This is a genomic window from Sphingobium amiense (assembly GCF_003967075.1).
GTDB lineage: Bacteria > Pseudomonadota > Alphaproteobacteria > Sphingomonadales > Sphingomonadaceae > Sphingobium > Sphingobium amiense.
In genome coordinates this window covers 902,281-1,129,736 of sequence record NZ_AP018664.1, presented here as the reverse complement: position 1 = coordinate 1,129,736, position 227,456 = coordinate 902,281, and the positions used below count along the sequence as shown (strand labels likewise).

Sequence of the window (227,456 nt, the reverse complement as noted above, 5' to 3'; positions counted from 1 at the left end):
GTCGCGAGCATCCCCATATAGTCGGCGCTCGCCCGGTCGAAGCCCTTGGCCGCGCCCGCAAGCCCGCGGAAGATATTGCCGCCGCCGACGACGACGCACAGTTCGAAGCCCGCATCCTTTGCCGCGGCGATTTCGCCCGCGACGCGGTTCACCGTCTCCGGTTCGATCCCGAACTGGCCCTGCCCCATCAGCACTTCGCCGGATAATTTAAGGAGAATGCGCTTGAAGGCGGGCCGGGTCATGGGCGGGCGTGATCCATCTGTTCGGGCAAGGAAATGGCGCGCACCTTAGCAGCGCGCGCCATTCTGTGAAGCGGCTTTTCCCTCGTCGCGGAAACGGGAGGGAAAAGAAAAGATCAGACGCCGGCGGCCGCCGCGACTTCCGCCGCGAAGTCGCTGACTTCCTTCTCGATGCCTTCGCCGAGCTGGAAGCGGACATAGGATTTGAGCGTGATCGACTTGCCCGCATCCTTCGCCGCCTTGGCGACGACATCCGCGACCGGGGTCTTGTTGTCCATCACGAAGAGCTGCGAGAGGAGCGCCTGCTCCTTGGCGAACTTGGCGACCGCGCCGTCGACCATCTTGGCGACGATTTCGGCGGGCTTGCCCGATTCGGCGGCCTTTTCCGCAGCGATGGCGCGCTCACGCTCCAGCAGGGCGGGATCAATGTCGGCAGCCGAGAGCGCCAGCGGGAAGGCAGCGGCGATGTGCATCGCGATCTGCTTGCCCAGCGGCTCCAGCACGTCGGCGGGCGCATCGCCCTCCAGCGCGACGAGCACGCCGATCTTGCCGAGGCCCGGCGCAGCGGCGTTGTGAACGTAGGGGACGACGACGCCCTGGCTGACTTCCACATGGCCGACGCGGCGCAGCGTCTGGTTTTCGCCGATGGTGGCGATGTTGGCGACCAGCTTTTCCGCGACGGTGCCGCCGGCGGGGTACGCGGCGTTCGCCAGCGCGTCGGCATCGGCCGCGCCGGTGTCGAGCGCGATCTGTGCGACGGTGCGGACGAAATCCTGGAACTGGTCGTTCTTGGCGACGAAGTCGGTTTCGCTGTTCACTTCGACGGCCACGCCCTTCGTGCCCGCGACGGCGACGCCGACCAGACCTTCAGCGGCGGTGCGGCTCGACTTCTTCTGCGCGGCGGCCAGACCCTTGGCGCGCAGCCAGTCGGTTGCCGCTTCGATGTCGCCATTGGCTTCGGTGAGCGCCTTCTTGCAGTCCATCATGCCCGCGCCCGAACGGTCGCGCAGTTCCTTGACGGCGGCAGCGGTAATCTCGGCCATGTTTCGGCTCCTAATGTTTCGGATGGTTCAAATATGCGGGAGGGCGCGTCTCCGAAGAGCGCGCCCTACCCTGCCAATCTTGCAGTCTCGCGACGCCCTTTAGGCTTCGGCGGCAACCTCTTCGGCTTCCGGCTCGTCCAGCGCGCCGAGGTCGACGCCGGACGCCTGCTGCGCACCACGGTTGCCCTTGGTGGCGGCGGCGGCGATGGCGTCGCAGTAGAGGCGGATCGCGCGGCTGGCGTCATCGTTCGCCGGAACCGGGAAAGCGATGCCATCGGGCGACACGTTCGAATCGAGGATCGCGACGACCGGGATGCCCAGCGTGTTGGCTTCCTTGATCGCCAGCTCTTCCTTGTTCGCGTCGATCACGAACATGACATCGGGGATGCCGTTCATGTCGCGGATGCCGCCCAGCGACAGTTCCAGCTTCTCGCGCTCGCGCGTCATCTGGAGAACTTCCTTCTTGGTGAAGCCGTGCGTGTCGCCCGACAGCTTTTCCTCAAGGGTCTTCAGGCGCTTGATCGAACCCGAAATGGTCTTCCAGTTGGTGAGCATGCCGCCCAGCCAGCGGTGGTTGACGAAATGCTGGCCCGACTTGCGGGCGGCTTCGGCGATGGGGTCCTGCGCCTGGCGCTTGGTGCCGACGAACAGCACCTTGCCACCGGCGGCGACGGTCGCCGACACGAAGTCCAGCGCGCGGCCGAACAGGGGCACGGTCTGCGACAGGTCAAGGATGTGGATGCCGTTGCGCTCACCGAAGATATACGGCTTCATGCGCGGGTTCCAGCGGTGGGTCTGGTGGCCGAAATGGGCGCCAGCCTCGATCAATTGGTGCATGGTGACGACAGGTGCCGCCATGGTCTTTCTCCTTCCGGTTGCTACCTCTGGGAATCGGGAACCGGAAAACGCGCCTCAAAGGCGGCACCGGCACCGGATATGGTGATTCCCATGTGGAATGGTCGCGCCCTTAGCCGCGAAAAAAGAGGATGGCAAGGGTTGACCCCGCCCTCAAACTGGAACATATAGGGAACAGACGGAACAAAAGCCGCGTCTTCCGGTTAGGATCGTCATAGTGAGACATGCCGTGCAAACGGCAAGACAGAAAGTGATCGCGATGTTCACTGTTGTTGCTGCCACCCTGTTTTCCGCCGCATTCCTGCTGGCGATCGGCACTATGGCGTGGATGTTCCTCGCCTATCGCGACAAGATGGTCGCGGCCCTGCTGTTCGAACCCATCCCGCAGCGTGAGGTGGTCTATCATGTCCGCGTTCGGCGCCCGCGCGTGGGGCTGACGCCGCGCAAGGCGGATGCGTCCTTCGGCGGCGTGCTCGCGGCCTGAGCCTTCAGGGCGTAATCGTCGCCGCCTCGCGCTGACGGCGAACCTTGGCGTAGGACAGGACGCCGAAGGGTATGAGCGCGACATAGCCCGCACACAGGATCAGCAGCGTCAGCCACGGATCGGTAACGAGCAGCGCCGCCAGCAGCCCCGCCACCGCTATTGCCTCCAGCCTGATCCGCTTGCGCAGCCGGAGCGCCGACCAGCTATAGGTGGCAAGGCTGGAGATCATGAGAAAAGCCGTGAAAGCGGTCCATGGCGCAACCACATACCATGCGCGGAAAATCTCCTCCCCCGTCACCAGCCAGAGATAGAGCGGCACGAAGGCAAGGCCCGCTCCCGCCGGAGCCGGAACGCCGGTCAGGAAACCGGCGGATTTATGGGGCTGTTCATCGGCGTCGATATTGGCGTTGAACCGCGCGAGCCGCAGCGCGCACGACAGCGCATGGGCCAGCGCGAAGATCCAGCCGAATTTCGGCATGGCGTGGAGCGACCAGAGATAGAGGATCAGCGCGGGAGCGACGCCAAAAGCGATGGAATCGGAGAGCGAATCCAGTTCCGCCCCGAACCGGCTCTCACCCCGCAACAGCCGCGCGATCCGCCCGTCAAGGCCATCGAGCACGCCCGCGAACAGGATCGACAGCACAGCCCGTTCCCAATCTCCCGAAATGCCGTAGCGCACGCCGGTCAGGCCGAAGCACAGCGCCATCGCCGTCACCGCATTGGGCGCCAGCATCCGCAGCGTGATGCCGCGCCGCAGCCCCTGGGGCACTCCGCGCCGCCGCCGGCTCACTGCTGGATGCCCGGCACCACGCGGGGGTCGCCGATCTGGCCGAGGATGGTTTCGCCCGCCACCGTGCGCTGGCCCAGAATCACGCGCGGCGCGGTCCCGGCGGGAAGGTAGACGTCGACCCGGCTGCCGAAGCGGATAAGGCCGATCCGCTGTCCCGCCGCGACCATGTCACCGGGCTTCACGAACGGCACGATCCGCCGCGCCACCAGCCCCGCGATCTGGGTGAAGCCGATGCGCAGTCCGTCGTGGCGCTCCACCAATATATGCTGCCGCTCATTATCCTCGCTCGCCTTGTCGAGATCGGCGTTGAGGAACTTGCCGGAAATATAGACGACCGACTTCACCGTCCCCCCGATGGGCGTGCGGTTGATGTGCACGTCGAACACGCTCATGAAAATCGACACCCGGATCAGCGGCTGGTCGCCAAGCCCGTTCGCGCCCGCCATCTCGCGCGGCGGCGGCACACGCTGGATCAGGGTGACGAGGCCATCGGCCGGAGCGACGATCGCATTTTCATCCTGCGGAACCGCGCGCACCGGATCGCGGAAGAAGGCGAAGACCCAGATCGTCACGATCAGCATCAGCCAGCCCAGAATATCCCATCCCACCAGGAACAGGATGGCGGTGATGCCCACCGCGATCAGGCCGAACTTCATGCCTTCGGGGTGCACGGAGGGCCAGCGCCATTTGACATTGCCCCCGGCGGCGATCGTGATCTCGTTATTGTCCATGGTCATCGTCTTTAGGCAGAGCTTTCCCTGCTGACAACGACCGATCCCGCCCATGGCTCCCGCAGCGCGAATATGGCGTGTCTCGACAGTTGAACATTCGCGTCGCTTTCCTTAGGGCGTGGCCAACCCCACCCGAGACAGGAAAGCGAAACAGGCGCATGGCGAAGATCAAGGTGAAAAACCCGGTCGTGGAAATCGACGGCGATGAAATGACCCGCATCATCTGGGAATGGATTCGTGAACGCCTGATCCTCCCCTATCTCGACATCGACCTCAAATATTACGACCTCAGCGTCGAAAAGCGCGACGAAACCAACGACCAGATCACCATCGATTCCGCCAACGCGATCAAGCAATATGGCGTCGGCGTGAAATGCGCGACCATCACCCCCGACGAAGCCCGCGTCGAGGAATTCAACCTCAAGGAAATGTGGAAATCGCCCAACGGCACGATCCGCAACATTCTGGGCGGCGTCGTCTTCCGCGAACCCATCGTCATTTCCAACGTGCCGCGCCTGATCCCCGGCTGGACCAAGCCCATTGTCGTCGGCCGCCACGCCTTTGGCGACCAGTATCGCGCGACGGACTTCCGCGTGCCGGGCGCGGGCAAGCTGCGCCTCGTCTTCGAAGGCGAGAATGGCGAGACGATCGACCGCGAAGTGTTCAACTTCCCCGGATCGGGCGTCGCGATGGCGATGTACAACCTCGACGATTCGATCCGCGATTTCGCCCGCGCCTCGTTCAACTACGGCCTCAACCTCAAATGGCCGGTCTATCTGTCGACCAAGAACACCATCCTCAAGGCCTATGACGGCCGGTTCAAGGATCTGTTCCAGGAAGTGTTCGACAGCGAAGGCTTCGCGCAGAAGTTCAAGGACGCCGGCATCGTCTACGAACACCGCCTGATCGACGATATGGTCGCCTCCGCGCTCAAGTGGAGCGGCGAGTTCGTCTGGGCGTGCAAAAACTATGATGGCGACGTCCAGTCGGATCAGGTGGCGCAGGGCTTCGGCAGCCTCGGCCTCATGACTTCGGTCCTCCTCTCGCCTGACGGCAAGACCGTCGAGGCCGAAGCGGCGCACGGCACCGTCACCCGCCACTATCGCCAGCACCAGCAGGGCAAGGCGACATCGACCAACCCAATCGCGTCGATCTTCGCCTGGACCGGCGGCCTCAAGTTCCGCGGCAAGTTCGACGAGACGCCCGATGTCGTGCGCTTTGCCGAAACGCTGGAAAAGGTCTGCATCCAGACCGTCGAGAGCGGCGCGATGACCAAGGATCTGGCGCTGCTGATCGGCCCGGAACAGGCATGGATGACCACCGAACAGTTCTTCGAGGCGATCCGCGTCAATCTCGAAGCCGAAATGGGCAAATGGAACTGATCGCGGTCCGCGCGGTTTCAATACGCTAACGGAACGAGGCGGCGCCGGACCATCCGGCGCCGCCTTTTTCTTGTCCCCGACCATGACAGCAACAGCGGAACGCCTGATGACGACCACCGGTAAGAAGCGCCTCGAAACCCGCGCCGCGACGCCCGCCGATGCGCGCGGCATCCAGCGGCTGATCGCCCGCGCCTATCCCGGCATGCCCAACTATTCGCTGGCGACAATCCGGGGCCAGATCAACAATTTCCCCGGCGGCTGTTTCGTGGCGCTCTATGACGGGCGGGTCGTGGGCTATTGCGCGACGATGCGGGTCAGCAAGGGCATGGCCTTTTCCCATCATGACTGGGAGGAGATCACCGCCAACGGCTTCGGCACGCGGCACAGCGCGGCGGGCGAGTGGCTTTACGGCTATGAGATGGCGGTCGATCCCAAGCTGCGCGGTCTCCGCATCGGCCAGCGGCTCTATGATGAGCGAAAGGAACTGGCCGAGGAACTGGACCTGCACGGCATCGTCATTGCAGGCCGGATGCCGGGTTACGCACGGGCCAAGCGGCGCGCGGGCAGTCCTCAGGATTATCTGGACAAGGTGATCCAGGGCAAGCTGCGCGATCAGGTCATCAGCTTCCAGCTCAAGAACCAGTTCGAGCCGCTGGGCGTCCTCGAAAACTATCTACCCGAAGACAGGCAGTCGGACGGACACGCCGCTCACCTCGTCTGGCGCAACCCCTATGTCGACCCGGACGAAGCCCCCGAAATGCGGGTGCCGCGCGGCGTGGAAAGCGTCCGCCTCGCCACCTGCCAGCTTCAGGCGCGCGCGGTGCAGGACTTCGACGAATTCATCCGCAACATCGAATATTTCGTCGATGTCGCGGCCGATTATCGCTCCGACTTCATCGTTTTCCCGGAGCTTTTCACCCTCCCCCTCCTCTCCTTCGAGCAGAAGAAGCTGTCGCCGGTCGAGGCCATCGACAAGCTGACCGGCTACACCCCGCGCCTGACGAAGGAACTGACGCGGATGGCGCTGGAATATAATATCAACATCATCGGCGGCTCCCACCCTACCCGCGCCGACGATGGCGACATCCAGAACATCGCCTATGTCGCCCTGCGCGACGGATCGGTGCATACGCAGGAGAAGATCCACCCGACGCCCAACGAAGCCTTCTGGTGGAACATCAAGGGCGGCGACGCGCTCGACGTCATCCAGACCGACTGCGGCCCCATCGGCGTCCTCATCTGCTACGACAGCGAATTTCCCGAACTGGCGCGGCGGCTGGTCGATCAGGGCGCGCGCATCATCTTCGTGCCCTTCTGCACCGACTCTCGCCTCGGCTACATGCGCGTGCGCTACTGCGCGCAGGCCCGCGCCATCGAGAACCAGTGCTATGTCGTCATGTCCGGCAATGTCGGCAATCTGCCCAACGTCGACAATATGGACATCCAATACGCCCAAAGCGCGATCCTGACCCCGTGCGACCTGCCCTTCGCGCGGGACGGGATCGCGGCGGAATCGACCGAGAATGTCGAGACGCTGACGATGGCGGACGTGAACCTCGCGGACCTGAGCTGGGCGCGCGCCGAAGGCACCGTCCGCAACCTTCGCGACCGCCGCTTCGACCTCTACCATATCGACTGGGACAGCAACCCCGACCACGGCCACGCGCCGAGCGGAGGCCCGGTGCCGGCGGGCGGGCATAATTCGCCGGGGGGCGGGTGAACGGATGCGTGGATTGCGAACGAGCCGCATTTAGACGAAACATAAGCCAAGGCGGACCATCGGACTGCGAGCCTGAGGTTTATGATGCGTGCTCTTTTTGCTCTTGTTTCGTTACCGGCACTTGCCATCGCAACATCGGGCGATGCTTGTCGCGTTGTCCGATCTCCGGAAGAAAAATTGAAAGATGGCTACAGGTCAGGCGCGATCTCGAGCGCTGCCTTGGTCACAATCAAAACGACAAAATTTATCCGCCAACCTTTCGCAGATGCCCATCCATGGATCGCCACCGCAACAATAGATCGCGTAGTGCGTGGGTCTTATGGAGCGGATACAGTCAGTTTTGATCGCGGCTGGGGATCTTCTGCTTGCGATGAAGGATATGTTCCGCCTCGGCCGGGCGATCGGTGGGTCGTATATTTTTCTAAGCGGGCACAAGAGGGGCAGGTAGTTTGGGCCAGCTATCCGCTACCGGTTGCATCCGTTTCGGACCCTATGCTGTCCTTGCAAGTCGGAGACGATCGCTAATTCGCTGCTTCAAAAGGCGAAATTTGTTGACCTCGGCTACCGGTCGCAACGAAACCGTTCTCGCGCCTCACTCCACCGTCACAGACTTCGCCAGATTCCTCGGCTGGTCCACGTCCGTGCCCTTCAGCACCGCGACATGGTACGCCAGCAACTGCACCGGCACGGCATAGACCATCGGCGCGATCAGCGGGTGGACCTTGGGCATGGTGATGGTGGCGAGGCACCCCTCGCCCGCCGCCTGCACCCCGTCATAGTCGGAGATCAGCACCACCTTGCCGCCGCGCGCCTGCACTTCCTGCATGTTGCTGACGGTCTTTTCGAACAGCGGGCCTGACGGCGCGATCACGATCACCGGCACCAGTTCGTCGATCAGGGCGATGGGGCCATGCTTCATCTCGCCCGCGGCATAGCCTTCGGCGTGGATGTAACTGATTTCCTTGAGCTTGAGCGCCCCTTCCAACGCCAGCGGATAGTCGGTGCCGCGCCCCAGATAGAGCACGTCGCGCGCAGGCACGATGTGATGCGCCATCGCCTCAATCGCCTCGTCGTAGGCGAGCGCGCCGTTGATCGCGGCCGGGGCTTCGGCGAGGTGGCGGACCAGTTCCTTCTCCGCCTTCGCGTCGAGCCGCCCCTTGGCGCGGGCAAGGTTGGCGGCGAAGGCGGCCAGCACCGCGAGCTGGCAGGTGAAGGCCTTGGTCGATGCGACGCCGATCTCCGGCCCGGCGTTGGTGGGAAGCAGCAGGTCCGCTTCCCGCGCCATGGTGCTGGTCGGCACGTTGACGACGGCGGCGATCTTCTGCCCCTCCTCGCGCGCATGGCGCAGCGCGGCGAGCGTGTCGGCGGTCTCGCCCGACTGGCTGATGACGATCATCAGCCCGCCATCCTCCATCACCGGCGCGCGGTAACGGAATTCGCTGGCCACGTCGATGTCGACGGGCACGCGCGCGAACTGTTCGAACCAGTATTTTGCGACCATCCCGGCATAATAGCTGGTGCCGCACGCGACGATGGTGACGCGGCGGATCGCCGACAGGTCGAAGTCCGGGATCGGCAGCGACACGCGGTCGTCCATCCGCTGCAGATAGGCCTTGAGCGTCTGGGCGACGACCACCGGCTGCTCGTAGATTTCCTTCTGCATGAAGTGGCGATGATTGCCCTTGTCGATCATCGCGCCGGACACGCCGCTGATGGTCACGGGGCGCTCGACAGGGTTGTTGTCCCTGTCGAAAATCTCCGCGCCGTCCTTGGTGATGACGACCCAGTCACCTTCTTCCAGATAGGCGATCCTCTGCGTCAGAGGGGCGAGCGCCAGCGCGTCCGACCCGAGAAAGGTCTCGCCCTCCCCATAGCCCACCACCAGCGGCGACCCGAGCCGGGCGCCGATCAACAGATCGGGATGGCTGCGGAAGGCGATGGCGAGCGCGAAGGCGCCATGCAGGCGCGGCAGCACGTCGCGCACGGCCTCGACCGGGGACGCGCCCTGCTCCACCTTCTCGCTGACGAGGTGGGCGACGACCTCCGTGTCGGTCTGGCTGTCGAAGATGCGGCCCCGCGCGATCAGTTCCTCACGCAGCGGCTTGAAATTCTCGATGATGCCATTGTGGACCAGCGCGACCTCGCGCGTCGCATGGGGATGCGCATTGGTGGTCGTGGGCGCACCGTGCGTCGCCCAGCGGGTATGCGCGATGCCGGTGGTGCCGGGCAGCGGCTCGGCAGCGAGTTCCTTCACAAGATTGCTGAGCTTCCCCTCGGCCCGGCGGCGTTCGATCGCGCCGTCATGGATCGTCGCCACGCCCGCGCTGTCGTATCCGCGATATTCGAGGCGCTTGAGACCGTCGACCAGCCGGTCCGCCACGTCATCCTTGCCGATAATCCCGATAATGCCGCACATGAAGGAAAGTCCCGTCCGTATGGAAGCGTGTCTCTATAGCCGCGCTTTATCATGCCATTAATGATGCTTCCGCCGCCGCGCCATGGGCTGTGCATGAAAAAACCGTCATAGAGGGCGGATTGTTACCAGCCAGATGTCGGGCGGCGCGAGCATCCGGAACGGCACGCCGCTGGTGCCGACGCCGCCGGAGACGATCAGCGTCTTGCCGCCTTCGCGATAGATGCCGCAGGCGTAGCGCGTCCCATATTTCGACGGCACGTAGGTGACGCCCCAGAAGGGGAAGGCGATCTGTCCGCAATGGGTGTGCCCCACCAGCGTCAGCAGCGGCCGGTCGGGCAGCGGCGGAAAAATATCCGGCCCATGCGCCAGCACGACCGGCGCGCCGCCGACCTTCTCCATCGCCGCCATCGTCGCGTCGATGTCGGGCCACCTTGTATAGGGGTCTTTGAGGCCGCCAATCGCCAGAGGCCCGCGTCGCACCGCGCCGTTCTGAAGCAGGGTGATGCCGAGCGACGCGAATTTCTCCGTCCATTCGCTGTCGCTGAAGGGCCAGCGATTCTTGCGGCTTTTGGCGTCATGATTGCCGAGCACGGCCACCACGCCCAGCGGCGCGCGCAGCTTTGCGAACGGTTCGATGCTGGCGAACGCGCCATAAGTGGCTGCGCCCTTCCCATCGCCCATATAATCGCCGCCCAGCAGGATGAGGTCGGGTTTGAGCGCGTTGATCTGCGCCACAATGCGCGCCATCCGCTCCGGGCTGTTGTCCGGGCCGGACATGTGCGTGTCGGTCATCAGCGCAACGGTCACGGGCCTGCGCGGCGCGCCCTCCGGGAAGGGCAGCGCGACTTCGGCGCGGCGCACCATCGGCATCGCCCTCGCATTGAAGATCAGCCAGCCGAGGAATGCCGGGATCGCGAGCAGCAGACATAGCAGCCCCGTCAGCCAGGGATGACGGCGAAGGAAGCTCATGCTTTCGCGGCGGCCTTTTTCGCTTTCATCGTCTCGCGGAACCGCGCGGCCCAGCCGGGCTTTTCCACCTGCTCCGGCCGCACGAGGCAGAGCGCGTCCGCCTCGACCGGCTTGGTCACCACGCTGCCCGCCGCCACAATCGCGCCTGCGCCGATACTCGCCGGAGCGACCAGCGCGCTGTTCGAGCCGATGAAGGCGCCCGCGCCGATTTCCGTGCGATATTTGAGGAAGCCGTCATAATTGCAGGTGATCGTGCCCGCACCGATATTCGCGCCAGCGCCCACATGCGCGTCGCCGATGTAGGAAAGGTGATTGGCCTTCGCCCCTTCCTCCAGTCGGGATTTCTTCACTTCGACGAAATTGCCGACCTTGGCCTTGCGGCCGATCTCCGCGCCGGGACGCAGCCGGGCGTATGGACCGATCTCCGCGCCGCTCTCGATCCTTGCGCCTTCCAGATGGGAGAAGGCGTGGATCGTCACATCGTCGGAAACAGTGACGCCGGGACCGAACACCACGTTCGGCTCCACTACGACGTCGCGGCCCAGCACGGTATCGTGGCTGAAAAACACGGTGTCCGGCGCGATCAGCGTCACGCCCTCGCGCATCGCGTCGAGCCTGCGACGCGCCTGCCACATCGCCTCCACCCCGGCCAGTTCGATGCGGCTGTTGACGCCCGCGACTTCCCACGCCTCGGTCTCGATCACCGCGCTCTGGCCGCCGGGCAGCATCACGATATCGGGGAGATAATATTCACCCGCCGCATTGTCGTTGCCGATGCGGTCGAGCAGCACGAACAGGTCGGTCGAGCGCACCGCCATCAGGCCGCTGTTGCACAGGGTGACGGCGCGCTCGGCCTCGCTCGCGTCCTTATATTCCACCATCTTTTCGATGATGCCCTGCCCGTCCGCGACGACGCGGCCATAGGCGGCGGCATCGTCGGGGCGGAAGCCCAGCACCACTGCGCGCGGCTCGTCGCCCCGGCTCAGCCGATCCAGCATCGCGCGCATGGTTTCGGGACGCACCAGCGGCACGTCGCCGTAGAGGATCAGCACATCGCCCGCAAAGCCCGCCAGCGCATCATGCGCCTGCGCGACGGCATGCCCCGTGCCCAGTTGCCGGTCCTGCACCGCGATCACCGCGCCGGTGCCCGCGACCGCCCGCTCCACCTGATCGCGGCCTGCGCCGACGACCACCACCTGCCGCTCCGGCTCCAGCGTGCCGACGCTCGCCAGCAGGTGCAGCAGCATCGGGCGGCCCGCCACGGGATGCAGCACCTTGTGAAGGCCCGACTTCATCCGCGTGCCCTGCCCCGCGGCAAGGATGATGACGGCAAGCGGGCGGTGGGCGGTCACGACGATACCTCGGGATGGTCAGAACTGCGCGCTCTGTGCCATGTTTGCCTTGCCATTGCCACCGGGATCGCGGCATGGGCAGCCCATGGCCAGCATCCCTTTCGACATCGTGGGCTTCGACCTTGACGGCACGCTCATCGACACCAGCGGCGACCTCGCCGCCGCCGTAAACCACGCCATCGGCACGGTGGGACGCGCGCCCTTTCCTGTCGCCGACATCCGCCCTTTCGTCGGCAAAGGCGCGAAAGTGATGCTAGAGCGTGCGCTCGACGCTTCGGGCGGTTATGACGCAGCGCTGCTGGAGATGCTGCTGCCGATCCTGCTCGATTATTATCAGCAGAATCTGGCGCTCCATTCGGTCCCCTATCCGGGTCTTGTCGAGGCGCTCGACGCGCTCGACGCGCGGGGCGTGCGGCTGGCGATCTGCACCAACAAGGCGGAGCGCTTTACCATACCGCTGATGCACCAGCTCGGGCTGTCGGATCGCTTCGCCAGCATCGTAGGCGGTGACACGGTGGGTGTCGCCAAGCCCGACCCCGCGCCGATCCACGCCATGATCGAACGCGCCGGCGGGGGGCGCACGGTGTTTCTGGGCGACACGATCAACGACATCGCCGGAGCGAAAAATGCGGGCATCGCGAATATCGCCGTCAGCTTCGGCTTCCTCGACGGGCCGGTCGAAAATCTGGAGGCCGACGCGGTGATCCACCATTTCGATGAGCTGATGCCGATGCTGGAGCGCTGGCCGTCATGACGGTGCGGCTTGAGCGGGACGGCGCGGTCGCCCGCCTGCTGATCGACCGGCCGCAGCGGCGCAACGCCATGAATCAGGCGATGTGGCAGCAACTGCCGCTGCTGGTCGAGGAGGCCATGGCGGACGATGGCGTGCGCGTCCTCATCCTCGCTTCCGCGACGCCCGGCCTGTTCTGTGCGGGGGCGGACATAGACGAGTTCGCCGCCTGCTCCGGCGACGAAGAATGGCGCATCGCCAATCAGGCCGCGATCCGCGCCAGCCAATATGCGCTCGCCCACGCAGAAAAGCCCGTGATCGCCGCCATCGACGGCGACTGCGTGGGAGGCGGGTGCGGGCTTGCCATCGCCTGTGACCTGCGGATCGCTGCGCCCGCCGCGCGGCTGGGCATTACCCCGGCAAAGCTCGGCATCGTCTATTCGCTGTTCGACACAAAGCTGCTGGTCGATCTGGTCGGCCCGGCGCGCGCCAAGCGCATCCTGTTTACCGGCACGCTCCATGACGCCGATCAGGCGCTCGCCATCGGCCTTGTCGACGAGATCGCGCCCGATCCGCTCGCCGCCGCCGACACGCTCGCCCGCACCATCGCCGCCAATGCGCAGCACAGCGTCCGTGCGTCCAAGGCCATCGTCCGGCGCATCCTCGACGGGCAGGCGGATGACGACGCGACGACGCTGGCCCTGTTTCGCGACGCCTTCACCCTGCCCGACTTTGCCGAGGGCGTGGCGGCCTTCCGCGAAAAGCGGCGGCCGGACTTCTAGCCGCCCTTCCGCGCCTTCGCCTTGCGGGCGAAGATGTTGAGCACCTCGACCAGCGTAGAAAAGGCCATCGCCGCGTAGATATATCCCTTGGGCACATGCACGCCGAAGCCGTCGGCGATCAGCACCGCGCCGATCATCAGCAGGAAGCCGAGGGCCAGCATCACCACGGTCGGATTGCGCGCGATGAAGTTCGCCAGTGGATCGGCGGCGATCATCATGACCGTCACCGCTACGATGACGGCGATCACCATCACCGCCAGATTGTCCGTCATGCCGACCGCCGTCAGGATCGAATCGAGCGAGAAGATCATGTCGAGCAGGATGATCTGCACGATTGCGCTGCCGAAGCTCATGGTTACGACGCTCTTGCTGTCCAGCACATCGTCGCCGCCCGCGGGATCGACATTATGATGGATTTCCTTCGTCGCCTTCCAGATGAGGAACAGCCCGCCCGCGATCAGAATGAGGTCGCGCCACGACAGCGCAGTCTCGAAGGTCGGTGCGCCATGCTGGTCCAGCGGTCCGCTGATACCGAGGTCGATCACCGTCTGTGTCAGACCCACGAGCCATGCGATCATCGACAGCAGCACCAGCCGCATGCCGAGCGCGAGGCCAATACCGATCCGCCGCGCCCTGGGCCGCTGCGCTTCGGGCAGCTTGTTCGTCAGGATCGAGATGAAAACGAGATTGTCGATGCCCAGCACCACTTCCATCACCACCAGCGCAATGAGCGCGGCGATGGCCGTGGGATCGGTGAAGGCGGCGATAAGGCTGTCCATGAAAGTCCCCGCATGAGGCCGAAATATCGGCACGCTATCGAAACGGAATCTTTGCCCACCGGTTCCCGCAGACATAATTTGTCACAGGACATCGCCATCATGGCACGAAATGGCGCGGCTTGCGCTGGACTAGCCGCGGCGGCTCCCCTAGCGAAGTCGCCAAAGCCTCATCCCGAACCCGCTTGCGAAAGGCCCGTCATGTCCCGCACCACCCTGACCCGTTTCCTGATCGAACAGCAGCGGCAGGCCAATGCGCTGCCCGGCGAACTGCGCCTGCTGATCGAAACGGTCGCGCGCGCCTGCAAGACGATCAGCCATGCGGTGAGCAAGGGCGCGCTCGGCGAAGTGCTCGGCAGCCTCGACAGCGAGAATGTGCAGGGCGAGGTGCAGAAGAAGCTGGACGTGATCGCCAACGAACTGCTGCTCGATGCGAACGAATGGGGCGGGCATCTCGCCGCGATGGCGTCGGAGGAGATGGAGACCATCTATCCCATCCCCAACCGCTACCCCAAGGGCGAATATCTGATGCTGTTCGATCCCATCGACGGATCGAGCAATATCGACGTGGACCTTTCCGTCGGCACCATCTTCTCGGTGCTGAAAGCGCCGGAAGCCTGCGCGGGCCGCGACGTGACGGAAGAGGATTTCCTTCAGGACGGGCGGCAGCAGGTCGCGGCGGGCTATGCCATTTACGGGCCGCAGACGCTGCTGGTGCTGAGCGTCGGCACGGGGGTCTATGAATTCACGCTGGACCGGGAAGTCGGAAGCTGGGTCATGACCGATCCGGACATGAAGATGCCGCAGGGCAAATGCGAATTCGCGATCAACATGTCGAACCGCCGCCAGTGGTCGCCCGCCGTCACCCGCTATATCGACGAGCGCGTGCTCGGGGCGCAGGGACCGTGCGGCAAGGATTATAACATGCGCTGGACCGCCTCCATGGTCGCGGACGTGCACCGTATCCTGAAGCGCGGCGGCGTCTTCATGTATCCCTACGACCACCGCAATCCGGGCAAGGCCAAGCTGCGCCTGATGTATGAGGCCAACCCCATGGCCTATCTGATCGAGCAGGCAGGCGGCGCCGCAACCGACGGCTTCATTTCGATCATGGACGTAGAGCCGAAGGGGCTGCACCAGCGGGTCGGCGTGGTGCTGGGCGACAAGGCGGAGGTCGAGGCGATCGTCGGCTATGCCCGCGAAACGGAACCTCTGGCCGGTTGAAACAAAAATGGGGGAGAGCGCCTTTGCGGCGCTCCATCCCCCAGCCATGTCGCGCCTGCCGGTTCGACCGGCGGCTCCTCTCCAGAAACTGTTTTAATGGCGCGCCATCGGCCCGACTTTCCTAGACCAGAGCGATGACAAAAAAAAGGCTGATCCGAAGACCAGCCTGAAAGTTTTTAGGAGAGGATGCCTGAAAGGCACACCTCTTTTGCGGGGATCGGCGATCTTTCGCAAATGCGAAGGGCGAAAGGACGATTGCGTTACGTGCAATCGTCATAAGCGGACCGGTCGCGCGATCAATCAAATGTCAGGGCTTTGGCGCTAGGGCGGGCCGATGCACGGCCCTGCCCGCCCCGATCCCCTGTCCGCGATTCGCTATCGCCGCGATGTCGACGGCCTGCGTTCGGTCGCGATTCTGCCGGTGCTCCTGTTTCACGCCCATGTTCCGGGCTTTTCGGGCGGCTATGTCGGCGTCGACATATTTTTCGTGATTTCAGGCTTTCTGATTACCGGCATCATCGCACGGGAAATCGACGCAGGCCGCTTTTCGATCCTGCGATTCTACGAGCGGCGCTTCCGGCGCATCGTCCCGGCGCTGAGCACGATGATCCTCGCCGTGCTCGCCGCAAGCGCGTGGCTCTACTTCCCCGGCGATCTGGAGGGTGTGCCCCGCTCCGCGCTGGCGGCCAGCGCCTTTGCGTCGAACCTCTGGTTCTTCACCGACACCGGCTATTTCGCCGGGGGCGCGGACGTGAAGCCGCTGCTTCACACCTGGTCGCTGGCGGTCGAAGAGCAATATTATATCGGCTTCCCCATCCTGCTGATGCTGCTGGCACGCTTCGCTCCGCGCGGTCGGGTAGCGGTCGTCGGCGGAATAGCCCTGATTTCACTGACGCTGGCGATCCTGATGCAGCGGGACACGAGCGGCTTCACCTTCTATCTGCTCCCCACCCGCGCGTGGGAGCTGTTCGCGGGCGCGCTGCTCGCGCTGGGAGCCATTCCGGCGGTGCGCGTGCGGTGGCTGCGGGAAGCGATCGCATGGGGCGGACTGGCCGCCGTCGCCTTCGCGGTCTTTTGCTATGATCGCACCACGATCTTTCCCGGCATCACCGCGCTGCCCCCGGTGCTCGGGGCCGCCGCCATGCTCTACGCGGCGCCCGGAACCAGCGTCGGCCGGTTGCTGTCGATGCGGCTGCTGGTCGGGATCGGCCTGATCTCCTATTCCCTCTATCTGTGGCACTGGCCGCTGATCGTCTTCACCGAATACGTCACCGACCTGCCCCTGTCAGGCGGGACGCGCACGAGCGTGACCGCCGCGTCCTTCGTCGCGGCCATCCTGTCGTGGCGCTTCGTCGAGCGCCCGTTCCGTGACCCTGCGCGCTTTTCGGCCAAAGCCATCTTCTCCTTCACGGCAGCGGCCACCCTGCTGATCGCCGCCGCCTCGCTGGCGCTGATGGCGCAGGGCGGGTGGCCATCGCGTTTCAGGCCCGAGGCGCTCCGGCTTCTCGCCGCCCGGCACGATGTCAGCCCGGCGAGGGGCCAGTGCCACGACAACAGCCTGCGCGGCGAGCGGCCCTGCATTCTGGGCGCGCGGGCACGCCCAGACACGATGCTCTGGGGCGACAGCCATGGCGTCGAGCTTTCCTACGCCCTGTCGGAAAAACTGCGCCGCGAGGGGCGCGCGCTGGTCGAGCGCACGACCTCCAGTTGTCCGCCTGTGATCGGCTATGACGCCACCGATCCGCGCTGCGCCGCCGCCAACCGCGCCGCCCTCGATGCGATCCGCGCCGACCGGGGCATCCGCCACGTGTATCTCGCCGCTTTCTGGGCCAACGGCCGCTTCGACGACCCCGCCTTCGTCGCAAAGCTGGACCGCACCATCGTAGCGATCAGGAGCGAGGGGCGCAGCGTGACGCTGATCGGAGCCGTTCCGCCCCAGCCCTTCGACGTGCCGCGTCGTCTGGCGCATCTGGCGGCTCAGGGCCGTTTGTCGGAAGCGCTTGGCGTCGAGCGGTCGGACGTTATCGCCCGGACGATCCACCTGCGTGGCGCCGTCTCCCGCTGGCGCGCGCGCGGCGTCCATTTGATCGACGCGACGGCGATCCTCTGCCCGCGCGAACGCTGCGACCTGCTCGAAGCGGGCCGCCCGCTCTATTTCGATTCCCATCATCTCAGCATGACCGGCGCGCGCCGGGTGATCGCCGCCGACCGCTAGGCTCTTAGGCTCTACTCCGCCGCCAGCGCATAACCCGCGCGCGGCAGTTCGACCGACAGCGCTTCGGCGATTTCCGCCACCAGCGCCTGCGTGCGCGCGAGGCCGACATCGGGCCGGTCGAGCGCCGGATCGAGATAGAGCGCGCGGTCGATCTCCAACTGGATCGCGTGCAGCCCGTGATCGGGCCTGCCGTGCCGCTCGATGATGTGATCGCCCGCATAGGGGTGGTTCTGCCCGACCGACAGACCCCGGCTTCCGGCGACCTCCGCCGCTAGCGCCAGCAGGCGGTTGGATGCGCTCCGCCCGAACCGGTCGCCCAGCACCACGCTGACTACGTCCTTGGCCGCCGCGCGCGGCAGCGGCGGCATGGAATGAAGGTCGATCAGGATCGCGTGGCCATGCGCTCGCCGGGCATTCGCCATCAGGCGGGCCAGCATCGCGTGATAGGGCCGGTGGAACAGGTCGATCCGCCGCTGCGCCTCGCTCCAGTCCATCGGCCGCTGCCACAGTTCGGACGCACCCGGCATGCGGCGGGGGAAGAGGCCCAGCCCGCCGCGCAGCTTGGCGCTGCTTTGCAGGGCCGCGCCATGCGGCAGGTCGGCGATCATCCCCGAATCGATTTCCCGCTCATGCCGGTTGAGGTCGATCATCGCGCGGGGCGCTTTCGCCACGATGGCGGTAAAGCCCCGGTCCAGCAGCGGATGGATCAGCAGGTCGGCCCAGCGGTCTTCGAGCCGGCGCAGGATGGACGGCTTCACCCGCGCCCTGGCGATCAGATCGTCGGGATAATCGCGTCCCGCATGGGGCACGGACAGGATCAGGGGCCGGTCGGGATCGACCGATCCATGAAGATCGAAACAGGGGTCGCTCAGCGTCGGTGCCGGCGGCGCGCGAAGATCCAACGTCGCTCCTTTCCCGCAGGCCATCAAAAGCGCCCTGGTGGGTGGATAAAATTTACCCCTTGTCGCATAATATGGTGCGTCGCGCCATCCAAGGGGGGATGGAATCGCGCCGGACATGATGACGGGAATGTGGGGGCGATGGTTCGCATCTTATTGGCGGAAGACGATGACAGCATGCGGACCTACCTTGCCCGCGCGCTCGAACGGTCGGGATATGACGTGGTTGCGGTCGCCAGCGGCGTCGAGGCGATGCCCTATCTCGCTCCGCACCAGTTCGACCTGCTGCTGACCGACATCGTCATGCCGGAAATGGACGGGATCGAACTGGCCCAGCATGCGGCCCAGATCGCGCCCGACATGCGAATCATGTTCATCACCGGATTTGCCGCCGTGACGCTGAAGGCCGGTAAGGCGGTGCCGCAGGCCAAGGTGCTGTCCAAGCCGTTTCACCTGCGCGATCTGGTGCTGGAAGTGGAACGCATGTTCGGCAGCGAGACCGTGTCAGGCCTGAGCTAACCGGTCAGTCAGGCACGACTTCCTGCATGTCGGGCGTCGGGTCGAGCGGCAGGCCCGCCATGGCGGCGTTGAAGCGATCCCGGTCCAGCCCCTTCTCCCACGCCGACACCACCACAGTCGCGACCGCATTGCCGATGAAGTTGGTAAGGCTGCGGCATTCGCTCATGAAGCGGTCGACGCCAAGAATCAGAGTCATGCCCGCCACCGGCACCGACGGCACGATCGACAGCGTGGCCGCCAGCGTGATGAAGCCCGCGCCCGTCACGCCCGCCGCGCCCTTGGAAGAAACCATCGCGACCAGCAGCAGCAGGATCTGCTCCTCCAGGCTGATATGCACATTGCACGCCTGCGCGATGAACAGCGCCGCCAGCGTCATATAGATATTGGTGCCGTCAAGGTTGAAGCTGTATCCCGTCGGCACCACCAGCCCGACGACCGACTTGCGGCATCCGGCGCGCTCCATCTTCTCGATCAGGCTGGGCAGCGCCGCTTCAGACGAGGAGGTGCCCAGCACCAGCAGCAGTTCAGCCTTGAGGTATCGGATGAGGTGCAGGATGTTGAACCCCACCGCCCATCCGACCGCGCCCAGCACGACCAGCACGAACAGAAGGGAGGTAAGGTAGAAGGTCGCGACCAGACCCGCGAGGTTGGCGAGCGTGCCCACCCCATATTCGCCGATGGTGAAGGCCATCGCGCCGAACGCCCCCAGCGGCGCGGCTTTCATCAGCAGCGACACCAGCTTGAACACGGCATGGCTGGCCGATTCCAGCACGGTCATCAGCGGGGCGGCTTTCTCCCCGATCATCGTCAGCGCAACACCGAAGAGGATGGCGACGAACAGCACCTGAAGGATGTTGCCATCCGCCACAGCCGACACCATCGTCGCTGGAATGATGCTCATCAGGAAGCCGGTGAGCGTGCGCTCATGCGCCTGATGGGCATAATCGGCGACCTTGCCCGCGTCGAGACTGGCGGGGTCGATGTTCAGCCCGGCGCCCGGCTGGACCACATTGGCGACGATCAGGCCGACGATCAGCGCCAGCGTCGAGAAGGTCAGGAAATAGCCGAATGCCTTGGCGGCCACACGCCCGATTGCGCCTAGTTCCTTCATTCCCGCGATGCCGGTGACGATGGTAAGGAAGATGACCGGCGCGATGATCATCTTCACCAGCTTGATGAAGGCTTCGCCCAGAGGCTTGAGCTGCACGCCCGCGTCGGGGAAGAAATGGCCGATCGCCACGCCCAGCGCGATCGCCGCGAGCACCTGAAAATAGAGCTGCCTGTAAAAGGGCAGACGCGGCCCAGGCTCCACGGTCGAAGATGGCGATGGCAGCATGATGTCCCGGCGTCCCCTGTTTGCGCCGCAGCATATGACCGCCCCCCGCTCTGTCCAGAAGAATATCGGCGGCGCGCAATTTCCCGCTTGCACCCCCTCCCTCCCCCGGCTATTGGCCCCCTCCACAGTGGGCGTGTAGCTCAGTGGTAGAGCACTGTGTTGACATCGCAGGGGTCGCAAGTTCAATCCTTGCCACGCCCACCATCAAAAACCCCGTAAAACCAATGGTTTTGCGGGGTTTTTGTTTGCCTGGAACTGGCCGTGAAGCAGGCCCGTGCCCACCAGTTTTTGGGCAAATTCTGGGCAAATCCGGGTCTCTTTTGGCAAATTCTGGGCATGCAAATGCCGGGCGATGGGAGCGAATTCTCGAGTCGCACACGCTGCCGAAACAACTTCAGGCAAACGGGAATTATAGCCCTTCGCCGATGCCAAACAGGGCAGCTTTGCAGCAGCAGCCGACGCAGAGCCTGCCGAGCATTCTTACTCGCAACCCATACGCTGGCGCGAAGCGAAACGCCTTCGGCTTAAGTCAGGCTCGGGCACCGCCGCGCCTTCACGGAGCGAAACTCTGGGTAGCACAACGCACCAGCCCTTCCTGAAACAGCACGCGCCCTCATCATGCAGGCAAAGAAATCCGCTGGGTTCAGGCGTGCGATCAAAGGCAAAGGAAAATAAAATGCTCACCATCCGCACCCGTGGGAAGAACGGCGTCTATTACATCCGAGGCACCGTCACGCTTGGCGACAAGCATATCGAGGTCAAGGAGTTCAGTTCAGGAACGAGCGACCGCGACGCCGCGGCGCACCTAATGGCAGAACATGAGACGAAGCTGCGACACCGGCTGATGTTCGGGCCTGCCGCCATCGTAGCGCAAGGCAGAATAGCCGACGCGTTTGAAAGTTATCTGACAAAAGCGAGACCACCCTGCGCATCGGACGTCCTGCGCATCGGCAAGCTCAACGGCCTGATCGGAGACTTCAGCCTGCGCGAGCCCAAACAAGCCTGGGAGCATTTTCGCCGCGCCTACCTGACCGGCCATGATCCGGCGGGTCAGGACCGCTACCGCGCCGTGTTTCAGGCGGCGATCAACGTCCATCACGACCTGCATGACCTTCCGCCCCTGCGGATCAAGGCCATTCCGTTCAACAATGAACGTGTGCGCTTTCTCAGCAAGGAAGATCGCGACCGGTTGATGGCGGCCTATGCGCCGCACATACAGCCGATCATCACCATGCTTGCCTTCCACGGCCCGCGCATCCAGACGGCGCTGCAAATCCCTTGGGGCGTCGACGGCGTGGATATGCACGAAGGGTCGATCCGGCTCAACCACAGCAAGAATGCCATCATCCGGTCCGTGCCGATGCATCCTCGCGTCATGGACGTGCTACGTCCGATCTGGGAGAAGCGGGGACAGCCAACGAAGGGGCATGTCTTCCTCAACCGGTTCGGCCAACCCTATCAGGATACGCGTCAGGCCAAGATCCCTGGCGGCAATCCGATAAAGAATCAGCACGCCACCGCCTGCCAGCGCGCGGGAGTAGAGGATTTCACCGTTCATGACTGGCGTCACCACTGGGCCTCGCATTGCGTGATGGCGGGGATAGATCTCATCACCATCATGAACATGGGCGGCTGGAAATCGCTGCGCATGGTCCAGCGCTATTCAAGCGTCAGTGTGGATCATATGCGCGAGTCCATTAACAAGCTAAGCTGAAGCGGATCACGTAAGTTTCGTCCAAGGCAAATTGACGGAATTCGTGGTTCCGGATTCTCAACTCAGGGAAAGCAGGCCAATCGACAAGGGCAGAGCGCTAACCAGTGCGCTGCATGTGCGGCACGCTCGTATCTCGCACTCGCGGCACTGGCCGCCCCTCCAAGGAACCCGCGTCCCCTGTTGCCGCCGAGCAGGGCGTCGATTGCGCGTTGGCTGGGCGGCAAGAGGCCTTGGTGATTGCAAGCGCATGGTCCGCCGCCGTCTCCGAGAGCAGGCGCTCGTTGACGAAGCGATCGAGCCATTCGTCGGCACCCGCCACCACTGCGGCGAGCGTCAGACGCTCGACTGTCCGGAGTGCGGCGGCATAGCTTTCCTCTTGATGATGGAGGCGCTGGCCGTCGGCGTTGGCGACGGCCATAGAATAGCTCTGGAAGGTCATCGACCGGCCAGCGTTCCGAACCCGGCGTCCAACGTTTCTGTAATCGAATTTCTATCATGGCCCCGATATTTAATTATTTTCCCATATCGGTAATCAATTTCGCATGTCTGGCGCTTCAGTCATCGCTCGCTGAACCGTTTGCTCCATCGCGGCAATCTCGGCCTCGGTCAATTCGTCGAACTGGCTGCGCTTGCTGTTGGACAGCTTTCCGCCGTTCTGAAGCAGCAGGCGGATCAGCAATGCGGCGCGACGGTCCTGCATATCGACGATTACGCGAACCCCTGCCATTGCGCGGTCGAAGACCGCCAGGAACCCCAGTTCTTCGCGCAGATCCGTGCGAACGGTATCAACTAAGGTTTCCCCATGCGCCCGCACGACCCTTATATGTATGATAATGTCCTTTATCACACATTCTCGGAGATTCATTGGAGGCGTTTAAGCGGCTCCGAGATCCACCGCGAAAGAGGGAGCCCCATGACCGACGACGAGCTACCCTATTACAACCCCGCCGAGCGTGCCCAAGCCGAGGCTCTGCGCGACCAAGCCCGCACGGGCGGTCTGCGCTTCGAGGCGTATCTACCCCCGGCGCTGGCCGACTGGATGCTTGAGCGCATAAAGCGCGGCATATTTGCCGATCCTTCCGAAGCGGTATTCGCGATCGTGCGAACCTTTCGTGAACTGGAGCCGCACCGCGACCTTCGCGACGAGCTGCTAGGCCGGATGCTGGACGCATCGGCGGCCGAACTGGAATCGGCCCGCCCAGCCGACGAGGCGTTCGCCGAGCTGCGCCGCGAGCTTGGCAGTCCGCGCCCTGCCACGGCGCGGTGGGAGAAGGCGGCGGGATGAACCAGCTCGCGCCTATACGCGCGCCGACGACGACTTCCTGGCCTGGTGTGCGGCAGCGACCGGCATCACGACCTATCTGAAGAATGGCGGCACCCTGGAGACGGCCGCGACCATGGCGAACCATAGCTCGACCCGCACCACCCAGCTCTACGATCGCCAACTCAACGATGTGACGCTGGACGAGGTGAAGTGGGTGCTGATTTAGCCGACGCCGTCAGACGGCGGCCGACTTGAAATTGTCGATTTCGACCGAGCGGCCGGCGAAGGTTGCAGTAATGTGCAACTCGCCGCCCATCGCCGCGATCAGCTCGCGCAGTGTGCTGACCTTCATGTCGGGCCGGCGCACGAGCTTGGAGATGGCGGGCTGCTGCACGTCCATGACGTTCGCAAGCTCCTCCTGGCTAATGCCCAGCCCTTCGCGCAACTGCTCGAGGCTGACCAGCTCAGCCATCATTTCGGCCTTACGCGCTGCGTTCTCCGCGAGACGTTCGGCGCTCCAGCCCTTCTTGAGATCGGAAAACGGGCGATGTCCGCTCATTTTATCAATCCTTCCTCTTTCAATTCCTGCACATATACGTCGTAAAGGTCGTCCGCGACCGGGATCATCCGTTCATAGAAACGGTCGTCCCCTGTCTTGTCGCCTCCGATCAACAGGATCGCCGACCGCCGCGGATCGAAGGCGTAGAAAACCCGCAGCGGTTTGCCTCCGCTCTGGATTCGCAGTTCGCGCATGTGCGAGTGCCGCGAATTGTTGATCCCCGACGAATGGGGAAAGCGCAGCTTCGGCCCTTGCGCGATCAGCAGATCGACCGTGAAGTCGATCGCGTCCTGATCGGCAGGGGGCAGATCGCCGAACCATTCCCCGAACTCATCGGTGTTCTCAACGTCCCAGCTCATCGGCAGTTGTATTCCACGTAAGGAATATAGGCGCAAACCGTTTCCAGATCAATAAGGCTTGGGCGCGGCCTTTCAGGCACGGCTCTATTTTCGCCTGACGGCTTCGACCGAGCCACCGTGCCGGCCGCGTGACGATCCTTGCGCATGGGCCAGGACGATGCCCTGCCCCGATCGTGCCGACGGCACCGGCGAGATCCTTTGCTCTGTCGAGGAAAGGATGGCGCTGCCCCCTCTCCCCCACTGCTCCGCACGAACTCGGGAACGATGGCGAGAAGCCATCGCCGTCCACACATGGACCGCCAATGTTGTTGTGCGCAAAAGATTGCAGGCAGACTCCAGTTGATTGCAAATGCGTTCATCTCGACAGGGCTGTCACCACGCCAGACATGCTTAGCGGACTGATCGTTTCAGCCGGACTTAGGCCCATTCCTGCGCTTGGCGAATACTCGATCACCTTCAAGAAAGGCCTCCAGCATCGCCGGTATCAACTCCGTGATGGGCTCCTCCCTTCCGTAAGTCTGGCTGTACAACGCCGCATATTCGACAATTGCCTGATGGAGGTGCGGGAGAATCGAAATTGTGCACTTCACCGGCGTTCGATCAGGAATGCGCGGCAGTTTCAGATCAGCCATATTCGACTCCTATTCTTTCCAGGGAGGAAGGACGAGATCGCGATGAACAAGCAATCGCACCGGCGTTCCCGGACGGATGATGATCGTCGGCTGCACCTGAAGATTGCGCGAGGTGAGCTGATCGCCCGCCCGGGACACATTCTGCTGGGCCGCCTCGCGGACAGCCCGCACCAGATCGCTCTCACCGGAAATGGAGAGATTGGCGCCAACACCCAGCAAGGTCGATATCGCCACCCCCTGCAGCAATCGCAAACCATGATAGTCGACCTTGTCCACTAGCCCCGCATAGCCGGATGCGTCGGTCGCCGGTGCATTGTCCAGCCGGATCGAACTGCCGTCGGGCATGATAATGCGCTGCCAGATGACCAAGGCGCGGTTCTGCCCATAGCTGATGGCACTATCATAGCGGCCGATCAGCCGCGCTCCCTGCGGAATGAGCAAGGTATGGCCGCTCGGACTGTCGTAAACATGTTCCGAGACCTGAGCGGTCACAAGGCCGGGGAGGTCCGATCGCAGACCAGTGATCAAACTTGCCGCAATCACGCTCCCAGCTGACAATATGTTCGATGACATGGGCGGCTCCAGCCTATGCGAATTGATGTCGCTTTCCCCCTGGGACGACATCATGAAACGCTGCTTCCTCTCCTGCCCGTTTGGATCGAGATCCTTATCGGGGGCCGCCCCCTCCGGCACGTTTGCCGTCGGCGCAACCTGCGTCGCCGACGCCATTTCGGCGCTGGCTGCTGTTTCACGCTTTTGCGCGGCAATCGCGACCAGTGAAGACTCTCGGGCCGCTTGCAGATCGGCCGCGGCTTTCTCGCGGGCGGCCGCCGCTGCTCGGGCATCAGCGTCATCCGGTCGAGCGCCAATCAGGTCATGCCCTTCCTGTTGCCGCTTCAGGATCGGGCGTCCCAGGTCGCCGGGCAGCGGCGGTCCCAACTGGGGCACCGCATCATAGCTTTTGGGCAATCCCGCCAACTGATCCGCTGGCAGGCGGGAAGCATCGGCCTCATTCGCCGGCATGCTGATAGTCACGGGCCGATGCGGCGCCAGCGCCCACCACAACGTGGCCGCGATGGAAACGGAGAAGAGGGCAACACCGCCCACCAGAATATTGCGCCTGAATCTCAACGCTCTCACGGGCTGAGCCCGCATTTGCAGCGTTGCCGGATTTTCCTTTGACCGGACTGCTTTCGATAAAGGGGGAACGGTGGTGTTTCCCGGCAGTTCGCCACTCTGTGGGCTTTCGGCCTGCGTCTCCGATCCGTTCATGATGCCCTCCGCCGACGAGTCGTGGCCGTCCGTGTGATCCTCACGACCTGCTGCTTCCCGGCGCCAAAACGCAGCTCAGCCTGGTCAAAGATCCGGTCGACGATATAGAAGCGATCCCTGAGCCGATAATTGACGAGCTGTGCCTCCCCCTTGCCAGCGACCAGAAATAGCGGCGGCGCATCGCCAACGGCAATCGTCACCGGAAACTCGATGTAAGTCTGCCGACCATCATCAAAAGCACGGAGCGGGCGCCACGCCGGGGCATCGCCCGAAATTGCATAATTGAAATGCAGCTGCTCGACCTGAATTCCGGCCGCGATAGGTTCGGCGGCACGGGCCGCGTCATTTGCGCGCCGCAGAGCCAGCAAGGCATCTTCGGGATAGCTCCACGAAATACCCGTGAGCGCAGTCCGTCCGGTGCTGATCAACGCGAGATGGTAGGCACGGCGATTGGTGGTGATGAGCAAATTGGTGGACAGGCCCGTCAGACTGGGCTTGACCAATATATGAGTCCGTTTGGTCGCTCCATTGCCGCTAGAGGTATCGCCTATGACCCAGCGAACGGTATCGCCGCTCGCGACGGAGACGAGCGTTTCCCCCTGCTCAAGCGCGATGTCCGTTATGCGTTCGGGCGCGGTGATCAGCTTGTAGATCGTCCCAGCCGAATAAGGATAGACCTGCACTGCATTCAGGAACGCATCGGCTTTGGGCGCCAGCGTGGCATTACGATTGGCGAGCTCGACATTTGCCGGGCCACGATCATGCGCGCGCGCAGGCATATTGCTCCCATCGGCGATGGCGGGCGATGCAATCATGGTCAGCATGACAATCGACGTGGATGATATACGGGTCATGGCTGCGTCTCCATCATGTTCGCCGATTGAGTGGAAATGGCTGTTGCCACCGCTGTCCGGGATCGGGCCGGTCGCGCCTGAGAGGCGTCATCCTCGATCTCCCGGCTCCAGTCGATCGCATCGACATAGACGCCGAGCGGATTGCGGCGGAGGTCATCGGCGGTTCGTGGAACCTTGGTGACGGTGGTCAATATTGCCGTCCAACGCGACGAGCCCGCCTGGCTTCCCCGCTCATATTCTGTTTCGGTCCATTTCACCTGAAAGGATCTGTGCGACGCGCGCAGGACGCTCGTCACCTGCACCGACGCCGTCTGTTCACCGATCCGGGCGAAGGGTTGCCGCGCCCGCGCATATTCCCCCAGGAAAATGGCGCCCCGTTCGCTGGCAAAATCATAAGCCTGCAACCAGTTCCGGCGCATCAGCACAGGATCGAGCGACACGCCGCGTACATTCTCTATGAAGCGCGCCAGCTGATAGGCGATTTGCGGATCGGTCGGCTGATAATCCGCCTCGGCCTGCGACACCGCCCTCGCCTCACCCAGTCGATCCACCTCTACAACATAGGGCACAACGCGGCTTTGCAGCGATTGCCAGACCAGGCCCGATGCCATTGCGCTCGACAAGGCCAACGTACCGAAAGCCATCAATCGCCAGTTCCGCGCCTGCACGCGCGCGCTTCCGATCCGCTCGTCCCAGAGCTGGCCCGCTCGCTGGTACGGCGTTTCGGGCGCGGGAGTCTGGCCATAACGCTGGACTGCTCGTCGAAAGATCATCTCAGTCGTCCTTTTCATGAATATCGGGGGTGACCGATGCGCCGCCGCGATCACCTTCCTTCAATGTCTGCGCGGCAAGGTGACGGTGATCGCGCCCGTCCTGCCGACGTTGCATCGCTTGCGCCCAGTCCGGTACATCGCCCTGCTTTGCTCCGGCTGATTTTGCACTGCCCGTGCCCAGCGCCGACCAGGCCGCCTCCCGTCCACGCTCGGCGGCGTCGGCGATACCCAGGCTGCTTACAGCCTTGTTGCGGACAGCATGTCCGGCTGCCGTGGCGACACCACTCAGGCCGGCAGCCATGCCCGACGAGCCGGAAGTCTCCTGGCCTAGCTTGTAGGCTGCCTGCGCCGCCGTCCCCATCATGGTGCCGGCCCGGATCGCGGATAGTGCGCCACCGGCAAGCGCTCGGCCGCCACCGATCGCGGCGGCACCGCCCAGAACCGTGACCCCGGCGGCACCAGCCACGCTGCCAACGGCGGCGCCCGCTCCCAATTGCGGCGCTCCGGCGGCAAGGCCCGACGCCATGGCAGGCGCAAAGATGCCAAGGCCGAAAAGGGCCAGCGCCGCCAGCACCAGGCTCATGGCGGCGCCGATGTCGGGTTCCTGCCCCTTGAGGGCATCTACCATCTGCGAAAAGAAGCTGGAGCCGATCCCGACAATCACGCCCAGCACCATGACCTTGATGCCGGAACTCACGACATGACCCAGCACGCGTTCAGCGAGGAAGCTCGTGCGGTTCCAGAGCGCGAAGGGAACGAGAATGAAACCCGCCAGCGACACGAGCTTGAACTCGATCACGGTGACGAACATCTGCACGGCAAGGATGAAGAAGGCCAGAATGACGATCACCCAGGCGAACAGCAAAATGGCGATCGTCAGAAAATTGTCGAAAAAGCTGGTGAACCCCATCAGATCGGACGCCTGATCGAGCAGCGGCCACGCCGCCTCGAAACCGGCTCCGGCCAACCTTCCGGGCTTCAGCAGATCCTCCGCCGAGATGCTGCCCCCACCCGCCGTCAGCCCGGCCGCGGCAAAGGAACGGAAGATGATTTCGGAAAGAGAGGAGAAGCTGTTGATGATGAAGGCAAAGGCGCCAACGAAGAGGATTTTCTTCAGGAACCGCCCGATCACATCATGCTCGCCGCCCATCGCCCAGAAAAGCCCTGCGAGGGTCATGTCGATGCCGATCAGCGTGGCCGTCAAGAACCGCACATCACCGCCGAGCAGGCCGAAGCCGCTGTCGATATAAGCGATGAAGGCCGCGAGAAATTGGTCGATGACATTGAGATCATTCATGAGACAGGGTCCTCATGGACTTTGGTGTCGCGGAGCCCCGCTGCGAGAGGGGCCATTGATGAGCGAGGCTCCGCGACGAGGCAGCGTCCGGCCGTGGGGGAGCGGCGGGACCGGCGCTGCCTCATCTCAATTCCGGTTATAGGCGGTGCCGGACCCAAGAAAGTGCCTGGTCGCCGCCCGCGCATCGGCTTCCGCCTGGATCCGGCGCGCCTCTTCGACCGCCTGCGCGCGGAAATGCGCGGCCATCATATTCTGGATCTGAAGCTGCTGCTTGGTGGCCAATGCCAGCAACTGGTTGGTCGCCTGGGCCGCCTGCAATGCGCCCTCGGCGCCCTGGCTTTTCCCTACAAGCGTTTCGATGGCGTCAGCGTCCTGGGCGACGTTGCCCACCACCTGCGACTGGATGCGCATGGACTGTTGATACGCATCCTTGGCAGCGTTGAAACGTTCCCGCGCCGCTGCCAGGCGTTCGTCGCTGCGCATCGCAGCGTCGTAATTGTCGGGAAACAACCGCTTGAACTGGCTGTCGAGCGTGTCGATCCGAAAGTCGATGCCCTGGGCGGCCGCCATCAACTGATCGACGGCGCGCAATTTATTCGTCAGCTCGGTGAGTTCGGGAAAGCTGATGCGGCTCAGATTCTTCGCCATGTTGGTCAGCATCGACGCTTCATTCTGGAGCGACTGGATCTGCTGGTTGATCTGCTGGAGCGTTCGGGCAGCGGTCAGCAGGTTCTGCGCATAATTGGCGCTGTCGAATACGGGCATGGCATAAGCGGGCCGGCTCTGGAGGAGCAGACCACCGCCGATCGCACCGGCGCCGCCCAATGCGAGGACAGAAGCCACCAGATATTTGCGGAGCGGAATGCGCGCTTTCATCTCATTTCTCCTTGGACTGGAAGGAAGCAGGGGATGGGAAAAGCTCAAGATCGTCCGCTGCTGCCGGGAGGCCGCAGCCGCGCAGGAAATGGCCCGCGAAGTCGTCCAGCCCATGCTCCGTGATGATCGCATCGATCCGGCTCTGGCTGTCGGGGTCAGACGCACCGCATAGAGCGAGGGCCACCCGTCCCAGATCCAGTTCGAACAGACGGTTGCCGCGTTGGGACTGGAGATAATAATGCCGCTTCGGCGTTGCGCGGCTGATGAGCTCGATCTGGCGCGTATTGAGGCCGAAACGCTCATAGGCTGCCCGCGATTGCGGTTCGACCGCCCGATCATTGGGAAGCAGGATGCGCTGCGGACAGCTTTCGATGATGGCGGGCGCGATGCTGCTCTCGCTGATATCGGCCAGGCTCTGTGTCGCGAACAGCACCGCCACATTCTTTTTCCGGAGGGTCTTCAGCCATTCCCGGATGCGCGCGGCGAAGAGCGGATCGTCAAACAGGCTCCAGGCCTCGTCCAGAATCATCAGTGTCGGCCGGCCATCAAAGCGTTGCTCGATCCGATGGAACAGATAGGTCAGGACCGGAGCGGCCAGACCCTTGCGCCCCATCAGCGCCTCGGTTTCGAAACATTGGACATCGCGCTGCGCGAGGCGCTCCTCCGCGGCGTCCAGATATCCGCCATGGCTGCCATCCAGCATATAGGGCGCGAGCGCCAGCCGAAGGGCATTGGACTGGAGAAGAAGCGACAGGCCGGTCAGCGTCCGTTGTTCGACAGGGGCCGTTGCCAGGCTGGAGAGCGCCGACCAGAGCGCGTCCTTGATCTCGGGGGTCAGCAGCACCCGTTCCTGCGCGAAAATGCCGCCCAGCCATTCGGCCGCCCAGCCGCGCTCGCTTTCCCTGTCGATGTCGCACAACGGCTGGAAGGAAAGCAGATCGCCTTCCCCATCACCGGCACCCAGCGCATGATGGCTTCCACCCATGGCAAGCACCGCCGCGCGCGCCGAGCGGCCCATGTCGAACATGATGACGCGGGCACCGGCATAGCGGCGGAACTGCAAAGCGATGAAGGAAAGGAGAACCGATTTTCCCGCGCCGGTTGGCCCCACCACCATCATATGCCCAACGTCGCCGACATGGGTCGACAGGCGAAATGGTGTCGATCCGCTGGTCTTTGCCTGGAAAAGCGGCGACCCGGCGAGGTGGCGATTGCCATGAGGTCCGGCCCAGACGGCGGAAAGCGGCATCAGATGGGCAAGATTGAGGCTGTGCACCAGCGGCTGTCTCACATTGGCATAGACCTGCCCGGGCAGGCCCGACAACCAGGCCTCGACCGCATTGACGGTTTCGCGGATACAGGTGAAGCCAAGACCGTTCACAACCCGCTCGACGGCACGGACCTTCGCGTCGACAGCGGCGGTATCGCGATCCATCACCGTGATCGTGGTGGTCAGATATCCGAAGGCGACATGATCGCCGCCGAGCGCCTGCAGAGCGAGGTCCGCGTCGATCACCTTGTTGTCTGCGTCGCTGTCAAGCAGCTGGGCTGGCTGATTGTACATTATCTCGCGCAGCAGCGCCGCGACCGATTTGCGCTTGTTGAACCATTGCCGCCGGAGCTTTGTCAGCGCGCGGGTGGCGTCGCTCTTATCGAGCACGATGTAGCGCGTAGCCCAGCGATAGCCGAAATCCTGGTGATTGAGAGCGTCGAGCAGGCCTGGCCTGCTCATATTGGGGAAGCCGAGCAGCGTCAGCGTACGGATGTGCTGCCCACCGAGGCGGGGTTCGAGACCGCCGACAAGCGGCGTGTCCGCCAGCAGGCCGTCGAGATAGAAGGGTGTCTCGGGAACATGCACGCCATTATCCCGGTCCGACACGGCCGCATGGAGAAAGGTCAGGGTTGCGACATCATCCAGCGGCTGAATTTCAGGCATGAAAGAACTGAACAGATCGATGATCCGCGCTGTCTCGGCAATGAAGCCGCCGAGCGCCTGACGCCAATCACGCTGCCTGACCTTCCCTTCGCGCTCGACAAGATGCCGTCCAGCCGCATCGCTGCTGTCAGCAGGCGGCAGCCACAGGAGGGTTGCATGATATACGCTTTCGAAATGCTGCTCGTGAGACGCGAATTGCGCACGCCGTTCCTGATCCACGAGCCAGGAAGCAGGATCGACGAAAACGCCATCGGGATAACCCTGCGCTTCCCGTCGGTGGGCCTCGAAGAAAATCGCCCAGCCCGAACCGAGCCTTTTCAAAACATTATTCGCGCGCGCGCAGGTGGCGACCAGTTCCGCTTCCGTTGCGCTCTCAAGGTCTGGCCCACGGAAGCGGAATGTGCGCTGGAAACTGCCATCCTTGTTAAGGACCACGCCGGGCGCGACGAGCGCGGCCCAAGGCAGATGGTCGGCAATGCGGTCGGCGCGGGAGCGATATTCAGACAGGTTCAGCATGCCCAATATCCCTTCTGGCGGAGATGGCGAAGCAGGACGGGCGCAAAATCAGGATCGCGGCGGGTCGCTATGACCGCGATGCTGTGCCCGATCGCCCATGCCGCAATCCCGACCAGCCATATCTGAAGGCCAAGGCCGATCGCAGCGGCCAGGGTGCCATTAAGGATCGACAGGCCCCGGGGCGCCCCGCCCAGCAAGATGGGCGAGGCAAGGCTCGCATGGATGGGGACCTCGAAGCCCTTGATCGCGCTCATGCCACGAGCGCCCCGCCGCCGAAGCTGAAGAAGGAAAGGAAGAAGGACGATGCGGCAAAAGCGATGGAAAGGCCGAATACGATCTGGATCAGGCGGCGAAATCCACCCGAGGTCTCGCCAAAGGCAAGCGTGAGGCCGGTCGTAATGATGATGATCACGGCGACGATCTTCGCCACCGGTCCCTGCACCGATTCCAGCACCTGTTCGAGCGGCTGTTCCCAGGGCATGCCGGATCCGGCGGCATGCGCGGCGGCCGAAGCCATGGCAAGACCAGCGGCGAGCATGAGGGCGACGGACCCGGCGCCGCGAAGGATGGATGGTCGAGAGAATGATATTCTGGTCATAAAGCTAATCCTGTGGGGGTTGGAGGGACGAGGAGTTCGATGAGCCGGTAGCCACCCTGCGGGTCGAGACCATCGACGCGCGCGAGGCTGGTGACGCGCCGCGATGCGCCACGACCGGACAGAAAAACGATGAGGTCGATGGCTTCTGCGATGAGGGCGCGCGGAACCGTCGCCACGGCCTCCTGCACCAGGCTTTCGATACGGTTGAGCGCAGCGGCGGAACCATTGGCGTGAACCGTCGCAATCCCCCCGGGATGACCCGTATTCCAGGCCTTGAGCATGTCGAGGGCTTCGGGTCCCCTCACCTCACCCACGATGATCCGATCGGGCCGCAATCGGAGCGTGGAACGCACCAGGTCAGTCATGGTGACGATGCCCGCCCGCGTGCGCAGCGCCACGGTATCGACCGAGGGGCTTTGCAATTCGCGCGTGTCTTCGATCAGGATCAGCCGTTCCTCACTCGCCCCAATCTCACCCAGCAGGGCATTGGCGAGGGTCGTCTTTCCTGAACTAGTGCCGCCGGCGACAAGGATGTTCCACCGCTCATGCACCGCGCGACGCAAAAGCGCCGCAGCGGTATGGTTGATGATGCCATCTCTGACATAATCGTCCATGCTGTAGGGCCGGGATGCCGGCTTGCGGATCGCGAAGCAGGGGCCGACCGCGACCGGCGGCAGGATCGCCTCAAAGCGCTCGCCGACCCTTCCTTCGGCCTGCGGCGGCAGTTCCGCTGATAATATGGGTGCGTCGGCATGAACCTCCGTGCGCACATGCGAGGCGACCAGGCGGATGATCCGTTCGACTTCGCTGGGCCCAAGGACAATATCGGTATCGACACGTCCTTCACCCAGCAGGTCGAGCCGCAGGGCGCCATCGGGATTGACCATGATCTCGATGACGCGGGGATCGTCAAGCGCCGCAGCGATCGCCGGTCCCATCGCGCTGTGCAGCATGGCCTTGCGCCGTCCGGCTGCCGTTTCATCGTGCGTCGTCGCGGTGAATGTTTCGTGCCGGGTCACTCCTCGCCTCCTTCGGCCGATGGGGCCGCGATCGTCCGCTTGCCGGTTGCAAGCTGGCGGCCAACCTGGCTGATGAACGCCTCGAAGCGCTGGCGGCCCTGAGCCCGTCCAACCTCGTCATTCTCCCCGAGCGGGGGCGTCACCATAAGCTGGTAGCGGATGAACAAAGCGAGGCTTTCGACCATAATGTCGATGTCGCGGCGGGCAGCTGCCAGTTCCTTCGACAGTTCATTGAGGCGCATGCGCAGCGCCGCTTCCGCCTCACTCGCGCCGCGATGGCGCAGCCATGTCCGCAACGCATCGTTGACCAATCGGCTTTTATTCCCTGCATGGCCGGTAGCCATGGCATCGAGCGCATCGCCGATCTCGCGGTCGATATAGAGATTCTGGCGGATCTTGGGCGCGCGCTTCATAGCCCCAGCGCCTTTTCATGGGTTGACGCGACATCGATGGCGTGGCCGCGAATGACCGGCGCCATGCGCTGCGCCTGCTCCATGGCGCGCTTGTCGGAAACGACATCCTCATCCTCGACGATGGAGCGATCCACCTCCGGTTCGGAATCCTGCCTGTCCGGCCGGACCTCATTTTCAAGCGCCGGGTGCCGATGCTGCTCGCGCCCGCCTTCGTCGGCCGCCTGCCCGGTGTCAGCGGCGGCAGCCAATTTGCCTCCCGGCTCGGCAGGCGCGCTCCAATCATCCTTCCGGGACGGGGGAATGTCGGAATAGGCCCTGTCGTTGAGCAGCGGCGGCGCTCCGACACGAGCGGCGAAATTAGGGTCGCCATAATAGCGCAGCTTCTTCGCGCGGATGGGCGCCATGCCGGCGACGAGGACCAGTTCCTCGTCGGCCGAAAGCTGCATGACTTCGCCGGGTGTCAGAAGCTGGCGCGCGGTTTCCTGGCGGCTGACCATGACATGGGCCAGCCAGGGCGCCAGCCGGTGCCCCGCATAGTTACGCATGGCGCGTTGTTCGGTCGCCGTCCCCAGCGCATCGGATATACGCTTCGCCGTCCGATCGTCATTGGTCGCAAAAGCAATGCGAACGTGGCAATTGTCGAGAATGGCGTTGTGTTCGCCATAGGCCTTCTCGATCTGGTTGAGGCTTTGCGCGATCAGGAAGGCCCGGATGCCGTAGCCGGCCATGAAGGCAAGGCTCGTTTCGAAGAAATCCAGTCGGCCAAGCGCGGGGAACTCATCCAGCATCATGAGGAGCTGGTGCCGGCGTGTCGTCCCGGCCTGCTGGTCGAGCCGTTCGGTAAGGCGCCGCCCGATCTGGTTCAGGATCAGCCGGATCAGCGGCTTGGTACGGCTGATGTCGGACGGCGGCACCACCAGATAAAGCGAACAGGGCTGCGTGCCCTCCATGAGATCGGCGATCCGCCAGTCGCAGCGCGACGTCACTTGCGCGACAGTGGGATCGCGATAGAGGCCAAGGAAGGACATGGCGGTCGAAAGCACGCCCGATCGTTCATTCTCGCTCTTGTTCAGCAATTCCCGGGCGGCGGAGGCGACGACGGGATGGACCTGCCGATGCTCCTTCGTCCCGAGATGGTTGGCGGTCATCATGAGATGGAGCGTTGCTGCAAAGCTCCGGCGGGGATCGGAAAGAAAGGTCGCCACATGGGCGAGCGTCTTTTCCTCCTCGGCATAGAGAATATGGAGAATGGCGCCGACCAGCAGGGAATGGCTGGTTTTTTCCCAGTGGTTCCGGGTTGTCAGCGCGCCCTCGGGATCGACAAGGATATCGGCGATATTCTGGACGTCCCGGACCTCGTCCGCGCCGCGGCGAACCTCAAGCAGGGGATTGTAGCGGGCAGAGCGTGCATCCGTCGGATTGAACAGCAGGCAATGCGAGAAACGGGCGCGCCAGCCTGCCGTCAGGGTCCAGTTCTCCCCCTTGATGTCGTGAATGACCGCGGACCCGGTCCAGGACAACAGGGTCGGCACGACCAGGCCAACGCCCTTGCCCGAACGCGTGGGCGCAAAGGCCATGACATGCTCAGGCCCCTCATGACGCAGATAATGGTCGCCATGGCGGCCGAGCATGACACCGGCCGGCCGATACAGTCCCGCCCGCCGCACATCCCTGTGGCTCGCCCAACGCGCAGAGCCATAGGTCGTCACCTGCCGGGATTGGCGCGCGCGCCATAGCGAGCCGCAGATCGCGGCGGCGCAACCAACAAACCCGCTGGCCGCAGCCAGCGCGCCCGCCTTGTCGAAGACGATCGGCGCATAAGCGTCGAAATGATACCACCAGGCGAAAAGCGACCAGGGGCGATAGACCGGAATATCGCCGAGCATGAACCAGGAGGGCCCCAGCTGGGGCTGATAGGCGAGCATGATCGCCGCCCACTGGGTAGCGGCCCACACGCCTGCAAGGACGATGGCCAGGACAATGAGTATCTGGCCGATCAACAATTTGGTCGGGGTCACGGTTTTGCTCCCGCCCGCCGGACTGGACCGGTTCGAGCGGGTTCAAGAATCCGCGAAAGCTTTTCAGAAGGACATGGTGCAAATCGGCCCAGATCGGCTCAATTGGGTCGCCATTTACGGGTCCACACGATCATCGCCCGATCGATCATGCCCCGGCATCCACCCGAAGCTGTTCGATTCTCTCGCATGCGGATATTTCGACGGCATCCCGCAACATTCGGACGGACCGGGCAATCGCCTCCAGATCCTCGGCGTTAATGTCGTACGCAGCCGAGTATCGCGCCTCGACATAGGCGCGCTTCAACAGTTCGAACAGGCGACGCTCTGCCCTTGTGCCCCGTGGCCAAGCAGAGATCAGACGCGTCTCAATATCTTCGGCAAGGGATCGGAGAAACTTGATACTGTGGGACCGAGGGAAATACAGTGTTCGGACGAGTAGGAAGCAAGCGTATGCTGTTTCAGCCGCTTGATGAAAGTTAAAGGCCGCTTTGCGCTTCCAATCAATGTCACCTTGCGATTTCGATACAGCATATTCAGCCAGATCGATCCAGTTATCGAGTGATTTGATCTGTTCCCAATAATATTTACCCGCCATCTCGAAAGCATCGCGAGACGTAAGCGGCTGCGGCGCTACCAAACTCGACCCCGGCAATTCGTAGAGCACGATTCCTTCACGAGCGATATCGACCCAGAAATATTCACCCTTCCGCAGTCCCTGATTCACTTCATCGAGCGTATGGACGATGATGTTGACGGGGCGGCGCACAGCGTCATCGTGCAGGATCTTGTCCTCGGCGATATACCAATAATCAGCGATGTCAGTGAGATCGGCATGGCTGACGATGATCAGCAGATCGAAATCGGACTGATAGCCATTTTCAGGTTCATCGACCCAATCCGTGCGCGAATAACTCCCGAAGAGAACGATCTTCAGGATCCGCCCATTGCGCTTCCAGGACTGGCTTGCGCGAGAGGTCGCCTCGGCAAATTCGCCAAGGAGAATTTTCTGGACCCGCGCCAACTCGCCGCGCTGAACATCCGGCAGGTGATCAAGATCCGTTTTCATGTCCGGATTCTCGCGGGATTTCCTTTCCTTGGCAAGCACCTATGAACTTGTCCTGGAGAAGCGAAGCGTACACAATCATGGCACAGGGACAAGAGCAGCGCTTCCCGGCCACGGCTGTTGCGTTTGCTTGCCAAGCCAAGAGCCTTTTGAACAACTTTCATGACGATTGGGAGTGATGAAGATGGCAACAGGAACCGGGGTCTTGACAGCCGATGTGCCGGTGGGACGGCCGTAAGATCGACGCCCCGGTTGTTCGCATTGAACGTTCGCGACGATGGATCATGAAGCAGGCTCTGGCGGCATGGATCGACCAGGAGGAAGATCGGCACAAGATGACGCTTGAAGCCTTGGCAGATGTAGACGCGGGCCGGGTGATCGATCATCAGAATATTCAGGCCTGAGCTGACAGCCTTGCGACCGACAGCCCGCGGCCCTCGCCCACCGCGTAAAGATTCAGTGGATCAGCAAGGCGTCGTCGGTTCCTTTGCGCCCGCATGAGCGCCTAGGGCCGGTCGCACCTGATGCATCCTCGCGTGTCGTATCGCGAGCGGCAGTCTCCACGTAACTGACGACGGTCTTCCTAAGGTCAACTGATCGTCGGCCCGCCTCGACCCCGCCCGAAGGACCAGCTCACGCCATCTTCGCGCATCAGGCCCGACACGCTTTGCCCGACGCGCCGCTCCAGCACTGGCCGCCAGGGCACGAGCACAAAATCCCGCGACCGTTCGAGTACCGCAAAGCGCCCGGAAATGAGGTCGACGCGGCGCCTGTATATGCCCTCGAGCTTCTCGCCCTCGACAGTCTCGGCAAAGGGCAAGGCCAGTTCGTGCGACAACTGGCCCGCCACGCGCAAAAGCTCACGTCGCCGCAGGACTGCAAGCAGATCCTTGCGATAGCGGATTTCGCCTTCGCCCCGCTCGACCAGTCCCTCCTCCACCAGCCATTGCCGCCGACGCGCCAGGGCATCCGTCATGTCACGACCAAAGCCTGCATTGCGCAACTGGGGAGGATCACCATCGACCAGCGTGCGATCGAGCCAGGTCGCCGCATGGGCGGTCGCCAGGTCCGCGACACCCACGGGCGAGAGCATCTCGATCAAGAGGGGCTGGGCTGTGAGTTGCCGACGCTCGAACGCCGCCACGCGACCGAGATGGTCGGGGGCGATGACCCAACTCCCGTCGCCCGAACGCCCGGCAATATCCCCGGCACGCGCAAGCGCCTCGAGCCTGCGGACATGCGCCTCGACATAGTCCGAACGCGCGCCCGGGTCATGGCGTCGATGCGCTTCGCCATCATAGCGTCCGCCATTGCCAGCCGCGACGGCGGCGATCGTCCGATCGACCTCGCGGACGGCTGCTTCCCTCGGCCTGATGGCGACAACGGCGGGGCCTTGCTGAGGACCCTCCCCCTCGACGTGCGATGGTGGAAGCAAATCGCCGGTTTCGCCCTTGCCGATCGGCACATAATAGGTGCGTCCGTCGATGCCGTCGATCAGCAGAAAATGACGGTCCTCCAGTTCGTCGGCAAGCCCGCGCATGAGTATGCGCCCGATGAGCGGCGAGGCGCCTGCCTCGCCCGGATCATAGATAAGCTGGTCGGCGCTTGACCGCTCCAGCCGTAGCCGCGAAAATTCGCGCTGCATCGTGCGGATGATGTCTCCCCGTTCACCCATGGTGCGGAGGACGGATTCGAGATCTGGGTCAAGCCGATAGCGGCCGGTGGGCAGAGGCTCGGCCAGCCCCATACGCGCGAGATGCCCAAGCCTGCACGCCTGCAAGTCATGTTCGAGGGGATCGCGGGCAACGGGTTTGACGATATGGTCATCGGCGATGCGGAGCAGCGAACGGTCGATCGGCGTGAACCTGTCCTGCGTGATTTCCGCGCGGCGCGAGACGAGAATCTCGCGATCGCTTCTGGGGCCAAGGTCGAGTTCGACGAACTCCGCCGCACGCTCGCGCAATCCCCTGCTGATATAGTCGCGCGCAATGACAAGATTGTCGCCATTCTGATCGACGCCCCGGAGCAGGATATGGCTGTGCGGATGGCCCGTATTATAATGATCGACCGCGACCCATTCGAGCCGCGTGCCGAGATCCTCTTCCATCTGCATCATGAGACGGCGGACAAGGGGTTTGAGATCCTCATATCGATCGCCATCCTCTGGCGCGACGATGAACCGGAACTGATGCCTGTCTCCATTGCCCTTCTCCAGAAAGGCCTTGCCGTCGGCATGATCCTTCCCGGGACCGTACAGCACGCTGCGTTCGCCTGCCCGGTTGGTCCCGTCCCGCTGCAGATAGCGCAGATGGGCAACCGCCTGGTTCCCGCCCTTGCCACCCAGCTTCACGAGCCGCGCCTTGACGATGACACGCCGGCGCCGGACAAGCGCGTTGCTTGTCCCAACGCTAAGCAGCCGGCCGATGCCGGCGCCGCGCCCATAGCGATGGCCGGAAAAACCGGCTCGCCCCTTTCGTCCAGGCCCGGCGCCGCGCGCCAGATTGGCGGCTGCAACCACCCTGCCGGCATAACGCCGCGCCTTCGGCCCGCCCGACGCGCGCTGCCGTCCAAGCCGGGGCGTCAAATCCTCATCATCGGCCATTGCATGGTTCCTGCTCTGGCCCCTCTCGCCCTCAGAGTGCGGCATCTTCCGCGCCATGGGAAGCGGTGCCGCCAGAAGGCCCGGAAATCCGCGCTTTTCAGCAGGAGATGGCACTGGACAAGTGCTCATGCCGGAATATGGCACCATAAAAAATGATGTGCAGACAAGAGGTTAGCCGACCCCTGGTGCCGGCACCTTTATCTTGCCTTACGCGACTCCCTCCGCATTGGGCCCTCTTCGACCGCCTGCCCTTCATCCCATCGATCCTGTACATCGCCGCCATCACGCACCGGAAAAGACATCCATCCGGTCCTGCCGCGAACGAAAGGAAAGCCCGGGACAGCGCCCAATGGCACTGTTGCGGGCATGGCTGGCGTCATCAAGGAGCTGCCTCGTACACCTCTGCCAGACGGTCCCGTTCGTCCAGCGCAACCTGCAATTCAGCCGCGATCTGCCGCGCTTCCCGACGGTCGCGACAGCAGCTGAGTTCAGCGCGCAGTTCCTCGATTTGCTGTTCAATCGACATTCCAGCCTCCATCATCTTGCGAAAGATGAAGACGTCGCCCGCGGTGGAACGGGCCGGGTCAAGGACCGCGAAGCGGCCGCGCCAGCGGCGATGGGGGTCACGATTTTTCGTGGGGAAAGCGCAGCGTCCCCCACGAAAATGGTGGGGCCCCGTCGTCCTTGAGGCGGCCCGTTCCGCCCCGGCATCATGGGAAAGCCTGAGCGGATTTTCCTCTTTCCTCGCCTGGCCACGCGTCTGTCCCGGGGCGACAAGCCCGCGAATTTTGCCTGGCGCTAGCGCACCTTCAGTCCGAGTTCGCCCAGCAATTCTCCGGCCTGCGCACGCGATATGGTTGCGCCGCGGAAGAGGCTTGCATCGACGAGCCGCAGGCCGCCAATATCCGCGCCGCGCAGGTCCGCGCCGTCGAAGCGCGATCCCGCCATGCTGGCATCGCGCAGGCTGCACTCCTCGAACACCACCTGCCGGAAATCGCACTTTCGAAGATCGGCCTGGGAAAAATCGACCTTCCGCAGCCTGTCATTGCGAAAGGAAAATCCAGGCAATCGCGCATTGATGAGGAGCGTTTCCTCGATCCCGATCTCCATGGCGGAAGCATCGGTAAAGTCCGCGCCAGTCAGTTTGCAGCCGCTGAACCGAGCGGCATAAAGCTTGGTTCGGCGAAAGTTGGCATTGTTGAAGTCGCTGGCGCGGAAGCTGGATTCTGCAAGGGTGGCGCCGGTAAAATTGGCAAATGCGCCCCGACAGCCATGCCAGACCACGCCATCCAGGTTCGCACCGCTCAGATTGGCATCCCGCAGGTTGCAGCGCTCGAAGTGCCAGCCGCTGAGGTCGAGCCGGGACAGGTCGGCCTCTTCCAGGTCGCAATCGACAAGATGGCGGCAAGTCGAGGGGCTGAGCTGCTGAACATCGTCACGCGACAGCGATCGGCCGCACAGCATATGCTCGGAGGAAAGGTCGTCAACCGCTCCCTCCTAAATCGGAAATGGTCGCTATTCCACAACCGCCTTGTGGTGCGGCCTGCCCCGGAATGCTGAACAACAGCACAAGGCCGATCCTCAATAGGCCCGGCGTACGGCGAAAAGCGGATCGGATTTCGCTATGCCCTCAGTTGGCGTGTCGGCAGGCTCGGCTGCGGATGGCCCGGCACGATAGATGAACAGAAACGGAGGCTTTGTCGCCGGCGGGTTTGGCTGGGGTGGGCGTAGCGGCGACAGCGTCCGAGCGGCCCCGAGCGATGCAGTGATATTGGCCATATAAGCGCGCGTTTCCGGCGGCAACGGCCGGCCTTCGATGAGAAATTGCCGATAGCGCTCAGGACCGGCATGATAGGCACCGAACAGTCCGGGATAGCCGAAGCGCTGGTTCATGGCGGCAAGATAGGCGGTGCCCGCAACGACATTGTCATGGGGATCATGCGGGTTCTGTCCGAGCCCATGAAGCCTTCGCATGTCCGCCCAGGTGCCGGGCATCAGCTGCATCAGGCCCATGGCCCCGGCGGAGCTGGTGATGGGCCTGCCCTGCCAGACCGTGCGGCCGCCGCTCTCCGCGCGCATGACCGCCTCGACCCATAGCCGGTCGATCCCGAAACGGACCGACGCCTCGGCTATCTCCCCGGCCCAGTCGGCAACTGGGTCAGCGCGCAGCGGCATTGCCCAAAGGATCAGCCCCGTTGCGATCGACCGCAGGCATCGCGTCAGCCCAGCCATAGCGGGCTCGCCTTGCCGATGATGTCGGCCTCTCCCACCGGCCCGAAATAGCGGCCGTCGAAAGATGCCGGAACCCTGTCCATGAGGAGGAAAAAGCGGCCGGGAAGCAGGCCCTCGCAACCCTCCCACCAGGGCAGGGCGCGACCCAAATTGTCGTGCGGCAGACGCCGCGCGATCAGCTTTCCGTCCAGCGTCACCCTCTCGCCGCGCGCGCAGATGATGTCGCCCGGAACGCCGATAACGCGCTTTACCAGTGGCACGTTCATGGGGAGATAATGCCGCCGCGCGGCAAGCAGGCGGGCCGGATAGGGCGCGCGCGCCACCACCATGTCGCTGCGCGCAAGCCTTGCCCCGGGGGACACCAGATAGAAGCCGACCGGGGCGCTCGCTGTCGCATTCCAGAGCAGGCGCGGGGGCGGCGGGAAGGCGATGGTCGCCCCCAGCGCAAGCGCCCCCAACCCGATCCAGATAGCATGGCGCCGTAGGCGGCGGCGCCTGGCGCGTGCCGCGCGCAACGCCTCGCCCCAGGCGAAAAGCGGAAGGTCGCGAGGCCGACTCACGCGCCTTCTCCCGACCTGCGGGCCGCCGACCACGCATCAAGATCATCGACATGATAGCGCCAGCTTCCGCCATGCATGCGGCAAAGCGGCCCCCGCCCCTGATGGCGCAAGCGCTTCAGGGTGTTGGCGGCGATCCCCAGATGAAAGGCCGCCTGCTTGGCGGTCAGATAAGGGCAGGTATTCCGCGCGATCCGGGCGCGCTCGGCCAGGTCCCGCGGTTGGGCGCCGGGGCGTTCCTTCGCATGATCTTCCATGGCTGTTTTCCTTGGCGACCCGGCCCCGGAAGGGAGCATGTGGGTCAGATCGGCCCATGCTGGGGTGATCCGGCCCATCGCGGCACGGTCGGAAAATGGGGGGCGCCCTTTTCGACCCCCGTCGCGATCATCCGGTCCCGGCCGCATGGGAAGCGGCCAGGGCCGGCGGCGGACCATCAGTCAGCCGGATTCCAGATGATGGCAAAGGCATCCTCATCATCCTGCCCGGCCGCCCGGCCCAGATTGGCGTAGAGTCGGCGTGGTCCGAATTCCGGGGCGGCAAGGCTGAGCGATACATAGTCCTTGCCGGAGGTTTCACTGATCCGGATCCAGCCCGCCCCGATCTCCACGCCCGACGCCAGGACGCGATAGTCGGGCTGGGTGCTGCCATTCTTGCGGCTGTTGGGGATGATCTCGACATCGGTGCGGATCGAGAGGGTGCGAAGCTGGCCCTTGAAGCCATTTCCGTTGCGGGTGACATAACCGATTGCAGCCATTTTCTGTCTCCTGTCGTGTGCCCGCGAACCATTTCCGGGCGACAGCAGGCCAAGAGGGCCGGGCCGCAAAGGCCTCACGCACCGCAGGCCGAAGCGTCAGCGAAGGACCGGCCGGCCTGCCTTATTTGGTCCGCGAGGAGCCCTGTCACGGGCGGGGAAATAAGGCGCAGCCGAGCCGGTTGCGGGAGGGTGGGCCCGGCCCAGAAGCCTGCTTTTCAAGGCGCCGGGATGGATCGCGCGGCAGCACAATCGGGAAACGATGGCATGCATGGCCCGTCAGTCCGACAACCAGGAAAGAAGGCCGCGTTGCATCATGCCCCAGTCCGTTTCGAATGGCCCCGGATGCGTGAATGGCATGTGCTCATATCTTTCGTGGAGAGGGCAGCCGGGTGCGACAGAGGCGGCTGGCCAGTCAGGAATTCCGGTCACAATGGCCATCGCGGCCCGCGCTCCGCTATCGAGGACTCTCGCTCGACCCTATGCCAATCTCGGCCGGGCGCCCGTCAACCAGTAGCGCCCGCGCTTCACCCGCGCGACGACTGACCGTCAAAAAGCGACGGGTGCATCATCCCGTCACACAAGGTTTGCGCTGTGGCTATCAGAAAATCCAAGGGTTCCGACTCCAGCCGGTCCACAACTTTTGGGAGAGGAAATATGCCGACAAGGCTGACATCAATGCGGCTAGTCCTGTTGGCCGCGAAAGGGCATGCGACATTGTGCGGCCCTTCGGCAAATGGGAGTGACAAGTTGCCATCGCCCTCGGCCTTGAAAGCCGCTCCATTTCCCTGATTGACCGCGATTACTCAACCGTCAGATGATGCCATCTGACTGGAAATCGCTCAAAGACCCAGAAGTGCGCTTATCTTGGCGCGCACCTCATCGATCACGGCCGTTGATACGGAGCCCTTTTTCTTCGCTCCCCGCGCCTTCCAATCGAGGCTCTTGATCTGATCGGACAGCACGATGCTGGGCGGTGCCTGGGACACGGTCACTTCGAAAGGATAGCCCTTGATCTGGCTCGTCATCGGGCAGCAAATCATCATGCCCCGCAGCTTGTTGTAGGCCGCAGGTGAGAGGACGAGCGCAGGACGATGCCCCGCTTGCTCATGTCCGGCCTGGGGATCGAATTGCAGCCACACAATATCGCCAGTGTCCGGAATATAGCGACTGGCCATCAAAGCACTTCATTGCCGACCGGGGGACCAAAATCGACAATCTCGTGGAACGTCTCCGGCTTCATGTCCGCAAGCAACGCGTCGAGCGTGTAGACAGGCTTCAGGACGGGCTCGATGATGAGCCGGCTACCTTCCTGGCGAACTTCGACCTCCTGACCGACATTCAGCGCGGCAGCCGCCATGATGGCGGAGGGAATCCGGATTGCAGCGCTATTGCCCCACTTCTTTACCTGAATACCCATCGGACACTCCCTTGTATCGACATTGATGATACACTAGCAGAATGACGCAATGTGTCAACAAATGTATCTACATTTCGAGTGGAAGAAGCCGGGTATCCAGATGGCGCGCGCGGCCTGATGCCGGTCAGTGACGCCGGATCACCATGCCGCTCTGATCACGCAGCCTGCAAACGCCCTTGGAGCGCTGAAAACCATGGCTTCCGGCCAGTTCATGGCTGGCAAGCGCCACATCATCCAGCGAGAGTTTCTGCGCGATGCAAGGGTCGCATACCGGTTCGGGCGCAAGGCGTGCGACGAAACGCGCTACCTCGTCCAATATCTTCATGATCTGCCCCACGACACGCCGTTCCCATGCGGGACGGCGCGGGGAGAGGCAAGGAGAAATGGGCCGCGCGCCCAGGCCGGAACGGCGTGGGCGCGCGGCCCATTTTTTTTCATGCTGTATCTCGCTCAGGCCCAATGGACGGGATCGCCGCGCGATCCCGTCCACCCCATATGAGCCTCCGTCAGGCCGCGAACCGGTCCTGCTCGGCGCGATGCCCCAGCGCATCCCTTTCCTCTCCATCGGGGTCGGGCAGGGCCGCGCCGCCCTGCGGCGGCACCGGATCATCCTCGCGGTCCTCCGCCGCACTCGCCGCCGCGCAGGCCGCTTCATGGACGCTGACCGATCCGACGCCGCCGCGCGCGGTATAGGCGGACGGCGGAAAGGCCATCCAGCGCGGCACCCATCCGGCGCGCGCCCGCCGCCCATTTTCCCCGCGCAGATGGTCGCCCAATATCCGACGCTGGGTCCGGGCCTTTTCCTTCACATTGGCCGCCGCGACAGCTTCCCCCGCCACCTCGGCCAGCAAGGCACCCAGCAATTCGCGATCCCGCAGCAGTGCAAGAAAGGCGTCGTCGCTCTCCCACCATTGCCCCATGTCGAGCCCCAGAACGAGGCCGAGCGCCTCGACGGCAGCGCTGCCGCTGGCGAGGCTTTCGCCCATGACAACCGCCACAATGTCCATGAGCGCGGCATCGGGAAGGTCGAGCATGCGGTGAAACAGCGTGACAAGATCGGGTGCACCATGGCCGCCAAGAAGATGCGCATCATCGGGATCAGCGCACAGGAGCGCCAGCACCGCACGCCGCCGCTCGTTGAACAGGGCCTCGCCCCGGCTCGCGGCGAGGCTCTGTGCAACATCCTCATGGCGCGCCGCCTGGGGTTCAGGCCGTATCGACCAGAGCGATGAGCCTGCGACCGCATGGGCCAGCATCAACCGCAGCGCGATGCCGGGCCGGTCAAGCAATGCTGCGCGTACGGCGACATGGCGATGGAGATCGACATAGATATTGAGGGTGGAGGTGAGTTCGGGACGAACCACCCTTGGCCGGCCTGCCTCGCCCTGCCTTGCCGCCTTCTGCCGGGCTTCCTTGCGGCTGAGATAGCCCTCATGGATGACGGCCTCGCCATTGGAGCGCAGATCGACATAGACGCGCCCGCCCTTGCGCTTGGGCGCCTTCTCATACTCCCAGACCGAAAAATGCTCGTTGACGGGTATGATCACCACATCGCTCCAGCCCGCCTCGAGCCACGCCTCCCGGCGCGCGGCGATGGCGGCATGTTGCGCATCCCAGAAGAGAGCGGCATCGGCAAAATAGGCGTCATCGCCAAAAAGGTCGGCGACGATGGCAAGGCCGCTTGCCTGCGCGTCGAACAGGGCATGGCGGACCGGAATGGACTGTCCGCCAAAAAGCCATGCCTTCAACTGATGCCCGGTGGGCGCAGAGCCATCCTCGTCATCGAGCAGGGCAAGCCATGCGCGCTGCTGGCCTTTCGATGCCATGGTGAGGTGCCGCACCGTCGGGCGGTCAACGGCCTCCCGGTCGTAGAGCTGGCGGATGCGGGGCAGGAGATTGCCCAGAGCAAGGATGCGCCGCACGGCGATGTCGGGAAGACCGAAGGTCGCGGCGATATAATCCACGCCGCGCCCTTCCTTCACCAGCCGGGTGAAGGCCTCCCATTGCGCTACTTCGGAAGGATCGCGGCGCGCGGCATTCTCGATCAACGAAGCCTCGATTGCATCGGCATCATCACCCGCCTCGAGAATGGCGCAGGGGAGCGCGGCGCATTCGGAATCGGCCTCGCCCGCCGCGCGTTTTTCCTGCCAGGCGGCGCACGCGGCATGAAAGCGGCGGCTTCCGGCAATAATCTCATAAATGGGGGCGTCGTTGGCTGGCTCGTCGGCTTCACATCGGCACGGGCGCACGATGATGGGCTGGATCACGCCGCGCCTGCGCACCGTCGGCATTATGTCGCTTATGTCGGGGGCCTTCCTGCTCCACCGCATATTGGCCTTGCTGATGCAGAGCCGGTCGAGGGGAATAAAGTCTAGTTTCATGGGATACTCCATTGTCGCAAATGGCAGGCCCTGCCGCGAACGGACCGTCGCGGTCGGCAGATGACAGGACCTGTCCTTGAATGGGCGGCAAGCGGCCGCCCGCGCCTTGCCGCCGCTCAAGGCGGCGGAAGCTCGTCGGTCGGCCGGGCCATGAGGCTGCGGGCGAGAAAGGACTGGGCTGCAAGGATCGATCCGGCACGGCGCGCCGTGCCGGCCCAGACCGAAAGCGGATGCAGCGAGGTAAAGGCAAGGTCGCGCTCGATCCGCAGGCCAAAGGGCAGGCGGATGGTCCCGATCTCTCGCAGCGAAAAATATCCCAGTTCCGGGCAGCCAAAGCCGAGATCGGCAAGGCCGAACAATGTGTCGCCGTCCCGCGCCAATTCGGTGACCAGCCAAGTCGCGGCTCCCAAGGGATTGAAGACTTTGGCGAGTGGGCAAGGGTCAAAGCCCAAGATTTCGGCGCTCGCCCGCGCCTGTGCGCGCAAGCGGGCGCGCAGTTCATAGGAAAGGAGGATCATGCCGCCCTCCCATCCATGGTCGTGGCGGCGATGGCTGGATCGGGTGCGCCCTCTCCACCCACGCCCTGCCGGGCAGCGCGATGCTTCTCCAGCAGCCAGTCGGCGGCAAGGCTGGCCGCGCGCGCCGCGCGGAAAATGGCCCTGCTGTCCTCGCGAAGCACAGCCAACCACGCGCCGATATAGTCGGAATGCCGCACGGTCGGGACGATCCCCAGCGAGGCGCAGAGGAAGGCCGATCCCATTTCCGCGACATATCCTGACAGTCCAGCCCTAATGTGACTTCCACCGCAAATTTTCGGGGCGCGGATCATGCGGCCATCTCCTCAGGCTGGGGCTGCTGGGCGTGCATCCAGTCGGCGGCCGCCTGCGCCTTGCTGGCGGCGGTGAAGATGGCACGAGGGTCGTCTTTGAGTGCGCGCAACCACGATGCTACGTAGGCGGCATGATCGGCCCGCGGATGGTGAGCGATCCCGAGGTCGGCGAGCACGAACGATGCGGTCAGTTCAGCGCAAATTTCCTCGATCGCCAAGCTGTCGCGCTTGAAACGTTCGGCAAAGTTGCGGTCGAGCCGGTGCTTTGCCCCTGTGGCGTGGGCCGCCTCATGCAAAAGCGTGCCCATCTGTGCTGATGCATCCCGAAACGAGGCAAAGGTCGGCATGAAGATGTGATCGAGGTCGATCCGGTAGTGCGCATCGTAGGCGCCCTCGGTGACCGGGATCTTGAGGGCCGCGACGAAAGCTTCGGCGTGCCCGAACCGCTCGCCCTCGGGTAGAACTGCGACAGGTGAGGGTTCATAGCCCTCGACCTGGGCGAGGTTGAACACGGTGAAGGCCCGCGCGAACATGCGGCCGGGTCCGGCTTCGCCATCGTCATGATCATCATCGGTGCGCGATGCGGCCTGTTTCCAGAACACAACCGTCGTTCCGCGTTCACCTTTGCGGACCTGTGCGCCAAGCGATGCCCACTGGCGATAGGTCCCCCAAAGACCGCTGGAATAGGCAGCCGCTTCGGCTGCGATCCAGAGCGCGAGCACGTTGACGCCGCGATAGCGGCGGCGGGAGGTGACGTTCTGCGGCCTGGTGGTGGCAGCGCCATCATGGTGCCAGGGCATACGCCAATCGCCGGCACCGGCTTCGATGGCACATACAATCTCGGTAGTAATGCGCGAATAGACGTCGGCTCGCGGCGTAGCAGGGTAGGATCGGGACATGGCAGGTCTCCACGACGGGCGGAGGGAAACTGTCTTCCGCTCCTTCAATCCGTCACCCGCAAACCCGCCTCCTCTTCCTCTCCCGCCATACCGTTATGCGGTGTGGCGGTACCCGGTGCGATCTGTTCAAGAACACGCTGGATTCTGGCCACCTCGGCCTGAAGCGTCACCCGCTGCGGCTCTGGAAGCCGCTTCTCGCGCAACAACAACCGTGCCTCATCAGCACCGCGCTGCCATGCCGGGCGATGCCGTTCGGCGATGCAGGCATTGGGGCAGCGGACCGGTTCGCACATGGAGATCATTGGCCCGCTTGCGCCTGGCTCCGAACTCCGGTTCAGGCACAGGGCAGTTGCCGGATCAAAGAAGCAATCGGCCAGCGGGCCGACATGCAATGTCCGCGCGAGACTGCCCAGCATGGTGCGCAGACGTGGACGGTCGGCAATCATGGCAGGTAGCGGCGCCAACTCGTGGGCGGCAGTATCAAGCACAACTCCGACCCTGTTCGCGGCAGGTCCGCCAAGGCGTGCGCCACTTTGCCGCTCGTCGAAGTAGACAAGGATATCGTCGATCTGCCCGAGCGCACGCTGGGCTTCGATCTCTCCCCGAAATCCGGACCGGCTGCTGCCAGCATAGCCTTCGAAAGCCGCAACGCTGGCATGCTTGTACTGGATCATGCCGGCAATTGTTCCGAAGGGCCGGTTGGCGATGTGCCAGGCGATTGTGCGGCGAAACTGACGCGTTGTCAGACGCCATGGTCGGCCGTCGGGTCCGGCAGGAATGACGGGTGCCTGCGCGGATCCGAATTGGTCATTGAGGTGATCGCGGAACCGGTTGAGTTGCCGGACTATCTCTGCAGAGACGTGCGTCTTGGTATTGGCCCGGAGCGTGAGGACTGGCCACAGGGTCGTTGTTCCGCGCGCTTGCCCTGCACGCGCGGAAAGGCGTTCGAGGACATCGATGGCTTCAGCGACTGGCGCGATGGTAACCCACTCGGTCTCCTCGCCGCCGCCGCGCTTGCCCTTGTAAGCAGTGGACTTGATACGATGCCGCAAGATCGTACCGTCTTCGGCTTTGGTAATAGACAGGCATCCCTGCCTCATGGCTTGGATCTCGCTGTCCCGCATGCCTGAGAGAAAGGCACATACGATATAGGCTGCGGACTGCAGCATGACTTCCTCGAGGGGCAAAACCTTGGCATCGAAGCGGGTGCGCCAAGGCAGGCCAGTATCGGGATCGGCAGAAATGGGCGTATCCATGCCGCCGATCTCGGTGCCGAGTTCTGCGATGGCAGCGGCGATGAGGTCTGGTGCACCGGTGGCGAGGCCAAGGTGCATGGCAGGTTCGGCCTGCGCGTTGATACCGGCATGGAGGTGGATCAGGTGGTAGTTGATCGGCGGCGTGACGGCGCCGGTTTGCGGGTCTGTTCGCGTTGCGCCGTTATGTGCCGTGGTCCAGATCGGAATGCCGCGCCCATGCTGCCGCAAGGATGCAACATAGTCGAGAAGGCGTTCGCGTTGCCGTAACCGACGAACAGCGGGATCCAGACCTTCCCCAGCGGCAATCAGACGGTTGCGCGTTGCTTCAAGGCGATCGAGTTCCGCCCGTGCGGCAAGGATATCGCCTGCGTGGCAGGTCACGTAGCGCAACGACCAGGAGAGCAGCGGCGTCATGATCGATTCGGGAATGCGCGGCGTCCGGTTCTCCCCTGCAATATGCTTTGCGCCCGCCACGGAAAACGGACTTCGTCCCGGCCACGGTTCGAAGGACAGGTGCGCAGTCGGCAGATGATGCTGCAACTCGTGCAGGTCAAAGACGATCCGCAGCAGCGCTGCCGCTACAACTGGGCGCAGCCCGGCAAGGCGCAAAGATCCGGCGTAGCGATCGACCAGAGCCTGATCGACCCGGCCGAGATCGAAACGCCCCAGCTGAGCCTTCACGAAGTCGAAAAAGCGCAAGGTCCGGTTGGCCTCGCCGCGCACCCCGGCCGGCTCAAGCCGCGAACGGTGACCGGGGAGATCGACATTGAGCCGCGCATGGAGAATCTGGCGCAGGGCATCAGCAATAGATGGGTCTTCAATACCGCCGAAATGTACCGTGACATGGCAGCGCCGCGCGTTGTCGCGAAATACGCCGGGAGCCAGATCCCACACCGGATCGCCGTATCGTGAAATATGCGCGCGATCGCAGCCGGGGCGCAAAGGCGCGGACATAAGCACAGGGAGGGCATCGCGCTCATCGTCGCTCTCCGCCAGAAGCTGGACAACGGTCATACCCGTGCCTCTGGCGGCAGATAGACCGTGGGAGGGTCGTTCGCGACTTGCGCACGGGCCCTTGCCACGACGCCTTCGGCGAAGGCAGGCAGGATCTGCTGAACGATGCGATCATGGGCATGACCAAACTTGGCGGTCCAATCAGCGGCACTCAGGCCGATCCGCTGAGCGTCGACGAAGGAGAGAAAGGCGAGAATGGCAGGCAGCTTGCGCGCGGTAATGACCGCGTTGCGGCAATCGAGGCAGGCCCAGAACGGTGTTGGGCATGGCGTGCCGACGGATGCGAAGGGACTGGAATAGAAGTTGCCACAGCTTGCAAGCCAGACGTCTTGTTCGCCATCGAGCAGTGCGGTTGAAATGCCCCCATCATCGGGATCAGGGCTTGCCAACTTGCCGCGCAGCCGGTCCTCGTCTTGAGGAGGCAGGATCATTGGACCAGCGAGCGCCTCTTCGAGGGCATCTGCCACGGTTTGCTCGTGCAGCGGTCTGAGGGAGGGAATATCGGCGTAGTGCCGTGCCGCGATATCGACGGTATGACCTACGGCGAAGCGGGCCATGTGGCCTTCGGTCTTCAGATACCACAAGGCCTTGTGCGTCTTGCGCAGATACGAAAGACACAGATGGAGCGGTTTACCCTGATCATCGGTAATACAATGGCGCTGCGTCCAGGCACTGACCTTCAAGCGCAGTTGACGAATACCTGCGGTGATCTCGCCCGGCTGAAAATAGACCCAAAGGTTATCGCTAAAGTTATGGACCCTGGCCTTGGACGATAGGGCGATGATGCGTCGGATCAGACCGCCAGGGGTGGATGAGCCGCGATCACGCACCCGGATTGTCTTGTGCTCGGCACCGTGTGCCCGCAGCTTGGTGTAGGCGATATCGACGGTACCACCTGCGGCATTGCGCAGACAATCGAGGGTGAGCGACTTGCAGCACTCCAGCTCAAGCCCTGTCTCGAGTAAGAGCAGAACAAGAAGCGGGACGATATCGTCGGCAGTAAGATAGTGGGCTGCGTGGAGGCTCAGGTTAAGCCTGTCACTGGTGAGATCGCGCTTTTTGCGCAGCTTGTACAGGCTCTGAAACGTGGGATCACGGTAGCCCAGAACACCGTATGTCTCGATGGCAGCATGGGCTTTGCAATATGCGCCATCGATCTGCGCCACCTCATCGATCTGTGGCCCCGATCGCAAGCGGGCCTCGATCGCAGCAATATCCGCGCGTGCCGCATCGCGCAGCTGGCGGGCTACATACGGACTGTAGGCATCGCGTGGACGGGAACGAACGTGTGCGTGTGAGCTGACGTAGCGCAGTCGTTCCCGCAAGCCGCAATCGACAAGCTCAGGGCTGTCGTCCGCGATGCGACGTAGGACGGAAACGACCTTGGCGACATAGGTTTGTCCATGCACGCGAGACTTGCCCTGCGCGCTGAGCCATGTCTCAAATCCATCGATGTGATGGGCGCGAAGGTCAGCAGGGCCGTTGATCCGGTCGCCTGTCCCGGCCAGGTAGGCAAAGAAGCTTGGCAGCTGGTTGGCGTATGTCTTGAGGGAGGAACGTACCATGATGGGGCCGCGCGGTGCGGCCAGCTTGAACAGGCTCCGGGCAAAAGCGAGCGCCAGGCCGCGCGGCCGCAAGCCCGTGAAATCGACGAGCAGCTCGCCGCCATATAAGGGATGAATCATGAAGCGCAGCGTGCTGATCTGCGACCATGGATCGGCTTGGGGCGCAGCCGCCTCGGTCTCGAAGCTGACCTTGCGTCCTTTGCGTGGAGCAGCGCTCATGATCGAAGATAGCCTGGTACGAGTGCCAACAGCTCTTCGACTGCCGCATCGACGGTATCGGCACGCGTGGCGAGGTGATCCAGATAAATAGAGGTCGTCGCGAGGCTCGAATGGCCAAGCAATCGCTGGACCTGTTGAAGCGGATCGCCGACCAGCTGGCGATAACCTTCCATGGCGCCCACTGGTGCCGCTGCGTCGGCGAGGCGGCGCTGGATCAGCATGGCCAGCATGTGGACTGCAAAGGAATGCCGGAGTTGATGGGGGCTAAGCCGGACCGGGATGCCTGCGTCCGTGCAACGGCGGCTTGCCCGTGCGAAGATCGCTTCCCACGAGTTGGGCAACACAGGATGGCCCACCTCGGTCAGCCAGAGGACCGCGGCTTCGCGCGGCGTTCCATCGTCAGCGCAAATAACAAGCCTTGCGCGTTCATCCGGTGTGACGACCTCCATGTCCATCGTGCCACCGCCAACGAGAGGCAATGCGCGCTGCCCGAATGAGGGGCTGTGGATGAAGATCGGGCGGTCGATGGCTTCCCAGCCACGGCGCTGTGCGAACTTGGCGACGGCCGCCGCTCGCTCAACGGCGATGTAGGCGTCAAACACCGGCAACAAACGGCGCGGTAGCAGCATGCTTCGCCCCCTGTCACCCTTGGTAAGTGCCGCCGGAAGCTCGACCCGCCGCTGACGTTCCGAGCGGGCGTCGCAAACCGGAATCTCAGCTGCGAGCAAGTGGGATGCCTCTTCCAGGCGCAGGCCGGTGGTGACCAGCAGATCGGCGAACAGCGCGTTGCGCGCGCCATTGCGGTCACGCGCTCCAGGACGCTCGGTCCCTTCAACGGTCAGGCCGCGCAAACCAACTTCCCGGAAGGCGCGGTAATCGGTGAGATCGATGAAACGGACGTCGGAACGACGGGCTGCGCGCTCATAGGCGTCATTGCGGCCCGTGACTGCCGCCCGGCGCCCATCGTGCGATCGTCGCCAGACCTGACGATGCGTAAAAGGTGTACGCTCGATCAGACCCTCCCGTTCGGCCCATCGATAAAGCTTGTCGAGCGAGGCAATCGCCCGGTTCCACGTCGATGCCGAAATCCGGAACTCAGCATCGCTGCGCCGCCGGGCACGATGATAGGCACCGACATCATTGGCATCGGCTTGCCAAACAGACTTGCCACGGGCCGAAGCGAGAAAGCGAACCCAGACCAGAACATCATAGCCATGGGCGCGCAACGAGTGTCGCGAACGCGAACCGTTCAGCGGCAAATCGAGGAAGTAGCGCTCAAGGTGGAGATCATAGATCGCACCATCACGCAGGATTACCGGGATGTAGGAGTCCAGGCCATCCGCCGTCCGGCGCTCCTGAATGACGATCGACGCACCTGAAGTATCCACAGCTTGTCAGTCCCTCCCCCAGACCCCCTCCCAACTCCAGATCGCACACGTTGCGCGCCTGCGGGACGGTGGTCATCAGGCCGGATTACGCCAGCTTATGGATAGCGCTTCATCCGGCCTGATGCCCCCCTGCGTTGCGCCAAAACATACCGTTCAAGTGTGCGTGAGGCACGGTGCAGACTGTCCAGATAACGCGATCAGTTCCTCGCGGGCATAGCCCGCTGTCCCAAAGCCATGGGAAAGATCGCGGGCCAAGCGCGAGACATGTCCCGTTGCGTGGGTCAGCTCATGCAGGCAGGTCCGGTAAAAATTAATCTGCTCGAAAAAGGCCAGTTGCGGCGGCACCTGCACGATATCGAGCGAAGGCATATAATAGGCCTTGTCCCCGCCCATGCGAAAATCGACGCCGCTCGCCGCGATGACCTCCTCGGCTATGGGAATGGTTTCACGCTCAGGCAGCGGTGCGGGATCAGGCAGGACTTTATTCTCCAGCCCTTCACATTGCGCGACATTGAAGACCGTGAAGCGTTTGAGAAAGGGAATGGCCCGCGCCGCCTCCCCGCTGTCCTGCGCCCGCGCCTTTTCGGTTTCGGGAATGAAGCGGTCGGCATAGACGACCATGCAGCCATGCTCGCCCTTGCGGACGGCGCCGCCTGCCTGCCTCGCCTGCCGGAAGGTCAGCCAGCTCTGGCTGGGATGGCCCTTGGCGATCACCTCGCCCCAAAGCAGCAGGATATTGATGCCGGAATAATTTCGGCCGGTCAGCGCATTGCGGGGCAGGGCAGGGCCGGACCGCAGCCAGCGCCCTCGCCCGCCTTGCCCCAGGGCTGCACCCAAGGCAGCCGCCCGGCCTCCAGTTCGGCTATGATCCGGGCCGTCACCTGCTCATGGATAGTGGGCGGCGCATTGTCGCGCGCGCCTTGCGCCCAATCGCCTGCGTGGCTGCCTTTTGAACGTGCATGGTTCTGACGCCGGTCAAGGGCGCGGGATGAAGAATGGGACGTCATGCCTAGCCTCCAAGCACCACCCCAAAACCAAAATGGTCCCCCGCAGGGCGGGGGTGGGCGGCAAGGAGCACGGCAAGGCCCGCGGCCAAGCGCCGAGCGCACCCGACAGGGCCGAAGCGAAGCGGAGGAATGGCGGCCTGCCGCCATTTGCGGGAGGTGCGCGCGGGCCTAGCAGGGCGAGCGAGCCCATCCCCGCCTCAAGGGATGGACCACCATCGCTCACGCCGCGGCGCTCGGCGCCGCGTCCATCAGGGGGCCGACATGACGGACCCAGGCGCCAGGTGAACCGTGAGACGTGCCCCGCTTCAACCACACCGCGGGGCCGAGACCCGAGGCAGGCAAGCAGCGCGATGCGCACTCCTGTCGGCCAGACACCGGCAATGGTCTCAAACAGCCCACCCAATCTTTCGCCCTGTCGCCATGGTCGACATCGACCATGCGCATGCCCTGCCGATCCTCTGCTCTCCTATTTCGATCGCATCAGCAGCCGATAGCCGCCCTGCGCCATGGCGCGGGCGGATTTCACCATGCGCCGCACGCGCTGGCGCACATGGTCGGTCCGGCCTTCCCAGCCCGTTTCCACTGCCAGTGCCCCGAACAAGGCTTTGCCGATTTCGCGGTGGCTGGCCCCCGACGCGCGCGCATCATGGACGCGCAGCAGCGCCAATCCCCGCCCGATCACGGGATCAGCGGGATAGAGCGGCGCGCGAAACCGGCCAGTCCTGACCAGATCAAGAAAGCGCTCGAGCGTTCTCAGGCGCCGGGCCGCCATTTGCGAGCCCCATATCTCATAATGCAGCAACACAGCGCCCCGGGCGTGGGTCAGGCTGCCTGCCATGATGTCGATTCTCAGATGCCGAAGCCCATCGCTCAGCACGGCATGTTCCCGGCCCATGGTATCGGTCGCGATCCACAGCCACGGCAGCAGCTGCCCAAGCTCGATACTTTCCTCCACCGGCGCAGAATGGTTGGCGATGACGACAGGCAGGGTCGCAGGATCAATATCCGCACGCCAGATGATCCGAGCCTCCGGTGCCGGGAGGTCGGGATGTTCAGCGAAAGTGAAGCCCCCATGGCGACGGGTCCAAGGTACCTCTGGTGATGCGGCTCGCCTGTGCATGCCAGGCGACATAGTCTGGATCGCGGCGCAGCCATTCCCACATCAGTCCCGCGCGATCGATTTCGCGCAGCCCGGCATAGCATGCCGGATCCTGCCAATTTTCGGCGGCAGGACCCGCGGCGCTCCGTCTCACCGCTCGCTTTCCGGGCGAATCGGCGGCGCTTTGGCCGCTTTGAATGATTGAAGTCGGCGATCTTTGCTGCACGGCAGCAAATATGTCCCCGGACAGGAAAAACCATGATATGTCAGTTTCATGACAAAACCTGCCGGTCGGCGGCATGAGGCCCCGCCTGTCGGCCACAACAATGAGGAAAGGCCGGCTGCAGGACGCGCGGCAGCTTGAGATGCCGCCTGCGGCCGGGACGCGTGCGCATGAGCATGCATCAGGAAGCGATGCATTACCTCCAATGCATCAACCAGGTTCGGACGCGCGACGACATGGGGTTCGTCATGCGCGTGATTGCAGCGCAGCTGGGCTTTCAATATTTTGCCCTGACCCAGCATGTCGATGTGGTCGCGGCAGGCAGCGGCGTGATCCACATCCACAATTATCCCGACCGTTGGGCGGATTTCTATGCCGCGAACGCGCTGGGCATCACCGATCCCGTCCACAGGGCCTGCCATATGACCAGCTGGGGGTTTCGCTGGACACAGATGCCGACGCTCATACCACTGACGAGCGGCGACCACAGGCATCTCGCACGCGGAAGGCAGGCGGGGATCGGCGACGGTTTTACCATTCCCTCCAATATCGGCGGGCAGCCCCCAGGGTCCTGCACCTTCGCCAATGCGGGCGATCGCCCCCTGCGCGAGGACAGGCTCCTCCTGGCGCAACTGCTTGGCAATTATGCGTTCGATGCCGCCCGGCGACTCTGGTCGATGCCCCGGCAGGCCATGACCGCGCCGCTCATCACCGACCGGCAGCGCGACTGCGTGCAGTGGGCGGCGCGAGGCAAGAGCGACTGGGAGACCAGCCAGATATTGGACATCAGCAGGGAAACCGTGACGAGCCATATCAAGGAAGCCTGTGCACGCTACCAGGTCAACAAGCGGATATTGCTCGTCGGCCGGACGCTGGGTGACGGAACCCTGACGATCAGCGACATTGGCGGCTGGAGCCATCCCCATTTCTGGGAATAGCGGCGACTCAGCCTCCGAACCGACCCTTGATCGCCCAAGACCAAGGGAGCTTATCCATGTTGCATATTGTAAAAGAACCGTTCCGGCCGCTGCCGGACACCGTGTTGCGCGCCATGTTCGCGGCCCGCAAATCCGTCTTCGTCGATCTCCTCAAATGGCAGATTCCGGTTCTCGACGGCCGGTTCGAGGTCGACCAGTTTGACGATGAACATGCGCGCTACATCATCCTGTCCGAACCCGACGGCACCCATCTCGCCTCGGCGAGGCTGCTGCCGACCCAGCGCCCCCATATTCTCGACAGCTTCTACGCCAGATTATGTGACGCGCCACCGCCGCGCGGCGGGGACATTTTCGAGATCACCCGCTTCTGCCTCGACCGGAACCTGCGGGCGGCCGAACGGCGGGTGGTCCGCAACCGCCTGGTGACCGCGATCGCGGAGCATGCGCTGGAGAACCGCATCAGCCGCTATGTCGCCATCGCCGAGATGAACTGGTTCCAGCAGATCCTGGCCTTTGGCTGGCAATGCCGGCCATTGGGCGCGCCGCAATGGCATGAGGGCTCGCTGCTCGTCGCGTTGGAGATAGAGATGAGCGCGGACACGCTCGACCGGCTCGCTGAGGCCGGGATCTATGATCAGGCACCGATGGCAGCGTGAGACGGGAGACGCGATCATGACCGAACCCCTTCCCACCAGTGCGTCGCGCCTGATCGAGCAATTGTTCGACCAGGGCTGGTCCGTCCTACCGCACGCCTTGCCCGAAAGCGTCATCGCCGCGCTGGACGCAGACCTGTCGTCCTCTTTTGCGGAGACTCCCTTCTGCCAGGGACCATTTTATGGCGAGACGACCAAGCGCTTCGGACGGCTGCTGACGCGGTCGCCCCATGCAGAAGCACTGGTGCGACATCCGCTCATCACCCGGATCGCCCGGCAGATTCTTAGCCCCTGGTGCGACTGCATCCAGCTCAATGTCGGGCAGGCCATCGCCATCCACCCCGGCGCGCCGGCGCAGGTGCCCCATCGCGACCAGGATATGTGGCAAGCGCCCAAGGGAGAGATCGAATATCTCGTCAATATCATCTGGCCATTGACGCCCTTCACCGTCGATAATGGCGCGACGCTGGTCTGGCCGCGCAGCCACGGCGCCCAGGCGCTCCTGCCCGATCCGATCGACGATCCGATCGCGGTCGGGATGGAGCCCGGCTCCGCCCTCATCCTGCTGGGTTCCACCCTGCACGGTGCCGGCGCAAACCGGACCGCTGCGGTGCGGCGCGCGATCGTCACGGGCTATAGTCTGGGATGGCTCAAACCCTATGAAAATCCCTGGCTTGCCTATCCGCCCGCAGTCGCACGCCGATTTTCTCCTGAACTGGCCGCGCTCGCCGGCTATCGCCAGCACCGCCCCAATCTCGGCAATTTCGAGGGACAGTGTCCCTCGGTCCTGCTGACTGGCGCGCCTGATCGCCCGCTGGCCGCCATCGATGCGCTGCGGCCGGACCAGCAGGACATGGTGGCGGCCTTTGCGGCGCGGCAAAGCTGAATCAGGATGAACGCCGGTCCAACCTCCGAGCGGGTTCAGCAAAGCCTGAGACGCCTCATCATGGAACGGGGCTATCGTCCCGGATCTCGTCTCGATCCTGCGGAGCTTTCCGCAATCCTGGCATCGAGCACGACACCGATCCGGGAGGCGCTCAGCCATCTGGCGGGCGAGGGTCTCGTCGAAGCGCGAAGCGGCGGGGGCTTCCTTGTGCCGCTGATCAACGAGCCGGGCCTCAAGGATCTCTACGCCTGGTCGGGCGACATCATCCAGCTCGCCCTGCGCAACGTCCGCTCCTCCCTGCTGCGATCGATCGAACTCGATCCGGATTCCTCATCGGGCGCGGACCGGGCCGCGCACCTCCTTCACCGCATCGCGAGCGCCTCCAGCAATCGCGAACATGGCGAAGCGATGGAACGCACCAACGCCCGCCTTCATGTCGCGCGTATCGGCGAAGAAGACATTCTGGGCGACACTGGGGAAGAATTGCAGGCGCTGGCGCACAGCGCGCGCGCCGGTGACATCGGGCTGCTGCGCAGGACCTCATCAACCTATCATCTGCGCCGCCAGCGCGCCGCGGCAAAACTGCTTCGCGGCATCTATCGAGACGAATAACAGGCGGGACATTCCGCCTGGAACTTGTCGAAGAGCAATATCCATTCCTCCCGATCATTCCATATATTCGCGATATCGGATCCGTATAAATTTCGGATAGGGCCGTCCGCTTCCTACGCTCCATGGTGCTGCAAATAGTCGCAGCAAAGCCAAGGAGTGAATATCATGGAACGTGACAATGACGTGATCGAACTCGGCGCGGTCAGCGTGGAAACCAAGGGGCCCGGCGGCATCACCGGCGATGTCGGGCTTGGTGAAAATAATTTCGGCCTTTCCGACGACTGAAGCGATGGCGCGCAGCTTCGCGGCTGCGCGCCTCGTCCGTTCGAGACACAGAATGAGCGGCTATACACTGCGCGATGGTCTGAGCTTCTGCCGGACCGAGGGACAGGTCATTTTCCTCGATCTCCATGCCGATCGCTATTTCGGCCTGCGGCCAGCGCTGGACCAAGCGTTCAGATCCCTCATCGACGCTAACCACATCGATGCCCGGCAGTGCGACGCCTTGCTGGAAGCGGGCATCATCATCCGGTCGCCGGTCGGTATCAGGCCCGCCCCCTGCCCGCGCTCGCATGCATCCGAGGCCAGGCTGCCCATTGCGAAGCCGCGCCTGTCACCAGCCTATCTCGCAAGCGCCCTGACCCGCCGGTTCTGGTGGCGCGCGAGACTGAGACAATTGCCCTTCTCGCGGAACATCCGCTCGATCGAACGGCGAAAGCTTGGCGTGACCCCACGGACGGCCCCGACCGACCGGCTTGCCCATATTGATCAGGCCTATCGCCGGGCCGCGATGATTGTCTCTGCCCGTGACCAGTGCCTCCCCACCGCGCTGTCGCTCGCGTCATGGCTGATCGCGCTCGGCATCCGACCGGATCTCGTCCTGGGCGTCAAGCTCAACCCCTTCCAGGCCCATAGCTGGGTCGAGGTCGACGGCATGGTCGTCGCCGATGATCCCGATCAGGTCCGTCCCTTCTGCCCGATCAGGATCATCTGATGGAGAGATTTGTCGCCATATTCGCGCCGAAACCGGAACGCAGTCCTATCGCGCCGCCGATCCGGAGCGCGATTTCTCGCGCCGAGGCGCTGTCGGTCATGATCGACCGGGACGATATGCTGGTCGCAAGCAGCGGCGGACAAGTCCGGCATCTGGGCGATGATATCGGCATGGTCATCGGGTCGATCTTCGCGACCGGCAAGAGCGATCCGGCCCCCCTGTCATTGGATGTCACCGCCGACGGCGAACCGTGGGGATTCCAGCGATTGAGCCAGGACCATTGGGGCAATTTCGTCGCGATCCTGCGTGATCATGCGGGAGGCTTTCATGTCCTGCGCTCTGCCTTCGGGCGCCTGCCCTGCTTCCATGCGATGCAGGGCGATCAGCTGATCCTTGCGTCCGACATGGCCCTGCTGTCACTTGGCGGATGGAGATCCCGAGGGGTTGACTGGTCCGCCATATTGCGCCGTCTGGCGCTCAAGGATATCCCCTCGCCCTCCACCTGTCTCACAGGCGTGCAGGAATTGCGGGGCGGCTCCCGTCTCCATCTCACCTCCAAAGGCCTGGGCGTCACGCGGACATGGAGCCCATGGGATCGGGCCGGCCGGCGCCACTGGATCGACGACCGGGACGAGGCCGCGCGCATGATCCGGCGCGCGGTCTCGACGGCGACCCGCGCCAGCATCATGGGGACCAAGCGGGCCCTGCTCATGCTGTCGGGCGGGATAGACTCCTCCGTGCTGGCCGCCGCGCTCGGCACTCATGGCTGCCCCTTTACCTGTTTCAATCTCGCCAGCCGCGGCGCGATCGGCGATGAACGCCATTATGCCCGGATGGTCGCATCCCATCTGGGCGCGCCGACCATCGAAGCGCAATGGGATGCTGGCATGGTCGACGTCAGCCGTTCCCATACCCAGGATCAACCCAATCCCCTCGCCCGCAGCTTCATGCAGGGCACCTCCCGCCTGCTCCATGAGGCGGTCGGGGCAAGCGGAGCCGATCTCACCATCGATGGCGGCGGTGGGGACAATGTCTTCTTTTCCTTGCGGTCCATCGCGCCGGCGACCGACGCTTTCCTGCGCGGACGGAGCCTGGGTGAAGGCTGGTCTACCGCCAAGTCGATCGCGGCCATGGCCGATGTGAGCACGATTACGGTGCTTGGCCGGGCAGTGTCACGCGCGTTCCGCCGGTCGCCGGCCTATCGCTGGCGGCCTATGACCCAATTTCTGTCCCCGCAGGTCATGGGCGACACAGCTCTTGTACCACGCCACCCCTGGCTGGAGCCGCCCCGCGGCGGTGAAACCGGGACGGCCGCCCATATCGCGCTCATCACCGCCGCCCAGGGCTGGGCGGAAGGCAATGATATCCGGAGCCCGGTGCGCCATATGACGCCTTTGGCTTCGCAACCCGTCGTGGAAGCATGCCTGCGGATACCGAGCTGGTGGTGGTTCAGACAAGGGCAGAACCGGATCGTGGCACGGGATGCCTTTCGCGACCGCTTGCCAGCAGCCATCGTCGACCGCAGGACAAAGGGCACGCCCGACAGCCATATCGCGGAAATCTTCACCGCGAACCGCTCCGTCATCCGCGCCATGCTGCTCGACGGAAATCTGCGCCGAGCCGGACTGCTTGACCTTTCCCTGCTCGAACAAGCCCTGGACGGCGAGGGTTACGTCCAGGGCACGGCCTATCACCGCATCATGCATCTTGCGGACGTCGAGGCATGGGTGGCGGGGCAGACGCAGGATTAGGGAGGAAAGGGCTGTTTTAGGCGCAGCCTGTCCCAGATCGCATATTGCTCCGCCTTGCGCGGATCGGGATCTTTCTTGCCCTGAAGCCAGTAGAGGAACCAGTCGACATTGCGTTTGTAGATCGCCAGCCGGTGCAGCGGCTGCCATTTATTATGAAATTCATCGGGGAAGACGTACATGTCGACCGGCTTGCCCTGTTCGCGCAAGGCAGCGAAGACGTCGATCGCCGTCAGATATTCCCGATCCGCCAGCTGCATGAGCAATGGCGTATCGATCGACGCGGCATTGCGGATCATCGAACCGGGCTCCCAATAGTCCCAATCGTCGGAGGTGGCGGGCGGGAAACCCTGCGACCGCATCTTCCGAGCAAAGGCCGGGCCGATGGTGGCGTTCACGGTCCAGGGTTCAAGACAGCAGGTGCTAATCGCGGCGGCGGCAAAGCGGCGGCTGTTGATGAGGGCAAAGCCGACCGTGCTCGATCCATCGCTCAAACCGGTGATGCCGATGCGATCCGGATCGGCAATTCCCATGTCGATGACGCGCTGCACCCCGGTCATGACCGAAGATTGCATGCTGCGCCTCTCCCCCCAATCCCGGTCATTCTCGGCCAGCAACTTCTGCCAGTCCTTGTTGAGCGGGTTGATCGCCCCGACATGGGGCGGGCGGTCCAGGCTGAGAACGGCAAAGCCTTTTGCCGTGAACAGATGGATCGGATATTCATTGCCGGTCGCGCCCCGCAGAAATCCATTGCTGCGATAGGTCGTCACGATCATGGGCAGCCTCTCTCGTCCATCATAATCGGGAGGCAGGACGAGGTCGCCGGCGACTTCCAGGCCCAGGTCGTTCCGCCATTCCAGCCGCTCGACCCTGCCGAACCGGATGGATCGATATTCGGGATTGGGATCGTAGAGCAGATCGGTACGTCCGTCTCCCGGATCGATCCGCACGATCTGCGGCGGCACGCTCGCGCTTTGGCGCAAGCAGACAAGGTTCCCACCTGCGAGCTCACAACCGCTGATGACATCGCTCGTAACAAATATTCTCCGTGGCGGGCCGGAGCCAGGCCGCCAGCGATAGAGCGCCGTCGACCGGTCATTCCAGCCCTCGCGGCGCAGGAAGAGCAAGGGGCCATCATGGGACATCCACCAAAGCCCGGCAAACTTGCCGCGACAGGCCTCACCCGGACAGGGGATTTTCACGCCAGCCGCAGAGGACATGGCCAGCGCCCATGGGCTGGCCGGATTGGCGGTGACATGCTCCGTCTGGACAAAGCGCCCATCATCGGCCCTCGCCGAAAGCGGAAGGATTGCATAGCCGATCGGATCGGGGCCCAGCAGCGCCCGGTCACCTTCTTCGCCGGGCCGGGCCTCTCCCCCGCCCGGATCAACGCGAAACAGGGACAGGGCTGTCGTGGCGAGCGGCATGGGCTTGTCGCCCATCATCGGCACATAGCGATCATCATAACGAAAGCCGGTCACGGCCTCGCGCGCCAATGCGGTCCGCTCCGCCATCTGTCCGGTCCGGCTCGCATAGATGAGCGCCCTGCCATCAGGCCCCCAGGCAAATTGCTCCACATCGACGGGAGAATGGGTGACGGCCCGGGCGGGACCGCCATCGGCACGCACTGTCCAGAGTTGGGTGACACCCTTGTCCCGCCGCAGGAAGGCGATCCACCGGCCATCGGGCGACCAGGAAGGCGCGAGCAGGATCGGAAATCCCGTCGGCAGGATGACCCCGCGATAATCGCCGGTCCCGCCAATAAACTCTCCGCCCTGATCGAGAAGCCGCGGCTTCGCGGATGGCTTCACATCCATCACCGCAAGGCCGATGCAATAGCTATTGGTCGATGCCTCCGCCCGGATCAGGATGAAGGCGAGCTGTCTGCCGTCCGGGGAAAGTCCGAGCGGGCTCTTGTTGCCAAGAAGGGCGCCATCGCCCCGCCCGATGTCGCGCACGCCGAGCAGGTCCTGCGCCGTGATGGCGCGTTGCTTCGTCATGGGCGCAGGGACCGACAGCAGGTCGCTGCAATCCGCCGTCGCCGTGGAAGGCAAGGCGAGAAGTCCAACGCCCGCGGCCAGCAGCGCGGTCGATGCCCTGTCCATGACGCTCACCATTTCTTGACCAGTTCGAGCGCGATGAAGCGGCCGACCGCTGAATAACTGGTCGAGTCATAGGGCGTGTCATAATAGAGGCTAGTCGCGACAACCGAAGGCAAGGCATTGAGAATATTCTGGACCGAAAGGCCAAGCTCGACGCCGCGCAACAGCCCCGCTTCCTCGCCAAAGCGATAACGGGCGCTGATATCGATCGTCGTCATGCCGTCAATGTGCAGAGCCGGCGTGGAGCGCACATCCTTGACGCCGCCGATCGTGCTGAGCGTGGCCGCGGTGCGGAAGCCGCCCTTGCTCCAGCCGATCATGCCCCTGCCGCGCCAGTGCGGCGGGTTGAACAATCGTCCCGCCAGTTGCTCGACCGGACCGTCCGCCAGAAGCTGCTGCTCGCTGTCGAGATAGGTGAGATTGGCCGACATCTCGATGTTCCCATCGGCAAGGCCGGTCCTGTAGGCAAGCTGGGCATCGATGCCCCTGACAGTCTGACGCCCGGCATTGATATTGGCGCGATTGATGATCGCGGCGACCTTTGCCGGATCACAGGGCACGCCCGCCCCGTTCAGAAACTGGCTCGCATGGGCGATCGCCGCTGCAAGCTGCTCGGGCGTCGGCGCGTAGGTGATCTGCCTGGCGTAGATCGGATTGACGAGCGCCAGCGCTGACGTCGGGATCGGGTTCACGATGCGGTCGACATAGCGGGTTTGGAAATAGCTGAGCTCGAAGGACGCGCCCGGAAGGGCGGGCGGACGCAGCGCCATGGTGGCCGACCAGCTGCGCGCCTTTTCCGGCTTGAGGTCGCTATTGCCCCCGGCGATCAGCAATGCGGTGGTCCCGCCGGGATAGCCCTTCCCCCCGAATGTCGTGATTGGATATAGGATCGCCTGTTCGATCGAATAAAGCTGGATGAAGCTTGGCGCCCGGAAGGATCGGCCCCAGCTCGCCTTGATGTCGAGGAAATCAGCCGGCGCGTAGATCATGCCGAATTTGGGTGTCACGACATCGGCAAGGCCGCGATAGCGCTCATAGCGAAGCGCGGCGCTGAGACTGAGGCTGCGCATCAGCGGCAAGGCCTGCGCGGGCCCAATGAGCGGGAAGCTGGCCTCGCCAAAGGCATAGACGCTGTCCTGCGACGGCCTGGCGTTGTTGATATTGCCCACGCCCCTGAAGATTGCGAAGTCATTCGCCCGGATACCGGCCCCTATGGCCAGCTTGGCGTCCCCGCCTGGCAAGGCGAACAAGGGGCCGTCACCCGCGATCTCGCCGGTGATCGTCCGGTTATTATAGCGCCCAAAGGCCCGGCTCAAAAACCGATCGTTTAAGAAGGTATCACCCTGAAAATAAGTGCGCCCCTTGCCGAAACTACCCGACAGGCTGAGCTGCCACTGCCCGAGCGAGAGCCGCGCCGCTCCCGAAAAGGCCAGCGTATAGCTGTCAAAGCTCTGGGTGATCCGGCTGACCGACAGATTGGCGGCTCCGCTCGTGGGATAGGAAAATTCACCGGTCCGCTGGTTGTAGAGGCCGTCCAGTTCGATGGTCAGATTGTCACTGATGTCCTGATGGATGCTTCCCGCCACCGCATGGCGACGACTGGCCGGCAGCAGGGTCAGGTCCGGCCTGATCCGGCCATATTTGCGCTGGTTAGTCATGAGCGCAGTGTTCCGGCCATATTCATAGGTCAGGAAACCGCCGCCGCCGTTCCAGCGGCTGCCGGCCAGCACGCCATATTGCTGCTGGAAATTGCCGCCATCGGGTGACCCGCCGATACGGGCGCGGGTTTCAACGCCGTCATAGTCGCGTCTGAGGATCACATTGACCACGCCGCCGACCGCGTCCGACCCGTAGATAGCCGATGCGCCGTCTGCCACCACCTCTATGCGATCGACGGCGGCAAGCGGGATGGCGGAAATATCGACGCCCTGCCGGGCCGAGTCATAGGGCACACGGCGACCGTTCAGCACGGTGAGCGTTGCATCGCTGCCCAAGCCACGCAGATTGACCGACGACCCGCCGCCGACATTGCCGCCGGTGCTCGAGGGCACGTTGAAGCCGACGCCGGGATTCTGCCCGCCACCAAAGCTTTGCGGCAGGCTGCGGGCGACGTCGCCCAGATCGGCGAGACCGGTGTCTCTTATCGCCCGGTTGTCGAGAACCATGACCGGCGACGGGACCGGCGCGCCGCGAATGCGGCTGCCGGTGACCACGATGCCAACGCCCCCATCCCTCTCCTGCCGGGACAGACTCTCCTTTCGGATGACGATGCTGCCTTCGAGCCGGGTCCAGGAAAGGCCGGTTCCGGCGAGCAGTCGGTCGAGCGCGCCTTCGACCGTATATACGCCGTGGATCGCGGGGCCGTTCATCCCCTCGACAAGGCTGGCATCGACAAGGATCGTCTGACCCGATCGCAGGGACAGTTCACGAACCGATGCGCCGAGCGGCTGGGCAGGCAGCGTGATCGCCATTTTGGCAGCTTGCTGGGCGAGCGCGATCGGCGCGCTGGCTACCAACATGGCGGCAGCGATGCTGCCGGACAGATAATATGCGGTGACTGAAAACCGAGACATTGGACCTTCTCCCCCGTGCCGCCATTCAAGCGGGACAATGGGGAGACGCCGGTTCGCGAAAACACCCGACAGATTTTTTACGGGGCTATGTTTACCTATTTCGCCGGAGCAACCAGCAGGATTGTATCGCTGTCGGGCCGCTCGACCTTCAAATGGAAGCTTGTCGCGACAGCGCGGGCGAATGCTTCTGGATCGCGGACCCGGAAACCGCCCGTCACACGCACCGGCAGGGCAAAGGGCTCCGCCAGACGGACCTGCACCTTATTATAGCGGTTGATCGCCGCCACCGCCTCGGCAAGCGGCGTTCCGTCGAGCGCCAGCATGCCCGACACCCAGCGCGCTTCAGCCGGAGAGGCCACACGCTCCGCCATCGAGGCGTCCAGCGTCATGCTCTTGCCCATCGGGAGCGTTCTCGCCTGATCGGACGCCCCATCCAAACCGCGCAGGTCCACCGATCCATCCAGAACGGTCACCACCGGTTTCTCGCCGATCATGTTTACGTCGAACATCGTGCCATGAGCTATGATCTCACCGCCGGCCACCTGCACACGGAACGGGCGCTTCCGGTCTGCCGCGACACGGAACCGCGCTCGTCCCCGCTCGAGATCGAGCCGCCGGTCGCCGCCCGACAATTGCACGCGAAGGCTTGTGGCCGTGTCGAGGATGACGGTCGATCCGTCCGAAAGCCCGACGGTGCGGATCTCGCCCACCCCAGTCTCATAGATCGCGGCCTGCGCCGTCGTGGAAATGGCCAATGGCCCGCCGGGCCGGACAAGACTGACCGTCACCACGCCCAGCAACGCCGCCGCGCCAAGAGTGGCGGCAGCGATATGCGTCTTTTGCCGCATCCAGAAGGGCGCGCGGCCAAGCGACCGGGTCTGCCCGACAGGGCGCTCGCCCAGAAGCGTTCCAAGCTGCCAGTCGCGCTTGATCCGGTCATAGGCGATGAGATGACGCGGATCGGCATCGAGCCAGGTCGTGAACGCGCGCTCGGTTGCCGGATCGGAATGTCCAGCGAGACGCGCCAGCCAGTCTTCGGCAGCGTCATGGATGGATGGGGGAATCGGCATCCCCTCAGGCTCAGTCATGCGCCCGCAAATGCCGTCCAAGCTGCTTGATCGCCCTACTCATCTGCTTCTCGACCCCTCTCACGCTCAAACCGGTCCGCTCCGCAATCTCGGCATAGCTATAGCCATCGAGACGGCAAGCGAGGAATATCTCGCGGGTCAGTGGCTTGAGCCGCAGCACGGCCTCTTCGATGCGGGCCAGCCGGTCGCGGGCCTCCAGTGCGGCCACGGGATCGCCGCTCGCCAAGGACAGATCCTCGATCGGAACATGATGATGCTCGCACCTACGTCCCGCACTTCTGGCTTCGTCTCGCAGCACATTGCGCGCGGCATGGCGCAGATAGGCCCGTGGCGCCTGGATGGGCGCACTTGCACTAATCGGCTTGCCGACCATACGGCTGAAAACCTGCTGCACGATATCTTCCGCTCTATCCTGCCCAGTCAATCGGGAGAGGAAACGCAGCAGCGACGGTCGCTCTTCCCGATACAGACTGTCCAGCGGATCAGGCTGCACCGCCACCCGATCATGACCGGGTGGCAAGGGATCGCCTTCATCCAGAGGCTGGTGCGATATTTCCGATGCGGGCCACATCACGGCCTGCTCTCGGCATTTGTCCTGGCTTCCGATCCCATCCGCCGCTCCCTCGCGATTGACGAGGGTGCGCCGGCATAAGCCGGGCGTTGAGCCGCGCTTGAGAACGCGTGCCGATGCCTTTGGCCACGAATGGCTTGGACATAGCATCGGCCACCCGGCCGCATCTGCGACGAGTCTCTCCTTCCCAAGCGAGGGGCTCAAACCTCGGCGCTTCCCCACGGAAACGCCCTGTCACATTATCGTAATGTCAAGCCGATGCAATATGTTAGAGGAGGATCGAAGTTGACGCCGTTCCACTTTGTCCGCGTCGGCCATGGTTGAAATAGGCACCTCTGACCCTCTCAAGGTTAACGCGCGAAGACCGACCGATCACCTAGAGTATCGGCGGGGTCCCAGCGGTCCCATCATAAGTGGTATGTGACTCAGATGGGCCGATTTGAGCCGATCTGCACCATTTCCTTGGAGGTAGCCGGACAGCGATAATCTTTCATGGCAGCGGATAGCTTCTGTGTCCCCCTTGCACCCGAGCCGATCCGCTACCACCGACACCATCATCAACAGGGCAACGCCCCATGAAGAGCTACAAGACCCGGCATCAACTGTTCCTGCCCAAGGAGATGAACAGGCGGCTCGAGCATCTGGCGACGAGCTCGGGCCGGGCACGGTCGGAAGTCCTGGTCGAGGCACTCCACGCCTGGTTCAACCTGCGGCAGGCAAAAAACGACGAGGCCATCGGCATTCGCCTTACCCGTATCAAGCGCAACACTGACTGGATGCGGCGCAATCAGGGACCGCTCAGGAGGTGCTGGCACAGATGGTCCTGCACCAACTCGTCACCGGTGCCATGGAACCCAGTCAAAAAGGTTGCCCAGGCCGCAGGCGCCAAGCTCTTTGCTCAGCTGATCGACGAAACTGATGACGGGTTCGGTGGCAATGCTGCGCCGGCCACCGACGATCCCACAACCCGGAAGCCGAGGAGTTTGCAATGAGTCGCGAACATAGACCATTTAAGACCGCGGAGCTTCCGAACCCCAATATGCTCGAGCCGATCGCCCTGCGCGTTTCCGAACGGATGCCCGGGTCGCGCACCGAACGGCGCGGCGCTCCAGTCAACTATCGGCGGAGCTATACAGGCGGCGGCAGCTAAGGGTTTGCATCCACATGCCCACAAGAAGTCGCCCAACGACGGCACCCAGCCTAGCCGACGCGGCAGCGCCGCATGGGACGCCAATGGCTGGTGACACGCCGACAGCATCATTTGAACGTCGCGCGGCTACCCCACAGCGATCTGCCAAGCCCGTGGTTGGCGCACGCGCCACCATCTCCCATTCCGATGAAGCACGGGTGCCGCCTCGCTCGCTTACTGCCAGTCACCACGAATCCCTCCTAACCCCGCGCGACATCCTGTCGCGGCTCAGCATGACCAGCACCGAGCCTGCGAAATGGATGCGGCGTACCTTCGACAAATATGGCGTGCCCTACGTCCATGCGTGCGGAAAGATGCGCGCGACGGAGGCACAATATCAGATGCTATTGGAAAAGATCACATGCTGTCCGTCCGTCGCCGTGGGAAGAACGGCATTTACTATATCCGAGGCTCAGTCGCGCTCGGCGACAAGCGGATCGACGTCAAAGAGTTCAGTTCAGGAACGAGTGACGCAGATGCTGCGTCGCACCTGATGACGGAATATGAGACCAAGCTGCGCCATCAGCTGATGTTCGGCCCCTCCGCAATCGTCGCGCAAGGGAGCATCGCCGACGCCTTCGCCAGCTATCTGTCAAAGGCCAAGCCGCCCTGTCCTGCCGACATATTGCGCATCGGCAAGCTCAACGCCCAGATCGGCGACCTGTCGCTGCAGGAACCGAAACAGGCATGGGAGCAATTTCGGCTAGCCAATCTGACCGGTCACGAACCCGCCGGCCAGGATCGGTACAGGGCCGTGTTCCAGGCGGCCGTCAACGTCTATCGCGAACTGCATGACCTTCCACCGCTCAGGATCAAGGCGATCCCGTTCGACAATGAGCGGGTGCGCTTCCTGACGAAGGAAGACCGCGACCGGCTGATCGCGTCCTACACGCCGCATGTCCAACCGATCATCACCATGCTGGCCTTTCACGGCCCGCGCGTCCAAACCGCCCTGCAGATGGCTTGGGGCGTGAACGGCGTCGATATGGAACGGGAAGCAATCCGGCTCAATCATACGAAAAATGCGGTGATCCAGTCGGTTCCAATGCATGCTCGCGTCAGGCAGGCGCTGCTCCCGATGTGGGAGAAGCGCGGGCGCCCCATGAAAGGCCATGTCTTCCTCAACCGCTTCGGCGAACCTTATCAGGACACCCGGCTTCCCCCCATTTCTGGGGGTAACCCCCTGAAGAGCCAGCACAAGACGGCCTGCAAACGGGCCGGGATCGACGACTTCACCATTCATGACTGGCGCCACCATTGGGCATCGCACTGCGTGATGGCCGGCATCGACCTCATCACCATCATGTACATGGGCGGCTGGAAATCGCTCCGCATGGTTCAACGCTACGCGAGCGTCGGCGTGGATCACATGCGAGAGGCGATAAACAAACTCGAATGAAGGCTATCAATAGGGAGAAACAAAGGGCTGCCAAAGGCGTGACTATCTGGACTGCGAGAACAAACTGCCGAAAACTTCCGCCAATCGCTGATGGTACGCCTCGTTAGAGAAAAGCAAAGCCTGCTCCAATCCTTTGCGCTCCAATTGAACACGTTTTGCATCCTCAGTATCGACAGCGCAAATTGCTTGCCGAATTGATTCGACTGAATGGGGATCAACCAACCACCCAGCCTCTCCCGCCACCTCCGGTAATGCCGATGTGTGAGAGACTATGACCGCCGTGCCCAGCGCCATAGATTCCAAAACAGGTAGGCCAAAACCTTCGTAGAGGCTGGGAAAGATCGTTGCCTTCGCATGCCGTATCAATTCTACAAGATCGCGGCGTGACAGATATTGCAAAAGCCGCACACGCCCTCCCGGCATCTGCGCCAGTTCTGCGAGCCTTTTCTGTTCCGCCTCGCATGACCAACCGCCAGCTGCGACCACGACCAAAGGCGTTTTGACGCCACTCCCCTCAAAGGCATCAAGCAGGCGGCCTACATTCTTTTTCGGCTCGATCGCGCCGAAAAACAGAAAATATCCTTTATCCGGCAGACCTTGTCGCCCGATAAAATCGCCCTCGGGAATGCCGGAGCATTCGGCCAATCCATCCAGATCGAAAGCTTGATAAGTATTTGTTACCTTTTCTCCACTGATATTAAATTCAGCAATTATATCCTCACGCGAACAATTCGATACTGTTAAGATATGATCCGCGCGCTGCGAAATGCCGTTACAGATGCGACGATATTCCTCTACACCATTCTTTATCATCCATGGAAATTTCAGAGGCACGATATCATGGATCGTGTAGATATTCTTCGCACCCGGAACGAATAATGGTAACGGATAGGTCCAATGAGCAATGTCCACGCCAGGAACATGAACAGGCACGAAGGTCCCAGTCTGTCGAAAAGCCCGCTTCGCCGCACGAAACAGTCGCGGGCGGTTCCAAATGGCATCAGTGGGAGGGCAGGCTATATCTCGGCTCTGGGAGAAATCTGAAACATCGACTCTATGAGCCTTAAATCCAAAGGGGGCTGTAGCGAAATCAAGGACCCTGCCCGCCCGCCTAGTCAGCATATTTTTGCTGCCGTCATCTTCCTCACCGAAAAGAAGGTGGGTCTCGTGCCCCAAAGCGTGAGCCGCCTTTAAAAACACCCTACCATAAGTTGCGACGCCCGTGCCGCGCGAAAGCGCAATATTGTACCCGTCAACCATCACCTTCATTCAAGCGTGCCCGTCAATTCCAAAGCTGGGTTAAGCGCCTGTGCGCGAGTTCAAAGATGGACGATGCAGACAACACTGTCCATCCGCAAGCCACCCGACCACACATGATTTACGCCGCTGCACTGCAATAAGATGTAGCGTCATGTGTCTTCGACCGCTATCCGTTTTGCCCTTGGCGCAGAGAAGAGAGCCTCACGTGTTGATTGAACGATTTGAACTTCCAGACGTCGTCCACTTCGAACCCAAAAAATTCGGAGACCATCGCGGCTATTTTTCTGAGATATTCCGTAAGGACTGGTTCTCTGAAAATATCGGGGATTTCGATTTAATACAGGAGAATCAATCGCTTAGTGCATCATCGGGAACGGTCCGCGGCTTGCATTTCCAGACCGCGCCTTTTGCCCAGGGCAAGCTAGTTCGCTGCCTTTCCGGGGCGCTCGTTGATGTGATTGTGGACATTCGCCGTGGCTCTCCCGCTTACGGCCATTGGATGGCTGTGGAATTAACGGCTGAACGCGGCAACCAGCTTTGGGTGCCGCCGGGGTTCGCACATGGTTTTTGCACTATCCAGCCGAACACGATTCTCTGCTACAAGGTGACCGCCTATTACAGCGTGGAAAATGACAAGGGCATGGCATGGGACGACCCAGCTGTGGGCATCGAATGGCCATCGGTCGCCAATCCCGAACTTCTTTCCGCCAAGGACAAAGTCCAGCCGACGCTTGCAGAACTGCCCCCCTATTTCTCTTATGGAGCCTGCTAATCCATGCGCGTCATTGTAACCGGAGGAGCCGGGTTCATTGGCTCCGCCGTCGTGCGCCATCTCGTGATCGAGTGCGGCTATGAGGTCTTGAATTTCGACAAGCTGACCTATGCGGGGTATCTGCCATCGCTGCGCGATGTCGAAGCCAGCCCACTTTACCAGTTCTTTCATGCCGATATCTGCGATGCGAGCGCGGTCCAGAATGCCATTGCCAACTTCCGGCCTGATCGCATCATGCACTTGGCCGCCGAAAGCCATGTCGATCGATCGATCACCGGCGCGGCCGATTTTGTTCAAACCAACGTCATTGGCACGTTCACCCTGCTAGAGGGCACCAGGGCTTACTGGAACAGCCTTCCCGAGCCGCAGCGATCGGCTTTTCGTTTCCTTCACGTCTCCACCGACGAGGTTTACGGCTCGCTAGGAGAGGATGGCTTGTTCGAGGAAACCACCCCCTACGACCCAAGCTCCCCCTATTCGGCATCCAAAGCGTCTTCGGATCATTTGGCCAAGGCTTGGGAACGGACATACGGCCTGCCAGTCGTGGTCTCGAACTGCTCGAATAATTATGGGCCGTATCACTTCCCTGAAAAGCTCATTCCGCTCACGATCCTCAATGCCCTCAGCCGCCGTCCGCTGCCGGTATATGGCAAAGGCGAGAATATCCGTGACTGGCTTTTCGTGGAGGACCACGCCCGCGCACTGGACCTCATCGCGGAGAAGGGCGCGCCAGGCCAGACCTACAATGTGGGTGGACGTAATGAACGACGCAACATTGACGTCGTGCGGACGATCTGTAGCATTCTCGACGATCTTGCGCCGGGTGAAACGCCTTATGCCGACCTGATCAGCTTCGTCACCGACCGGCCCGGTCACGATGCCCGTTACGCGATCGACGCGACCAAGCTTGAAAGCGAACTTGGCTGGAAGGCCCGCGAAAATTTCGACAGCGGCATTCGCCGAACGGTAGAATGGTATCTGGCGAATGAATGGTGGTGGGGACCGCTACGCGAACGTTATGATGGAGAGCGACTGGGAACGATCAAACCGGTAGCCGTCGAGGCCGCGCAATGATGCGCATGGCGGTTACGGGGTTGCATGGGCAAGTGGTGCAATCGCTGATCGAGCGCGCCAATAATATTACTGATGTCAGCATTGTCCCCCTAGGTCGCCCGGAACTCGACCTTCAGGATACTGGAACCATTGATCCTGCGCTCAAGTCGGCCCGACCAGATGTCATTGTGTCCGCCGCCGCCTATACCGCCGTGGATCGGGCGGAAAGCGAACAGGATGTGGCCATGACGGTGAATGGTGTGGCGCCCGGTCTCTTGGCTGCCACAGCGAAGGAATTGGGGGTACCCCTCATCCACATATCCACAGACTATGTCTTCGACGGGTTTAAGGACGAACCCTACCGAGAGGAGGATGCCGTCAACCCGCTGGGCGTATATGGCCTATCCAAGCTCGCTGGCGAGCACGCAGTTCGGCAAGCGACTGCCAATCATATCATTTTGCGTACCGCCTGGGTCTATAGCCCATTCGGCGCCAATTTCGTGAAGACGATGTTGCGCCTCGCAGGTGATCGCGAGGAGCTAAACGTCGTTGGCGACCAGCTTGGCGCGCCCACCAACGCGCTTGATATCGCGGACGCTGTTATTGGGGTGGCCCGTCAGATGCTTGCGCGTCCCGATGATATGCAGAAGCGCGGGACGTTTCATCTCAGTGGCACAGGTTATACCGACTGGGCGCATTTCGCCGAAACGATCTTTGAGATATCAGCGACGTTGGGCGGCCCGCAAGCCAAAATCAACCGGATCGCGACCAGCGAATATCCGACACCTGCACGCCGTCCGGCCAACTCGCGCTTGGACAATGACAAGTTGCGCCGCAATTTCAGCATCGTCACCCCGGAATGGCGAGAATCTCTCCCCCGGGTGGTCCAGAGACTGCTGGTCTGAGCGCCAATCCGAACAGTTGGAGATAATATGAAGGGCATCATCCTGGCCGGCGGAAGCGGCACTCGCCTTTACCCGATCACGCAGGCCTTATCGAAGCAACTCATCCCGGTCTACGACAAGCCGATGATCTACTACCCGCTCAGCACGTTGATGCTGGCGGGCATACGCGAAGTGCTGATCATCTCAACACCCCATGACCTGGCGCAATTTCAGAAGCTGATCGGCGACGGGGCACAATGGGGAATGAACATCGAATATGCCGTGCAGCCGAGCCCCGATGGCCTGGCCCAAGCTTTCATCATCGGCGCCGACTTTCTAGCAGGCGGTCCATCCTGCCTTGTCTTGGGTGACAACATCTTCTTCGGTCATGGCTTGCCGGAACTTTTGGCTAAGGCCCGTTCACGAACCGAGGGGGCGTCCGTCTTCGCTTATCATGTGGCCGATCCCGAACGCTATGGCGTGGTAGAATTTGATCGATCGATGAAAGTGCTGAGCATCGAAGAGAAGCCGGAAAAGCCCAAGTCCAATTGGGCTGTCACCGGACTCTATTTTTACGATGAGAAAGTCGTCGACATCGCTTCCAATCTTGAACCGTCGCCACGGGGCGAACTGGAGATCACCGATGTCAATCTACATTATCTCACCCAAGGTGCACTTAACGTCGAATTGATGGGCCGTGGTTATGCCTGGCTCGACACCGGGACGCCTGATAGTCTGCTGGAGGCTTCCGAATTCGTCAGCACGCTGGAAAAGCGGCAAGGCTTCAAGATTTGCAGTCCTGACGAGATTGCCTATCATCAGGGTTTTATCGACGCCGCCGGGTTGGATAAAATCATCGCGCGCCTGGGCAAAAGCGCATATGGTCGCTACCTTTCCCAAATAGCACAAATGTAAAGGGCCAGGCTGAGGCTTTCAGTTTGTTTCTTGCATCGCCTGCATTAGACGCACCTTGGTCTGCGGCTATTGCGGGTGGTTCAATATCCTGAGCGCTTGCTCGTGCAACGCAGGATTGGCCGAAGCGAGAACGGCACCGCCCTTCTCTGCCGGGCTTCCCGCTAGCGTGGTGATAATGCCGCCCGCCTGCTCGACAATCGGGATCAGCGCCACAACGTCATGAGGCTCTAGCTCGGGTTCAAAATTGAGGTCTATAAATCCCGCAGCCAGCATGGCGACCGCATAGCATTCGCCGCCATAACGCGTCATCCGAACGGCCGATGCCAACCGATCAAAAGCCGGCCTCGATCTTGCGTCGAAATAATCGGGCGAGGTCGTGTGCAAAATGGCCTCGGCGATGTCGACAGTCTGGCGCGTGTGCATTGCGAAACGCTCGCCTTGGCATTCTCGCCATGCACCGGCCGGCGATGCCCAGAATCTTTCTCCGGTGAAGGGCTGGCTCATCATGCCAAGCCTTGCGGTTTCGCCTTCGACGAACCCGATAAGCGTTCCCCAGGATGCTATTCCGGATATGAAGGGTCGCGTGCCATCTATGGGATCGAGAACCCACTTAAAGCTGCTTTCCCCGGAAGTGCCGAACTCCTCGCCCAAAATGGCATGATCGGGGAAAGTTGCCGCGATCATTTCCCGCATTGCTGCCTCAGCCGCCCGGTCCGCCTCCGTTACAGGGTCGAACGCATCGCCAACGCTCCCCTTCGCTTCGGCCTTCATGGCGGTCCTGAAACGAGTCATTGTTTCCAGATCGGCCACATCAGCCAGGCTGTGCAGGAAGTCGATATCGGGAAAGATGATCATAGAAGCTCTCAAGTGTGACCTAGCCTTTCATATGCCCCGGCCACAGCGTCACCAGCCAAATATCTTTGGCCCTAATCCGCCAATGCGGCCCGCGCCAGTTCCACCCGCTCCAATACCGGACAATGTTCTGTTCCGAGTTGAATGTAGAACTCCCCTTCGACGCTCGGCGTGAAACGCACCTCCCGCAAAGCGCTCAGACCCAAAGCGTGAAGATCATGGATCAACAACCGAAAACCATTGGGAGTGAAGGCCCATACGTGCGTGTCGCGATATTCGCCGGCAGCAGAAGCCTGCAAGGCGGCGAGTGCATCCTGAGAGTTATGAAGCAGTTCAGCCGCGCCAATGCTTCCGGCGTTCCAACAGATGTTTCCATTAACCGCGGAAGCGTTAAGAATCATCTCTGCCAGTGCGCCCGGGCTCGGCCGATTGGTCCCGTTGAGATGCGTATCAATCACACGAGCCAATCCACTCGAAGGCCGGTAATGATCGAAACAATAGCGCTTGTCGGGCACCGCCAGCGAAAGGATGCCGCCCGGCTTCAAGATGGTGAAGCACTGCTGAAGAAATGTGACCAAGCACGGCATATGCTCGATGACGTGCGAGGCTACGATCCAGTCGAAACGATCTTCGCCCACCAGTTCAGGGTAGCTCGTTCCGTTCCAGACATAATCGATATACGGAACTTTTGCTGGATCTGCGCCCTCGACAGCGAATTTTTGGCGAAGCGTCTCCTGATCCGCTTGGTCGAGGTGACGCACATTCGGTCCTTGGGTCAGCGGGTTATATCCGCCGCCAATCTCCAGCCCCAGGCCGTCCAGATTCAATCCGAGCAATATATGTTTTTGTCGCATTCCAAATCCGTAGCCTCAAAGGTGCCAGTTGAGAAGTAAGGCGCTGGCGGCACGACAACCCCTCGCCTAACGCAGCCGCCCCAAACCAAGGATCAGATCGGCAGCATCGGCCAGTGTCTCTACGACCGGATAACCCGACACAGCGGCCCAGTCCCGATCTGTTTCTCCATAGCCTGTCGTCACCAGCATGCCCTTCGCCCCTGCTCCACATGCGGCTTCGAGATCGCTCCGCTTGTCGCCGATCATGAAGGAGTGGACGAGATCGATGTTGAGGTCGCGCGAGGCATTCAGCAGCAGACCTGGCGCCGGTTTGCGACATTCGCAGCCATCACCCGGCCCATGTGGGCAAATATAGACTCCGTCGATCATGATGCCCTGCGCTGCAAGCAGCGTCGCAACAGCTTCGTTCACCCGATGAGCCTGCTGTTCGCTGAAATAGCCGCGAGCAATCCCCGATTGATTCGTCACCAGTACAAGCAGCCAACCCGCCTTCTGCAGTCGCGCCAGCGAGGGAGCAGCCAAGCGTTCCAATTCGACGCCCGCCGGATCGCTCAAATAACCACGCTCAACGATCAGAGTCCCGTCCCGGTCAAGGAAGACAGCGCGCTTTTTCGGCATCTCTGCAGCGTCTGCCGGCTGGCAAACCGTCACGCCGGCACCGCACTGTCGCCTTTGGCCGCACGCGCAACAATACCCGTCGTACTGCGACCTTCCAGAAGCGCGAAACGCTCCACCTTGCCGCCGTTCGCGATCACGATGTCAGCCCCGACAATCTGATCGATCTCATAATCGGCGCCTTTGACGAGCACGTCTGGGAGCAACGTAGCGATCAGATCATAAGGCGTATCTTCTGCGAAGGCTGTTACAGCGTCGACTGCGGAAAGCGCCGCCAGCACCGCGCCCCGGTCAGCCAGAGCATTGATGGGTCTCGACGATCCTTTGAGGCGCGCCACGGACTGGTCGTCATTCAGTCCCACAATCAGGCGATCACATCGTGACCGGGCATACTGGAGAAGTTGCACGTGGCCGGCATGCAAGATATCGAAACAGCCATTGGTAAAGCCCACCTTCAGCCCTGCCGCCTGCCATTCCTCGCAGCGCGACCGCACATCATCGATGTCGAGTATCTTGACCGCGCTCGACAGCCCCGACCTGCCCTCCCTGGAGATTTCGTCCAACAGCTCGCTGCGGCTGACGGTCGCCGTACCATGCTTGGCCACGACGATACCGCCTGCCGTATTGGCGATCCGTGCGCTGGTTTCGAGGTCCAGCCCGGAGCCGAGAGCAAGTGCGATCGTTGCTACCACCGTGTCGCCCGCGCCAACGACGTCGAACACGTCTCGCGCGCTAGCTGGGATGTGCACGATCTCCTTCCCTTCAAAAAGCAGGCTCATCCCTTGTTCGGCGCGAGTGAGCAGCACGCCTGTGATACCGAACCGTCGAGAAATTTCCTTGACGGTATGTTCGGCCGAATCGTCGTGGGTCGCCCGAATGCCGGTCGCGGCCGCCGCCTCCGACACATTAGGCGTAATGACCATTGCGCCCTGAAAACGATCAAGTTCCACTGTCTTAGGGTCTGCAACGACGGGAATTCCTGCATGGGTCGCCGCAGCGATCACTCGACGGGTGAACTGATCCGTCAGCACGCCCTTGGCATAGTCGGAAAGGACGACGACCTGATGCCCCTCCATCTCCCGGACAACCGTTTCCAGCACCTGGTCGATAATTTCCTGCCCAAGATCACCAACCTGTTCCCGATCTACCCGAAGCAGGTGCTGACCCTGGGAGATGAACCGGGTCTTCTCCGTAGTCGGTCGGCCCGCGTCGCGTATGGCGCGCAGATTCATCCGCTCGTCTTCAGCCGCCAACTCGATCAGTTCGTCGCCGGCTATGTCCCGTCCCACTACACCAACCAGAGTGGAACGCCCTCCGAGCGCGACAATATTTCTGGCGACATTGGCTGCGCCTCCCGGAACGCTACGTGCTTTTTGCGAGCGAATGATGGGCACGGGACTTTCGGGAGAAATGCGATCAACCGCGCCGTCAATGAAGCGGTCGAGCATCAAATCTCCTACGCACAAAACCCGGACCGCATCAAAAACAGGCAGTTTGTCCATATCAGCTCTTACCAATCAAATAGCTCAGTCCGGTGACGATGTGATAAAGCGAAGACGCCGGCGCGGCTTCCACAATCGCACGTCCTTCGGCATCCAGCCGATCATGCCAGAGACCCGGCGAACCAGGGAGGAGGAATCGACGAAATGCAGCGATGCTCTCCAGAACATCCGCCTCTGGCCTAACACTTATGGCAGCGCCTACAGTGAGTGCCGCACGAAGCCGCTCGGTCTGTTGCCACAGCCGCGAGCTTCTATCGACGATCCGCCCCTCTGCGTCAACGGCAGCAATCACACGCCCGTCCGCCACCCCATGGATCGTCCCGAAGGCGTAGAGACGGCGGACTGCCCCGCCCAGATCCATGCCCAGCAGCGATGCTGCCTGGTCGAGAAGGTAGGCCCATTCAAACTGATGGCCCGGTTCCCGGAGGGCACCCAGATCACCCTCGCATACTTGCCAGTCTCCGTCGAAAAACTCTCCGATCGCGCCAGTCCCGGCATCGATAAAATGTCTCGTGGCGAGATCGACAATCTCGCGCGCGACCTCACGGAAGAGCCCACCTTCACCAAGTTCGACCCACGCCAGCATAGCTTCGAGCAAATGCATGTGCGGATTTGCCCGCAACGGCAAGGTACGCGGTCGCGCTTCCTCAAAACCTGCAACAGGATGAGCGAGCAGCCGACGCAATTGACGCAGCAGGTCTTCGGCGGCCGAGCGGAGCGCAAGCGGCTTATCCTGCGCCTGCCACGCTGACGCCAGGCAAAGCAGGACAAAACTTTGGTCATAAATATCCACCGTGTCGGAAACGACATTGCCGGTGGCGTCGATACTCGACCGGTAAAGGCCATCGGGACGCAGATAGAATGCACCTAAGGATTTTAGCCCATGCTCCACTGCCGCGCGCCAAGGACCGTTCCACCCCAAACGACCAGCTTCGGCATAGACGAAGACCTGCCGGGCCTGAACGCGAAGACGCATTGGCCGTTCTTCGGCGCGACCGTCAGAATAAAGTCGGTCGTGGAAACCGCCGCCCGCGTCCCGATTGGCACCGCAGTTCCACCAAAAGGGCAGCGCGTCATCAAATAGCCAGCTTTGCAAATCCTCCCGCTCAAGCTGCCAGTCCAGATATCTTTGTGACCGCCCGCCTTCGCTCACAATGTCTTCAGACCTCATCGCTCGCCGCCTACCCTTCCGTTAGCCGCCAGGACATGTCCGTTATGAAAGCTGACTGGCCGAGGCGCCTGCAACCGCTTGAACGCGGGAGCCAGACGATCGAAGTGCGGATTATAATAGGGATCTCTTTCGAACTGCTTCGCCCAGCGCTCGCGCAAAGCCTGCGTAGCAATGAAGGCCCGCCGCTGCTTCGCTTCGTCATCATTATAGCCGCGTGACCGTGACTCGAAATGATAGAGACAGGCCTGACCGTCATAAAGAATTTTCAAGCCCATGGAACGCAGTCGCAAGCAATAGTCGGTGTCATTGCCTTCGACAGGAAAGGTGGCCACGTCGAATCCGCCCGCCTCGCGGAAAATTTCGGATCGCGTGGCTAGACAGGCCCCAGTGACCATAGAAACTTCCCGAACCAGCAGATGGCGATCCAGATAACCGGGATCGGTCGACGCATCACCGACCCCTTCATGGCTTGCAAAACTATGCCACTCATCCATCACGACGCCAGCATGTTGGACGGTGCCATCTTCATATAGTAGGCGAGCGCCCACCGCTCCAACCTCTTTCCGCAATGCCTGACTGCACAGTTCATCCCAACAATCGGGCGACAGCACAACCGTATCATTGTTCAGGAAAATGAAGACGTCGGCGTCGATGCCCTCTACCGCGCGATTGTTCATAGCGGCCCAATTGAAGGCACCGTCGTGATCAATGACCTGCACTTGCGGCATGCGTGCGGCCCGCGCGAGAAAATCCTTGGTTTCCTGCGCCTCGCTGCGGTTGTTGACAATGATGAGTTGCAGCTCGACCTGGTTGTTCGGCAGCGATGCTTCAATGCTACCCAGACAGGGCATGAGCAGGTCGAGCCGGTCGCGTGTCGGAATGATGATAGCAGCCTTCGTTCCGCTGCCCACCGGCCAATGAACGCGCAATGCTTGGGTTGGCGCTTTCAAGATATCTTCGAGTGGCGACGCAGCAACCTGCGGCTCCACTCGCGCGAGATGGTCCCGAACGACCGCCAAGCGGTCCTCCAAGCTCAGTTCTCCCGTTGCCGAGTTTAAATGATAAAGCACTCGCGGAATGTGCCTCAGCTGCGCGCCCGCTTCCGCGCTGCGCAACACCAGATCGAGACCCAGTGCATTGTTGAACGCGGAACGCATGGAATGAACCATTAGATGGTCGCGGCGGATCGCGAGGACCGGGCCACATTGATCCTGCTGAAGGTTCAGTGTGCGATCGAAGACACTGCGAAAAGACGGATCGATATGCCGGGGACCGATCAACCAGGGCTCGCCCTCCAGTCGATCCGAATCCGAATAGGCCATGGTCGCGCTATTGAGGGCGGTTGCAAATATCGACACCGCGTCCGGCGTAAGGCAACAGCCGGCTGGTAGCAGCAGCATATGCTCGGCATTGTTGGCGGCCACTAAGGCATTGATGGCGTCAGCCTTCCCACCCGTGCCGGTCAAACGCGCTATGATTTCGGTGCTTGCCTGCTGACGTCGGGCAACATCAATCGTCATCTCCAACTCAAGCTTTAGATCATTGCCGCTATAGATTACAGCGATCTGGGCTGGCCTGCTCTCCTGCCCCGCAAGGCTCACCAATGTTTGCTCCAGTTCGCGCGCGCTCGCATGGGTCGCATCGACCAGGACGCACATGTCCAATCTGGAGGCGCCCGGAGCGATCGCCCGGTGCACCGGCGCATAATAAGCCCGAAAATAATCGTCATAACTCTCGATCGAATAGCCGAGCGCCATATTAAAGCCTGGAAGCTTGCCTTCGATGCTGTCCAGCAGGCTCCGAAGTCGGGTGAGTTCACCGCGGACTTGAGCAATGGCATCAAGCGGTGGCGAACGGAAGTCATGCGTTTCAAAGCGGCCAATCACGAGGCCGGTTGAAGCCTCGCGCACCTCGGCCAGCCCTTTACGGCCTTCCAACGCCTCAGGGGTTATCCGCATCTGGAAGCCGACCAGCCCTCTGCCCCCCCACCCCTCGCCCATCCTGTGGGGCCTCGTGCCAGTACGTGCCGCTGCTATAAAGCGACCATTCAGATGCAGTTCGACGAGCAGCGGCTTGTCAGGATCGCGCCGATCAACAGCCCAGCCGATGACGTCGCTGCCGGACCAGGATTCAACCGCGCCGATTACATGCGCAGAAGATTTCCGAAGCGCCTTCAACCCGGCGATAAAGGCCCGCATGGAAAGCCCGCGCCATTCGCGCGCGATCCGCCTGCGGAACCGCCGGTCGCAAAACAGCAATTCGAACAGTTGCGCCCAATCGCCAGCGCCGCGCACCTGTTCGCGCGTGGTCATGGTCAAGGGGAAGAAATAGGCCGCCCAGCCCGCCAAACTTTCGTCCGGTGCGACATCATAAGAACCGCCTTCGATCGGCAAACGACGGACTACGCGGCTCCGCAATGAACGAAATTCGGCGCTCTGGAACAATGCGGGGACGCTCTTGGCCATCGGTCTGCAAAGACCGGCCTCGACCTCCGCCGACACTGGCTCCCGGCCAAGTGCAATTCGATAAAGGAAGGATAAATCCTCCGACGAGGGGAACCCGTCCGGGCTAAAAGCGGGCATTCACAACTGGCCTTCCAATTTATCACCGAACGCTGATATCGAGTGCACCGTCTCGATCGCTCCGGTGATCGCAGGCCATACTTGTTCAGGTTCAGAAGGTCCATCGCACGTTTCCGACATGGCTCTCGACCTGCTGCGATGCAGCGTCTAAAGCAGGGCGGGCTACCCACGGCAATTACAGGAATGAACAGAGTGCATCATCAAGGTTCCGCCGCTTCGTCGGCCAGGAACAGTGCGCGGGTCCGGGAGCTTCGGGAGCTTGTCAGCGCAATTGTCCAAACCCGCGGGTCCGAGCTGGTGATTGATGCCGCTCCAAATCATGTCGAAGGAGAGGTGCACGATCTGGTCATTGCCGACCGCCTCCTGCAAACGATCGACAACTATCGACAGGCGATCCAGCAATGGTTCGCCTCAACTACGCTCGACGGGCATTTGATCGTCACCGTGCCCCACGCGTTTCTTTATGATCGCCAGATCATGCTGCCATCCCCTTGGGACCGGCGGAATCGACGGCTTTATACGCCTGCTGCGCTGGTTAAGGAGATAGAGGAGGCACTCCCGCCCAACAGCTACCGGCTCCGCCTCGTCAGTGACGATGATCGCGGTTATGACTATGGTCGGTCTGACGCACGCCCGCCGATGGGATCGAGCGACATTGTCGCTGTCCTGCAAAAGATTGAGGCTCCGCTATGGTCGGTCACACCGGAAGGGGAAGCCGGGAATGCTTCATCAAGAGATGACTTTTTTTTCCTCCCGCGCACTCGCGTTGAAGCGCCGCAAGCCAGGAGATGCGCTAATATTCTCCTCCTCAAGCTCGATCATCTCGGCGACTTCATCATGGGCCTGCCGGCGATTGAACGTGTTCGCGCCCTGTTTCCGCATTCGCACATAACGCTGGTCGTAGGGTCGTGGAACGAGGAGATGGCCGTCAATTCGGGCTTGGTCGACCGGGTCGTGGCATTCGACGTCTTTCCGCGCAATGCGAGCGAAGAAGTGATCGACGTGCACGGCAAGAAAGCGTTGTTCGAAGATAGCGTAGCCGAAAGCTACGATCTGGCTATTGATCTGCGTACGGACCCTGACACACGCTTTCTGCTTTCGGACCTTCAGGCAAATGTGAAGGCTGGTCTGGGAATGCAAAGCGATTTTCCCTTTCTCGACATCTTCCTACCTGTGGATTTCAATCGTCACGGCCCCGAAACGTCGCTTGAGGATCGGTTGAGCCATGGGGACTTCGGGTCCGCTTCGGTTTGCCTGCGTAATGATTTCCGGCTCGGCTATGATGGCAGCGGCCGACCCAAGCGTGGCGCGCTCATTTGGGGTCCTTATCGCGATCTACCACAGGGGTCCTATATCTTCGAACCCCTGATGGAGGTTGGCCGGGGCCGATCTTCGGCATCCTTTCTCATTGACATAACGCTCGATGGACAGGCGGTCCGCCAAGAGATCATAACCGGTCCAACAGTGCCCAATCTTGCTTTTGATGTAGGGGCGAGGGGTGCGCGTTTCGAAGCCCGCATCTGGGCAAACCGATGGAAACGGACCTTGCCTTTCAGCTTCTACGGGGGCCGACTGTATCGCAAGGGTTCCGCCAACATCCTGCATCAGACTGAATATCTGCTCCTGCTCATCGAATTGATCGCGATTCGATTGCAAAGGACCGGCTTGTTGCGCGAGGTGATGGCGTGAGCGAGCCGCTGGAGATCATCGTCTCACCTTTTTCGAACAGCCTTGTCCGCGACTGGCCTGGCGCCTCCTATTCCGCGCTTATTCAATTGCTTCTTGAAAGCCTGCCCGCCGAGGTCCTGATCCGTGTCATTGGCACGCAGTCCCAGGCTATGCGAGCCGACGAGATCGTCCGTAGCCTGGACGCGGCGCGTGTCTTTAACGATTGCGGCCGCTATGCTTGGGCAGTCGTGGAAGCAGCCCTAGGCAGGGCTTCGTGCGTCATCGGCAACAATTCAGGAATTGCCCATCTCGCCGCGCGGCTCGGCATACCGACTGTATGCGTCTTCGGCGGATCGCATCAGCGGGCGGAATGGCGACCGATCGGGCCGAATGTGACCATCATTTCAAGAGCGATCTGGTGTTCGCCCTGCCATTTGGATCGGCTTGCTCAATGTCACCATGACAAGGCTTGCTTGCGCGAAATAGGCCCTGCTGAGGTGGCTAAAGCGGTCATGGCGGGCATGGCGCGCGAGCGAAACATGCCCAAGAAGCATATGGCTGAGCGGATTTAAGGACCATAGCTGTATCGCAAATTTGGATCTCTTGCGATGAGGCGATGATTTTTGCCTGTGCCACAAAATCGAGATTGCGGGATCATGTTGACCTGAGCGATACGGCTTAGGCGCCGTCGAGCAACAATGCGTCACTAAGCGCCGAGTGGAATACCGGTCTGATGGAGTACCGAATGCAGCGTGTAGTTCGCCGAATGAAAAGATTCCTGTCGACGTCGCCGGTATCTGCCAAACAGTCAATTTCTCAAGCCAATGCCATGGGACTGGCAGCGGCAGCCACCGAAGAGGATGTCGCGAACTGCTATCGCCTGATTCTGGGCCGGAAGCATGAAGCCGACGCCGTCATCGAGGAAAAGCTGGGCCTTGATCGAGCGACGCTGATCCGGGCGTTTTTCTCATCTGAAGAATTTCGGTCCGACATCAGCGCCTTCATAGAAGGGCGACTACATGCGAGCCTGTTCAGCGGTCCCGTGACGGGTGATCTGCGACGTTGGGCGGCCGCCCTGCTTCTCCCGCGTGAGCATGATGAAGACGCCCTCGCTGAAATTCAGGATCTCGCACCTTTACTGGCATTCTGCCTGGGCTACCCGATCCTCGCCAATCTGCTCGACGAATCCCTCGGCGAAGGTCAGGCGGCCGTCCTCGCTCCTCTCGCCGCAAAAATCGCCAAGCCTCGGCTCAAGGCATCGACCTGCCGCGAAGATCTTCAGAATTGCTATCTTCTGTTCCTGCAGCGCGCGCCGGAATCCGAAGATGTCATCAAGGCCCGCCCCGATACACCTTTGGCCGAATCCATCTGCGATTTCCTCGTTTCTCCCGAATTCGCCGCCAAGGTCGCCTATGCTGCGATGGACGGCCGGTTCGTCAAAGCACAGATGCCGCCGGCCGTTCCTGCGTGGGCAACCGAGAAGCTGTTGATCGAAAACGCGTCATCGCTTGATATTTCGGCCATGATAGCAGCGGCGCTGACCCAACCAGCCATCGCCCACGCCTTAAGCGGCCGCAAGCTGTCCTGGTCTGTGCCCGAAGTGGTGCGCCGCCTGCGACTGGCAACAGGCGAGAGCGACGCGAAGAATCTTGCCTCGCTTCATGATCGGCTCGAACAGATTGGCCTTAATCTGGAGATCTTGACGAGCAACGACATGCAGCTCGGCTCCGAAGGTCATATGATCGAGTTTACAGGCAACGATCCATGGGTTTCGTTAACACCGGTCGGCCCTGCGATCGAAGACGATCTGCTCGCCCTGCGTTTCCGCGCATCCATTGATGGTCATGCCACAACGGGGCAGCTTTATCTAGATTACGGGGAAGGCTTCGCCGAAGGCAATTCCATTCCGCTCAGTCCTGATCTCAACGGGTTTCATCGCGCCACAATTGCGGCTCCACGCCGTCTCGTCGCGATCAGATGGGACCCTGCAGCGACCACTGGCACCGCCAGCATCTCGCTGATGGAAGCCATGCCATTGACCACCGAAACCTATTTTACAGAAGAATTTGGCGGGATCGATCAGGCAGGCGGGGCGTCTCTGCTCCTGCGCTTCGCGATGGAAGCGAGCCGCCGACCGGAAACACCCGCGGCGATGGCCCTGACACGTATACTCTCGCCGATAACCGACGCCAGCTACAATCACTGGATTTCGCGCAACGAGCCTCAGGGCGCACCAGGTCGCGAGGAATTAAAGAAGCGCTATGAGGCATTAGCGGATCGCCCGCTGATCAGCATCATCGTGCCAACCTACAATCCTTCCGCGACTGCCCTGGGTGAAATGATCACCAGCGTCAGGGAGCAAGTCTACGAAAATTGGGAACTTTGCATAGCCGATGATGCATCGACCCATCCTCATGTCAGACGGATCATTGACGAGGCGGCGATCGAGGATCGCCGTATTAAGGTCGTGCACCGCTCGACCAACGGCCACATCTGCAGAGCTTCCAACAGCGCGCTCGAACTCGCTACTGGAAGCTGGATAGCCATGCTCGATCACGACGATACGCTGGCGCCCCAAGCGCTCCTTGCCGTCGCGGAATATCTCGCGGCACATCCATCGGCAGGGTTGATCTATTCCGATGAGGACAAGCTGGACGAACGCGGTCAGCGCTTCGATCCCTATTTCAAGCCTGACTATTCGCCTGAATTGTTGCTGGCTCAAAATTATGTGAACCATCTCACCGTGATGCGCGCGGACCTGGTTCGAGAGGTCGGAGGATGGCGAACCGGTTTTGAAGGCAGTCAGGATCACGATCTTATTCTACGCATAATCGAAAAGCTGCAACCCAAGCAAGTCGTTCACATTCCTCAAATATTGTATCATTGGCGCGCCCTCACCGGTTCAACCGCTCTCGACAATGAGGAAAAGGACTATGTGCTGCGAACCGGCGAAGCGGCCGTTCGCGAGCATCTCACCCGAACCGGCCAGGCAGGCAAGGTAGAGGTGCTAAAAGGCGTGCATCATTACCGGGTGCGCTACGCGTTGCCGGAGGAGGCCCCGCTTGTCTCTCTCATCATTCCAACGCGCGATAAGGCCGACGTTCTCAAGATTGCCGTCGACTCCATCTTGAAGAATTCCACCTATGATAATTATGAAATCATTATAGTAGATAATGGGTCATCGGAAAAAAGCACGTTCGAATATTTCTCTTCTCTAGCGTCCTACGAAAACGTAAAAGTTGTTCCTTATCCTCACCCATTCAATTATTCTAAGATCAATAATTTCGCTGTCGAACACGCCTGCGGTTCGGTCATTGCATTGGTCAACAATGATATTGAGGTCATAACGCCCGATTGGATCGAGGAAATGACGTCATGGGCGTTGAAAAAAGACATCGGCTGCGTAGGAGCCAAACTCTACTACCCAGACATGTCCATCCAGCATGCAGGCGTGATAGTGGGTCTCGGCGGATGCGCGGGGCATTCGCACAAATATTTCCCGCATGACGCGGCGGGCTATTTCAACCGCTTGCAGGTCCACCAAAATCTGTCCGCCGTTACCGCCGCGTGCCTGTTCGTGCGTCGAGAGGTTTTCGAGGAAGTGGGCGGCCTGGAAGAAAGGCTGACAGTCGCCTTCAATGACGTAGATTTCTGCCTTCGCGTCCGCGAGGCGGGATACCGGAATCTCTTTACGCCTTTCGCCAAACTGTTCCATCATGAGAGCATCTCTCGAGGCGCAGAAGACACGCCCGAAAAGATGGCGCGCGCCGCAGCCGAGGTGAAATTCATGCGGGATCGCTGGAAGGAAAAGCTAACGATCGACCCTTATTATTCACCACATTTGCCCTATGATCGCGAGGACTTCGGTATCAACTTGGCAGGTTTGCGATATTGAGCAGACAAGCAGGCCATCCGGTCCTAAAATGATGGTATAATGCCAGACAGGCCTACCCTTCTCCCGGAATTCAATTCCGTGCTCTATCGAGAGTTACACTCCGATTTGGCGGCTTTCACCGCGGAGGAGGCAAAGGCCCATCATGCCACTTTTGGTATCGATGAAGGGCGCATCGCTACGCTCGCGGACACGCGGGAGGGCTTTCTGTCCGAGATGGTCTTTAAGGAGAGGGGTGAGATACTGGAGATCGGCCCAGGCTGCGCCCCGGCGTTGGACGGGATTTCCATTTCATACGCCGACCTTCTCGATGCGAGTGCGCTGCGGGCGCGCAGCCAAGCGCGCGGGCTGGACATTAGCAATTGCCCCGAAAATATAGATTATCCCGATGGCCTCGATGCGATCGACCGGACGTTCGATACGCTTTTCTCCAGTCACGTCATAGAATATCAACCCGATCTCATTGGTCATCTCAGAATGGCTTCCCGGCTGCTCGTGCCCGGCGGACGCTATTACCTGATCGTCTCCGACAAACGCTTCTCTTCAGACGCGCTTCTTGGCGAAAGTTCCATTGCAGATATTGTGCAGGCCCATCGCCCGCCGCGCGCGCGACACGCAATGGCGACGGCTATCGAACAGCGGGCGCTTGCGACCCACAATGATCCGTGTCGCCATTGGGCCAGCGACCATGGCGCGCTCGACGAGACGGCGATCAGGGATCAGATCAGGGCCGCGATCAGAACCTATGAGGATGGGGAAGATCATTTCATCGATGCTCGCGCCTGGCGGTTTACGCCGGCGCGCTTCCGCGAGATTTTGACGATGCTGCGACTGCTCAAGCTGATTGAACTGGCCCCGGTTCGCATCTACAACACGCCTCGTGATCGACAGGAGTTTTGCGCCGTGCTTGAGGATTGCGCGTCCGAAAGAAGCGCATAGCCCTGCTGCCAATCATTCCGGCCCATCGCCAGAAAGACGGACAAGAAAGCCTTAGCATGATCGAATTTGAAAACGTCTCTAAGACGTACCATATACGGAAATTCGAAAAGCACGTTTTCGCCGACCTCAACTTCAAGATCCACAAGGGCGAAAGCCTGGGCATCTGCGGGGCGAACGGCGCCGGGAAATCAACCCTGATGCGCATGATCGCTGGCGTAGAATATCCCACCAAGGGCAAGGTTCATCGTTCGATGACCACATCCTGGCCTATTGGTTATGCAAGCTGTTTCTACCACAATCTCACGGGCGCCGATAATGCGCGCTTCATATCGCGCCTGTATAACCATTCCGAGCAGGCGGTGCTCGACTATGTGGAGGATTTCGCGCAGCTCGGCGCCTATCTATATCAGCCTGTTGGAACCTATTCTGCAGGCATGGTCGCGCGCCTCGCTTTCGGCATTTCGTTGGCCATCGACTTCGAATGCTATCTGGTCGACGAAATCACGGGCGCGGGTGACGAGCGCTTCCGTATTCGGTGCGAAGAAGCGCTGCTCCACAGGCGCGATAATGCAACGTTGATCATGATCTCGCACGATCCGGGGACGCTCCGACAATATTGCCGCCGGGGCGCCGTGGTCTATGGCGGAAGCCTCGTTTTCTATGACACGATCGACGAAGCGAACGAGGTGCACCACAGACTGCAAAGGCTGGCGTCATAGTTATGGGTTGAGCTCCCCCCAAGGCACGTTTAAGTGCTTCGCTTCATGCGCCAGGCCCACCCTCCCCTTTCTAAGCGTAGAGCGTTCAAATCTTGGAGAACTTCGCTGTTTATCCCTTCTTACCGGGTTTTCCGCGCCGGCGCGGTAGTTTCAATTTCTGCCCTGCTCGCTGCCTGTGCTGCGCTTCCCACTAATGGACCGACGGCTGGTCAGATCACTCATGCTGTGACGCAGCGAGATAACGGCTTGGGAATGGCGTTGGTGGACATCTCGGCGCCGATGATTTCCAGGCTCGCCGAGGACAGCCGGCTGGCGAATAAACATGTTGCGACGCTTGCAAATCTCGGGGGCGGCGGCCTGGCACTCGGTAATGACGTCGTGGGGCCAGGCGACATTCTCTCCATCGCCGTTTATGAGGTTGGCGTTGGCTTGTTCGGGGGAATGACCCCGACGGGCGACTCACTCTATCCAGCGGCTCGCGGCGAGGAATTTGCGGCAGTTCCAGTGGATCGCAATGGCGCAATCAAGCTGCCCTATATCGGCGAACTTACGGTCACGGGTCGCACCCCCGCCGAAATAGCGCATATGATCGAGAGGGGCTATGCGGGCCGCTCCCAGTCGCCGCAGGCGCTGGTCCTACTGAAGAAGAATATGAGCAATACGGTCTATGTGACCGGGGACGTCCGCAAGCCGGGGCGTATTGAGCTGAGCCTGCGCGGCGAGCGGCTCCTGTCAGCCATCGCCGAAGCGGGCGGGACGGTCAGTCAGACCCAGGACATGGTCGTGCGCGTCACGCGCGACGGTGAGGTCGTCGAAGAGCGGCTTGACCGCATTCGCGCGGGAGCGGCCAATGACATCGTACTGCACGCCAACGATGTGGTCGAACTGATCAAGGAACCCCAGACCTACACCGTGTTCGGCGCGGTTACCAAGGTGACGCAAGTGCCGTTCGATCAGACCGAGCTCACCCTGGCTGAAGCCATTGCCCGCGCGGGCGGGCCAAACGACGCCCTCGCCAATCCCAAAGCGATATTCCTGTTCCGCTACGTTCGTCCGCTTGATGGCAGCGAAGCAAAGCCGACAATCTATCGCTTGAACCTGATGCAACCGCAAAGCTATTTCTTGTCCCAGAAATTCGTGATGCAGGACAAGGATGTCTTGTACATCAGCAACGCCAACATCAACCGCGCGTCGAAGTTTGTGGGCATTCTTAATCAGCTGTTTTCACCGTTCATTACAGCACGCGCCCTGTCGCAATAAACGGAATGGAGAACAGGTCGTGACAAGGTTTCTCGTCCGAGATGCCCCAAGACGGAGAGTTCGAGTGGATGAAGAAACCGCCATTTCCCTGGATGATCAGGTAAGCCAGTGCGTCGCCGTTCGCGATGCGGGGGATCACCGGAGCGCCGCCGCTTCGCTTGAAGCCATCGTCGCCGTCGCCCCACATCATTTTAGAGCGACGCTGGAACTGCTCGTCGTGACGGTCATGTCAGGACGCTCGACCGTGCCGGACAAGATTCTGGCGCGCATGCCCGCAGAACTCCAGGCGCATCCCCATATCCGGCTGCTGATCGCCCAGCATCATAGCCAACACGGACGCATCTCTGACGCGGTTCACTGGCTGGCCGGGGTCAGTCAAGAAAGCGTTGAGACCGTACCGAGCTTCTCAGGCATCCGACGCGAGCTCCTCGCGACGCTAGCGGGTCACAGCATAGATCTTACCAATTCCTTGGCTGCCATTCTGCCAAGCCATGAGATGGAGCAGGCGCGCCTCGCGGTCGCCCAGGTAATCCTGCAGACTGTCATCAATTCTGAAAATGATCCTGACCAGTTCTTCTTTCATTTGCAAAAGTGGACCTTTCTGACACCGGATCGCCTGCACCTGCGTGCCGATATTTTCGCGCAGATGCTCATACAACTGCCCGCGCATATGTCCGCAGATTTGCTTTCAACAGCTTTCGCCTATCTGGTCGCTACCCGTCGGTGGGGAGAGGCGCGAACGATTGCGGACCGTCTGCTAGCCATGCCCGAATCTGTCAGCGACCCGGTTTTCGCAAAAGCGTTGCTCGCCTTCGCCGAAGAAGGTGATCGCTCCTTTGCGGCCACCGCTTCGCACGTCATGGCTGAATGTTCGGCACGCTTAGCGAGCGACAATCCGCCCGCATTCAGACGGTCAGCTGCCAAGCTTAACGGGATTGAAGTACGTGCGCGCAAGCTCCGCCGCGAACTGCGCCCGCCGGAGGACTTCTCGGCCATTGGCGCACTGGCGCCCACCTATTCCGCCAAAGCGGCCGATGCCGGCCCACATCTCTATGTCGGCCTTTTCGGGCAGGTGCGGTTCGGCAGATATCTTCTCGATCCTATCAGTACCTATTTGAAGTCGGAGCTTCAGGGCTTTGTCGAGAGGGGCGGCAGCCTTAGCTTCGGCGTGGCCACCTGGCAGGACAGCGGCCAGCGGGAACTTCAGGAAGCAGACGGTTATTCCTTCCTCCAGGACCTGATACCGCAACCCATTGCTGACCGTCTCGCGACATATCGCCTGATGTCCGTGCGGGATGCCATGCCGCTTATTCCTACCATAACCAACCGGCTGTTGGATGAATGCCGGCACACACAGGTCATTGACGCGGAAACGTTAAGGTCGCAGTTCGATCGCGATGCATTCATCTCGATCGATAGCGACGCTACCTTTCTGGCTGAATTCGGCAATCGTCTGACCGAAGTTTTCGGCGAATCGACGCCGCTGCTTAATCAGGGCCGCATGTGGAACCGGATCGCCGCTCACAGATCGCTTGTGAAGCAGGCGGAGGAAAATGCCGGCAGACCCGTCACGCATGCATTGCTGATACGTTCGGATCTGACCGGCTTGGCCGGTCCTCTCGGACAACATCTCGAATCGCGTATTCTGTCAGGGGCGACCAACTGGGGCATGTTCGACCATGACCCCCATGCAACTTATATCGAGGGCGTCGGCGATCGCTACATGATAACGGATCGCGTAGCGTTCGATCGTCTGATGGACGGCTATGAGTTGATGCGATCCATAGTGGCACCGGGCACGGCGGTCGATCCAGCCTATCGCGTGCGCTTCTTTCCGCACGCCCATTTGCGGACGATCCTTTTCGAACATGGCACGGAGTTCCACGAGATTCTGCGCTCTTCAATTCAGTTTGAAATTTATCGCGGGCGACGGACCGTTGAGCAATTGCATGCCGAAATTGCTCAGGACGCTGAAAAAAGCTCGGATAAAGACCTCCGAAATTTCTTTGCATCTCTTGTCGCATCGTCGGCGGCATCGGCCTGACGATTCCCTGCCTTTTCAATCTGGACGCCAACAATGAACTATCTTGCTCACCGTGGCTTCTGGCGCACGCCGGATGAGAAGAACAGCGAGACCGCCATCCGGCGGGCGTTCGAATATGGTTTTGGAATCGAAACAGATGTGCGGGATTGCGATGGGCGGCTCGTCATCAGCCACGATCCGCCGAAGACCGATGCGATGGACTTCGCGTCATTCCTCGGCATCTATCTCAGCTATCCCGATCGCACCAAGTTGGCATTGAACGTCAAGGCCGACGGCATGCAGGGAGCGATGAAAACGATGCTCGATCAGGCCGGCGTCACCAACTATGTGGTGTTCGACATGTCGGTCCCGGACCTGCTTGGTTATCGGAAGGCAGCTATGCCCTTTTACGTCCGGCGCAGCGAATTTGAAGGCCCCTCCCCTCTCGATGCAGACGCAGCTGGCGTCTGGCTCGATTCTTTCGAACGCCCTTTCGCTGATGGCGCGCTTCTTGCCGAGGCGGGCACCGCCACAAGCGGAGATATTGCGCTCGTTTCACCGGAACTGCATCGCCGTCCACATCTGGAGGCATGGGCATATTGGCGGGGCGTCGAGAAGGACTATGCAGAGCGCTTCTGGCTCTGTACCGACTTTCCAGACGAGGCGCAGGCGTTTTTCGCGATAGGGGGTTGAAGCCACGATGATCAAAGCGATTCTCTTCGACATGGATGGGGTCCTCATCGAGGCCAAGGATTGGCATTATGAGGCGCTCAACATGGCGCTCGATCTGTTCGGCATGCCCATCTCGCGCGATGCCCATCTGTCGACCTTCGACGGGCTGCCCACGAAGGACAAGCTCAATCTGCTAACAAAAACGCGCGGATTTCCTCGTGGCCTGCACGACTTCACCAACAGGCTGAAGCAGAGTTACACACAGGAGATCACCTACGCGCGCTGCCGTCCGGTATTCCATCACCGCGATGCGCTGTCCCGGCTGAAGCAGGAGGGATACAAGCTCGCCGTCTGCTCGAATTCCGTCATCGACACCGTCAAGCTGATGATGAATCTGTCGAAGCTCGAACCCTACCTCGATCTCCAATTGTCCGCCCAGCATGTGGAACGCGGCAAGCCCGATCCGGCCATATATATTTTGGCCATGGAGAAGTTGGGCGTCACGCCAGACGAAACTTTGATCCTAGAAGACAACGATCATGGTATCGAGGCCGCGCGCGCATCCGGGGCACATCTCATGACTATCGGTCTGACGACCGATGTTAGCTATCCGCGCATTCGTAAGGTCATCGACAGCATCGAAGCTGCAGCAGCGAACTGAGGTACTCGGCCGTGCAAATTCTCGTCCCGCTCGCAACCCAATCCCCCTTCTTCAAGCAGGAGGATTATCATTTCCCCAAACCGCTGGTCGAAATCTCCGGCGTTCCCATGATCGAACGTGTCGTGGACGGTCTAAAGCCTCTCGATCCCGATGCGCGCTTCATTTTCGTGATCCGACGCGACGATGCGGCGGGCTTCTCCTTGGATCGGTCGCTGGACATAATCAGCGAAGGCCATGGGACTATCGTGCAACTCGGCGCTGAAACACAGGGAAGCCTGTGCACGTGCCTGATGGCAATCGACGAATTCAATATGGACGAGCCGTTGATCATTTCAAACGGCGACCAGATCATTGATGCCGATTTGCGCGCGATCATCGCCGATTTTCAGCGCAAAGAGGTCGATGCAGGCGTTGTCACCTTCGACTCGGTGCATCCGCGATGGTCCTATGTCAGCCTGGATGCGGACGGCTATGTCCTTCAAGCAGCTGAAAAGCGGGTTGTCAGCCGCAACGCCGTGGCGGGGATTTACTATTTCAAAACCGCCGCAACATTCGTTGCCGCCGCCAAATCGTGCATCGAATCCGGCGCAAGCCACCAGGGACTCTATTATATCGCTCCGGCGTTGAATGAGATCATTCTGGCCGGTGCGCGCGTGGGAAGCGTGGAGATTCCCGCAAGCGGCTATCACAGCTTCTATTCACCTGCAAAGATTGAGGAATATGAGGAGGGACGGATTTTGCGGTCTCTCCGTCATGATGCAGACACTGCTCGGTCAGCGGTCCAGGTCGTAATCCCCGCAGCAGGCGAAGGGAGTCGCTTTGCCAAAGCCGGCTATGACAAACCCAAGCCCTTCATCGACGTTTTGGGCCGACCGATGATCCGCCACGTCGTCGACAATGTTACGCCCAAAGGCGGTTCCGTGCACATTCTGGTACGGAAGGATCACGTCGCGCGTTGCGAAACAGAACTTGCTACGCTCTCCGACCGCGGCATCGAATTTACCTTGGTGGATCAACTGACCGAGGGTACGGCCTGCACGCTGCTGCTCGCACGGGCGTCCTTTGACAATGAGCGCCCCCTGCTCGTGGCGAACTCTGACCAGTTGGTGGATTTTTCCGTCGACGATTATGTGCGGGATTGTCTGGACCGCGACCTCGATGGTTCTATCCTGGTATTCCGCGATGCGGACCGTGATCCCAAATGGTCCTTCGCACGGCTGGACGACAATGGGCTGGTGACGGAAGTGGCGGAGAAGAAACCCATTTCCGATCTCGCAACGGTCGGCATCTATCTGTTCCGCCGTGGTAGCGAGTTCGTGAAGGCGGCCATCGACATGATTGCGCGAAATGATCGCGTAAACAACGAGTTCTACACCTGTCCGGTATATAATTATATGATCCGGAACGGTGCACGCATCGGCGTTTATGAGGTTGCGCCAGAAGCCATGTCAGGCTTGGGGACGCCTCCCGATCTAGAAGCTTATCTCGAGCGTCAGACCGCTTGATGCGAATCATAGTTCCCCTCGCTGGTCCCGATTTCGAGCTGACAGATGGCACCACGCGCGCAGAACGAGTTGTCGAAGGGACGCCCCTCCTGCGACTGGCCTTGGAATCGCGTAGTTGGTGGCGCTCTGGTGCGGCGACGGCAAACGATCTGGTGTTCATTTTGCGCGACACCCCCACGTCGCGCAAATTCGCCGACCAGCAGCTCGAAAAATGGTATCCAGGATCTAAGACAGTCTTTCTAGGCAGCTTTACAGGCGGGGCGGCGCTCACCGCGCTGGCAGGCCTTGCCTTGGCGGATGACGGCTCGCCTCTGTGCATTGATCTGGCTGACATCCTGTTCGATGATGAGGCAGACCCTCTCACGCGCTTCCAGGACGAACGGTTGGGCGGTTTGCTGTTGACGTTTGCGTCATCCAATCCTGCTTACAGCTATGCCGAAATTGGTGCCAACGGTTACGTCCTGCGCACAGCCGAAAAGCGGGTCATTTCGGATCAGGCCTCTGCCGGCGTTTATTTTTTCCGAGACGCAGCCACCTTGTTGCGCGCAATCGGGCACAGCATCCAGCATCGAGCTTCTCTCGCCTTCAACGGCCTACTTTATGTCTGCCCGCTCTATAATGGCGTCATCGCTGACGGCGCCAGCGTCGCGACCGTTGCTGTGCAGCAGGTGCGAGACATTAAGGTCATGTCCTGAACGCCGGCCTGCAAACTGACCATGTCCATCGACATTACCGCCGAGCGCAGCTATCAAGCCCCGTTAGCCATAGCTTGTCGAGCCGGGAGAACTTCTTGGCCGTGGCGGTGATCGACGATTTGGTTTCAAAGATGCCGAACAACGAGTTTAACCTATGACGCCAACAGCTCTGGACACAAGGCGACGTCACTCGTTTTTCGCCGGCCTTGCCATCCAATGCCGTGTGATCGGCGCACTTCTCTTACGCGAGTTGCACACTCGTTACGGTCGCGAAAATATCGGTTATCTTTGGCTGTTTGGCGAACCCATGATCCTCGCCAGCGTCATGGCGCTGCTTCATCATGGCGGCCACACCGCCTACGGCAGCGATATCAAGCCACTCCCCTTCACCGTCCTCGGATACACCACCTTCATCATGTTTCGCGGTATCGTGAACCGCTCGGAAGGTGTGGTGGAGGGCAGTTCTGTGCTGCTCTATCACCGAATGGTGACGATTTTCGATGTGGTTCTTGCCCGCGCCCTGCTGGAAGCAGCGGGCACGTTCACCACCTATATGATGCTGATGCTGCTTCTTTGGGGCGTCGGCCTTGTCGCGCTGCCCGCGCGCCCCCTATACCTCTTTCTTGCCATCCTCGCCATGTTCTGGTGTTCATGGAGCCAATCCATGATCATCACGTCTAGCACGCACGACAACCGGACGCTTGAGCGCCTGATCCACCCCTATGCCTATTTCATGATCCCGCTGTCCTGCGCATTCATCCAGGTGGGGTGGCTGCCCGCGCCCATTCGAAGCATTGTCCTATGGTTTCCCCTGCCGCATATTTTTGAACTTGCCCGTTTTGGTCAGTTCAACAGCGCAAATCTCGACTATTTTGACGGCATCTATCTGGTCGCCGTCTGCCTGATCCAGACATGGCTTGGTCTGGTTTCTATTTCAAAATGCCGCAAGAGATTGCATCTGCGATGAAACAAGGACGCGAACGCATGCACAACGGACATTCGGCATGAATATGCACGGCATCATAAAGCCGGATTTCACCGAAGGCAAAACGAAGGTGTCGCTGCTGGGTCACACGGTCCAGTGGTTGAGGCTGCATTACATGTTCATATTTGTGGTCCTGCTGCCCACCAGTCTCACCACGGCCTATCTTTTCGGTATCGCGTCCGACCAATATTCTTCCGAAGCCCATTTTCTCGTCCGGAGCACCGAAGCCGCCTCTGCCCCCGCAATTGGCGGTGGCATCGGCCAGATCATCAGCATGGCCGGCGGCGCGACCTCGTCGCAAAGCGAGGCTATGAGTGTGGCGGACTATCTTTCCTCGCATGATGCGGTCAGAGCTCTCGCCCAGCAGGATCGGCTTGTAGAGCGGTTCAGTGTGCCCGAGGCGGACTATTTCAGTCGGCTAAGCCCGTCGACAATCACACCGGAAAATCTGCTGAAATATTATCAGCGCATGGTTGGCGTGCAGTTCAGTTCGGAAACGGGCATCACCACGCTGACGGTTCGCAGCTTTCGCCCTCAAGATTCCTATGAGTTGGTGAAAAAGCTGTTGAAACTCGGCGAAGCGCGCGTGAACGAACTCAACCGCCGAAGCTACAATGACTCCATTGCACTGGCAAAGCAGCAGCTTAGCATGGCGGAAAAGAATCTGTCGGACATCCAACTCCAGATGATGCATTTCCGGCAAAGCAGCGGCGACATCGACCCAACGATGACCGGACAGGCGCAGATCGCGTTGGTTCGCTCCCTGGCCGAACGCCTTGCCGCCGCCCGCGCCCAACTCAATTTCATGCGCAGTGCGATCAGCCCTAGTAGCCCGCAATATCGTGCGATGATGGCGACCGTTCGCGCTCTGGAGGGGCAGGTGGCGGCTGAATCGGCCAAGCTGACCGGAACCCGAGATGCGATCGCAACCGATATGGGCGGCTATGAGAAGCTGAAACTGGAACAGGGCTTCTTGGCGAAGCGCTATGAAGCGGCGGCCTCTTCGCTTGCCATGGCCAGGGAACAGGCGCGGCGGCAACAACTCTATATTGTCCACGTTGTAGAACCCAACGTGCCGGTAAAGAGCCTCTATCCAGAGCGCTGGCGGATCACGCTCACGGTGCTGATCGGAACGCTGTTGCTATATTCGATCGGGTGGCTCATCGCAGCGGGTGTCCGCGAGCATGCGGCCTAACGCCAGCGATGGAAAAGGTATCGCATTGCACACGGCAAGCATAACGATATGCCATCCTGGGAACATCCCGAGAACCATGCGGGGCGGCTCTGTAGGGTCGCATCACAGGCAGCAGACAGAGTGGACTTTGGCTGGGAACCGGCTTTTCTGCAGACATCCCTGGGTGCGTCTTCTTTTCGGGAACAGCACCCTGCGGAGGTGCTTGTCGGATGAACCCTGTGATGGATGAAGGAAAAGTGGCGGGTCCTCTGACGCTCGATCCCTTTTCCTTTCATGGATATACGTCCAGCGTGATCAAGGGTATCGGCGGACAGGCGCCCAATGCCGATCCATCCTATGCTTTCCACACCGAATATGTCCGCGTTGCTCGTGGCCGCGCGCATTTCGCCGTCGCCTTCGCGGATCTGCACGCAAGGCAGGGCACTCTGGTTTTACGCGTACATCTCCTTCCAGACGAGCCAGGTTCGGTCGCCAGCATGGTGACCAGCGAACGTATACAGCTCAATCGACTGGTCCAGAATCATGGGCATATCGAGATCAGCTTCGAAGCCTTCCGTGGCGCGACCTATGCCCTGATGGGGCTGGTCGCCGGAGAAACGGATGCTTCGGCAACGGACGTTCGCGTCACCGTCGACCGCCCCTATGATGCAGCGGAAGAACTGGCTGGCGCGCGGGGAGATGGATTGCCGACGCGCTTTGGCGACATGAGCAACTTCAGAACGACCGCACACATCATATCGCTGGATAGCCCTACCCTCACGCAGCCAGTGTCGCAGATTGCGACTCCCGGTCAATTTTTGGAGCCGATTTTCGAAAACTGGCGCCAGCGTCTCGCCCCCGCCTCGGAAGACATGTTTGACCATTGGTCACTCATCTATTTGCTTCAGGCATTGTCCACATACGGTATGATCGAAAAAGGCGCGAAAGGGCTGATCATCGGCCCGATCGACCGGTCATTCATCGATTTGGCCATCGCGTGCGGATGCAACCTCACCATATTGGATCGTACCGATCCCGGCCCGCTGCCGGTCGGAGCCGAATATCGCCGTGCCGGCGACCTTTCCGACTTCATGTCCGAAGATTTGTTCGATTTCGATTTTCTCGGCTCGTGCCAACTAGGCGACCGCTTCGATACCGTTGGAGACGTTGATCTGATCATGCACTGGGCATTCAAATATCTGCGTCCCATGGGAATGGCCGTCCATGTCGTGGGAACAGGCAGCCGCTCACCTCACTTCAAGCGGTCCGAGTTAGAGCGCCTGGCTTTGAATTTCCTGTCATCACGCCATGATGTGGGCCAGTTCCGACTAACCCCGTATCATCCATCCTTCGATCAGGAGCCTGGCGCAGCCGGTTTCATCGTGCGGCGGGCAGCAAAGGCAATGTAGAGCGATCTACCTACATTTTCCGATAAATTGCAACATCCATCAATTCTATCCGAAAGCCTTACATGACAGCCAAGATAACACCCGGCGATCTCCAGAAGCTCGAACGGTTGCTGTCCCTAGTGGACGAGAATTCGCGTCCGAACCTGAACGCATTGACAGAGGTCGTCAAAAACCTCCCTCTTGCCTATCTTAATATCAAGACTTTTGGATACGATCTCGCCCGTCGCCTTGGCGAAATCACCCCGCTTCCCGCCGGTGACGTGACACCAGGCTATCTCGGCTTGCCATGCAAGACATCTACACAGGCGGACATCGAAAGCGACTGGGCGGCCTATTGGTGCCGCGAGTTGAAAATTCCCGTGACTTACCACCGGAAAGTGTGGGAGTTGGCCTATGTTCTCCAGGTCGTCCACGAAAACGGCCATCGCCGCTCAGGCGCCCGGGGGCTGGGCTTTGGCTGTGGCATCGAGCCATTGCCGAGCTATTTTGCGTCATATGGCATCGAAGTTACGATGACGGACATGGAGCCTGCACAAGCCAAGGCCGCCGGGTGGAGCGCAACGAGCCAACATACCGAAAGTCTGGAACTCGCCTATCATTCGCATCTCGTCGACCGCTCCGCATTCGATGAGAGGGTAGGCCTGCGCTATGTCGACATGAACGAGATCCCCGATGATCTTCAGGATTACGACTTCTGCTGGTCAGTTTGTGCGCTGGAACATCTCGGCTCGATAAGGCATGGCCTCGACTTCATCAGAAATTCTCTTAAGGTACTGAAAATTGGTGGAATTTCCGTTCATACGACGGAATTCAACATCAATCCTGCCGGGCCAACGATCGACAATTGGGCGACCGTTCTTTTCCAGCGTCATCATTTCGAACAACTGGCCCATGAACTCATCGCCGAAGGACATCGCGTCGCGCCTCTCGACTTTTCCCTCGGCGACAAGCCCTTCGACCGCTTCATCGATCTCCCGCCCTTCCATCACGATCTGCCACAAACGCTGGGCGATTGGATTGGGCCACCACAACATCTCAAGGTTGCGGTCGATGGTTTCCCGTCGACATGCTTCGGCTTCATCGCGTGGAGGGGCGTGTGATTGTTCGTGGCGCCGGACGGACGGGCGCCAAGAACAGCGGCCGAAAAACACATCGCGGCATTGTAAAGCTCGTCAGACTCAGATTTGGACTTCCCCACGCTCGTCGCGGCGATGCGGCAAGACTGCGCAATGATTGGATAGAGGCGGTTGTCAGCTATCGGCGAGCGCTTGACTGGCTTCCTTGGCGAGAGGATCTGCAGATCCAAGTCGGCAACTGCCTGAAGGAATTCGGTGATCTGAACGGCGCGATTGCGGCCTATCGTTCTGTATCTTCGCCTGCTCACAGGCCCGAAGCGCTGAGGCAAATGGCAGACGCCAATCAACGCGACGGTTTCACCGTCCACCCCTATCGGATTGACAACACCGCAGACGGTGCGCATTTCGACGATAATCTGATCGGATCAGTCGATGCCCGCCTCCTGCCTAATCGCCTTAAGCTGAACGACATCGACCCGCGGCGACGGCTGGGGCCATTGGGGAATCGATCCGGTCCGCCACGCCGATCTTCCGGCAATGCAATCGGGATAAAACTCGATCAGGTCGGTGCCATGTCGATTGAGCGAGACGGTGTTCTTGAACCTCTTCTCGCTGGCATCATCGCTGTGCGCGGTCGCCTGCTTTCACTGCGCCACATTGAAACGCTTAGCATAAGCTTAGGTGAGGGGGAGTGCGCTCAGATCATCGAGACAGTGCCAACTCATTTGGTGAGCCTAGACGGCCCCCTGATGCTCCAGGTCTTCAATGCCTGGATCGACAGCGCACGGCTTCCCTCCGGTCGCCATTGGCTCAGCGTCAACTCGCCAAGCCGATCGGATTCTGCTGGACTGTTCGTCAACATAGGCGAGTTTGCCCATCAGGAGTTACTCGCAAGCTCAAACGCTTTCGTGCCATCGCCGGCGGATGGCACGACCGATTGCGACGAGTTCGTGAACACGATACCTACAGTCGCCAGGCCCGCTGCGCGAACGCTGTTTGATGGGGAGATTAATTCGCTTCTCATAATAAGGGCTGACCAACTCGGCGACCTTTCAGCATCGATGCCGGCATTCGCCAGGCTGCGGGCCCTTTTTCCTAAGGCGCGGATTTCCGCGTTAGTTCAGCCGTCCGTTCAGGCAATTGTCGAAGCGAGCGGAATCGTCGACGAGGTACTAACCGTTGAACTTCCCTACGACCACCGGACCGAACGCCGTTATCTTGACGATGCGGAAGAAAGGCGCATCTCCAACCTTTTCAATGACCGTGCCCTTGATTTGGCCATCGATCTGTCTCCGGGAGACGAGACACGTCCGTTACTTCTATTAGCTGGCGCTACCTATCTTGTCGGCTTCAATCCTGAACGATTCACATTTCTCGATTTCGGGATATCGATCCGATCACGAGACAAGCTCAATCAACTCGAAAAAAATTCCCACGCCGTCAATGTCCTGGCGCTTGTTGAGACGCTTGCGCTGGTTATGACTCCGGACCGAGCGCCAGTAGAGCGCAAACTCGTTTCCGGTCCCGTGCTTGCGGCCAATGGGCTAGTTGCACGCCGATATATTGTCCTCCACACCGGAGCACGCCACGCGATTAACAAGTGGCCGATCGCGAGTTTCCTTGCGCTTGCAGAGGAACTCTTACGCCGAACCGACCTAGATATTGTGTTGTTTTTCGATGAGGGTGATGACCCCGAGCAACAATGGTCGCCCGAAGCCTCCCATCGCGTGCACCGGTTCAGCCGCACTGACACTGATAGCTTTGACGCAATCTTGTCCAATGCGGCACTAATGATCGCCAATGATTCAGGACCGAAGCATCTTGCCGCAATGCGAGGAGTCTTAACCGTCAGTCTGCAAGTTGGCCGACTCAATTGGAATGAATGGGGTCAAGACGGAATTGGGAAAATCCTGAGCAAGCGCGTACCCTGTACGGGTTGCGGGTTAAATGATATTGAAATGTGCGGAAGAGGCGCAATATGCATAACTGCGATTTCAGTTGATGATGTACTAAACGCCATTGCATACTATATTAGTATAGACTAAATTCTCCCCACTTAATTTGCAGTTTAAAATTATTTCTCATTCTATGAAATGATTACCTCCATCAATTGAATTTTATAGTTTAATCTTAATTTCAAATTAATAGAATACTGCTTGCATTGCTTCGGCCTGTGCTTTCACCAAATCTGCGCAGGTTCCGACTAGGGTGGAAACCAAGCTATCGATGAGTTATCTCTACCCCGAGAACACTCGTGCTGACTGGTGGATTCCGGGGAAAGTTGACCTTATGGCCGAGTTAGGCAAATCTTGGGCAAGCACACCCGATTACTTCTCCACAGCGCTGATTTTAAATAGAAAAATCACCACCCGCCGCTACCTTGACATCGCAGGGGTCGCAAGTTCAGCTCCTTGCCGCGCCACGCGGTAAAGTGGTGAGTTGTTTGACAGGAGCATGAGGGGACGGCCCCGCCATCCGGTCTCGGCAAGTCGCCTCCTCAAACACCGCTACCCACATCCCCTACCCATCTGGACTGCAGCGCTGCCTCCCTCCGGCCGCACTGAATGCTATTGATAATGACTTGCAAATCCTTTTTGAGCTCGCTAGGGACACGCGAAATCAAGGGGATTCATCGACATGCCTGTTCTTTTTCCCATTCTGGCGGCAGCCGCGTCGGCCAATATGCCGGCGGAAGCATCCGCTGATATCACTGCACCCGCCGACATCATCGTCACCGGTCAGCGCACCGAAGGGGAAGACGATTATGCCGTGAACAAGCAGGCCACCACGATGCGCGTCCCCCTTTCGCAGCGCGAAACGCCTCAGTCGGTCAGCGTCGTCACCCGCGCGCAGATCGAGGATTTCAAGCTCAATGACATCAACGTGTTGATTTCCACTGAGAGTTGACCCGGGATTTTCATCGAGAAGTGACCCGGTTGGAAGGTATGTCCCGCTATGCGGGTGGTGGGTCAAGCGGGTTATTTTTCCTTTCGTGATTTGGGGTCCGCGGCGCTGGCCCTGAACCGAAAGCTGTCATTGCCGGTCTCGAGGATGTGACAGTGGTGGGTGAGCCGGTCCAGCAGAGCCGTTGTCATCTTGGCATCACCGAACACGCCAGCCCATTCGCTGAAGCTGAGGTTGGTGGTGATGACGACGCTGGTGCGCTCGTAAAGCTTGCTCAGCAGGTGGAACAGCAGCGCGCCGCCTGACGGGCTGAACGGCAAGTATCCGAGCTCGTCGAGGATGACGAGGTCGAGGCGCAGGAGCCGTTCGGACAGTTGGCCTGCCTTGTTCATGGCCTTTTCCTGTTCCAGCGCGTTGACCAGGTCGACGGTGGCGAAGAAGCGGACCTTCTTGCGGTGATGCTCGACCGCCTGGACGCCAAGTGCGGTGGCGACGTGCGTCTTGCCGGTGCCGGGGCCACCGATCAGGACGACGTTATGGGCGCCATCGATAAACTCGCCGCGATGCAACTGGCGGACCATGGCTTCGTTGACCTCGCTGGAAGCGAAGTCGAAGCCGGCCAGGTCCTTGTAGGCCGGGAACCGGGCCGCCTTGATCTGGTAGGCGATGGACCGAACCTCGCGCTCGGCCATCTCGGCCTTGAGCAACTGGGAGAGGATGGGGATGGCCGCATCGAAGGCGGGTGCCCCCTGCTCGATGAGGTCAGCGACGGCCTGGGCCATGCCGTACATCTTGAGGGAGCGCAGCATGACCATGACGGCGGCGCTGGCGGGATCATGACGCATGACGCAGATCCTTCCCGCGCAGCGTATCATAGCGCGCGACATTGGCCTTCGGCTCCCGGCGCAGGCTCAACGCCTGTGGGGTATCGATGGCGGCGATGCTGGTTGGCTTGCCGTCGAGCAGCCGGTGGAGGATGTTGAGGATATGGGTCTTGGTCGGCACGCCAGCTTCCAGCGCCAGTTCGACGGAACAGAGCACCGCCTGCTCATCATGTTGCAGGACCAGCGCGAGGATCTCCACCATCTCCCGGTCACCGCCGGGGCGCTTGAGCAGGAAGCCCTGCAACTGCCGGAAGGCCTCGGGCATCTCGGCAAAGGGCGCGCCGTTGCGCAGGGCGCCAGGCTTGCGCTGGATCACCGCCAGGTAATGCCGCCAGTCATAGATGGTCCGCCCTGGCTGGTCATGGGACCGCTCGATGATCCGGCCATGCTCGCACAGGACCTGGCCCTCGGCGGCGATGACGAGCCGGTCAGGGTAGACCCGCAGGCTCACCGGCCGGTTGGCGAAAGAGGCTGGCACGCTGTAGCGATTGCGCTCGAAGGAGACCAGGCAGGTCGGCGATACCCGCTTGGTGTGCTCGACGAAGCCATCGAAGGGCCGGCCCAGCGGCATCAGACTGGCGACCTCTTCGGCATGCACATCGGCGATGGTGCCGGGCAGGACGCCATGCTGGATCTGACCCCATTGCGCGATGCACTGCTCCTCGAGCCAGACGTTGAGCGCATCGATGTCGGGGAAGCTGGGCATGGGTTGCCACAGCCGGCGCCGTGCATCCTGCACGTTCTTCTCGACCTGTCCCTTCTCCCAACCGGAAGCCGGGTTACAGAACTCGGGCTCGAACAGGTAATGACTGGCCATCGCGGCAAAGCGCGCGTTGACCTGCCGAGCCTTGCCCGTGCCGATCCGATCAACCGCGGTCTTCATGTTGTCGAAAATCCCGCGCTGCGGCACGCCGCCCAGCACCCGGAAGGCCTGGGTCAGAGCGTCGAACAGCATCTCGTGAGTCTGGAGCAGATAAGCTCGGACGGTGAAGGCGCGGCTGTGTGACAGCTTGGTGTGCGCCACCTGCAGCTTGGTCTGCTTGCCGCCCAGCAAGGCCCAGTCCTCGCTCCAGTCGAACTGGAACGCCTCGCCCGGCGCAAAGACCAGCGGCACGAACGTGCCGCGACCACTGGTCTGCTGCTCGCGCTGACGATCGGCCTTCCAGGTCCGCACGAAGGCCGCAACGCGCCCGTATGAGCCGTTATAGCCCAGGACCACGAGATCGGCGTGCATCTGCTTCGCCGTGCGCCGCTGCTTGCGCGACTTGCCAGCCTCGATCCGCAGCCAGCCTGACAGCTTCTCCGCATACGGGTCCAGCTTGCTCGGCCGCTCGGGAACCTTGAACTGCGGCTCTACCGTGTCCGCCCGCAGGTACTTGCGGATCGTGTTGCGCGACAAACCAGTGCGCCGCTCGATCTCCCGGATCGGAACCTGCTGCCGGAAATGCCAGCGCCGGATTACACTCAATAACGCCATGTCGATCACTCCTGAATCCTCCGACCAATCAGCCAGAGGGAAGTCAAAACATGGGTCACTTCTCAGTGGAAACTTATGCCCCTCCCGGGTCAACTCTCAGTGGAAATCAACAGACCGGTTCAATCGACACGGCGATCTACGATCATATCGACGTGGTGCGTGGCGCGCCGGGGCTGCTTTCGTCCACGGGCAATCCGTCAGCGGTGGTGAACTTCATTCGCAAACGCCCGACAAAGACCTTCCAGGCGAGCGGCAGCGCCCAATATGGCTCGTTCGATCACATCCGCCTCGACGCCGATGTCAGCGTGCCGCTCACCGCCGATGGCAGCATTCGCGCCCGCGCCGTCGGCGCCTATCTGGACGAGGACAGCTATCTCGACCGCTACAGCCTGCGCCGCTGGACCGGCTATGGCATTGTCGAAGCAGACCTATCGCCGCGGACGACGCTGACGCTCGGCTATGGTCATCAGGATCACCAGAGCCGGGGCGCGACATGGGGGGCATTGCCGCTCTATTATACGGACGGCACGCGCATCGACCTGCCCCGTTCCGCCAATAGCGGTCCGGACTGGGCGGGCTGGAACGTCATCGACCGGCAGATTTTCGGCGACATCGTCCATCATTTCAACAACGACTGGTACGCCAAGCTGACTGTCGTGCGCCGCGCCGTGAGCGAAGACGACAAGCTCTTCTACGTCTATAACAATCCCAGCGCCGCTTTCCCCGATGGCATCGACCCTGCGCTCAACGATCCCGCCATCGGCGGCAACGTCCGCTCCTACCCCGGCGCGTTCCGGGCGCAGACGCGCAACCTCACCATCGACGCCTATGTCGCGGGCAAGGTGGCGCTGTTCGGTCGCGAACATGATCTGATGGCCGGCGTCAACCGCAGCGCACAGCGCTATATCCAGACATCGAGCTATGATTTCAGCACGGTCGGGGTCGTCCTTCCCTTCGACGACATCTTCAACGGCAGCTTCCCCGAACCCGATTTCCCTACGGTCTATAACAGCGACTTCGCGCTCAGCAGCAATTACAATACGCGCCGCGAATCCGCCTATGGCATGATCCGGCTCAATCCGGCCGATCCGCTCAAAATCATGCTGGGCGCCAATCTGACCCACGCGACCAGCAGGGGTTTCTCCTACGCCACGCTTCAGCAATATGACTGGACGCGCTTCCTGCCCTTCATCGGTGCGACCTACGACCTGGCCGGCAGCGTCAGCGCCTATGCGAGCTTCGCGACGATCTTCAACCCGCAGACCCAGACCACCGTCGACCGCCAGCTCATCGCGCCGATCAAGGGTGACAATCTGGAGGCGGGTCTTAAGAGCGAATGGTTCGGCGGCCGCCTCAACGCCAGCATTGCCGTCTTTCAGGCGCGGCAGAAGAACACGGCGGAGTCGGCCGGCTTCGATGAAACGATCGGGCAGACGGTCTATCGCGCGGTCGATGCCAGATCGCAGGGGGTCGAGTTCGAATTCGCCGGTATGATCGCGCCGGGGCTTCAGGCGACCGGCGGCTACACGATCATGCGCATCCGAGGCGAGAATGACGAAGCCGTTCGGACGTTCGTGCCGCGTCAGCTTGGCCGCCTCAACCTCACCTACTCCCCGCCCGCTCTCTCCGCGCTGAAGATCGGCGCAGCAGTGCAGTATCAGACGAAAATCTATCTGGAGTCGGGCACGCTGTCGGTCACGACCGGCCAGCCGATCCGCATCACTCAGCCGAAATATGCGCTGCTCGACCTGCTCGCCAGCTACAAGCTCACCGAAAAGGTGCAGGTCAGCGTGAACCTCAAAAATGTAACCAATGCCAAATATCTGACCGCGCTGAATTACGATCAGGGCTATTATGGCGCCCCGCGCACCGTGCTCGGCACGATCAGCCTGCGTTACTGAAGGAGCCGGAACATGACGGGCGCAGGGCAGAGATGGGTTCGCGTGGCGCTGGCCGGGCCGGGCGCCATCGTCGTCGCGCTCGTCATGATGGCGGGCATGGCGCTGTGGCTGCCGGGCGGCGCTGCGGGGATCGACAATCTGGTCCTGCCGCTAGTGCTGGTCCCGCTGATCTGGGCCGCGCTCTTCTTTCATGCCTGCCTCGACCGCAGACTCGGGCGCGTGGCGGTGATTGCCCTGACGCTCTTCGTCGTCCACGCAGGGCTGATCGCCAACCGGCTGCTCGATCATGACGCCGCGCAGGAGGTTCGCCGATGATCCATCTCCCCAAAGATGAGACCAAGGCGATGGTCGCCGTGCATGGCTGGTCGGGTATATTGCTCGGCCTGCTGCTCTATGCCGTGGTGCTGACCGGCACCGCCGCCGTCTTCGCCGAAGAGATCGGCGCATGGTCGGCGGGGCATGTCGCGACGCAGTCCGCCTTCCAGCGCCCTGTTGGCGATGCCCTGCGCCGGCTGGGCGCGCAGACGCCGGAGAAATATCATGAGGGCGTCGACCTGTTTGAAGTCGGCGATCATGACATGGGCCTGTTCTTCCACCGGCATGAGATGGATCGTGGCGAAGTCGTCGCGCGCGGCATCTTCTATATCGTCGGCAAGGATGGCAGGACCATCCACCGGCAGGAGGGCACGAGCGAGGATGTCTATGGCGCGCGCAACGACAATGCGCTGGGCGCCTTTCTGGTGGATACCCATGTGCGCCTGCACGTCCCTAACCCGTGGGGGCTGCTGCTGACGGGCATATTGGGGCTGTCGATGCTGGTGGCGGCGGTCTCCGGCCTGCTGATCCATCGTCATCTCTTCAAGGACATTTTCACCCTGCGCCGCAGGGGCAGCCCGGTGCTCGCCCATCGCGACCGGCACAGCGTGGCGGGCACATGGAGCCTGCCCTTTGCCTTCATCCTGGCCTTCACCGGCAGCTTCTTCTCCTTCTTCGGCACCGTCGGCATGCCGGTTGTGGCGATGGCGGCGTTCAACGGCAATGTTCAGGCGCTTCAGGATGCGGTCTACGGCAATCCCGGCAAGCCCGATCCCCGCCCGGCGGCTATCGGCAATTTCGACCGGATCGCGAGCGACGCCATCGCGCGCGCAGGCGCTATCCCGACCTTCGTCACCATCGAGCATTTCGGCCGCGCCGACGCGAAGGTGACGACCTACCACCCGCCGCGCGAAGGCGCGATTGCGCCCATGTCCCTGCTCTACAATGGCGCGACAGCGGCGTTCGAGCAGGAAAAGCCGCTTCTGGGGACGAAGCCGTCCGCCGGGGGCACGCTGGCGGCGATCATGTCGCCGCTACATTTCGGCAACTTCGCGGGCGTCCTGTCCAAAGCCGTATGGTTCGGCCTTGGCTTCGCCATGTGCTACGTCACCTATACCGGCATGACGCTGTGGCTGGCGCGCCGTCGCGGCGAAGCGCGCTCACTCGACTGGCTGGAGCGGAGCAATATCGTCGTCGCGCTCGGCCTGCCCTTCGCACTGGCTACATCGGCGGCGGCGTTCCTGATGACCATGCGCGCGGGCGAAGCGATATGGTGGACGCCTGCGGGATTTCTCATAGGCTGCGCGCTCGCCGTCCTTGCGGGCATCGTCGCACCGACCGCTGACAGGCTCGGCCTTGCGCTGCGCATCGGCACCGGCATCCTATTCTTTGCCCTCCCGCCGCTCCGACTGCTGGAGGGTGGACCGGGCTGGGGCGAAGCGTTGGCGGCGGCACAGGCCGTCATCCCCGCCCTCGATCTGGCGTTTCTCGTCGCGGGCGCATGGGCCTGCCTGCCGCTGATGGCGATGCGCCAGAGCCGCCGCGCTGCTACCACGCTTCAGGCAGCCGAATGATGACCGGCTTGACGCTCATCCCGCTCGCCCTATCGACCGCGTTCATCCTCTGGCTCAGCCTTGGTGATCCCAAGCGCCGCCGCGCGGAAAAGCTGGCGAGCGGAGGTCACTCCCCTGCCCTGCGCCGGGCGCTGGCTCTGGGCGCGATGCTGCCCGGCATCGCCATCGCGGCGTGCGGCGACGCTGCGGCCTTCCTCATCTGGCTGGGCGGCTGCGCAGTGATCGGCTGGATCGTCGCGCTCGCCCTGTCGCAACTCGCCCGTCAGCCCGGCGACTGACGTCCCGCCGCCAGCACCGGTGCGAAGGCCGCGACCCCGGCCTTCGGCCCATCTGGATGCGCCCAGACCGCGCTGCTCACCGCCAGAAAATCCGCCCCGGCGGCCACCAGCGGCGCGGCGTTCTGCGCGGTGATCCCTCCGATGGCGACGCAGGGCAGTTCGAACAGCGTCGTCCACCATCCGAGGATGGACGGATCGGGCCGATGGATCGTTTCCTTGGTCGCGGTAGGATAGAAAGCGCCGAACGCGACATAGTCCGCCCCCGCCTCGCCCGCTTCCATCGCCAGATGGCGGCTGTCATGACATGTGACGCCGATCTGCACCTTTGGCCCCAGCAGCGCCCGCGCATCCTTTGGACTGCCATCGCCCTGCCCCAGATGCACGCCGTCCGCGCCCAGCTTTTTGGCCAGCGCCGCGCTGTCATTGATGATGAAAGCCACTTCCCGCTCGGCGCAAAGCCGCTGCAACGGCTCCGCCGCCCGCGCGACCGCGTCCTCGTCCAGACCCTTGAGCCGCAACTGGAACGCCGCCACATCCCCGCCCTCGAAAGCGGCGCGAAGCTGATCGGTGAAGCGCTCGTCAATGACGGGCGGTGAAATCAGGTAAAGCTGGCAGGCGGGGCGAAAGCCCTGCTCGAACTGGTCGGCGAAATGCGGGTCGAGCGCCAGTTCCTCATCGGTGAAATTGGTCATGCGCGCCTTATAGAGGCTTGGACGCGCACGCCAAGAAAAAGGCGGAGCGGCTCGCCGCCCCGCCTCTTGCGTCCTTTATGCCGCGACCGGCTGCTTGGCGGTCGATGCGCCGTGGATCTCGTCGATCGCCTCGCCCAGCGACGCGTTGAACTCGTCATCGCTCATCTGGTGGCGCAGGTCGTTCAGCAGCGCGCGACTGAAGCTGGCGATAATGCCGCGATTCTTCGCCAGTTCCGCGCACGCCTCGGTGCGGCTGAACCCGCCCGACAGCGCAACCACACGCAGCACCTTGGGATGATCGACCAGCGGATCGAACAGACCGGCCTTTGCGGGCAGCGACAGTTTCAGCATCACCTGCTCGCCCTCGGGCAGCGCGTCGAGATTCCTGAGAATTTCCTCCAGCAGGATCGCGTCGGCTTCCGCGCGCTCGGGCGACTTGATGTTCACTTCCGGCTCGATGATCGGCATCAGCCCACCGGCCAGCACCTGACGCCCCACCTCGAACTGTTGTGCCACAACGGCAGCAATGCCTTCGCGGTTGGCGAGGTTGATGACCGAACGCTCCTTTGTGCCGAATACGCCCAGACCCTTGGCGCGGGCGAGCAGCGTGTCGAGACCGGGATTGGGCTTCATCAGTTGCACGCCGTTGGCTTCATCCTCCAGACCCTTGTCGATTTTGATGAAGGGCACGACGCCGCGCTCGATCAGCGCCTGTGGCGTCGGCTTGCCATCGACGGTGCCGTCCATGGTCCGCTCGAACAGGATCGCGCCCAGCACCTTGTCGCCGGTGAAGACGGGCGCGGTGATGATGCGGCTGCGCATTGCGTGGATAAGGCCGAACATTTCCTCCTCATCGGTCCACGCGCCTTCCTCGATGCCATAGCCCTTCAGCGCCTTGGGCGTCGAACCGCCGCTCTGGTCGAGTGCGGCGATGAAGCCGTTCCCTTCGGCGATCTTGCTCTTCATATCCTGATCCAGCATCTGCACATACCTTCTTGAAAGATAAGGATACCGCCCCTGTGGCAGCGTCCGGTGATGAAGCGCCACGCCGCCCTCTCCAAGCAGGCGGCGGCAGCGCCGGGACGGAGCGTCAGGCCTGTAGCGCCTTGACCCCCGGCAGTTCCTTGCCTTCCATCCATTCGAGGAAAGCGCCGCCTGCGGTGGACACAAAGCTGAAATCGTCCGCAACGCCGGCGTGGTTCAGTGCCGCGACAGTATCGCCGCCCCCGGCGACGGAGGTCAACTGCCCTTCCTTCGTCAGCGCAGCCGCGGTTTTCGCCAGCGCCACCGTGGCGGCATCGAACGGCGCGATCTCGAACGCGCCGAGCGGGCCGTTCCACACCAGCGTCCGGCAATTCTTGAGCGCGTCGCCCAGCGCTTCCACCGCCGCCGGTCCCACGTCGAGTATCATCTCGTCCTCGGCAACTTCATGGACGTTGCAGGTCCGCAGCGACGGCGGATTGGCCGCAAATTCCTTCGCCACCACCACGTCATAGGGAAGATGGATCGTGCAGCCCGCCGCTTCCGCCTTGTCGAAGATCGCCTCGGCGGTGTCCGCCAGATCCTTTTCGCACAGCGATTTGCCGACATCGACGCCGCGCGCGTAAAGGAAGGTGTTGGCCATGCCGCCGCCGATGATGAGGTGATCGACCTTCGCAACGAGGTTGTTGAGCACGTCGAGCTTGGTCGAAACCTTCGCGCCGCCCACGACCGCCGCGACCGGCGTCACCGGCTCACCAAGCGCCGCCTGCAACGCGTCCAGTTCCTTTTCCATCGACCGCCCGGCAAAGGCAGGCAGCTTGTGCGCCAGCCCCTCGGTCGAGGCATGGGCGCGGTGTGCCGCGGAAAAGGCGTCATTGACGTAAAGATCGCCGATCGCCGCCATCGCATCGGCCAGCGCGGGATCGTTCTTTTCCTCGCCGGGATGGAAGCGGGTGTTCTCCAGGATTGCGACATCGCCGTTCCGCATCACCTTGATGCCGTCCACGGCGGCTTCGCCCTGGCAGTCGGGAATGAACTGCACGTCGCGACCCAGCACGGCGGACAGCGGACGCGTGATCTTGGAAAGCGAATATTCCGGGTTCTTCTGCCCCTTGGGCCGTCCGAAATGCGCAAGGATCAGCACCTTGGCCCCCCGATCCGCCAGTTCCAGCACGGTGGGCATCGCCGCGCGCAGGCGGGTGTCGTCGCTGACCGATCCGTCCTGCATCGGCACGTTCAGATCCTCGCGCACCAGCACCACCTTGCCGGCGATGTCGCCCATGTCATCGAGAGTCTTGAACGGCTTGGTCATGCGTCTTCCCCTATACAAAGTTTCCGTTCGGGCTGAGCGAAGTCGAAGCCCTCCACTGAGCGGAGCGAAGTGGCTTCGCTCCGCTCAGCCGAGCCCTTCGACTTCGCTCAGGGCGAACGGGTTTATGGGCGTTTTACAGGAACTTCGCCATCACACCCGTGGTGTCGATCATGCGGTTCGAGAAACCCCACTCATTGTCATACCAGCTCAGCACCCGAACCAGTGTGCCGTCGATGACGGCGGTTTCCAGGCTGTCCACGGTCGAGCTGCGCGCGTCGCCATTATAGTCGATCGACACCAGCGGTTCGTCCGAATAGCCGAGCACGCCCTTGAGCGGGCCGTTTTCCGAAGCAGCCTTGAGCAGGCCGTTCACTTCGTCCCTGGTCGTCGCTTTCTTCGCGATGAACTTCAGGTCCACGACCGAGACGTTGGGAGTCGGCACGCGCACCGACGAGCCGTCGAGCTTGCCCTTGAGTTCGGGCAGAACTTCGCCGACCGCGCGGGCAGCGCCGGTGGTGGTCGGGATCATCGACAGGGCCGCGGCGCGGGCGCGACGCATGTCCTTGTGCAGCTGGTCCAGCGTGTTCTGGTCGTTGGTGTAGCTGTGGATCGTGGTCATGAAGCCCTTTTCGATGCCGATCGCATCGTGAAGGACTTTCGCCAGCGGCGCGAGGCAGTTGGTGGTGCAGCTCGCGTTCGAAATGATGATGTCATCGGCGGTCAACTGGTCATGGTTGACGCCGAACACCACGGTGCGGTCGACATTCGTGCCGGGAGCCGAGATCACGACGCGCTTGGCGCCTGCGGTCAGATGCGCGCTCGCCTTCGCCTTGTCGGTGAAGATGCCGGTGCATTCGAGAGCGATGTCCACGCCCTGCGCGGCGTGCGGCAGGTTCGCGGGATCGCGCTCGGCGGTCACGGCGATGCGCTTGCCGTCGATCACCAGCGCGTCGCCATCGACGCTGACGTCGCCCGCCCAGTTGCCGTGCACGGAATCGCGCTTGAACAGCAGCGCGTTGGACTGCGCGTCGCCCAGATCGTTGATGCTCACCAGTTCCAGATCATGATCGGTGCGCGAAAGAATGGCGCGCGCGACCAGGCGGCCAATGCGTCCGAAACCGTTAATTGCTACCTTCGTTGCCACTGCACTAGCCTCCTTAGGTGTGGGGTATGTTCAATCTTTGAGAGCGGCCGCGATCTGCGGCGCGATCCTGGCGGCGGTCAGGCCGAAATGGTCGTAGAGCGCTTCGGCCGGGGCCGATGCGCCGAAGCTGTCGATGCCGAACCGCAGGCCCGCGATGCCCGTATAGCGCTCCCAGCCGAAGGTCGTCCCCGCCTCGATCGACGCGCGCAGCACATGGTGCGGCAGCAGATCGTCCTTGTAGGCCGCGTCCTGCGCTTCGAAATGCGCCCAGCTCGGCATGGAAACGACATCCGCGCCGATGCCCTGCTCTTCCAGCAGCTTGGCCGTGTCGACCGCGATCTCGACCTCGGAACCTGTAGCGATCAACACCACCTTGCGCTCCGCGGTCGCGGCAACGAGGCGATAGGCGCCCTTCGCCGACAGATTCTCGCTCTTCTCCGTTCGCAATTGCGGCAGGTTCTGGCGGGTCAACGCCAGCACGGACGGCCCGGTCGCATCCTTCAACGCCAGTTCCCAGCATTCCGCCGTCTCGACCACATCGGCGGGGCGGTAGACGTCGAGGTTCGGGATCATGCGCAGCGACATGACATGCTCTATTGGCTGGTGGGTGGGACCGTCTTCGCCAAGGCCGATGCTGTCATGCGTCAGCACATGGATCACGCGCTGCTGCTGGAGCGCGGCAAGGCGGATGCCGCCGCGCATATAGTCGGAAAAGACGAGGAAGGTGCCGCCATAGGGTATCACCCCGCCATGCAGCGCCATGCCGTTCATCGCGCACGCCATGCCGAATTCGCGAATGCCGTAATAGACATAACGGCCGCTATAATCGTCGGCCGTCAGAGGACCGGTCGACTTGGTCTTGGTGTTGTTGGAGCCGGTAAGGTCGGCCGAACCGCCCAGCGTTTCGGGCAGCAGGTCGTTGATCGCACCCAGCGCCAGCTCGCTCGCCTTGCGGGTGGCGACCTTCTGCGGCGCGGCGATCAGGCTGTCGATATAGGCGTCGAGCGAGAAATCGGCAGGCAGATCGCCCGCCATGCGCCGCGACAGTTCCGCGCCCTTGTCGCTCGCCGCCAGACGGCTTTCCCACGCCGAGCGAACGCCCGCACCCCTGGCTCCTATCGCCTTCCATGCGGCAGCGATGTCCTCGGGAATGACGAAGGGTTCGGCGCTCCAGCCCAGAAACTCGCGCGCGGCGGCGACTTCCGCCTCGCCCAGCGCGGAGCCGTGGACGCCCGAAGTGCCCGCCTTGTTGGGCGCGCCATAGCCGATCTTGGTCGCGCAGGCGATCAGGCTCGGGCGCGGATCGGCCAGCGCTTCGTCGATGGCGCGGCGCACGTCCGCCACGTCATGCCCGTCGCACGACACAACATGCCATCCGGTCGCGGCATAGCGCGCCCGCACATCCTCGCTGCTCGACAGCTCGACCGCGCCGTCGATGGTGATCTTGTTATCGTCCCACAGCACGTTGAGGCGGCCGAGCTTCAGATGCCCCGCAAGGCCGATGGCCTCATGGTTGATGCCTTCCATCAGGCAGCCGTCGCCCGCGATCACCCAGGTGCGGTGATCGACCAGATCGTCGCCGAACTGGGCGTTCAGATGCCGCTCGGCAATCGCCATGCCGACCGCCGTGGCGAGACCCGAACCCAGCGGCCCGGTCGTCGCTTCGACACCTGCCAGCTCGAAATTTTCGGGGTGCCCGGCGCAGGGACTGTGCAACTGGCGGAAGTTGCGAATGTCCTCCATCGTCGGCCGCGCATAGCCGGTGAGATGGAGCAGCGAATAGATCAGCATCGACCCGTGCCCCGCCGAAAGGACGAAGCGGTCGCGGTCAGCCCATTTGGGCGCGCTGGGATCGAACTTCAGATAGTCCCCGAACAGCACCGTCGCCACGTCCGCCATGCCCATCGGCATTCCCGGATGGCCGCTATTGGCGGCCTGCACCGCATCCATGGACAGCGCCCGGATGGCGTTGGCGAGCGACTTTTCGGAAACGGTCATCGTGGGCGGGCGTCTTTCCTGACAAAGAGGCGTCGACGGTCGCCCGCACGCCGGCGGGCGAGTCGGGTTTCGCGATCCCTTTGTCTGGTCAGACCCCATGCGTCAACCGCGGGCCGCCCTGCGGCAGCGACAAAGCGGGACAGATCGCCGCTTTTGCCCCGCGCCGGGTTCCGCTATGCAGGGGCGCATGGCAAGCGAGCGCATGATGCAGGCGATCGGCACGCTGGAGCGTGCAGTGGCCCGGCTTGAGCAGGATGTGGACCGCCTCGGCACGGCACCGGCGGCCTCCGCGTCCGTGGATCACAGCGCGGCGCGGGCAGCGCTCCGGTCACTCGACGATCTCATCGACTCGCTGAAAGGCAGCGGCCATGGCTGAAACCACGCTCCAGATCGCTGGGCGGCATTATCCCATCCGTTGCCGCGACGGGGAGGAAGCGCAACTGGCGCATCTTTCCACACTTATCGAGGAAAAGGCGCGGCAGGCGCAGCAGGGCACGCCCGGCCTCACCGAAGTGCGCACCCTGCTGTTCGCGGCGCTGTTTCTGGCGGACGAACTCAACGACCTGCGCCGGGAAGCGGCTGGGCGGCAGACGCAGTTGCCGCTGGAGGAAGAGGACGAACCCGCCGCCCGCGCGGTCGAAGCGCTCGCCGCCCGGATAGAAAAGCTGCGCGCAACGCTTGCCCCGCACGTCGCGGACGCCTAGATTGTGCCGTGACGGGCACTGCGCGGCACGAGCTTTAGCGAACATCCCTGAGGCGATAATCACATCCAAGGGGGCTGTCCCTGGGCGGGTTCCGGCCCGATCTACATGGTCCCCACCTGACGTTGAGGCGTCAGAGGATTTTCCAGCAAACGACCGAGGCGGTCCCGTCACCCTCACCGCCCGCTTTTCCTTCGGACCATGATGAGCGACGATCTTTCCGCCCTCGACAAGCCTGAACTGCGCAGTTTGGCGCGGCAGCGCCGCCACGCTTTCGTCGCCACGCTCGATCCGCTGGCGCATCGCCTCGCCTTCAAGGCGGTGCCTTCCCCCCTCGCCCGCCGCCTTGCCGATACGCGGGTCATCGCGCTCTATATGGGACTGGAGGACGAGGCGCCCGCGCAAAGGCTTGGCCCGCAGCTTCAGGCGATGGGGAAAACTCTTGCCCTGCCCCGCGTGCTCGACCGGCTGGGCAGCATGGACTTTCTCGCGTGGGAGCCGGACGCCCATCTTCTCCCCGGCCCCTTCGGCACCAGCCATCCCGAACCGGGCGATGGCCCCGTGACGCCCGACGCGATCATCGCGCCGTTGGTCGGCTTCGATCGCGCCATGAACCGGCTCGGGCAAGGCGGCGGCTATTATGACCGCGCCTTCGCCCGCTTTCCCGACGCGCTGCGGATCGGCCTTGCCTGGTCGGCGCAGGAGCTAGACGCCGTGCCCGCCGATCCGTGGGATTTGCCGCTCGACTTGATCCTGACAGAAGTCGAACTCATCGAAGGGACCGGCGCATGAGCATAGATCCCCGCCATTATCATGAGCCGAGCTGGCGCAAGCCCGTGGGCATGCTGGGCATCGTCGCGCTCATCGCGTTATGGGCTGTCATGGTCGGCAGCCTGTCCGGCATGATCGGCGCACTGCCCATGTGGGTTCAGGCGCCGGTCTATGTCGTGCTGGGAATCGTGTGGATCTGGGTGCTGCCGCTGCGCCGCATCCTTGCGTGGATGGAAACCGGCCGCTGGGGCTGAAATCACTTCCCTTCACAGGAAGTGGCGCGAGTGACGGGGCTCGAACCCGCGACCTCCGGCGTGACAGGCCGGCACTCTAACCAACTGAGCTACACCCGCGCATGGGCGGCATCGCTTCGGGCCTTACAGCCGCCGGAGGATGCACCTCCTTAAACCACCAAATCCACCTTCCTCCAAGGAAAGTGGCGCGAGTGACGGGGCTCGAACCCGCGACCTCCGGCGTGACAGGCCGGCACTCTAACCAACTGAGCTACACCCGCGTTCGGTGTGGAAGCGCCGTCTATGAGCGTCGGGCGGGGCTGTCAACCGTCCGTCACGCTGCTTTCCTCTTTCTCGTCATTTTCTTGACGACGCGGCACGGTCAGCGTGCCCTGCTCGAAAAGGAAACCGGCAATATCGGGCGTTCCGGCCGCCGCGACGACGGTCTGGATGATGATGAGCAGCGGCACCGCCAGCAGCGCGCCCGGCGTCCCCCACACCCATCCCCAGAAGGTGAGCGATACGAGGATCAGCAGCGGGTTCATCGTCAGCCGCCGCCCCAGCAGCATAGGCGTGATGACGTTCGCCTCGACCAGATGGAACCCGACCTGAAGCGCCGCGGGCAGTAACGCCACCCACACATCGTCAAACACCATGAGGCCGCCCAGCCCCAGCAGGACCGCCGCCAGCATCGGCCCGAAATAGGGCACGAAGTTCAGTAAAGCGACGATGCCGCCCCACATCAGCGGCGACGGCATGCCGATCACCCACAGCGCAATCGCCACCGCCAGTCCGAGGCAGAGGTTGATGACCGCGATGGTGATGACATAGGCCGATGTCGCATCGACGACATTCTGGATCACCCGCGCAACCGCCATCGCCCCGTCGAAGCTGCCCCGGCTGTTGATCGTGCGCCGCCGCAGCCGGGTCCAGCCGGCAAGGAAGAAATAGATGATGAGCAGCGCGAACACCATCTGGATGATCGCGGCGGGCGCGCTGGTCGCGGCGAACTGCAGCAGCGATCGCGGCGCTTCCACCGCCGAAGCCTGTGCCGCCGCCACCGGCCCGCTCGCCAGCATCTGCACCGTTTCATCGACGAAGCGCTGGAGGTTGGAATAAAATTGGATGACGGGCGCAAGGTTCGCCTGAATCTTCGGCAGACGCTCCGGCAGCACGCGGAACCAGTCGGTCGCGGGCACGATGATGAGCACCAGCGCCGTGTTGGCGACCAGCAGGAAACCCGCGACCGCGATCAGCCCCGCCAGTCCCGAAGGAATGCCGCGCCGCTCCATCCATTCCAGCAGCGGCACCAGCGCGATGGCGATCACCAGCGCGGCGGTCAGCGGCAGGAAGAACTCCGCCCCCGCCCGCAGCGCGAACGGCAGCGCCAGCGCAAGCCCAATGCCCGAAGACAGCGCGATCGACGCCAGCAGCCTGTCCCGCCGCCGGTTGATCTCCTGCAAATCCTGTTGGGCCAGGCCCGGCGATTCCCTGTTCACGCGCCAGATGTGCGCGGGTTGGGCCGCATCGTCAATTCGCGATGCGCCGGTGCGAACACGGCAAACCGGCGCTTAACCAAATCTTGGTCAACCGCCGCTATCCTGCGCCGAACAGGTTGGGGAAGGACATGAAGCGCGTATCTCTGGCGGTTGCCGCCGCATTGCTCTGCACGGCGGCAGAAGGCGCGCCGTCTCCCGTCCGGCTCGACACGCAGATGTTCGTCGAGCGCGTCGGTGCGGACATTAACGGCCGCCCCCGCCGCACTCTTGTTCCGGTGGATCAGGCGGCGCCGGGCGACAGCGTCATCGTTATCCTGAACTGGCGCAACGGCGGAACGCGGCCCGTCCGCGCCTTCACCCTCCGCCGCTCAGCCCTGCGTGGCGCAACGCCCGACCTCAATGACCCTGCTCTGCTCGTATCGGTCGATGGCGGCGCGCGCTGGGGCCGGTTCGACAGCCTCTGGCTGCCCACCCCGCTGGGCGGCATCCGACGCGCTTTGCCGCAGGACGTGACGCATATCCGCTGGACCCTGCCCGATCCGGTCTCGCCAGGCGGCGCAGCGCGGATGAGCTACCGCGCCACGCTGCGCTGATCCTTCAGTCCACGAAGAGAAACGCAGGCGCCTCCAGCCGCTTCTTCACCGCCTGAACGAAGCTCGCCGCGTCCCAGCCATCGACGACGCGATGATCGCAACTGATCGACAGGTTCATCAGCTTCGCCGCGACGACCTCCTTGCCGCGGAACACCGGGCGCTCGATCACCCGGTTGGGACCGATGATGGCGACTTCGGGCCGGTTGATGACCGGCGTCGTCGCAACGCCGCCCAGCGGCCCCAGCGACGTCAGCGTCAGCGTCGATCCGCTCAGTTCCTCCGACTTGGCCTTGCCCGCCCGCGCCGCTTCGGCGAGCCTGCGGATCTCACTTGCCAGTTGCCAGACATTGCGATCCTGCGCATCGCGGATCACCGGCACCATGAGGCCGGCATCGGTCTGCGTAGCGAGGCCCAGATGCACAGAGCCGTGCCGGGTCACCACACCCGCCTCATCGTCATAGCGCGCATTCAGCATCGGAAAGTCGGGCAGCGTCTTGCAGATTGCGACGATCAGCAGCGGCAGCATGGTGAGCTTGGGCCGATCCCCCCGCCCGTCATTAAGCTGTTCGCGCAGCGCTTCCAGCGCCGTGACGTCGATCTCCTCGACATAGGTGAAGTGCGGAATATGCCGTTTCGACGCCGCCATATTCTCCGCGATCCGGCGGCGCATCCCGATCACCTTGACCTGCTCGTCCGCGCGCCGCGCCGACCGCCCGGCGGGGACATAACCTTGGCCCGCCCCGTAGAGCAGATAGGCGTCGACATCGGCATGGCGGATGCGGTCCCCGGTCGGTTTCACCTGCGAAAGGTCGATCCCCAGTTCCTTAGCCCGCGCGCGAACGGCGGGGGAAGCGAGAACCGGCTCCTCCGCCGCCACAGCGGGGGCCGGAGTGGGCGCGGATGCCGGTTCAGGCTCTGGCGCAGGCGGAGCGGATGACGCCGCCGCTTCCTCGACCAGCGCCTCGCCCGGCGTTTCTGCCTCGATCGTTTCCACAGAAGGCGGCGGCGCGGCGCCGACATCGCCCTCCACCTCGATCTCGACCAGCATCGACCCGATGGCGACCTGATCGCCCGGCTCGCCTGCAAGGCGCACGATGGTGCCGGAAACCGGCGTCTCCATCTCGACGGTCGCCTTGTCGGTCATCATGTCGGCGATGGGCTGGTCTTCCTCGACCCGGTCCCCCACCTTGACATGCCAGCCGACGATTTCTGCCTGCGCGATGCCTTCGCCGATGTCCGGCAGCTTGAATATGAACAGCGCCATGACGCTTTAGTCCTTCATGATCTTGGTGATGGCTTCGCGGATGCGCACGGGGCCGGGGAAATAGGCCCATTCCAGACTGTGTGGATAGGGCGTGTCGAAACCGGTGACGCGCTCGATGGGCGCTTCCAGATAATAAAAGCAGCGTTCCTGCACCTGCGCCAGCAGTTCCGCGCCAAAGCCGCTGGTGCGCGTCGCCTCATGCACGATCAGGCAGCGCCCGGTCTTGCGCACCGACTCCTCGATGGCTTCGATGTCGAGCGGCACCAGCGTGCGCAGATCGACGATCTCCGCATCGACACCCATCGCCGCGACCGTATTTTCGACCACATGCACCATCGTGCCGTAGCACAGGATGGTAAGCGCCCCGCCCGCCCGCGCGGTTCGGGCCTTGCCCAGCGGTATCCTGTAATATCCTGTCGGCACCTGCGCGTCGGGGTGCCCCGCCCAGCTCTTCGCCGGGGTATCGTAATGGCCGTCGAACGGGCCATTATAGATACGCTTCGGCTCGAAGAAGATTGTCGGATCATTATCCTCGATGGCGGCGATCAGCAGCCCCTTGGCGTCATAGGGGGTCGAAGGAATCACCGTCTTCACGCCCGACACATGGGTGAAGATGCCTTCGGGCGACTGGCTGTGCGTCTGCCCGCCGAAGATGCCGCCGCCGAAAGGCGACCGCACCGTCATCGGCGATATGAACTCGCCCGCCGAACGGTAACGCAGCCGCGCCGCCTCGCTCACCAACTGGTCGAGCGCGGGATAGATATAATCGGCGAACTGGATTTCCGGCACCGGGCGCAGGCCATAGGCGCCCATCCCCACTGCCACCCCGATGATGCCGCATTCGGTGATGGGCGTATCGAACACGCGGTTCTTGCCATATTTCTGCTGAAGCCCCGCCGTCGCACGGAACACCCCGCCGAAATAGCCGACATCCTCGCCCATCACGACCACATCGGGATCGCGATCCATCATCACATCCAGCGCGCTGTTGATCGCCTGGATCATGTTCATCTGCTGCGTGTCGGCGCGGGCCTCGTCCTGCGTTATGATGGTGCTCACGGCATCGGTTTCGTTCGTTTCGCTCACAGGCCAGCCGCCTTCCATTCGTCGAGCATCTGCTGCTTCTGTTCCTGAAGATGCCAGGGCATCTCCTCGAACACGTCCTCGAACATGCTTTCCATCGGATGATGCAGGCCGTGGCCCAATATGCCGTTCTTCTCCGCCTCGCGCGCGGCATCGCGGACCAGTTCGGCCAGTTCCCTGTCCATCGCCGCGTGCCGTTCCTCGTCCCAGATACCGATGGCGATGCAATGCTGCTTCAGCCGCGCGATCGGGTCGCCAAGCGGCCACAGGCTGCTTTCTTCGGCGGAGCGATAGGCGGTCGGATCGTCGGACGTGCTGTGCCCTTCGACGCGATAGGTGAAATGCTCGATCAGCGTCGGCCCGCCATTGGCCCGCGCCCTGTCGGCGGCCCAGCGCGTCGCGGCATAGACCGCCAGCACGTCATTGCCGTCGACGCGCAGGCCCGCGATGCCATAGCCGACGGCGCGCGCGGCAAAAGTCGTCGATTCGGCTCCCGCGAAACCTGAAAAGCTGCTGATAGCCCACTGGTTATTCACGATATTCATGATGACCGGCGCACGGTATACGCTGGCGAAGGTGCAGGCGGAATGGAAGTCGCCTTCCGCCGTCGATCCTTCCCCGCACCATGTTGCCGCGATCCGCGTATCGCCTTTGGCGGCGCTCGCCATCGCCCAGCCGACCGCCTGCGGATATTGGGTCGTCAGATTGCCCGAGATGGAGAAAAATCCCGCATCCCGCGCCGAATACATGATCGGCAACTGGCGGCCCTTCAGCCGGTCGCCCTTGTTGGAATAGATCTGGTTGATCATGTCGACGAGCGGCCAGTCCCGCGCGATCAGGATGCCCTGCTGGCGATAGCTGGGGAAGCACATGTCGTCGCGTGCCAGCGCCAGCGCCGCGCCGATGGACACAGCCTCCTCACCCGTCGACTTCATGTAAAAGCTGGTCTTGCCCTGCCGCTGCGCCCGGAACATGCGCCCGTCGAACGCCCGCGTCAGCGCCATGGCGCGCAGCATTTTCAGCAGCGTTTCCGGCGGCAATTTGGGATTCCACGGGCCTGCCGTCTGCCCGTCTTCGTCCAGCACGCGCACCAGCCCATAGGCCAGATCGCGCATGTCTGCAGGCGCTGCCGCCTCGTCGGGACGCGGCTGTGCGCCGACCGGCGGTATCTCGAAATGGGTGAAGTCCGCCGCCTCGCCCGGTCGCGCAGGCGGTTCTGGAACGTGCAGCTTCAAAGGCGGCAGGTTTCGCGCGCCCTGCCCTTCGCCGCTGTCAAACCCCGTGGGATCGCTCATCCTCGCTCCTATGATGCAGTGCAATAATATTGCTTACGGCAATTATTAAATTACAACGGAGAGAAAGGCAAGCGTTACTGACCCAATTTATCCTGTTTACCTGTCTACGTCGCCGTTGCGTTCAGACCGCGACCGGTGCCGAAATATGGCTTTGCGGCGCATAATTCGTCACTTCAAAATCCTCGATCCGATAGTCGAAAATGTTTGAAGGCCGCCGATTGATCCGCAGCTTTGGCGCACCGGCGGGGACGCGGCTCAACTGCTCCTCAACCAGATCGGCATGGTTGAGATACAGGTGCACGTCGCCCCCCTGCCAGACCGCCTCGCCCGGCTCCAGCCCGGTCTGCTGCGCCAGCATCCGCGTCAGCATCGACAGGCCGAAGATGTTGAACGCGAAGCCCAGCCCCAGATCGCAACTGCGCTGGAACAGCAGCCCGTTGAGCCGCCCGTTCGCCACCTGAAACTGATAAGTCATATGACATGGCGGCAACGCCATGTTCGGCACCTCCGCCACGTTCCATCCGGTAAAGAGCAGCCTGCGCGACCCCGGCGTGGCACGGATCGCCTCAACCAGTTCCGCGATCTGGTTCCGCCCCTTTTCCGCCCTGCGGTAAAGACCGTCTCCCGCCGGTTCATATACCGGCCAGTTCACCCACTGCGCGCCATAGACCGGCCCCAGATCGCCCCAGCGCGCTGCGAAATCCGCGTCCTCCACGATCCGCGCTTCGAACGCGTCCCGGTCGATGTCCTCCCCCGTCGCGCGGCGATAGGCGTCGAGCGGCCAGTCGGTCCAGATATGGACGCCCTGCCGCACCAGTTCGCGGATGTTGGTGTCGCCGGTCAGGAACCACAGCATCTCCCGTGCCGCCACCTTCCAATAAACGCGCTTGGTGGTCAGCAGCGGCACCGCGTCGTCGGCCAGAGAGAAACGCATCGTCGCACCCAGGATCGACCGGGTGCCGACCCCCGTGCGGTCGATCCGCTCGTCGCCATGACGCCAGATGTGCCGCATCAGGTCGAGATATTGCTGCTCATAATGGGGGCTGGTCGTCAAAAACATCATCCTGCGCTGGCGAGTCCTCCTCACCGATGTAGCGAAGCGGAGCGGCGGGGCCAACGCCCCTGTCATTGCGGACCCAATCGCAGGAGAATACTCCGTTTCGGATCTTTTTGAGGCTCGTCTTTTCAATGACTTGCTGGCCTAATCCACGCATGCAGGTGCCGGACCCCCACCCGATGCTCGCCGTCCTCGACGCGGCGTGGCGCCCCCAGCGGATGGTTCCGCTGGATGCCGGCTGGCAGGGCGCGCTGATGCGGCTGATGATGGATGAGGAAAGCTGGGTCGCGATCATCCAGCGCCGCGCGTCCACGCTCTCCCCCGCCCCCCGCGCCGCCGATCTCATGCTCACCCGCTCGCTCTTCCGCAGCCTGCATCCGCTTGGCATCGGCCTTGCCGATCATGTCATCGAAGCGGGGCATGACCGCTTCAGCTTCCGCACCGCCGGGCTGCTCTGACAGGCCCGCCCCAAAAAAAGCGCGATGCCCGCTTGCCAGCCCGTCACCCCCTCTCTATAGGCGCACTCCTGCCTCGCGGGGCCGCCCAACAAGCGGCTCTGGCATCGGTCGGGGAATAGCTCAGCCTGGTAGAGCACTGTCTTCGGGAGGCAGGGGCCGGAGGTTCGAATCCTCTTTCCCCGACCACATTTCTTCTTGCGCGTCCGCCGGAACCACCACGCACTCCATGCGCTTGTGGATAAACGGAGGACGCCATGCAGAACACACAGCCGGACGACGCGCCCCACATCAGCAAGGTCGACGCGCGCAGCGGATCGCGCTCGAAGCTCAACCGCAATGTGCTGGCGATCAGCCTCGTGCTCGTCATCCTCGTGATGCTGGTGGTGGTGGGATCGGGATTTCTCTCGACCGACCGGTCCGGCGCAGACCGGGTGAATGCGCAGAACGGCGCGGTCGCCAACGTCAGCCAGCCCTGACATCGGCCATCGCCGAGCGGAGTTAAATCGTCCGCCTCCGCTGTTCGCTGTTACGCGCCCGAACTCTGCCCAGACCTTTTCGACAGATGACATGTATCGAAAGGTCGGGGAGCATTGCTTTGCAATCGTAAAAGTTGTTTGACCCTGCCCCGGCGGGCGGCGATGATCTGCCATATCAATCGGATATGGCGGCCCGGCCGTATCCCGGCAAAAATCGACCCGCGCCATGCGGGCATCTCAGGCAGGAGACACAGCCTTGCACAGACGCGATTTTCTGGCCCTTGGGGCCGCAGGCATCGGCGGGCTTGCGCTGCCGTCCATGTTCGGGCGCGTCATCGCCGCCGAGGAACTGAACAGCGCCCTCCCCGTCGCCTTCAAGAAGCAGTTGGCGGACGCCGCGATGAACAGCGCGAAGAGCGCGGGCGCGACCTATTGCGACGTGCGCGTCGGCCGCTACCTGCGCCAGTTCGTCATCACGCGCGAACGCAATGTCGAAAATATTGTCAACACCGAATCGACCGGCGTCGGCATCCGCGTCATCGCCAACGGCGCATGGGGCTTTGCCGCCACCAACGACCTGACGCCGGACGCGGTGGCGAAGGCAGCGACCGAAGCCGTCGCCATCGCCAAAGCCAACGCACCGGGCCAGAGCGCTCCGGTCCAGCTCGCTCCGGCAAAGGGCGTGGGCGAAGTCAGTTGGCGCACGCCCCTCGTCAAAAACAGCATGACCGTGCCGATCAAGGACAAGGTCGATCTGCTCATGGGCGTCAACGCCGCCGCGCTGGACGCGGGCGCGAGCTTTATCCGATCCATCCTCTTCCTCGTCAACGAACAGAAATATTTCGCCAGCACCGACGGCAGCTACATCGACCAGGACGTGCACCGCATCTGGGCGCCGATCGAAGTGACCGCGGTGGACAAGGCCAGCGGCAAGTTCCGCACCCGCGAGGGACTGTCCGCGCCGATGGGCATGGGGTTTGAATATCTCGACGGCGCGGCGAGCGGCAAGACCGTGCTGCCCAACGGCGTCACCGTCTACGGCAACAGCTACGACATGAAGGAAGACGCCGTCGCCGCCGCCAAACAGGCGCAGGCGAAGATCAAGGCGACCTCCGTCAAGCCCGGCAAATACGACCTCGTGCTCGATCCGTCGCACACCTGGCTCACCATCCATGAATCGGTCGGCCACCCGCTCGAACTCGACCGCGTGCTCGGCTACGAAGCCAATTATGCGGGCACCAGCTTCGCCACGATGGACAAGCTGCAGGCCCATTTCCAATATGGCAGCGACAAGGTGAACATCGTCGCCGACAAGACCCAGCCCGGCAGCCTCGGCGGGGTCGCCTATGACGATGAAGGCATCAAGACAAAGAAGTGGGATCTGATCCGCGACGGCAAGCTGGTCGGCTATCAGGCGATCCGCGATCAGGCCCATATCGAAGGCAAGAAGGAATCGGACGGCTGCGCCTATGCCGATAGCTGGTCCAACGTGCAGTTTCAGCGCATGGCCAACGTCAGCCTGGAACCGGGCAAGCAGAAAATGAGCGTCGCCGACATGATCGCCAATGTCGAGGACGGCATCTACATCATCGGCGACGGCAGCTTCTCCATCGACCAGCAGCGCTACAACGCCCAGTTCGGCGGGCAGCTCTTCTACGAGATCAAGAACGGCAGGATCACGCAGCAGATCGAGGATGTCGCCTACCAGATCCGCACGCCCGAATTCTGGAACGCATGCGCCGGAGTCTGCGACGCCAGCGACTATCGGCTCGGCGGCTCCTTCTTCGACGGCAAGGGCCAGCCCGCTCAGGTATCCGCCGTGTCGCACGGATCGTCGACCGCGCGCTTCAACGGCATCAACGTCATCAACACCGCCCGCTCGCTCGGCTGACAGACCGTTTCAGGAGACAGATAGATGAGCATCCTTCCCGAAGCGCAGGCCAAGGCGATTCTGACCAAGGTTCTTGGCTTTTCCAAGGCGGACGAATGCACCGCCCAACTGACCGGCAACACACGCGGCAATATCCGCTTCGCCCGCAACGACGTATCGACCGCAGGCATCACCGACGATATCGAGCTTCAGGTGCAGGTCGCCTATGGCAAGCGCGTCGGCATTGCCACCATCAACCAGTTCGATGACGCCGCGCTCGAACGAGTCGTGCGACGGGCCGAAGAACTGGCGAAGCTGGCGCCGGAAAACCCGGAATTCATGCCCGCCGTTCCCAAGCAGACCTACATGAAGACCGACACGTTCAGCGCTTCGACCGCTGGCATAACGCCCGCTTACCGCGCGAAGGTCGCCGCCGAATCCATCGCCCCCTGCCGCGCCGAAAAGCTCGTCGCGGCGGGCTATCTGGAGGATCAGGCGGGCTTCGTCGCCTTCATGAACAGCAAGGGTAATTACGGATACCAGACCGGCAGCAGCAGCGATTATACCTGCACCGTTCGGACGGAGGACGGGCGCGGATCGGGCTGGGTCGGCCATAATGTGCAGGACGTGGCGCAATTCAGCGCGGGCGAGGACATCCGCGTCGCCATGCGCAAGGCCAGCGCATCGGCAGGCGCGCAGGCGCTGGAGCCGGGCAAATATACCGTCATCCTCGAACCCGCCGCCGCCGCCGGTCTCATCGCCTTCATGATGTTCTATTTCGACGCGCGCTCCGCCGACGAAGGCCGCAGCTTCCTGTCGAAGAAAGGCGGCGGCAACAAGCTGGGCGAGCAGGTCTATGGGCCTCAGGTCACCATGTTCACCGACCCCGCCTATCCCGGCGCGGCCATCTATCCGTGGGATTCGGAGAGCGTCGCCCGCAGGAAGATGCCAATCATCCAGAACGGCAAGCTCCTCAACATGAACTACAGCCGCTACTGGTCGCAGAAACAGGGGCGGCCCGAACAGGCTGAATTCGGCAATCTCATCATGGAAGGCGGCACCAAATCGACCGCTGACCTTATCCGCACGACCGAACGCGGCATTCTCGTCTCGCGCACATGGTATATCCGCATGGTCGATCCGCAGACGGTTTTGCTGACGGGCCTGACCCGCGACGGCACCTTCTATATCGAAAACGGGCAGATCAAATATCCGGTGAAGAATTTCCGCTTCAACGAAAGCCCGGTCATCATGCTCAACAATGTCGAGGAACTGGGCAAGCCCGTCCGCGTGAAGAGCGATGAAAGCGACATGGTGATGGTGATCCCGCCCATGAAGCTGCGCGACTTCACCTTCACCTCGCTGTCGGACGCGGTGTAAAGGGATGACGGCCGGAGGATGACGCGCGGTGACTTTCTCCGGCTGATGGCGGGCGGTCTGGCGAGCGCGATGCTCGCCCGGCCGCTGTCCGCTGCGGGCGGCTACGACTTCTGGTTCACTCGTCTTCGCTATGACTCGGGCGACTGGGACGTGGACCAGCGGACGCCGTCCAACATCATCACCTCGCTGATCGACTATACGACGCTGCGGGTGGACCCGAAGGAGCATGTGGTTCCGCTGTCGGACCCCAGGATGCTGACCGCCCCCTTCTGTTACATGGCGGGGCACAAGCTGGTCGAGTTCTCCCCCGCAGAGCGCCGCAATTTCGAACGCTATGTGCGCAATGGCGGCTTTGTCATGGTGGACGATTGCAACCATGACATAGACGGCCTCTTCGCCCGCTCGTTCGAAGCGCAGATGGGCAAGATCTTCGGCCCCAAAGCGCTGAAGCCGCTGCCCAAGACCCACGGCCTCTACCGCAGCTTCTTCAAATTCGACGGACCGCCCAACACCACGCTCGAACTGAACGGCTGGGGCGATGACCTCATCCACGATTATCTCAAGGGCATAGAGGTGAACGGACGGCTGGGCGTCCTCTACAGCAACAAGGATTATGGCTGCGAATGGGACTATGACTGGCGCAACAAACGCTTCCTCGCGGAAGACAATACGAAGTTCGCAGTCAACATCGTGATGTATGCGCTGTCGGTTTGACGATTTCCATTTCATCTGAGAATATCCCAGCAAGGGACTGAAAATGAAAGACATAACCGAATCCGAAATTCATGACCGCATCGCGCGCCTCGGCGATCTGCGCGCCGCGATCGGGCAGGCGATCGTCGGGCAGGCGGAGGTCGTCGAACAGTTGCTGATCGGCCTGCTGGCGGGCGGCCACTGCCTGCTGGAAGGCGTTCCGGGCCTCGGCAAGACCCTCCTCGTCCGCTCGCTGGGCGATGCGCTGAAACTCGACTTCCGCCGGGTCCAGTTCACCCCCGACCTCATGCCCAGCGACATCCTCGGCACCGAATTGCTGGAAGAGGACCACGGCACCGGCCATCGCAGCTTCCGTTTCCAGCAGGGTCCGGTCTTCACCAACCTCCTCCTCGCGGACGAACTCAACCGCACTCCGCCCAAGACGCAGGCCGCCCTGCTCGAAGCCATGCAGGAAAAGACGGTCAGCTACGCGGGCATCACCCACCGCCTGCCCGCCCCGTTCTTCGTGCTGGCGACGCAGAACCCGCTGGAGCAGGCAGGCACCTACCCCCTGCCCGAAGCGCAGCTCGACCGCTTCCTCCTCCACATCCGCGTGGATTATCCGACCGAAGAGGAAGAACGCGCCATCCTCGCCCAGACGACCGGCTCGGGCGGCGCGCGCGTCCCCGCCGTCATGCAGGGTGAGGAAGTGCTGGCGCTTCAGGCGCTGGTGCGCGACGTGCATCTGAGCGACGATCTCCTCGCCTGGGTCACGCGCCTCGTCCGTGCCAGCCGTCCCGGTGACATGGCTCCCGAGGACATCCGCAAATATGTGAAATGGGGCGCCGGCCCTCGCGCCGGGCAGGCGCTCATCCTCTGCGCCAAGGCGCGCGCGCTGCTGCACGGCCGTCTCGCCGCCACGCGGGAGGACATCGCCACCCTCGCCGCACCCGTGATGCGCCATCGCCTTCTCCTCTCCTTCGCTGCCGAAGCCGAAGGACGCAGCGCTGACGATGTGGTCGCGGCGCTGGTCCGCGCCGTTCCGCTCGCCTGAATCCGCCGCGCGATGAGCGACCTGCTGCCTCCCGATGTCCGCAGCCGCCTGCGCGGCCTGCGCATCGTCACGCGCCGCGCGGTCGGCGCGCAGGGCATCGGCCTGCACCGCAGCCACAGCCGTGGCGCGGGCCTCGAATTCGCCCAGTATCGCGCCTACGAACCGGGCGATGAACTGCGGCAGATCGACTGGAAGCTCTACGCCCGCTCGGACAAATTCTTCGTCCGGGAGGCGGAGCGCGAAAGCCCCGTCGCGATCTGGACCCTGATCGACATAAGCGCCTCCATGGCGCAGGCGGACGCCGACCGGCCCGCATATTCGCGCCTCGACGCGGCAAAGGCCATGGCCGCCGCCATCGCCGAACTCGCGATGCAGCAGGGCGACCGCTTCGGCCTCGTCGCACTGGGCGATACGGGCCTCACGCTGGTTCCCGCAGCCACCGGCCTTCGCCAGCGCGACCGGGTCCGCATCGCGCTCACCGCCCTGCCTCCCGCGCGCCGCTTCGCCGATGCAGCGCAACTCGCGCCGCTCTGGGAACGGGTGGGCAGGCACGATCTCGTCCTGCTGCTCAGCGACTGTTTCGACGAAGCGGCCATAGCGCTTGCAGAAAAGCTGGCGGCGGGACGCGAAACGCTGGTGGTCGAGATGCTGACGGTGGCGGAGCGCGACTTCCCCTTCGACGGCGGCCACCGCTTCCGCGATCCGGAAACCGGCGAGGAACTGCTGGCGGATGGCCCCGCGCTGCGCGCCGACTTCCTCGCCCGCTTTGCGCAGGCGCGCGAGAACCTCCATCGACGGCTCGACAGCGCGGGCGTCGGCCATGTCGCGCACGCGCTGGACGAACCGGTCGATCTGCCGCTCCGCCGCCTGTTCGCCAAGGGCGAGGCACCCCGTTGACGATGACCCTGCTCTTCCCGCTCGGCCTTGCCGCACTGGCGGGCGTGCTGGTGCCACTCGCCATCCACATCGCCCGCCGCAGCGAGCAGAAGCTGACCGATTTCGCCGCGCTGCGCTGGCTTCGGGAAAGGCCCAGGCCCCGATCGCGCCTGCGCTTCGACGAACGGCTGCTGCTGGCCCTGCGGCTGATTCTCCTTGTTGTCGCCGCGCTGTGGCTGGCCCAGCCGGTGCTGATCGGCGCGGCGGACAGCCAGCCCTATGTCGCCGTCATTCCCGGCGCGAGCTATCACGGGAATACGAACGACCAAGTTGAAGCGCACTGGCTCGCCCCCGGCTTTCCGTCGCTCGACACCCCCCGCCCTTCCGGCAGCCTGCCGACCGCAAGCCTCCTCCGCGAACTCGACGCCACCCTGCCGCCCGGCACGCAGATCGCCATCGTCGCGCCCCCCATTCTGGACGGAGCCGATGCCGAGCGCCCCCGTCTGTCGCGACCCGTTCGCTGGCACATCACCGGGGGAGCCAGGCCCGCGCCATCCGCTCCGGTAGCACCGCCGCCGCCCATCGCCGTCCGCGCGGACGCCGCCCATCGCTCGTCCGTCCTCTACCTGCGCGCCGCAGGCGCCGCATGGGCAGCGCCGGGCGACCCCGCACAGATCGACATCGCTTCGCCATCCGCCCCACTCCCGCCGACCAGCGTCACTCTGTTCTGGATGGCGGGCGGCAGCCTGCCCGACGCTCTCCGGTCATGGGTCGCGCGCGGCGGGCATGCGGTGATCGCGTCCGATGCGCTCTGGCCTGATGATCTCACCGCCTTCCCCGTCTGGTTCGATCCGCAGGGCGGCATTCTCGCCCGCAAGGGGAAGATCGGCAGCGGGCAGTTGGTCCACCTGTCTCGTTCGCTGTCTCCATCGCAGATGCCCCTGCTGCTCGAAAGCGACTTTCCTGACCGTCTGCGCGACCTGATCGCCCCGGCGCCGCCCCCCACGCGCGTTCAGACGTCGGACTATGCGCCTCTTACCGGCGGCCCCTCGCCGCTCCCCCGGCCCGATGACCTGCGGCCGTGGCTGGCCGTGCTGATCGCCGCGCTCCTGTGCGCCGAACGCTGGATCGCGACGCGGCGAAGCCGGGCGCCAGCCCCATGACGGAGCCAGCGTCCGCATGTCTCTGGACAGCACCCGCCCGTCGCCGCGCGCTGATCGAGACAGCGGCGCTCGCCGCCCCCCTGCTGCTCGCGCTGGCCGCCATCCTCTTTCGCGTCGCTGGCCCGGTCGCAGCAGCAGTCGTTCCGATTCTCCTCTTACCTGTCGCTTTCGCTGTCGCCTTTCGCCGCGCGAGCCGCTTCACGCCCCATTGGCTGACCCGAACGCTCGACGCCCGCCATTCCGAACTGGAAGACAGCAGCGCGCTGCCGTTCCGGGACGATGCCCTCGGCCCCCTCGAACGGTTACAGCGGGCGCGGATCGGGGAACGATTGCAATCCATCGACAGCGACACACTCGCGCCCCCGTGGCACATCCGCTCACTGGCAGCGGTTGCAGCGCTGTGCGCGGTCGCTGTGGCGCTCGCCCTGCTCTGGCCGCGCCCGTCGCATGATGTGCCCGCGCTCAGCCCCGGCAAGGAAGGATTGCCGCCATCGCCCGGCATCCCCCGTCTGGTGGCGCAGAATCTCCGCATCATCCCGCCCGCCTATACCGGCCTGCCGTTCCGCGATTCCGCGTCCCTCGATGCCCGCGTGCCGACAGGATCGCGGCTGGAATGGCGGCTGCGCTTCTCCCCCGACGCCAGCGTCCCGCGCCTCCTGATGCTCGGCGGCCAGCCGGTCGCGCTCGACCGCGATGGCGGCGACTGGATTGCGAGCCGGACCGCCGACGCCGCCTTCCTCTACCGCGTCGATCCTTCGCAGGGGCGAGGGCCAACCCCGCCTCTCCACCGCATCGACGCGACACCCGATATGCCGCCGCAGGTGAAGGCGCTTTCCCCGGCTACGGGCCTCACCATGGTGTCGCCCGGCCAGAGAAGCTGGACACCCGTCTTCGCCGCCACTGACGATTATGGCGTTGCGCCCTCGGCGCGGCTGCGCGTCACGCTGGCGGTCGGAGAAGGCGAGAATGTCACCTTCAGCGAGCGGGAAGTCGCAGTGGCGGGCAACGGCAGCGCGCGCGAAAAGCGCTTCGCCCCGACGCTCGACTTCGCCCGCTTCGGCTTTTCGGCGGGCGGCGACATGGTCGTGCAACTGATCGTCCGCGACAATCGCAGCCCCAATCCGCAGGAAGTGCGCGGACCCAGCCTGATCCTGCGCTGGCCATCCGCGCGGCAGCCCGAAAGCAGCGGCCTCACCGGCATGGTCAACACCACCCTGCCTGCCTATTTCCGCAGCCAGCGGCAGATCATCATCGACGCGCAGGCGCTGCTGAAGCAAAGGCGGACCCTATCCGCCGACCGCTATCTCGCCCGCTCCACGTCGATCGGCGGCGACCAGCAGGTCCTGCGCGGCCGCTACAGTCAGTTTCTGGGCGGTGAGGAGGAAGGTGAACCCGCGCTGCCGACAGCAGACGGGGAAGCCGACGGCCACGACCATGGCGGCCCGCCCGCCCCATCCGCGTCCGGCTTCGGCGCGCCCGAAGACGTGCTCGCCGCTTTCGGCCATCCGCACGACGATTCGCAGGCGTCCAGCCTCCCTCCCGAAACCCGCGCGATCCTGAAGCAGGCCGTGGACCAGATGTGGCTCTCCGAACGCGAACTCAAGCAGGGGCATCCCGACCTTGCCCTCCCCTTCGCCACCAAGGCGCTGCGTTTCATCAAGGAAGTGCAGCAGGCGACGCGCATCTTCCTCTCCCGCGTCGGGCCGGAACTGCCGCCGTTCGATCCGTCGCGGCGGATGACGGGCAAGCGGGAGGGGATCGCCAGCCGGATATTGCCGACCGTCCCGGCGGAACGCGGCGACGGCCCGGCAGCCGCAGCATGGCGCGCGCTCGGCGAAGGGCCGGATGCGATCCGTGGCGCCATCGACCTTGCGCCGCTGGAACGCTGGAGCCGCGCCAACGCCTTGCGCCTTCCTGACGCGCTGGCGCTGACCGGGGCGATGGATGCGGTGCGGCGCGATCCCGCCTGCGCGTCCTGCCGCGAAGCGCTCCGCGCTCAACTCTGGCGCGCGATGGAGCGTCCGTTGGGGCAGGCTACACGCCGTCCTGCGCCCGACGCCGCAGGCGCGCGCTATCTTGGCCTGATCGGACGCGCGCGATGAAGCCCGAGACGATCGTGGCCGCGCTGCTGGCACTGGCGACGCTGGGCGCCGCCATACGCCTCCTGCTCTGGCAAAGGTCCGCCGCGCAGCGGGCGCACCCGTGGCGGCTCGCACTTCTCCTGACGCTTCAGCCGGTGACGGCCATCCTCCTTTACTGCGCCCTGTTTCCACCTGCCTCAATCGGGCAGACCGCGTCGCTTCGGATCGCGACGGCAGGCGCGCCCCGTCTCGCGTCAGCGGGCGGCGATCCGCTGATCCTCCTTCCCGAAGCGCCCTCCATCGCCGGTGGGGAACGCGCGCCGGATCTCGCCACGGCGCTTCGCCGCTATCCCGGCGTTCGGACGATCCGTGTGCTGGGCAACGGCCTCAAGCCCCGCGACGTGGATCAGGCGCGCGGGCTTTCGGTCCAGTTTAACGCGGGTGCTTTTCCGACCGGCCTCACTCATCTCGCTCCACCGCCAGCCATCGCGCCCGGATCGCGGTTCGAAGTCGGCGGCACGGTCGCCGGAATGCCGGACGCGGATGTCGAACTGCTCGACCCGGCGGGCCGCGTCACCGATGCACAGCCGGTCCGCGAGGACGGCGGCTTTCTGCTGGCGGGCACGGCACGCGCGGCAGGAACCGCGCGCTTCACCCTGCGCATCCTGCGGGGCAAACGCGTGATCGAGAAGGCAACGGTGCCCCTGTGGGTCGAGGAAACGCCGCGCCCTCGCCTGCTCATCCTTTCCGGCGCGCCCGGCCCCGAAGCCAAATATCTGCGGCGCTGGGCCGAAGATGCGGGGTTCGATGTCGTCGCGCAGATGGCGGCGGGCGGTGGCATTTCGCTCGGCGATGCGCCCGTTCCGCTCGATGCGGCCAGCCTCGCGCGGTTCGACGCCGCTATCGTCGATGACAGAAGCTGGCCCGCCGCGCGAAACGCGCTGGCTTCGGCGGCTGCGAGCGGCCTCGGCCTGATCCTGCGGGCGTCCGGCCCGCTCGACGCCGCGACCCGCGCGCAATGGCGGGCGCTGGGCTTCGCGCTCGGCGGCACCAACCGCGTCGTTCCGCTCGCCCTGCCACCGGTCCACCCGCCCGCCATCGCCACAACCCGGCAGGGCATCGGCGACGAAGGCAGCCCACCCGACATCGCCTCCCCCGACGATCCGCTGCCCGACATCAACCGCGTCGATCTGGCGCCCGAAGGCGCGGGCGTCGTGCCAATCCTGCGCGATGCGGGCGGCAGGACGCTTGCCGGGTGGCGCGCCATCGGCCGGGGGCGCGTGGCGCTCTTCACCGGCACCGACAGCTACGGCCTGACACTGACCGGGCGGCGCGACCTGCATGGCGACTGGTGGAGCGCCCTGCTTTCCGCCGTCGCCCGGCCCGCGCCGACCGGCATCGTGGACACCGCCCTTCACTGGGCAGGCGAGCGCACCACGCTATGCGGTCTGACGGGACCGGCGCGGCTGGAGGGGCCGGACGGACGGCGCACGCAGCTTGCGCCCGTCAACGGCTGCGCCGCCTTCTGGCCGGAAAAGGCTGGCTGGTTCCGGGTGCGGGACGGCAAGTCGTGGCGGGCCGCCTATGTCCATGATCGCGGCGCGCTGCCTGCCCTGCGCCAAGCCCGCGACCGCCAGGCCACGGCCCTGCTCGCCTCGTCGCAACGGGACCGCCCCGCAGCCGCCGCCGCGCCATCGGTCCCGCCATGGCTCTGGTGGCTCGGCTGGCTCATGGCGGTCGCGCTGCTCTGGTGGCTGGAGCGCAGCCGCTTCGGGCGAAATCAGGACGCCCGGTCGACCATGTAAAAGTCCCGCAGCGCTCGCGCGTCGTGCAGGGCGTTGTGCGGCACGCGGCTGTTGGCGGCGGCGCTGAACCCCGCCGCGTTGATGAGTTCCAGCCGCAGGCCGAAGTCCACGCCCGCCATCTGCCCCGGCCCGGTCGCCAGCAGCGCGCAGAAATGGGCGAGGTCTTCGGGCCAGTCCGCGATGATGACCGGATCGGGATCGCCCGCCAGATAGGCGGCGACCATATCCGCCGCCTCGATCCGGTCCAGTTCGTGATCGACGCCCTCGGGCACCAGCCGGAGATAGGGAATGACATTCTGCGCCACCCACGGCTCGACCGCGTCGGGCAGCGGCAGCGAGATATAGAGTTCCTGATCGCCATCCTCGGGCACCAGCGCCACGCTGATGAGCGCGCCGCCAAAGCCGTTGAACTCAGTGTCGAGGAAATAGCGCATGAAAAGGGAAGCTGCCTGCAAGGACGGAAAGCGATGGTGCCCGCCGCCTGTAGCATTTGCGTCGCGGAAGCCAAGCTGCCATGCGCCCGGACGTGTAAGGACAAGAAGGACGCGATCATGATCCCGCGGGAATATCTGGGTTCGGCGCCGGTGCCGGGCGGGCAGGAGCTGAAGCTCTACCGGCGCGGTAACGACCATATGATCGTGCTCGACCGCAACGAGCTGATGAGCAGCCGGATGAGCGGGTCGGAAAAGCAGCTCGCCCTCATGACCATCGAGCGGCTGAAGGGCCGCAGGGCGCCGCACCTGCTGGTCGGCGGATACGGCATGGGCTTCACGCTGCGCGCGGCGCTGGGCGTGCTGGATGCGTCGGCGCGGGTGACGGTGGCGGAACTGGTGCCGGAAATCATCGAGTGGGCGCGCGGCCCGATGGCCGACCTGATGGCCGGATGCCTCGACGACCCGCGCGTCGATCTGCTGATCGAGGATGTCGTGCCGGTGATCGGCCGCGCCCGCGCCGCTTATGACGCGATCCTGCTCGACGTCGACAACGGTCCCGACGGGCTGACGGCTGCGGCCAACGACCGTCTCTATTCCCCCGCCGGGCTGGAAGCAGCGAAGGCGGCGCTGAAACCCGGCGGCATTCTCGCGGTCTGGTCGGCGGGATCGGACGACGCCTTCGCCCGCCGCCTCAAACAGGGCGGCTATCTGGTCGATGAAGTGGCGGTCAAGGCACGCGACAATGGCAAGGGGCCGCGCCATGTCATCTGGTTCGCGACGAAGCGCTGATCCTCTAATGAAAGTCGCGTGACCGGGGCAGGATGCGCACGTCGCGCGGATGGCGGCGGGGCGAAGGCATGGCGCGCGGCTGCGCCGGGTGGGTAACCTCATCCCCGCGCATAATGGGCTGTTCGTGCAGCAAGTCGAGCGCCCGACTCGCATCGGTGACGCGGTCCACCATCAGGTGCACGACATCCTCCTTGCTGCGCTGGACCGTCCCGTCGATCAGCATGAGGCGCGACGCCATCACCGCGCGCCGCTGCTTTTCCATGTCCCGCGCCCACAGCAGCGCGTTGACGATCCCGCTCTCATCCTCGATGGTGATGAAGACCGCATTGCCCTTGCCGGGCCGCTGGCGGATCAGCACGACGCCCGCCACCCGCACCTTCGCGCCGTCCTTTGCGCGGTTGACGGTGGCGCAATCCACCGCCCCGTGACGGGCGAACCGGTCGCGCAGAAACTGCATCGGATGCCCTTTGAGCGAGAGGCGATGCGTCTGATAGTCAACTGCCACTTCCTCCGACAGCGGCATGGCGGGCAGGTCGGGATCGGCTTCCCTGCCCAGTTCAGGCAAGTCCTGCGCGGCGAAGAGCGGTAGTTGCGCGGGCGGCATCCGCCGCGCTTCCCACCCCGCCTGCCGCCGGTTCTGCCCGATCGACCGCAGCGCATCGGCGTCCGCCAGCAGGTGCAGCGCGCGGGAGGGCAGCCCGGCCCGCCGTGCCAGATCCTCCATGTCGCGGATCGGCGCCTGCGCCCGCGCGGCGGCCAGCTTTCCCGCCCATTCCTCCCGAAATCCGTCGATCCGGCCAAGGCCGAGCCGCAACACCCGCTCCCCCTCCAGACTGCTGGCCCACGCGCTTGCCTGCACGTCCACCGGCCGCACCTCGACGCCATGTTCCTGCGCGTCGCGCACCAGTTGCGCAGGCGCATAGAAGCCCATGGGCTGACTGTTCAGCAGCGCGCAGGTGAAGACCGCCGGATAGTGGCACTTGATCCACGAAGACACATAAGCGAGCCATCCGAACGCCTGCGCATGGCTTTCGGGAAAGCCATATTCGCCGAACCCCTCAATCTGTTTGAAGCAGCGTTCGGCAAAGTCGCGCTCATATCCGCGCTTCACCATGCCTTCGATCAGCTCCGTCTGATATTTGCTGACCTGCCCCGTCCGGCGAAAGGTCGCCATGGCGCGGCGCAGTCCGTCCGCCTGCGCGGGCGTGAACTCCGCCGCGACAATCGCCAGCCGCATCGCCTGCTCCTGAAACAGCGGCACGCCCATCGTCTTGCCCAGCACGTCCTCAAGCTCACACGGATTGGACGGCGGCCCCGGCAGTTCCGCTACCTCTTCCCCGTTCCGCCGCCGCAGATAGGGATGCACCATCCCGCCCTGAATCGGTCCCGGCCGCACGATCGCGACCTGGATGACGAGGTCGTATAGCTTTTTGGGCTTCATGCGCGGCAGCATGGCGATCTGGGCACGGCTCTCGACCTGAAAAGTGCCGATGCTGTCGCCCTTCTGAAGCATGGCGTAGGTGGCTGCATCTTCCTGCGGGATGGTCGCCAGATCCATGTCGCCCAGCCCGTGCAAGCGCATCAGGTCGAAACTCTTGCGTATCGCGGTCAGCATGCCGAGCGCCAGCACGTCGACCTTCATCAGTTGCAGCATGTCGAGATCGTCCTTGTCCCATTCGATGAAGGTACGGTCGGGCATCGCCGCATTGTGGATCGGCACCAGTTCGTCGAGCCGCCCCTCGCTCAGCACGAAGCCGCCGACATGCTGCGACAGGTGGCGCGGGGTCTCGTACAGCCGGTCCGCCATGTCACGCAGCCGCGCCAGTTCGGGATTGGCGGGATCGAAGCCCGCTTCGGCCACCCGGCTTTCGGGAAGCCCCTCCCCGCCCCAGCCCCACACCGTGCCGGACAGCCGCGCCGTCACATCTTCGGTCAGGCCCAGCGCCTTGCCCACTTCGCGCACCGCGCTGCGCTGGCGATAGCGGATCACCGTCGCGGCGATGCCCGCCCGCTCGCGGCTGTAACGGCGGTAAATATATTGCATCACCTCCTCGCGCCGCTCATGCTCGAAATCCACGTCGATGTCGGGCGGCTCGTCCCGCTCTTCGGTCAGGAAGCGGGAGAAAAGCAGCTTCTCCCGCACCGGGTCGATCGGCGTGACGCCCAGCAGGTAACAGACCAGCGAATTGGCCGCCGACCCCCGCCCCTGGCACAGGATCGGCGGGTCGAGACTGCGGGCATAGGCGACGATGTCGTGGACGGTCAGGAAATAATAGGCATAGTTTTTGAGCCGGATCAGCCGGAATTCTTCCTTCAGCACCTCCCGGTATCGGGCGGACAGTCCGTCGGGAAAACGCTCCGCCGCCTTCCGCCGCACCAGTTCCTCCAGCCAGTCCTGCGGCTTCCATCCCTCGGGCACCGGCTCGTGCGGATATTCATAGCGAAGATGGTCCAGCGTGAAGCCGATGCAGCCCAGCAAGTCCTGTGTGACCGCGACAGCCTCCGGGCAGGCGGCGAACAGGCGCACCATTTCCTGCGGTGCTTTCAGATGCCGCTCGGCATTGGCGGCCAGCCGCCGCCCCGCCGTCTGCACGGTCATCCCCTCACGAATGCAGGTCAGCACATCCTGCATCGGCCGGTCGTCCGCCTGCGCATAAAGCGCATCGTTGGTCGCGATCAGCGGCACGGCGCAGCGAGCGGCCAGCGCCTTTCGCCGCGCCAGCATCCGCGCGTCCCTCCCCGCGCGATGCATCGTCGCCGCCAGCCAGAGATGCGGCGTCGCTTCGCGCAACCGGCCCAGCAGCGCCGCGTCGCCATCCATCGCGATCAGCGCCATGCCCTGCGCATGATCGAGCAGATCGCCGAGCGCGATATCGCACTCCCCCTTCACCGCGCGCCGGTTGCCCAGCGTCAGCAGCCGCGTCAGCCTGCCCCAGCCGAAGCGGGTCGTGGGATAGGCGACGATGTCCGGCGTCCCGTCGGCGAACACCAGCCGCGCCCCGACGATCAGCCGCAGTGATGCGCCCAGCGGCTGCAAGTCCTTCAGCGCCTGATGCGCGCGCACCACGCCCGCCACGCTGTTGCGGTCGGCAATGCCAAGGCCGGTCATGCCCAGCTCTTCGGCCCGTCTGACCATCTCCCTGGGATGGGATGCCCCGCGCAGGAAGCTGAAATTGGTGGCCGCGACGACTTCGGCGAAAGGCGGCGCGCTCACGGGAACAGGCCGTGCAGATACCAGTCGATCTGCGCTTCGTCGCCATAGAGGCCATAGCGGAACATCCAGTAACGCCGCCCGTCGCTATCCTCGATCCGGTAATAGTCGCGCGCGCGTCCCGCACCGCCGGGCTGATGCCCTTCGCGCCTGCGCCACCATTCCGCGGCGATGCGCTCCGGCCCTTCCGCCAGCTTCACCTCATGCAGCCGCCCCCGCCAGCGAAAGCGCAGCGGTGGGCCGTCGGGAACGCCTGCGATCACATCAACGCCCTGCGGCGGGTCGAAGAACAGTAGCGGGCGCGGCAGATCGGCCTGCGCCTCCGGCCATGCGGAGGGAAGCGCCTGCGCAGCCGGAACCATGCGCTGCGCCCGCTCGGGCAGGTGCCGGTCGCAGGGGACCAGCCGCAGCACCCGCTCCGGCCCCAGCCGCACGCCCAGCCGGTCGATCAGCGCCGCCACCTCCTCCTGCCTCGCCTCTTCCGCGCCCCCGTCCCAGGATCGCTGCCGCTCCACCAGAGCCTCCGTCCACGGCACCGCGAGGCGAACCGCATCGAAGCCGAAACCGGGGTCGAGCGGATCGGCGAGCGTGTCGATCCGCTCCCGCAGCAGGCGCATGACCGAAGCAGGATCGCGCACCGGATGTCCCGTCTCGATCCCCAGTTCCTGTCGCGCGCCATCGCTGCGCAACAGCAGGATATGAAAGCGCCGCCCGCCCTCGTGCCGCGCCTCCATCCGGCGCGCGGCCTCCTGCAACAGCCCTTCGATCACTTCCATCACATCGTCGGTCCGCGCGATGGGTTCGGGAAAGCGCGCTTCGCACCGGATCGGGTCCACGGCGCGCGCGGGCGCGATGGGGCTGGCCGCCTCCCCCAATATCTGTCGCAGGCGCAGGACGGTCCGCTCGCCAAAGCGCGCGGCGATCATGCTGCGGGGCCGCCGGGCCAGATCGCCGATGGTGCGCAATCCCGCCCGCCGCAGCGCCGCCAGCGCGCCTTCGTCCAGGTCCAGCGCCGCGACGGGCAGCGGCGCGACATCCTCCCCCTTGCCTCCATGCCGCGCAAGCGCCCGCGCCGCCATCGCCGTGGAAGAAAGGCCATGGCGGCAGCCATAGCCCGCCCGCGCCTTCGCCTGCGCGATCAGGCCCGTTTCTCCGCCGAACAGATGCGCGCACCCGCTGATGTCGAGGATGAGGCCATCGGGCGGGTCGATGCTCACCATCGGCGTGAACCGCCGCATCCGCTCCAGCAGCCGGTGCAGTTCCTCCTCATCGGCCTGAGGATCGGCGGGCCGGGTGACGAGATCGGGGCAGCGCGCCCGCGCATCCGCCAGCGTCATGCCCGCGACAAGGCCGATCTGCGATGCCACGCGGTCGAGGGACGCAAGACGCAGTGCATTGCCGACCCGCGCGACGAGCGCGAACGGGGGAGCGTCGCCCGCTTCATTCGCCTGCTCCCGCTGCGCCCTTTCGCAGGGGAGGAAAGGAAACCACAGCGCCAGGCACCGCCTCTGGCCGGGCTGCATCTCTAAACCGTCCATCTTGCCCGTCCCATATCAATCGCCAGCGTCCGCCAGCCGCCCCGCCGCGCAGGCGAAGCAGGTGCGCGTCGAGGGATGGCGGACCCGGCGCATCCGCTTCCATCGGGACCGAAGGCGCACTGGCGACCGACCAGCGCGTATGCGCACCGCTCGACCGCGGCTCCGCATCGCAGCGCAGGATCACGATCCCCGTGCGGGATGCCTCGGCGGCAAGGACCAGCCTGCGGCTGGCGGTCAGGTCATAATCGGCAAAGCGGCCTTCGCTTTCGATGACGATCGTCGCCACGCCCGGACAGCGCGCCGCGTCCAGCCCCGCGCGCAGCATGTCGACCGCGCCGCCGGTCTCCACGATCGTCAATAGCCGGGGATCGACCCCCAGCAGCGCCAGCGCGTCGCCTGAAATCACCGATGCATTGCGCTGCCGCTCTCTCGCCCGAAGCAGGAAGACCGCTTCCCCATCGCCGCGATCCGCCATCGCCAGTGCAAAGGCGAGCGCCGTCGCCCGGTCCTCCCCGGCGCAATGAACCTCGTGCAACCGCCCGCGCTCCAGTGAAGGGGCGTGACTGGAAGTCCGTGGCGCGCAAGGGTCCAGAGTGCCACGGTCCGGGAAGAAGACAATCGCTGCCATATCTCGAATCGCTCATGATGTTCTCTTTATGTTCTCATCATGAGATGAGGTCCACCCCTCAATCGCGAAACGACGGACAGAAATCGCTTCCGCACACGCAACGGAACAGAAATGCAGGATATGGGGAAGAGCTGGTGGGCCCGGCAGGACTCGAACCCGCAACCTAGCCGTTATGAGCGGCCAGCTCTAACCATTGAGCTACAGGCCCCACCGCGTCCAGCCGATAGGCAGCATCAGGCGGCTTGGCAAGCCTGCGCGCGTGTTGGAACCGCCGCCAGAAATTCGTCGAGGCTCGCGCTGCGAACCCCGCGCCGCGCCAGATGGCCCAGCACCGCGTCCCACCAGCGGTAGAAACCGGCGCGGTCGCTTTCGTCACGCACATAGGGCGTGTGCCCCGGTTCGAGGGTCGGCGAGTGGAAACTCATGTTCAGCACGGGCACGCCCTCTTCCAGCAGCGCGTCGATGGCGGCGATCGCGTCAGCCACCGGCACCCCTTCGGGCGTCAGCGGCACCCGGCTGAGCAACCGCGCCCGCGCCATCGCGCCCGCCAGCGGCCCCATGGCCTGCACCGTGCGATACAGCCGCTCGCCCCCGCCGCGCAGCAGCCCGACAAAGGCGGTCGACAGCGGCAGTTCCACCAGCGTCCGCTGCGGTCCCGCCCAGTAGGGCCACAGCGGCAGCCCCTGAAAATCCGGCCCATGCTGCCCGCTATAATCGAACCGGCTGCGCACCGACGTATCGAGCCGGAACCCCGCCTCTTCGAGCAGGCGCGCACTGTGCGGCCCCACGCCATAGCGTCCCGCGCGATAGGCGACGGGACGGCTGCCCAACCTGTCCGCGATGCGCTGGCACAGCGTTTCCAGCTTCGCCCGCTCCACCGCCTCGGGCAGGAATCCGACATAGCTGTTGGCGGCGTTGACCGTTTCCACATGCGGCGGGTTGACCCAGGGGTGCAGATGCGCGCCGACATCCGCCGTCCCGTCCGCCACCCATTGCCCCAGCAGCGCCGCCGCCCGGTCATCGTCGACCACCGGATAGTCGGTCACATAGACGGGTCTGACCCCCGCCGCCTCGAAATAACGCTGGCCCCGCGCCATGCCCTCCAAAGCGGTGACGCCATGACTGTCGCGGCTGAACGGCGCGTCCCAGTCGAATTCCTCTTCGGTATCGACGAACAGCATGAAGCGGGTGCCGAATGCGGGGTTAAGCGCGATGCGATCCTGCGCCTGTGGCGGTGTCAGCAGGTTGCCGTCATGGTAGGGATGCTCCATGCCCTATCCCCTACCCCGCAATCCTTGCGATAGGGTTAGGCCTGATCCGCCAGCTCGCCCGCTGCAATCATCGCAGGCACCGTCAGCAGGAAATGGTCAGCCGCAATGTCGAGCCGGCCGCCGCACGCGCCCGCCAGCCCGCGCACGAGCCGCAGCGAAAAGCCGAGGCCCAGAAGCGGACCGTCCGGCCACTCCCCCTCTTGATCGTAGGATGGGTCGAGCAGCGCGCTCTCTTCGATGTCGCGAAGGGAGGACGGACGGTCGAGAGCCATCATGACATGGCCGCCCGCGCCCTCCGGCTGAAACCAGCAACGCCCCCGGATCGCCTCCCCGGCGGGCGCCACGGAAATGACGGTGCGGAAAAGATGCTGGAATATCCGCTCGCCCTGAACGGCGTCGATCCGCAGATGCGGCAGGCGGTCCGCCAGTTCGACATCAATGATCCTGTCCCCCGGATCGCGGAAGCGGCTCGCCATCTGGGTCACGAGCAGCGCCGGGTCCACGCCCGTCGCCGCGCTCCCGTCGTCCGCGCCAGACACCTTCGCGGACAGGTCGAGATCGTCGAACGCCATCAGCAGATGGCGGGCATCGGCGACGATCTTGCCCGCCATGTCGCGATACTGATCGCCTGCCGGACCGAACAGTTCCTTCTCGATGATCTCCGCAAATCCGAGGATCGCATTGAGCGGGGTGCGCAGTTCATGGACCAGTTGGCGCAGCGAATCGGGCGACAGGCCCGCTACGACTACGGCGGCAGCCTGCTGATCGTGCGCGACCTCGTGCGCATAGGGGCGACGGGCCTGCCCTCTATATCCCTGAAACCGGCCCGTCTGCGGGTCGAAATAGGGCGCAGCGGACACCCGCCATTCCCCCGCCATCGCGCCGCCCGCGATCGTGAAACGTCCGTTCTGGAAACCGCTGCGGCGGCGGAAAGCTCCTGCGACATGACCGTCAGGCCCGCTTCCTTCGTCATAGGCGGCGTCCGCCAGCGACAGGCCGATCAGCGCCGCGCGCGGCCCCCTGTCCACCCAGCGAACGACCCCGGCCGCATCCGTTTCGAACCCGAAGGAATCGGGATAGACACGCGCCTCGGCAGGCTCGGCGGGGCGTTCCGGTTCGGCCGACCGGCGTTCGCTGGTAAAGCGCGCAATGCGGTCGACGAGATTGCGTATCTGGCTTTCGTTTCGCGCGGCGGTCGGCAGCGGCGTGACGGTGGCGGCGGGGGCGTTGTCCGCCGATTCCATCTCGGGCGTCAGAAGCAGGTCGCTGGACCCGATCAGATCGAGCCGCGAAGTGGTCAGCACCAGATCGTGCGCGCCAAAGGCTTCCAGCGCTTTGCGGGTGGCGGGGCCGACATCCTTGCGGTTGCGCAGCACGCCCCGCGCCGTCGGGCCAAGCTGGGGGAGCAGCGATACCCACAAATCGTCGGGCAAACGCGCCCGCGCGATCGCCGCCGCCGCGACGGCGGGGCGATCTTCGCTGAAGAAGCGGACAAGGTTCGGCGATTGCAGCCGCCCTCCCAGTTCCACCACCGTCGCAAGCCGCTGCGTCTCGTTCAGCTTGCCGCGAAGAACCGTCAGCCGCGCCAGAAGTCCGTCGCGCTCTTCTTCGTTCAGCTCGCCACGTCCCGCCCGGTCGCCCTGCGCCAGCAGATCGACGCACTGACGCCACAGGGTGACGGAGTTCGGCCCTTGGCCGTCCCCCGCTGCCAGCACTGTCTGCATCAGGTCGTTGAAACGCACCGAAATCCCCGCAATTCCCCGCCAGTTCCGACGCGGAAGGCGACCCCCGCAATCGTCGGCGCATGTGTAGGCGCTCGTCGCAAAAAGGGAAAGGGCGAGGCCGCATCGCGATCTAATGCGAACGTCGCATAGTGGGACAATTGCAATGCGGTGAAATTTTATTATGATCGTCAGGGCAAACTGGACAGGAAATAATTTAACTGATGGCCGGCCCCAATATCGACGACATCGACCTGCAAATTCTCGGTGAATTGCAGGACAATGGCAGAATGACGAATGTCGAACTGGCGCGAAAGGTCGGCCTGACCGCGCCCCCGTGCCTGCGCCGCGTCCGCGCGCTGGAGGAGGCGGGCGCGATCACCGCCTATCATGCCGTGGTCGATCCGTCGATGCTGGGCTACACCATCACTGTCTTTGCGATGGTCAGCCTCAAGAGCCAGGCCGAAGCCGATCTGAAGGCGTTTCAGGATCATGTCGCCGACCTGCCCGAAGTCCGCGAATGCCACATGCTGAACGGCGAAATCGACTTCATCCTGAAAGTCGTGGCGAAAGACCTCCAGAGCTTTCAGCAGTTCCTGACGTCCAAGCTGACGCCCGCGCCCAATGTGGTGAGCGTCAAGACCTCGCTCACCATCCGGACATCGAAGAACGTGCCGGGCGTCCCGCTTCCCGTCTGAGCCAAATGGGACAGAAGGCCGTCAGGCGGCCTTCTGGTCCTTATGCTCGACCCATACCGACCAGAAACCGGCGACGGCGGCCCATTTTCCCGTCACCTGTGCCAAAGCCGTGCGCGCTGCGGCGAGATCGCCCGACCGGGCGAGAGCGACGCCAAGGCGGGCATTGGCACGGTCGGCGTCGACGCCGCCCTTGGCAATCGCGGCGCGATATTGCTCCACCGCCTGCGGATATTGCGCCAGCGAGAAATAATCGTCGGCCACCGCCAGCGCATCCTTGCCACTGGCCGACGCCGCCGCCTTCTTGGCGAGCACGGGCAATGCGGCGATTTCCTTGGTTGCCTTGGGCGTAACTGACTTCAGGATCTGGCCGGTAGCCGCATCCGTCGCGGTCAGCTTGCCTGCGGCGCGGCCCGATTCGATGATCGTCTTGGCCTCGGCATAATAGCCCGCTTTCTCGGCTGCCTGCGCATAGGCCTGATAATCGCGCTCGCTCGCCATCGCGCCATTGGCGGCCTGAAGACGATAAAGGTCTAGCTGGAGCTGCGGCTCAAGCTCCGCCGCCGTCTGGTAATTGACCAGCGCGGTGCGCCATTCCTCCCGATTTTCCACCCGGTTCAGCCGCTCGCGGTAGAGCTGGCCCAGTTCGGCCCAGTCCTTCGCCGGATAGGCCATGGAAATCGCCTTATCCAGCCAGGCGACCGGCACGTCCTTGCCCGCCGCCTTCTGCGCGGCGATGGCCTGCTGAACGAAGGCGCGCGCGTCCTTCGGCTTGTTGCGGCGAAGGGCGATGTCCGACCGCAGCATCAGCGCGTCGACCCCGTCATAGCCCAGCGTCTTCGCATAATCGAGCTGCGCAAGGGCGTCGTCATAATTGCCGACCTTGTAGGAAAGATAGGCCGCCGCGAACCGCAATTTGGGCGCATCGGTCTTCGGCACCGAACCGGTCTTGAACATGTCCGTCAGCGCCACCCGCTGCGCCTGCGGATCGAGTTTCTGCGAAGCCAGCTCGAACCGCAGACCGGCTGCGACATAGGCTTCGAAATCGCTGACGGGCATCAGCGCGGAAATGCGGGCCTGCGCAGTCGCGGCATCCCGCGCCCGCAACGCCGCCTGCGCGGCCTGAACCGACGCCCGGAACGTGTCCGACATGACAATGGGTGGCCCCGCGACCGGCACTTTCTTCTTGGCGGTAGCGGGACCGGCGATCAGCGCCGTAGCGATGAGGGCGTGGGACAGGCGGAAAGTGAAGGGACGAAAACGCATGGCCAAAACGGCCTCCCGCGAAAAAGCATCATGAATGGGGGACCATGCCGCCCTCGCTCATCGGGCGAAGGCGGCATGGGAAATGCGATCAGGCGCCCTTGGTGCTGAGGTAGGAGAGCCACAGGCCCGCGATCTGCTTGCGCGCCCCGCCCTGCACGGCGCTGAACGCCGCCTTTGCACCGGTCACGTCACCGCCCAGCATCTTGGCGATGCCGATACGCGTGTTGACCTCATCGGCGTCGACGCCGCCCTTCTGCTTGGCGACTTCGAACATCGCCACCGCCTTCGCATAGTCGCCATAGCCGAGATAGGCGTCGGCGGTCGCCGCCGCGATCTTGCCGTTGGCAGCCTTCTGCGCATCGGCCTCCGCCGATCCGAGCGAGCTTTTGTCGCCCGCGATCCGTGCGACGGCAGGCTGATACAGGTCCGCGCCCTGGCTGGCGTTCAGCACGCCCTTCGAACGGCCCTTGTCGATGACGGACTTGACCTCGCCATAGATGCCGGTCTTCGATGCCATTTCGGCATATTCGGTATAGTCCGCCGCGATGACGAGGCCGTCAGACGCGCCCAGCAGGCGCAGCACGTCCAGATTCTCGCGGTTGCTGATCGTCGGGTTCGCGCGCTGGAACAGGCGCACCAGCGTCCGCAGATTTTCGCCGCTCGGCTGGGCCTCATAGGCCATCTTCGCCCAATCGGTCACGTCAGGCAGCTTCGCCGCTTCGGCCCGGCCGACACCGATCTGATACCATTGTGCCGGAACCTGCTGCCCCGATGCCTTGGTCGCGTCCGCCGCCGCCTTGAGCGCCGCCAGCCCCTTCACCGTGTAGCCGCGCCCCGGTTCGGCGGCCGTATTGGTCGTCCCCGCCTTTCCGAAATAGGCCTGCGCCAGCGTCGGGTTCACAGCCTCGGGCTTGTAACCCGCCGCCAGCGATGCTTCCGCGCGCTGGATGGCGACGTCGAAATTCTTCGCCTGCACGGCCTGATCCGCGACGATGGCGTTGAACTGACCGGCCTGCTCGGGCGGGGTCAGACCGCTGTCGAGCATCTGGTTCAGCGCCTCGCCCTGAAGCGCGGCGTCCTTGGAAACGATCGACGTGTTGAGTTTGATCGCGCCGATCTGATATTTGTCGTCGTTCGACTTCGCCTTGGTGTCCGCGTCGGCGAGCGCGGCCTTGGCAGCGGCAAAGTCCTGCTTGTCCGATGCCTGCTGCGCCGCCTGCAACGACTTGATGACGTCAGGCGACAGATTGAGCTTGGGACCAGCCTTCTTCTCTTCCTTCTTGGCGGCCAGAGCCGGCGCCGAAACCGCGCCGCCAGTCAGCGCCAGAACCAGCGCGAGCGACATCGGAGTAATAAAACGCATGATCCTCTTCTCCTCTATACGCCTGACAGGGGAAGCAGGCGTCGAATATGGGTTGGCGACCGAATAGGGGCGGTCGCGTGAACGGCCTTTGAACAAGCCTATCTCGGCTGATTTTGCAACAGTTATGCGCGGCTTTCGTTCCGCCTGCGAACGGACCCGCACGGCCTGCCGCATTGACCGTCCGCGCAGGCGCGAGCGCGCGCGAGGGGTGACAGAATTGTTTCGCTCCGCTAGTGCATCACCCACGTTCCGCATCCACCCAGATAAAGAGAATCGCTTTGACCGACGAGACCGTCCTCGCCGACCCTTCGGACATCAGCCCCATCTCCATCGTCGAGGAGATGAAGACCAGCTATCTCGACTATGCCATGTCCGTCATCGTCGCCCGCGCCCTGCCGGACGTGCGCGACGGATTGAAGCCGGTCCACCGCCGCATTCTCTTCTCCGCCCAGGAATCGGGCTTCGTCTACAACCGCCCCTATCGCAAGTCCGCCCGCCTCGTCGGCGAAGTGATGGGTAAATATCACCCGCACGGCGACAGCTCGATCTACGACGCGTTGGCGCGCATGACGCAGGACTGGTCGATGCGCGTGCCGCTGATCGACGGTCAGGGCAATTTCGGCTCCATGGACCCCGATCCGCCGGCGGCGATGCGCTACACCGAAGCGCGCCTTGCCAAGGTCGCGAACGCCCTGCTGGAGGATCTCGACAAGGACACCGTCGATTTCACCCCCAACTATGACGCCTCGGAAAGCGAGCCGCAGGTGCTGCCCGCCCGCTTCCCCAACCTGCTGGTCAACGGCGCGGGCGGCATCGCGGTCGGCATGGCGACGAACATCCCGCCGCACAATCTGGGCGAAGTGCTGCGCGCATGCCTCGCCTATATCGACAATCCCGGCATCACCACCGACGAACTGATCCAGATCATCCCCGGCCCCGATTTCCCGACCGCGCCGCTGATCCTCGGCCAGTCGGGCGCGCGCAGCGCCTATCATACCGGGCGCGGCTCGATCATGATGCGGTCGCGCCATGTGATCGAGGAAGGGCGCGGCGACCGCCAGTCCATCGTCCTCACCGCCATCCCCTATCAGGTCGGCAAGTCGGGCCTCGTCGAAAAGATCGCCGAAGCCGCCAAGGACAAGCGGATCGAGGGCATCAGCGACATCCGCGACGAATCGAGCCGCGAAGGCGTGCGCATCGTCATGGACCTGAAGCGCGACGCGACGCCGGAGGTCGTGCTCAACCAGCTCTGGCGCAACACGCCCGCGCAGTCGAGCTTCCCCGCAAACATGCTCGCCATTCGCGGCGGACGCCCAGAACTGCTGGGCCTGCGCGAGATCATCGAGGCGTTCATCCGCTTCCGCGAGGAGGTCATCACCCGGCGGACCAAGTTCGAACTCAACAAGGCGCGCGACCGCGCCCATATCCTGCTCGGCCTCGTCGTCGCCGTCACCAACCTCGACGAGGTGGTGAAGATCATCCGCGGTTCCGCCAGCCCTGCCGAAGCACGCGAAGCGCTGCTGGCGCGCGAATGGCCCATCGGTGAGATCGCCCCCTATCTCCGCCTCGTCGAAGCGATCGAAGGCGACATCGAAGGCGACAGCTATAAACTGTCCGACATTCAGGTCCGCGCCATCCTCGACCTGCGCCTGCATCGCCTGACTGCGCTCGGCCGCGACGAGATCGGCAAGGAACTGGCCGAACTGGCCGAAGCCATCGCCGAATATCTCGCCATCCTCGGCGACCGCGTGAAGCTCTACGCCGTCATGCGCGAGGAACTGGAAGCGATCGAGAGCGAGTTCGCCACCCCGCGCCTGTCCGAGATCACCGCCGCCGCCGACGGGATCGAGGACGAAGACCTGATCGAGCGCGAGGACATGGTCGTCACCGTGACCATGCAGGGCTATATCAAGCGCACCCCGCTCGACACTTTCCGGGCGCAGGCGCGCGGCGGCAAGGGCCGCTCCGGCATGGCGACCAAGGATGAAGATGCCGTCACCGAACTGTTCGTGACATCCACCCACACGCCGGTCCTCTTCTTCTCGACCACGGGCAAGGTCTATCGCCTCAAGGTCTGGCGCCTGCCCGAAGGCGGCCCGGCAACGCGCGGGCGGCCGATGGTCAACCTGCTGCCGCTCGGCCCCGGCGAGACCATCTCCACCGTCCTCCCGCTGCCGGAGGACGAGGCGGAATGGAGCAAGCTTCATGTCATGTTCGCCACCGCCAAGGGGTCCGTCCGCCGCAACAGCATGGACGCCTTCGCCAACGTGCCGTCCAACGGCAAGATCGCGATGAAGTTCGAGGGCGAGGATGAGGACGACCGGCTGATCGGCGTCGCCCTGCTCGACGAAAGCGACGATGTGCTGCTCGCCACCCGTCAGGGCAAGGCGATCCGTTTCCAGGCGGAGGATGTGCGCGAGTTCCAGAGCCGCAACTCGACCGGCGTGCGCGGCATGAAGCTGGCCGACGGGGACGAGGTCATCTCGCTGTCCGTTCTCCATCGTTCGGGCGCGGACGCCGAACAGCGCGAGGAATATCTGCGCTTCGCTCCGTGGAAGCCTGAAAAGGAAGGCGAAATGCAGGACCGCGACATGTTCGCGCATATGCAGGAGGCGGAGCAGTTCATCCTGACCGTCTGCGCCAACGGCTATGGCAAGCTGTCCTCTGCCTACGAATATCGTCGCACCGGGCGCGGCGGTCAGGGGATCACCAACATCGACAATATTGGCCGCAACGGGCCGGTGGTCGCCAGCTTCCCCGCGACCCGCGCCGACCAGCTCATGCTCGTCACCGATCAGGCGAAGCTCATCCGCATGGGTCTCGACAGCCTGCGCGTCATCGGCCGCAATTCGGCAGGCGTGCGCCTCTTCAACGTCGCCGACGACGAGCATGTCGTGAGCGCCGCGAAGATCGAGGAAAGTGACGAAAACGACAGCGAAGTGGACGCCTCCGAAGCGTGAGCGATCTCTTCGCCTACAAGGTGCTGACCGCGGACCAGTTCGCGCAGTTCAAGGCGGACGGCGTCTTCAGCGGCGCGCCGGTCGATCTCGCGGACGGCTATATTCACATGTCCACGCGCGATCAGGCGGCGGAGACGGTGGCGAAACATTTCGCGGGTCAGGACCGCCTCGTCCTGCTGATGATCGACCTCGCGCCTTTCGGCGAGGCGGTGAAATGGGAAGTCTCGCGCGGCGGCGCGCTCTTCCCCCACCTCTACGGCGACCTGCCGATGAGCGCCGTCGCGGGCAAGGTCGTCCTGCGCATCGGTGAAGACGGAAAACACCTCTTCCCCGCAGGCTTCTAATTCCTCCCCTGCAAGGGGAGGAAGACCGCGCCCTGTCCATCCCCCGCCCGCAATGCTATGAAAGGCGGACGTAAGCATCGGATAGGAAAGCAAATTTCCTACCCGCGCACTGAAATGTCAAAACTTGCGGGAAATATGCGAAGCTAAGCGCGGGTCATGCGAACGACCCGCCCTCGCCTGACCACATAGTCCCACCCGCCCCAGCGAATGCGGCGGGACGCGGCGGCGGCCAGTTGCACCGCCAGATGCGCCCACGTCACCCCAAATGGAGCGGCCATGTCCCACCAGAGCGACCGCCGCGCCAGCCGCGCCTGCTCCGGCTCCACGACAGCGCCGATGATCCGCGAACGGACGCCCGCCCTGCCGCACGCCGCGCCATAGCCGACCGCCACCGCGCTCCAGCCGCCCCAGCCCAGCGCCCACAGCCAGCCCGCCGCCTGCACCGCCACAACGCCGGTCGCCAGCGCCCACATGCCCGCACTGTTCGTGACGATATGCCGATATTGCCGCACCCCGAAGCCCAGCAGCCCGCCGCCGCCAATCGGGCTGGCCACCAGCAGGTCGCGCACGGGCCGCAGCCGCAGCCTGGCGCGCCATCCGGCAAGGCCGATGCTCATATCGTCGGACAGCCTGCCCGCCAGCACCGCGTCCAGATCGAGCCGGTCCGCCACCTCCCGGCCCATCGCCATCGCGCCGCCCCACGGCATCGTCGCGCTCGGCGAACGCGGCAGCGTCGCAAGCTGCATCTCCACCGCGCCGACCAGCGCGGCGATCCCCCGCCCTTCCGGCAGCAGCAGCCGATATCCGGTCACGATGTCCGCCTTCCCCCGCACCAGCGGAAAGAGCAGCCGTCCCACCAGCCGCTCCGGCGGCGCGATGTCGGCGTCGATGAACACCAGCCACCGGTCATCCGGCCGAAGCACGCGCAGGGCCGCGCGCAGCTTGTGCACCTTCTGCCCCTCATCGTCCGCAACCCCCGCCGCAACCGCTTCCACCCAGCCCGGCTCCCGCGCCGCCAGCGCTTCCGCCGCCGGGCACGCGCCCGACGTCGCCAGCAGCAGCCGGAACGGCGCGCTCTGCGCCTTCAGCCGGGCGATCAGGTCCGCGCCGCCATCCCAGTCGTCCCGCACACTCAGGATCACCACCGCCCCGTCGGGCGCTTCGACCTTGCGGTCCTTCGGCAGGTGCCGCCAGTAATTCAGCACGCCCGCCACCGTCAGCGCCTGCAGCATCGCCCAAAGCCAGATCATCGCATGCACCAAAGCCTTTACCGTCCTGACCGCTGCTGTATGACGCTCAGGCCATGCTCTCCAACCCCTTTCTCTTCGCGCTGATGCGTCACCTGCCCGCGCCGGTCGCAAGCTGGCTGGGGGGATGGCTGTCCCTCAATGTGGCGCGCCGCACGATGAAGCTGCGCGACGCCCGCGCCCGTGCCAATCTCGCCATCCTGCGCCCCCACCTGTCCCAGGCGGAGCGCGAGGCGATCCTGACGCGGCGCTGGATCAACATCGGCCGCACCGTCGCGGAACTCGCCAATATCGACCGGCTGGTGAACGACGCCCATGTCCGCGTGATCGACCGGCCGGGCTACAAGCAGGTGCTCGACGGTCCCGGCCCGATGATCGCCTTCACCTGCCATCTGGGCAACTGGGACTTGCTCGCCGCCTATATCAAATGGTCCACCGACCGCCCCGGCCTCGGCGTCTACGAAGATCCGGACGACCCCAAGGTCGCCGCCCAGCTCCGGAAGGCCCGCTCCAGCTACATGGGCGAGGCGATCGGCGGCGAGGGCGCGGCGCGCGGCGTGCTCAAGCACCTGACCCAGAAGGACCGCGCCACCCTCTATATCCTCGCCGATGAACGGCGCGACCGGCAGGTCTGGTTCCCCACCTTCGGCCGCCCGCTGGAGCCATCGGGCAACCTCTCCATTGCGCTGCGCCTTGCGCGCAAGGTCGGGGCCAGGTTCCTGCCCTTCTACCTCGTCCGCACCGGCGGCCCGCATTTCGACCTCCACTGGCACCCCCCGCTCGACCCCAGGGAAATGAGCGACGCACAGATCGTTGGGGCGCTCGACCGCTATCTCGGCGAAGCCTGCATCGCCCATGCAGACGAATGGCTGGCGCTGCACGACATGGACCTGACCGTGCCCGGCCATGATGTGACTTGAGCCGCATTCCCCGCTAGAGCGCGTCCCATGTCCCGAATCGCGATCAAGACCTGCGGCCTGTCGACGCCGGAAACGGTCGGCGCCGCCGTGCGCGCCGGGGCCAGCCATCTCGGCTTCATCCACTTCCCCAAAAGCCCCCGCCATGTCGATGCCGACCGGATGAAGGCGCTGGCTTCCGCCGCTCCCTCCCATGTCGGGCGCGTCGCCGTGCTGGTCGATGCCGATGACGATCAGATCGCGCAGCTAACCGGCACCGGCGCGCTCACGGCGCTGCAACTCCACGGCGGGGAAAGCCCCGCGCGCGTCGCCGCCATCCGCCAGCGCTTCGCCCTCCCGGTGTGGAAGGCGATTTCGGTCAAGACCCGCGCCGACATCGACGCCGCCAGCGCCTATGCCGGGGCCGCAGACCTGCTGCTGTTCGACGCGAAGACGCCGGAAGGCACGCTGCCCGGCGGCATGGGCCTGCGCTTCGACTGGACGCTGCTGCGCGACGTTTCGCCCTCGCTCCCATGGGGCCTGTCGGGCGGGCTTTCCGCCGACAATGTGTGCGAGGCGATCCGCCTGACCGGCGCTCCGCTGGTCGATGTCTCTTCGGGCATAGAGGACGCGCCGGGCATCAAGAGTGTGGACAAGATCATGGCCTTCTGCAAAGCGGTTTCCGCATGTTGACGCCGACCCAACCGCTTCCGCGCGTCGAAGGACGATGGCGCTGATCGCTTCCGACAAGAAAGCGAACGCCCATAATAGTCCCTGGAAAGACCGATCATGACCGACACTATCGCCCTGCCCAACAGCCTTCGCAGCCAGCCTGACGCCAACGGCCATTTCGGCGCCTTCGGCGGCCGCTATGTCGCCGAAACGCTGATGCCGCTGATCCTCGAACTGGAGAAGGTCTACCGCGCGGCAAAGGCCGACCCCGCCTTCGACGAAGAGTTCGCCGAACTTCTCCGCACCTATGTCGGCCGACCCAACCCGCTTTATTATGCGGGCCGCCTGACCGAAGCGCTGCGGGCGAAGGCGGCCCCCGGCAAGGGCGCCAAAATCTACCTCAAGCGCGAGGAACTCAATCACACCGGCGCGCACAAGATCAACAACTGCATCGGTCAGGCGCTGCTCGCCCGCCGCATGGGCAAGAAGAAGGTCATCGCCGAGACCGGCGCGGGGCAGCACGGCGTCGCCACCGCAACCGTCGCCGCCCTGTTCGGCATGGAATGCAAGATCTTCATGGGCGCGAAGGATGTCGAGCGGCAGAAGCCCAACGTCTTCCGCATGAAGCTGCTGGGCGCGGAGGTCGTGCCCGTCCATTCGGGATCGGCGACGCTCAAGGATTCGATGAACGACGCGCTGCGCCACTGGGTGTCGAACGTCCACGACACCTTCTACATCATCGGCACCGCCGCCGGGCCGCACCCCTATCCCGAACTCGTCCGCGACTTTCAGTCCGTGATCGGCAAGGAAACCCGCGCGCAGATGCTGGAGGCCGAAGGCCGCCTGCCCGACATGCTGATCGCGCCGGTCGGTGGCGGCTCCAACGCCATCGGCCTGTTCCACCCCTTCCTCGACGATCCCGAAGTCGCCATGATCGGCGTGGAAGCGGCGGGCGAAGGGCTGGACAGGAAGCACGCCGCTTCGCTCGCGGGCGGCGTGTCGGGCATCCTGCACGGCAACCGCACCTATCTGCTCCAGGACGAGGACGGCCAGATCACCGAAGCGCACAGCATTTCGGCGGGTCTCGATTATCCCGGCATCGGTCCGGAACATAGCTGGCTGCACGAAATCGGCCGGGTCAAATATATGCCGATCAAGGATGATGAAGCGCTGACAAGCTTCCAGACGCTGTCGAAGCTGGAAGGCATCATCCCCGCGCTCGAATCCGCCCATGCCGTCGCCGCTGCCGAGCAGATCGCGCCGACGCTGGACGCGGACCGGATCATCGTCGTCAACCTCTCGGGCCGGGGGGACAAGGATATCTTCACCGTCGCCGACGCGCTGGGAGTGGAGATGTGAGCATGACCGCCGACCGCCTCTCCACCCACTTCGCCGCCTGCCGCGCGCAGGGCCGCGCCGCGCTCATCACCTTCGTGACGGCGGGCGATCCCGATGTCGCCGCGACGCCCGCCATCCTCGACGCGCTGGTCGAAGGCGGCGCGGACATCATCGAACTGGGCATGCCCTTCACCGATCCGATGGCGGACGGCCCGGCCATCGAACTCGCCAATCTGCGCAGCCTCGGCTCGGGCACGAAGACGAAGGACATATTCGCCCTCGCCGCCGACTTCCGCGCGCGCCATCCCGACACACCGCTCATCCTGATGGGCTATGCCAATCCGATGCTGGTGCGCGGGTCCGACTGGTTCGCGGACCAGTGCAAGGCCGCTGGCGTCGATGGCGTCATCTGCGTCGATACGCCGCCCGAGGAAGACGCCGAGATCGGCCCCGCCCTGCGCGCGGCAGGCGTTCATCTCGTCCGCCTCGCCACCCCGACGACGGACGCCGCCCGCCTCCCTGCCGTCCTGAATGGCGCGAGCGGCTTCCTCTATCACGTCGCCGTCGCGGGCATCACCGGCAAGCAGCAGGCGGCTCAGACATCCATCGAAATGGCGGTCGCGCGCCTGAAAGCCGCAACCGACCTGCCCATCGCCGTGGGCTTCGGCGTGCGCACGCCCGATCAGGCCGCCGCCATCGGTCGCGTCGCCGACGGCGTGGTTGTCGGCTCCGCCATCGTCGATATCGTGGGCAGCCATGGCGATGCCGCCGCGCCCTTCGTCCGGCAATTCGTCGCGTCGCTTTCCGGCGCGCTCACCCGAACCCAGGAGACCGCCGCATGAGCTGGATCAACCGCGTTCGCAACGCCATCCCCTTCATCGCGAAGAAGGAAACGACCGCAGAGACGCTGTGGCACAAATGCCCGTCCTGCGCGGAGATGATCTTCATCAAGGAGTGGGAGGAGAACCTCTCCGTCTGCCCGCGCTGCGACCATCATGGCCGCATCGGCCCCAGCGACCGGTTCGAACAGATACTCGACGCCGGGTTCATCCTGCTGCCGACCCCTCAGGTGCAGGAAGACCCGCTCAAGTTCCGCGATACCAAACGTTACCCCGACCGGATCAAGGCCGCCCGCCAGTCGACCGGCGATCAGGACGCGCTCATCAACGCACGCGGCGCGATCGACGATGTGCCGCTGGTCGTGGGTGTGCAGAATTTCGCCTTCATGGGCGGTTCGATGGGCATGGGCGTGGGCGCGGCTTTCATTCAGGGCGTCAATGACGCCATCGCCCACAAATGCCCCTATGTGATCTTCACCGCCGCGGGCGGTGCGCGGATGCAGGAAGGCATATTGTCGCTGATGCAGATGCCTCGCGCCACCGTCGCCATCCAGAAGCTGCACGCGGCGGGCCTGCCCTACATCGTCGTGCTGACCGATCCGACCACCGGCGGCGTGACGGCCAGCTATGCCATGCTGGGCGACGTGCAGATCGCAGAACCCAATGCGCTGATCGGCTTTGCCGGGCAGCGGGTCATCGAAAGCACGATCCGCGAAAAGCTGCCCGACGGGTTCCAGCGCGCGGAATATCTGCTCGATCACGGGATGCTCGACATGGTGGTGCATCGCCGCGATCTGCGCGACACGCTGGCACGGGTGATCGGCTATCTGACGCCCCGCGCCGCCGCCTGATCCACTTCGCCGGGGGAGAGCGCCGTGCCCGATCACGCCGTTTCGGATGATGCCGCGGTGCAGGCGCAGCTCGACCGCCTCTGGTCGCTTTCTCCGGGCGCGGACATATTGGGTCTGGAGCGGATCACGCGGTTGCTTGAACGGCTCGGCGATCCACATCGCGCGCTGCCGCCGGTCTTCCATGTCGCGGGCACCAACGGGAAGGGTTCGACCTGCGCCTTTCTGCGCGCCGCGCTGGAAGCGGACGGACGCACGGTTCATGTTTTCACCTCACCCCATCTCGTCCGCTTCAACGAACGTATCCGCGTCGCCGGGCAACTCATTGGCGACGCGGCGCTGGCGCGCTATCTGGAACGGGTGCTGGACATTGCCGAAGGGGTGAATGCCAGCTTCTTCGAGGTGACGACCGCGGCTGCTTTCCTCGCCTTCGCCGAACATGATGCCGACGCCTGCATCATGGAGGTGGGCCTTGGCGGGCGGCTGGATGCCACCAATGTCATTGCCGATCCGGCGGTTTGCGGCGTCGCGCAGCTCGGCATCGACCATCAGGCGTTTCTCGGCGACACCATAGAGCAGATCGCGGCGGAAAAGGCCGGCATCGCCAAGCGCGACGCCCCTCTGGTGACGCTGCGTTACGCCGCGCCGATCCAGCATGTGATGCAGGAAGCCGCCGACAGGGCAGGCGCCCGATGGATCGCACAGGGCGAGGCATGGGACGCCGCGACATACCGCGACCGGCTCCATTATCGCGACGCCTCGGGGCGGCTGGAAACGCCGCTCCCCCGGCTGGCGGGCGCGCATCAGGTGCAGAACGCCGCGCTCGCTTTCGCCATGCTGCGGCATCAGGACCGCCTGCCCGTCAGCGAAGCCGCGCTCAAGGCCGCGCCGCTCTGGGCGCAATGGCCCGCGCGGCTTCAGCGGCTGGAGGCAGGACCGCTTATCGCTCCCCTCCCCGCCGGATCGACGGTGTGGCTCGACGGCGGCCACAACGCCAGTGCAGGCGAAGCGATTGCCGCCTATTTCACGCAGGACCGGCTGGAAAGCGGCAAGATCGACATCATCATGGGCATGTTGGCGAACAAGGATGTGGACAGCTTCCTCGCCCCGTTCATGAGCAAGGTCGCGCACATCCACGTCCTGCCGGTGCCCGGCCACGACCATCATCCTGCCGAACGCTTCGCCGCCATCGCAAACCGTCATGGGACCGGATGCACGGCGCACGATAGGCCGCATTCCGCCATTGCCGCTGTAGCGGCATCCGCGCAAAGGGCGAACCGCGTGCCAAAGCTGTTGATCGGAGGGTCGCTTTATCTGGCGGGTGAAATCCTGCGGCTGAACGCGCAACTGCCAGACTGAATTTTCTTGCGACTCATTCGCATTAGCTTATCCTGCATTCACATTTGATGCGGAAGGCGATTCGATGGCGCACCCTGATCCTCTCGACCTGTCCCGGCCGATGCCGGCCGGATATGGCAACCGGCTGTTCCTGTTCGCGATGCGGCGGATGGCGAGCGGGGGAGTCAACGATGCCCACGCAGCCAACGCGATGCTGGGCGCATTCGGGCGAAGCTATCGCCGTCCGCTCGTGCTCATGCGGGCGATGATGCTGGAACTGGCGCGTGCGTCGAGCCGCCGGATTCTCGTCGCGCCCTGCTGCTGCGCGCGGATGACCGCCGACGAGGCGCTGATGATGCGGGCGACGGGCGAAGCGCTGGACTGTCCCGCCCTCGCCTACGAGCGGGTGAGTGAATTGCTGGGCAACGACCGTGCGCTGGGCGCGCTCACCTGCTTACAGGCGGTGGCGCAGGCACATGCCGACCTCGGGCGTCCGCTCGATCTTTACGCGGGCTGACTGCCCTCCTCCGTCGCTGCCGTGCCGACACTGGCGTCGATCAGGCCAGCGCGCATCATCAGCCAGAAGAGCAGGATGCCCGGCACCGCCAGCACGGTCGTCAGCAGGTAAAAGTCGACATAGCCGAACCGCTCAATCATCGCGCCCGCCGTCGTTCCGGTCAGGAACCGGCCGACGATGCTCGCCGCCGCCGAAATCAGCGCATATTGCGCAGCAGTGAAGCGCAGGTCGCACAGCGCCGAGAAATAGGCGACGACCGCGACGCCGCCGACGCCGCTTGCGAAATTTTCGAACCCGATCGCGCCCGCCATGCCGAGGTTGCTCTTCCCTGCCGCCGCCAGCGCGGCAAAGCTGAAATTGGACACTGCCATCAGGATCAGGCTGATGAGCACCGACTTCTTCAGGCCCAGTCGGGCATAGAGCACGCCCCCCACGAATATCCCCGCCAGCAGCGCCCAGAAGCCGACACCGACATCGTAAATGGCGATTTCGGTATTGGTGTAGCCCAGATCGTTGAACAGCAGCCGGAAGGTGAGGTTGGCGAGCGTGTCGCCGATCTTGTGGACGATGATGAAGGTCAGCACCAGAAGCGCCCCACGCCTGCGGAAAAAGTCGACGAACGGTCCTATGACCGCCTGCAACAGTTCGCCGCCGCTGCGCCGCGTTTCGGGCGGACGATGCCGCTGCGGCTCGCCCACGATCAGCGCGGCGATCATGGCAGGCAAGGCGAACAGCGAACAGGCGATGTAGGCGACGGTCCAGTTCCACTGGTCCGCCAGCACCAGCCCCAGGCCGCCCGCAGCAGCCGCGCCGATGCGCCAGCCATATTGCGACATGCCCGCGCCGACGCCCAATTGCTCGGGCTTCAGTATTTCGATGCGATAGCCGTCGATGATGATGTCGAACGTCGCGCCGGCAATGCCGACGAGGATCGCGGCGCGAACGGTCGCCATGACATCGGGCGTCGGCTCCGCAAAGCCGAGATAGATGACGCTCGCCATGACGAAAACGCCGGCCGCCAGCATCCACGACACGCGCTGGCCCAGACGATGCAGCACCGGGATCTTCACCCCTTCGATGACCCACGCCCAGAGGAATTTGAAATTATAGGCCAGCAGGACGAGGCTGAACGCTGTGACGCTTTTCTTGTCAATGCCGTCCTGAGCCAGCCTCGATGCGAGGTTGCCGCCGATCATCGCGAAGGGGAAACCGGATGAAATGCCAAGGGCGAGCGCGGCGAGCGGCCCTTTTTCGGCATAGGGCCGAACCGCGTCCCGCCAGTTACGGCGTCCCTCAATAGCGTCTGTCATGAAAAAGCGCGTCCCCGAAGCCGATCCCCGTTGCCGCCACCTTATGCCCTCAGAGCCTCGGCGCAAGCGCCATCGCGCCTGTCAGCCTTCTGCGTCGAACAGCATCAGGCCGGGCGGCAGCTTCGGCCGCCGCCCGCCACGCAGCACCGCGTCGATCACCCTGATCGCGGCCACCAGATCGCGCGACGCATAGGGCTTGGCGAGGCAGCCGACCGCGATGGACTGCGCGTCGATGGGGCGACGCCCCGTGACGAACAGCACGGGAAGCGCCTGCGCTGCCGCATGCCGCGCCACATCCAGACCGCTGCGATCCCCATGGAGGCCGATGTCCGCGATGACGAGATCGACGCCGCCCTCGTCGATGACACGGACGGCATGGTCGTAATCGTTGACGGTCGCTGCGATACGGTATCCCGCCTGCTCCAGCGCATGTTCATTTTCGAACGCGACCAGCGGCTCATCCTCTACCACGAGGACGGTCAGGATATTCGGACGCGGTGGCCTGCCGTCTTCCTGCCTGCGCAATCCTAAAAACATTTGCCAAGCCCGCCCTCATTCCGCCATGCAGCCGATGAAACGCCGCGCCCCGTCACCGGGTTGCCGATCCGGCGACCGGCACCGGTCATATGGGCGCTGGCGCAGCACTATTCAGCCGATACCCCTCTTTCTCGCACCACGAAAGAGCCGGTTCGCAACCAGAGGAACTGCCGTGGAACCGCCGAAAAAATCCGGACCGCCCCGCCGGGGCAAGCCAGGCGGCCCGACCCGCCCCGGTGGCGCCGGCAAGAGGCCGCCGCGCGGCCAGCGCCCACCGGCGAAGCCTTCCGCATCTTCCAATCCCCACCCTGCCCGCGCTGCCGCCTCCGGGGGCAAGGACGAGCCGCAGCGCATCGCCAAGCTGCTCGCGCGCGCGGGCGTGGCGTCGCGTCGCGAGATCGAGCGCATGATTGCGGAAGGACGGATCGCGCGTGATGGCGTGGCGATTGATACCCCCGCTACATTGCTGACCTCCCTGCATGGCGTCACGGTCGATGGCGTCGCGGTCGCGGCCCCTGCCCCGGCGCGGCTCTTCCTCTTCCACAAGCCGACCGGATGCCTCACCACGGAGCGCGATCCTGCGGGGCGGCCCACCATCTATGATCGCCTGCCGATGGGACTGCCCCGGCTGATGCCGATCGGCCGGCTCGACATGAACACCGAAGGTCTGTTGCTGCTCACCACCGATGGCGGGTTCAAACGGCAGATGGAACTGCCAGCAACCGGCGTGCCCCGCACATATCGTGCGCGCGCCTTCGGCGAAGTCAGCCAGCAGCAACTGGAGGATCTGTTCGACGGGCTGGAAGTGGACGGCATCCGCTACGACCGCATCGAAGCCAATCTGGAGCGGCGCACCGGGCGCAACCAGTGGATCGAAATGACGCTCACCGAAGGCAAGAACCGCGAGGTTCGCCGGGTACTGGAGCATCTGGGCCTGAAAGTGAACCGCCTGATCCGCACCGCCTATGGCCCCTTCACGCTGGGCGAGATGCCGGTCGGTGTCGTCGATGAAGTGCGCCAGCATGACCTCATCCAGTTCCGCAATTCGCTGAAAGCCGCCAAGGCGTGAGGATCATCGCAGGCCACTGGCGCGGGCGCACGCTGGTCGCGCCGAAGGGTGACGCCACCCGTCCCACCGCAGACCGGACGCGCGAAACGCTGTTCTCGATGCTCCTGAGCCGCATCGGATCGTTCGAGGGCTTGAGTGTCGGCGATTTCTTCGCCGGATCGGGCGCGCTGGGGTTCGAGGCGCTTTCACGCGGCGCTGCGTCCTGCCTCTTCGTCGAGCAGGATCGGGCCGCGCTCGACGCAATCAAACGCAATGGCGAAACGCTTGGCATTCGGCCGGATGTGCGGGCGGCCAGCGTCCTTTCGCTGGGAAGCGCGTCGAAACCCCTCGACGTCCTTTTCATGGATGCGCCTTACAGCACAGGCGCGGGCCAGGTCGCGCTCGACAAGCTGGCACGGCAGGGATGGACCGGACCCGCAAGCTGGATCAGTATCGAGACGGATCGGCGCGAGGATGTGGCCGTAAAGGGTTTTGCGGTGGACACGGTGCGCGATGTCGGAAAGGCCCGATTGACCCTGCTCCGGGCGGAAAGCTGACCCTGATAGCAAAAAGGCCGCCGGGCATGACACCCGGCGGCCTTTTCTCTTGCAAAAGTTCAGCGCCGCTTGTGCATCTTGCGGGCCTCGCCCGGATTGATGCAGCTATCCTGCACGGTCCTCGAACAGACCGGATATTCCTTATCCCCGGCGGGCGGCGGGGTCATGTTGCCGCCGACCGTCACCGGATTGGCAGGAGAGCCGGTGGATGCCGCGGGATCGCGCGGCATTCCTGCCGGAGCGGGCGTCATACCTATGTCGGCCGGAACTGCCCCGGTGGGCTGCCCCGCATTGGGATCGGCTGCCGTGGTGCCGGCGGCGGGATCGGCTGGCGGCGCGGGCGGCGCGGCTGGGTCGGCAGCGGGCGGAGCCATGTCTCCGGCAGGCGGCTGCGCAGCCGGAGCGGCGGCATCCTGCGCCACCGCCAGAGTGGAAAAGCTCATCAATGCAGCGCCAGCCAGGAAAAGCGTCTTCATCGGGATCATCCTTCCTATGTTCTTCGCCCCGTCAGCCCGCTCGGGCAGGGTCAAAAACCAAGGGAGCTCTGCACCGTTCCTTACGCTGACGACTAGATGGCTCCCATCCGCGCCGAACCGAACGGCGGAATGACTTGGCGGATGCGCGAGAACCCATGCCGAGATGCTCGCGCTTACTCTTATGTTCGAAGGTGGCGCACCCAAGAGGATTCGAACCTCTGGCCTTTGCCTTCGGAGGGCAACGCTCTATCCAGCTGAGCTATGGGTGCGTGACGCGATGTCAGGAGGCGCGGGTAGCAAAGTCCTCCAGCCTGCGCCAGTGCCTATTTGCGGTCCGCAGAAACTAGCGCCGAACTAGGCCGGATCGACATTCATCGTAGCCAGATCATGGCGGCGGCGAGGTGGACGAAGCCGGCAAAGTGGAGGGCTCGCCGATCGTAGCGGGTCGCAAAGCGGCGGAAATGCTTGAGGCGGCCGAAGCAGCGCTCGATCCAGTTACGTTGTTTGTAGAGTTCGGCGTCATGCGGGATGAAGACTTTGCGATTCCGTTTGGACGGAATCACCGCCTGCGCCTCCATTCGAGCGATCGTCTCGCGTAAGTCATTGCTGTCATAGGCTTTATCGGCGAGCACGGCTCCGGCTTCCTGCCCTTCCAGAAGAGCTGAAGCAGCGGTGATGTCATGGGCCTGCCCAGCCGTGATGCGGAAGCGCAATGGCCGGCCCAGCGCATCGGCGAGCATGTGGATCTTGGTCGTCAATCCACCTCGGGAACGCCCCAGCGCCTGATCTTGAGCCCCCCTTTTCCGGACGCTGCCTGCTGGTGGGCGCGAACGATGGTGCTGTCGATCATCAGATATTGGTTGTCGCGATCCGTGGTGAGCGCTTCGAACACCCGTTCCCATACGCCGCTATCACACCAGCGGCTGAAGCGACGATGCACCGTCTTCCATCGGCCATAGCGCTCGGGGAGATCGCACCAATGCGCACCAGAGCGCAGAACCCACAAACATCCGTTCACAAACAATCGGTTATCTGATCCCGTCCGACCAGGATCACCCGCCTTGCCCGGAAGCAACAGCGCGATCTTCGTCCACTGCGTATCGTTCAATTCGTATCGCTTGATCCCCATCGTCCGCTCCGCGTTCCAACACGAAGCCATATGAATCAGCGATCAGCCCCCTTGGGAATCCTGAATGTCGATCCGGCCTAGCGAAGGCCACCGCCCATGGAGCGATAAAGCTCCACCATGTTGGACGCGCGGGTCAGGCGGGTCGCGAGCAGGCTCTGTTCGGCGGCATAGAGCGTGCGCTGTGCATCCAGCGTGGTAAGGAAGCTGTCCACGCCGGACCGAAAGCGCGCATCCGACAGGATATAGGCCCGGCGCGATGCGTCGCGCAGCGATGTCTGCGCCTCAAGCTGCTGCGTCATCGTGCCCCGTCGCGCCAGCGCATCGGCCACTTCGCGAAAGCCCGTCTGCACGCTTTTCTCATAGGTGGCGAGCAGCGCGTCGTAGGTCGCGCGGGCATATTGCAGGTTGCCCTTGCGCCGTCCGAAGTCGAATATCGGGAGCGTGGCGGACGGTGCGACCGACCAGAAATCGCTGCCGCCTCCGAACAGGTTGGACAGACCCTGACTCACCGTGCCCAAAGCCGCCGTCAGCGAGATGGTGGGGAAGAAAGCCGCGCGCGCCGCACCGATATTGGCGTTCGCTCCGCGCAACGCATGTTCGGCGGCCGCGATGTCCGGTCGGCGCAACAGCACCTCCGATGACATATTGGCCGGCAGATTCTCGAGCGTCGCGCCGCCCTGCGGCATCGCGTCGGGCAAGTCGCCCGCTGGCACGGTCGTCCCCGCCAGAAGATTGAGCGCATTCTGATCCTGCGCCACAAGCGTTGTCGCCTGTGCGATGTCCGATACCGCCTGATCGTAGCTGGTCTGCGCCTGCCGCACTTCCAGTTCCGATGCGACCCCCTTGGCGAAGCGGGCGCGGGTCAGTTCCAGCGTCTTCCCGAAAGCTTCCCGCAGATCGTGCAGGATGCGCAGCCGCTCGTAATCGGCCGCCATGGTGAGCCAGGCGTTGGCCGTTTCGGCGATCAGCGCAGTCTGCGCGGCATTGCGGTTTTCGACCGCCGCGAAATATTGCTCCTGCGCCGCCTTGCCAAGGTTCCTGACGCGTCCGAACAGATCAATCTCCCAGGCGGAAACGCCCACCTGTGCCTGATAGACATCGTTGTTCAGCCGTTGCGACTGGCCGAACTGCACCAGCGGCTGCTCGCTATAGGTGGCGGTGCCGGTCGCCCCGACCGTGGGCAGCAGGTCGGCCCGCTGCACCCGATATTGCGCCCGCGCCTGCGCCACGTTGGCGACGGCCAGGCGGAGGTCGCGATTATTGGCAAGCGCCGTCTCGATCACCCGCGCGAGACGCGCGTCCGTGAAGAAATCGCGCCAGGCGGTGTCGGCGGGCGCAATTGCCGCGTCGGCCCCGTTCACATAAGCTGGCCCTTCCGGCGAGCCGACCGGGATCGGCGCCTGCGGCCGGACATATTTCGGCGCCAGATCGCAGGCGGCGAGCGCCAGCGACAGGGTGAGCGCTCCTAGCGCGTGGATGCCGCGTGTCATGCTTATCAAGCCTCCCGCGAAGGCGCGGCGGGTGCATCGCCCTCATCCGCTTCATGGTGATGATGTTCGCGGAACAGCCGCTTCACGACCGTGAAGAACACCGGAACGAAGAAGATGGCGAGCACTGTCGCCGACAGCATTCCGCCCACGACAGCCCAGCCGATGGCGTTCTGCCCGCCAGCGCCCGCACCCGACGAAACCGCCAGCGGCAGCACGCCGAAGATGAAAGCGAAGCTCGTCATCAGAATGGGCCGCAACCGCAGCTTGCCCGCCTCCAGCGCGGCCCTTGCCGGGGACAGTCCTTCGCGCATTTTCTCTTCGGCGAATTCGACGATCAGGATCGCGTTTTTCGCCGATACGCCGATGGTGGTGATGAGACCGACCTGAAGATAGATGTCATTGTCCAGCCCCGCCAGCGTCGCGGCGATCACCGCGCCCAGCACGCCCAGCGGCACCACCAGCATGACCGCGATCGGTACCGACCAGCTTTCATAGAGCGCGGCAAGGCACAGGAACACGATCAGCATCGACAGCGCGTAGACATAAGGCGCCTGCCCGCCCGACGTATTTTCCTCATAGGATATGCCGTTCCAGGCAAAGCCGACGCCTGCGGGCAGTTTGGCGGCGAATTCCTCCATCGCCTTCATCGCTTCGCCGCTCGATACGCCGGGAGCGGGCGCGCCCTGTATGTTCATCGACGGGACGCCGTTATAACGTTCCAGACGCGCCGGCCCCTGCGCCCATTCGGTCGTCGAGAAGGCGGACAGCGGAGCCATGGTTCCGCTGCTGCCGCGCACATGGAAGGCTCCGATGCCATCGGGCGAAGTGCGATAGGGCGCATCGGCCTGAACATAGACGCGCTTCACCCGGTCGCGGTCAATGAAGTCATTCACATAAGCGCCGCCCAGATTGGTGCTGATCGTGTCGTTGATGTCCGCCTGTGCGATGCCCAGCGCACCGGCGGCCGCCTGATCCACGTTGAGCCTGAGCTGCGCCGTATCCTCCAGCCCGTTGGGGCGGACCTGCGCCAGACGCTTGTCGCCCATGGCCATGCCAAGCAACTGGTTACGGGCGGCCAGCAGCTTTTCATGGCCCAGATTGGCCTGATCCAGAAGCTGAAAGTCGAAGCCCGATGCGTTGCCCAGTTCCTGCACCGAAGGCGGCACCAGGGCAAACGCCATGCCCACACCGAGGCCTTGGAAAGCCATGTTCGCGCGCAGCGCTATGGCCGAAGCGCTGTTGTCCGCACCCTTGCGCTCTTTCCAGTCCTTCATCCGGGAATAGACGAGGCCGACATTCTGGCCCTGCCCCACGAAACCGAAACCGGAAATGGTGAACACCGCCGCGACATTGGCCTTTTCGTCGACCAGAAAATGCTGGCGCATCCGTGCGAGTGCCCGTTCCGTCTCCTCGACGGTGCTTCCGGCGGGCAGCGACACCTGCGAAATCACGATCCCCTGATCTTCTTCGGGCAAAAAGCCGCCGGGCAGCCGCAGGAAGATGAATGCCATGCCGATGGCGATAAGTCCGTACAGGATCATCGTCCGGCCCCAGCGCCGCTCCATCTTTTCGACGCCTTTGCCATATCGGCGCACGCCCCTGTCGAAGGTGCGGTTGAACCAGTCGAAGAAGCGGCCGAACACCGATCCGACCGGCCCGTGCCAGCTATGACCGTCCGACGCAGGCTTGAGGATCGTGGCGCAAAGGGCGGGCGTCAGGATCAGCGCGACCAGCACCGACAGGATCATCGAAGACACGATGGTGATCGAAAATTGCCGGAAGATCACGCCTGTTGATCCGCCAAAAAACGCCATCGGCAGGAATACCGCCGAAAGCACCAGACCGATGCCAATCAGCGCGCCGCTGATCTCGTCCATCGACTTTTTCGCCGCTTCCTTGGGCGACAGGCCTTCATCCTGAATCAGGCGCTCGACATTCTCCACCACCACGATCGCGTCATCGACCAGCAGGCCGATCGCCAGCACCATGCCGAAAAGGGTCAGCGTATTGATGGTGAAGCCCGCCGCGCTGAGGATAGCAAGCGCGCCCAGAAGCACGACCGGAACCGCGATGGTGGGGATCAGCGTCGCGCGCCAGTTCTGGAGGAACAGGAACATGACGACGAACACCAGAAGCACTGCTTCGAACAGCGTGTGGATGACCTGTTCGACTGACAGCCGCACGAATTTCGAATTATCGACCGGGAAATCATATTTGACCCAGTTCGGGAAGTTCTTCGACAGTTGATCGACACGGTGCTTCACCGCGTCGACCGTCTGGAGCGCGTTCGCGCCGGGCGCCAGCTTTACGCCGAACCCGGATGCCGGATGGCCGTTGAACTTCGCCACGAAGCCATAATTTTCCGCGCCCAGTTCCACGCGCGCGACATCGGACATCAGCACCACCGCGCCGTTCGCGGCGCTGCGCAGCCGGATGTTCCTGAATTCGTCCACGGTGCGCAGCCGCGACTGCGCCGTTACCGTTGCGTTGAGCGCCTGCCCCTTGGGAGAAGGCGTGCCCCCGATCTGACCGGCGGACACCTGCGCATTCTGCGCACGGATCGCTGCCTTCACGTCGCCGGTGGTGACGCCCAGATTGGCCATCTTGTAGGGGTCGAGCCAGATCCGCATCGCATATTGCGTGCCGAAGAGCTGCGTGTCGCCGACACCCGTCACGCGGCTGATGGGGTCTTGCAGGCTGGACGCGATAAAGTCTGCTGCATCCTGCTGATCGTGAATGCCATCGTCGGCATATACGGCCAGGATCATCAGGAAGCTGGATGTCGACTTGCCCACCCGCAAGCCCTGCTGCTGCACTTCCTGCGGCAGCAGCGGCGTGGCCTGTGACAGCTTGTTCTGGACCTGCACCTGCGCGATGTCGGGGTCGGTCCCCTGCTCGAACGTCAGCGTGATGTTCAGATTGCCCGCGCTGTCGCTGGTCGACGAAAAATAGCGCAGATTGTCGATGCCCTTGAGCTGCTGCTCAATGATCTGCGTCGTGGTGCTTTCCAGCGTCTGGGCGTCAGCGCCGGGATAGGTGGTCTGAATCGTGACCGCAGGCGGCGCGATCTCCGGAAACTGGGCGACCGGCAGCGAACGGATCGCCAGAAGACCCGCCAGCATGATGACGATGGCGATCACCCACGCGAAGATGGGCCGGTCGATAAAATAGCGTGCCATGGCCTAGTTGGCCCCGCCCGGCGCGGACTCTGCCTTGCCCCCTGCCCCGCCCGGCGCGCCTGCCGTCACCTGTTGCGGCGCGCCGGGTCGCACGACCGTTCCGGGCCGCAGGTTCAAAAGCCCCTCGACGATCAGGCGATCCCCGGACTTAAGCCCTCTGGTCACGATCCACTTGTCGCCCAGCGTGCGATCGACCTCGACCTGACGCATCTCGACCTTGTTGTCCTTGCCGACGACCATCGCCGTAGCGCGGCCACGCGGGTCGCGGCTGATGCCCTGCTGCGGAGCGAGGATCGCCTGCAACCGCTGCCCTTCGATCAAACGTGCGCGCACATACATGCCGGGCAGCAGAAGACCGTCGGGATTGGGGAAACTGGCGCGTAACGTCACCGCGCCCGACGCCTGATCTACCGTGACTTCGGTGAACTGGAGGCGGCCTTCGACGGGATAGACGCTGCCATTGGGCAGCAGCAACTGGATGCGCGCGCCGCCCGCTTCGCTGATGCCGCCGCTCTTCATCGCCTGCCGGAGGTCGATGATCTGTGCGGCGGACTGGGTGACGTCGACATAAACGGTATCGGTGCGCTGGATCGTCGTCAGCGCGTCGGCCTGCCCCGCCTGCACGAGCGCACCGGGCGTGAAGAGCGAGCGGCTGATCCGACCCGAAATGGGCGCGCGCACCCGCGTGAAGTTCTGGTTGACCTGCGCGGCCTGAACGGCGCCGCGCTGGGCTGCGACATCGGCGCGCGCCTGCTCGGCGGCGGCGGCGGCATCGTCATATTCCTGACGGCTGACGGCGTTGATACCGACCAGATCCCTGTAGCGCTGCGCCTGAAGACCGGTCGCCCGGATCGCCGCGTTGGCGCGGGCCAACTGTCCCTGCGCCTGCGCCAGAGCGGCGCGATACGGCGCGTCGTCGATCTCATACAGAAGTTGCCCGGCCCGGACATAGCCGCCTTCCTCAAAAAGCCTGCGGCGGATGATGCCATTGATCTGGGGACGCACCTCGGCTGTTTCGACCGCGACGATCCGGCCGGGAAGTTCGTTGAAAAGCGGCGCAGTCTCGCTCTTGAGCGTGACCACGCCAACCGCTGGCGGCGGGGGCGCTGGTGGCTGCTCTTTGCCGCAGCCTGTCAGACCGAGCGCGGACGCGCACGCCACCAACCCGGCCCATGTCCCCTTTTGCATCGAGTGCTTCCCGTGTCTGGATTTATCATATAGGCGGAATGAACATTCATTCCTATCGGTCGTTCAGGTATTTTTTCGACCCGACGATTTCAAGGGGCCGCAACGCGAAAATGAACGAAGAAGTTGCACCGCACCACAGGAAAGACAGCAGAAGCCGCATTTTGCTGGCGGCGCGCAACCTGTTCGATCGTCGCGGCTTTCACCAGACGCCCATGGCCGATCTGGCCGAAGAAGCACAGGTGTCCGTCGGCCAGATCTACAGACTGTTCAAAAGCAAGGAAGACGTCATCGGCGCGATTGTCGAGGATGACGCCATGCGGTTGAAGCGGCAACTCGAACGCCTGCGTGAAATGCTGGATGCGGGCCAGATCGCCGTAGAACAGGTCTTCGAAAGGATGTTGTGTCAATCGGCGTGCAAACGGGACCCCCTATCGGCGCGCAAAAGGGACCCCCTTTTCAAGATGGCGCAAGGTTGATCGGACACGCGCCCTTGCGCTGCGCGCGGCGTAGGGAGGGCGGAGCCCGACCGGAGGCGCGCGCAGCGCAAAGCATCTTAATCCCGGTGTGCAGCGGAGATCAGTTTCGGTTCTTGAAGCGCCAGCTGTCATTGCCGGTCTCGATGATGTCGCAATGATGGGTGACGCGATCGAGGAGCGCGGTGGTCATCTTGGGATCGCCGAAGACCGTGGGCCATTCGCCGAACGCGAGGTTGGTGGTGATGATGACGCTGGTCTGCTCGTAGAGCTTGCTGACCAGATGGAACAGCAACTGGCCGCCTGAGCGGGCGAACGGCAGGTAACCTAGCTCATCGAGCACGATCAGATCGAGACGGGATAGCTGGGCGGTGAGTGCGCCGCTCTTGCCGATCCTGGCTTCCTCTTCGAGACGGGTCACCAGATCGACGGTGTTGAAGTAGCGGCCGCGCGCACCGGAGCGAACGACATTGGCGGCGATAGCGATGGCCAGGTGGGTCTTGCCGGTGCCCGTGCCGCCGACCAGGACGATATTGCGCCGAGCGGGCAGGAACGCGCCGCTGTGCAATGAACGCACCAGCCCCTCGTTGATCGGTGTGCCCTCGAACCGGAACGCGTCGATGTCCTTCACGACCGGCAGCTTTGCGGCCGCCATCCGGTATCGGATCGACGCGGCATGGCGATGCGTCGCTTCCGCTCGGAGAAGGTCGGTCAGTATCTCCATCGTGGTGCGCTGACGCTGAAGGCCGGTGGTGACCGCATCATCGAACGCGCCCGCCATGCCCTTGAGCCCAAGCCCGCGCATCGCCTCGATCATGTCATGCCGCTGCATCGAAGGTCCTCAGCTGGTCGTAACGGGCGCAGTCGGCGATCGGCGGATGGCGCAGCGCGCTATCCTCGGAGGTGATGATCGTAAGTGGGCGCGGCGGCTCGCGGTGCCGCGCCAGGATGTTGAGGATCAGATCGTCGCTCGCCGTGCCGGTCGCCAGCGCTTCGCGCACGGCCGCTTCGACCGGATCCAGGCCATCGATCAGCACGGCCGACAGCACACGGACGAACCGGCGGTCGGCATCGTCGCCATTACCAAGCTTGCGGCGCAGGCGCGCCAGCGCAGGTGGCAGGTCCCAGTCCTGGAAGGGCGCGCCGTTCCGCAGCGCGCCGGGCTTGCGGGCCAGCACCGGCAGATAATGCCAGGGGTCGTAAATCGTGCGGTTACGCCCGAAGGTGCGAGGATGCTCGGCGACAACCTCCTCGCCGCAGCGCACGATGATGCGGTCGGCATAGGCACGGACCTGCACCGTGCGCCGCGCCATCGTCGAGAGAACCGAGTAGCGGTTGCGGTCGAAGCTGATCAGGCAGGTGCCCGTCACCGCATGCTCGCTCTCGTTGAAGCCGTCGAACGGCCCCAACATCGGTTGCAGTGCCGATCGTTCGATCTCCAGCGCCTGCGCTACGGTTAGCTCGCCCTGTTCAGGATGCGCCTGCCGTTCCGCCCAGCGCCGACACTCGGCCTCCAGCCAGCCATTGAGCTCCTCGAGGCTGGCGAACCGCAACCGGGGCTGGAAGAAGCGACCCCGGATCGTCTGCACCTGGTTCTCGACCTGCCCCTTCTCCCATCCCGCCGCAGGTGAGCAGGCGGTCGGCTCGATCATATAATGGGCGGTCATGATCAGGAACCGCCGGTTGAAGACCCGTTCCTTGCCGGTGAACACGCTCGTCACCGCCGTCTTCATATTATCGTAGATGCCGCGCCCTGGCACCCCGCCGAAGAAAGCAAAGCCGCGCGCATGCGCGTCGAACAGCATCTCCTGGCTCTCGCGCGGATACGCCCGGACATAGACTGCCCGCGATGCACACAGTCGCATATGCGCGACCTTCACCCGCATCGGCTTGCCCGCGATCTCCACATCCTCATGGCTCCAGTCGAACTGGTAGGCCTCGCCGGGCTTGAACATCAGCGGGATGAAGGCCGTGACACCATCGCCGGCATCCTTGCGCCGATCGGCCTTCCAGCGCGCCGCGTAGCGCCGCACGGCATCGTAGGAGCCCTCAAAACCCTCGCGCTCCAACAGATCATGGATCCGCGTCATCCGCAGCCGCTCGCGCTTGCCGCGCACCTCATTCTCTTCCAGCAGTGTGTTCAGGCGATCCTGAAACGGACCGATCCGCGGCAACGGCTGAACCTTACGCTGATAATCGAATGCGCCTTCCGGCGCCCGGATCGCCTTGCGGATCACCTTCCGCGATACATGCAAATCCCGCGCGATCGCCTTGATCGCCTTACCACCGGCATACTCGCGCCGAATCCGAACCACTGTCTCCAAAACCAACATCCCGATCTCGCCGCCTGATTATCCAGCCGGCTGCTTAAACCATCGAAATGAGGGGTCCCTTTTAGACGCCGATCACCCCGCTAACGGGGTCCTTTTTGCACGCCGATCCACATGTTGCTCGATGCAGTATCCGATCAGCAGGAGGCGTTGAGCTTCGACATCCTCGCGGAAAGCCTTCGCAAGGTTCAGGTCGGTGACATCGTGGCGGACATGTGTGCCGCCATTCGCGGGGTGCTTCGGCACTTTGCCTGTATAGCCAATCCCGCCCTGTCGGAGCACGCGCTGGATGTGGCGGAGGAACTGCTGCTGGCCTGCCTGTTCGGCATCGGCCATCGCCGCGCTTCGCGGCCCCGACTAAGCGCAGCCCAGATCGCCGAGGGTGGCGCGACGATGATTACAAAAGCGCTGCGCCACGTTCGATAGCGCACGATCCTGCGACAGGTTAAATTTTCGTTCTGCCAGGCACCGCTGGTCGTGGATATTTAACCATTGAACGCAGTCGCAGCATTTTCGTGCTGCATTGCGAGATCAGGCTCCTAAACTTGGATGGATCAGGGTTCAGGAGCAAGTGTCTATGGTCAAATCCCCCTACGACCCAAGCTATTTCGCTGAAAGAATTGAGAGAAATCTCCAACTGGCCGAACAGGCCGCCGACCCCGCGATTCGTAGTCTTCATCTGGAATATGTGCGCCTTTACCGGCACTTGCTGGTAGAGCAGGTGCCTGCCTGACCCCTATTTCCCTTCCCCCTCTTCGGGCAGGACGACCGCTGCCCAACTGCGCGATGGAATGAGATATTTCGCGGCCACCGCCTGAAGCTGGGCGGGCGTGACGGACAGGAGATCCTCGGCCATCCTCGCCATCGCATCGACATAGCGCGGATCGCGCGCCGTCCCCTCCATCTGCTGCATCCAGAAAGCGTTCCCCGTGCTGGCGCGCGCGAGAAGCTGTCGCATCGGCGCCACCGCCCGCTGCAGCTCATCGGCGCTGACAGGCGTCTTCGCGAGATCGGCGGCCGTCGCCTTCACGACGTTGTAGAAATAATCGACGCGGTCAGGCCGGACCTGGCTCGTCACGAGGATATAGCCGCCCGATTCAGAGGAGAATGGCCAGTTGTTCTGGACGGTCGGCGAATAGGCCGCGCCCTCCGTCGAACGGAGCTTGTCGAACAGGCGGTCGTTGAAGATCTGCGTCAGGATTTCGAGCTGGCGCGCCTCCTTCTGCAAGGCGAAGCCGCCCGCGGTCGGCCACGCGATGACGGCGGCCGCCTGTTCCCGGTCGCCCTTGTGCCGCAGCACGACCGGCTTTTCCACATGCCGGGGAAAGCGCATCGCGCGGTTGGCCGCAGGGACCGGTTTACCCGGCCGCGGCGGCAGCGCGCCGAACGTCGCCGCAACCGCCTGGATCGCTTCATCCGCCTTCACCTGCCCGAATATCTGGATGTCGATCGGGCCGGAAGCGAGGATCGGCTCCCACGTCTTGCGGAATGCTTCGGGCGTCAGCGCGTTGATTTCCGCAAGATCGGGCGTGCGGAACCGCACATCCCTGTCATGCAGCAGCCAGTTGAGATCGCGCCCGAGCACTGCGTCGGGGGAGCGCGAAAGCGCATCATAGGCGACCGAAGCCCCCGTCTTCACCCGCGCGATGGGCGCAGGGTCCCAGCCCGGCTCGGCCAGCTTGGCCGCGAACAGGCGCAACTGGTCCTTATAGTCCGCCGGGCGCGTCACGGCCTGAAACTCGAACGCATCGTCATTGATGGCAAAGCCCATGCCGATCCTGCGGCCATTGGTCAGCTCATCAAGCTCCCCCTGCCCCAGCTTGCCGATGCCGCTCGCGACCAGTGCGTAATCTCCCGCCCAGCTTGCCACCCGCTTCGTGGGAGAAAAGGCCCGTTGTCCCCGACCGAAGCGCACGTTGATGCGCACCTTTTCGGTTTCCGCATCATTGGCGAAGAGGGTCAGCTTGACCCCGTTGGAGAACGTGATTTCCTCCATCCCCGGCAGGCCGATGGGCTTGCGTGACACCACCGTCCCCGCCGGGTCGAACTTCGGCAGGTCATCCATCGTCACGGCCTTGTCCGACAGGCGGGCATTGGATGCCGCAGTGACCGGAGCGGAAACGGCGGCCTCCAGACGCGCCTCGACACCGGGTATCGGCTTGCCCGTGGTCAGCATCGCGCGGAACACGCCAGCGGTGAACAGTCGCCGGGTCGATTCCAGGATTTTCTGCGGTGTCATGGCGGGCCTGCCCGCGCGGAAGATGTCGAGCGCCGCCTGCGGGCTGACGGTCGTCTCGCGAATGTCGACCGCGCTCACCAGATCGCTTGCCTGCTTCGCCCCGGCTTCGGTGTCGGCATTTTCGACCTGTATCGCGAGCGCCGTATCCATCTGCGCATATTCGCGGTCGATCTCCGTCTGGCTGGGCGCGGAGGCCTTCGCATCCTCGACGATGGCGCGCACATCGCTCAGCGCCTTCTCCCAATCCTCCCCCGTGGGCGTGATGCTGAGGAAGGTGCCGTCGCCCGACCGGCTGATGTCCTGCTGGTCTACGCCAGCCTGCAGGAAGCTGCCGCCCGCGCGCGCGGCGCGCTCCAGCCGTCGGCTGACGATCTGGAGCGCCAGCATGTCGGTCAGCTTGTCCTGATTGTAGACGATGGTGTCGGCATGCGGCTTCCACGGGCGCAGCCATGCCAGCGTCAGGGCGAGCGGCACGCCCGGTTCCACGACTACGCGCGTGGCGGGCTGTCCGGGATCGGGAGTGCCGAAATCGGGGAGCGCAGCGCCCCTGCCGGGGACGGACCAGCCCGCGAACTGGTCCTTCAAAATCTGCTCCATGACCGCCGGGTCCATATCCCCCGCAATCGAAATGACGGTGTTTTCGGGCCGATACCAGCGCTGGTGGAACGCCTCCACCTTGGCGGCGGTCGCGGCGGTCAGGGTGGCGACGGTGCCGATCGGCGCATGATCGGCCAGCGGCTGCCCGGCGAAGAAATGCTGCCGGGAAGCGTCGGACAGGCGCATCTGCGGCCCGTCGCTCTCCCGCTTTTCGGCCAGCACCACGGCGCGCTCCGCTTCGACGGCGCTGTCCACGATATTGGGGTCGATCATCATGCCCGCGAGGATCTTCATGCTCTCGCCAAGGCTGGCGGGCGTCGCCTGCGGCAGGTCGAGCGCGTAGGTCGTGCCCGTGGGCGTCGTCTGCGCATTACTGTCGCTGCCGAAGCTGACCCCCAGCCGCTGCCATATGCGCTTGGACTCGCCATCGGGCACATGGCGCGATCCGCGCATGGAAAGATGCTCGATATAATGGGCGTAGCCCAGTTCGTCGGGCTGCTCCATCAGCGACCCGACATCGACGCGCAGCCGGATCGCGACCTGCCCCGGCGGCACGCCGTTGCGCCGGATCGCATAGCGCAGTCCGTTCGGCAAAGTGCCGAAACGCCACTCCGGGTCGATCGGCACGTCGCTATTTTCATAAAGCCACGGCCGCGTCTGCGCCGTGGTCGCGCCCTGCGCTCCTGCCGCACCCGGTTTCGCCGTCTGCGCGGCGAGCGGCGTGCCCGCGAGCAGAAGGGCGAGGATGGAAAGCGAAGCAGCCGAACGGCGGGGAAATAAACGCATAGACAGCCAGCCTAGCGTTTGATTTCTGAATGACCACTGACAAATGAGTCACGCCCGTCAGGGCCGCGCCGCCCGCTCCGACCGAACGGAGCGGGCGGCGCGCTCATGACCTCAGCGCGGCGCGCCGGTCCGTTGCACCGCACCTTTGTGCGCGCCCACGCCGCCACCACCGCCGCGACGACGGCGGAACGGCTTTTTCTTCGCGCCCTCGCCTTCACCGCGATGCGCATTGTCCGGCGCACCGCGCTGGGCCTTCTGCCCGTCCTGATAGCGACGCTGTCCCTCGGCCCGGCGCGCCTGCTGCGCAGGCGACTGGCTCGGCCCCTTGCGCGACGGCGCGGGTTTGGGGAGATTGCGCACCGCTTCCATGAAATTCTCGGGCAACGGCACAATGTCGAGCTTGACCCGCGTCGCCTTCTCGATGGCTTTCAGATAGGGCCGCTCGTCGTCCGCCACGAAGCTGATCGCTATGCCCTCCGCTCCCGCCCGCGCGGTGCGGCCGATGCGGTGGACATATTGTTCGGCCACGTTCGGAATTTCGAAGTTGATGACGTGGCTGACACCCGACACGTCGATCCCGCGTGCCGCGATGTCCGTCGCGACCAGCAGCTTGCAGTGCCCCTGGCGGAACGCCTGAAGCGCTGTCGTCCGCTGCGCCTGGCTCTTGTTGCCGTGGATCGCGAAAGCCTGAATGCCCGCGCCCTCAAGGAAGCGCACGACGCGATCCGCGCCATGCTTGGTGCGGGTGAAGATCAGCGCGCGGTCGATGTCCTCTGTCTTCAGCACAATGTGCAGCAGCGCCTGCTTTTCCGCCTGATTGACGAAGGTCGCCTGCTGGCGCACCCGCTCCGCCGTGGTCGACTGCGGCGCGACGCTGACCTTGACCGGATCGTTGAGGAACTGTCCGGCAAGCGCCTCGATCTCCTTGGGCATGGTTGCCGAGAAGAACAGATTCTGCCGGTCGCGCGGCAGCAGCTTGGCGATGCGCTTCAAAGGATGGATGAAGCCCATGTCCATCATCTGATCGGCTTCATCGAGGACGAAAATTTCGGTGTCCTTGATCGTGAAGCAGCGCTGGTCGATCAGGTCGAGCAGGCGGCCGGGCGTCGCAACGACGATGTCGACGCCCTGCGACAGTGCGCGGATCTGCTTGTTGATCGGCACGCCGCCGAACACGGTTTCCACCGACAGCTTCATGAAGCGACCATAGTCGCGAAAGCTCTGCGCGATCTGCGCCGCGAGTTCGCGGGTGGGCGACAGCACCAGCATCCGGCAGCCCAGGATCGGCGTGGGCTTGGGATTACGGGCGAAATAATCGAGGCTCGGCAGCGCGAACGCCGCCGTCTTGCCCGTGCCCGTCTGCGCGATGCCGCACAGGTCATGTCCTTCCAGCAGGACGGGAATCGCCTTCTGCTGGATCGGCGTCGGGTTGGCGTATTTCTTGGCGGCAAGCGCCTTCAGGATTGGCTCTGACAGGCCAAGTTCGGTAAATTCCATGGGATATGCTCACAAGTCGGCCGGGCGCCGACCTGGTGCGAAACGCAAGCCAAGGGCGCAAGGCGGGTTACGAAACGACCCGCGTGAATAGGGAAGCCTCAAACAGCTTAGCGCAGACTTGTCATTGGCCGGTCCTGCCCTGCTTCGGGCCGAACGATCACGCTGCCAATCGCTGAGGGGCTTTTCAAAAGCCGTCTGCTGCGCTGCGGCGCATATGGCGCAAGCGCAGGCAAAAAGCAAGCGGCCCGGACATGCCGGGCCGCCGCGTCTTTATATGCGTGCGGATTACAGCGCTACTTCGGCATGTTTGCCCTTCATTTCTGAGCGGACATCGCCCCCGAACATCATCTTGAACACGCCCTTGAGCGACAGGTCGGCAAGCCAGATTTCGGCCGTGCCGAGGTCATAACGCAGCATCAGCAGGCCGGGATCGTTGCGGCCCTGCGGATACCATGCTTCCACCTGCTTCGACCAGTAGCGGTCGATAATGGCCGGGTCGGTTTCCGGCGTCAAAGTGCCTTCGATGCAAGCGAAAAGACTGTGATCCTTCGCGGAAAACTGAGCCATGGCCGGACCGCCGGGCGCGAGACGGTTGTCCTTTGACGTATAGAACCAGAAGCAATGACTGGCGTTCGGATCGAGCTGAGCCGTCATCGGCAGACTATGTTCCGCGCTACCTTCCAGACCCAGCATCAGGAAAGGGCTGGTCGACAATTCCTTCCAGAAGCGGTCGCGGATATCGCTCGTATCGGTCATGGCCTGTCTCCTTGCGTTTGCTGTCCCCAATCGACAGGGCCGCGCGAAGTTCCGAAACGCTTGATCTTCGCCACGCGCATCGCCACATGGCTGCCATGCTGATCGAGACCGAACTCACACCCAATCCCGCCACCATCAAGTTCCTGCCGGGACGGGAGGTCATGGGCGGCGGCACCCGCGACTTCGCCAGCCCCGAAGAGGCGGAAGCCTCCCCGCTCGCTGACGCACTGTTCGGGCTGGGGGACGTGACAGGCGTCTTCTTCGGCAGCGATTTCGTGTCGGTGACGATCGCCCCCGGCGCGGAATGGAGCACAGTGAAGCCCGATGTCCTCGCGACGCTGCTCGATCATTTTTCCGCCAACATGCCACTCTTCGCGCCGGGCAGCGCCGCTGGCATCAGCGTCCCTGCCGACGACGAAAGCGCTTATGCGGACGATCCGGAAGACGCGGAGATCGTGGAACAGATCCGCGACCTCATCGAAACGCGCGTCCGCCCCGCGGTCGCCAACGATGGCGGAGACATCGTCTATCGCGGATTCGACAAGGGCACGGTATACCTCAAGATGCAGGGCGCCTGCGCCGGCTGCCCCTCGTCCAGCGCCACGCTCAAGAACGGCATCGAACAACTGCTGAAACATTATGTGCCCGAAGTCACCGAAGTGCGCGCCGTCTGACCGTCTGGACATTTGGCAAACGCAGGAGGATGGACTAACCGCGAGGACGGGCCGCGATCGGGCGGCTGCCTGACGGGAGTTCCGCTTGCGCCTTCTGGTGATCGACACTGCGACACAGGCTCTGTCCGTCGCCCTGCTCAATGATGGCCGCCCTGTCGAAGGCTTTCACGACATTGTCGGGCGCGGCCATGCAGAGGCTCTGCTTCCCGCAATCGCCGCACTTCCCGACGGAGGACGTGCCGATGCCATAGCCGTTGCGGTCGGGCCGGGCAGCTTCACCGGGGTCCGCATCGGCATCGCTGCGGCGCGCGCACTGGCGCTGGCATGGGGCATTCCGGTCCACGGCTATAGCACGCCCGCGCTCATCGCCGCACAGGCGGCACGCAGCCACGAAGGCGGGCCAATCATCGTCACGATGACCGGCGGCCACGGCGAACTCTTCTGGCAGCAATTCGACGAAAGCGGGCGCAACCCCTCGGCCTCCGTGGCTTCGACTGCCATTGCCGCCCTTGCACGGCAGCTCGACGCATCCTTCTTCTACGGCACTGGCGCCGAAGCGCTGGTGACGGCGCGCGGCGCCGGAACGGCGATTACCCTCTATCCCGACGCGGCCAACTACCCCCTGATCGCGGACCTGCCGCCCCTGCCCCCCAGCCCTGTCTACGGACGGGCAGCAGACGCGAAGACGATGGCGGAGCGTGCATCGGCATGATGGCGGGCATCGTTCTGGATCACTATGACGACACCGATCGCAACGCGCTGGCCGACGCGATGGAGGTGATGGCGAGCGCGTTCGATCCCGCATTCGGGGAGGCCTGGACGCTTCCGCAACTGGCGGGCGTGATGACCATGCCGGGCACCTGGCTCACGATTGCGCGCCTGGACGCTGCGCCGTTGGGCTTCGCCCTCGTCCGTTCGGTGCTCGACGAATGCGAATTGCTGCTGCTCGCGGTGACGCCCCTGTGGCGCGGGCGCGGGATAGGCGTAACGCTTTTACAGGACAGCCTGTCACAGGCCCGGCGTCGGGGAATTATCTCCATGAATCTGGAGGTTCGCTCGACCAACACCGCCATACGTCTTTATGAGAGATGCGGCTTCGAATATGTACATCGTCGTCCCGGTTACTATCGCGGTAATGATGGCAATCTTCACGATGCACTGAGTTTTCGTATAGATATGACAGGTTAATTGAATAACGGCTTGCGAAATGCTCTACGGCAGGCTAGTCGGATTCATACCGCTCATGAAACATTCTCCTCGGGCGGGTCGCGCAAATCCATTCTTCGCAGGATATTAAAAAATGGAAACCGAATCCGCCCAGAACGAGCTGCTCATTACTTTGACGTCAGACATCGTGGCAGCACATGTGTCAAACAACAGTGTCGCTGTCTCGGATGTCTCTTCGCTCATACAGAATGTCCACGCCGCGCTTGCTGGCCTGAGCCAGCCCGCCCCTGTCCCGGAAGTAAAGCCCGAGCCTGCGGTATCTGTCCGCTCTTCGATAAAGCCTGACTACATCATCTGCCTTGAGGACGGAAAGAAGCTGAAGATGCTCAAGCGTCACCTGATGACCCATTATCAGATGACGCCGGACGACTATCGCGCCAAGTGGGGCCTGCCCGCCGACTATCCGATGGTTGCGCCCAACTATGCGGAACAGCGCCGCAGTCTCGCAAAGAAAATCGGCCTGGGCACCAAGCGTCGCCGCACCCGCCCGGCCAAGTAAAGGCTCCGGCCACGTGGAAATTCGGAAAGGGGCGCACGACCATGCGCCCCTTTCCTGTATTCGCAAAACGGTCTAGGCTGTTTCCACTTTCCGCCGGATCAACAAGCGAGCGTTCATGAACCGCAAAATCGACGTCGAAGCCCTGTGCCATGAAAAAGGCCTGCGCATCACCGAACAGCGGCGCGTGATCGCCCAGGTTCTCAGCAGCGCCGTGGACCATCCCGATGTCGAGGAATTGCACAAGCGTTCGGCGGCGATCGACCCCGGCATTTCCATCGCGACGGTCTACCGCACCGTGCGCCTGTTCGAAGAAGCGGGCATTCTGGAACGCCACGACTTCGGCGACGGCCGCGCCCGATATGAGGCAGCGCCAGAATCCCATCACGATCATCTCATCGACGTCGAAACCGGCAACGTGATCGAATTCGTCGATCCCGAACTGGAACAGCTTCAAAAGCAGATCGCCGAAAAGCTGGGCTTCCGCCTGGTCGATCATCGCATGGAGCTTTACGGCGTGGCGCTCGACCGGAAGAACTGACGCACTTGGCCATGTTGCGCCGATGGAGGCGGATCGGCGCGCTGGTCGCCAGCCTTCTGCTTTGCCTTCCGCTCCACCTGATCTGGCGCGCTCTGGGCGTCCGTTCGCCGTGGCCGCGCCGATTTCTCGCAATGGCGGCCCGGTCGACAGGCGCGCGCGTCCGGGTTGAGGGGCGGCCTTCAGGCGGCGACATCTTCATCCTGTCCAACCATATAAGCTGGATCGACATATTGGCGCTGGGGGGCGCAACCGGCGCGGCCTTCGTTTCGAAGGACGATGTGGCGCGCTGGCCCGCAATCGGATGGCTGGCGGCGCAGAACAACACGCTGTTCGTTTCGCGCGAACGGCGCGGCGGTCTCACGGGTCAGATCGACGCCCTGCGCGCTGCGATGCTGGGGCATCAGCCCGTCGCGCTCTTCCCCGAAGGCACCACGGGCGACGGGCGCACGCTGCTGCCCTTCAAGGCCGCCCTGCTCGCCGTTCTCCTGCCCCCGCCCCGCCCCGTGATGATACAGCCGGTGCATATCGACTATGGTGACGCGGCATCCGGCATCGCGTGGACCGGCGATGAGGCGGCAGGCGCAAACGCGAAGCGGGTGCTGGAACGCAGGGGCGTCCTCCCCGTCACCATCCGCTTCCTCGAACCCTTCGATCCTTCCGCCTGTGCCGACCGCAAGGCCATCGCCGCACTGGCGCGGGAACGGATCGCGCAAAGCATTGTCGCGCATCAGCGCCCTTCCGCTGCGCATATCGACCCTGTATAGCTGGACCGCATGAATCGTAACGACACGCCGCGAAAGCCTGCCAGAACCGAGCCGAAGACTTTCCACGTCAAATCCTTCGGCTGCCAGATGAACGTCTATGATGGCGAGCGCATGGCGGAAATGCTGGGCACGCAGGGCATGGCCCCGGCTGCGGAGGGCGCGGAAGCCGACCTCGTCATCCTCAACACCTGCCATATCCGCGAAAAGGCGGTGGACAAGGTCTATTCTGACATCGGCCGCCTGACGCGGGAAGATGGTACACGCCCGATGATCGCGGTCGCGGGCTGCGTTGCGCAGGCGGAGGGCGGCGAAATCCAGCGCCGCGCGCGCAATGTCGACATCGTCGTCGGGCCGCAGGCCTATCATCGCCTCCCCGACCTCATCGGGAAGGCCGGGCGCGGCGAAGCGGCGGTCGACACCGATATGCCGCTCGCGTCCAAGTTCGGCGCCCTCCCCGCCCGCACCAAGCAGGCGCGACCCACCGCCTTCCTCACCATCATGGAAGGCTGCGACAAATTCTGCACCTATTGCGTGGTGCCCTACACGCGCGGGGCGGAAATCAGCCGGAGCTGGAACGCCATCGTCGATGAGGCCAAGGCGCTGGTCGACGGCGGCGCGCGCGAAATCACGCTGCTGGGGCAGAACGTCAACGCCTGGACCGGCGAGGATGACAGGGGGCGGCCGCAGGGCATGGACGGTCTCGTCCGCGAACTGGCGAAGATCGCCGACCTGAAACGCATCCGCTACACGACCAGCCACCCCAATGACATGAGCGACGGCCTGATCGCCGCCCATGGCGAAGTGGAAAAACTGATGCCGTTCCTCCACCTCCCCGTGCAGGCCGGCAACGACCGCATCCTCAAGGCCATGAACCGCAGCCACAGCGCGGAAAGCTATCTGCGGATCATCGAGCGGGTTCGGGAAACGCGGCCGGACATCGCGATCTCCGGCGACTTCATCGTAGGCTTCCCCGGAGAAACCGACGCGGAGTTCGAGGATACGCTCAGGATCGTCGAACAGGTGCGCTACGCGCAATGCTATTCCTTCAAATACAGCCCCCGCCCCGGAACGCCTGCCGCCGACATGGATCATCAGATCCCGGCGGAAGTGATGGACGAACGGCTTGCCCGGCTTCAGGCGCTGCTCAACCGGCAGCAGGCGGAATTCAACGCCGCAACCGTCGGCCGGACCACCGCCATATTGCTGGAGCGCAAGGGCCGCCATCCCGGCCAGCTCATCGGAAAATCGCCATGGCTCCAGTCAGTCGTCGTCACCGCGCCGGAGCTTTCCATCGGCGACATGGTTGAAGTCGATATCGTCAGTGCCGGTCCGAACAGTCTGGCCGGTGAACTCAGCAGGAGGAAGGCCGCTTGAACCAAAGCCTCGTCAATCCCGTTCTCACGGGAACCCGTCTCCCCGACCGACAGTCGCCTGTTGCCGCACGAGGGAGAAAGACGAGAAAGGGAGGCCGCTGAATGTCGAAAAAGCCCAATCACCACCGCGCCGAAACCGCCGAGCGCGCCCGCCTCGAAGTCACGTTCGACCGTCCGCACCTGTTGACGACGCTGTTCGGCCAGTATGACCAGAACCTCGTCGCGATAGAAAACCGTCTGGGTGTCTACATCGCTGCACGCGGAAACAAGCTCCAGATCGAGGGCGATGCCGAAGCGGCGGCGCGGGCGCGCGATGTCATGACCGGCCTCTACAACCGCATCGTCGCCGGACAGGAAATCGACACCGGCGCGGTGGAGGCGGTCATCGCCATGTCGTCCGAACCCACGCTCGACGGCATCATCCGGCATGACGTGGCCGAACCGCCCAAGGTCATGATCCGCACGCGCAAGAAGACCATCGTCCCGCGCAGCGCGACGCAGGTCACTTATATGGAAGCGCTGACCCGCAACGACATCATCTTCGCGCTCGGTCCGGCAGGCACCGGCAAGACCTACCTCGCCGTCGCGCAGGCGGTGAGCCAGCTCATCACCGGCAGCGTCGATCGCCTGATCCTCTCCCGCCCCGCAGTCGAGGCGGGTGAGCGGCTGGGCTTTCTGCCCGGCGATATGAAGGAGAAGGTCGATCCCTATCTCCGCCCGATCTACGACGCGCTTTACGACACGCTGCCCGCCGAACAGGTGGAGCGGCGCATCGCATCCGGGGAGATTGAGATCGCGCCGCTCGCCTTCATGCGCGGACGCACGCTCGCCAATGCGTTCATCGTGCTGGACGAAGCGCAGAACACCACCATCGCGCAGATGAAGATGTTCCTCACCCGCTTCGGTGAAGGCAGCCGCATGGTCATCTGCGGCGATCCCAAGCAGGTCGATCTGCCGCAGCCGGGCGTTTCCGGTCTCGCCGACGCGGTTGCACGGCTTCAGGGCGTCGAGGGCATCGCCATGGTGCCGTTCGGCATCGGCGATGTCGTGCGGCATCCGGTCGTCGGACGCATCGTTCAGGCCTATGAAGGGCCGGACGCGTGATCGAAGTCGCCCTGCTGCACGAGGAAGGCTGGCCGGAAGCGGACTGGGAACTGCTGGCGCAGCGAGCGGTCGAAGCGGCCGTCGCGCACAGCCCTTACGCGCATTTCGCGCATGACCAGGCGCTCTACGAAGTCGCCGTCAAGCTGACGAGCGATGAGGAGGTCCATGGCCTCAACCGCGCCTATCGGGACAGGGACAAACCGACCAACGTCCTGTCCTTTCCCATGGTGCAGGACGACCTGCTTCAGGCGACCGCCAACACCGACGATGGCGAGGTTCTGCTGGGCGACATCGTGCTGGCGGAGGGCGTGTGCGCCGCCGAAGCCGCGGAAAAGGGCATATCCGTGGTGGATCACGCCACGCATCTGATGGTTCACGGGACTTTTCATTTGCTCGGATATGACCATATGGACGACAATGAGGCCGAAGCGATGGAAGCGCTGGAGATAGCGGCGCTTGCCTCGCTCGGACTTTCCGACCCTTATGGGGATCGGCAAACAGGGGATTGAACGACATCATGGCTGACGAGAGCGCCACTTCGAAAGAAGCGGACAGTAGCAGCGAAGGCGGCATATGGAGCGGCATCAAGTCACTCCTGTTCGGCGAGGGCGAGGAAACCAGTCTCCGCAAGGAACTGGAAGAAGCGCTCGACGAATATGACGAGGACAGCGAGGACGGCGAAGGTCCGCCGCCTGCCAAGGGCGACCTTTCCGCTATCGAGCGGCAGATGGTGCGCAACCTCCTCCATTTTTCCGAGCATACCGTCGACGATGTCGCGGTGCCGCGCGCCGACATCATCGCCATCGAGGAAAAGGCGAGCTTCGACGAACTCGCCGCGCTCTTTGCCGAGGCGGGGCACAGCCGCATCCCGGTCTATCGCGAAAATCTCGACACCATCGTGGGCATGATCCACATCCGCGACGCCTTCGCTATCCTCGCAGGCAAGGCGCCGGTGCCCGAAACGCTGGAGCCGCTGATCCGCCAGCCGCTCTATGTGCCCGAAAGCATGGGCGCGCTCGATCTGCTCGCGGAAATGCGCGCCAAGCGCACGCATCTCGCCATCGTGCTGGACGAATATTCGGGCACCGAAGGGCTGCTGACCTTCGAGGATCTGGTCGAAGAGATTGTCGGCGAGGTCGAGGACGAGCATGACGACGCGCCCGAAGCGATGCTGGTGCCGCTCGACGGCGGCCTGTGGGAAGCCGATGCCCGCGCCGAACTGGACGACGTCGCCAAGGATGTCGACCCCAGGCTCGCCGACGTCGAGGAAGATGTCGACACGCTGGGCGGTCTCGCCTTCGTGCTGGCGGGCCGGGTTCCCGACCCCGGCGAGATACTCGAACATGAGCAGAGCGGCTGGAAACTCGAAATCGTCGCCAGCGACGGACGCCGCGTGACACGGCTGCGGCTCCATCCCCCCGCCGGGCAGGATATTCCGGAAGACTGAGCCGGAAACATCCGACAACAGTCGCGAAATATTAAGCCCGACGCGCTAGAGCGCCCCCATGCGACAGGAGCGAGCCAGATTTGAGGGCGCGGCGCGTTCGACCTCGTCGCACGTCATGCCATGGAGCATGGCCGAAAAGACGCTCTTCGCTCTCATATTTGTGGCGACATTATTCTTCGCGATCGTCACTCCGCCCTTTCAGGCGCCCGACGAGAATCAGCATTATATGAAGGCGCTCGCCCTTTCCGAAGGGACCGTCCTCGCCCGCCGGAACGGGCAGATGATCGGCGCCGATCTCCCCCACGCGGGCCACGCCATCCAGGCCGCCGACTTTCCGACCGATGTGCCCGCGACGCTCCGCCGGTTCGAACGCGCGGCGCTGGCCCGCAGCGCGGCGGCAGATGCGGCCCGTCCGGGGCGGCGCTTCGGCGACTTTCCCAACGTCGCCAGCTATCCGCCCACCCTCTACGCGCCGGGGAGCGCGGGCATCCTGCTCGGGCAATGGGCCGGACTGCCGTGGATTCACGCCTTTTATGTCGGGCGGGCGGTCAACGCGCTTGTGGGTCTGTCGCTGCTGGCGGCCGCGCTGCGCCTGCTGCCGTTCGGACGAAACGCGATGCTGGGCGCGGCGCTGTTGCCCACCTTCGCCTACCAGACCGGATCGCTGTCCCCTGACGCCATCATCAATGGGCTGGGCTTCCTCGGCCTGGCGCTGGCGCTGCGCATCGGCGCGGCGGGAGCCTCGCCCGCACGATCCGCCGCACTGCTGTTCACCGCCCCGCTTCTGGCGCTCTGCAAGGGCGTTTACCTGCCGCTGCTCGCTGCCGGGTTGCGCTGGCCATCGGGAGCGCGAGACCGGAGGCTGCTTATTTTCCTTGCCGCCACGGCAGGGGGAGCGGTCGCCTTCGCCGGGTGGATGCACATGTCTGGCGGCAGTCAGGCGCTCTATCATATCCAGTCGCGCAGGACCGGCGAGACGATGATGACAGCGCCGCTGCGCGACCAGCTCGCCATCATCCTTGCCGACCCGGCGGCTTATGTCCGTGTCCTCGCCGCCAGCATACAGGAGCGCGCGCCCGTCTATGCGCTTCAGATCGTGGGCCGCTTCGGCTGGAACGCCATCCTGATGCCCCTGCTCGCCTATCCCCTCGCCTGCCTCATGCTCGCCGCAAGCGTCGCGAGCGGCGCCGATGAGCGGTTCGGGATCGGCCACAGGCTCTGGTGGCTGGCCATCGCGGCGGGTGTCGCACTGCTCATTGAAACCGCCATGTATCTGACCGGCACACCGCTCGGAGCCGATTATATCCAGGGGACGCAGGGGCGCTATTTCCTGCCAGTACTGCCCCTCATCCTGCTGGCGCTGTCGCCGGAAAGCGCGTGGCGTGGCGCGGTGCGACTGCGGATGTGGACCGCCGTCGCGCTATTGCTGATCGCGGCTCTGACCGTGTTCGACAGTTTCTGGGTCCACGGCTTCATCACCAGCGACGGGATGCCCCCGCACGGCAGCATCGCGCGCACGCTCGTCCTGCCCTCTCCCCGCTGGTAGCCAGCCCCGGCAGAAGATCAGCCAGCCGACCCCTTCGATCCATCCGGCGGTCACGTCGCTCGGCCAGTGAACGCCCAGCCAGACGCGGCTGATCCCGATCAGCGCGATCATCGCGCCTGCCGCGGCATAGGCTCCCCGCCCCCCGGCCAGCATCGCCAGCGCGCCGAAGACCATCATGTTCCCCGCCGCGTGGCCGCTCGGGAAACTATATGTGTGGACGATGTCGAGATGCGGCAGCAGGTCGGGACGCGGCGCGGCGAATATCTGCTTGAGCGCAAGGTTCAGCAGCGTCCCGCCCGCCATCGTCAGCGCCAGCCAGAGCGCCGACCGCCGCCAGCCGAACCACAGCAGCGCAGGAAGGACCACACCCAGCAAGGCCAGGCGTCCCCCCGTCCCGCCGACTGCCGAAACCAGTCGCATGACGGTCGTCACCTGCCCGCCCAAAGCCATCTCGCGGCCGCGCCCGGCGGCCTCCATCAACCCGAAGTTCACACCGTCCAGCCACCCCGCCCGCTGCGCCAGCGCGATCATCAGCACGCAAAAAAGCGCGAGAGCCAAAGCCACTGCGCCTTTTCGCAGCGGGATGCCCCGGTCAGATATGGAGTGCGCGCCCATAGGCGGCGAGGACGCTTTCGTGCATCGATTCCGAAATGGTCGGATGCGGGAAGACCGTATGCATCAGTTCCGCCTCGGTCGTCTCCAGCGTCTTCCCGATGGTATAGCCCTGGATCATCTCGGTCACTTCCGCGCCGATCATGTGCGCGCCCAGCAGTTCGCCCGTCTTCGCGTCGAACACCGTCTTGGTGAAGCCCTCCGCCTCGCCCAGCGCGATGGCTTTTCCGTTACCGATGAAGGGGAACATGCCGACCTTCACATCATAGCCAGCCTCTTTCGCCCTGGCTTCGGTGAGGCCGACGCTGGCGATCTGCGGATGGCAATAGGTGCAGCCGGGAATGTTGCGCGCGTCCATGGCGTGCGGATGCTTGCCTGCGATGGCTTCGGCGGCGATCACGCCCTCATGACTCGCCTTGTGCGCCAGCCATGGCGGCGCGGTGATGTCGCCGATGGCCCACAGCCCCTCGACATTGGTGCGGCACATTTCGTCGGTTTTCAGGAAACCGCGCTCGTCCACCGCCACGCCCAGTTCTTTCAGCCCGATGTCGGCGGTATTGGGAACGATGCCGATGGCGACGATCATATGACTGAACTCGGCCACCGTCTCCTTGCCTGCCTTGTCCTTGAGCTTCGCGGAAACGCCCTTGTCGCTGACCTTGATGTCGCTGACGCCCGCGCCGGTCAGGATCGTCATCCCCTGCTTCTTCAGCGCCTTTTCGAGGAAGGCGGAAACATCCGCATCCTCCACCGGCACGATGCGGTCCATCATCTCGACGACCGTCACCTCTGCGCCCATGTCATTGTAGAAGCTGGCGAACTCAATCCCGATCGCGCCCGATCCGATGACGAGCAGCTTGCCCGGCATTTCCGGCGGCGTCATGGCGTGGCGATAGGTCCACACCCGCTTGCCGTCCGCGGGCACGCCCGGCAGATCGCGCGCCCGCGCGCCGGTGGCGAGGATGATATTCTTCGCTGTCAGTTCCTCGGTCTTGCCATCCTTCGTAACGGACAGCTTGCCTTTCCCGGTCAGCTTGCCCTCGCCCATATGGACGGCGATCTTGTTCTTCTTCATCAGGTGCGTGACGCCCTGATTGAGCTGCTTGGCGACCCCGCGCGAGCGTTTGACGACAGCCGCGATGTCCGCGCTGATCTTCTCGGCCGCAAGGCCATAGTCGGCCGCATGTTGCATATAATGGTAGATTTCCGCCGACCGCAGCAGCGCCTTGGTCGGGATGCAGCCCCAGTTGAGGCAGATGCCGCCCAGATTTTCACGCTCGACGATAGCGGTCTTGAGGCCCAGTTGCGCCGCGCGGATCGCCGCGACATAGCCGCCGGGGCCGGAGCCCAGAACGATGAGATCGTAATTCTCAGCCATGATGTCTTCTCTCTATTCTGCCGGGAGCGGCGGCACGGAACGGGGCTGGCGATCTTCGCCGATCGCCACGAAAGTGAAAGTCGCGCGGGTGACGCGATAGCTGCGGTCGTCGTGGCGCGTGCGGCGCCACGCTTCTACGTCGATCTTCATCGACGTGCGCCCAACGGATTTGAGGGTTGCGAAGACCGAAACCTCGTCCCCGACCACGACCGGGCGGAGGAAGGTCATGCCCTCCACCGCGATGGTGACGGCCCGGCCATGGCTGTGACGCGCCGCGACCGATCCGGCGGCGGAGTCCATCAGGCTCATCAGCCAGCCGCCGAATATGTCCCCATAGGGATTGGTGTCAGCGGGCATGGCGATCACGCGCACGGCGGGGCTGGCCTCCGGCGGCTGTTCGTCAACATGGCCCATCAGGCGAGCAGCCCCATCGGGCTTTCGACCAGTTCCTTGAAGACCTGCATCAGCCGCGCGCCATCGGCACCGTCGATCGCGCGATGGTCGAAACTGCCGGTCGCCGACATGACCGTGGCGATCTGCACCGCATCGTCGACGATATAGGGTCGCTTCTCGCCCGCGCCGATTGCCATGATCATCGCCTGCGGCGGATTGATGACAGCTTCGAACTGCTTGATCCCGAACATGCCCATGTTGGAAAGCGATGCCGTTCCGCCCTGATATTCCTCCGGCTTGAGCTTGCCCTCCTTGGCGCGGCTCGCCAGATCCTTCATCGCGGTCGAAATCGCGGCGACGCCCCTGCTGTCCGCCTCGGTGACGATCGGGGTGATGAGGCCGCCGGGGATGGATACCGCGACCGAAATGTCGGCGCGCTTGAATTGCAGCATCTGGTCGCCCGCGAACTGCACATTGCATTCGGGCACCTGCACCAGCGCCACGCCCAGCGCCTTGATGAGCAGGTCGTTGACCGACAGCTTGATCTTGCGGCTTTCGAGACCCGCGTTGAGTTCGGCGCGCAGCTTGAGCAGCCGGTCGAGCCGGATGTCGACGGTCAGGTAGATGTGCGGCACCTGCTGCTTGGATTCGGTCAGGCGGCGCGCGATCGTCTTGCGCATGCCGCTGAGCTTGATGACCTCATGCGGGATGCCGAAGTCCTGCGCGGCGTGCGCCACAGGCGCGGGTGCAGCCGCCGGAGTTGCAGCGGCGGGCGACGGAGCGGCACCGGGCTGCGCGCCCTCGATGTCGGCCTTCACGATGCGGCCGTTGGTGCCGCTGCCCTTGACGCCCGACAGGTCTATGCCCTTCGCTTCGGCGAGGCGGCGGGCCAGCGGGCTGGCCTTGACGCGGTCGCCCGATGCGGGAGCGGAGACGGACGGCGCAGGCCCGGCCTTTTCCGGCACCGGGTCGGCCTTTGGCGCTGGCGCTTCCGCCTTTGCCGGGGCGGCATCGGCCTTGGGCGCTTGGGCGTCGGCCTTTGCATCGCCCGCCGAGACGGCGGACGCGTCCTCGCCCTCTTCGGCGATGATCGCGATCACGGTGCCGACCTTCACCCCTTCCGATCCTTCGGCGACCAGGATTTTGGCGACGACGCCCTCATCGACCGCTTCGAACTCCATCGTCGCCTTGTCGGTTTCGATCTCGGCCAGCAGATCGCCCGAGGAAACGGTGTCGCCCTCCTTCACCAGCCACTTGGCCAGCGTGCCTTCCTCCATCGTCGGGGACAGGGCGGGCATCTGGATCGTCTTGCTCATGGATGGGCCTCTTCATGCTTATGCGGCGGTCGCCATTTTGACGCCTCGTTTCCACCCATTCGCCGGATCGGTCAAGCAACGCCTTGCATGGCGCTGTTTTATGGCGCACATTTCACCTTATAGGTTCAAATAGGACAATCGGGCCTTTTGGAACCCGCTCATTCCGTTACGGGGACGAAGCCAAGTGCGCACATATCTGGTGGTGGTGGACGAATCGCCCGAAGCCGAAACCGCGCTGCGGTTCGCGGCACGCCGCGCGGCCAAGACGGGCGGCGCGATCCGCATCCTCGCCCTCATCCCGCCCGCAGAGTTCGTGCAGTGGGGCGGCGTTCAGGCGACGATGGAGGATGAAGCGCTGCAACGCGCCGAAGCGCTGGTGATGAGCGCGGCAGGCACATTGTCGGACGAATCCGGCATCCGCCCCAGCATCACCGTCCGTCAGGGCGAAGCGGTGGCAGTGGTGCGCAAGACGCTGGAGGAAATGGACGACGTCGCCGCCCTCGTGCTCGGCGCGGCGGCGGCGGGCAATCCGGGCAAGCTCGTCACCCATTTCGCGGGCGCCGATGCGGGCAAGCTCCCCTGCCCGCTCATGATCATCCCCGGCGGCCTCGACACCGACGCCATCGACCGCCTGAGCTGACCGTCCGCTATTTCAGCAGCACCAGCTCCTCGGCCATGCTGGGGTGCAGCGCCACCGTATCGTCGAAATCCTGCTTGGTCAGACCCGCCTTCACAGCAATGGCGGCGGCTTGCAGGATTTCCGGCGCATCCGGTCCGATCATGTGCAGCCCCACCACCCTGTCGGTGGTCGCATCCACCACCATCTTGTAAAGCGCGCGTTCGTCCCGGTTCGCCAGCACATTCTTCATCGGCCGGAAATCGGACGTGTAGATTTTGACTGTGCCCAGCTTGTTGCGGGCCTGCGCTTCGGTCATCCCCACGCCCGCGAGCGGCGGATGGCTGAACACCGCCGACGGCACGCAGCTATAATCCACCTTGCGCGGATTGCCGCCGAACACCGTGTCGGCAAAGGCATGGCCTTCGCGGATCGCGACCGGCGTCAGTTGCAGCCGGTCGGTGACGTCGCCCACCGCATAGATGCTCTCGCAACTGGTGCGGCTGTAATCATCGACCTTGATCGCGCCTTTCTCATTCACCTCGACGCCTGCGGTTTCCAGCCCCAGCCCTTCGCTATGGGGCCGCCGCCCGGTTGCGAACAGAACCACGTCCGCCGTCACGGGATCGCCGCTTTCGAACCGGACGCGCAGCGTGCCGTCCTCATTCTTCTCGATCCGTTCCATCTTCGCGTTGAAGCGGAAATTGATGCCCTTGGTCATCGAAATCTGGAGCAGCCGGTCGCGGATCTGCGTGTCATATCCGCGCAGCAGGTCGCTGCCCCGATTGACCATCGTCACATGCGCGCCGAACTGATGGAAGATGCCGGCAAATTCATTGGCGATATAGCCGCCGCCGACGATGACGATGCGGCTCGGGCATTCGGGAAGGTGGAATACCTCGTTGCTGGTGATGCCATGCTCGGCCCCCTCCACCTCCGGCACGATGGGCCAGGCGCCCGTCGCGACGAGGATGACTTTCGCCGTCACCTCCCGCCCGCTCGCCAGCCTGACCGAATGCGGCCCGGTGATGGTCGCGCGCTCCTTGACAAGCTCGACCTTGTGGCTGCTCAGCGTATTGCCATACAGCCCCTCCAGCCGGTCGACATCGGCCAGCACATTGTCGCGCAGCGTCGTCCACTCGAACCCGCAATCGGGCACGTTCCAGCCGAAGCGGCGTGCGTCCTTCAGATCCTCGGCGAAATGCGCACCATAGATGAGCAGCTTCTTGGGCACGCAGCCGCGGATGACGCATGTGCCCCCGACGCGATATTCCTCCGCCACCGCGACCCTCGCGCCATGCGCTGACGCGACACGCGACGCCCGCACCCCGCCCGACCCCGCGCCGATAACGAAAAGGTCATAGTCAAACTCGCTCATGCCAGCCTCCGATTGAGTGGCGCGGGATATGGCGGCTGTCACGCCAGGTTACAAACGGGAATATAAGCCCCCGTTCGTTTCGAGCGAAGTCGAGAAATGCCGACACAGCGCTTGCCGCTTCTCGACCTTGCTCGAAGCGAACGGCTGTTGGCTATTGGCCCCCCAAAGCCAGCCCGATCAGCGCCATGGTCGACGGATCGAACCCCGACGGTCCGTTCGCCTCGATGGACTTGGCGATCTCCTTGCCCAGTTCGACGCCAAACTGGTCGAACGGGTTGATGCCCATCAACACCGCATTGGCGAAGACGCGATGTTCGTAGAAAGCGATCAGCGCGCCCAGCGCTTCGGGCGTCACATCGTCCATCAGGATCGTCGTGGACGGCCGGTTGCCCGGATAGGCGCGCGCAGGATCGTCCGCATTTTCCTTGCCCCGCATCAACGCCGCGCCCTGTGCAAAACAGTTGACCAGCAGCGCGCGATGATGCGCCGGATCGAGCGTGTTGCCCGGCTCGACCGAAGCGATGAACTCGACCGGGGTCAGGATCGTCCCCTGATGCAGCAACTGGAACACTGCATGTTGCGCATCGGTGCCGACGCCGCCCCATGTGATCGGCGCGGTCGGGCCGTCCACCGGCGAGCCGTCGCGCTTCACGCTCTTGCCGTTGCTCTCCATCTCCAGTTGCTGAAGGTAGGACGGCAGCAGCGCCAGCCGCTCGTCATAGGCGAACAGCGCGCGCGTCTGACAGCCGAGAACGCCGGTATAATATTGGTCGGTGAAGGCTGCGATCAGCGGCGCATTTTCGTGCGGCGCAGACAGGCGGAAATGCCGATCCATCGCTGCCGCGCCCTCCAGCAGGCTTTCAAACGCGTCCCAGCCTAGCGCCAGCGCAGCGGGAAAGCCGATGGACGACCAGAGCGAATAGCGCCCGCCCACGGATTCGGCGAAAGGCAGGATGCGCGTTTCATCGACGCCCCATTCTATCGCCTTCTCAGGCGCTGCGGTCAGTGCGATCACCTTGCCATAAGGATCTTCGACCCCCGCCTCGACCAGCCAGTTGATCGCGCTCGCGGCGTTCAGCATCGTCTCGGTCGTAGTGAAGGTCTTGGACGCGACTGCGATCAAGGTCGCATGCGGATCGAACCCCTCGATTGCCCGCTCCAGAGCCGTTCCGTCTACATTAGAGACAATCGCCACGTCGTAACGGACGCCATCGCCATCCAGCGCATCGACGATCAGCTTCGGACCCAGCGCCGACCCCCCAATACCGATGTGCAGGATATGGCGGACATCGCCCAGCGCGCCTGCCTCGATGGCGTCGATCAGCGCGCGCATCCGCCCGTGCAGCATCTTCGCCCGCGCCACGCTGTCGGCATTTCCCTCGCCCCGCTCGGCCGGATGCTCCGCCGCGCGCCCTTCGGTGTTGTTGACCGCAAAGCCCGAAAACAGCGCGTCCCGCTGCTGCGCAAAGCCCTGATCCTCGGCCAGTTTCAGGAACCCCGCCAGCACATCATCGGTCAGGTGCGTCTTCGACCAGTCGAACCGCAGCGGCCCCTGCGTCAGCACCAGCTTGTCCAGGCGGTCTGGATCGGTGTCGAAAATGGACTTGAGATCGGCCTTCGGAAGCGCGGCGATGGCCGCCAGTGCAGGGCTGGTCATGCGTGGAAGATCCTTTGCGTGTCGTTGGTCGAGATCGACGCTGCACCGGTCGATTCTGTCTCTTCCTAGACCGCTTGCCCGGCTTATGCACCCTCTCCCATGCTTGACGCAGGGATAACGACGCCGCAAAAGCCGCAACGGGCCTTTTCCGGGCCGACAAGAAGGACGCAACGCACCCTCCATGACCGCCAAATCCGAAACACGGGATTTCCTCTGGTTTCTCGTCAAGCTGGGGCTGTTCGTCTTCATCCTGCGCAGCTTCATCGTCTCGCCCTTCAACATTCCGTCTGAATCGATGCAGCCGCGCCTGCTGATCGGCGACTATCTGCTGGTGGCGAAATGGCCCTATGGCTATTCGCGCTACTCCCTGCCGTTCAGCGTGCCGCTGATCCCCGGCCGCATTTTCGCATCGACGCCGCAGCGGGGCGACGTCGTGGTGTTCAAGGCGCCGCCGAACCAGAAGAATGATTATATCAAGCGCGTCATCGGTCTGCCCGGCGACATGATCGCGGTGCGTGGCGGCACGGTGTATCTGAACGGACAGGCGATCCCGAAGCAGAAGGTCGCCGATCTCGTCATCCCGGTCACACCCAACATGGTGGACGCCGCCAACAAGGAAGGCGCGCCCTCCCCCTGCTATCGCTCCGATTTCGAGCAGGCCGCACCGGGCGGCGGACGCCAGTGCCGCTATCCCCAGTTCCGCGAAACGCTGCCCGGCGGGAAAAGCTACAACGTCCTCGACCTCGTGCCGGACGGCGCGGCGGACGATCGCGACACGGTGCTGGTGCCCGAAGGCCATCTCTTCATGATGGGCGACAATCGCGACCGCAGCGCCGACAGCCGCTTCCCGGCGGTCGAAGGCGGCGGCATCGGCCTCGTCCCGGAAAAAAATCTGGTGGGCAAGGCGCTGATCTCGGTCTTCTCGACCGATGGCAGCGCCAACTGGCTGCTGCCGTGGACCTGGTTCACCGCCGCGCGCTGGAGCCGCATCGGGGAAGGTTTTTGAATGTGAACGGCCCACGCCCTGACACGGACGGCTGGCTGAAAGACCTGATCGGCCGCGCGCCGAGGGACCGTGCCGCTTTCGAGCAGGCGCTCACCCACGGCAGCGCCGGGCCGGTCAATTATGAGCGGATCGAATTTCTCGGCGACCGGGTGCTGGGCCTGCTGATCGGCGAATGGGTCTATGAACGCTTCGCAGGCGAGCCGGAAGGCAAGCTGTCGCGCCGCTACAACGCGCTGGTGTCCGGCGAAACCTGCGCGGAAGTCGCGCGCGACATAGGCGTCCCGACGCACCTGATCCTGGGCAAGCAGGCGCGGGACGATGGCGCGGCGGGCAGCGACAATGTGCTGGGCGACGTGATGGAGGCGCTGATCGGCGCGCTCTACCTCGAAGGCGGGCTCGACGAAGCCCGCACCCTCGTCCGCCGCCTGTGGGGCGACCGCGTGGATACCCAGACCAGCGCGCCGCGCCATCCCAAGTCGGCGCTTCAGGAATGGGCCGCCGCCAACAAGCGCAAACCGCCCGAATATGCGCTGACCGACCGTTCCGGCCCCCACCATGCGCTCCGCTTCACCGTGACGGTCAGCATCAGAAATGCAGGCGAAGCCAGCGCGACCGGCGCGTCGAAACAGGAAGCGGAAACGGCGGCGGCGAAAGCGCTGCTGGAGAAATTGGCGGGGTAGCGTCCCCTTCCTCTCATCACACAAAAGACCTAAAGAGCACCGTCATCCGGCTTCCACCGGGATGACGGAATTGTCGCGAGGCGAACGGAGTTTTATTTGGCGAGTGAAATTGAATCCCAGCGCTGCGGCGTCGTCGCCATCGTCGGCGCGCCCAATGCGGGCAAGTCCACGCTGGTCAACGCGCTGGTGGGGCAGAAAGTCGCGATCACCAGTCCCAAGGCGCAGACCACGCGCACCCGCGTCATGGGCGTTGCGATGGAAGGCGACACGCAGATCGTGCTGGTCGACACGCCCGGCATCTTCGCCCCCCGGCGGCGGCTGGACCGGGCGATGGTTCAGGCGGCGTGGGGCGGCGCACAGGGCGCGGACCTCATCGCCCTGATCGTCGATGGCAAGGCCGGCCTTGGCCCCAAGATGGAGCCGATTATCGAGGCGCTCGTCCACCGCCCCGAACGCAAATGGCTGGTGCTCAACAAGGTGGACATCGCCATCAAGGAAAAGCTGCTCGTCCACACGCAGAAGCTCTATGAGCGGGTCGGGTTCGAGGAGACTTTCTTCATCTCGGCGCAGACCGGAGACGGCCTTGCGGAACTGAAGATCGCCTTCGCCGACGCCATGCCGGAGGGGCCATGGCATTTCCCCGAAGATCAGGTGTCCGACGCGACCGACCGGATGCTGGCGGCGGAGATCACGCGCGAACAGCTCTATCACCAGCTTCATGCGGAACTGCCCTACGCCGCCGCCGTCGATACCGAACAATATAAGGAGCGCGAGGACGGATCGGTCGAAATCCACCAGCAGATCCTCGTCGCCCGCCCCACCCAGCGCGCCATCGTTCTGGGCAAGGGCGGTCAGCGCCTCAAGGAAATCGGATCGAAGGCACGCGCCGAACTCGCGCAGCTACTGGGCGTCAAGGTCCACCTCTACCTCCACGTCAAGGTGAAGGAAGACTGGGAGGACGACCGCTTCATCTATCGCGACATCGGCCTCGACTGGGTGGACTGAGGCGCGGAAGGCGACGGCTACTCCGCCGCCGCCTTCTTCTTCGCTGCGGGTTTCTTCGTGGCCGCCTTCTTGGGCGCGGCTTTTTTCGCCGGCGCTTTCTTGCCCTTCTTCGCCGGAGCCGCCGCCGCCCGCGCGTCGATCAGTTGCGCCGCTTCCTCCAGTGTCAATGCTTCCTGCTCGATCGTCTTGGGCAGCGTCGCGTTGGTCGTGCCGTCTGTGACGTAAGGACCATAGCGCCCCGCCATCAGCTTGATCTCCGTCTCGGTGCGCGGATGCTTGCCCAGCACCTTGAGCGGTTCGCGCGAGGAGGAACCCCGCCCGCCCTTGTTCGCCGCGTCGGCGAGCTTGGCGACGGCGCTGTTCATGCCGACCTCGAAAATCTCGGCCGTCGACGAAAGCCGCCCATATTTGCCGTCATGCAGCAGATAAGGCCCGAACCGTCCGATATTGGCGACGATGGGCTTGCCCGTTTCCGGATGCAGCCCGACTTCGCGCGGCAGGCTCAGCAGCTTCACCGCCCAATCGAGCGTCAGTTCGCCATCGGGCAGATCCTTGGGGATGGACCCGCGCTTGGCTTCCTTGCCCTCGCCCATCTCGATATAGGGTCCGAAACGGCCGGATTTCCTGACGATATCCTGCCCGGTTTCGGGATGCTGGCCCAGCACCTCCGGCCCCTTATCCTCGCCGTCCTGCCCGCCCGGCTGCCCGAACTTGCGCGTATATTTGCACTCCGGATAGTTGGAGCAGGCGATGAACGCGCCGAACCGGCCGCCACGCAGCGACAATTGCCCGTCCCCGCACAGCGGGCAGGCGCGCGGGTTGGACCCGTCGGCCTTGGGCGGAAACAGCATCGGCTCCAGAAACTGATCGAGCGCCGCCGTGATGTCGGACGGCTTCTGCTCCATCACCTCGGCGGTCTTGGGTTTGAAGTCGCGCCAGAAAGCTTCGAGCACCGCCTGCCACTGCGCCCGCCCGCCGCTGATCTCGTCCAGCTCGTCTTCAAGCCCGGCCGTGAAGTCGTAGCTCACATAGCGCTCGAAAAAGCGTTCGAGGAACGCCGTCACCAGCCGGCCGCTCTCCTCGGCGAAGAAACGGTTCTTCTCGATCCGCACATAGTCCCGATCCTTCAGCACTTGGAGCGTGGAGGCATAGGTGGACGGACGCCCGATCCCCAGTTCCTCCAGCTTCTTGACCAGCGACGCTTCGGAATAGCGCGGCGGCGGCTGGGTGAAATGCTGCTCGGCGCTCACCTTCTTCTTGGCGGGCGCATCGCCCTCTCCCATGCGCGGCAACAGCTTGCTGTCGTCATCGTCGCTGTCGTCCCGCCCCTCTTCGTAGAGCGCGAGGAAGCCGGGGAAGATCACCACCTGACCCGTGGCGCGCAGGGCGTGGCTCCCGGTGCCATCCACCAGATCGACGGTCGTGCGCTCCAGCCGCGCGCTCGCCATCTGGCTCGCCAGCGCGCGCTTGAAGATGAGATCGTAGAGGCGCGCATGATCGCCCGAACCCACCTTGTCGCGGCCGAATTCGGTCGGACGAATGGCTTCATGCGCCTCCTGCGCATTCTTCGCCTTGGTCTGATACTGACGCGGCTTTTCGGGCAGATACCCGCCGTCATAGCGATCCGCGATCGCTCTGCGCGCGGCGGAAATGGCGCTGCCGTCCATCTGCACGCCGTCGGTCCGCATATAGGTGATCGCCCCGTCCTCGTAGAGCTGCTGGGCGATCCGCATCGTGTGGCTGGCGGAAAAGCCGAGCTTGCGCGCGGCTTCCTGCTGCAAGGTAGATGTCGTGAAGGGCGGCGGCGGATTGCGCGTGAGCGGCTTGGTTTCCACACTGTCGACGGTGAAGCGCCCGGCCTCCACATCGGCCTTGGCCGCCATGGCGTCGCCTTCGCGGCCGATGGTCAGCCGCTCGATCTTCTCACCCTTCCAGCGGACAAGGCGCGCGGTGAAAGCCTGCCCGCCCTGCTCCATCTCGGCGGCGACGGACCAATATTCCTGGGGCGTGAAGCTTTCGATCTCGCGCTCGCGCTCCACTACCAGCCGCAGCGCGACCGACTGCACGCGCCCCGCCGATTTGGCCCCCGGCAGCTTGCGCCACAGCACGGGAGAAAGCGTAAAGCCGACGAGATAGTCGAGCGCCCGGCGCGCACGGTAGGCGTCGATCAGATCCTCGTCCAGCGCACGGGGATGCGCCATCGCTTCGGTCACGGCCTGCTTGGTGATCGCGTTGAAGGTCACGCGGTCGACCTTCTGCGGCAGCGCCTTCTTGGCGCGCAGCACTTCCTGCACATGCCAGCTAATCGCCTCGCCCTCACGGTCAGGGTCGGTGGCCAGGATCAGACGGTCGGCTTTCTTCGCCTCGTCGGTAATGGCCTTGAGCTGCTTGCCCTTGTCGCCATAATTTTCCCACGACATCGCAAAGCCGTTGTCCGGGTCCACCGATCCGTCCTTGGGCGGCAGGTCGCGGATATGGCCATAGCTGGCGAGGACATGGAAATCGCCGCCCAGATATTTCTCGATGGTCTTCGCCTTTGCGGGCGATTCGACGATGACAAGCTGCATTTATGCCCCGGTATGTAGTTTCCTCACGTATGCGCGCGAGGGTGGAAAGAATTGAGGGCGCGCGTCAAGCGCCTAGGCCGATATCCGCAACCCCGCCGTCCACGCCCAGCCCGCCAGCGCAAAGGCTGCGACGCTCGCCAGCGCCATCGCGTCCTGCTTCAACATGGGGAACAGCGTCGCCCCTGCCAAGGCTCCGGCCACCAGCCCTGTCCACAGGAGCGCAAAGCCGGTCCATCCGGGGTGACGCCGCCCGGTCAAAAGGCCGGAAAGTCCAAATCCGACCCGCACCAGACTGCCCGTCATGTAGGTGACACCCAGCGGGGCTTCTCCTTCCCGCTCAAACACCGCATTCTCCGCACCCATGGCCAGCGCCAGAAGCCCGGGCGTCCATAAGCCAGGCCAGCCGCTCGCCATTGCGGCGCCTGCCAGCAGCAGCGATACGAGTAACAACACGGCCACACTGTGCCGGCGTCCCGCATGAGCGCCCGCGACCGCGCCGAGAACGACTCCGGCGACGAAACAGAGGATCAGCGTCCCGGCAGCCATCGCTTCTGCGTGCGCGCCGGTAAGGCCGACCGCCAGTCGCGTGGAATTACCGCTCATGAAAGACACGAAGAAACCGGATGTCGAGAGGAAGCCAAGCGCATCGACATAACCCGCCAGAAAGGCAAGGCATACGGCAAGCGCGCGCATCGACGGCGCGAACCGGATCATATGATGCTCACCCGCCCCCCCGCATGGCGCTCCAGCCGCCCGCCCAGTTCCAGTTCGAGCAGCACGGTCTGGACGATGGCGGGGGACAGACCCGACAGGCGGACCACTTCGTCCACCGGCACCGCCGCATGGCCCAGCAGGCCCATCACCGTCGCGCGCTCGGCCTCCGCTACATCGCTCGACACCGGCTCGCCCAGAAATGAGAAGCTTTCCTGCCGCACCATGCGCGGATCGAAGCCGCCGACCGCTTCCATCACGTCGGCGGCGTTCTGGACGAGGATGGCGCCCTGCCGGATCAGTTCGTTACATCCCTGCGCTCGCGGATCGAGCGGCGATCCGGGCACCGCCATCACCTCGCGCCCCGCTTCGCCCGCCAGACGCGCGGTGATGAGCGACCCGGATTTGGGCGCAGCCTCGACCACGACCGTTCCCAGCGCCAGCCCCGCGATGATGCGGTTGCGCGCCGGGAAATGCCGCGCCAGCGGCTGAACGCCCGGCGGATGCTCCGTCACCAGCAGGCCACGTTCCGCCACATCCGCCTGCAACGCCGCATTTTCAGGCGGAAAGACCACATCCATGCCGCAGGCGATGACGCCGATGGTGCCGCTGTCGATGGAGCCGCGATGCGCTTCGGTGTCGATCCCGCGCGCAAGGCCGGACACGACCACCGCGTCGCGCTGCCCCAGATCCTGCGCCAGCGTCCGCGCAAAGCGGCACGCCGCCGCCGACGCATTGCGCGCGCCCACCATCGCGACGCAGGGCCGCGCCGTCAGCCGCGCATCGCCTTTCACGATCAGCGCAGGCGGCGCGCCCTCCATCTGATCGAGCAACGCGGGGTAATCGGCATCGCCCATCAACAGGTAACGCGCGCCCAGCGCCCGGCTGGCGGCAATCTCCCGCTCCACGGCACCCTCATCGGCGACGCTGGCACGCCCGCCGCCCCGCTCCGCCAGCGTCGGGATGGCGCGCAGCGCTTCTCCGGCCGACCCGAACCGCACCAGCAACTGCCGGTAACTGACCGGCCCGATGCGGGGCGAGCGGATGAGGCGGAGGCGGTCGAACCGTTCGTTCTCGCTCACCCCTTGCCGGACCCGATCTTGGGTTCCGCGCCCTTCGCCAGCCGCGCGATATTTTCCCGATGGCGCCACAGCAGGATCAGCGCCATGGCGAGGCTGACGGGAACGAGGTCGATCCGCCCGAACGCCCACATGGCGATGGGCGCGCTGACCGCCGCCGACATGCCGCCGACCGAAGACCAGCGCGTGCCGAACAGCATGCCGAGCCACACCGCCGCAAAGACGATCCCGGCGGGCCAGTGCAGCGCGCTTACCACGCCCATCATCGTCGCCACGCCCTTGCCGCCCGCAAAGCGCAGCCAGACCGGGTAACAATGGCCGATAAACGCCATCGCGCCCGCCATCGGGCCGCCTCCGTCGATCAGCCATGCGCCAATCAGAACCGCCGCTGCGCCCTTCAGCAGATCGAGCAGCAGTGTCGCCGCCGCCAGCCCCTTGCGCCCGGTGCGCAGAACATTGGTCGCGCCGATATTGCCCGATCCGATCTGCCGCAGATCCCCCGCCCCGCCGATGCGCGTCAGGAGGATGCCGAACGGAATGGAACCCAGCAGATAGCCTAGGATCAGCACGAGCGCGGGGAGTAGCCAGGGAGGGGTCATGGAATCCGCCATTTGGAGTTGGCGCGACCATAAGCGGCCCGCCGTCCGTGGCAAGGCGAGATTGACCGATCAGGCGATGACGGGTGCCGCCCCGGTGCGCTGCACGGTCAGCCATCGGCGCACGGGCCGGTCGATATGGCGGTCGACCCACCATCCCGCCACCGTCAGCGTCACGGCAAAGATTGCCCCCAGCGCCAGCGAACCGCTGCCGATCCCCAGCATCGCGACCAGCGATGCGGCGAAGGCGGAAAAGGGCACCTGCAACAGATAGACCGGATAGGATGCGCTTCCCAGCATGTCCGCGGCCCACCGCATCGGTCCGTCCACCTTCGACCCGCAGCCCAGCGTCACGATAGCCGGGATCGCGACCATCACCGCCGCCAGATCATAAGCCGCCCGCCATCCGCTTGGCGGCGCGGCGCACAGCATGACGACGACGAGGCAGCAGAGCAGCAGCGGCGACACATCTGTCCGCCGCAACCGGCCGCTGCGCCACGCCTGCGCGATCCCCGCCCCCAATGCGAAGGAGAAGCCCGCCCGCGCCATTCCCGCGGGAAACTGGTCGGCGCTGAAGCCAAGGTTAAGGTGCCCCGCCATGCCGACACTCAGGATCAGGGCGACAAGCGAAATCAGCGCGACGGCCGCAGCCTGCCGCACTTCCAGAAACCAGCCCGGCCGCAGGATGAAGCACAGGCTGACGATCATTTCGGCGAGCAGGGTCCATGCGACGAAATTCAGCGGATAAAGGTCGCCGGTAACGCTGCCGTCCAGCGGACAGGGAATGAGCAGCAGGTTCAGCAGATAGGGCATCGCCCCCGCCCCCCGCACGACCGCTTCCCGATGCTCGCTCAGGGTCAGCAGGAAGCCAAGGCTGCAAAGCCCCGCCAGCAGCGCCATCGGGTAAAGCCGCACGCTCCGCGCGCGCAGCACCGGCCACCGCTCGCCGCCTCCGGCCAGCCTGTCGCCATAGGCCTGAACCAGCACGACCCCGCTGATGCAGAAGAAGAGATCGACCGCCAGATAGGCGCTGGGAAACAACTGCCCGCCGATAAAGGCCGGGACGTGGAACAGCGCCACCGCGATCGCCGCGATGCCCCGCAGCGCATCGAGCGCCGGGAAATGCTGCCTGCCCTCTTGCCTGTCCATCCGTCCGCATGCCTCGATCAGGATCGCAAAGGTAAAGACGAAGGGTAAAATCTTGCCTAATCCCGCGCTCGGCTGCGGGGCATTGACACCCCAGCCCGCTGCCGCGACATCAGCGGCATGACGGTCGCGCCAGATGCTCCTATCCTCTTCTTTGATTCCGGCGTGGGCGGCCTGTCGATCCTCGGCCCCGCCCGCGCCATGCTGCCCACCGCGCCCATCGTCTATGCGGCGGACAGCGCCGGCTTCCCCTATGGCACCAAGAGCGAGGCAGAAATCGCCGCGCGGGTGCCCGCTCTCCTCGGCCGCCTCGTCGAACGTTATCGCCCGCGCCTCGCCGTCATCGCCTGCAACACGGCGTCGACCATTGCGCTCGCGGCCGTGCGCGCCGCGCTCGACATCCCGGTCGTGGGCACGGTCCCCGCGATCAAGCCTGCCGCGCTCCTCTCCAGAAGCCGCGTGTTCGGCGTGCTCGGCACCGACGCGACCGTGCGCCAGCCCTATGTCGACCGGCTTGCCGCCGAACATGGCGCGGACTGCACGGTGCTGCGCCATGGCTCGGCGGCGCTGGTCGAGCTTGCAGAAGCGAAACTGCGGGGCGAGCCGCTCGACCCCGCCGTGGCGCGCGATGCGCTGGCGGGCCTTGTCCGGCAGCAGGGCGGCGACCGCATGGACATGGTCGTCCTCGCCTGCACGCACTTTCCGCTGGTGGAGGCCGAACTCGCCGCCGCTGCGCCGCACCCCGTCGGCTTCGTCCATGGCGGCGACGGCATCGCGCGGCGGATCGCCTTCCTCACGCAGGGTCAGCCATGGCCTGACGCAGCCCCGCCGGGCGTCGCTGTCTTCACTCGCCTCGACGACAGCATCGACGCCCTGCGCCCCGCTCTTGCAACCTTCGGCATCCAGCGGATCGAGGCGCTGTGACCGCATGGGCCATTTGTCCAATGGCGCGCGGCGTCGATCAGTCTGATAGGGATTCTCCGTAATCTGCCGGACGTTTATCGCTGGTAAAGCTGCCGCGGCGCAGGTAAACGCGGCAACCGGGCAGAGGATGAAGCAGCGGACAAAGGCCGCGCGAGCGATTGGGAAGACGAGCGTAGTGAACTACAAGCATATCTTTTCTCAGGCGATCGACCGGCTCCACAGCGAGGGCCGCTACCGCGTCTTCATCGACATCCTGCGTAACAAGGGCGCGTTCCCCAACGCCCGCTGCTTCCACGGCCATAACGGCCCGAAGCCGATCACCGTCTGGTGCTCCAACGACTATCTCGCCATGGGTCAGCACCCCAAGGTCGTCGCCGCCATGGAAGAAGCGCTCCACGATGTCGGCGCCGGTTCCGGCGGCACCCGCAACATCGGCGGCAACACCCATTATCATGTCGATCTGGAATCGGAACTCGCCGACCTTCATGGCAAGGAAGGCGCGCTGCTCTTCACCTCGGGCTATGTCTCGAACGAAGCGACCCTCTCCACCCTTGCGAAGCTGCTGCCCGGCTGCATCGTCTTTTCCGACGAACTCAACCACGCCAGCATGATCGCGGGCATCCGCAATTCGGGCTGCGAAAAGCGCGTCTTCCGCCACAATGACGTCGATCATCTGCGCGAACTGCTCGCCGCCGAAGATCCCGAAGCGCCCAAGCTGATCGCGTTCGAAAGCGTCTATTCGATGGACGGCGACATCGCGCCGATTGCCGCCATCTGCGACCTTGCCGACGAATATAACGCCCTCACCTATCTCGACGAAGTGCATGCCGTCGGCATGTATGGCCCGCGCGGCGGCGGCATTTCGGAACGGGACGAAGTCGCCGGACGCGTCACCATCATCGAAGGCACGCTGGGCAAGGCGTTCGGCGTGATGGGCGGCTATATCGCCGCCGACCAGATGATCATCGACGTGATCCGCAGCTATGCGCCGGGCTTCATCTTCACCACCTCCCTGTCCCCCGTGCTGGTTGCGGGCGTGCTGGCGAGCGTGCGCCACCTCAAGCAGTCGAGCGAGGAACGCGAAGGGCAGCAGGCGTCCGCCGCGCGGCTCAAGGCTCTGATGGCCGACGCCGGGCTGCCGGTGATGCCGTCCGTCACGCATATCGTCCCGCTGATGGTGGGCGATCCGGTCAAGGCCAAGCGGATCAGCGACATCCTGCTCGCCGAATATGGCGCCTATGTGCAGCCCATCAACTATCCCACCGTCCCTCGCGGCACGGAACGGCTGCGCTTCACGCCCGGCCCCGCCCATACCGACGAGATGATGCGCGACCTCGTATCGGCGCTGGTCGAAATCTGGGACCGGCTGGAACTGGAAAAGGCCGAACGGCGCGCCGCCTGAGCGGTCAGCCGCCAGCCATCAGCCGGGTGTAAAGGATCGAAAGTCCGTTCAGCGCCCCGTTACGGAGCTGGAATAACTGCGTCGGCGTCTGCTGCAACATCGGCTTGAGCTTGCCATGCCCTTCGAACGCCTTGCGGAAACGCTCGCCCTGATGCGCCCCCGCGATCTGTTCGAACACCGAACCCCACAGATACAGCCCGTCCCACGCCGTGAAGGTCAACGCCACTTCGGCAGCGTAACGCCCCAGCAGCGTCGTGAAAACATCGACGAGCGCCGCGCCTTCCAGCCGCCGGTGCAAAACCACGCCGTCCATCAGGTCGAACAATATCCGTTCGTAGGACGCATCGCCATGACGCGCGACGCATGCCTTGGCCATCAGCCAGTCTTCCTCGTCGCGCACCGCGAAGGGCGTATGCCCCGCCTCGCTGGATATGACGCGGACATGACCCTCGCTGCGGTCGACGCATGCGGCCCCCAGACCTCCGCGCCATGCGGACGCGATGGCATGACGCCCTTCCTGCGAGCGGGGCAGATCGGCAGCCGATCCGAACCCGATCCCCTTGGGCCGATCCGCCGTTGCCCAGGCAATTGCCGCGACATCGTTGACGATCATCGGCTCTCCCGCCGTCACCGCGCTCAGACCGGACAGGGAGATGAACCAGCGCCCATTGGTTGGTCGGATCGTAGAGCCATTGACGGCGCCCGCCACGGACATGAACAATCGGCAATCCCGCAGGGTCAGGCCGTGATGCGCGGCAAAGCGCATCAGCGCGTCGGTAAATGTCGGACAATCGGACGCTTCGATACGCTCGATGCCCCGGACATCGCCCGGTATCGACGAAGGCAGGGCGAATTCGACCCCCGATGATCCGACGGATGCCAAAATCGCAGGACTTTGCCGATCCACGACCGCCGCAACAGACTGCATCCCTTCCCTCCCCTGAAGGCCGTCATATCTGCCGGCTCGGAGCGGAGCCTAACCACATGACAGGGAAACACAAATCGTTATGCTCTGATCTCGATCATCTACGACTAAATCCCTCCGCGCCGCAGCGGATACCGGCCCGCACCGCATAGCCGCGATACAGGGCGCGGGCATGGGCGCGGCCGCCGGTCTCCCGCGCAATCTCCGCCACGACCGGGCCGAGATTATGTCGGGGTATCACATGAAATGCGGCCAGCCATCGCAGCAGCAATCGCTTCCACCAGCGCGGCAGACGATCCTGTTGTCCGAAATCGACGATCTCCAGCCGCCCGCCCGGCGCCACACAGCGCGCCGCCTGCGCCAACGCACGCTGCCAGTCCGGGATCATGGACAGCGCGTAGCTGATGAACACCCGGTCGAAGCAACTCCGCCCGAAAAGCGTCTCCGCGTCGAAATCGCACGCATCGCCCTGCGCCAGCCGGAGGCGGCCGCTCATGCCCGCCTTCGCCACCGATGCCCGCGCGGTTTCCAGCATCGCCTCGCTGATATCGACGCCGTAAAGCCGCGCCTGCGGCCATGCCTTGCCCACCGCAATCAGGTTTCGCCCGGTCCCGCAACCGATCTCCAGCACGCTCCCTCCCGGCGGCGGACACAGGTCCGCGATCAGCCGGTCGCGGCCCAGCAGATAATATTTGCGCGTGACGTCATAGAAATGCCGCTGGGTGCGATAGACGCCCTCCATCAGCCCCTTGTGATCGCTCACTCCGCACCCTTCAGCACGTAAAGATGAACGCCGCCATAGATCGCCGACCTGTCGCGCGCGCTATAGTCGAGCGAAGCGTCGGCCCGATATGCCCAGCGGTTGAGCACCGCATCCGCCACCCGTCCGGGTAAGATGCTCGGCTCCCCCGCCGTGCGGAACAGCACCCGCGCGCCGGGCCGCGCCGTCCGCGTGATCTGCGCCCAGAGCGCGTTCAGCTGATCGTCGTCCATCCAGTCCTGTGCGTCGAGCAGGACATAGCGGTCGCACGACGCCGCAGGCTGGCTGCCGAGGAAGTCGGTGAAGTTGACATGCCGCACATCGACCCGCCCGGCCCTATCGCGCACGGCGTCATGGTTCGCCGCCTGAAGATAGGGCGGCAACGGACCCTCACCGCCGTCATAACTGCGCCCGAAGGCCTGCACCGCGAAATAATTGTCGGTAAGGTCGAAATCGCAGGCAAGTTTCCGGAGCCGCGCCTTCAGCACGCTATCCATCCGCGCGTCGCCTGCCAGCGCCTCGAACTGCGCGGGCGGGATACCCAGACCGAAAAGCGAAGCGGGCTGGCTCGTCAGCCACCGCACGAACCCCTTGTCGAAGATCGGTGCAAGCTCTGTCTCGAAAATCGCGCGCTGCTCTTCGCGGTTGCGCGCCTCCAGCATCCGTTTGGGATCGACCCCGTGCAGCCGCGCCAGCAGATGCGCCGCGCCGATGAACCGGCCAAGCAGCCCATGGCGGTAGATGCCCCGCGCAAACCCGCCGATCCGTCGCCGCCCGATCAGGTCGCGCCCCTCCCAGTAACGCCGCGTCGCCTCATCCAGATGCGGCGCGACGACTTCGCGATAGGCGGCGATATTGGCCCTGTCGTCTGCCCGCGCGAAGAAGCGGTGAAAGCTCGCATGATCGGGCAGCGTCTGCGCCGCCTTCAGCTTCAGCCGGTTGAGCGCGATATGCGCGGTGTTGAGGTCGACCGCCGTAATGCGTGCCGGGTCGGCGGTGAGGTAGGACAGCACATTGCACCCGCCCGACGCGATCGTCACGACATGGCAGTCCGGCGTGATCGCCAGCGCTTCCATATCGACCGCCGGATCTTCCCAGATCTGCGCGTAGACAAGGCCGCGAAAGGCGAAGGTGAACGCGCGTTCCAGCAAGCCCTGCTTCGACAGATGCCGGTGCCGGTGCACCGCTCCTGTCACCTTTCCATGTGCCGCTGCCGCCATCTGTCCACTCCTCGCTGCCGGGTCGTTCCACGCGCCGATAGGACAGTGGCGTGTCGGACGCATGACGTGCCGGTGACTCCGCTATGACGGGGCTTGGAACCGGGAGGGCGCATCCCATCTTCTATGTCCATGCCTCACTGGATCGAACCGCACCCCACCGGCATCTATGTCCGCCCCGCCGATGCATGGATCGACCCCTCGTTGCCACAGGAGCGCGCGCTGGTGACGCATGGCCATGCCGATCATGCGCGCGGCGGCCACGGCCATGTCTGGGCGACGAAAGAAACGCTGGCGATCATGGCCCTGCGCTACGGCACCGCCAGCGGCACGGCGGTCGCCTATGGCGAGGAAGTGCGGATGGGCGGCGTCACGATCCGCTATGTGCCGGCGGGCCATGTGCTCGGATCGTCGCAGATCCTGCTCGAACATGCGGGCGAGCGCGTGGTCGTGACCGGCGATTACAAGCGCCGCCCCGATCCCACCTGCCTCCCGTTCGAGCCGGTCCCCTGCGACATCTTCGTGACCGAAGCGACCTTCGGCCTGCCCGTCTTCCGCCATCCCGACACGGGCAGCGAGATGGACCGCCTGCTCGCCGCGCTGCACGCCCATCCCGACCGCTGCGTGCTGGTCGGCGCCTATGCGCTCGGCAAGGCGCAGCGGGTCATTAGTGAACTGCGCGGACGGGGTCACAGGGAGCCGATCTATATTCACGGCGCGCTCGAACGCATGTGCGCCCTCTACCGGGATTTCGGCGTCGATCTGGGCGAACTGCGCCCCGCGACCGGCGTTGCGGCGAAGGACATGCGCGGCCACATCGTCCTCTCGCCGCCTTCCGCCCTTAACGACCGCTGGAGCCGCCGCCTGCCGGACCCAATTACGGCGATGGCGTCGGGCTGGATGCGCGTGCGGCAACGGGCACGGCAGAAGAATGTCGAACTCCCCCTCGTCATATCCGACCATGCCGACTGGGACGAACTGACCGACACCATCCGCGAAGTCGCGCCCACCGAAACGTGGATCACCCACGGGCGGGAAGAAGCGCTGCTCCACTGGTGCATGACCCACCAGATCCGCGCCCGCGCCCTCGCGCTCGTTGGCCGTGAAGATGAGGATGAAGGATGATGCCATCTATTCCGTTCGCCCTGAGCCTGTCGAAGGGCATGGCTGAGCGAAGTCGAAGCCACTTCGCTTCGCTCAGCGGAGGGCTTCGACAAGCTCAGCCCGAACGGATGTTGATCTAGCGATGCGCGCCTTCTCCCAACTGCTCGACGGCCTCGTCTACACCCGCTCGCGCAACGGCAAGCTCAATCTCATCGCCGCCTATATGCGCGACGCGCCCGACCCGGACCGGGGCTGGGCGCTGGCGGCGCTGACCGGCAATCTCGACCTCAAGGCCGTCAAATCCTCCACCATCGGCGAGATGATCCGCGCCCGCACCGATCCCGTGCTGTTCGAAATGAGCCGCGACTATGTCGGCGACCTTGCAGAAACCGTCGCGCTCCTCTGGCCCAAGCGGGAGGATCAGCCGCCGGAGATCGACGATGGCTCGTTAAGCCTGTCCGCCGTCATAGACCGCCTGCACAATGTCAGCCGCGCCGCCGCGCCCGACGCCCTCGCGGCGATGATGGATCATCTCGACTCCTCGGGCCGCTTCGCCCTGCTGAAACTCGCGACTGGAGGCCTGCGCGTCGGCATCTCCGCACGTCTCGCCAAGACAGGCTTCGCGCAGGCGTTCGGTCTGGACGTGGACGATGTCGAGCAGGTCTGGCACGCGCTCTCCCCTCCCTATGCCGCGCTGTTCGACTGGGCGGAAGGACGCAGCGGCCGCCCCGATCCCGAAGGCACGCCCTATTTCCGTCCCTTCATGCTCGCCCACCCGCTCGAAGCCGACAGCGTCGACCTTGCCGATTATGCGGCAGAGTGGAAATGGGACGGCATCCGCATCCAGATCGTCGGCACCGGCACCGAAACACGGCTCTACAGCCGCGCGGGCGACGATATTTCGGGAAGCTTCCCGGAAATCGCCGCCGCCTTCTCCGGCCATGCGGTGCTGGACGGCGAACTGCTGGTGAAGGGCGAGTTTCAGGGAGGGGAAGCGGCGAGCTTCAACGCCCTGCAACAGCGGCTGGGACGAAAAGCGGTGACCACGAAGATGATGGAGGATTATCCCGCCTTCGTGCGCCTCTACGACCTATTGATCGAGGGGCATGACGATCTGCGCGCCCTGCCCTGGACCGACCGCCGCGCCCGGCTGGAAGCCTTCATGCCGACCCTTGCCCCCGACCGCTTCGATCTGTCGCAGGTGATCGAAGCGGACAGCTTCGACACCCTCGCCGACATCCGCGCGGGCGCCCGCGATGCCGCCATCGAAGGCGTGATGCTCAAGCGCCGCGACAGCCCCTATGTCGCCGGGCGAAAGGCCGCTCTCTGGTATAAATGGAAACGCGATCCGCTGACCGCCGACTGCGTCATGATGTATGCGCAGCGCGGCCACGGCAAACGCTCGTCCTTCTATTCCGACTATACCTTCGGCTGCTGGACGGACGAAGGCGAACTTCTGCCGGTGGGAAAGGCCTATAGCGGCTTCACCGACGACGAGCTGAAATGGCTCGACCGCTTCGTCCGCCAGAACACCGTCAACCGCTTCGGCCCCGTGCGGGAAGTGGAGAAGACGCTTGTGCTGGAGGTCGCCTTCGATTCCATCCACGACAGCAAGCGCCACAAATCGGGCCTCGCCATGCGCTTCCCCCGCATTGCCCGCATTCGCAAGGACAAGCCCGCGCACGAGGCGGACACCGTGGACGCCCTCAGAAAGCTCGTCATCTGACGATCAGGTGAAGATCAGCTTGCCCCCGGCGATCAGCAGCACGACGCCCAGCAGTTGCAGCAGCCGCCCGGCCGGCAGGCGCCTGACGCCAAGGCTGGTGCCGATGACCGCCCCCACCGCCACCGCCGCGATATAATAGGGCAGTTCGGCTGGCAGCCGCCCGACGCTCGACAGATTGCCCGCAAGGCCCGCGACCGAATTGCACAGGATGAACACCGCCGCCGTCGCGCTCGCCTGACGCGGCAAGGCCCAGCCGAAGAACAGCAGGATCGGGCTGAGGAAGATCCCGCCGCCCGTTCCCGTCAGTCCCGACAGCAGCCCCACGCCCGCCCCGCTCGCCAGCGCGGCCCAGACCGGCGGTCTGCCGATTTCCGCCTGCTTCGCCAGCGGACGCGGCCAGAGCAGCCGCACACCCGCAAGGAGGAGGACCCCGCCCACCAGCGGGCGGTATGCCTCGCCGGGCAGATGGATGCTCCCCCCCAGAAAAGCGAGCGGCACCGCCCCCGCGATGAACGGCCACGCCAGCCGCAGGTCGAACTGCCCCGCACGAATGAACCGGAAACTGGTGAAGGTCGCCACCAGAATGTTGAGCACCAGCGCGGTCGGCTTCATCGTCGCGGGCGCAACGCTGAACAGCGCCATGATCGCCAGATAGGCCGATGCCCCCGCATGCCCCACCGCCGTATAGAGTGCCGCGCCCAGCCCCATCAGCAGGGCGATCGTCAATATCGTCTGGCTGTCCATATCGCTGTCTCGCTCCGCCGCCGATTTCCGGCGCGTCTAGCAAAAGATGGCGGTCCGTCTGCAAAAAATCGACGTTCGCGCGAGAGGCTGGCCCGGCGCCGCCGGGCGGGGCGCGCAACTGACTTTGCGCTGTCACGCTCCGTCCCTATATGGGCGCTTTCGCGCGGACGAGCGCGGGCATGAAAATGGAGAAGTCATTGAGCAAGGTTCTGGTCATCGGCGCGGGTGGCGTCGGCTCCGTCGCGGTTCACAAGATGGCGATGAACCCGGATATTTTCAGCCATATCACCCTTGCCAGCCGCCGCATCGTCTCCTGCGAGAAGGTCGCCGAATCGGTGAAGGGGCGCACCGGCGTCACCATCGACGTGGCGCAGGTGGACGCCGACAATGTGGACGAAACCATCGCTCTCATCGAACGGGTGCAGCCCAAACTCGTCGTCAACCTCGCCCTTCCCTATCAGGATCTGGCGATCATGGACGCGTGCCTCGCCACGAAGACCGACTATCTCGACACCGCGAACTACGAACCGCGCGACACCGCGAAGTTCGAATATAGCTGGCAATGGGCCTATCAGGACCGCTTCAGGGAAGCGGGCATCATGGCGCTGCTCGGTTCGGGCTTCGATCCCGGCGTCACCAGCGTCTTTGCGAGCTACATCAGGAAGCACCTGCTCGACCGGATCGACACGCTCGACATTCTCGACTGCAACGGCGGCGACCATGGCCAGCATTTCGCGACCAACTTCAACCCGGAAATCAACATCCGCGAAGTGACGGCTCCCTCGCGCCACTGGTCGAACGGCGAGTGGATCGAAGGCCCGGCGCTCAGCCACAAACAGGTGTTCGACTTCGATCAGGTCGGCGAAAAGAACATGTATCTCATGTATCATGAGGAACTGGAATCGCTCGCGACCCACTATCCGGAAATCAAGCGCATCCGCTTCTGGATGACCTTCGGCGACGCTTATCTGAAACATCTCGAAGTGCTCCAGAATGTCGGCATGACCCGGATCGACCCGGTGATGTATAACGGGCAGGAGATCATCCCGCTCCAGTTCCTGAAAGCCGTGCTGCCCGAACCGTCGAGCCTCGGCTCCACCACCAAAGGCAAGACCAACATCGGCGACATCGCGACGGGCGAGAAGGACGGGGCGCAGAAGACCGTCTACGTCTACAATGTCTGCGACCATGAGGACGCCTATGCCGAAACCGGCAATCAGGCGGTCAGCTACACCACCGGCGTGCCCGCGATGATCGGCGCGGCGCTGATGCTGACCGGCGCGTGGAAAGGGGAAGGCGTGTTCAACATCGAACAGTTCGATCCCGATCCCTTCATGGACATGCTGAACGAACATGGCCTGCCCTGGCAGGTGAAGGAACTGGACGCGCCGCTGGATTTCTGACGGCCTCGGCAGGATTGACGTCACCCCGGCCTTGAGCCGGGGTCCCGCTTCTTCTCCACCGTTGCTACAGGCAGCGGGACCCCGGATCAGGTCCGGGGTGACGGTGGGGCAGGCTAGGTGAACGACCCATGGAAACCCGCGCCGGCGATCCCGCCGCTTTCGCCCGCTTCGACCTCTACCGCGTCCCCTCGCCCGCCTTCGTGGTGGATGAAGCCGCGATCCGGCGGAACCTGTCCGTCCTGCGCGACATCGGCGACCGCGCGGGGATAAAGGTGCTGGGCGCGCTGAAGGCCTTCTCCATGTGGTCGCTGGGCGGAGTGGTCGCCGAATATTTGGACGGCGTCTGCGCGTCCGGCATCTACGAAGCGCGCCTCGGCCGCGAGGAATATGGGGGCGAAGTCGCGACCTATTGCGCCGCCTACAAGCCCGACGATCTCGCCGAAATCCTCAAGATCAGCGATCATGTGATCTTCAACAGCCCCGGCCAGATCGCGCGCATGAAGCCGGTCATCGACGCGGCCCGCAGCAACGGTGTGAACTTCGACATCGGCCTGCGCCTTAACCCGCTCCATGCGGAGGGCGAAGTCCCTAAATATGACCCGTCGCAACCGCACAGCCGCCTCGGCTTTCCCATCGACCAGCTCATGCCCGAACATCTCGAAGGGGTATCCGGCCTCCACATCCATAATCTGTGCGAACAGGATTTCCTGCCGCTGCAACGGACATGGGACGCCATCGAATCGCGCGTGATGCCGCATGTTCCCCATCTCAAATGGCTGAACTTCGGCGGTGGCCATCACGTCACCCGCGCCGACTACCAGATCGACGATCTCGTCGCCTTCCTGCAACGCATCAGGGCGCAGACCGGCCTTACCCTCTATATCGAACCGGGCGAAGCGATGGCGCTAGACGCGGGCATTCTCGTGGGCGAAATCCTCGACGTGATCGACAACGGCATGCCCGTCGCCATCACCGATATCAGCGCCACCTGCCACATGCCCGACGTGATCGAGGCGCCCTATCGCCCCGCCATGCTGCATGAGGAGAGCGAGGGTCCGGTCACGCGGCTGGGCGGCCCTTCCTGCCTCGCGGGCGACATCATCGGCGATTATCGAATCCCCGGCGGCGCGGAACCGGGGGCGCGCATCGCCTTCCTCGATCAGGGGCATTATTCGATGGTCAAGACCAATACCTTCAACGGCGTGCCCCTCCCCGCGATCTGGCTCTGGAACAGCGAAACAGACGAATTGCGAGAGATAAAATCCTTTAGCTACAATGACTTCAAAGCTCGCCTTTCCTGACGCACAGTTTACAGCCTCCGGCGCAACAAAATTTACGCATGCGCTTTACAGGGGGGACCCCTCGGCATATATCGACCGTCCGCTGCCCCATGGGACTTCCACCGCAAGGCAGCTTATTCGCCTGAACTACACTGGAGGTCCCTTGAGTTGCACAAGCATCATAGCGCGCTGGGGGTAGCGACCGCCCTCAAACCGGCAGCACCGGTAACGCTGATTCGTCCCGACGCCGCTGCGCGGGCCGCCCGCTTCTTTGTCGAGAAGTTTCCGGGACGGTCTCTCTATGCGGTCAAGGCGAACCCGTCTCCCGACCTGATCCGCACGCTTTACGCAGCGGGGATCACGCATTTCGACGTGGCCTCCATCGCCGAAGTGCGGCTTGTTGCGGATTCGCTCGCTGCCATGGGCGCGCAGGCCAAGCTCTGCTTCATGCACCCGGTGAAGGCTGAGGAAGCCATCGCCGAAGCCTATCACCGCTACGGCGTTCGCACCTTCTCGCTCGATTCGATGGACGAGCTGGAAAAGATCATGCGCGCCACGGGCGATGCGACCGATCTGGAACTGTGCGTGCGCCTGCGCGTGTCGTCGGAGCATAGCGAACTCTCGCTCGCGTCGAAATTCGGCGCGGAACCCGGCGAAACGCGCGAATTGCTGATGGCCACCCGGCAGGCGGCGGATGCGCTCGGCATCTGCTTCCATGTCGGCAGCCAGGCGATGAGCCCGCAGGCCTATAGCGACGCCATCGAGCGCGTGCGCGCCGCCATCGTCGAAGCGGCGGTCACGGTCGACATCATCGACGTCGGCGGCGGCTTCCCTTCGGTTTATCCGGGCATGGAGCCGGTCGCGCTCGAACATTATTTCGAGGCGATCCATCGCGGCTTCGAAAGCCTGCCGGTCAGCTATTCGTCCGAACTCTGGTGCGAGCCGGGCCGGGCGCTGTCCGCCGAATACAGCTCGGTCGTGGTGCGCGTGGAGCGCCGCCGCGGCAACGAACTCTATATCAATGACGGCGCCTATGGCGCGCTGTTCGACGCGGCGCACCTTGGCTGGCGCTTCCCGGTCGAGCTGCTGCGCGATGAGGCGGGCATCGAGCCGATGGAGGGCTTCGCCTTCTACGGCCCCACCTGCGACGACATGGACCATATGGTCGGCCCGTTCATGCTCCCGGCGGACGTGCAGGCGGGCGATTATATAGAGATCGGGATGCTCGGCGCTTATGGCGCGGCGATGCGGACCGGCTTCAATGGCTTCACGTCGGACGCGACCATCGAGGTGGAGGATGAGCCGATGGCCAGTCTCTACACCGAAAGCGTGACGCCGCGCCGCCGCGCCACGATCATCAAGCTCGGCAAATAAGCCATTCGCTCCGCCGCTTGCCCAAAGCGGCGGGGCTTTCCCTTACCGACGGAAGATTCCGACCATTTCCACATGGGTCGACCAGCGGAACTGGCCCACCGGCTTGACGCTTTCAAGGCGATAGCCCGCCGTGACGAGATGCGCCGCATCCCGCGCAAAGCTCGCCGGATTGCACGACACATAGGCGATGACCGGCACCGCCGACTGCGCCAGTTGCAACACCTGCTCGCGCGCGCCGGCACGGGGCGGATCGAGGATGACGGCGGCGAAGCGGTTCAGCTCCTCGGGCATCAGCGGCCGCCTGAACAGGTCGCGATGGTCCGCCGCCACCCGCCTTTGCGCCCGCCCCGCGCCGGCCTTCAGCGACAGGATCACGTCGCGCGCGCCCTCCGCCGCATAGGCAGGGCGCGCGCCCACAGACAGCACGAAAGTGCCAAGCCCGCAGAACAGGTCGGCGATCGCGCCGCTCTCCGGCAGGGCGTCCCGCACCGCCTCCACCAGCGCCGCCTCGCCATCGGGCGTCGCCTGGAGAAAGGCGAAGGGCGGAAAACCGACCGGAACGCCGCCGAAGCTGATCGTCGCAGGCTCCGGCTCCCAGCGCGTCTGCGGCCCGTCCCCCTCGTCGATGGTGAGGCGCGCCAGACCCTGCGCCCGCGCGAAATCGCCCAGCGCCTCGTCCGCTGCCAGCCCCTCGACCCTGACGCCTTCCAGCAGCAGATCGACCCCCTGGTCGATCAGCGACATCTTCACATGCGCCGCACGCCGGTCCGGCAGGATCGACGCCAGCAACCCGCGCAGCGGTGCGACCAGCGCAAACAGGCGCGGGTCCAGAATTTCGCACATCGAAAGGTCGATGAGCGTGTGACTCCCCTCCTCCGCGAAACCGATCGTCACCCGCTTGCCCGACCGCGCCGCGCGCAGCGCCGCCCGCCGCCGGGTCCGGGGTGGTGAGAGATGCGGCAGCATGACCGTGCCTGCCTCCAACCCCTGTCCCGCCAACGCCCCCACGACCCGCCCGGTCACGAAGTCGGCGTAGCTTTCCTCGTCCAGATGTTGCAGCCGGCACCCGCCGCATGCCGGGAAATGAACACAGGGCGGCGTCGCATGGTGGACACCGAAGTGGACAGCTCCATCGCGATCCACCCGGTCGCCCGGCGCAGTCAGGGGAAAGTGGCGGCCGTCGGCGGTGACGCCGTCGCCTTTCGCCGCAATGCGGATGATGCTGTCTACGTCGCTGTCGCTCACAATCGCGCGGCGATAGCCGCTGGCAGCGCGCGGAGCAAATCGTCCGCGATGAAAGCCGCTCCGCTCCGCCGCGCCGCCTCGCCATGCAGCCACACCGCTTCGCAGGCCGCCCGGAACGGATCGCCCGTCACCGCCAGCCGCCCGGCGGCCAGCCCCGCCAGCACGTCGCCCGTTCCGGCGGTCGAAAGCCATGTCGAACCGCCGCTCGCCACTCTCGCGCGCCCGTCCGGCGCGGCGATGACGGTGTCCGGTCCCTTATAGACCACCACGCTCCCGACCCGCAGCGCCGCCGCCAGCGCGCGGTCGACCTTGCTGCCCCGAAGATCGCCGAAAAGCCGTTGAAACTCGCCCTCATGCGGCGTCAGGATGCTTCCCCCAGGCACGGAAAGGGCGGCGTCCTTCGCTGCCCATGTCAGCGCATCGGCGTCCAGCACCAGCGGTCGCCCCGATCCCAGCGCCGCTGTCAGCCGCCCGCCAGCCTCTTGGTCGAGGCCAAGGCCCGGCCCCGCCAGCACCGCACCGATCCGTTCGTCCTCCAGTTCCCGAGCCACGGCATCGCCCTGCTCCGCCCGTCGCTGGATGATCGCGTGCGGCTCCGCCACCATCCCGCCGATAGCGAGCCGACGCACGGCCCCCGCCCCCGAACGCGCCGCCGCCACCGCCGCAAGCTGGCTCGCGCCCGCCATGCCGCCGCCGATGACGACCACCAGCCCGCGATTATATTTATGAGCGTCAGGGCCGGGCATCGTCAGCGCCGGGGAACCGAGGCGGCGGACTGTGCCCGGTAACGAAATGCCCAGATCGACGAGCGCCAGCCGACCCGCCTGTCCCGCCGCCGGATAGAGAAGATGCGCAGGCTTGAAAGCGCCCAGCGCCACGCAGATCCCGTAACGCGGCACATCCGACAGCAGCGCGCCATCGTCGCCACCCACCCCGCTCGGCAGGTCGACAGCGTGGGAGAGCGTCGCCCCTTCGACCAGCTCACACAGCCGCGCGGCAACCGGCGCTTCCAGCCCCCGCGTCAGGCCGGTGCCGAAGAGCGCATCGACCACCTGCCCGGCACCGGCGGCGATCAACATATCCTCGACCGGACCGTCCCACGCCACTCTTGCCCGCTGCGCCGATGCGGTTCGGCTTTCCCCCAATGCCGCCACGCGGACAGTCACGCCCCTGTCTCGCAGCAGCCGGGCGATGACGAAGCCGTCGCCGCCATTATTCCCCGGCCCGCACAGCACCAGCGTGTCGCGCCTGTGCCCGGTCCGCCAGATGATTTCCGCCGCGCCCGCGCCCGCCTTTTCCATCAGCGCATAGGGGTCGGTCCCGGCATCAAAGGCCGCCTGTTCCGCCGCCCGCATCTGCATTGCGGTGAGGATCGGCGGCCCGTCCATCACCGGCCCGCGATCCTGACGGGCAGGCGATAGCCTTCCGCACCCACCGTCACTTCGATCCGCTGTCCGTCGATGATCGTGACCTTCGCGCCTTCCGCACCGTCGGCCGCCTCCAGCCCGCGCCCGTCGGTCAGGATGCGCAGCCTGCGGAAGCCGCCGTCCGCATGGCGGATGGTCAGCGTGTCGCCTTCGCGCTCCACCGTGCAGTCGCGCGCCCATCCGCCCGAAGCCCTGCACTCGATCCGCTCGTCCGGCGCCTCGCCCGCAGGGGAACCGGAACCGGCCCGGTCACAGCCCGCCACCAGCAGCGCGGCAAGAACCCACGCCTCCCTCATGCCAGCGCGCTCCGGCAGGCGAGCACAATCGGGCCGAGCAGGTCGGAGAAGCGCTTCTGACCTGCCGCATCGCTCACCAGATCCTGCCGCATCTCGACGCCCAGATAGGGAATGCCGTTCGCTTCGGCGTGGCGGTTCATCGTCGCGTTGAGCAACTGCCCCGAATAGGGCTGCTGGTCGCCGACGATCATCCCCGCCTCTTCGAGCAGCGGGATGGCGATGCGCGCGGCGCGATCGTCCTGATTATAGAGAATGCCGATCTCCCAAGGGCGCTGCTGACCGGGGTCGGCCATCAGCCGGGGCGTAAAACTGTGGACGGAAAGGATGAAGGGCGAAGCCATCCCCTCCAGCGCGTTCGCAATTTCCGCATGATAGGGATGATGGAAGCGTCGCAGCCGCGCGCCGGGGTCTGCGTCGCGATTGCCGGGAATGGCGTGGCCATCGCTCATCACCGGCATCAGGCCCGGCGCATCTTCCTCCCGGTTGAGGTCGATGACGAGGCGGGAGACGCCGCCCAATATCGCCGTGCATCCCAGTTGTTCGGCCAGCAGGCGGCTGACCTCCGCCACGCCGATGTCGATTGCGACATGCTGGCGCAACAGGTCCGCCTCGATACCAAGGTCGATGTCATCCGGCACGCGCGCGGAGGCATGGTCCGCGACGATCAGCAGGTCGAGGCCGCCCCCGTCGATCCGTGTAAAGGCTTCGCTCACACCCCACGCACTCCCGTTTCCATCACCCACCAGCCCGGATGCGCGCGGCACAGACTGGCCGCCGCCGCCATCCGCGCAGGATTGTCGAACAGCGCAAAGCATGTCGCACCGGAACCGGACATGCGCGCCAGCCGCACGCCGGGCGCTTCGCCCAGCACCGCCAGTACGTCACCGATCACCGGCGCTATGGCGCGCGCGGGCGGTTCCAGATCGTTCCGCCCCCGCCCGATCAGCGCGTCCAGACTGCTGGCGTCCAGCGCGCCCCTGTCCTGCCCGTCCCACCCGGCGAACACCGCCGCCGTCGAAACCCCGACGCCCGGATTGACCAGCAGCATCGGCATCCCCTCCAGCCCGTCGACGCTATGCCGCGTCAGCCCCTCGCCCCGCCCCGTCACCATCTGCGTGACGCTGTCGAGGCAGGCGGGCACATCCGACCCGAGGTCGAGCGCCAGCGCCGCCAGTTCGTCCTGCCCGATCCGCGCGTCCCATAGGCGCGCCAGCAGGCGCAGCGTCGCCGCCGCATCCGCCGACCCGCCGCCGATGCCGGACGCGACCGGAAGCCTCTTGGTCAGCCGCAGAGCCGCGCCGCGCTCCGTCCCCAGATAGGATTGCAGCGCCCGCGCCGCCCGCATGACAAGGTTGGATGGACCGGCGTCCAGCCCTTCGCCGAACGGCCCGTCGATGGCGAGGTCGATCGCGCCATCCTCATTCTCCGATGCAACGATATGATCGCCATGGTCGGCGAAGACGAACAGGCTTTCCAGCGCATGATAGCCATCGTCCCGCCGCGCCCGGACATGGAGCGCGACATTGACCTTGGCATAGGCCGTTTCGGCGATGATCCCCGCGTCCACCTCCATGTCAGGGAGCGGCATATTCCGGGGTCAGCCCTTCCCGGCGCTTGGCCGCCAGCCGCGCCGCGATCTCGCCTTCGGCATAGACCGACGCCGCCTCCCAGGCGTAGCGCGCCTCGTAACGGCGGCCCGCCGTCCAGAGCGCATCGCCCAGATGCTCGTTGATCGTCGCGTCGGCTGGCGCGCCCACCGCCGCCCGCTCCAGCGACGGCAGGGCGGAATCGACATCGCCCGTGACGAACTGCGCCCAGCCCAGCGAATCCGCGATGGTCGGATCGTCGGGCCTCAGCGCGCTCGCTTTCTTGATGAGCGCCAGCGCAGCATCGACATTCTGTCGCCGTTCGATCTGCGCATAGCCAAGATAGTTGAGCACCATCGGCTCGTCCGGAGCGATGATGGCGGCCTGTTCCAGCACCTTGCGCGCTTCCGCCCAGCGTTTGCCCTGTTCCAGCGCGCTGCCTTCGAACAGCAGCAGTGTCCACGGCACCTTGCCATCGGCAAAGCCCGCCTGCGCGGTCCGGAACGCCGCCGCCGCTCCATCGAAATCGCGCTGGTCGGCAAGAAGGCGGCCCAGCCGCACCTGCCGCTCGGGCGCTGCGCCCGGCTCCGCCGCCTGCGCGCGCGCCAGCGACAGCGCCCCTTCCTTGTCCCCCGCCTGCGCCAGCGCATCGACGAGTTCGGCGCGCGCGAACGGAGCGAACCAGCTTTTCGGCCCGACATTGCGCGCAACGGCGGCGGCTGCCGCGCCATGCTCCTGACCCGTCAGCAGACGGGCGGTCAGGATATGCCCTTCCGCGCCATCGGGATCGGCAAAGGTCGCCATGCGCACCAGCCGCAGGCCCAGCGTCGCGCCCGCCGGATCGGTAGCGAGGTCGATGGCCATGCGGGCCAGCAGCCGGGCATAGCCCTGCGCGGGCGTGATCGACGCGGAAGGGACACGGCCCTTCCCGATGTCGCTGCGCGCCGTCGCGAAATCCGGGTCGCCCACCGGCAGCAGCATCAGCGCTTCGGCCTTCGCGCCCTTGCCCGCCAGTTGCGCGGCGAAGGCGATGCGCAGCGGCCCGCCATCCCGCCCCCGCACCGCGAGAGCGCGGCGGATCATCGGGACGGCGGCCTGCACATCCCCCTTCATGATAGTCTGCAATGCCGCATGTTCGTCGACATAGCGCGCGCCCAGCGCAGCGAACCTGTCCTTGGGTTCGATGACCGGCGGCGCATAACGCCCCTCGCCAAGCGCGATCCAGCTTCGCACGATGGGCGCGAGGAATGCGAAATTGCCCTCGCCCGTCATCCGGTCGACCAGCGCCGAAGCGCCGCCCCAGTCCCTGCGCGCCAATGCTTCGCCGATCAGCAGCAGCGTGCCGTCGCGCGGCATCATACCCGCGCCGTCCAGCAGCGCCGCCGACCGCAGCGCCAGCGCCCGGTCCCCGCTTTCCAGCCCCTGCACATAGGACCGCCGGGCGATCTCGATCCGTGCCGGGTCTTGCCGCAGCGCGTTGCGATAATTTTCCACCGCCATGCCGAGCGCCCCTTCGCCATCGGCGAGCCGCGCCCGCGCATAGGCGTGAAGCGCGCTCTCCGGATCGACCGAAGCGCCGGCCCCGGCGGGGGCCAGCATCATCGCGATGGGCAGGATCGCCAGGCGCCTACATATTGGGATAATTCGGTCCTCCGCCGCCTTCGGGTACGACCCAGTTGATGTTCTGGGTCGGATCCTTGATGTCGCACGTCTTGCAGTGGACGCAATTCTGCGCGTTGATCTGGAAGCGGGGATTGCCCTCTTCCTGACCGACCACCTCATAGACGCCTGCGGGACAATAACGCTGCGCCGGCTCGTCATAAAGGGGCAGGTTATAGGCGATGGGGACCGCCGGATCTTTCAGTTGCAGATGGACCGGCTGGTCCTCCTCATGGTTGGTGTTGCTGAGGAACACCGAGGAAAGCCGGTCGAAGCTGATGACGCCATCGGGCTTGGGATAGACGATCTTCTCGCACGCGTCCTTGGGCCAGATCTTCTCCGCGTCGGGCTTGTGCTTCATGGTGAAGGGCAGCCCGATCTTGAGCGTGCGCATCCACATGTCGATCCCCGCCAGCACCGTGCCCAGCGTGTTGCCGAACTTGGCGAGCAGCGGTTCGGCATTCTTGACCAGTTGCAGCTCGCTGTCGATCCAGCTCGACCGCACCGCCGGTTCATAGTCGGACAGGACATCGCCCGACCGGTCCGCCTGCACCGCGGCGAACGCCGCTTCGGCCGCCAGCATGCCCGACTTCATCGCCGTGTGCGTGCCCTTGATGCGCGGCACGTTGACGAAGCCCGCCGAACAGCCGATCAGCGCGCCGCCGGGGAAGGCCAGCGTCGGGATCGACTGCCATCCACCCTCGTTGATCGCGCGCGCGCCATAGGAAACGCGGCGGCCGCCCTCCAGATGATGCCGGATCGCCGGATGCTGCTTCCAGCGCTGGAACTCCTCGA

212 protein-coding genes, 6 tRNA genes and 3 pseudogenes (2 of these 221 only partly in view) are annotated in these 227,456 nt (G+C 63.8%); 103 read left to right on the top strand and 118 right to left on the bottom strand.

The window, feature by feature from the left end; translation table 11 throughout:
- From pyrH to rpsB, 3 genes are all read right to left on the bottom strand, one after another.
- Positions 1–242: the beginning of a UMP kinase gene (gene pyrH, locus SAMIE_RS05325; RefSeq protein WP_066699686.1), read on the bottom strand. The gene continues 484 nt to the left of window position 1, outside the view; 242 of the gene's 726 nt are visible here — the first part of the coding sequence; it begins with the start codon at positions 240–242; its stop codon lies off the left edge, out of view.
- Positions 243–355: 113 nt separating this feature from the next.
- On the bottom strand, positions 356–1,282 hold the full coding sequence (gene tsf / locus SAMIE_RS05320) for a translation elongation factor Ts (RefSeq protein WP_066699687.1): 927 nt from the start codon (positions 1,280–1,282) through the stop codon (positions 356–358).
- Between the two features lie 99 nt (positions 1,283–1,381).
- The gene (gene rpsB, locus SAMIE_RS05315; protein ID WP_066699689.1) at positions 1,382–2,140 is read right to left on the bottom strand and encodes a 30S ribosomal protein S2; all 759 of its coding nucleotides are present in this window, start codon (positions 2,138–2,140) and stop codon (positions 1,382–1,384) included.
- Positions 2,141–2,396: 256 nt separating this feature from the next.
- Here rpsB and SAMIE_RS05310 point away from each other — a divergent pair, with 256 nt between their 5' ends.
- Positions 2,397–2,621 (top strand): hypothetical protein, encoded by a 225-nt coding sequence (locus tag SAMIE_RS05310; RefSeq protein WP_066699691.1) that lies wholly within the window; start codon positions 2,397–2,399, stop codon positions 2,619–2,621.
- A gap of 4 nt (positions 2,622–2,625) precedes the next feature.
- Here SAMIE_RS05310 and SAMIE_RS05305 read toward each other — a convergent pair whose 3' ends face one another.
- Positions 2,626–3,354 (bottom strand): CDP-alcohol phosphatidyltransferase family protein, encoded by a 729-nt coding sequence (locus SAMIE_RS05305; RefSeq protein WP_066699786.1) that lies wholly within the window; start codon positions 3,352–3,354, stop codon positions 2,626–2,628.
- A gap of 53 nt (positions 3,355–3,407) precedes the next feature.
- Entirely contained in the window at positions 3,408–4,142 is a 735-nt protein-coding gene (locus SAMIE_RS05300; RefSeq protein WP_066699693.1) for a phosphatidylserine decarboxylase, read from the bottom strand.
- A gap of 158 nt (positions 4,143–4,300) precedes the next feature.
- Between SAMIE_RS05300 and SAMIE_RS05295 the strand changes: the two genes are divergently transcribed.
- The gene (locus tag SAMIE_RS05295; protein ID WP_066699695.1) at positions 4,301–5,524 is read left to right on the top strand and encodes an NADP-dependent isocitrate dehydrogenase; all 1,224 of its coding nucleotides are present in this window, start codon (positions 4,301–4,303) and stop codon (positions 5,522–5,524) included.
- A gap of 106 nt (positions 5,525–5,630) precedes the next feature.
- Positions 5,631–7,244, top strand: a complete 1,614-nt coding sequence (locus SAMIE_RS05290; RefSeq protein WP_066699699.1) for a carbon-nitrogen hydrolase family protein — start codon at positions 5,631–5,633, stop codon at positions 7,242–7,244.
- A 592-nt stretch (positions 7,245–7,836) separates the two neighbouring features.
- Here the strand turns inward: SAMIE_RS05290 and glmS are convergent.
- The 3 genes from glmS to glmU all read right to left on the bottom strand — a co-directional run bounded on the left by glmS (position 7,837) and on the right by glmU (position 11,924).
- On the bottom strand, positions 7,837–9,660 hold the full coding sequence (gene glmS / locus SAMIE_RS05285; RefSeq protein WP_066699701.1) for a glutamine--fructose-6-phosphate transaminase (isomerizing): 1,824 nt from the start codon (positions 9,658–9,660) through the stop codon (positions 7,837–7,839).
- Between the two features lie 105 nt (positions 9,661–9,765).
- Positions 9,766–10,629, bottom strand: a complete 864-nt coding sequence (locus SAMIE_RS05280) for a metallophosphoesterase (protein ID WP_066699703.1) — start codon at positions 10,627–10,629, stop codon at positions 9,766–9,768.
- Positions 10,626–11,924: a bifunctional UDP-N-acetylglucosamine diphosphorylase/glucosamine-1-phosphate N-acetyltransferase GlmU gene (glmU, locus tag SAMIE_RS05275; RefSeq protein ID WP_232037450.1), complete on the bottom strand. Its 1,299-nt coding sequence runs from the start codon at positions 11,922–11,924 to the stop codon at positions 10,626–10,628. Before glmU ends, SAMIE_RS05280 begins: the two co-directional genes overlap by 4 nt.
- Before the next feature lie 142 nt (positions 11,925–12,066).
- Here glmU and SAMIE_RS05270 point away from each other — a divergent pair, with 142 nt between their 5' ends.
- Positions 12,067–12,735 carry an HAD family hydrolase gene (locus tag SAMIE_RS05270; RefSeq protein WP_174522212.1) on the top strand — a complete coding sequence of 223 codons (669 nt, stop codon included), beginning with the start codon at positions 12,067–12,069 and terminating at the stop codon, positions 12,733–12,735.
- Positions 12,732–13,493 (top strand): enoyl-CoA hydratase/isomerase family protein, encoded by a 762-nt coding sequence (locus SAMIE_RS05265; protein ID WP_066699706.1) that lies wholly within the window; start codon positions 12,732–12,734, stop codon positions 13,491–13,493. Before SAMIE_RS05270 ends, SAMIE_RS05265 begins: the two co-directional genes overlap by 4 nt.
- Here SAMIE_RS05265 and SAMIE_RS05260 read toward each other — a convergent pair.
- Positions 13,490–14,272 (bottom strand): TerC family protein, encoded by a 783-nt coding sequence (locus SAMIE_RS05260; protein WP_066699708.1) that lies wholly within the window; start codon positions 14,270–14,272, stop codon positions 13,490–13,492. The two genes, SAMIE_RS05265 and SAMIE_RS05260, sit on opposite strands and share 4 nt — an antisense overlap.
- A gap of 198 nt (positions 14,273–14,470) precedes the next feature.
- Between SAMIE_RS05260 and SAMIE_RS05255 the strand changes: the two genes are divergently transcribed.
- Both SAMIE_RS05255 and SAMIE_RS05250 read left to right on the top strand, forming a co-directional pair.
- A complete protein-coding gene (locus SAMIE_RS05255) occupies positions 14,471–15,493 on the top strand; it encodes a class 1 fructose-bisphosphatase (protein ID WP_066699709.1) in 1,023 nt (340 codons plus the stop codon).
- 334 nt (positions 15,494–15,827) lie between these two features.
- Entirely contained in the window at positions 15,828–17,708 is a 1,881-nt protein-coding gene (locus tag SAMIE_RS05250) for an acyltransferase family protein (protein ID WP_174522213.1), read from the top strand.
- An 11-nt stretch (positions 17,709–17,719) separates the two neighbouring features.
- On the opposite strand, the gene SAMIE_RS05245 is transcribed toward SAMIE_RS05250, so the two are convergent.
- On the bottom strand, positions 17,720–18,610 hold the full coding sequence (locus SAMIE_RS05245) for an N-formylglutamate amidohydrolase (RefSeq protein WP_232037379.1): 891 nt from the start codon (positions 18,608–18,610) through the stop codon (positions 17,720–17,722).
- 138 nt (positions 18,611–18,748) lie between these two features.
- Here SAMIE_RS05245 and cpdR point away from each other — a divergent pair, with 138 nt between their 5' ends.
- Complete coding sequence (gene cpdR, locus SAMIE_RS05240; protein WP_066699713.1) at positions 18,749–19,126, top strand: cell cycle two-component system response regulator CpdR; 378 nt, start codon at positions 18,749–18,751, stop codon at positions 19,124–19,126.
- A gap of 4 nt (positions 19,127–19,130) precedes the next feature.
- Here the strand turns inward: cpdR and SAMIE_RS05235 are convergent, their stop codons facing one another.
- Positions 19,131–20,462, bottom strand: a complete 1,332-nt coding sequence (locus tag SAMIE_RS05235; protein ID WP_066699715.1) for a dicarboxylate/amino acid:cation symporter — start codon at positions 20,460–20,462, stop codon at positions 19,131–19,133.
- 129 nt (positions 20,463–20,591) lie between these two features.
- Here SAMIE_RS05235 and SAMIE_RS05230 point away from each other — a divergent pair.
- Positions 20,592–20,666, top strand: a tRNA-Val gene (locus SAMIE_RS05230).
- A gap of 472 nt (positions 20,667–21,138) precedes the next feature.
- On the top strand, positions 21,139–22,176 hold the full coding sequence (locus SAMIE_RS05225) for a tyrosine-type recombinase/integrase (RefSeq protein ID WP_066699716.1): 1,038 nt from the start codon (positions 21,139–21,141) through the stop codon (positions 22,174–22,176).
- A gap of 97 nt (positions 22,177–22,273) precedes the next feature.
- Here the strand turns inward: SAMIE_RS05225 and SAMIE_RS05220 are convergent, their stop codons facing one another.
- Together SAMIE_RS05220 and SAMIE_RS05215 are read right to left on the bottom strand one after the other, a co-directional pair.
- On the bottom strand, positions 22,274–22,615 hold the full coding sequence (locus SAMIE_RS05220) for a hypothetical protein (protein ID WP_066699717.1): 342 nt from the start codon (positions 22,613–22,615) through the stop codon (positions 22,274–22,276).
- 93 nt (positions 22,616–22,708) lie between these two features.
- Positions 22,709–23,041 (bottom strand): hypothetical protein, encoded by a 333-nt coding sequence (locus tag SAMIE_RS05215; RefSeq protein ID WP_232037378.1) that lies wholly within the window; start codon positions 23,039–23,041, stop codon positions 22,709–22,711.
- A gap of 48 nt (positions 23,042–23,089) precedes the next feature.
- Here SAMIE_RS05215 and SAMIE_RS05210 point away from each other — a divergent pair, with 48 nt between their 5' ends.
- Together SAMIE_RS05210 and SAMIE_RS05205 are read left to right on the top strand one after the other, a co-directional pair.
- Positions 23,090–23,461, top strand: a complete 372-nt coding sequence (locus SAMIE_RS05210) for a CopG family transcriptional regulator (protein ID WP_066699721.1) — start codon at positions 23,090–23,092, stop codon at positions 23,459–23,461.
- Between the two features lie 55 nt (positions 23,462–23,516).
- Positions 23,517–23,666 (top strand): annotated as a pseudogene (locus SAMIE_RS05205) (tyrosine-type recombinase/integrase); the annotation flags it as partial.
- Positions 23,667–23,675: 9 nt separating this feature from the next.
- Here the strand turns inward: SAMIE_RS05205 and SAMIE_RS05200 are convergent.
- The 15 genes from SAMIE_RS05200 to SAMIE_RS05130 form a co-directional block, all read right to left on the bottom strand.
- Entirely contained in the window at positions 23,676–23,999 is a 324-nt protein-coding gene (locus SAMIE_RS05200) for a helix-turn-helix domain-containing protein (protein WP_066699724.1), read from the bottom strand.
- The gene (locus SAMIE_RS05195; protein WP_066699726.1) at positions 23,996–24,358 is read right to left on the bottom strand and encodes a type II toxin-antitoxin system RelE/ParE family toxin; all 363 of its coding nucleotides are present in this window, start codon (positions 24,356–24,358) and stop codon (positions 23,996–23,998) included. The genes SAMIE_RS05200 and SAMIE_RS05195 overlap by 4 nt, the downstream gene beginning before the upstream one ends.
- Positions 24,359–24,765: 407 nt before the next feature.
- A complete protein-coding gene (locus tag SAMIE_RS05190; protein WP_066699728.1) occupies positions 24,766–24,990 on the bottom strand; it encodes a DUF2274 domain-containing protein in 225 nt (74 codons plus the stop codon).
- Positions 24,991–24,999: 9 nt separating this feature from the next.
- Entirely contained in the window at positions 25,000–26,262 is a 1,263-nt protein-coding gene (locus tag SAMIE_RS05185) for a TrbI/VirB10 family protein (RefSeq protein ID WP_066699730.1), read from the bottom strand.
- A complete protein-coding gene (trbG, locus tag SAMIE_RS05180; protein ID WP_066699732.1) occupies positions 26,259–27,116 on the bottom strand; it encodes a P-type conjugative transfer protein TrbG in 858 nt (285 codons plus the stop codon). Before trbG ends, SAMIE_RS05185 begins: the two co-directional genes overlap by 4 nt.
- Positions 27,113–27,889 carry a conjugal transfer protein TrbF gene (trbF, locus tag SAMIE_RS05175; RefSeq protein ID WP_066699734.1) on the bottom strand — a complete coding sequence of 259 codons (777 nt, stop codon included), beginning with the start codon at positions 27,887–27,889 and terminating at the stop codon, positions 27,113–27,115. Before trbF ends, trbG begins: the two co-directional genes overlap by 4 nt.
- Before the next feature lies 1 nt (position 27,890).
- Entirely contained in the window at positions 27,891–29,186 is a 1,296-nt protein-coding gene (gene trbL / locus SAMIE_RS05170; protein ID WP_066699736.1) for a P-type conjugative transfer protein TrbL, read from the bottom strand.
- 126 nt (positions 29,187–29,312) lie between these two features.
- Positions 29,313–30,062: a P-type conjugative transfer protein TrbJ gene (trbJ, locus tag SAMIE_RS05165; protein WP_066699738.1), complete on the bottom strand. Its 750-nt coding sequence runs from the start codon at positions 30,060–30,062 to the stop codon at positions 29,313–29,315.
- 1 nt (position 30,063) lies between these two features.
- Entirely contained in the window at positions 30,064–32,514 is a 2,451-nt protein-coding gene (gene trbE, locus SAMIE_RS05160) for a conjugal transfer protein TrbE (protein ID WP_066699740.1), read from the bottom strand.
- Positions 32,508–32,768: a VirB3 family type IV secretion system protein gene (locus SAMIE_RS05155; RefSeq protein ID WP_066699742.1), complete on the bottom strand. Its 261-nt coding sequence runs from the start codon at positions 32,766–32,768 to the stop codon at positions 32,508–32,510. Before SAMIE_RS05155 ends, trbE begins: the two co-directional genes overlap by 7 nt.
- The gene (locus SAMIE_RS05150) at positions 32,765–33,052 is read right to left on the bottom strand and encodes a TrbC/VirB2 family protein (protein WP_013041095.1); all 288 of its coding nucleotides are present in this window, start codon (positions 33,050–33,052) and stop codon (positions 32,765–32,767) included. The genes SAMIE_RS05155 and SAMIE_RS05150 overlap by 4 nt, the downstream gene beginning before the upstream one ends.
- Before the next feature lie 56 nt (positions 33,053–33,108).
- A complete protein-coding gene (gene trbB, locus SAMIE_RS05145; RefSeq protein ID WP_066699792.1) occupies positions 33,109–34,065 on the bottom strand; it encodes a P-type conjugative transfer ATPase TrbB in 957 nt (318 codons plus the stop codon).
- Between the two features lie 62 nt (positions 34,066–34,127).
- On the bottom strand, positions 34,128–34,544 hold the full coding sequence (locus SAMIE_RS05140; RefSeq protein WP_066699744.1) for a CopG family transcriptional regulator: 417 nt from the start codon (positions 34,542–34,544) through the stop codon (positions 34,128–34,130).
- Positions 34,541–36,562, bottom strand: a complete 2,022-nt coding sequence (locus tag SAMIE_RS05135) for a conjugal transfer protein TraG (protein WP_066699746.1) — start codon at positions 36,560–36,562, stop codon at positions 34,541–34,543. Before SAMIE_RS05135 ends, SAMIE_RS05140 begins: the two co-directional genes overlap by 4 nt.
- A 145-nt stretch (positions 36,563–36,707) precedes the next feature.
- Positions 36,708–37,628 (bottom strand): HEPN domain-containing protein, encoded by a 921-nt coding sequence (locus SAMIE_RS05130; protein WP_066699748.1) that lies wholly within the window; start codon positions 37,626–37,628, stop codon positions 36,708–36,710.
- Between the two features lie 281 nt (positions 37,629–37,909).
- Here SAMIE_RS05130 and SAMIE_RS24100 point away from each other — a divergent pair, with 281 nt between their 5' ends.
- Positions 37,910–38,029 carry a CopG family ribbon-helix-helix protein gene (locus tag SAMIE_RS24100; RefSeq protein WP_369691256.1) on the top strand — a complete coding sequence of 40 codons (120 nt, stop codon included), beginning with the start codon at positions 37,910–37,912 and terminating at the stop codon, positions 38,027–38,029.
- 185 nt (positions 38,030–38,214) lie between these two features.
- On the opposite strand, the gene rlxS is transcribed toward SAMIE_RS24100, so the two are convergent.
- The gene (rlxS, locus tag SAMIE_RS05120) at positions 38,215–40,227 is read right to left on the bottom strand and encodes a relaxase/mobilization nuclease RlxS (protein WP_066699750.1); all 2,013 of its coding nucleotides are present in this window, start codon (positions 40,225–40,227) and stop codon (positions 38,215–38,217) included.
- A 349-nt stretch (positions 40,228–40,576) separates the two neighbouring features.
- Here rlxS and SAMIE_RS23290 point away from each other — a divergent pair, with 349 nt between their 5' ends.
- On the top strand, positions 40,577–40,915 hold the full coding sequence (locus tag SAMIE_RS23290; RefSeq protein ID WP_066699751.1) for a hypothetical protein: 339 nt from the start codon (positions 40,577–40,579) through the stop codon (positions 40,913–40,915).
- Between the two features lie 110 nt (positions 40,916–41,025).
- Here SAMIE_RS23290 and SAMIE_RS05115 read toward each other — a convergent pair whose 3' ends face one another.
- The 19 genes from SAMIE_RS05115 to SAMIE_RS24095 all read right to left on the bottom strand — a co-directional run bounded on the left by SAMIE_RS05115 (position 41,026) and on the right by SAMIE_RS24095 (position 57,145).
- Complete coding sequence (locus SAMIE_RS05115) at positions 41,026–41,691, bottom strand: pentapeptide repeat-containing protein (protein ID WP_066699752.1); 666 nt, start codon at positions 41,689–41,691, stop codon at positions 41,026–41,028.
- A 117-nt stretch (positions 41,692–41,808) separates the two neighbouring features.
- A complete protein-coding gene (locus tag SAMIE_RS05110; protein ID WP_066699757.1) occupies positions 41,809–42,459 on the bottom strand; it encodes a lytic transglycosylase domain-containing protein in 651 nt (216 codons plus the stop codon).
- Positions 42,447–43,019: a S26 family signal peptidase gene (locus SAMIE_RS05105; RefSeq protein ID WP_066699759.1), complete on the bottom strand. Its 573-nt coding sequence runs from the start codon at positions 43,017–43,019 to the stop codon at positions 42,447–42,449. Before SAMIE_RS05105 ends, SAMIE_RS05110 begins: the two co-directional genes overlap by 13 nt.
- The gene (locus tag SAMIE_RS05100; RefSeq protein WP_066699761.1) at positions 43,016–43,273 is read right to left on the bottom strand and encodes a helix-turn-helix domain-containing protein; all 258 of its coding nucleotides are present in this window, start codon (positions 43,271–43,273) and stop codon (positions 43,016–43,018) included. Before SAMIE_RS05100 ends, SAMIE_RS05105 begins: the two co-directional genes overlap by 4 nt.
- Before the next feature lie 176 nt (positions 43,274–43,449).
- On the bottom strand, positions 43,450–43,770 hold the full coding sequence (locus SAMIE_RS05095; RefSeq protein ID WP_066699763.1) for a DUF736 domain-containing protein: 321 nt from the start codon (positions 43,768–43,770) through the stop codon (positions 43,450–43,452).
- A gap of 839 nt (positions 43,771–44,609) precedes the next feature.
- Positions 44,610–44,945, bottom strand: coding sequence for an endoribonuclease MazF (gene mazF, locus SAMIE_RS05090; RefSeq protein ID WP_066699765.1), 336 nt, complete (start codon positions 44,943–44,945; stop codon positions 44,610–44,612).
- Positions 44,945–45,187: an AbrB/MazE/SpoVT family DNA-binding domain-containing protein gene (locus SAMIE_RS05085; protein WP_066699767.1), complete on the bottom strand. Its 243-nt coding sequence runs from the start codon at positions 45,185–45,187 to the stop codon at positions 44,945–44,947. The genes mazF and SAMIE_RS05085 overlap by 1 nt, the downstream gene beginning before the upstream one ends.
- A gap of 124 nt (positions 45,188–45,311) precedes the next feature.
- Positions 45,312–45,512 carry a hypothetical protein gene (locus tag SAMIE_RS05080; RefSeq protein WP_126516755.1) on the bottom strand — a complete coding sequence of 67 codons (201 nt, stop codon included), beginning with the start codon at positions 45,510–45,512 and terminating at the stop codon, positions 45,312–45,314.
- Positions 45,513–45,693: 181 nt separating this feature from the next.
- Positions 45,694–47,568, bottom strand: a complete 1,875-nt coding sequence (locus tag SAMIE_RS05075; protein ID WP_066699793.1) for a ParB/RepB/Spo0J family partition protein — start codon at positions 47,566–47,568, stop codon at positions 45,694–45,696.
- A gap of 116 nt (positions 47,569–47,684) precedes the next feature.
- Positions 47,685–48,086: a DUF2958 domain-containing protein gene (locus SAMIE_RS05070; RefSeq protein ID WP_066699794.1), complete on the bottom strand. Its 402-nt coding sequence runs from the start codon at positions 48,084–48,086 to the stop codon at positions 47,685–47,687.
- A complete protein-coding gene (locus SAMIE_RS05065; RefSeq protein ID WP_126516754.1) occupies positions 48,083–48,397 on the bottom strand; it encodes a zincin-like metallopeptidase domain-containing protein in 315 nt (104 codons plus the stop codon). Before SAMIE_RS05065 ends, SAMIE_RS05070 begins: the two co-directional genes overlap by 4 nt.
- Positions 48,394–49,296 (bottom strand): ArdC family protein, encoded by a 903-nt coding sequence (locus SAMIE_RS05060; protein WP_030538914.1) that lies wholly within the window; start codon positions 49,294–49,296, stop codon positions 48,394–48,396. The genes SAMIE_RS05065 and SAMIE_RS05060 overlap by 4 nt, the downstream gene beginning before the upstream one ends.
- 44 nt (positions 49,297–49,340) lie before the next feature.
- Positions 49,341–51,566 (bottom strand): site-specific integrase, encoded by a 2,226-nt coding sequence (locus SAMIE_RS05055; RefSeq protein WP_030538913.1) that lies wholly within the window; start codon positions 51,564–51,566, stop codon positions 49,341–49,343.
- On the bottom strand, positions 51,563–53,350 hold the full coding sequence (locus tag SAMIE_RS05050) for a hypothetical protein (RefSeq protein ID WP_030538912.1): 1,788 nt from the start codon (positions 53,348–53,350) through the stop codon (positions 51,563–51,565). The genes SAMIE_RS05055 and SAMIE_RS05050 overlap by 4 nt, the downstream gene beginning before the upstream one ends.
- A complete protein-coding gene (locus SAMIE_RS05045) occupies positions 53,347–54,738 on the bottom strand; it encodes a tyrosine-type recombinase/integrase (protein WP_030538911.1) in 1,392 nt (463 codons plus the stop codon). Before SAMIE_RS05045 ends, SAMIE_RS05050 begins: the two co-directional genes overlap by 4 nt.
- A 153-nt stretch (positions 54,739–54,891) precedes the next feature.
- Entirely contained in the window at positions 54,892–55,575 is a 684-nt protein-coding gene (locus tag SAMIE_RS23960; protein ID WP_269472500.1) for an ArdC family protein, read from the bottom strand.
- A complete protein-coding gene (locus tag SAMIE_RS23955) occupies positions 55,500–55,745 on the bottom strand; it encodes an ArdC-like ssDNA-binding domain-containing protein (protein ID WP_233423692.1) in 246 nt (81 codons plus the stop codon). The genes SAMIE_RS23960 and SAMIE_RS23955 overlap by 76 nt, the downstream gene beginning before the upstream one ends.
- Positions 55,746–56,211: 466 nt before the next feature.
- A complete protein-coding gene (locus SAMIE_RS05035; RefSeq protein ID WP_162849035.1) occupies positions 56,212–56,865 on the bottom strand; it encodes a DUF2285 domain-containing protein in 654 nt (217 codons plus the stop codon).
- Positions 56,798–57,145 carry a transcriptional regulator domain-containing protein gene (locus tag SAMIE_RS24095; protein ID WP_066702193.1) on the bottom strand — a complete coding sequence of 116 codons (348 nt, stop codon included), beginning with the start codon at positions 57,143–57,145 and terminating at the stop codon, positions 56,798–56,800. Before SAMIE_RS24095 ends, SAMIE_RS05035 begins: the two co-directional genes overlap by 68 nt.
- A gap of 92 nt (positions 57,146–57,237) precedes the next feature.
- Between SAMIE_RS24095 and SAMIE_RS05030 the strand changes: the two genes are divergently transcribed.
- The 7 genes from SAMIE_RS05030 to SAMIE_RS05000 all read left to right on the top strand — a co-directional run bounded on the left by SAMIE_RS05030 (position 57,238) and on the right by SAMIE_RS05000 (position 62,901).
- Positions 57,238–58,005, top strand: coding sequence for a LuxR family transcriptional regulator (locus SAMIE_RS05030; RefSeq protein WP_232037377.1), 768 nt, complete (start codon positions 57,238–57,240; stop codon positions 58,003–58,005).
- 56 nt (positions 58,006–58,061) lie between these two features.
- Positions 58,062–58,661 carry an acyl-homoserine-lactone synthase gene (locus SAMIE_RS05025; protein ID WP_066702196.1) on the top strand — a complete coding sequence of 200 codons (600 nt, stop codon included), beginning with the start codon at positions 58,062–58,064 and terminating at the stop codon, positions 58,659–58,661.
- Positions 58,662–58,677: 16 nt separating this feature from the next.
- Positions 58,678–59,544 carry a phytanoyl-CoA dioxygenase family protein gene (locus SAMIE_RS05020; protein ID WP_066702200.1) on the top strand — a complete coding sequence of 289 codons (867 nt, stop codon included), beginning with the start codon at positions 58,678–58,680 and terminating at the stop codon, positions 59,542–59,544.
- A gap of 6 nt (positions 59,545–59,550) precedes the next feature.
- Positions 59,551–60,156, top strand: coding sequence for a GntR family transcriptional regulator (locus tag SAMIE_RS05015; RefSeq protein ID WP_083952578.1), 606 nt, complete (start codon positions 59,551–59,553; stop codon positions 60,154–60,156).
- A 165-nt stretch (positions 60,157–60,321) separates the two neighbouring features.
- Entirely contained in the window at positions 60,322–60,441 is a 120-nt protein-coding gene (locus SAMIE_RS05010; protein WP_126516753.1) for a benenodin family lasso peptide, read from the top strand.
- 52 nt (positions 60,442–60,493) lie between these two features.
- Entirely contained in the window at positions 60,494–61,150 is a 657-nt protein-coding gene (locus tag SAMIE_RS05005) for a lasso peptide biosynthesis B2 protein (protein ID WP_025549571.1), read from the top strand.
- Positions 61,150–62,901, top strand: coding sequence for an asparagine synthase-related protein (locus SAMIE_RS05000; RefSeq protein ID WP_066702205.1), 1,752 nt, complete (start codon positions 61,150–61,152; stop codon positions 62,899–62,901). The genes SAMIE_RS05005 and SAMIE_RS05000 overlap by 1 nt, the downstream gene beginning before the upstream one ends.
- Here SAMIE_RS05000 and SAMIE_RS04995 read toward each other — a convergent pair.
- The 4 genes from SAMIE_RS04995 to SAMIE_RS04980 all read right to left on the bottom strand — a co-directional run bounded on the left by SAMIE_RS04995 (position 62,898) and on the right by SAMIE_RS04980 (position 69,232).
- Positions 62,898–65,003, bottom strand: coding sequence for an Atxe2 family lasso peptide isopeptidase (locus SAMIE_RS04995; protein WP_232037376.1), 2,106 nt, complete (start codon positions 65,001–65,003; stop codon positions 62,898–62,900). The genes SAMIE_RS05000 and SAMIE_RS04995 overlap by 4 nt on opposite strands.
- A 5-nt stretch (positions 65,004–65,008) precedes the next feature.
- A complete protein-coding gene (locus tag SAMIE_RS04990; RefSeq protein WP_066702211.1) occupies positions 65,009–67,573 on the bottom strand; it encodes a TonB-dependent receptor in 2,565 nt (854 codons plus the stop codon).
- A 95-nt stretch (positions 67,574–67,668) separates the two neighbouring features.
- Entirely contained in the window at positions 67,669–68,661 is a 993-nt protein-coding gene (locus SAMIE_RS04985; protein WP_066702213.1) for a FecR family protein, read from the bottom strand.
- Entirely contained in the window at positions 68,654–69,232 is a 579-nt protein-coding gene (locus SAMIE_RS04980; protein ID WP_083952580.1) for an RNA polymerase sigma factor, read from the bottom strand. Before SAMIE_RS04980 ends, SAMIE_RS04985 begins: the two co-directional genes overlap by 8 nt.
- Positions 69,233–69,807: 575 nt before the next feature.
- Between SAMIE_RS04980 and SAMIE_RS04975 the strand changes: the two genes are divergently transcribed.
- Positions 69,808–70,224, top strand: a complete 417-nt coding sequence (locus SAMIE_RS04975; protein ID WP_232037375.1) for a ribbon-helix-helix domain-containing protein — start codon at positions 69,808–69,810, stop codon at positions 70,222–70,224.
- Between the two features lie 558 nt (positions 70,225–70,782).
- Entirely contained in the window at positions 70,783–71,820 is a 1,038-nt protein-coding gene (locus tag SAMIE_RS04970; protein WP_066702219.1) for a tyrosine-type recombinase/integrase, read from the top strand.
- Between the two features lie 42 nt (positions 71,821–71,862).
- Here SAMIE_RS04970 and SAMIE_RS04965 read toward each other — a convergent pair whose 3' ends face one another.
- Positions 71,863–73,089 (bottom strand): glycosyltransferase family 4 protein, encoded by a 1,227-nt coding sequence (locus SAMIE_RS04965; protein WP_083952581.1) that lies wholly within the window; start codon positions 73,087–73,089, stop codon positions 71,863–71,865.
- A 196-nt stretch (positions 73,090–73,285) separates the two neighbouring features.
- Here SAMIE_RS04965 and rfbC point away from each other — a divergent pair, with 196 nt between their 5' ends.
- Genes rfbC through rfbA form a run of 4 tightly spaced genes read left to right on the top strand, consistent with a single transcriptional unit; the run spans position 73,286 to position 76,704 of the window.
- Positions 73,286–73,852 carry a dTDP-4-dehydrorhamnose 3,5-epimerase gene (gene rfbC / locus SAMIE_RS04960; protein ID WP_066702222.1) on the top strand — a complete coding sequence of 189 codons (567 nt, stop codon included), beginning with the start codon at positions 73,286–73,288 and terminating at the stop codon, positions 73,850–73,852.
- 3 nt (positions 73,853–73,855) lie between these two features.
- Positions 73,856–74,926, top strand: a complete 1,071-nt coding sequence (rfbB, locus tag SAMIE_RS04955; RefSeq protein WP_066702224.1) for a dTDP-glucose 4,6-dehydratase — start codon at positions 73,856–73,858, stop codon at positions 74,924–74,926.
- Entirely contained in the window at positions 74,923–75,810 is an 888-nt protein-coding gene (rfbD, locus tag SAMIE_RS04950) for a dTDP-4-dehydrorhamnose reductase (RefSeq protein ID WP_332004147.1), read from the top strand. Before rfbB ends, rfbD begins: the two co-directional genes overlap by 4 nt.
- A gap of 27 nt (positions 75,811–75,837) precedes the next feature.
- Positions 75,838–76,704, top strand: coding sequence for a glucose-1-phosphate thymidylyltransferase RfbA (rfbA, locus tag SAMIE_RS04945; protein ID WP_066702236.1), 867 nt, complete (start codon positions 75,838–75,840; stop codon positions 76,702–76,704).
- 66 nt (positions 76,705–76,770) lie between these two features.
- Here rfbA and hisN read toward each other — a convergent pair whose 3' ends face one another.
- From hisN to SAMIE_RS04915, 6 genes are all read right to left on the bottom strand, one after another.
- The gene (hisN, locus tag SAMIE_RS04940) at positions 76,771–77,559 is read right to left on the bottom strand and encodes a histidinol-phosphatase (RefSeq protein ID WP_066702237.1); all 789 of its coding nucleotides are present in this window, start codon (positions 77,557–77,559) and stop codon (positions 76,771–76,773) included.
- Between the two features lie 71 nt (positions 77,560–77,630).
- Positions 77,631–78,410 carry a methyltransferase domain-containing protein gene (locus tag SAMIE_RS04935; protein WP_083952582.1) on the bottom strand — a complete coding sequence of 260 codons (780 nt, stop codon included), beginning with the start codon at positions 78,408–78,410 and terminating at the stop codon, positions 77,631–77,633.
- A gap of 66 nt (positions 78,411–78,476) precedes the next feature.
- Complete coding sequence (locus tag SAMIE_RS04930; RefSeq protein ID WP_066702240.1) at positions 78,477–79,028, bottom strand: D-glycero-alpha-D-manno-heptose-1,7-bisphosphate 7-phosphatase; 552 nt, start codon at positions 79,026–79,028, stop codon at positions 78,477–78,479.
- A 29-nt stretch (positions 79,029–79,057) separates the two neighbouring features.
- The gene (rfaE1, locus tag SAMIE_RS04925) at positions 79,058–80,527 is read right to left on the bottom strand and encodes a D-glycero-beta-D-manno-heptose-7-phosphate kinase (protein WP_066702241.1); all 1,470 of its coding nucleotides are present in this window, start codon (positions 80,525–80,527) and stop codon (positions 79,058–79,060) included.
- A gap of 1 nt (position 80,528) precedes the next feature.
- Positions 80,529–81,698 carry an AGE family epimerase/isomerase gene (locus SAMIE_RS04920; protein ID WP_066702242.1) on the bottom strand — a complete coding sequence of 390 codons (1,170 nt, stop codon included), beginning with the start codon at positions 81,696–81,698 and terminating at the stop codon, positions 80,529–80,531.
- Positions 81,695–84,280, bottom strand: coding sequence for a glycosyltransferase (locus SAMIE_RS04915; RefSeq protein ID WP_083952583.1), 2,586 nt, complete (start codon positions 84,278–84,280; stop codon positions 81,695–81,697). The genes SAMIE_RS04920 and SAMIE_RS04915 overlap by 4 nt, the downstream gene beginning before the upstream one ends.
- A gap of 138 nt (positions 84,281–84,418) precedes the next feature.
- Between SAMIE_RS04915 and SAMIE_RS04910 the strand changes: the two genes are divergently transcribed.
- The 18 genes from SAMIE_RS04910 (at position 84,419) to SAMIE_RS04825 (ending at position 105,865) form a co-directional block, all read left to right on the top strand.
- Positions 84,419–85,969, top strand: coding sequence for a glycosyltransferase family 9 protein (locus SAMIE_RS04910; RefSeq protein WP_126516750.1), 1,551 nt, complete (start codon positions 84,419–84,421; stop codon positions 85,967–85,969).
- Complete coding sequence (locus SAMIE_RS04905; RefSeq protein ID WP_066702247.1) at positions 85,966–86,520, top strand: glycosyltransferase family 9 protein; 555 nt, start codon at positions 85,966–85,968, stop codon at positions 86,518–86,520. The genes SAMIE_RS04910 and SAMIE_RS04905 overlap by 4 nt, the downstream gene beginning before the upstream one ends.
- A 194-nt stretch (positions 86,521–86,714) precedes the next feature.
- Entirely contained in the window at positions 86,715–89,843 is a 3,129-nt protein-coding gene (locus SAMIE_RS04900) for a glycosyltransferase family 2 protein (RefSeq protein ID WP_162849032.1), read from the top strand.
- 105 nt (positions 89,844–89,948) lie between these two features.
- Complete coding sequence (locus SAMIE_RS04895) at positions 89,949–90,779, top strand: class I SAM-dependent methyltransferase (RefSeq protein ID WP_066702252.1); 831 nt, start codon at positions 89,949–89,951, stop codon at positions 90,777–90,779.
- 56 nt (positions 90,780–90,835) lie between these two features.
- Positions 90,836–91,498 (top strand): ABC transporter ATP-binding protein, encoded by a 663-nt coding sequence (locus tag SAMIE_RS04890; protein ID WP_066702254.1) that lies wholly within the window; start codon positions 90,836–90,838, stop codon positions 91,496–91,498.
- A 45-nt stretch (positions 91,499–91,543) separates the two neighbouring features.
- Positions 91,544–92,758 (top strand): polysaccharide biosynthesis/export family protein, encoded by a 1,215-nt coding sequence (locus SAMIE_RS04885; protein WP_145988115.1) that lies wholly within the window; start codon positions 91,544–91,546, stop codon positions 92,756–92,758.
- Positions 92,759–92,822: 64 nt separating this feature from the next.
- Positions 92,823–94,802, top strand: a complete 1,980-nt coding sequence (locus SAMIE_RS04880) for a hypothetical protein (RefSeq protein WP_066702266.1) — start codon at positions 92,823–92,825, stop codon at positions 94,800–94,802.
- Between the two features lie 33 nt (positions 94,803–94,835).
- The gene (locus tag SAMIE_RS04875; protein WP_066702269.1) at positions 94,836–95,474 is read left to right on the top strand and encodes a PI-PLC domain-containing protein; all 639 of its coding nucleotides are present in this window, start codon (positions 94,836–94,838) and stop codon (positions 95,472–95,474) included.
- Positions 95,475–95,481: 7 nt separating this feature from the next.
- On the top strand, positions 95,482–96,114 hold the full coding sequence (locus tag SAMIE_RS04870) for an HAD family hydrolase (protein WP_066702273.1): 633 nt from the start codon (positions 95,482–95,484) through the stop codon (positions 96,112–96,114).
- A gap of 11 nt (positions 96,115–96,125) precedes the next feature.
- A complete protein-coding gene (locus SAMIE_RS04865; RefSeq protein WP_066702274.1) occupies positions 96,126–97,619 on the top strand; it encodes a glycosyltransferase family 2 protein in 1,494 nt (497 codons plus the stop codon).
- A complete protein-coding gene (locus SAMIE_RS04860) occupies positions 97,619–98,314 on the top strand; it encodes a glycosyltransferase family protein (protein ID WP_066702275.1) in 696 nt (231 codons plus the stop codon). Before SAMIE_RS04865 ends, SAMIE_RS04860 begins: the two co-directional genes overlap by 1 nt.
- A gap of 223 nt (positions 98,315–98,537) precedes the next feature.
- Positions 98,538–99,281, top strand: coding sequence for an ABC transporter permease (locus SAMIE_RS04855; protein ID WP_232037372.1), 744 nt, complete (start codon positions 98,538–98,540; stop codon positions 99,279–99,281).
- 37 nt (positions 99,282–99,318) lie between these two features.
- Positions 99,319–100,494: a lipopolysaccharide biosynthesis protein gene (locus tag SAMIE_RS04850; protein WP_232037371.1), complete on the top strand. Its 1,176-nt coding sequence runs from the start codon at positions 99,319–99,321 to the stop codon at positions 100,492–100,494.
- Between the two features lie 209 nt (positions 100,495–100,703).
- Positions 100,704–101,882 carry a hypothetical protein gene (locus SAMIE_RS04845; RefSeq protein WP_126516748.1) on the top strand — a complete coding sequence of 393 codons (1,179 nt, stop codon included), beginning with the start codon at positions 100,704–100,706 and terminating at the stop codon, positions 101,880–101,882.
- Positions 101,883–101,944: 62 nt separating this feature from the next.
- Positions 101,945–102,982: a class I SAM-dependent methyltransferase gene (locus SAMIE_RS04840; protein ID WP_066702286.1), complete on the top strand. Its 1,038-nt coding sequence runs from the start codon at positions 101,945–101,947 to the stop codon at positions 102,980–102,982.
- The gene (locus SAMIE_RS04835) at positions 102,949–105,003 is read left to right on the top strand and encodes a glycosyltransferase family 9 protein (protein ID WP_083952587.1); all 2,055 of its coding nucleotides are present in this window, start codon (positions 102,949–102,951) and stop codon (positions 105,001–105,003) included. Before SAMIE_RS04840 ends, SAMIE_RS04835 begins: the two co-directional genes overlap by 34 nt.
- 181 nt (positions 105,004–105,184) lie before the next feature.
- Positions 105,185–105,388, top strand: a complete 204-nt coding sequence (locus SAMIE_RS04830) for a hypothetical protein (RefSeq protein ID WP_126516747.1) — start codon at positions 105,185–105,187, stop codon at positions 105,386–105,388.
- A gap of 207 nt (positions 105,389–105,595) precedes the next feature.
- A complete protein-coding gene (locus SAMIE_RS04825) occupies positions 105,596–105,865 on the top strand; it encodes a hypothetical protein (RefSeq protein ID WP_126516746.1) in 270 nt (89 codons plus the stop codon).
- A gap of 71 nt (positions 105,866–105,936) precedes the next feature.
- Here SAMIE_RS04825 and istB (SAMIE_RS04820) read toward each other — a convergent pair whose 3' ends face one another.
- Together istB (SAMIE_RS04820) and istA (SAMIE_RS04815) are read right to left on the bottom strand one after the other, a co-directional pair.
- A complete protein-coding gene (gene istB / locus SAMIE_RS04820) occupies positions 105,937–106,707 on the bottom strand; it encodes an IS21-like element helper ATPase IstB (protein WP_066704332.1) in 771 nt (256 codons plus the stop codon).
- Positions 106,697–108,223, bottom strand: a complete 1,527-nt coding sequence (gene istA / locus SAMIE_RS04815; protein WP_066704330.1) for an IS21 family transposase — start codon at positions 108,221–108,223, stop codon at positions 106,697–106,699. Before istA (SAMIE_RS04815) ends, istB (SAMIE_RS04820) begins: the two co-directional genes overlap by 11 nt.
- Before the next feature lie 50 nt (positions 108,224–108,273).
- Here istA (SAMIE_RS04815) and SAMIE_RS04810 point away from each other — a divergent pair, with 50 nt between their 5' ends.
- Genes SAMIE_RS04810 through SAMIE_RS04795 form a run of 4 tightly spaced genes read left to right on the top strand, consistent with a single transcriptional unit; the run spans position 108,274 to position 112,291 of the window.
- A complete protein-coding gene (locus SAMIE_RS04810) occupies positions 108,274–110,124 on the top strand; it encodes a TonB-dependent siderophore receptor (protein WP_126516745.1) in 1,851 nt (616 codons plus the stop codon).
- A gap of 12 nt (positions 110,125–110,136) precedes the next feature.
- Positions 110,137–110,439 (top strand): hypothetical protein, encoded by a 303-nt coding sequence (locus tag SAMIE_RS04805; RefSeq protein WP_066701310.1) that lies wholly within the window; start codon positions 110,137–110,139, stop codon positions 110,437–110,439.
- Complete coding sequence (locus SAMIE_RS04800) at positions 110,436–112,013, top strand: PepSY-associated TM helix domain-containing protein (protein ID WP_066701311.1); 1,578 nt, start codon at positions 110,436–110,438, stop codon at positions 112,011–112,013. Before SAMIE_RS04805 ends, SAMIE_RS04800 begins: the two co-directional genes overlap by 4 nt.
- Positions 112,010–112,291, top strand: a complete 282-nt coding sequence (locus tag SAMIE_RS04795) for a hypothetical protein (protein WP_232037370.1) — start codon at positions 112,010–112,012, stop codon at positions 112,289–112,291. The genes SAMIE_RS04800 and SAMIE_RS04795 overlap by 4 nt, the downstream gene beginning before the upstream one ends.
- Here SAMIE_RS04795 and thiE read toward each other — a convergent pair.
- The 5 genes from thiE to tkt form a co-directional block, all read right to left on the bottom strand.
- The gene (gene thiE, locus SAMIE_RS04790; RefSeq protein WP_066701312.1) at positions 112,276–112,983 is read right to left on the bottom strand and encodes a thiamine phosphate synthase; all 708 of its coding nucleotides are present in this window, start codon (positions 112,981–112,983) and stop codon (positions 112,276–112,278) included. The two genes, SAMIE_RS04795 and thiE, sit on opposite strands and share 16 nt — an antisense overlap.
- Positions 112,984–113,058: 75 nt before the next feature.
- Entirely contained in the window at positions 113,059–113,964 is a 906-nt protein-coding gene (locus SAMIE_RS04785; protein ID WP_066701313.1) for a fructose bisphosphate aldolase, read from the bottom strand.
- 109 nt (positions 113,965–114,073) lie between these two features.
- Complete coding sequence (locus tag SAMIE_RS04780; protein ID WP_066701314.1) at positions 114,074–115,276, bottom strand: phosphoglycerate kinase; 1,203 nt, start codon at positions 115,274–115,276, stop codon at positions 114,074–114,076.
- A 133-nt stretch (positions 115,277–115,409) separates the two neighbouring features.
- A complete protein-coding gene (gene gap / locus SAMIE_RS04775; RefSeq protein WP_066701315.1) occupies positions 115,410–116,420 on the bottom strand; it encodes a type I glyceraldehyde-3-phosphate dehydrogenase in 1,011 nt (336 codons plus the stop codon).
- Between the two features lie 30 nt (positions 116,421–116,450).
- Positions 116,451–118,418, bottom strand: coding sequence for a transketolase (gene tkt, locus SAMIE_RS04770; RefSeq protein ID WP_066701316.1), 1,968 nt, complete (start codon positions 118,416–118,418; stop codon positions 116,451–116,453).
- A gap of 187 nt (positions 118,419–118,605) precedes the next feature.
- Here tkt and SAMIE_RS04765 point away from each other — a divergent pair, with 187 nt between their 5' ends.
- The 4 genes from SAMIE_RS04765 (at position 118,606) to SAMIE_RS04750 (ending at position 120,144) form a co-directional block, all read left to right on the top strand.
- Positions 118,606–118,794, top strand: a complete 189-nt coding sequence (locus SAMIE_RS04765) for a hypothetical protein (protein WP_126516744.1) — start codon at positions 118,606–118,608, stop codon at positions 118,792–118,794.
- Complete coding sequence (locus tag SAMIE_RS04760) at positions 118,787–119,122, top strand: cell division protein ZapA (protein WP_066701318.1); 336 nt, start codon at positions 118,787–118,789, stop codon at positions 119,120–119,122. The genes SAMIE_RS04765 and SAMIE_RS04760 overlap by 8 nt, the downstream gene beginning before the upstream one ends.
- A 201-nt stretch (positions 119,123–119,323) precedes the next feature.
- Complete coding sequence (locus SAMIE_RS04755) at positions 119,324–119,911, top strand: 5-formyltetrahydrofolate cyclo-ligase (RefSeq protein WP_066701360.1); 588 nt, start codon at positions 119,324–119,326, stop codon at positions 119,909–119,911.
- Positions 119,908–120,144 carry a DUF2842 domain-containing protein gene (locus tag SAMIE_RS04750; protein ID WP_066701319.1) on the top strand — a complete coding sequence of 79 codons (237 nt, stop codon included), beginning with the start codon at positions 119,908–119,910 and terminating at the stop codon, positions 120,142–120,144. The genes SAMIE_RS04755 and SAMIE_RS04750 overlap by 4 nt, the downstream gene beginning before the upstream one ends.
- A 22-nt stretch (positions 120,145–120,166) precedes the next feature.
- On the opposite strand, the gene SAMIE_RS04745 is transcribed toward SAMIE_RS04750, so the two are convergent.
- From SAMIE_RS04745 to SAMIE_RS04735, 3 genes are all read right to left on the bottom strand, one after another.
- Positions 120,167–120,243 (bottom strand) — tRNA-Asp (locus tag SAMIE_RS04745).
- Between the two features lie 84 nt (positions 120,244–120,327).
- Positions 120,328–120,404 (bottom strand) — tRNA-Asp (locus SAMIE_RS04740).
- 42 nt (positions 120,405–120,446) lie between these two features.
- Positions 120,447–121,622, bottom strand: coding sequence for an AI-2E family transporter (locus SAMIE_RS04735; RefSeq protein WP_408641255.1), 1,176 nt, complete (start codon positions 121,620–121,622; stop codon positions 120,447–120,449).
- Between the two features lie 128 nt (positions 121,623–121,750).
- On the opposite strand from SAMIE_RS04735, the gene SAMIE_RS04730 reads away from it, so the two are divergent.
- Positions 121,751–122,215, top strand: coding sequence for a hypothetical protein (locus SAMIE_RS04730; RefSeq protein ID WP_066701320.1), 465 nt, complete (start codon positions 121,751–121,753; stop codon positions 122,213–122,215).
- A 4-nt stretch (positions 122,216–122,219) separates the two neighbouring features.
- Here SAMIE_RS04730 and SAMIE_RS04725 read toward each other — a convergent pair whose 3' ends face one another.
- From SAMIE_RS04725 to thyA, 4 genes are all read right to left on the bottom strand, one after another.
- A complete protein-coding gene (locus SAMIE_RS04725) occupies positions 122,220–123,479 on the bottom strand; it encodes a dihydrolipoamide acetyltransferase family protein (RefSeq protein WP_066701321.1) in 1,260 nt (419 codons plus the stop codon).
- A 6-nt stretch (positions 123,480–123,485) separates the two neighbouring features.
- Positions 123,486–124,490: an alpha-ketoacid dehydrogenase subunit beta gene (locus SAMIE_RS04720; protein ID WP_066701362.1), complete on the bottom strand. Its 1,005-nt coding sequence runs from the start codon at positions 124,488–124,490 to the stop codon at positions 123,486–123,488.
- A 71-nt stretch (positions 124,491–124,561) separates the two neighbouring features.
- Positions 124,562–125,857: a 3-methyl-2-oxobutanoate dehydrogenase (2-methylpropanoyl-transferring) subunit alpha gene (locus SAMIE_RS04715; RefSeq protein WP_066701322.1), complete on the bottom strand. Its 1,296-nt coding sequence runs from the start codon at positions 125,855–125,857 to the stop codon at positions 124,562–124,564.
- Between the two features lie 121 nt (positions 125,858–125,978).
- The gene (gene thyA, locus SAMIE_RS04710) at positions 125,979–126,920 is read right to left on the bottom strand and encodes a thymidylate synthase (protein ID WP_066701323.1); all 942 of its coding nucleotides are present in this window, start codon (positions 126,918–126,920) and stop codon (positions 125,979–125,981) included.
- Positions 126,921–127,069: 149 nt separating this feature from the next.
- Here thyA and SAMIE_RS04705 point away from each other — a divergent pair, with 149 nt between their 5' ends.
- From SAMIE_RS04705 to SAMIE_RS04655, 11 genes are all read left to right on the top strand, one after another.
- Entirely contained in the window at positions 127,070–127,372 is a 303-nt protein-coding gene (locus SAMIE_RS04705; protein WP_232037369.1) for a JAB domain-containing protein, read from the top strand.
- A 109-nt stretch (positions 127,373–127,481) separates the two neighbouring features.
- A tRNA-Pro gene (locus SAMIE_RS04700) sits at positions 127,482–127,558 on the top strand.
- 68 nt (positions 127,559–127,626) lie between these two features.
- The gene (locus SAMIE_RS04695; protein WP_066701324.1) at positions 127,627–127,848 is read left to right on the top strand and encodes a hypothetical protein; all 222 of its coding nucleotides are present in this window, start codon (positions 127,627–127,629) and stop codon (positions 127,846–127,848) included.
- A 256-nt stretch (positions 127,849–128,104) separates the two neighbouring features.
- Positions 128,105–129,739, top strand: a complete 1,635-nt coding sequence (locus tag SAMIE_RS04690) for a TldD/PmbA family protein (protein WP_066701325.1) — start codon at positions 128,105–128,107, stop codon at positions 129,737–129,739.
- Positions 129,740–129,763: 24 nt separating this feature from the next.
- The gene (locus tag SAMIE_RS04685; RefSeq protein WP_066701326.1) at positions 129,764–131,098 is read left to right on the top strand and encodes a TldD/PmbA family protein; all 1,335 of its coding nucleotides are present in this window, start codon (positions 129,764–129,766) and stop codon (positions 131,096–131,098) included.
- A gap of 18 nt (positions 131,099–131,116) precedes the next feature.
- Complete coding sequence (locus SAMIE_RS04680; protein WP_066701327.1) at positions 131,117–131,812, top strand: DUF4159 domain-containing protein; 696 nt, start codon at positions 131,117–131,119, stop codon at positions 131,810–131,812.
- A gap of 43 nt (positions 131,813–131,855) precedes the next feature.
- Positions 131,856–132,845 carry an AAA family ATPase gene (locus SAMIE_RS04675; protein WP_066701328.1) on the top strand — a complete coding sequence of 330 codons (990 nt, stop codon included), beginning with the start codon at positions 131,856–131,858 and terminating at the stop codon, positions 132,843–132,845.
- Between the two features lie 12 nt (positions 132,846–132,857).
- Positions 132,858–133,742 (top strand): DUF58 domain-containing protein, encoded by an 885-nt coding sequence (locus tag SAMIE_RS04670; RefSeq protein WP_066701329.1) that lies wholly within the window; start codon positions 132,858–132,860, stop codon positions 133,740–133,742.
- A gap of 2 nt (positions 133,743–133,744) precedes the next feature.
- Positions 133,745–134,884: a BatA domain-containing protein gene (locus SAMIE_RS04665; RefSeq protein ID WP_126516743.1), complete on the top strand. Its 1,140-nt coding sequence runs from the start codon at positions 133,745–133,747 to the stop codon at positions 134,882–134,884.
- Complete coding sequence (locus SAMIE_RS04660) at positions 134,881–136,986, top strand: DUF4175 family protein (RefSeq protein ID WP_066701364.1); 2,106 nt, start codon at positions 134,881–134,883, stop codon at positions 136,984–136,986. The genes SAMIE_RS04665 and SAMIE_RS04660 overlap by 4 nt, the downstream gene beginning before the upstream one ends.
- Positions 136,983–138,770, top strand: coding sequence for a hypothetical protein (locus SAMIE_RS04655; RefSeq protein ID WP_066701331.1), 1,788 nt, complete (start codon positions 136,983–136,985; stop codon positions 138,768–138,770). Before SAMIE_RS04660 ends, SAMIE_RS04655 begins: the two co-directional genes overlap by 4 nt.
- On the opposite strand, the gene SAMIE_RS04650 is transcribed toward SAMIE_RS04655, so the two are convergent.
- On the bottom strand, positions 138,746–139,204 hold the full coding sequence (locus SAMIE_RS04650) for a hypothetical protein (RefSeq protein ID WP_066701332.1): 459 nt from the start codon (positions 139,202–139,204) through the stop codon (positions 138,746–138,748). The two genes, SAMIE_RS04655 and SAMIE_RS04650, sit on opposite strands and share 25 nt — an antisense overlap.
- A gap of 117 nt (positions 139,205–139,321) precedes the next feature.
- On the opposite strand from SAMIE_RS04650, the gene SAMIE_RS04645 reads away from it, so the two are divergent.
- A complete protein-coding gene (locus SAMIE_RS04645; protein WP_066701365.1) occupies positions 139,322–139,993 on the top strand; it encodes a spermidine synthase in 672 nt (223 codons plus the stop codon).
- Between the two features lie 4 nt (positions 139,994–139,997).
- On the opposite strand, the gene SAMIE_RS04640 is transcribed toward SAMIE_RS04645, so the two are convergent.
- The 6 genes from SAMIE_RS04640 to SAMIE_RS04615 all read right to left on the bottom strand — a co-directional run bounded on the left by SAMIE_RS04640 (position 139,998) and on the right by SAMIE_RS04615 (position 148,383).
- Entirely contained in the window at positions 139,998–143,207 is a 3,210-nt protein-coding gene (locus tag SAMIE_RS04640; RefSeq protein ID WP_066701333.1) for an error-prone DNA polymerase, read from the bottom strand.
- Positions 143,204–144,742, bottom strand: a complete 1,539-nt coding sequence (locus tag SAMIE_RS04635; protein WP_066701334.1) for a Y-family DNA polymerase — start codon at positions 144,740–144,742, stop codon at positions 143,204–143,206. Before SAMIE_RS04635 ends, SAMIE_RS04640 begins: the two co-directional genes overlap by 4 nt.
- On the bottom strand, positions 144,645–145,277 hold the full coding sequence (locus SAMIE_RS04630) for a hypothetical protein (protein ID WP_066701335.1): 633 nt from the start codon (positions 145,275–145,277) through the stop codon (positions 144,645–144,647). Before SAMIE_RS04630 ends, SAMIE_RS04635 begins: the two co-directional genes overlap by 98 nt.
- Positions 145,278–145,502: 225 nt before the next feature.
- Positions 145,503–145,578: transfer RNA gene (locus SAMIE_RS04625), tRNA-Ile, on the bottom strand.
- Positions 145,579–145,603: 25 nt separating this feature from the next.
- Positions 145,604–146,641, bottom strand: a complete 1,038-nt coding sequence (locus SAMIE_RS04620; RefSeq protein ID WP_066701336.1) for a polysaccharide deacetylase family protein — start codon at positions 146,639–146,641, stop codon at positions 145,604–145,606.
- Positions 146,642–146,676: 35 nt separating this feature from the next.
- Positions 146,677–148,383 carry a histidine kinase dimerization/phospho-acceptor domain-containing protein gene (locus tag SAMIE_RS04615; protein ID WP_066701337.1) on the bottom strand — a complete coding sequence of 569 codons (1,707 nt, stop codon included), beginning with the start codon at positions 148,381–148,383 and terminating at the stop codon, positions 146,677–146,679.
- A gap of 203 nt (positions 148,384–148,586) precedes the next feature.
- Here SAMIE_RS04615 and SAMIE_RS04610 point away from each other — a divergent pair, with 203 nt between their 5' ends.
- On the top strand, positions 148,587–149,060 hold the full coding sequence (locus SAMIE_RS04610; protein WP_066701338.1) for an Lrp/AsnC family transcriptional regulator: 474 nt from the start codon (positions 148,587–148,589) through the stop codon (positions 149,058–149,060).
- A 21-nt stretch (positions 149,061–149,081) separates the two neighbouring features.
- On the opposite strand, the gene SAMIE_RS04605 is transcribed toward SAMIE_RS04610, so the two are convergent.
- Both SAMIE_RS04605 and SAMIE_RS04600 read right to left on the bottom strand, forming a co-directional pair.
- Entirely contained in the window at positions 149,082–150,323 is a 1,242-nt protein-coding gene (locus SAMIE_RS04605; RefSeq protein ID WP_066701339.1) for a tetratricopeptide repeat protein, read from the bottom strand.
- An 88-nt stretch (positions 150,324–150,411) separates the two neighbouring features.
- Entirely contained in the window at positions 150,412–151,686 is a 1,275-nt protein-coding gene (locus SAMIE_RS04600; RefSeq protein ID WP_066701340.1) for a hypothetical protein, read from the bottom strand.
- Between the two features lie 278 nt (positions 151,687–151,964).
- Here SAMIE_RS04600 and gyrA point away from each other — a divergent pair, with 278 nt between their 5' ends.
- Together gyrA and SAMIE_RS04590 are read left to right on the top strand one after the other, a co-directional pair.
- Positions 151,965–154,646, top strand: coding sequence for a DNA gyrase subunit A (gyrA, locus tag SAMIE_RS04595; protein ID WP_066701341.1), 2,682 nt, complete (start codon positions 151,965–151,967; stop codon positions 154,644–154,646).
- Positions 154,643–154,990 carry a DUF952 domain-containing protein gene (locus SAMIE_RS04590; RefSeq protein ID WP_066701342.1) on the top strand — a complete coding sequence of 116 codons (348 nt, stop codon included), beginning with the start codon at positions 154,643–154,645 and terminating at the stop codon, positions 154,988–154,990. Before gyrA ends, SAMIE_RS04590 begins: the two co-directional genes overlap by 4 nt.
- A gap of 143 nt (positions 154,991–155,133) precedes the next feature.
- On the opposite strand, the gene SAMIE_RS04585 is transcribed toward SAMIE_RS04590, so the two are convergent.
- The gene (locus tag SAMIE_RS04585; RefSeq protein ID WP_066701366.1) at positions 155,134–156,240 is read right to left on the bottom strand and encodes a glycosyltransferase family protein; all 1,107 of its coding nucleotides are present in this window, start codon (positions 156,238–156,240) and stop codon (positions 155,134–155,136) included.
- A 53-nt stretch (positions 156,241–156,293) separates the two neighbouring features.
- Here SAMIE_RS04585 and SAMIE_RS04580 point away from each other — a divergent pair, with 53 nt between their 5' ends.
- The 7 genes from SAMIE_RS04580 (at position 156,294) to SAMIE_RS04550 (ending at position 162,685) form a co-directional block, all read left to right on the top strand.
- Positions 156,294–157,157: a lysophospholipid acyltransferase family protein gene (locus SAMIE_RS04580; RefSeq protein ID WP_066701343.1), complete on the top strand. Its 864-nt coding sequence runs from the start codon at positions 156,294–156,296 to the stop codon at positions 157,155–157,157.
- A gap of 27 nt (positions 157,158–157,184) precedes the next feature.
- Positions 157,185–157,826 carry a phosphoribosylanthranilate isomerase gene (locus SAMIE_RS04575; RefSeq protein WP_066701344.1) on the top strand — a complete coding sequence of 214 codons (642 nt, stop codon included), beginning with the start codon at positions 157,185–157,187 and terminating at the stop codon, positions 157,824–157,826.
- 96 nt (positions 157,827–157,922) lie between these two features.
- Positions 157,923–159,164 carry a tryptophan synthase subunit beta gene (gene trpB, locus SAMIE_RS04570; protein WP_066701345.1) on the top strand — a complete coding sequence of 414 codons (1,242 nt, stop codon included), beginning with the start codon at positions 157,923–157,925 and terminating at the stop codon, positions 159,162–159,164.
- Between the two features lie 2 nt (positions 159,165–159,166).
- Positions 159,167–159,985: a tryptophan synthase subunit alpha gene (gene trpA / locus SAMIE_RS04565; protein ID WP_066701346.1), complete on the top strand. Its 819-nt coding sequence runs from the start codon at positions 159,167–159,169 to the stop codon at positions 159,983–159,985.
- Positions 159,982–160,833 carry an acetyl-CoA carboxylase, carboxyltransferase subunit beta gene (accD, locus tag SAMIE_RS04560; protein WP_066701347.1) on the top strand — a complete coding sequence of 284 codons (852 nt, stop codon included), beginning with the start codon at positions 159,982–159,984 and terminating at the stop codon, positions 160,831–160,833. Before trpA ends, accD begins: the two co-directional genes overlap by 4 nt.
- 24 nt (positions 160,834–160,857) lie before the next feature.
- A complete protein-coding gene (locus SAMIE_RS04555) occupies positions 160,858–162,189 on the top strand; it encodes a bifunctional folylpolyglutamate synthase/dihydrofolate synthase (protein WP_066701348.1) in 1,332 nt (443 codons plus the stop codon).
- Between the two features lie 64 nt (positions 162,190–162,253).
- Positions 162,254–162,685 carry a DUF6628 family protein gene (locus tag SAMIE_RS04550; RefSeq protein ID WP_066701349.1) on the top strand — a complete coding sequence of 144 codons (432 nt, stop codon included), beginning with the start codon at positions 162,254–162,256 and terminating at the stop codon, positions 162,683–162,685.
- Here SAMIE_RS04550 and SAMIE_RS04545 read toward each other — a convergent pair.
- Positions 162,673–163,995 (bottom strand): AmpG family muropeptide MFS transporter, encoded by a 1,323-nt coding sequence (locus tag SAMIE_RS04545; protein WP_066701350.1) that lies wholly within the window; start codon positions 163,993–163,995, stop codon positions 162,673–162,675. The genes SAMIE_RS04550 and SAMIE_RS04545 overlap by 13 nt on opposite strands.
- Positions 163,996–164,076: 81 nt before the next feature.
- On the bottom strand, positions 164,077–164,532 hold the full coding sequence (locus SAMIE_RS04540) for a response regulator (protein WP_066701351.1): 456 nt from the start codon (positions 164,530–164,532) through the stop codon (positions 164,077–164,079).
- A gap of 172 nt (positions 164,533–164,704) precedes the next feature.
- Between SAMIE_RS04540 and SAMIE_RS04535 the strand changes: the two genes are divergently transcribed.
- Both SAMIE_RS04535 and rsmD read left to right on the top strand, forming a co-directional pair.
- A complete protein-coding gene (locus SAMIE_RS04535) occupies positions 164,705–165,601 on the top strand; it encodes a pseudouridine synthase (protein ID WP_066701352.1) in 897 nt (298 codons plus the stop codon).
- A complete protein-coding gene (gene rsmD, locus SAMIE_RS04530) occupies positions 165,598–166,137 on the top strand; it encodes a 16S rRNA (guanine(966)-N(2))-methyltransferase RsmD (RefSeq protein WP_066701353.1) in 540 nt (179 codons plus the stop codon). The genes SAMIE_RS04535 and rsmD overlap by 4 nt, the downstream gene beginning before the upstream one ends.
- A gap of 59 nt (positions 166,138–166,196) precedes the next feature.
- Here the strand turns inward: rsmD and SAMIE_RS04525 are convergent, their stop codons facing one another.
- The 6 genes and pseudogenes from SAMIE_RS04525 to SAMIE_RS04500 all read right to left on the bottom strand — a co-directional run bounded on the left by SAMIE_RS04525 (position 166,197) and on the right by SAMIE_RS04500 (position 173,599).
- Entirely contained in the window at positions 166,197–166,613 is a 417-nt protein-coding gene (locus SAMIE_RS04525) for a Fe-S oxidoreductase (RefSeq protein WP_066701354.1), read from the bottom strand.
- 192 nt (positions 166,614–166,805) lie between these two features.
- Positions 166,806–166,882: transfer RNA gene (locus SAMIE_RS04520), tRNA-Arg, on the bottom strand.
- Positions 166,883–166,984: 102 nt separating this feature from the next.
- Positions 166,985–167,742: pseudogene (locus tag SAMIE_RS04515) on the bottom strand (IS5 family transposase).
- A 77-nt stretch (positions 167,743–167,819) separates the two neighbouring features.
- Positions 167,820–169,232: an efflux transporter outer membrane subunit gene (locus SAMIE_RS04510; protein ID WP_066701356.1), complete on the bottom strand. Its 1,413-nt coding sequence runs from the start codon at positions 169,230–169,232 to the stop codon at positions 167,820–167,822.
- A gap of 5 nt (positions 169,233–169,237) precedes the next feature.
- The gene (locus SAMIE_RS04505) at positions 169,238–172,411 is read right to left on the bottom strand and encodes an efflux RND transporter permease subunit (RefSeq protein ID WP_066701357.1); all 3,174 of its coding nucleotides are present in this window, start codon (positions 172,409–172,411) and stop codon (positions 169,238–169,240) included.
- 3 nt (positions 172,412–172,414) lie between these two features.
- Entirely contained in the window at positions 172,415–173,599 is a 1,185-nt protein-coding gene (locus tag SAMIE_RS04500) for an efflux RND transporter periplasmic adaptor subunit (RefSeq protein ID WP_066701358.1), read from the bottom strand.
- Between the two features lie 110 nt (positions 173,600–173,709).
- Here SAMIE_RS04500 and SAMIE_RS04495 point away from each other — a divergent pair, with 110 nt between their 5' ends.
- A complete protein-coding gene (locus SAMIE_RS04495) occupies positions 173,710–174,075 on the top strand; it encodes a TetR/AcrR family transcriptional regulator (protein ID WP_126516742.1) in 366 nt (121 codons plus the stop codon).
- A 100-nt stretch (positions 174,076–174,175) separates the two neighbouring features.
- Here SAMIE_RS04495 and istB (SAMIE_RS04490) read toward each other — a convergent pair whose 3' ends face one another.
- Positions 174,176–174,904, bottom strand: coding sequence for an IS21-like element helper ATPase IstB (gene istB / locus SAMIE_RS04490; protein ID WP_054590669.1), 729 nt, complete (start codon positions 174,902–174,904; stop codon positions 174,176–174,178).
- Positions 174,891–176,405: an IS21 family transposase gene (istA, locus tag SAMIE_RS04485; protein WP_030093251.1), complete on the bottom strand. Its 1,515-nt coding sequence runs from the start codon at positions 176,403–176,405 to the stop codon at positions 174,891–174,893. Before istA (SAMIE_RS04485) ends, istB (SAMIE_RS04490) begins: the two co-directional genes overlap by 14 nt.
- A 111-nt stretch (positions 176,406–176,516) precedes the next feature.
- On the opposite strand from istA (SAMIE_RS04485), the gene SAMIE_RS04480 reads away from it, so the two are divergent.
- Positions 176,517–176,828, top strand: a complete 312-nt coding sequence (locus SAMIE_RS04480) for a hypothetical protein (protein WP_126516741.1) — start codon at positions 176,517–176,519, stop codon at positions 176,826–176,828.
- A gap of 151 nt (positions 176,829–176,979) precedes the next feature.
- Entirely contained in the window at positions 176,980–177,135 is a 156-nt protein-coding gene (locus SAMIE_RS23285) for a hypothetical protein (RefSeq protein WP_162849029.1), read from the top strand.
- A 3-nt stretch (positions 177,136–177,138) separates the two neighbouring features.
- Here SAMIE_RS23285 and SAMIE_RS04475 read toward each other — a convergent pair whose 3' ends face one another.
- From SAMIE_RS04475 to SAMIE_RS04465, 3 genes are all read right to left on the bottom strand, one after another.
- Positions 177,139–180,024 carry a M16 family metallopeptidase gene (locus SAMIE_RS04475; RefSeq protein ID WP_066698410.1) on the bottom strand — a complete coding sequence of 962 codons (2,886 nt, stop codon included), beginning with the start codon at positions 180,022–180,024 and terminating at the stop codon, positions 177,139–177,141.
- Between the two features lie 111 nt (positions 180,025–180,135).
- Positions 180,136–181,521 (bottom strand): DEAD/DEAH box helicase, encoded by a 1,386-nt coding sequence (locus SAMIE_RS04470; protein WP_066698413.1) that lies wholly within the window; start codon positions 181,519–181,521, stop codon positions 180,136–180,138.
- A gap of 285 nt (positions 181,522–181,806) precedes the next feature.
- Complete coding sequence (locus SAMIE_RS04465; RefSeq protein ID WP_066698416.1) at positions 181,807–182,277, bottom strand: pyridoxamine 5'-phosphate oxidase family protein; 471 nt, start codon at positions 182,275–182,277, stop codon at positions 181,807–181,809.
- Positions 182,278–182,372: 95 nt separating this feature from the next.
- On the opposite strand from SAMIE_RS04465, the gene SAMIE_RS04460 reads away from it, so the two are divergent.
- From SAMIE_RS04460 to SAMIE_RS23725, 11 genes are all read left to right on the top strand, one after another.
- Positions 182,373–182,951: a NifU family protein gene (locus SAMIE_RS04460; RefSeq protein WP_066698990.1), complete on the top strand. Its 579-nt coding sequence runs from the start codon at positions 182,373–182,375 to the stop codon at positions 182,949–182,951.
- 85 nt (positions 182,952–183,036) lie between these two features.
- Positions 183,037–183,663: a tRNA (adenosine(37)-N6)-threonylcarbamoyltransferase complex dimerization subunit type 1 TsaB gene (gene tsaB, locus SAMIE_RS04455; protein ID WP_066698419.1), complete on the top strand. Its 627-nt coding sequence runs from the start codon at positions 183,037–183,039 to the stop codon at positions 183,661–183,663.
- A complete protein-coding gene (locus tag SAMIE_RS04450) occupies positions 183,660–184,139 on the top strand; it encodes a GNAT family N-acetyltransferase (protein ID WP_066698422.1) in 480 nt (159 codons plus the stop codon). The genes tsaB and SAMIE_RS04450 overlap by 4 nt, the downstream gene beginning before the upstream one ends.
- 112 nt (positions 184,140–184,251) lie before the next feature.
- Complete coding sequence (locus SAMIE_RS04445) at positions 184,252–184,677, top strand: MucR family transcriptional regulator (protein ID WP_066698425.1); 426 nt, start codon at positions 184,252–184,254, stop codon at positions 184,675–184,677.
- Between the two features lie 115 nt (positions 184,678–184,792).
- Complete coding sequence (locus SAMIE_RS04440; protein ID WP_066698427.1) at positions 184,793–185,215, top strand: Fur family transcriptional regulator; 423 nt, start codon at positions 184,793–184,795, stop codon at positions 185,213–185,215.
- Between the two features lie 5 nt (positions 185,216–185,220).
- A complete protein-coding gene (locus SAMIE_RS04435) occupies positions 185,221–185,979 on the top strand; it encodes a lysophospholipid acyltransferase family protein (RefSeq protein ID WP_066698429.1) in 759 nt (252 codons plus the stop codon).
- Between the two features lie 9 nt (positions 185,980–185,988).
- Entirely contained in the window at positions 185,989–187,353 is a 1,365-nt protein-coding gene (gene miaB / locus SAMIE_RS04430) for a tRNA (N6-isopentenyl adenosine(37)-C2)-methylthiotransferase MiaB (RefSeq protein ID WP_066698430.1), read from the top strand.
- Positions 187,354–187,454: 101 nt separating this feature from the next.
- Entirely contained in the window at positions 187,455–188,456 is a 1,002-nt protein-coding gene (locus SAMIE_RS04425; RefSeq protein ID WP_066698432.1) for a PhoH family protein, read from the top strand.
- Entirely contained in the window at positions 188,453–188,965 is a 513-nt protein-coding gene (ybeY, locus tag SAMIE_RS04420; RefSeq protein ID WP_066698435.1) for an rRNA maturation RNase YbeY, read from the top strand. The genes SAMIE_RS04425 and ybeY overlap by 4 nt, the downstream gene beginning before the upstream one ends.
- Positions 188,966–188,973: 8 nt before the next feature.
- The gene (locus SAMIE_RS04415; RefSeq protein ID WP_066698442.1) at positions 188,974–189,903 is read left to right on the top strand and encodes a hemolysin family protein; all 930 of its coding nucleotides are present in this window, start codon (positions 188,974–188,976) and stop codon (positions 189,901–189,903) included.
- A gap of 58 nt (positions 189,904–189,961) precedes the next feature.
- The gene (locus tag SAMIE_RS23725; RefSeq protein ID WP_066698444.1) at positions 189,962–191,449 is read left to right on the top strand and encodes a DUF2142 domain-containing protein; all 1,488 of its coding nucleotides are present in this window, start codon (positions 189,962–189,964) and stop codon (positions 191,447–191,449) included.
- Between the two features lie 9 nt (positions 191,450–191,458).
- On the opposite strand, the pseudogene SAMIE_RS24090 reads toward SAMIE_RS23725, so the two are convergent.
- From SAMIE_RS24090 to SAMIE_RS04390, 4 genes and pseudogenes are all read right to left on the bottom strand, one after another.
- Positions 191,459–191,869 (bottom strand): annotated as a pseudogene (locus SAMIE_RS24090) (phosphatase PAP2 family protein); the annotation flags it as partial.
- A 172-nt stretch (positions 191,870–192,041) separates the two neighbouring features.
- Complete coding sequence (lpdA, locus tag SAMIE_RS04400; protein ID WP_066698450.1) at positions 192,042–193,439, bottom strand: dihydrolipoyl dehydrogenase; 1,398 nt, start codon at positions 193,437–193,439, stop codon at positions 192,042–192,044.
- A gap of 12 nt (positions 193,440–193,451) precedes the next feature.
- Positions 193,452–193,853: an acyl-CoA thioesterase gene (locus SAMIE_RS04395; RefSeq protein WP_066698452.1), complete on the bottom strand. Its 402-nt coding sequence runs from the start codon at positions 193,851–193,853 to the stop codon at positions 193,452–193,454.
- Entirely contained in the window at positions 193,853–195,148 is a 1,296-nt protein-coding gene (locus SAMIE_RS04390; protein WP_066698454.1) for a pyruvate dehydrogenase complex dihydrolipoamide acetyltransferase, read from the bottom strand. Before SAMIE_RS04390 ends, SAMIE_RS04395 begins: the two co-directional genes overlap by 1 nt.
- Positions 195,149–195,332: 184 nt before the next feature.
- Here SAMIE_RS04390 and SAMIE_RS04385 point away from each other — a divergent pair, with 184 nt between their 5' ends.
- Complete coding sequence (locus SAMIE_RS04385) at positions 195,333–195,788, top strand: universal stress protein (RefSeq protein WP_066698456.1); 456 nt, start codon at positions 195,333–195,335, stop codon at positions 195,786–195,788.
- Positions 195,789–195,795: 7 nt separating this feature from the next.
- Here SAMIE_RS04385 and gorA read toward each other — a convergent pair whose 3' ends face one another.
- Positions 195,796–197,142: a glutathione-disulfide reductase gene (gene gorA / locus SAMIE_RS04380; protein WP_066698457.1), complete on the bottom strand. Its 1,347-nt coding sequence runs from the start codon at positions 197,140–197,142 to the stop codon at positions 195,796–195,798.
- Positions 197,143–197,293: 151 nt separating this feature from the next.
- Positions 197,294–198,799: a glucose-6-phosphate isomerase gene (gene pgi, locus SAMIE_RS04375; protein ID WP_066698460.1), complete on the bottom strand. Its 1,506-nt coding sequence runs from the start codon at positions 198,797–198,799 to the stop codon at positions 197,294–197,296.
- Positions 198,800–198,980: 181 nt separating this feature from the next.
- Here pgi and lepB point away from each other — a divergent pair, with 181 nt between their 5' ends.
- From lepB to era, 3 genes are all read left to right on the top strand, one after another.
- Complete coding sequence (lepB, locus tag SAMIE_RS04370; RefSeq protein WP_066698461.1) at positions 198,981–199,805, top strand: signal peptidase I; 825 nt, start codon at positions 198,981–198,983, stop codon at positions 199,803–199,805.
- Positions 199,802–200,485 (top strand): ribonuclease III, encoded by a 684-nt coding sequence (gene rnc, locus SAMIE_RS04365; RefSeq protein ID WP_066698462.1) that lies wholly within the window; start codon positions 199,802–199,804, stop codon positions 200,483–200,485. The genes lepB and rnc overlap by 4 nt, the downstream gene beginning before the upstream one ends.
- A 96-nt stretch (positions 200,486–200,581) precedes the next feature.
- Positions 200,582–201,490: a GTPase Era gene (gene era, locus SAMIE_RS04360; protein ID WP_066698463.1), complete on the top strand. Its 909-nt coding sequence runs from the start codon at positions 200,582–200,584 to the stop codon at positions 201,488–201,490.
- A gap of 17 nt (positions 201,491–201,507) precedes the next feature.
- On the opposite strand, the gene topA is transcribed toward era, so the two are convergent.
- From topA to SAMIE_RS04335, 5 genes are all read right to left on the bottom strand, one after another.
- Positions 201,508–204,057 (bottom strand): type I DNA topoisomerase, encoded by a 2,550-nt coding sequence (gene topA, locus SAMIE_RS04355; RefSeq protein ID WP_066698466.1) that lies wholly within the window; start codon positions 204,055–204,057, stop codon positions 201,508–201,510.
- 72 nt (positions 204,058–204,129) lie between these two features.
- Positions 204,130–204,771 carry a YoaK family protein gene (locus SAMIE_RS04350; RefSeq protein WP_066698469.1) on the bottom strand — a complete coding sequence of 214 codons (642 nt, stop codon included), beginning with the start codon at positions 204,769–204,771 and terminating at the stop codon, positions 204,130–204,132.
- Positions 204,768–205,850 carry a DNA-processing protein DprA gene (dprA, locus tag SAMIE_RS04345; protein ID WP_066698471.1) on the bottom strand — a complete coding sequence of 361 codons (1,083 nt, stop codon included), beginning with the start codon at positions 205,848–205,850 and terminating at the stop codon, positions 204,768–204,770. The genes SAMIE_RS04350 and dprA overlap by 4 nt, the downstream gene beginning before the upstream one ends.
- The gene (plsY, locus tag SAMIE_RS04340; protein ID WP_066698992.1) at positions 205,847–206,446 is read right to left on the bottom strand and encodes a glycerol-3-phosphate 1-O-acyltransferase PlsY; all 600 of its coding nucleotides are present in this window, start codon (positions 206,444–206,446) and stop codon (positions 205,847–205,849) included. Before plsY ends, dprA begins: the two co-directional genes overlap by 4 nt.
- A gap of 69 nt (positions 206,447–206,515) precedes the next feature.
- A complete protein-coding gene (locus SAMIE_RS04335; protein WP_066698474.1) occupies positions 206,516–207,592 on the bottom strand; it encodes an acyltransferase family protein in 1,077 nt (358 codons plus the stop codon).
- A 117-nt stretch (positions 207,593–207,709) separates the two neighbouring features.
- On the opposite strand from SAMIE_RS04335, the gene murI reads away from it, so the two are divergent.
- Positions 207,710–208,513 (top strand): glutamate racemase, encoded by an 804-nt coding sequence (murI, locus tag SAMIE_RS04330; RefSeq protein ID WP_066698476.1) that lies wholly within the window; start codon positions 207,710–207,712, stop codon positions 208,511–208,513.
- 175 nt (positions 208,514–208,688) lie between these two features.
- On the top strand, positions 208,689–209,915 hold the full coding sequence (gene hemA, locus SAMIE_RS04325; protein WP_066698478.1) for a 5-aminolevulinate synthase: 1,227 nt from the start codon (positions 208,689–208,691) through the stop codon (positions 209,913–209,915).
- A 4-nt stretch (positions 209,916–209,919) separates the two neighbouring features.
- Here hemA and SAMIE_RS04320 read toward each other — a convergent pair whose 3' ends face one another.
- From SAMIE_RS04320 to SAMIE_RS04310, 3 genes are all read right to left on the bottom strand, one after another.
- A complete protein-coding gene (locus SAMIE_RS04320; protein WP_066698480.1) occupies positions 209,920–210,843 on the bottom strand; it encodes a glucokinase in 924 nt (307 codons plus the stop codon).
- A 94-nt stretch (positions 210,844–210,937) separates the two neighbouring features.
- Complete coding sequence (locus SAMIE_RS04315) at positions 210,938–211,603, bottom strand: class I SAM-dependent methyltransferase (protein ID WP_066698487.1); 666 nt, start codon at positions 211,601–211,603, stop codon at positions 210,938–210,940.
- On the bottom strand, positions 211,600–212,820 hold the full coding sequence (locus tag SAMIE_RS04310) for a DUF3419 family protein (protein WP_066698490.1): 1,221 nt from the start codon (positions 212,818–212,820) through the stop codon (positions 211,600–211,602). The genes SAMIE_RS04315 and SAMIE_RS04310 overlap by 4 nt, the downstream gene beginning before the upstream one ends.
- Before the next feature lie 129 nt (positions 212,821–212,949).
- On the opposite strand from SAMIE_RS04310, the gene SAMIE_RS04305 reads away from it, so the two are divergent.
- The gene (locus tag SAMIE_RS04305; RefSeq protein ID WP_066698994.1) at positions 212,950–213,942 is read left to right on the top strand and encodes a ligase-associated DNA damage response exonuclease; all 993 of its coding nucleotides are present in this window, start codon (positions 212,950–212,952) and stop codon (positions 213,940–213,942) included.
- Positions 213,943–214,063: 121 nt separating this feature from the next.
- A complete protein-coding gene (locus tag SAMIE_RS04300) occupies positions 214,064–215,647 on the top strand; it encodes a cisplatin damage response ATP-dependent DNA ligase (protein WP_066698492.1) in 1,584 nt (527 codons plus the stop codon).
- 3 nt (positions 215,648–215,650) lie between these two features.
- Here SAMIE_RS04300 and SAMIE_RS04295 read toward each other — a convergent pair whose 3' ends face one another.
- Complete coding sequence (locus SAMIE_RS04295) at positions 215,651–216,391, bottom strand: sulfite exporter TauE/SafE family protein (RefSeq protein ID WP_066698494.1); 741 nt, start codon at positions 216,389–216,391, stop codon at positions 215,651–215,653.
- 197 nt (positions 216,392–216,588) lie between these two features.
- On the opposite strand from SAMIE_RS04295, the gene SAMIE_RS04290 reads away from it, so the two are divergent.
- The 3 genes from SAMIE_RS04290 to SAMIE_RS04280 all read left to right on the top strand — a co-directional run bounded on the left by SAMIE_RS04290 (position 216,589) and on the right by SAMIE_RS04280 (position 220,448).
- Positions 216,589–217,794, top strand: coding sequence for a saccharopine dehydrogenase family protein (locus SAMIE_RS04290; protein WP_066698996.1), 1,206 nt, complete (start codon positions 216,589–216,591; stop codon positions 217,792–217,794).
- A gap of 128 nt (positions 217,795–217,922) precedes the next feature.
- A complete protein-coding gene (locus tag SAMIE_RS04285; RefSeq protein ID WP_066698496.1) occupies positions 217,923–219,095 on the top strand; it encodes a carboxynorspermidine decarboxylase in 1,173 nt (390 codons plus the stop codon).
- Between the two features lie 147 nt (positions 219,096–219,242).
- A complete protein-coding gene (locus SAMIE_RS04280; RefSeq protein ID WP_066698499.1) occupies positions 219,243–220,448 on the top strand; it encodes a type III PLP-dependent enzyme in 1,206 nt (401 codons plus the stop codon).
- A 42-nt stretch (positions 220,449–220,490) separates the two neighbouring features.
- On the opposite strand, the gene SAMIE_RS04275 is transcribed toward SAMIE_RS04280, so the two are convergent.
- The 7 genes in view from SAMIE_RS04275 to SAMIE_RS04245 are tightly spaced (at most 25 nt apart) and all read right to left on the bottom strand, a layout consistent with a single transcriptional unit that may run on beyond the window.
- Positions 220,491–221,693, bottom strand: a complete 1,203-nt coding sequence (locus SAMIE_RS04275; RefSeq protein ID WP_066698502.1) for a class I SAM-dependent RNA methyltransferase — start codon at positions 221,691–221,693, stop codon at positions 220,491–220,493.
- Complete coding sequence (locus tag SAMIE_RS04270) at positions 221,690–223,081, bottom strand: bifunctional ADP-dependent NAD(P)H-hydrate dehydratase/NAD(P)H-hydrate epimerase (protein ID WP_066698504.1); 1,392 nt, start codon at positions 223,079–223,081, stop codon at positions 221,690–221,692. Before SAMIE_RS04270 ends, SAMIE_RS04275 begins: the two co-directional genes overlap by 4 nt.
- Positions 223,081–223,416, bottom strand: a complete 336-nt coding sequence (locus tag SAMIE_RS04265) for a hypothetical protein (RefSeq protein ID WP_066698506.1) — start codon at positions 223,414–223,416, stop codon at positions 223,081–223,083. The genes SAMIE_RS04270 and SAMIE_RS04265 overlap by 1 nt, the downstream gene beginning before the upstream one ends.
- The gene (locus tag SAMIE_RS04260) at positions 223,413–224,129 is read right to left on the bottom strand and encodes an N-formylglutamate amidohydrolase (protein ID WP_066698509.1); all 717 of its coding nucleotides are present in this window, start codon (positions 224,127–224,129) and stop codon (positions 223,413–223,415) included. Before SAMIE_RS04260 ends, SAMIE_RS04265 begins: the two co-directional genes overlap by 4 nt.
- A complete protein-coding gene (locus SAMIE_RS04255; RefSeq protein WP_066698511.1) occupies positions 224,126–225,004 on the bottom strand; it encodes a 4-(cytidine 5'-diphospho)-2-C-methyl-D-erythritol kinase in 879 nt (292 codons plus the stop codon). The genes SAMIE_RS04260 and SAMIE_RS04255 overlap by 4 nt, the downstream gene beginning before the upstream one ends.
- On the bottom strand, positions 224,991–226,604 hold the full coding sequence (locus SAMIE_RS04250) for a tetratricopeptide repeat protein (RefSeq protein ID WP_066698513.1): 1,614 nt from the start codon (positions 226,602–226,604) through the stop codon (positions 224,991–224,993). The genes SAMIE_RS04255 and SAMIE_RS04250 overlap by 14 nt, the downstream gene beginning before the upstream one ends.
- A 25-nt stretch (positions 226,605–226,629) precedes the next feature.
- Positions 226,630–227,456 carry the 3' portion of an electron transfer flavoprotein-ubiquinone oxidoreductase gene (locus SAMIE_RS04245; protein ID WP_066698518.1) on the bottom strand. The gene runs 826 nt beyond the window's last position, so the window shows 827 of its 1,653 coding nt (coding positions 827–1,653); its start codon lies beyond the right edge, outside the window — the gene reads right to left on this strand; it ends in the stop codon at positions 226,630–226,632.

Excerpts from the sequence above, each read along its gene's own strand:
- tsf (WP_066699687.1), bottom strand. The coding sequence starts at position 1,282 with ATGGCCGAGATTACCGCTGCCGCCGTCAAGGAACTGCGCGACCGTTCG.
- rpsB (WP_066699689.1), bottom strand. The coding sequence starts at position 2,140 with ATGGCGGCACCTGTCGTCACCATGCACCAATTGATCGAGGCTGGCGCC.
- SAMIE_RS05310 (WP_066699691.1), top strand. The coding sequence starts at position 2,397 with ATGTTCACTGTTGTTGCTGCCACCCTGTTTTCCGCCGCATTCCTGCTG.
- SAMIE_RS05305 (WP_066699786.1), bottom strand. The coding sequence starts at position 3,354 with ATGCTGGCGCCCAATGCGGTGACGGCGATGGCGCTGTGCTTCGGCCTG.
- SAMIE_RS05300 (WP_066699693.1), bottom strand. The coding sequence starts at position 4,142 with ATGGACAATAACGAGATCACGATCGCCGCCGGGGGCAATGTCAAATGG.
- SAMIE_RS05295 (WP_066699695.1), top strand. The coding sequence starts at position 4,301 with ATGGCGAAGATCAAGGTGAAAAACCCGGTCGTGGAAATCGACGGCGAT.
- SAMIE_RS05290 (WP_066699699.1), top strand. The coding sequence starts at position 5,631 with ATGACGACCACCGGTAAGAAGCGCCTCGAAACCCGCGCCGCGACGCCC.
- glmS (WP_066699701.1), bottom strand. The coding sequence starts at position 9,660 with ATGTGCGGCATTATCGGGATTATCGGCAAGGATGACGTGGCGGACCGG.
- SAMIE_RS05280 (WP_066699703.1), bottom strand. The coding sequence starts at position 10,629 with ATGAGCTTCCTTCGCCGTCATCCCTGGCTGACGGGGCTGCTATGTCTG.
- glmU (WP_232037450.1), bottom strand. The coding sequence starts at position 11,924 with ATGAAGTCGGGCCTTCACAAGGTGCTGCATCCCGTGGCGGGCCGCCCG.
- SAMIE_RS05270 (WP_174522212.1), top strand. The coding sequence starts at position 12,067 with ATGGCCAGCATCCCTTTCGACATCGTGGGCTTCGACCTTGACGGCACG.
- SAMIE_RS05265 (WP_066699706.1), top strand. The coding sequence starts at position 12,732 with ATGACGGTGCGGCTTGAGCGGGACGGCGCGGTCGCCCGCCTGCTGATC.
- SAMIE_RS05260 (WP_066699708.1), bottom strand. The coding sequence starts at position 14,272 with ATGGACAGCCTTATCGCCGCCTTCACCGATCCCACGGCCATCGCCGCG.
- SAMIE_RS05255 (WP_066699709.1), top strand. The coding sequence starts at position 14,471 with ATGTCCCGCACCACCCTGACCCGTTTCCTGATCGAACAGCAGCGGCAG.
- SAMIE_RS05250 (WP_174522213.1), top strand. The coding sequence starts at position 15,828 with ATGCACGGCCCTGCCCGCCCCGATCCCCTGTCCGCGATTCGCTATCGC.
- cpdR (WP_066699713.1), top strand. The coding sequence starts at position 18,749 with ATGGTTCGCATCTTATTGGCGGAAGACGATGACAGCATGCGGACCTAC.
- SAMIE_RS05235 (WP_066699715.1), bottom strand. The coding sequence starts at position 20,462 with ATGCTGCCATCGCCATCTTCGACCGTGGAGCCTGGGCCGCGTCTGCCC.
- SAMIE_RS05225 (WP_066699716.1), top strand. The coding sequence starts at position 21,139 with ATGCTCACCATCCGCACCCGTGGGAAGAACGGCGTCTATTACATCCGA.
- SAMIE_RS05220 (WP_066699717.1), bottom strand. The coding sequence starts at position 22,615 with ATGACCTTCCAGAGCTATTCTATGGCCGTCGCCAACGCCGACGGCCAG.
- SAMIE_RS05215 (WP_232037378.1), bottom strand. The coding sequence starts at position 23,041 with ATGAATCTCCGAGAATGTGTGATAAAGGACATTATCATACATATAAGG.
- SAMIE_RS05210 (WP_066699721.1), top strand. The coding sequence starts at position 23,090 with ATGACCGACGACGAGCTACCCTATTACAACCCCGCCGAGCGTGCCCAA.
- SAMIE_RS05200 (WP_066699724.1), bottom strand. The coding sequence starts at position 23,999 with ATGAGCGGACATCGCCCGTTTTCCGATCTCAAGAAGGGCTGGAGCGCC.
- SAMIE_RS05195 (WP_066699726.1), bottom strand. The coding sequence starts at position 24,358 with ATGAGCTGGGACGTTGAGAACACCGATGAGTTCGGGGAATGGTTCGGC.
- SAMIE_RS05190 (WP_066699728.1), bottom strand. The coding sequence starts at position 24,990 with ATGGCTGATCTGAAACTGCCGCGCATTCCTGATCGAACGCCGGTGAAG.
- SAMIE_RS05185 (WP_066699730.1), bottom strand. The coding sequence starts at position 26,262 with ATGAACGGATCGGAGACGCAGGCCGAAAGCCCACAGAGTGGCGAACTG.
- trbG (WP_066699732.1), bottom strand. The coding sequence starts at position 27,116 with ATGACCCGTATATCATCCACGTCGATTGTCATGCTGACCATGATTGCA.
- trbF (WP_066699734.1), bottom strand. The coding sequence starts at position 27,889 with ATGATCTTTCGACGAGCAGTCCAGCGTTATGGCCAGACTCCCGCGCCC.
- trbL (WP_066699736.1), bottom strand. The coding sequence starts at position 29,186 with ATGAATGATCTCAATGTCATCGACCAATTTCTCGCGGCCTTCATCGCT.
- trbJ (WP_066699738.1), bottom strand. The coding sequence starts at position 30,062 with ATGAAAGCGCGCATTCCGCTCCGCAAATATCTGGTGGCTTCTGTCCTC.
- trbE (WP_066699740.1), bottom strand. The coding sequence starts at position 32,514 with ATGCTGAACCTGTCTGAATATCGCTCCCGCGCCGACCGCATTGCCGAC.
- SAMIE_RS05155 (WP_066699742.1), bottom strand. The coding sequence starts at position 32,768 with ATGAGCGCGATCAAGGGCTTCGAGGTCCCCATCCATGCGAGCCTTGCC.
- SAMIE_RS05150 (WP_013041095.1), bottom strand. The coding sequence starts at position 33,052 with ATGCTCGCCGCTGGTCTTGCCATGGCTTCGGCCGCCGCGCATGCCGCC.
- trbB (WP_066699792.1), bottom strand. The coding sequence starts at position 34,065 with ATGCTGCACAGCGCGATGGGACCGGCGATCGCTGCGGCGCTTGACGAT.
- SAMIE_RS05140 (WP_066699744.1), bottom strand. The coding sequence starts at position 34,544 with ATGAAGCGCGCGCCCAAGATCCGCCAGAATCTCTATATCGACCGCGAG.
- SAMIE_RS05130 (WP_066699748.1), bottom strand. The coding sequence starts at position 37,628 with ATGAAAACGGATCTTGATCACCTGCCGGATGTTCAGCGCGGCGAGTTG.
- SAMIE_RS24100 (WP_369691256.1), top strand. The coding sequence starts at position 37,910 with ATGAAGCAGGCTCTGGCGGCATGGATCGACCAGGAGGAAGATCGGCAC.
- rlxS (WP_066699750.1), bottom strand. The coding sequence starts at position 40,227 with ATGGCCGATGATGAGGATTTGACGCCCCGGCTTGGACGGCAGCGCGCG.
- SAMIE_RS23290 (WP_066699751.1), top strand. The coding sequence starts at position 40,577 with ATGGCACTGTTGCGGGCATGGCTGGCGTCATCAAGGAGCTGCCTCGTA.
- SAMIE_RS05115 (WP_066699752.1), bottom strand. The coding sequence starts at position 41,691 with ATGCTGTGCGGCCGATCGCTGTCGCGTGACGATGTTCAGCAGCTCAGC.
- SAMIE_RS05110 (WP_066699757.1), bottom strand. The coding sequence starts at position 42,459 with ATGGCTGGGCTGACGCGATGCCTGCGGTCGATCGCAACGGGGCTGATC.
- SAMIE_RS05100 (WP_066699761.1), bottom strand. The coding sequence starts at position 43,273 with ATGGAAGATCATGCGAAGGAACGCCCCGGCGCCCAACCGCGGGACCTG.
- SAMIE_RS05095 (WP_066699763.1), bottom strand. The coding sequence starts at position 43,770 with ATGGCTGCAATCGGTTATGTCACCCGCAACGGAAATGGCTTCAAGGGC.
- mazF (WP_066699765.1), bottom strand. The coding sequence starts at position 44,945 with ATGGCCAGTCGCTATATTCCGGACACTGGCGATATTGTGTGGCTGCAA.
- SAMIE_RS05085 (WP_066699767.1), bottom strand. The coding sequence starts at position 45,187 with ATGGGTATTCAGGTAAAGAAGTGGGGCAATAGCGCTGCAATCCGGATT.
- SAMIE_RS05080 (WP_126516755.1), bottom strand. The coding sequence starts at position 45,512 with ATGAAGATATTGGACGAGGTAGCGCGTTTCGTCGCACGCCTTGCGCCC.
- SAMIE_RS05075 (WP_066699793.1), bottom strand. The coding sequence starts at position 47,568 with ATGAAACTAGACTTTATTCCCCTCGACCGGCTCTGCATCAGCAAGGCC.
- SAMIE_RS05070 (WP_066699794.1), bottom strand. The coding sequence starts at position 48,086 with ATGATCCTCCTTTCCTATGAACTGCGCGCCCGCTTGCGCGCACAGGCG.
- SAMIE_RS05065 (WP_126516754.1), bottom strand. The coding sequence starts at position 48,397 with ATGATCCGCGCCCCGAAAATTTGCGGTGGAAGTCACATTAGGGCTGGA.
- SAMIE_RS05060 (WP_030538914.1), bottom strand. The coding sequence starts at position 49,296 with ATGTCCCGATCCTACCCTGCTACGCCGCGAGCCGACGTCTATTCGCGC.
- SAMIE_RS05055 (WP_030538913.1), bottom strand. The coding sequence starts at position 51,566 with ATGACCGTTGTCCAGCTTCTGGCGGAGAGCGACGATGAGCGCGATGCC.
- SAMIE_RS05050 (WP_030538912.1), bottom strand. The coding sequence starts at position 53,350 with ATGAGCGCTGCTCCACGCAAAGGACGCAAGGTCAGCTTCGAGACCGAG.
- SAMIE_RS23955 (WP_233423692.1), bottom strand. The coding sequence starts at position 55,745 with ATGACGTCCCATTCTTCATCCCGCGCCCTTGACCGGCGTCAGAACCAT.
- SAMIE_RS05035 (WP_162849035.1), bottom strand. The coding sequence starts at position 56,865 with ATGCACAGGCGAGCCGCATCACCAGAGGTACCTTGGACCCGTCGCCAT.
- SAMIE_RS24095 (WP_066702193.1), bottom strand. The coding sequence starts at position 57,145 with ATGCCGCCGACCGGCAGGTTTTGTCATGAAACTGACATATCATGGTTT.
- SAMIE_RS05030 (WP_232037377.1), top strand. The coding sequence starts at position 57,238 with ATGAGCATGCATCAGGAAGCGATGCATTACCTCCAATGCATCAACCAG.
- SAMIE_RS05025 (WP_066702196.1), top strand. The coding sequence starts at position 58,062 with ATGTTGCATATTGTAAAAGAACCGTTCCGGCCGCTGCCGGACACCGTG.
- SAMIE_RS05020 (WP_066702200.1), top strand. The coding sequence starts at position 58,678 with ATGACCGAACCCCTTCCCACCAGTGCGTCGCGCCTGATCGAGCAATTG.
- SAMIE_RS05015 (WP_083952578.1), top strand. The coding sequence starts at position 59,551 with ATGAACGCCGGTCCAACCTCCGAGCGGGTTCAGCAAAGCCTGAGACGC.
- SAMIE_RS05010 (WP_126516753.1), top strand. The coding sequence starts at position 60,322 with ATGGAACGTGACAATGACGTGATCGAACTCGGCGCGGTCAGCGTGGAA.
- SAMIE_RS05005 (WP_025549571.1), top strand. The coding sequence starts at position 60,494 with ATGAGCGGCTATACACTGCGCGATGGTCTGAGCTTCTGCCGGACCGAG.
- SAMIE_RS05000 (WP_066702205.1), top strand. The coding sequence starts at position 61,150 with ATGGAGAGATTTGTCGCCATATTCGCGCCGAAACCGGAACGCAGTCCT.
- SAMIE_RS04995 (WP_232037376.1), bottom strand. The coding sequence starts at position 65,003 with ATGGACAGGGCATCGACCGCGCTGCTGGCCGCGGGCGTTGGACTTCTC.
- SAMIE_RS04990 (WP_066702211.1), bottom strand. The coding sequence starts at position 67,573 with ATGTCTCGGTTTTCAGTCACCGCATATTATCTGTCCGGCAGCATCGCT.
- SAMIE_RS04985 (WP_066702213.1), bottom strand. The coding sequence starts at position 68,661 with ATGACTGAGCCTGAGGGGATGCCGATTCCCCCATCCATCCATGACGCT.
- SAMIE_RS04980 (WP_083952580.1), bottom strand. The coding sequence starts at position 69,232 with ATGTGGCCCGCATCGGAAATATCGCACCAGCCTCTGGATGAAGGCGAT.
- SAMIE_RS04975 (WP_232037375.1), top strand. The coding sequence starts at position 69,808 with ATGAAGAGCTACAAGACCCGGCATCAACTGTTCCTGCCCAAGGAGATG.
- SAMIE_RS04970 (WP_066702219.1), top strand. The coding sequence starts at position 70,783 with ATGCTGTCCGTCCGTCGCCGTGGGAAGAACGGCATTTACTATATCCGA.
- SAMIE_RS04965 (WP_083952581.1), bottom strand. The coding sequence starts at position 73,089 with ATGAAGGTGATGGTTGACGGGTACAATATTGCGCTTTCGCGCGGCACG.
- rfbB (WP_066702224.1), top strand. The coding sequence starts at position 73,856 with ATGCGCGTCATTGTAACCGGAGGAGCCGGGTTCATTGGCTCCGCCGTC.
- rfbD (WP_332004147.1), top strand. The coding sequence starts at position 74,923 with ATGATGCGCATGGCGGTTACGGGGTTGCATGGGCAAGTGGTGCAATCG.
- rfbA (WP_066702236.1), top strand. The coding sequence starts at position 75,838 with ATGAAGGGCATCATCCTGGCCGGCGGAAGCGGCACTCGCCTTTACCCG.
- hisN (WP_066702237.1), bottom strand. The coding sequence starts at position 77,559 with ATGATCATCTTTCCCGATATCGACTTCCTGCACAGCCTGGCTGATGTG.
- SAMIE_RS04935 (WP_083952582.1), bottom strand. The coding sequence starts at position 78,410 with ATGCGACAAAAACATATATTGCTCGGATTGAATCTGGACGGCCTGGGG.
- SAMIE_RS04930 (WP_066702240.1), bottom strand. The coding sequence starts at position 79,028 with ATGCCGAAAAAGCGCGCTGTCTTCCTTGACCGGGACGGGACTCTGATC.
- rfaE1 (WP_066702241.1), bottom strand. The coding sequence starts at position 80,527 with ATGGACAAACTGCCTGTTTTTGATGCGGTCCGGGTTTTGTGCGTAGGA.
- SAMIE_RS04920 (WP_066702242.1), bottom strand. The coding sequence starts at position 81,698 with ATGAGGTCTGAAGACATTGTGAGCGAAGGCGGGCGGTCACAAAGATAT.
- SAMIE_RS04915 (WP_083952583.1), bottom strand. The coding sequence starts at position 84,280 with ATGCCCGCTTTTAGCCCGGACGGGTTCCCCTCGTCGGAGGATTTATCC.
- SAMIE_RS04910 (WP_126516750.1), top strand. The coding sequence starts at position 84,419 with ATGCAGCGTCTAAAGCAGGGCGGGCTACCCACGGCAATTACAGGAATG.
- SAMIE_RS04900 (WP_162849032.1), top strand. The coding sequence starts at position 86,715 with ATGAAAAGATTCCTGTCGACGTCGCCGGTATCTGCCAAACAGTCAATT.
- SAMIE_RS04890 (WP_066702254.1), top strand. The coding sequence starts at position 90,836 with ATGATCGAATTTGAAAACGTCTCTAAGACGTACCATATACGGAAATTC.
- SAMIE_RS04885 (WP_145988115.1), top strand. The coding sequence starts at position 91,544 with ATGCGCCAGGCCCACCCTCCCCTTTCTAAGCGTAGAGCGTTCAAATCT.
- SAMIE_RS04875 (WP_066702269.1), top strand. The coding sequence starts at position 94,836 with ATGAACTATCTTGCTCACCGTGGCTTCTGGCGCACGCCGGATGAGAAG.
- SAMIE_RS04870 (WP_066702273.1), top strand. The coding sequence starts at position 95,482 with ATGATCAAAGCGATTCTCTTCGACATGGATGGGGTCCTCATCGAGGCC.
- SAMIE_RS04860 (WP_066702275.1), top strand. The coding sequence starts at position 97,619 with ATGCGAATCATAGTTCCCCTCGCTGGTCCCGATTTCGAGCTGACAGAT.
- SAMIE_RS04850 (WP_232037371.1), top strand. The coding sequence starts at position 99,319 with ATGAATATGCACGGCATCATAAAGCCGGATTTCACCGAAGGCAAAACG.
- SAMIE_RS04845 (WP_126516748.1), top strand. The coding sequence starts at position 100,704 with ATGAACCCTGTGATGGATGAAGGAAAAGTGGCGGGTCCTCTGACGCTC.
- SAMIE_RS04840 (WP_066702286.1), top strand. The coding sequence starts at position 101,945 with ATGACAGCCAAGATAACACCCGGCGATCTCCAGAAGCTCGAACGGTTG.
- SAMIE_RS04835 (WP_083952587.1), top strand. The coding sequence starts at position 102,949 with ATGCTTCGGCTTCATCGCGTGGAGGGGCGTGTGATTGTTCGTGGCGCC.
- SAMIE_RS04830 (WP_126516747.1), top strand. The coding sequence starts at position 105,185 with ATGAGTTATCTCTACCCCGAGAACACTCGTGCTGACTGGTGGATTCCG.
- SAMIE_RS04825 (WP_126516746.1), top strand. The coding sequence starts at position 105,596 with ATGCCTGTTCTTTTTCCCATTCTGGCGGCAGCCGCGTCGGCCAATATG.
- istB (WP_066704332.1), bottom strand. The coding sequence starts at position 106,707 with ATGCGTCATGATCCCGCCAGCGCCGCCGTCATGGTCATGCTGCGCTCC.
- istA (WP_066704330.1), bottom strand. The coding sequence starts at position 108,223 with ATGGCGTTATTGAGTGTAATCCGGCGCTGGCATTTCCGGCAGCAGGTT.
- SAMIE_RS04810 (WP_126516745.1), top strand. The coding sequence starts at position 108,274 with ATGGGTCACTTCTCAGTGGAAACTTATGCCCCTCCCGGGTCAACTCTC.
- SAMIE_RS04805 (WP_066701310.1), top strand. The coding sequence starts at position 110,137 with ATGACGGGCGCAGGGCAGAGATGGGTTCGCGTGGCGCTGGCCGGGCCG.
- SAMIE_RS04800 (WP_066701311.1), top strand. The coding sequence starts at position 110,436 with ATGATCCATCTCCCCAAAGATGAGACCAAGGCGATGGTCGCCGTGCAT.
- SAMIE_RS04795 (WP_232037370.1), top strand. The coding sequence starts at position 112,010 with ATGATGACCGGCTTGACGCTCATCCCGCTCGCCCTATCGACCGCGTTC.
- thiE (WP_066701312.1), bottom strand. The coding sequence starts at position 112,983 with ATGACCAATTTCACCGATGAGGAACTGGCGCTCGACCCGCATTTCGCC.
- SAMIE_RS04785 (WP_066701313.1), bottom strand. The coding sequence starts at position 113,964 with ATGCTGGATCAGGATATGAAGAGCAAGATCGCCGAAGGGAACGGCTTC.
- SAMIE_RS04780 (WP_066701314.1), bottom strand. The coding sequence starts at position 115,276 with ATGACCAAGCCGTTCAAGACTCTCGATGACATGGGCGACATCGCCGGC.
- tkt (WP_066701316.1), bottom strand. The coding sequence starts at position 118,418 with ATGACCGTTTCCGAAAAGTCGCTCGCCAACGCCATCCGGGCGCTGTCC.
- SAMIE_RS04765 (WP_126516744.1), top strand. The coding sequence starts at position 118,606 with ATGGCAAGCGAGCGCATGATGCAGGCGATCGGCACGCTGGAGCGTGCA.
- SAMIE_RS04760 (WP_066701318.1), top strand. The coding sequence starts at position 118,787 with ATGGCTGAAACCACGCTCCAGATCGCTGGGCGGCATTATCCCATCCGT.
- SAMIE_RS04755 (WP_066701360.1), top strand. The coding sequence starts at position 119,324 with ATGAGCGACGATCTTTCCGCCCTCGACAAGCCTGAACTGCGCAGTTTG.
- SAMIE_RS04750 (WP_066701319.1), top strand. The coding sequence starts at position 119,908 with ATGAGCATAGATCCCCGCCATTATCATGAGCCGAGCTGGCGCAAGCCC.
- SAMIE_RS04730 (WP_066701320.1), top strand. The coding sequence starts at position 121,751 with ATGAAGCGCGTATCTCTGGCGGTTGCCGCCGCATTGCTCTGCACGGCG.
- SAMIE_RS04725 (WP_066701321.1), bottom strand. The coding sequence starts at position 123,479 with ATGGCGCTGTTCATATTCAAGCTGCCGGACATCGGCGAAGGCATCGCG.
- SAMIE_RS04720 (WP_066701362.1), bottom strand. The coding sequence starts at position 124,490 with ATGAACATGATCCAGGCGATCAACAGCGCGCTGGATGTGATGATGGAT.
- SAMIE_RS04715 (WP_066701322.1), bottom strand. The coding sequence starts at position 125,857 with ATGAGCGATCCCACGGGGTTTGACAGCGGCGAAGGGCAGGGCGCGCGA.
- thyA (WP_066701323.1), bottom strand. The coding sequence starts at position 126,920 with ATGATGTTTTTGACGACCAGCCCCCATTATGAGCAGCAATATCTCGAC.
- SAMIE_RS04705 (WP_232037369.1), top strand. The coding sequence starts at position 127,070 with ATGCAGGTGCCGGACCCCCACCCGATGCTCGCCGTCCTCGACGCGGCG.
- SAMIE_RS04695 (WP_066701324.1), top strand. The coding sequence starts at position 127,627 with ATGCAGAACACACAGCCGGACGACGCGCCCCACATCAGCAAGGTCGAC.
- SAMIE_RS04685 (WP_066701326.1), top strand. The coding sequence starts at position 129,764 with ATGAGCATCCTTCCCGAAGCGCAGGCCAAGGCGATTCTGACCAAGGTT.
- SAMIE_RS04680 (WP_066701327.1), top strand. The coding sequence starts at position 131,117 with ATGACGCGCGGTGACTTTCTCCGGCTGATGGCGGGCGGTCTGGCGAGC.
- SAMIE_RS04675 (WP_066701328.1), top strand. The coding sequence starts at position 131,856 with ATGAAAGACATAACCGAATCCGAAATTCATGACCGCATCGCGCGCCTC.
- SAMIE_RS04670 (WP_066701329.1), top strand. The coding sequence starts at position 132,858 with ATGAGCGACCTGCTGCCTCCCGATGTCCGCAGCCGCCTGCGCGGCCTG.
- SAMIE_RS04665 (WP_126516743.1), top strand. The coding sequence starts at position 133,745 with ATGACCCTGCTCTTCCCGCTCGGCCTTGCCGCACTGGCGGGCGTGCTG.
- SAMIE_RS04660 (WP_066701364.1), top strand. The coding sequence starts at position 134,881 with ATGACGGAGCCAGCGTCCGCATGTCTCTGGACAGCACCCGCCCGTCGC.
- SAMIE_RS04655 (WP_066701331.1), top strand. The coding sequence starts at position 136,983 with ATGAAGCCCGAGACGATCGTGGCCGCGCTGCTGGCACTGGCGACGCTG.
- SAMIE_RS04650 (WP_066701332.1), bottom strand. The coding sequence starts at position 139,204 with ATGCGCTATTTCCTCGACACTGAGTTCAACGGCTTTGGCGGCGCGCTC.
- SAMIE_RS04645 (WP_066701365.1), top strand. The coding sequence starts at position 139,322 with ATGATCCCGCGGGAATATCTGGGTTCGGCGCCGGTGCCGGGCGGGCAG.
- SAMIE_RS04635 (WP_066701334.1), bottom strand. The coding sequence starts at position 144,742 with ATGGACGGTTTAGAGATGCAGCCCGGCCAGAGGCGGTGCCTGGCGCTG.
- SAMIE_RS04620 (WP_066701336.1), bottom strand. The coding sequence starts at position 146,641 with ATGGAGCATCCCTACCATGACGGCAACCTGCTGACACCGCCACAGGCG.
- SAMIE_RS04610 (WP_066701338.1), top strand. The coding sequence starts at position 148,587 with ATGGCCGGCCCCAATATCGACGACATCGACCTGCAAATTCTCGGTGAA.
- SAMIE_RS04605 (WP_066701339.1), bottom strand. The coding sequence starts at position 150,323 with ATGCGTTTTCGTCCCTTCACTTTCCGCCTGTCCCACGCCCTCATCGCT.
- SAMIE_RS04600 (WP_066701340.1), bottom strand. The coding sequence starts at position 151,686 with ATGCGTTTTATTACTCCGATGTCGCTCGCGCTGGTTCTGGCGCTGACT.
- SAMIE_RS04585 (WP_066701366.1), bottom strand. The coding sequence starts at position 156,240 with ATGATCTGGCTTTGGGCGATGCTGCAGGCGCTGACGGTGGCGGGCGTG.
- SAMIE_RS04580 (WP_066701343.1), top strand. The coding sequence starts at position 156,294 with ATGCTCTCCAACCCCTTTCTCTTCGCGCTGATGCGTCACCTGCCCGCG.
- SAMIE_RS04575 (WP_066701344.1), top strand. The coding sequence starts at position 157,185 with ATGTCCCGAATCGCGATCAAGACCTGCGGCCTGTCGACGCCGGAAACG.
- trpB (WP_066701345.1), top strand. The coding sequence starts at position 157,923 with ATGACCGACACTATCGCCCTGCCCAACAGCCTTCGCAGCCAGCCTGAC.
- trpA (WP_066701346.1), top strand. The coding sequence starts at position 159,167 with ATGACCGCCGACCGCCTCTCCACCCACTTCGCCGCCTGCCGCGCGCAG.
- accD (WP_066701347.1), top strand. The coding sequence starts at position 159,982 with ATGAGCTGGATCAACCGCGTTCGCAACGCCATCCCCTTCATCGCGAAG.
- SAMIE_RS04550 (WP_066701349.1), top strand. The coding sequence starts at position 162,254 with ATGGCGCACCCTGATCCTCTCGACCTGTCCCGGCCGATGCCGGCCGGA.
- SAMIE_RS04545 (WP_066701350.1), bottom strand. The coding sequence starts at position 163,995 with ATGACAGACGCTATTGAGGGACGCCGTAACTGGCGGGACGCGGTTCGG.
- SAMIE_RS04540 (WP_066701351.1), bottom strand. The coding sequence starts at position 164,532 with ATGTTTTTAGGATTGCGCAGGCAGGAAGACGGCAGGCCACCGCGTCCG.
- SAMIE_RS04525 (WP_066701354.1), bottom strand. The coding sequence starts at position 166,613 with ATGAAGACGCTTTTCCTGGCTGGCGCTGCATTGATGAGCTTTTCCACT.
- SAMIE_RS04510 (WP_066701356.1), bottom strand. The coding sequence starts at position 169,232 with ATGACACGCGGCATCCACGCGCTAGGAGCGCTCACCCTGTCGCTGGCG.
- SAMIE_RS04505 (WP_066701357.1), bottom strand. The coding sequence starts at position 172,411 with ATGGCACGCTATTTTATCGACCGGCCCATCTTCGCGTGGGTGATCGCC.
- SAMIE_RS04500 (WP_066701358.1), bottom strand. The coding sequence starts at position 173,599 with ATGCAAAAGGGGACATGGGCCGGGTTGGTGGCGTGCGCGTCCGCGCTC.
- SAMIE_RS04495 (WP_126516742.1), top strand. The coding sequence starts at position 173,710 with ATGAACGAAGAAGTTGCACCGCACCACAGGAAAGACAGCAGAAGCCGC.
- istB (WP_054590669.1), bottom strand. The coding sequence starts at position 174,904 with ATGCAGCGGCATGACATGATCGAGGCGATGCGCGGGCTTGGGCTCAAG.
- istA (WP_030093251.1), bottom strand. The coding sequence starts at position 176,405 with ATGTTGGTTTTGGAGACAGTGGTTCGGATTCGGCGCGAGTATGCCGGT.
- SAMIE_RS04480 (WP_126516741.1), top strand. The coding sequence starts at position 176,517 with ATGTTGCTCGATGCAGTATCCGATCAGCAGGAGGCGTTGAGCTTCGAC.
- SAMIE_RS23285 (WP_162849029.1), top strand. The coding sequence starts at position 176,980 with ATGGTCAAATCCCCCTACGACCCAAGCTATTTCGCTGAAAGAATTGAG.
- SAMIE_RS04475 (WP_066698410.1), bottom strand. The coding sequence starts at position 180,024 with ATGCGTTTATTTCCCCGCCGTTCGGCTGCTTCGCTTTCCATCCTCGCC.
- SAMIE_RS04470 (WP_066698413.1), bottom strand. The coding sequence starts at position 181,521 with ATGGAATTTACCGAACTTGGCCTGTCAGAGCCAATCCTGAAGGCGCTT.
- SAMIE_RS04465 (WP_066698416.1), bottom strand. The coding sequence starts at position 182,277 with ATGACCGATACGAGCGATATCCGCGACCGCTTCTGGAAGGAATTGTCG.
- SAMIE_RS04460 (WP_066698990.1), top strand. The coding sequence starts at position 182,373 with ATGCTGATCGAGACCGAACTCACACCCAATCCCGCCACCATCAAGTTC.
- SAMIE_RS04450 (WP_066698422.1), top strand. The coding sequence starts at position 183,660 with ATGATGGCGGGCATCGTTCTGGATCACTATGACGACACCGATCGCAAC.
- SAMIE_RS04445 (WP_066698425.1), top strand. The coding sequence starts at position 184,252 with ATGGAAACCGAATCCGCCCAGAACGAGCTGCTCATTACTTTGACGTCA.
- SAMIE_RS04440 (WP_066698427.1), top strand. The coding sequence starts at position 184,793 with ATGAACCGCAAAATCGACGTCGAAGCCCTGTGCCATGAAAAAGGCCTG.
- miaB (WP_066698430.1), top strand. The coding sequence starts at position 185,989 with ATGAATCGTAACGACACGCCGCGAAAGCCTGCCAGAACCGAGCCGAAG.
- SAMIE_RS04425 (WP_066698432.1), top strand. The coding sequence starts at position 187,455 with ATGTCGAAAAAGCCCAATCACCACCGCGCCGAAACCGCCGAGCGCGCC.
- SAMIE_RS04415 (WP_066698442.1), top strand. The coding sequence starts at position 188,974 with ATGGCTGACGAGAGCGCCACTTCGAAAGAAGCGGACAGTAGCAGCGAA.
- SAMIE_RS23725 (WP_066698444.1), top strand. The coding sequence starts at position 189,962 with ATGCGACAGGAGCGAGCCAGATTTGAGGGCGCGGCGCGTTCGACCTCG.
- lpdA (WP_066698450.1), bottom strand. The coding sequence starts at position 193,439 with ATGGCTGAGAATTACGATCTCATCGTTCTGGGCTCCGGCCCCGGCGGC.
- SAMIE_RS04395 (WP_066698452.1), bottom strand. The coding sequence starts at position 193,853 with ATGGGCCATGTTGACGAACAGCCGCCGGAGGCCAGCCCCGCCGTGCGC.
- SAMIE_RS04390 (WP_066698454.1), bottom strand. The coding sequence starts at position 195,148 with ATGAGCAAGACGATCCAGATGCCCGCCCTGTCCCCGACGATGGAGGAA.
- gorA (WP_066698457.1), bottom strand. The coding sequence starts at position 197,142 with ATGAGCGAGTTTGACTATGACCTTTTCGTTATCGGCGCGGGGTCGGGC.
- pgi (WP_066698460.1), bottom strand. The coding sequence starts at position 198,799 with ATGACCAGCCCTGCACTGGCGGCCATCGCCGCGCTTCCGAAGGCCGAT.
- lepB (WP_066698461.1), top strand. The coding sequence starts at position 198,981 with ATGACCGCCAAATCCGAAACACGGGATTTCCTCTGGTTTCTCGTCAAG.
- topA (WP_066698466.1), bottom strand. The coding sequence starts at position 204,057 with ATGCAGCTTGTCATCGTCGAATCGCCCGCAAAGGCGAAGACCATCGAG.
- SAMIE_RS04350 (WP_066698469.1), bottom strand. The coding sequence starts at position 204,771 with ATGATCCGGTTCGCGCCGTCGATGCGCGCGCTTGCCGTATGCCTTGCC.
- plsY (WP_066698992.1), bottom strand. The coding sequence starts at position 206,446 with ATGACCCCTCCCTGGCTACTCCCCGCGCTCGTGCTGATCCTAGGCTAT.
- SAMIE_RS04335 (WP_066698474.1), bottom strand. The coding sequence starts at position 207,592 with ATGGACAGGCAAGAGGGCAGGCAGCATTTCCCGGCGCTCGATGCGCTG.
- murI (WP_066698476.1), top strand. The coding sequence starts at position 207,710 with ATGACGGTCGCGCCAGATGCTCCTATCCTCTTCTTTGATTCCGGCGTG.
- SAMIE_RS04320 (WP_066698480.1), bottom strand. The coding sequence starts at position 210,843 with ATGCAGTCTGTTGCGGCGGTCGTGGATCGGCAAAGTCCTGCGATTTTG.
- SAMIE_RS04310 (WP_066698490.1), bottom strand. The coding sequence starts at position 212,820 with ATGGCGGCAGCGGCACATGGAAAGGTGACAGGAGCGGTGCACCGGCAC.
- SAMIE_RS04305 (WP_066698994.1), top strand. The coding sequence starts at position 212,950 with ATGCCTCACTGGATCGAACCGCACCCCACCGGCATCTATGTCCGCCCC.
- SAMIE_RS04300 (WP_066698492.1), top strand. The coding sequence starts at position 214,064 with ATGCGCGCCTTCTCCCAACTGCTCGACGGCCTCGTCTACACCCGCTCG.
- SAMIE_RS04295 (WP_066698494.1), bottom strand. The coding sequence starts at position 216,391 with ATGGACAGCCAGACGATATTGACGATCGCCCTGCTGATGGGGCTGGGC.
- SAMIE_RS04285 (WP_066698496.1), top strand. The coding sequence starts at position 217,923 with ATGGAAACCCGCGCCGGCGATCCCGCCGCTTTCGCCCGCTTCGACCTC.
- SAMIE_RS04270 (WP_066698504.1), bottom strand. The coding sequence starts at position 223,081 with ATGGACGGGCCGCCGATCCTCACCGCAATGCAGATGCGGGCGGCGGAA.
- SAMIE_RS04265 (WP_066698506.1), bottom strand. The coding sequence starts at position 223,416 with ATGAGGGAGGCGTGGGTTCTTGCCGCGCTGCTGGTGGCGGGCTGTGAC.
- SAMIE_RS04255 (WP_066698511.1), bottom strand. The coding sequence starts at position 225,004 with ATGCCGCTCCCTGACATGGAGGTGGACGCGGGGATCATCGCCGAAACG.
- SAMIE_RS04250 (WP_066698513.1), bottom strand. The coding sequence starts at position 226,604 with ATGATGCTGGCCCCCGCCGGGGCCGGCGCTTCGGTCGATCCGGAGAGC.